Source organism: Aurantimonas sp. DM33-3 (assembly GCF_014334315.1).
In the GTDB taxonomy this organism is placed as follows: Bacteria; Pseudomonadota; Alphaproteobacteria; order Rhizobiales; family Rhizobiaceae; genus Aurantimonas; species Aurantimonas coralicida.
Genome location: NZ_JACSGS010000010.1, coordinates 1 through 164630, shown reverse-complemented (window position 1 = coordinate 164630; position 164630 = coordinate 1). Strand labels below are relative to the sequence as shown.

Here is a 164630-nt window from a genome sequence, read left to right as displayed (position 1 = left end):
GCCGACAGGTCCTCGTTGATTCTTACGGCCATCGCTCTTTCCCTCCCTTCGCCAGACAGGGAATCACGAACGCCCAGGACAGGAAAATCACAGCTGAGTCAGATCAAGCGCAGGCGGGTATCAGAGCCAGGCTGGCCCTGCCCTTCGCGTATGTGTCGGGCAACTTTTTTACGAGAGTGCTTGAGGCTCAGGTTCCGACCACTGGAACAGCAACGTTGTTCCATGTGCCTTTGCCGTTATCCGATGGAATATGCGGCGCAACGTCCGCCACAGTGCGAACATGCAGAACTGGTGCTTTCTTGCGCATGTCCCAAACATGAAAAATGTACGCATTGCCGGTTTGCGCGGCCTTATTCCACTCATTTCGCGTCAAGATGAAGCGAAGCGGGGAAACCGTAGTCGACTTTACTTCAATCAAACGGTTCTGCAGACCCGCCTCACCTTGGTCATACGACAAAACATCATAGCCGGCGAAATTATCGTCAAAACCTGGCCATTCGGGCTCTTTGTCGATCCCAATATTGATCAACCGCGCCCTCTCATGATTGAGTGTAAGTATCTCTGCAAAGCGACCCTGCTCCATCTTTTCATGGTCAGACATCAGTCTCGCATACCCAGAGACCGAGTCCCACCATGCCACGACCTGGTAAGGAGTGGGATCTTCTAACAGTCCTGCCGCCGCGAAGACATCCTGGTCGTTATTGTCTAACGTCCGGACGAAACGTCTGCGCCCGCTGCGCATGGCCCTCGACCAGATCGGCTGGTGCTTAAGCAGCACTGCATTAATGCAGCTCTGATAGAACGCACGTCCGTCCATCGGGCAATCAGCTTCCATCAGCGAGGAAAGATGCACGGACGCTTCCATATCCAGCGTGTGCGCATCAGCTTCGACCTGATTTATCAGATTGAGAAGCTCGCCAATTTCCAAGCCGGGATGGCGGCCCATGTACCGCCGCAGCAATCGCAGACCTTCAAAGCATGGCAGAGAGAACACCCGCTCCGTGGAAATGAGAACGCTCATTCATCCTCCGGCGGGACTTCTGCCGCGTTGCCCTCCAGCTCTCCGATGAGATCGATAATGTCTTGCAGCTCGATATCATAATCGATGGGATCGGCGGCTTCCTCTTCATCGAACGCTATCTCGTGGAGGTCGGGATCGTTGAGCAACATTTGCATGTTGCGGATTTTCTCGACCAACCTGCGACTTACCGACATATCGATGCTGCCGATTACCGGCGGAGCCTTCGATCGGTAAACATGGATATGGGTTTCCTGATCCGGGGGAAGCCCAAGCCGGTGGATGCGGTCAATCGATTGCAGATAATGCGTCGAAACATAGCTTCGGTCTGCATAGATGGCGTTGTGGCATACCGTGTGCAGGCTGATACCCTCGCCAGCTGCAGCAGGGTTAGCAATCAGCACGAAGCAGCTCGGGTCCTCGTGAAAACGCCGTATGCGACCCTCCCGGCTCGTGGGGTCTGTTGCGAGGCCAGATGGCACACCGCCGTGGATGAAGACGGGGTTCAGATCAGCAAGTGACGAAGCAAAGCTGTGAATCGTGTCGGTGAAAATCGTCCAAATTACCGATTTTTGTCCCTGCCTAGCCAGTGCGTAGGCATGATCCATGACGGCGCGCATCTTGGATGAGTGCCCCTCTTCCATCACGAGATCGACTATTCCGGAGTCAATTTTTACGTCGTCGTTGGCCATCGCGGTCAAAGCAAGAACCGGGTTCATGGAGAGTTGCAAAAGCCGCATGACGGATTTGCGCGCTTTTAGAAACTGTGCATCTCCCATGCCGTAAGAGATTTGTTTTGAGTAATTCAGGAGGAATTCGTTGCGAACAATCGAATAGAGCGCTAGCTGCCCGTCATCCATGCTCACGTCGAAGAAGTTCCGCATCGCCTTCGGGAGGCCAAGCTCCTGCTTTGTGGTGCGGACGTACAGGTTGCCAAGAACGTCACGAGGAGATCTGCCGTGGGAAATCTCAAGACCGTAACCGTGCCCTGGCCATAGAAAATCGAGCTGCGATTCGATGTCCGAGGCCGCCTGCGGCATCGGTGTTCCTGTCAGGATGTCACGCCGAACAGGATCATCGGCAACACGCAAAAGAAATGCGCCGCGCTGGGAATTCCAGCCCGCTTTCATGCGGTGAGCTTCATCCAGGACGAGATGACATTCGGTAGTCGCGAAATGTGTGGAGAGCAATCCTTGCTGCCGGATTGCCATGTCATAGGAAATAACAAACCGGGTCGCACCAGAATTGAGCGCTTCGCGCGTTTGATCTTCCGTGCCAGTTAAGAGTGTGAAGGGTTCATCGCCGCCGTCCGGCGCATCCTCGTTCATGCATTCAGCGACGATATCGCTCCATGCCTGGAAGGCGGCTTTTGGTGCAACCACTACGAAATGCTGGCCGGGCTTACGGGTCAGCAAATGCAGCGCAAACGTTACGGTGGTTTTTCCGGCGCCCGGCACCGAAAAGTTTGCACCATTGCTCATAGCCAAAAGTCGCGCCAAATCCCGAAGCTGAAACGGCTTCAGGACGCGCTTTGTAAAGCCGAAACTCTGTAAGCGCTCTTCGATCTCCGGCGCAGACAACTCCGCCGTTAACATGGTGCGCTGCGCTCTGGTCTTTTTGATCTGCGCCGCGAACGCGCGCAGCTTGTCGGCCGCAATCCCTTCCGGCTTGAAACGGAAATGCAAGCTGACTTGATTTGACTTGCTGCCGAGTTCCCTGATCACGCCAAGGGTATCGGGCCATGAAAGCGATATCTCGCCGCCGGAAACGGTGTGATTAAGCTTCTTGGTACGGATCGCGAGCTTCAAGCGCGACCATATCGGCGTTTCCAGACCATCCGGCGAGACAGCGAGGGTGCCGCTGTGGTCCGCATTGTAGCGGACAGCTACGGCGCTGGGCTCATTGCTCACGCAGTTCTAAACCTCATCTGATCCATGTTCGGAATATTGCCCGTCGGCCTGCCGCGCGGCAATCGCCGCTTCGATCTTTTCCAGTGCACCTCGGATCGTCTTGATCTGCTTCAGCATGGCCGGAAGCGTTTTCGTCCCGGCATAGCTCACATCAATGCCCGTGATCTTGGAGTTCACTTGCGAGAGTGTCCGCAGCGCGGCTTGCTCGTTCCTCTGGCCTTTGTCGAGTTCAAGAGCTGTCTCACAGGCATCGATCAAGGTGTCGAGCACGTCCTCCTTCGCATTGTCGTCCCGAAGCGTGTCGATGATCGCGGTGTAGTCTTTCGTGGCATCATCGGTATCGATGTCGATGGCAAAATCGTCGTCATCAACGGCTTCGTTCTGATGATCCGAAAGGTCGAGCTGCTCTTCCAGAATCTCAAGAACGTTCGGAGCGAGCTTGCCAAAAGCGGCATTCAACCGGTACACTCGCCCGCTGATCTTCTCGCGGTTTTCATAGATTGACCATGCAATAGCACGGCTTGCGTTTTGCAGGTTGGTGTCCTTCTTGGCAATGCTCTTGGGTAGATCGCCAAATATCTGCTGGCCGTCCTGCACGCGCTCGTACTCCCCCGGCTTTTCGAGCCATTCGCTCAGGTACAGATCGGCTTCGTCAAGCGCTTGGAGGACATTCTCGATATCCGATTTGCTGCGGCGGAGCCGATCAGCCACTTCCTTAGTTGATCTCCCCTTGTCTACTTGCCTGCGGATCAAGCGGGCATCGCCGATCCAATCGTAATCGAGCTTCGTCTGCGGACGGGCTTGAAGGTCGGCTTCGATATCGTCGATCTCATCGCGCGAAACATCTGGCGGCAAGACCGCGCAGCGGATATTCGTGAAACGCTCGTCAACAGAGCCATCGCTCTTGCGCAGAAGTTCACGCATGGCGCTGAGCCGCCGGTTGCCATTGACGACCACGCCGGAGCTGCTGATCAGGATGGGCTCGCGCTGGCCGTCCTGCTGTAATACGGCGATAATCGACGTGACCGAGTCGGTTCCTTGCTTCGCAAGCTTGGCCAGAATCTCGTGCTGGGTTTGCTGTACAGTGGTGAGTTCCTGACCTTTCGCGAAGTAATCCTTGTCCAGTCCCTCCCGCGCAATCTCGGTCTGCTGCGCGCTGAACGTGCGGCAATTTTCCATGCGATAAAGCGGAGCGGTGATCGGCAGAGAGATTACTTTGGGAGTGAAGGTGCCGCTTCTGAAATCAAAAATCGTTTCACCAAACTCCGTAGAGGCAGCGAGGCGCTTTTCGATCATGGCTTCGCGTTCGGAGCGCGGCGTCAACTTGATTGCGTAGGTCATGATCCCTTTCTTCATTCAAAGGCGATGACGAGTATTGGCACGGTGAGCACCCGGTCAAATAGCTGCAGCTCATTGATCACGCGCTCAGCGTTCGCGATGTTGTCGCCGATCAGTTTGGCCGCCTCCTTCGTGGGCAGTGCAAGGGCTGCCGCTTCGATGCGCTGACTCTGGAACAGATACTGCATCTTGAGAAGATCGTATGGCGCGCGACTCATATTGCCGGTCTGCAGTTGGAACGCCAGATCGTCCTTCTGCGCGAAAACTTTTAGGCGATGGCCTTGATCAAGATCGACGTTTAGAGCCCAGCCTTCATCCAAAAACTCGGCCTCGACATGATCGCGGATAGCGGGCGTGCAGCGCGGCTCTGTCTTGATCGCGGGAGCTTCGAAGACATCAGTCAGCCATTCCTTGATATCCCGTCGCTCCCATTCGGCACCGGCGCTGTGGTGATCGTCGTAGGTATAAGCAAGCTTCATGAATCCTACTTTGCATCGGGGTCGTAGACCGGCTTGTTCATGGGGCGAGTTCGAAGCGTTCCGGCACGAAGCCTGTGAATGCGGTCCCAAGCGATGTCGATGTAGCTCTTATCAAGATCGCAGCCATAGGCATTGCGATTGTGTTTCAAGGCCGCAATAGCGGATGATCCGACGCCAAGGTACGGATCGAGAACGCTTTCACCTTCATTCGTCAGCGCCAAGACCAGACGCTCGACCAAACCTATGGGGAATTGACAGGGATGGTCGGTCTTCTCGACATGGTTGGATTTGACGTTTGGGATATCCCAGACGTCGGAAGGATTCTTGCCCAGCGGATTGCTCGACAACTCGCCTTTGTTCGGCCCTTTGAAATGCTTCTTGTTCGGGTATTTCGAGGGCACGCGGATGGGATCGAGATTGAATGTGTGATTGTCAGTCTTCGTGAACCAGAGAATAGTTTCATGTCGTCCGGAGAACCGTCGCTGGCAATGCAGGCCGTGACCAAACGTCCAGACGATCCGGTTGCGCAGCTGGAGGCCATGATGCTTAAAAAGCGGATAAAGAATAATGTCGAGCGGGAATATCTCGCCATTGTCGACATGGTTGCCCACCTGCCAGCAGATCGAACCGTTGGGCGCGAGAAGCCGAACGGCTTCCGCAATACAAGCGGCCTGATCTTCGACGTATTTTTCCTGCGAGGTTCGCTTCTCGTATGCCTTGCCGATATTGTATGGCGGCGAGGTTACAATCAGGTTCATAGACTCATCGGCCAAGCCGCGCATGAATTTGAGGTTGCCCTCGCAACATATATTCGCCTGTGCGTCCCGCCTTAGGCGGCGAATGTTGTCTTCTCCTCGCGAATCAACGTTATTGTAAGCGAGAGCTTCTTTGAGTGCCATGCGATTGTTTCTCAGTATGGGTAAGCCAATTGGCGGCTACGCGAAGCGGTGCGCGCCCCGATATTGGAGAGAAGGGGTTGACGAGAAAACTTCTTCGGCTCCTTTCGATGGCCTAGAGGCGTAAGTGTATCGACGAAGGCAGGCGCTGGCCAGCGGCGGAACGGCAACGCCCCTCCACGGTCCTGAGCCTTCGGTGGCGCAGCCAGAATGGGCTATGTGACCTTCAGAGGCGCAACCCGATGGTACCCGAATGAGGTTGGCCCTCCGATCGCGAGAGTTGATTGCCAACGCTCCTCCACGCGTCGACCTGATAACGCGCTATAGCCGATAACCGGAACGGTCGTTACGAAGCTGTGCGGCCCGCGGGTGGATTCCAGCGCGTACCCCAACCGCCATTGCTGTAGCAAGACGCTAGCTACATGAAGGGCGCTTGTGTGTCGAACCGTGCTGTGTGTCAGATTTACAGACGTGCTTGCACATGAGAAATTGGCCATGATTGTATTTTGCAATATCTCAATTTACGTGCGCTCTTCTTGCTCGGCTTGCTGCCGCCCGAGAGGCAGAAAAACATAATTAAATTCCTACTTACCAATATCCCCATCCCTCCTAAATACTGTTATAATTACGAACAAAGCAAGTACAGCATATGTGTCAATATTCTATAACTCGTTGAATAATCTATTTCTTCTTCGCTGCGTAAGCGGTTCTGATACAAAGCATTGATGCGGCAATGTCGGATGCTTCGCTGGTTATGTTCGACGTCAGGGCGCCGGGAGCTATAAACTCCCGGCGCCATCTTAGATTTGCAGAAATTCTGCGCCGAAGCTGCCCGACCTCAAAAGCTTAAATGCCCGGCTTTTCGTTTTCCTCATCTGCAGCGCTGAGAAAGCGGACGCGGTAGTTTCTCCACCTAGCACTCCCGAGACCTGGTACGCGATCCCAAACCATTCCACCTGCGCAGGTGTCATCAAGGAAACCTTTGTCTTTCAGCGCGCGAAGGAGTGGCCTTCTCGTCACTGCGCCACCCGCAAAATTCTCGAGTTCATTGGGGCTGATGTGATAGAGAACGGTGGGCGTTCCCCCTCGGTTCTCAGCGCTATACCAAGCCTTCGCTGCCCGATGCCGAGGGGTTCCTCCAACCTCATCTGCAACGTCGAAGACATCAACGCCATGCCTGGAAAGCAGGTTTTCCTGCAGCCGAAGAATGGCCTCGTCGATAGGTTGCAGGCGCCCAACCAAGCTCTCCTTCTGTGTAACCCAAAGCCGCTTGATCAGCGCATCGAGATCGAACTCGGGTGCGATAACGCCTGCTTGCTGCATTACCCGGCCGGACTCAAGTAGAACAGCGGCGGAATAGGCGCTGCGTCGCACCTTCGAGGATGCTCCCGGTCCAGCAAGGATGGTTTGGTTCGCCTCGATCGAAGCCATGATATCCTCCGGGGCTCTGTGCCTGCCGATGAAATCTGCGATGAGTGGGCCAAGATGGCCGTGGTGCTCCTGCACTTGCTCGATGTCGAGCATTGCAGCCCTATCCAGATCGGGAGCATGACTAACGTCGATCTCCATAGTCCGTACCGCCATACCGGTCTGCACGACATCGCCAGTATCGCGGACGATAGCGTCGAGGCTGCGCTCCGATGAAATCACCACGACCGTGCTCCACTCTCCCACGGGCTTACCCGTGGCATCGCTGGTCAAGCGGCGCTTGCCGTTGCCCTGGGACAGTGTGAAGATAAGGTTCTGCGCTTCACTTGGAGGCACGAGACGAAATTCATCCAGCGCCAAGAGGCTGCCGTTTCTGCGCTCAGCATCAACTTCCAAGCGATTACTCGTCGTCCGACACAGAATATGCGAGCCCTTACCGGCCGCCGGATTGCCCCAAGCGGATGCGGCGATCTTCAGCGCGGTGGTCTTGCCGCGCGAGCTTTCGCCCACCAGCGCAACAATTACGTTCGGGCTCTGGGTGCGGGATACGATCGGCCCAACTCCTGCAAGGAGCACCCCCACCGCAAAATGGTCGACGCCCGAACGCAAAGCGGCATCGAAAGCTTTGAGTTGACCCTCCTGCGAGCCTCGGCGAGCATCTTTGAAGGCGTCAAGCAATCTAAACTCTCGGCTGTCTTGGCCTACTGTCTCACCACTAGGAGTAAGAAAGGCATCGCCATGCCAACCCGGACGCCGGGTCACAACGATCTCGCGTGTGGGATTGAAGGCAGTCAGCATGTTGTCGAACTCGGCTGACGCGCGAGCGAAAATCTGCAGACCAGCATCCGCGAGCGTTCTGCGAACTTTCCTTCCATTCTCATGAACGTCCGCCAGGGAGACAATATCTTCGCGCCAGCGACCCCCATGATCAGGAAAACGTAAGACCAGCGAAGCACCGTTGCCATGTTCGTCGACGGATCTGGCGAGTGGCAGCACTTCGCGACAAATCGGGCGGAACATGTCTCCATCCTCGCCTTGGTGGCGCCCGATGAAGCCGCCCTCTCGGCAAAGTCCTAAACGCGTGAGCGTGCGGTCAAGTTCGCGCAGCTGGTCTTGATAGTCCTCACCTCCTTCGAATGTTGCTACACCGGTACCGTCGTCGTTCCGGCTGGTGTTTTCAGTATATCGACCCAAGTCCTTTACATTCAGAGAGTTCTCCTGGCAGATCAAGTCAATAAAGCCGAGTCGGTCGATACCCTGGCAGTGAGCGTGCCGACAAGCCATGTTAAACCCCTTCGATTCGTCACCAGCGAAGACGCAGAAAGCCCTGTCTTCCGGGTTGCCGGCGTCCGTGTGTTCGCCGTCGTTCGGACAGCGCGCTTCCAGTTTGTGAACGCCATCGGAGCGGACCTCGAGATATTCCCGAGCGAACGACAATGCATCAAAGCCGCGACCGTTCTGTGCAAGGAAGCGCTTGAGCCCGATCGTTTTGGGAGTAACACTTTCGATTCCTTTAGCAAGGTCCGTTGTAGCAAGGCGGGTTGGTGCCGTACCTTTCTGCAAGAAGCGCGGGGCAGCGGAATGCTTTGTGCTTGGGGGAGGGGCTGCCTGTTGGACCGTGGGAATGTTATCAATATCCAGCGCCTCTCCCGCTACTACCAAGACTTGAAAGTCCTCCGATCCTGGAGGATGGCGGGGGGTGAAGAAGAGGCGAGAGGGGTCTGTGCAAGATTTATCGTAGGGAAGACCAAGCATGCTGGCGGCCCCAGCGTATAGCGAGGCCCACTCTTCTTGTGCCTGCCGATCGGTGCCACCACGATTGAAGAAAATGAATGGGTCTTTGAGGACCGTGACCACCCGATATTTCTGAATCGGAAGATGCGTAATACTCGCCATCCGGCCATCAGGCGTTGCCTTGATTTCATCCACTGTTGCGGAAGCGCAAATTGCCGACGTAAAGCCCCGGGACGCGAGATAGCGGCCGGCGAGTTCGTCGGTGATTGCTGCCTGATCATCGCCGGCGAATTTCATAAGGTCGTCCCGCTTGACCTGCGTGCGCACCTTTCCGTGGCTGTGCGTGGTGTAGATAATCGTGAAGATGTTCGCCGCACTGACACGCTCGACTACGTCGGACAGCGTAGTGCCGTTGTCCAGGTCAAACGCCATAACATCCATGCTTTCCATAGCGCTCTTTTTGCGAACACTCCCGAGGACAAAGCCTTGCAGAAATGCCGGACCGTCTTTCCCGCCAGGCTTATGTTCGGCTAGTTCAACCATAAGATCCTCGACGGTGCGCACTTCCTTCCACTCCTTTGCCTTGGCCGACTTGGAGTTCGAGCTTTTCGACATCCAAATGGGCTTCTCCATAAGCTCCTCATCGAGCGATCCCAAAACAGGAGCGCCGCCAATGTACTCGTGCACGCGTAGGCCCAAGCGGTCCGCCAACTCCTCGACTGAGGATGGCTCCTGCAATTGGGAAGTGGGCAGGCGCAGGGGGCCGCCATCCGCGATCCGATGAACCCCGCCGCAATCTTTAGTCATTTCCAGATTTTTTGTAGACTTGTGTGCATCCAGCATTTTTTTGATCCTCTATTGTACACAAAAGTGTTGACGTGCATTTTCTATGTTTATTAGTTCGGATGGCGTTATCCGCATCCAGTCACATACAGAGTTATATTCGGTTTTTAATCGCTCCTCGCCATCTCTCGCTGCCGCTGCCAAGTCTCAGCAGCATGTGCGGAGACGTATCGGCGACTCCCAACGTAGTAATAATGAGGTCCAGCGTCATTCATCCACAGCTTGTAGAGCATGGATCGGCTAATTCCGAAATTAATACAGAAGTTCGAGATGTTATAAGCGTTTGGTTTCATCAGAGCCTCCAGGCTTTATTTCCATGAGGCTGTGTAGCTCTGATGATCCGTTCGACAAAATTATTTCGAACAGGGTCAACGCAAATCACTTTGGGATGGCAGCGCCGCTCTGCGGAGTGACAATCGTCGCAGATGGTGTTGTGCCAGGTCGTAGATTGGCTGAGTGTCTGGCATCAGAGGGAAGACGCTCTAGCGGCGCAGGATTCGCCGCTCCTCTTGATCGACGCACTGCCGACCGCAGAGCGACGGTTCGCGCTGAGGTCACTTGTCCGATGTATGTCGGGGGCACAAGATGCAGCGGCGTGCGCTGCTTGGCGATGAGCCGCAAAAATGAGATTGGTTTTAGAAGCCGGCAAGGCACAATCAGGTGCTTGCTCAGTAGCGGCAGTGCACAGCGGCAAGCGCGTCCTGCCGTCCCACAATGTTCACCCCTATCGCGTGCGCTTATTGGGATAAATGTTGGGGCACACCGCCGCGATTAGAGCAAAAGCCCTGTATTTACATAGCTCTATAAGTGATAAATGGCGGAGAGGGGGGGATTCGAACCCCCGATACGCTTGCACGTATGCCGCATTTCGAGTGCGGTGCATTCGACCACTCTGCCACCTCTCCGGCCGTTGCCCCGTCGGTCGGGACCATCCTGTTCGAAGGTGTCGCGCCGGGTGGGGACGACGGGCGTCCGGACGGTGCGGCTTCAAATCAACCGAGGCATTGGTCGGCGCCTTGCGAGCGCGCCGGTCTCTTATCAAAGCCGGGGCCGCGTGCACAAGGGCCCCGCGACACGATTTTCACTGCGGGGCCGTATTCGGGGCGCGTGAAGAGCCTCGCGTTCCTTCGCTGCGGCTACGCGCAAAGGAACGCCGTCGCTCCTCGCGCTGCTCCGCGATGGCCGGTCGCGCTCGCCGGCTCGCGGCGCTATTGCCCTGACCGGTCTCCAAGGCCGTTGCGCATTTCTCGCGTGCAGGGCACATCCTGCGGCTTCCGCTGCCGGACGACACGTCGGCCACTCCGCGGGAACGGAGTGCTGCGGGGTGAGGCGCGCTCGGCTTTCAGCCGTCAGGTGGGGTCGCGGCCACCGGTTGCAGGGCAAACAGGTCGGGCAGCTTTGGCCAGACGACGCCCGGGCGTGGCGCGAGCAGCGTGAGCAGCGCCGCGAGGCGCTCCCACGCGGCCGCGTCATGCTGCAGGTGATGAGTCAGGAGGCCGATCGGCTGCCCCCCCGAGGGCGGCCACCCAACGGGCCCAGGACCGCCGGCAAGCGTACCGATCGGCGCCGCGGCAGGCGTGTCCCAGCGTATTGGGGCAGAGGGACTAGCAGCAGATGTTCCACCCGTCACGGGGTCAGCGCCACCGGCAGGCGTGCGGGCCGGCGCCTCCATTGGCGTGTCCGGGCGCATCCGCGCCGCGGACGGAATAGCGGCCGGCGTTCCCCCCTCGCCCGTCAGCCGTGCGGCGATCTGCGCGGCCAACATCCTGTCGAGCGTCGCGGCGTCCTGCGCCCGGCCCGCACGCCAGTCCATCAGGTCGAGATGGGTGTGGACGCAATGGCGCGATGCCGGCCGGGCGAAAATGGAGAGGCCCGGCAGGCCGGCGTCGCCGAGCCGGGCGGCGATGCCGGGGCCGATCCGGTTCCAGGGTGGCACGAAGACCGGCAGGAAGCGCTCCTCGGCGAGCCCGGCAACCCGTTCGTGGCCCCGCCTGATCTCCTCCAGCATGGCCGCCACCGGGCGATGATCGCCGAACTCGGCACGCTTTTCGCCGGCCGGCGCGTGGTTGGCGTGGCACCAGCCGTGCAGGAACAGCCGGATGTCGTCGTCCGGCGTCATGCCATCCAGGAGATCCGCCCGGGCCCCGTCGGGGATCACCGCCAGCGCCAGCGGCACGTCGGTCTCCCGGCGCTGCGCCAGCAGGCGCGCGAGCTCCGGCGTTGCGCCCCGGGCGTCGTCGTCCCGCCACCAGAAGGCGAGCTCGACACCGGCGGCGGCGGCGTCCAGCTGCCGGCGCGCCAGGGGGAAGTCGGCAGGGCTCACGCCGCGTTCCGGGCGGGCGCCGCTTTCAGGAGCGCGGCCACCCGGTCGATGCCGGGCTTCGGCGAGAAGCGTTCGCGCACCCGGCGCTCGCCGGCCGCCGCCAGCCGCGCGGCCAGCTCCGGATCGTCCATCAGCCGCGCCATGGCCTCGGCCAGCGCCCTGGGGTCGCGCGGCTCGACGAGCAGGCCGGTGCGTTCGTCCTCGACCAGTTCCGGGATCGCCGAAACCTTCGTGGAGACCACCGGCAGGCGATGCGCCTGCGCCTCCATCAGGACGTTCGGCAGGCCGTCGCGGTCGCCGCTGCGGGCGATGCGCGAGGGCAGGACGAACAGGTCAGAGCGCGCCAGCAGCCCGAAGACATGCTCGCGCTCGCGGCTGCCGTGCCAGGTGATCCGGTCGCCGATCCCGGCCTTGTCGGCCTGCTGCTGCAGCCTGGCGGTCATCGCGCCGCCGCCGACATGATCGAAGGTCCAGGCGCGATCCTTCAGCCGGGCGAGCGCGCGGATCAGATCGCCGAACCCCTTCTTCTCCACGGTACGGCCGACCGACACGATGCGGAACGGGCGCTCGCCGCGCACGCCCCGCTCCGGCGGCTCGATGCCGGACAGGTCGAGCCCGTGATAGACCAGCTCGACCCGCCCGGGCTCGGGAGCCAGCGACTGCAGATAGTCGAGATTGACCTGCGTGCAGGTCACCCCGAAGGCGGCCGAGCCCAGCTTTTCGGTCAGCTCCCAGGCCTGCGAGGTCCAGATGTCCTTGGCGTGGGCGGAGAACGACCAGCCGATCCCGCGGATCGTCGCGGCATAGCGCGTCACCGAGGCCGGCGTGTGCAGATAATGGGTGTGCAGCCAGTTAATGTCGTCGGGCAGTTCGTGGGCGAGGACGCAGGCCTGGCCGAAGCGCCGGTGGCGGTTGGCGGTCGGGTCGCGCTTCAGATCGGCCTCGAACATCGCCCGCGCCGCGTCATAGCCCGGCTGGCGCTCGGCAAAGGCGCGGCCGGCCCGCACCCGCACCGGATCGTCCTTCAGATATTCCGGCAGATAAAGGATCTCGGCATTGATCCGCCGATGCACCGGATGCACCCGACTCTCGGCCGGCTGGCGCAGCGACACGATGAGCTGCGCGACGCCGCGATCCTCGAGCCCGGCGATCTCCTGGGCGATGAAGGTCTCCGACAGCCGCGGATAGCCCTTGACGATCGTGGCGATGCGTCCTGCCATGGTGGTCGGTCCTTGCGACAGCGTCCGGCACTGGCCGAGGATGACCGGCAGGTGCCCGTTCCCCGCCGGAAGGCGGGCCGGATGCCGGCCATCTAGTCACATGGCCGGCGGCTCGCAACCCGCGAGAGGCCGGGCCGGGTCGCGGCATCCTTGCGATGCCGTGGGGGCGCAGTGAGATGCCCACGCTTTCCCGCCGCAACTGGTTTGACAAGCCGGCGGGCGCACAGCTTACTGACGCGGCAGACAAGGGCCCGTCCATGCATCGATCCACACGGCAGCAGCGAGCAATACGGCAGGGAGCGCTCGCCGGCATGGCCCTCCTCTGGACGGCGATCCTCTGGGCGCCGGCTTCGGCCGGACAGGCCATCGCGGACCCATCCGGCCCGGCCTTCGGCGAACCCGCCGCGCTGCAGGCGGCGGTGAGCGCCGGGGACCTGCCTCCGGTGTCTCAGCGCCTGCCCGAGCGCCCGCTGGTCATGCCCGTCGATGCGACCTGCCCGGCCGACCGGCTCGGCGGCACGCTGCGGATGATCGGCGGCAGCGCCAAGGACACCCGCACCCTGTCGGTCTTCGGCTATGCCCGCCTCGTCGGCTATGACGAGGACTACGCCTTCGTCCCCGACATCGCCGAGCGTTTCGAGGTCGAGGACGGGCGCATCTTCACCTTCCATCTGCGGCCCGGCATGAAGTGGTCCGACGGCGCGCCGTTCACCGCCGAGGATTTCCGCTATTTCTGGGAGGACATGGCGCAGAACCCGCAGATCGCGCGGTTCGGCATTCCCGGCGAATTGCTGGTGGAGGGCAAGCCACCCCGCGTCACCTTTCCGGGCCCCTACGAAATTCGTTACGAATGGGCCAGGCCGAACCCGAACTTCCTGGCGACCCAGGCCGCCGCCCTGCCCTTCGAGCTCTACCGCCCGGCCCATTATCTCAAGCAGTTCCACGAGGCCTATGCCGACCCGGAGGAACTGGCGGCGCGGGTCGAGGCGGAAGGCCAGCGCAACTGGGCGGCGCTGCATTTCAAGATGGACCGCGGCCACCGCAACGACAATCCGGACCTGCCGACGCTGCAGCCATGGCAGCTGGCCACCGAGCCCCCCTCCGAGCGGCTGATGTTCACCCGCAACCCCTATTTCCACCGCGTCGACGCGCAGGGGCGCCAGCTGCCCTATATCGACACCGTCGCGCTGACGATCGCCAATGCCGACCTGATCCCGGCAAAGGTGGCCAATGGCGAAGCCGACCTGCAGGCCGCCTATCTCAGCTTTCCCAATTATCCGTTCCTGAAGCGGGCCGAGACGCGCGGCGGCTTCGAGGTCCGTCGCTGGGAATCCGGCCGCGGTTCCCACGTCACGCTCTATCCCAATCTGAACGTCAAGGACCCGGCCTGGCGCCGGCTGATCCAGGACGCCAATTTCCGGCGGGCGCTGTCCCTGGCGATCAACCGCGACGACATCAACAAGGCGATCTTCTACGGCCTTGCCGTGCCCGGCGGAAACACCGTCCTGCCCCGCTCGACCCTGTTCGATCCCGAGCTGCCGACGATGTGGGCCGGCTATGATCCGGATGCGGCCAATGCGCTGCTCGACGAGCTCGGGCTGGAACGCGAGAGCCGCAATGGCCTGCGCCTGTTGCCCGACGGGCGCCAGATGCGCATCGTCGTCGAGACCGCGGGCGAAAGCCGCGAGCAGAGCGACGTCCTGCAACTGATCCACGACGACTGGCGCCGGCTCGGCATCGATCTCCTGATCCGCGAATCCCAGCGCGAGGTCTTCCGCAACCGCATCAAGGCAGGCTCGACGCTGATGTCGGTCTGGACCGGTCTCGACAACGGCGTGCCGACCCCGGCCACCGACCCGGCCGAACTCGCTCCGTCGACCGCCGAACAGCTGCAATGGCCGTCCTTCGGCATGCAGACCGAGACCGGCGGCGAAGGCGGCGAGGCGATCGGCGGCAGCGAGGCGCTGGCGCCGCTGCGCGAACTCGCCGAGCTGCGCAAGCGCTGGATGCGGACCGACGACGACGCCGAGCGCGCGGACATCTGGGGCCGGATGCTGCGGATTTCCGCCGATCAGGTCTATACGATCGGCATCGTCGCTGGCGTCGACCAGATCGTCGCCGTGGCGGACACGCTCAACAACGTGCCCGAGCGCGGCGTCTACAATTACGAGCCCGGCGCCTATTTCGGCATCTACCATCCGGACGGGTTCTGGTTCGATTGCGGCGCGTCCGCCCTGGCAGGAAAACACGGATGATCCGCTATCTCGCCGGCCGCCTCGTCACCATGGCCTGGACGCTGCTGGCGATCAGCGTGCTGGTCTTCGTCATCATCCAGCTGCCGCCCGGCGACTACCTGACCAGCTACATCGCCGAGATCCGCGCCCAGGGCGAGAACGTCACCGTCGACAAGATCGCCTTCCTGCGCGAGCAATACGGCTTGGACAAGCCCTTGTGGGAGCAGTATCTCGTCTGGGTCACCGGGCTGATGCAGGGCGATCTGGGCTATTCCTTCGAATACAACCAGCCCGTCGCCGACATCGTCGGCGAGCGCATGCCGCTGACGCTGCTGCTCAACGTGGCGACGGTCATCTTCGTCTATCTGGTCGCCTTTCCGATCGGCATCTATTCCGCCACCCATCAATACAGCTGGGGCGACCATGGCCTGAGCTTCCTCGGCTTTCTCGGCCTCGCCACGCCGAACTTCCTGCTGGCGCTGATCCTGCTCTATCTCGCCAATGTCTGGTTCGGCACCTCGATCGGCGGGCTGATGGACCCCCGTTTCATCGACGCGCCCTGGTCGCTGGAGAAGGCGGGCTCCGTGCTGTCGCATCTGTGGGTGCCGGTGCTGGTCATCGGCACGGCCGGCACTGCGGGCATGATCCGCCGCCTGCGCGCCAATCTCCTGGACGAGTTGAACCGCCAATATGTCGTCACGGCCCGGGCCAAGGGCCTGCCGGAACACCGGGTGCTGCTGAAATACCCGCTGCGGATGGCGCTCAACCCCTTCATCGCCGACCTCGGCAGCCTTCTGCCGCAGATCGTCTCCGGTTCGGTGATCATCTCGGCGGTCATGTCCCTGCCCACCACCGGGCCGATGCTCCTGTCCTCGCTGCGCAGCCAGGACATGTTCCTCGCCGGCTCCTTCCTGATGTTCCTGGCCCTTTTGACGGTGGTCGGCATGTTCGTCTCCGACGTGCTGCTCGCCATTCTCGATCCGCGCATCCGGCTCGGAAAGACCACCATCCGATGAGCGAGACGCCGCATTTCGTCTCGCGCGAGCCCTTCGATTCCGAAGCCACGGTCGCGGCCGGTTCGACCGTGTCGCTGGCCTATATGGAGGCGTCCCAGACGCGGCTGATCTGGTGGCGCTTCCTGCGCCACCGCGTCGCCGTGGTGTCGCTGGCGTTCCTCGTCGTCAGCTATCTCTCGATCCTCGTGGTCGAGTTCCTGGCGCCCTACGACATGCAGAGCCGGCACACCGACTTCATCTTCGCCCCGCCGCAGGCCGTGCATCTGTTCCACGAGGGCAGCTTCGTCGGGCCCTTCGTCTATCCGCTCGACTTCAACCTCGACCTCGACACCCTGCAACGCGAATACACGCCCGATACCAGCCGGCCGCTACCGCTACGCTTCTTCTGCCAGGGCGACCCCTACGAATTCTGGGGGCTGGTCTCCGGCGACCGGCATCTGGTCTGCCCGCCGGAGGGCGGCAGCCTGTTCCTTCTGGGCACCGACCGGCTCGGTCGCGACATGCTCTCGCGCATTCTCAGCGGCGCACGGATCTCGCTCACCGTCGGCCTCGTCGGGGTGACCCTCAGCTTCATCCTCGGCATCACCATCGGCGGCCTCGCCGGCTATTTCGGCGGCTGGATCGATTCCGTCGTGCAGCGGGTGACCGAGATCCTGCGCTCGCTGCCCGAACTGCCGCTATGGCTGGCCCTGTCGGCCGCCCTGCCGGTCACCTGGAGCCCGCTGCTGATCTATTTCGGCATCACGCTGATCCTCGCCCTCCTCGACTGGCCGGGCCTTGCCCGCGCCGTGCGCTCCAAGCTCTTTGCCCTGCGCGAGGAGGATTTCGTCGTCGCGGCCGAGATGCTCGGCGCCCATCCGCGCCGGATCATCTTTCGCCACCTGCTGCCGAACTTCATGAGCCATCTCATCGCCTCGGCCTCGCTGTCGATCCCGACGATGATCCTGGCCGAGACGGCGCTGTCCTTCCTGGGTCTCGGCCTCAGGCCGCCGATCACCAGCTGGGGCGTCCTCTTGTCGGAAGCCCAGAACATCGAGGCGGTGGCGCTCTATCCGTGGCTGCTCCTGCCGATGGTGCCGGTGATCCTGACGGTGCTGGCCTTCAGCTTTATCGGCGACGGGCTGCGCGACGCCGTCGATCCGCACCACCACCACTGACCGGCAGCGCATCGAACACGGCTCCGGCGACGCTCAGGAGACGGCGCGCACCGGCGCGTCGGCGGCTGCGGCAGTGTTCCGGCGCGGCGTGAACAGCTCCATCCGGCGCTCCACGCCGTTCAGCGCGTGCGCCCCGACCGAGACCCAGTCCTCCGGCGACAGGGCCGCGACCTCGGCGCTGGCGAGAACGTTGGTCTCCACCGTCTTGGTCAGCTTCTCGATGCGCTCGACCTCGGTCACGGTCGAGCCGATCACCGTGAAGGCCAGCCGCTCGGGCACGCCGATATTGCCGAAGACGACGCTGCCGACATTCAGGCCGACGCCGAATTCGATCAGGTCGAGACCGCGCTCACGGCGCGCCGCGTTGGTCGCATCGCGCAGCGCGAAGGATTCGGCCACCGCCTGCTGCACCTCGGCCGTGATGCCCGGCCCGTCGATCGGCCCGTCGCCGAGCGGAAAGATCACCAGTGCCGCATCGCCGATGAAGGCCAGCACCTCGCCGCCCGCCTCGATGGCCGGCCGGGTCGCGCATTCGAAATAGTCGTTCAGGAGCTTCAGGAAGGCGTCGCTGTCGAGCGTGCCGGTCAGCCGCGTGGAATCGCGCAGATCCGAATACCAGACCAGCGCCTTCGTCGTGGCGCCGTCGCCGAGCCGGATATTGCCGTCGAGCACGCTGCGGCCGGCCTTTCGCCCCAGATAGGTCTCGACGATGTTGGTCATGATCTGGGACTGGATGATCGTCTTGCAGACCAGCGCGAAGGTGAGCTGGATTTCCTGCAGGATGTCGAGATCCTCGTCGGTGAAGCCGCTGGCCCGGTCGCTTGCCCAGATCACGATGACACCCCGCGCCTGCAGTTCGCTGTAGGCGCCCGGTTGCGAGAATTCGGTCTTCAGGGCGATGTAGTCGGTGTAGCCGGCCGCCGCGAGCTCCTCCAGAATGGCGAAGTCCAGGAGCTTGCCGGGCCCCGAGAGGCGCCGCCGCAGCACCGGAATGTCGGCCTCCACCATGTAGCGCAGCGGACTGCGCTGCCACGCGTCGGTATTGGCGTCCTGGTGGTGGAAATGCTCGATCCCGACATCCTCGTCGCGATGCCACTTGACCATCTCGGCGCGAAACAGCGGATGCAGGGTTGGCCAGTTCAGCCGCGCCCGCGCGATCGGCACGCCGATGCCGGTGAGCCGCAGACAGAGATCGCGAAAGATCGTCTGGATGTCGCTCTTGCCCAGCGACTGCTTCAGCAGCCAGTCGTCAACCTGCTTGGCCAGTCCCATCGTCGTGACTTTCCGTTACCGTTCCGTCCTCGCCGATCGCCAGCGTCAGGCCGGTCGCACCGATGCGCGCGCCGGCGAAACGCGCCTGCGCCTCCTCGGCGAGCTTTGCCAGCGAAGCATCGGTCCGCAGGACGTCGTGGTGGAAGATGACCAGCCTGTCGATGCCGCCGGCCTGACACAGGCGAACCCCCTCCTGCCAGGTGGAGTGGCCGAAGCCGCGGTACTTCGCCATGTCCTCGTCGCTATAGGTGGAATCGTAGATCATCACCTCGGCCCCGGCGACGAAGGCGGCAACCGCCTCGTCACGCGTGCCCGGCTCGTGCTCGGTATCGGTGATGTAGCAGATCGAGCGGCCCTCGAAGTCGACCCGGTAGCCGACCGCCCCGTTCGGATGGTTGAGGCGAACCGTGCGCACGACGATGCCGTCGCCGAGGTCGAGAACGGCGGGCGGGCGGAAGTCGCGATAGTCGATATGGGCGGCGAACTGCTTCGGCGTCACCGGGAAATAGGGCGGCCGCATGAACCGCTCGACCATGTCCCGGCAGGTCGTGTCGTCGAGGAAATGGCCGGCATGGATGCGCACCGCCGCGTGGTCCTTGTAGAGCGGGATCACGAAGGGCAGGCCGATGATGTGGTCGAAATGGCAATGGGTGAGCAGGATGTCGATCTCGCCGACCTGCTCCTCGTAGAGCTTGCGCCCGCAGCCCACGATGCCCGTGCCCGCGTCGAAGACCAGCACCCGGTCGCCGCATCGCACCTCAACGCAGCTGGTGTCGCTGCCGTAGCGGGTATTGGCCGCCGCCGGTGCCGGTATGCTGCCGCGTGCGCCCCAGACGGTGAGCTCGAACCGGCTCAATCTGCGGCGTCCGGAGCAATGGCGGCCCGGTTGCGCGCCGCCACCAGCTCCTGGTTCATGTGGGTCAGGCGCTCGGCCAGTCCGCGCATCACCTCGGCGGCGATCTCTGGGAACTGCCGCAGCAATTGCAGGAAGCACTCCTTGCGCACCCGCAACGCCGAGACGTCGCTCTTCGCCGTGACGGTCGCGGTGCGCGGCGTGTCGCACAGGATGGCGATCTCGCCGACCACGTCGCCGGGTCCGAGCGTCGCCACCACGAAGTCGCCGTCTTCCGTCTCGATCGAGACATCGGCCTCGCCCGCGACGAGGACATAGGCGGAATCGCCGCGCTCGCCCTGCCGGCACATGACCTGCCCCTGGCGATAGGCGATCGAATCCGAGGTGAAGGCGATGAGCTTCAGCCGGCTGGGTTCCATGCCGGCAAAGATCGGGACCGAACGAAGCAGGTCCATTTCAGATTTGAGCAGTGTCACGTCGTCCTCTCGGTCATCCGGCCACTTCGGCGTCGTCGCGCGCCGCATCGGACTCGTGCGGACGCATTTCGGCCCCCGTCGAGTTCGTGATCATGCGCCCGTCCTTGAATTCCAGTCTCCGGTCGAAGAGCTCCGCATGTTCGGCGTGGCTCAGGACCCAGAAGATCGTCTGCCGTTCGATGCCGAGTGCCGCACGCGATGCGAGGACACGCACAATAGTCTCCCGCTGGCTCTCCCCGTCAAGTGACGACAGCGGCCGGTTGAGAACCAGGAGATCGGCGCGCTTGAGCAGTGCCCGCGCAAGCGCCAGCTTCTGCTGCTGGCCCGACGACAGTCGCTTGGCGCCGCTGCCGACGTCGAAATCCAGTCCGATCTCGAACACCGTCTGCGACAGGCCGGTCTCGCGCAGGGTCGCCACCAGCACCTCGTTGATGCGGGCCGAGGCTTCGGCGTAGCGGTCGACGACGCGGCCGAAGAGGATGTTGTCCTGGAAGCTGGCGGCCGGGTTGATCGCCCCCGGCACATGCATCGACACCGCCTGCGCAAGCTCGGGGTCCATGCGCTCCAGAAGCCGCGCACGGGCCGACAGGACCGCGGCCTTGATGTCGTCGTCGAGCAGTCCGAGCCGATGCCGGGGCTCGATATAGCCGAAGGCCAGCTCCTGGAAGGCGCGCCGGTCGCGTCGGCGCTCGCTGGCGCTGCCGTCGGTTGCGGCGCGCCGCAGCGCCGCCTTGTAGCCGTCGACCTCTTCCGGCGTCATCAGGTCGACATTGTCCATCAGCGGACTGTCCGGCGCCAGGTCGCCGAAGATCTCGATCACCGTCTCGGCGATCTGCCGGCCCATCTCGTGCAAGAGGTCGTCGAGCCCCGCCTCCTCCAGGACGGCGACCATCTGCGGCCGGGCGGCCAGCGGCATCTCCTCGGCGGCTTCCGGCAGGGCGATGCCGAAGACGATGTTCTCCAGAACCGTCGCATAGTCGGAATAGCGGGCCGGATCGAAGGATTCGAAATAGACTTCGTCGCCGCCTTCCGCGAGCCGTTCGCGGAAGCGCCCGCGGGCCTTCAGGACATGCGCGCAGGTCTCCTCGGGCAGGTCCGCCGGCACGCGGTTGCGCAGCCCGAGCCGGGCGATGTCGATGCGGAAATCGGCAACGTCCAGCACCTGCGCGAGGCGGCCGTGCAGCTCGTTGGGCCCGGTGATGCCGGCCGCCGCGTAATCGATCCAGTCGCCGTCGACGTCGAGGTCGCTGTTGCCCGACGCCCGGGCTTCGAGCTGGCGCGCCTCGCTGGCGGCGCGGTCCCCGCCCGCCGGCACCAGCGGTGCATGGCGCAGTCCGTAGACCAGCGCGTCGCGGATCGACATCTGCGGGAAATACAGCCCCGAGGTGGCATAGGCGATGCGCCGCCCGACAAAGGCGTCGGGCAGTCCGTCCAGCGCATGGCCGTCGATGCTGATGCGGCCCGACGCGGCGTCGGCCAGCCGCACCAGGGCCTCGGCGAGATACTCCGCCCCGCCGCCGATCGGCCCCGAGGCCGCGATGGCTTCGCCCGGCGCCAGCCGCAGGCTGGTCGGCTCGAGGAGGTCGTTGCCGGAATCGTCGGCGATGCGCAGGCCCGAGATGGCGATCTCCCGCTCGATCCGCGGCGGCGTCTCGTAGGACAGCTTCTGGACGTCGGGCGAGATCAGGTTGCCCATCACGAACTGCTCGCGGATCTGGGCGTATTTCGACTGCACGTCGACTCGGAACTGGTCCCAGGCGATCAGCTCCTTCAGCGGCCCCGGCAGCTCCTTGTAGGCCGCGATCACCGCGACGAGCTGGCCGATATCGAGCCTCCCGGCGATCACCAGATAGCCGCCGGCCAGATAGAAGATGAAGGGGGTGATCTGGGCCAGCAGGTTGTTGATGAAATTGACGAAGAACTTCCAGCGGAAGAAGTCGTAGCGGATCGACAGGATGCGGCCGAGCCGGCTGCCGAGCTCGGCGCGCTCCCAGTTGGAGGTGTCGTTGGTGCGGATCGAGGGAATGCTCTCGACGATCTCGCCGATCCGGCCCGACAGGAGCCGGGCGGTGATCTGCCTTGCCCGGGCGAGCCTGACCAGCCGCCGGCGCATCTGCGGGATCAGGATGAGCTGCAGGAGCACGACGCCGCCGGCCACCGCGCCGAGCCAGACATTCTGCAGGAAGATAAAGAAGAGGCCGGTGCCGGCCTGGCTGAGCAGCAGCGCCGGGTCGGCGAAGGCGCTGCCGCCGAAGCCGCCCACCGGCTCGGTCTCGTCCTTGATCATCGACGAGATCTCGGGACCGCGCACCTGCTTGAAGCGGGCGGTCGGAAACCGCAGCACCAGATCGACGAGCTGGAACCGCAGCCGCCGCAGCAGCTGCTCGCCGAGCCGGCCCTTGTAGTTCGACAGATAGAATTTGAAGAGCCCGTTGACGATCACGAAGAACAGGAAGGTCAGGCTCAGCCACAGGAGCACGCCGAGCCGGTCGAGCTCGACGCCGTCGAACAGCGCCAGTTCGCCGCCGCCCAGAAAGCCCGGCAGCGGCAGCGAAACTGCGAACAGCGTCTCGGTCTGGCCCGGCGCCCAGTCGCCCTGGATCGGCCCGTTGACGATCCGCTTCGGCAGGTCGAGCGTCAGATACAGGAATGGCAGGGAGACCAGGAGAACGGCGAAAAGCCAGATCTGCTGGGGCCGCGAATGGCGCCAGACATAGCGGAAGATGCTCTCGTCGAGTTCGTCCGCTGCCGCCATGTCAGCGCCGCTCCGTCGCCGGCGATGGCGCTGGCCGTTTGGCGAGGAAGTCGAGATTGGCGGCCCGCACGAAATGCCCCGGCCGGGCCTCCAGCAGTGGCCGGGCGACGCCGGGCTCGGCCGTGAACGGCGCCGGCCAGTTGCGCTGGCCGATCTCGCCCACCGGCGGCAGATGGGCAAAATCCAGTGGCCGCTGCGGATCGGCGTGCGGCACAGCCTGCATCAGCATCTGCGTATAGGGATGCAGGGCGTCCTCGAAGAACGCCGCGCGCGGCGCCAGTTCGACGATCTCGCCGTCGCACATCACCGCGATGCGGTCGGCGACATAGTTCACCACCGCCAGATTGTGCGAGATGAACAGATAGGTCAGGCCGCACAGGCGCTGCAGATCCTTCAGAAGATTGAGGATCTGCGCCTGCACCGACACGTCGAGCGCGGCCACCGGCTCGTCGCAGATCAGGAATTCCGGCTCCAGCGCCAGGGCGCGGGCAATGCCGATCCGCTGGCGCTGGCCACCGGAAAAGCTGTGCGGATAACGGCCGGCATGCTGCGGCTCCAGCCCGACTGCCGCCAGCAGCCGCTCGATGCGCACGCGGCGCTCCGCCCGGTCGCAGACCGCGTGGATCTCCAGCGGTTCGGCGAGGATCGCCCCGACCGTCATGCGCGGATCGAGGGACGAGAACGGGTCCTGGAAGACATATTGCAGCCGGTTGCGGACGGCGAAGAGCTGGCTGCGGTCGGCCGTGACGAGGTCGAGAGGCCCGTCCGGCGTGTCGAACAGCATGGCGCCCCTGTCGACCTGCACCGCCTGCATGATCGCGCGGGCAAGCGTCGTCTTGCCGGAGCCGGATTCGCCGACGAGGCCGAGGCACTCGCCGCGCCGGATGGTCAGCGAGACGTCCTTCAGCGCATGGATGCTGGGCGCCGGCGCGCTGGAGAACAGCCGCCGGTCGCCGCGCCGGGAAAAGCTCTTGGCGACCCCCTTCAACTCCAGCAGCGGCGCGCCGACAGCGCCCGACTGTTCACGCCGCATCAGCGCGCCGGCATCCACCTTGATCTCGCGGATCGGCTTCAGCCGAGGCGATTCCGACTGGTCGAGATCGGGCACCGCCTTCATCAGCGAGATCAGATAAGGGTGCTGCGGATCGGCGAAGATCGTTTCGGACGATCCGGACTCCACCACCTTGCCGTGGTGCATCACCACGACGTCCTCGGCCAGGTTGGCGACGACGCCGAGATCGTGGGTGATCAGCAGGACGGCCATGCCGAGTTCGCCCTGCATCTCGCGCAGCAGCTTGATGATCTGCGCCTGCAGCGTCACGTCGAGGGCCGTCGTCGGCTCGTCGGCGATCAGCAGCGCCGGCTTGCAGATCAGCGCCATGGCGATCATCGCCCGCTGGCGCAACCCGCCCGACAGCTCGAAGGGATAGGATTTCAGCGCCCGCTCGGGCTCGGGAAACCGCACCAGCCGCAAGGTCTCGATGGTCCGCTCGCGCGCTTCGGCGCCGGAGGCGCGACCGTGTACCTCCAGCACCTCGCCGATCTGGTCGCCGAGCGTGTGCAGCGGCGAGAAGGAGGTCATCGGCTCCTGGAAGACGATCGAGATCGACTGCCCACGCACCGCCCGGAAGTGGGGGCTGCGCGGCGACATTGCAGCGAGATCGACCGGGCCCTGCAGCGGATCGTCGAAATGGATGCTGCCGCCGGTGATCACCGCGCTCTTCGGCAGAAGGCCGAGAATGGCCTGGGACGTCACGGTCTTGCCGGATCCCGATTCCCCGACCAGCGCCACGGTACGCCCCGCGCCGACGCTGAGCGACAGGCCGCTGACGGCCTTCACCGTCCCGGCCATCGAACGGAACTCGACGGACAGGTTCTCGATCGCAAGCAATGGCCGCGCGGCGACCGATGCGGGCCGGTCCGGCGTGTCTATCGGCCGGTCCAGCACCGAGGCACCGCTTCCCCCTGGCATCCGCTCATTCCACCTCTTCGGCTCCGTGGCGTGGTCCTTCGCGCACGGGCGTTGCGATTGCAGCACGGAACCGCGCGGCAAGTCATGCAGATTTTGCGATCAATTGCCCGCCGCAGATCACTCGCCCGCACCGCCGGCCATGGCGGCGATCGTCGCCGCAGCGTTGGCCGCGCCCTCAAGATCGATCGCGGGGCGCGCCCCCGCTTCGCGCTGCCAGGTCTCGGTCACCGCCGCCGCCATGGTCTCGACCGACAGGCGCGAGGTCGGCACCACCGACAGGAGCCCCATCTTCCCCATGCGCTCGGAGCGGAACCATTGCTCGGTCTCCTCGCCCTCGTCATAGGGCACGACGACGGCCCGCGCTTCGGCGCGCAAAAGGTTCATCACCGTGTTGTAGCCGGCCTGCGAGATCGACAGGGCGCAGCCGTCGAGCCGCTCCTGGAAGTTCGTCTCGAAGCGCTTCACGATGGTCGTCTCGTCGGCCAGCGCCGCCAGCGCCTGGAACTCGTCCTCGGCCATGCGCGGCCCGGTCAGGAAGCGCCAGACCCGGTCGGCGAGCGGCGTATGCGGCCGCGCCGCCATGACCGTGCGCATCAGAGCGCCGGCGGCCGCGCCACCGCCGGCCGACACGATCACCTCGCCATTGCCCGGCGCTGCGCCGCGCTCGGCCGGCTCGGTGACATAGCCGGTATAGCGAATGAGATCGTCGATCTCGCCGGCATGGGGATAGGTCTCGGCGAAAGTGAAGAGCGACGGATCGGAATGGACGAGCACGGCGTCGAGATGCTCGCGTGCCAGTGCGGCGCCCTTGGCGGCCCGCTCGGCATGCTTGGTCTCGACCAGGATGTCGCGCACCGAGGTCACGCATTTGACCCGCGGCTTGTCGCGCGAGGCCCGCTCCAGGAGCGGCACCAGCTCGAAATTGAACCGCCAGCGCCCGAAGGGAAACATTTCCAGCAGCACGACGTCAGGCCGGACCTTCTCATAGAGCGCCAGCAGCGCGTCGCGCCGGGCCGCACGCCATGCGTCGGTGATCGGCTGGCCGTCTGCATCGTAAAGCGTCTTGAAATTGGCGCCGTCGATATGGGTCGGCGGCAATTGCACCACCTCGGCGCTGGCGAAGGGCATTTCCGCGACCGGCATGCCGCCGAGCGCCACCGTCACCTCCATGCCGCGCCGGGCCATGGCATTGGTGAGGAGTTCGCCGCGCCGCAGATGGCCGACGCCCAGCAGATGCTGGACATGAAAGAGAACGCGCATCAGGCCGTCTTCGCCTTTCCTGTTGGTGTGGGCCGCCCGAGCGTGTCGGACAGCGCGGCGTCGAGCGCCGCGGAGGCTGCTTCCAGCGAATGGTGCCGCTCCGCCCGCCTGGATGCCGCTGTGCCCATGCGGGTCCGCAGCCCCGGATCGAGCAGCCGGCGCACCGCGGCGGCGAAGGCCTCCGCATCGCCTTCCGGCGTGAGCAGTCCGGTGATTTCGTCCTCGACGATGCCGGAGACACCGCCGCTGTTGCCCGCCACCGCCGGAAGGCCGGCCGCCTGCGCCTCGAGCAGCGCCATGCTCCAGGATTCCTTGATCGCCGGCCAGACCGTGAGATCGGCCGCGGCGAAGAGGTCGGGCATCTCATGGGGCGCCGCGGCACCATGGAACGCCACCCGGCAGGACAGGCCGGCGAAGGCGGCACGCACCTGCGGCTCGGCCGGACCGGCGCCGACGATGAGGACGTCAAAGGCCGCGCCGTCGAGCCTGCCCAGAGCCTCCGCCAGCAGGCGGTAGGAGGCCAGCTTCTGGTCCTCGCGCATCATCGCCGCGGCGATCAGCCAGGGCCGCTCCGGCGACAGGCCATGCCGTGCGGCCAGCGCCGCGCGGGTGTCGGTGCGCCGCCCGGCCGCCGCCCGCCAGGGCTGCGTATCGACGAAGGGCGGCAGCGCCCGATAGGCCGTTTTATCCCCGAGCCAGGGCATGACGCCCGCCTTGTCCGCCGGGTTGAGCCCGATGACGAGGTCGGCCCGTGACAGGGCTGCGAGGCTGGCCTCGAACCCCTGCGCCCAGCGCCCGCCGCGCTGCTTGCCGGCGACCGAGGCTTCGGCGACGACATAGGGAATGCCGAGCGCCGTTGCGACGCGCGGTCCCAGCCAGTCCGGCGCCTTGTGGTAGAGATGGTAGGTGAACCAGAGGTCGATGCGGGGCTTCGCCACCCTGCCCTGCCGCAGCAGCCGCTCGGCCAGCCGTCCGCCGACCGCCTGCAGCCGCGCCTGCCGCGCCGGGTCGCCGCGGTCGTGGCTGCGAAAGCGCGACGGCACCACGACGCTATGGCCGGCCAGCCGCAGGGCGTTGATCAGGCCACGCGCCACGGTGCGGTCGCCGGACGGCCGCGGATCATCGGGAGATTTCATCGGCGCGTAGAACGCGATGTTCATGCAGTGCCGGTCTTGGGCAGGGTCCGGGCGGGCGCCCATTCGGCGTCGGCGGCGGCGCCGCGGCTGGCGCTGCCCGAATGGCGTCCGGCCGCGATGTAGCCGTCGGCCAGCTCGCAGATCGTCTTCAGGCCGTCGAGAATGCCGTCCACCGCCACCGAGCGCGGTCGCGCCTGGCCCGGCAGCGCGCGGATGGCATCGGCCATGGCGCCGGGATTGTCTATCTCGTCATCCAGCAACATGGCGATCAGGCCGAGCTCCTGGGCCTGCGAGGCGCGGATATACTGCTCTAGCCGGGGCTGGCGGCGCGGCACGACCACGGCCGGCTTGTCGAAGGACAGGATCTCGCAGAACGTATTGTAGCCGCCCATCGCGACCATGCCGGCGGCCCGCTCGATCAACGGCTCGATGCTGGCGGCGAAGGTGATCAGGTCGACGCTGTCGAGCCGGGCCGCACGGCGCTGGAAATCCGTCTGGTAGCCGGTCTCCATGAAGGGGCCGAGAACAATCTTGGCCCGCACGCCGATCGACGGATCGGTCTCGTAGGCCCGCAGCACCCAGTCCACCAGCTGGGCACCGTCGCCGCCGCCGCCGGTGGTGACCAGCACATAGGGTCGCTCGCCGATCCGGATGCGATCCGGCAGCGCGCCCGAGGGCTCGTCCGCGCGCTGCAGATAGCCCGTGAAGGTCGCCTTGCGCCGGACCGCGTCCGAGACGCCGATATCGGCCAGCGGATCGCAGATTTCCGGCAGCCCGTAGATCCAGATGTCGTCGTAATAATTCTCGACCGCGCCGAAGGCCTCCTTGCGGGTCCATTCCTCGATCAGCCGCGACGGCTCGTCCATGATGTCGCGCAGCCCCAGCACCAGCCGGGCACCGGTTGTCCTGAGGTGATGCAGCGTCGCCTCGACCTCGCCGCGCATGCCGAGCGGCTCCTTGTCGACGATGAAGATGTCGGGATCGAAGATTTCGGCGGTCGAGCGGATGATCGCGCTGCGGATCTCGGTCAGATCCTCCAGCGACAGGCCCGGATTGGACGGCGCGTAGGTGTCGGCGCCGAGCTTGACGACGCCCGGCACGCGGATGAAATCGACCTGGGGCGGAAAACTGAACGAGCCGACGACGGGCGAGCCTGCTACGATGAGGATCGAGATGTCGGGCCGGTGCGCCACCAGGGCCTGCGCGATCACCCGGCAGCGGCGCAGATGGCCGAGACCGTAGGTGTCGTGACTGTAGATGAGAACGCGCGGAGGCCGGGCTTTCATCAGATACTCCTGCCGCTCCGACCCTGCTCGACCGGGACACACTGGCCATTTTCCGGCCCTGACGCAAGCGCGCGTGTCCCCGGGGAAACCGCGCCCGTCTACCGCTGCGACGGATCGACCGCAATGACCACAGCCGGGGACGGAGCGTTCATGAGGGCCAGTTACCGGGCGAAACCGACGTGAGCAACCGAAACAAGCTGCTGGCGCCCTTCGCCCGGCGCGAATCCAGCCGCGCCATTCCCGAGCGCGTACGCGAGGTCGTGAATCGCTTCGAAATCCGCAGCGAACGGTTGATCGGCTGGGTTCAGCTCGGCATCGGCCTGTTCATCACCGCGCTCTATCTGGTCTCGCCGCGTCCGGTGGACAGCGAGATGCAGCATCCGGTGCCGATCAGCCTCGCCGTCTATCTCTGCTTCACCGCCCTGCGCCTGTTCCTGTCCTACCGGATCCGCCTGCCGGCCTGGTTTCTCGGCCTGTCGGTCCTGGTCGACATCGCGCTGCTCTACGGTCTCGTCTGGTATTTCCATGTCCAGTACGGCCAGGGCGCCAGCTTCTCCCTGAAGGCGCCGACGGTGATGTATGTCTTCGTCTTCATCGCCATTCGTGCCTTCCGCTTCGATCCGGCCTGGGTGCTGGCCACCGGCGCGGCCGCGGCGCTCGGCTGGGTCGGGCTGACGCTCTATGCCATCGACGCCGAGGGCACCGACGCCATCACCCGCAGCTTCGTCGCCTATATCCACGGCGACGGCATTCTGGTCGGCGCCGAGATCGACAAGATCGTCGCGATCCTCGTCCTCACCACCGTCCTGGCCCTCGCGCTCGTGCGGGCCAAGCGGCTTCTGGCGGCGGCGACGCTGGAGCATATCGAGCGCGAGGAGATCCGCCGCTTCCTGCCGGCCGATGTGGAGCGCGCCATCGTCACGTCGGCGGAATCGGTGGTGGCCGGCGACGCCGAGGAGCGCGAAGCCGCCATCGTCATCCTCGACATTCGCGGCTTCACCGGCTTCATGGCCCAGCACGACGCGCGGCAGGTCGTCGAGGTGCTGGTCGGCCTGCATGCCCGCATCGTGCCGGTGATCGAACGCCATGGCGGCATCGTCGACAAATATCTCGGCGACGGCCTGCTGGCGACCTTCGGGGCGACAAGGCCGTCCCGGACAGCCGCGGCCGAGGCCCTCGCGGCCCTCTGCGAAATCCTGGCTCTGTCCCGGGAATGGGCGCGGGAGATGGAAACGCGTTTCGGTCCGATCGGCCTGCGCGTCAACGGCGCGGCGACCGCCGGGACCGTCGTCTTCACCGCGCTCGGCGACGAGCACCGGCTTGAATACACCGTGATCGGCGATCCGGTGAACCTCGCCGCCAAGCTGGAGAAGCACAACAAGGTCGAGCAGACCCTTGCCCTGACCACCCAGGCCAGCCTCGACATGGCGCAGGCGCAGGGATTTTGCCCGCCCGCCGCCGCCAGCCTGACCCGCCTCGACCGCCGGCAGGTGCAGGGTGTGGACGCCCCGCTCGACCTCGTCGCCTTCGCCTGAACGCTCAGGGCAGCTTCTGGTCGAGGAGGATCACCTCCGAATGCAGATGGTCGACGTCGCGGGGCGCGACATCCGCCGGGCGATACCAGCGCGGCAGCCTGATCGTTTCCACCGTGCCTTGATCGTCGCCCGGCGTCATGAAGCGCGTGTCGATGGCGAGGACGCCGCGCTCGCCGGTCACGATGCCGTCGGCAATATCCTGCGCATGCGCCGACAGGAACGCCGGATCGCCGGCATGCAGGATCTCGTGATAGGCGATCGCCTCGCCCTTCAACTTGCGCTGCCAGACCAGCCAGGTGTCACTGATGATAGCGTGGTGCAGGTCGAAGCCGGCATGGGCATCGAGGACAACCCGCTGCGCGGGATCGAGCCGGTCGCGGATCGCCGCCGCATCCCGCAGCACCGGCAGACGCCGCCCCGGCGTCCCGCTCGGCCGGAACAGGCTGCGGCTGTCGTCGAGCACCGAAAAACCCAGTGCCCGGATCTTGCGGCCGGTGGCCCGGCGGGCCGTCATGGTCTGGTAGGTGACGCCGGGCTGCGCCATGCCCGAGCGCAGCAGATCGTCGCCGGTGCCGTCGCCGCGATAATCGGCGAGAAGATACCAGGAGGAGAGATCGCAGAAGCGCCGCAACTGGCCGCCGATCACGCGGTCGCTGTAGACCGTGCCCATGAAGCCGACGACATGCCCGCCATCCTCCACCAGCCAGCCGCGCTCGACGCCCTCCGGCCGCCAGGGATAGTCGAGGAGCCGGGCCCAGCGCTCGCGCGGGATCCTGGCGTTCATGTGGGTGTGCAGGAGTTCGACCACCGCGGCGATGTCGCCGGCTCGTGCGGGTCGCACGATCGCGCTCATCGGACCAGTTCGTCCGTCGGTGCGCCGGCGAACAGTGCCCCAGCGTTACGCCATCGGACCGCCGGATGAGCGGCGAAAAGGGCCAGCAATTCGTCGAGAAACGCCCAGGTCTCGGCGTCGTGGTCGAGATGGTGGGTGAGGATGCCGAAGGGCTCGGCCGGATCGCTGCGCCCGAGCCGCCGGTCGGCAAGGCGCTCGGCGGCCAGCCGGACCAGCTTGTCATGCCCGGCGAAACGCGCGCCGCCCTTCCAGGTGAGCAGATCAAGATGGGCGTTCACATGGCGGCAGGCCGCCTGCGGCGAGGCGGTCTGGCGCGGCCCGAACACCGAGATGCCGGCATAGCCCATGGCCGGCAATGCCTCGGCCACCGCCGGCTCGATGCGGTTCCAGGGCGGCACCATCACCGGCACGAAACGGTCGCCGAATGCCGCCGCCAGGCGGCTGCGCCCCTCGTCGAACTCCGCCAGCACCTCGGCCAAAGGCCGGTCGCCGCCGCATTCCACGGCGCGTCCGCCGGGCGCGGCATGGTTCCGGTGGGCGTGGCCATGCTGAAGGATGGTGAGGAGCGGATCGCCGCGATGGGCGACTAGACTGTCCGCCAGCCCCGCGGGGATGACCGCCAACGCCAGCGGTGCCGCATGGCGGTGCGCGGCGGCGACCAGCGCCTCGAGCGCCGGCGTCGCGGCAATCGCATCGTCGTCCCGCCACCACATGTCGATCCGCCGGCCGGCATCGTGCCAGGCGTCGAGTTCGCTCAGAAGGTCGTCAGCGTTCCGCATGGCGCGGCTTTAGCGGCGATCGGGCGTCCGGGCAATTGCTGCGCGGCGCGACCGATCGGCCGGAGCAGGAGACGGTCAGTCTCTTTCTTCGTCTTCCTCGGCGTCCTGTTCGTCGTCCGGAATATCGGTGCCGATCAGCCGCTCGTCGGGGTCTTTGCCGGCAAAGGAATTGTCGGTGCGCTGCAGCGCATTGTCGAGGACGCCGCCATCGGCGGGCTTCTGATCGTGTCTGGGGGCCTTCGGATCGGCCATCGTGCGTTCTCCTGATGCAGTCGAACGCCTAACCACCCGAAGGCCCGCCCCGTTCCACCTGGGGGACACGGGAGGCGGCAGCGCGCTGCCGCCTCCGCTTCGCTGAGCCCTACTCGGCCGGCACGTCGCCGGCGGGCATGTAGAGATCGCCGCCCTCGCGATATTTCTGCGCCATCTTCTCCATGCCCTCCTTCTGCGCCTCGGCGCGGATGTCGTGGGAGATCTTCATGGAGCAGAATTTCGGGCCGCACATGGAGCAGAAATGCGCCACCTTGTGCGCCTCCTTGGGCAGCGTCTGGTCGTGGAAGGAGCGCGCCGTCTCCGGGTCGAGGGAAAGGTTGAACTGGTCCTCCCAGCGAAACTCGAAGCGCGCCCGGCTCAGCGCGTCGTCGCGCAGCTGCGCCGCCGGATGGCCCTTGGCGAGATCGGCCGCATGGGCCGCGATCTTGTAGGTGACGACGCCGACCTTGACGTCGTCGCGGTCAGGAAGGCCGAGATGCTCCTTCGGGGTGACGTAGCAGAGCATCGCCGTGCCGAACCAGCCGATCATCGCCGCCCCGATGCCCGAGGTAATGTGGTCGTAGCCCGGCGCGATGTCGGTGACCAAGGGTCCGAGCGTGTAGAACGGCGCCTCGCCGCAGACCCGCATCTGGCGGTCGACATTCTCCTTCACCTTGTGCATCGGCACATGGCCCGGCCCCTCGATCATCACCTGGCAGCCCTTCGCCCAGGCGATCTGTGTGAGCTCGCCCAGCGTGTCGAGCTCGGCGAACTGCGCCGCGTCGTTGGCATCGGCGATCGAGCCGGGACGCAGGCCATCGCCCATGGAGAAGGACACGTCATAGGCCCGGCAGATATCGGCGATCTCCTCGAAATGCTCGTAGAGAAAGCTCTCGCGGTGGTGGTGCAAGCACCACTTCGCCATGATCGAGCCGCCGCGCGACACGATGCCCGTGGTGCGATCCACCGTCAGCGGAATATGGGACAGCCGCACCCCGGCATGGATGGTGAAATAGTCGACGCCCTGCTCGGCCTGCTCGATCAGCGTGTCGCGGAAAACCTCCCAGGTCAGGTCCTCGGCGATGCCGTTCACCTTCTCCAGCGCCTGGTAGATCGGCACCGTGCCGATCGGCACCGGCGCATTGCGGATGATCCAGTCGCGGATGTTGTGGATGTTGCGGCCGGTGGACAGGTCCATCACCGTGTCGGCGCCCCAGCGGATCGCCCAGACCATCTTCTCCACTTCCTCGGCCATCGAGGAGGTGACGGCGGAATTGCCGATATTGGCGTTGATCTTGACCAGGAAGTTGCGGCCGATCGCCATCGGCTCGACTTCCGGATGGTTGATGTTGGCCGGGATGATGGCGCGCCCGGAGGCGACCTCGTCGCGCACCCATTCCGGGGTGATGAAGTCCGGGATCGCCGCCGAATACGGCTCCCCGTCGCGCTCCAGCGCCCGCTTCGCCTCGGCGCGGCCGAGATTCTCGCGGATCGCGACGAACTCCATCTCGGCGGTGACGATGCCGGCGCGGGCATATTCGTACTGGGTCACGGCACGCCCGCCCGTCGCCCGGCGCGGTGCGTTGCGAACCGGAAATTCCGGCGTCAGCTTTTCGGCCGGCAGATTGCCGTTGTCCTCGGGCTGCACCGCGCGGCCCTCGTAGAACTCGGTGTCGCCGCGGGCCGCGATCCAGTTTTCGCGGATGCGCGGCAGGCCCTTGGCGATGTCGGTCTCGACCTGGCTGTCCGTATAGGGGCCGGACGGATCGTAGACGATGACGTCGGGCTCGCCCGCGGTCGGATGGACGGTGATCGCGCGCATCGGCACGCGGATGTCGGGAAAGGCCGTTCCGGCCAGGTAGATCTTGCGGGAGGCCGGCAGCGGGCCGGCGGTGACGGTGGGTGTCACGGCATTCATCTTGGTTCTCCAGTCGCGCTCGCGTCGGAGATCCAGTTCTGCTTTCGGTGATCGAAAACTCTCGTCGGCCTGTCGGATCGCCCCTGTCGTCGGGGGCATGGCCCGCATTGCGGGCCGGAGAGGTCGGCGGCTTTCCCATCCCTACGCCAGTATGAACTGGATCAGGTTCGTAGGGTCGCCGCGCGCTTCGCCGATGATCGGCGGCCGTCGGCCTCTCAGTTCCTTGCCGGAACTCCCCTTGGACGAGCGGACGGTAGCAGCCCCCGTGGGGGTGTCAACAGCGGTTGCAGCGGTCGTCGCTAGAGATCGGCGAGACGACACGAAGCGGCAGAGAGCGGGAAGACGGGAAGCAGGATCGGCAGCGCCGATCGGGACATCGCGGCGGCAACGCAGGCGATGCGCCGCGAGCCAGGACGGCCGGGAGGCGGTCAGGGGCAAAGCCCGAGCCCAGAGGCCCGCGATGGGTGTCGCGGGCGGTCCGCGGCGCGAGCGGCGCCGTCGGACAAGATGTGTCACATGCGGGCGACGAGCGCCCCGTCATGCGGTCGGCAGAGCCGAGACCCTAGAGGATGTCGAGGCTGACCTTGGCGGTGCCCGAATGGATCATGCCGATCTTCGAGGCCGCGGCGCGCGACAGGTCGATGATCCGGCCGCCATGATACGGGCCGCGGTCGTTGATGCGCACGACGACGGACTTGCCGTTGCGACGGTTGGTGACGCGCACCTTGGTGCCGAAGGGCAGCGTCTTGTGAGCCGCCGTCATGGAATTCATGTTGAAGCTTTCGCCGTTCGCCGTGCGGCGACCATGAAAGCGCTTTCCGTAATAAGACGCGGAACCCGAGGCCGCGGACTTCGTTTCGGCTACGACCGGAGTGATTGCGACGGAGTACGAACCGACCATCGTTCCGGCGAAAAGCGCGGCCGCGAGAGCGGCCTTCGGCAGAAACTTCATTCTTGGCATGTCCTTGAGATGCGACGTTTGCGACGCCGCCTCCTTCGTCAATTCCTGTGACGAGAAAAAGGACGGACTCTGGCAGCAATAGGGTCTTTCTACGACAGCGGAACTTTTCGGGCCCTGGCGTATCGTCCTGAGCCCAAACGAGGAATTTCCGTCCGAGCCCTGTTTCGAATGCGACAGCGATGTCGCATTCGCGCCGATGTCGCCTTAACCGGTCAGACCGCCAGCTTCGGGGTGCGGCCGCTGTCTTCGAGTTCCCATTCGGCCTGCCAGTCCATGCCGTCCTGCGACAGGACGAGGTAGTTGCGCTCGCTCGTATAGGTCGCGCGGCGCGACGGCAGCGGCCGCAGGCGGATCTTCCGGCCGCGCAGCGGGCTCTCGCCGACACGGGCGAGAAGGCCGAGCGCAAACGGATAGGCCGGCCCGGGCGCGGGGTGGGAAATGCCGGACGCGACGAGTTGGTGCATCACACTCCCGTTCAGAAGCCGCATCTCGCCGCGCGTCGCCAGATGGATTTCGCCGGAGACGACCACGAGCCCGCCGACGGCCCGCTCGGCGCGATCGGCCAGGCATTGCAGGCAGCGGATCCATTCGCGCCGATGCGCCCGGCTCTGCCACTGGTCGCGCAGATCGTCGGACAGCTTGGCGACCCGCGGCACGATGCCGGCGACGAGCTCGGCCCAGCTCAGCCGCGGCCCGAGCACCGGCACGCTGGACATCAGCACGATCCGGTCCGGCTCCGGTGTCGCCTCCAGCGCCGTTTCGAAGCTCTTCCATCCGACCGGCCCCATCACCCTGTCGGGACGGCGTTCGCTGCGCAGGTCTGGCGCGAGGATCGTCAGGCCCGGATAGCGCACCGCAACGCCAAGGCTGCGCGCCTGCCGGTCCAGCGCGATCGCCGGCAGATCGGCCTCGTCCGCCGCCAGCTGGAAGATCAGGAACATCTCGCGCGCCGCCTCGAACAGGCCGCGTCCTACGGGACTGTCCAGAAGCGCTGCCGGATGGCTGCCCCAGCCGTCGATGATGTCGTGGTCGTCCCACATCGACACGGACGGCACATGGGCCGACATCGCGCCCATGGCGGGCCGGGCGAAGCTGATCAGATAGCGCTCGAAATAGAACCGGCGGATCGCCTCGCGGGACTCCTCGGTCAGCGGCACGGTCCCGCGCTCGTCGGGCTTCAGCGTGGTCCAACGCTGCACATCCGGATGACAGGCGAGGACGTCGTCGGCATAGAGCTGGTCGCCGCCCTGCAGCATCAGGGAGAACGGCGCGCGGTCATGCTCGGCGGTGAGCCGGGTCCACATGGCGTCGCGCTCGCCGATGTCGCGCGTGAGATCCCCGTTCTCCTGGCCGTTGCAGGAGACATAGGCGATGCGCGCCGCGCCGCCGTCGGGGCTGACGACGGCATAGTCGGTCTCGTCGATGCGGTATGAGTTGATGGTGGCGGCCGGCAGCGAGAAATCGTAGCGCCACACCGTGCGGCCGAACCTCGTGGCCAGCGCAATCGGCTGCGTCGCCTCGCCCGCGGCAAACAGCTCGGGCGCCTCGGCCGCCTCGTCCAGGACGAGGATCGCGGCAAGATGGTCGCGCCGGCCATCGCCGCCGCGTGCATAGAGGATCGGGCCGATCCGGTCCGGGAGCGGATCGGCGGCGGAAACGGTCTCGGTCATCGGCTCCTGCCGGCTTGGCTTTGACCGATGCCCGTCCCGGCTTCGGTCTCGCCCCGCCATATAGGAAGCCATGGTCGCCATGCCGACCGCAATGCCGCCATCACGCGGACCGGACGATCGGATGCCGGCGGAATCGACGGGATTGCAGCGGCGGCAGAGCCCCGCGCCGGCCGAACTCAGTCGGTGGTGGCGGTCTGGACGCCGGGCAAGGCCTGCATGCGGGCGTCGAGCGTGGCCGTATCGGCGGCGTCCGGCGTCGGCGCGGCGGCTTCCGCCGCACGAACGCGGCCGCCCTTGCCGCTGTCGGCGCGGGCCGGTTGTTCGGTCAGGCCCTGCCAGAGCGTGAGGAAGGGATTGGCCTCGTCACGGGTGGCCTTGCGCGGTGCCATGGCGGTGGCCGTCGCCAGCCCGGCGGGGGCCGATGTGTCCTGCTCCGGGCTCGGCGCGACGGCAGCCGTGCGAACCTCGTCGATGGCCGCGGCGGCACCCTTCTTGCGGACCTCCGCCTGGGACGCCATGCGGAAGCCGGCGCTGCGCTGGTCGCGCGAGATCTTCTGGTAGAAGGCGTTGCCGCCGGCAATCACCTTGTAGTGCATGTTGCCGTAGCCGAAGCTCAGGCCCGCCGTATGAAAGAACTTGGCATCGCCGACGGCAGCGTGGCGCTTGCCCGACAGCACCTCATGGGCGGTCTGCATCGCCAGTTCCTTGCCGGCCCCCATGTCGCGGGTCATCACGCCGGGCGCGAACTGCTTGGGCTGGGCGACCACGTCGCAGACGGAATCGGGATAGCTCGGCGAGCCGACGCGGTTCATCACCACGGTGCCGACGGCGAGCATGCCCTCGCGGCTGGAGCGGTTCGATTCGAAGAACATCGCCCGGGCGAGGCATTCCTGGCTCGGACCGTAGCTGAGGGGTGACACCACCTCCTCGATCTCCGGTGCGCCGACACAGCCGGAGAGGAGGGCAGCGGACAGAAGGGTGGCAAGGGCCGGCAGACGGCCGCGGATCGACAACGTGCTCATGGCGCTGTCGTGGTCACGAAATGTGTCGGCAAACGGGGCGGCGTGTGCGGGAATCACACCGGCAGGCGATTCCGCCGGCCGGTGTTGCCGAATCGCCGCGCCTGCCGCCTGGTCAGACCCGGCGTTCGATCATCATCTTGCGGATCTCGGCGATCGCCTTGGCCGGGTTCAGTCCCTTCGGGCAGGACTGGGTGCAGTTCATGATGGTGTGGCAGCGATAGAGCTTAAACGGATCTTCCAGGTCGTCGAGCCGCTCGCCTGTCGCCTCGTCACGGGAATCGATCAGCCAGCGATAGGCCTGCAGCAACACGGCCGGGCCGAGATAGCGATCGCCATTCCACCAGTAGGACGGGCACGAGGTCTGGCAGCAGAAGCACAGGATGCACTCGTAGAGGCCATCGAGCTTCTCGCGGTCCTCGTGGCTCTGGCGCCATTCGCGCTCGGGCTCGGGCGTATCGGTCTTCAGCCATGGCTCGATCGAACGCAGCTGGGTGTAGGGCACCGTCAGATCGGGGATCAGATCCTTGATCACCGGCATGTGCGGCAGCGGATAGACCTTCACCGCGCCGCGGATCTCGTCCATGCCCTTGGTGCAGGCCAGCGTGTTGGAGCCGTCGATGTTCATGGCGCAGGAGCCGCAGATGCCCTCGCGGCAGGAGCGGCGCAGCGACAGGGTCGAGTCGACCTTGTTCTTGATCCACAACAGCGCATCGAGAACCATCGGGCCGCAATCGTCGGTGTCGACGTAATAGGTGTCGGTCCGCGGGTTTTCCTCGTCGTCCGGCGACCAGCGATAGATCTTGAACTCGCGCACATTCGTCGCGCCCGCCGGCTTGTCCCACACCTTGCCGGGATTGATGGTGGAGTTCTTCGGGAGGGCAAGTTCGACCATGAGGATGTATCCGGTGCCTTTCTGGAATCGTTCGCAACATAAAGCGTGCGCTGCAAAACACCAGAGACGAAACGGCGCGGAAAGGCTTCAAATCGTTTGAAGTCCGGCCGTTTTCCGGTGTCTGCGACGTTGTCTCGCGGCCGTTGCCGGATGACGCCTGCCTCAGCGATAGATCAGCGTCGGCAGCCACATGGTCAGGGCCGGGATGAAGGTGATCAGGAACAGCACCACGAAGAGCGGCACCAGGAAGGGCGCCGTCGCCGACATGCAGCGCTCGAACGGAATGCCCGACACCCGCGACAGGACGTAGAGCACCATGCCGATCGGCGGGGTCAACAGGCCGATCATCAGGTTGAGCACCATGATCACCCCGAAATGCACCGGATCGACGCCCATCTGCATGGCGATCGGCAGCAGCACCGGCGTCAGGATGGTGATCGCCGCCACGGTCTCCATGAAGCAGCCGACGATCAGCAGGATCAAATTGATCAAAAGCAGGACGACCCACGGATTGTCCGAGATCGTCAGGATCAGCGCCGCGAACTGCTCCGGCGCCCGGTTGGAGGTCAGGATCCAGGCGAAGATCGACGCCGCGGCGACGATGAACAGGACGACGGCGGTGGTCTCGATCGTGTCGAAGGAGACCCGCAGGAACCGCTTCAGCGTCAGCGTGCGATAGACCACGAGGCCGAGGATCAGCGCCCAGGCACAGGCCGCGATCGCCGCTTCCGTCGGCGTGAAGGCGCCGGTCAGGATGCCGCCGACGATGATCACCGGCGTCATCAGCGACAGGAAGGCGCGCTTGAAGGTGAAGCCGAGGATCGACAGCTTGAACGGCTGGTCGACCGGGTAATTGCGGCGGCGGGCATAGATCGCGATCATCGCCATCAGCGAGACCGCCATCAGCAGGCCCGGAATGAAGCCCGCGGCGAAGAGCTGGCCGATCGAGGCGCCGGCAACGACGCCGTAGATCACCATCGGCAGGGATGGCGGAATGATCGGCCCGATGGTCGAGGACGCGGCCGTGATGCCGACCGCGAAGCCCGGCTCGTAATTGGCGTCGCGCATCGCCTTGATCTCGATGGCGCCGAGGCCGCCGGCATCGGCCACCGCCGCGCCCGACATGCCGGCGAAGATCACCGAGGCGCCGACATTCACATGGCCGAGACCGCCGCGCATCCAGCCGAAGATCGCCTTGGCGAAGTCGAAGATCCGCTCGGTGATGCCGGCGGCATTCATCAGGTTGCCGGCGAGAATGAAGAAGGGGATGGCCAGCAGCGGGAAGGAATCGACGCCGTTGATCATGCGATGGATGACCACGACGTCGGGCACCCGGCCCTCGACCAGGATGAAGATCGCCGAGGAGCCCGCCAGCGCGATGGCGACCGGCACGCCGAGGATGATCATCCCCAGAAGCAGCACGAACAGCATCGTCAGCAGCATGGAAACCCCGAACAACAGGTAAGGCCGCGACCGGCCGGGCGCACCGGCCCGGCGTCGCATGCGAAGGAATGGGAGGCAGCGCCGCGCCTGGGCATCAAAGGCCGGTGCCCGTCAGCGCGAAGCGTTCCGGGTCGATCAGCCGGCTGGTGCCGCTGCGCCAATGGCGGATCAGGGCGATGAGCGCATAGACGGTCATCAGCGCGAAGCAGACCGAAACACCCCAGTAGACGGAGGATTTCGGCACGTCGATCGAGACCATCTTCTGATGCGTGCGGCCGGCAAGCTGGACGCAGAACCAGCCCATGGCGCCGTAGAAGACCAGCGTGATGACATCGACGGTGATCTGCGCCACGAAGCGGCCCCGCCGCGGCAGGTAGCGGTAGAAGAGCTCGACCGCGATGTGGCTTTCCTTGCGGGCCGCCATGATCGCGCCGATGAAGGTGACCGCGATCAGCAGGAAGCGCGCGATCTCCTCGGTCCAGCCGAGGGAATTGTTGAGCACGTAGCGCGTGAAGAACTGCAGGAAGACCACGAAGGCCAGGAGCCAGAAGACGCCGAAGACGACGCCGTCGCTCCAGCGCAGATCGGACAGATCGACGGGCTGGTCGGCGAAGGGATTCGGCTCCAGCGGCTGCACGCCTGCTTCCGGGCCGGGATCGATTTCAGGTGACGCCATGACCGCATCCGGAACGAGGAGACAGGCCGGGCGCGCTGAGCGCGCCCGGCAAGACTTCCGAGGAGAAGGAGACTATTCGATCGCCTGGAGGCGGTCGTAGGTCTCCTGGTCCCAGGTGGCGTCGGGGCCGTTATGCAGCTTCATCGTCGCCTCGCGGAACGGCGTGATGTCGACCTCGTGGACGTTGACGCCCTGCTCGCGGAACCACTCGGCGAGCTTGGCCTCGTTCTCGCGCACCTGCGTGGTGGCGCAGTCGGCGGTTTCCTTGAGCACATCGGAGAGCGCCGTCCGGTCGGCCTCGTCCATCTGGTCCCAGGTCGGGCCGCCGACGATGGTCAGGAGCGCATCGTTGATATGGGCGGTCAGCGAGATGTCCGTCTGCACCTCGTAGAACTTCTTGGCCTGGATGGTCGGCAGCGGGTTCTCCTGGCCGTCCACCGTGCCCTGCTGCAGGGCCAGATAGACCTCGGCGAAGGCGATCGGCGTCGGATTGGCGTTCACCGCCTTCGGGAACATCATGTAGAGCGGGGCATTCGGCACCCGGATCTTCATGCCCTCCATGTCGGCCGGCGTGTTGATCGGCTTGTTCGCCGTCACGTGCCGCTGGCCGTAATAGGTGGTGGCGACGACGTGGTTGCCGGTCGCCTCGTTGTAGCCGGCCGCCAGTTCCTTGAAGAGATCGGAGTTGCGGAACGCGTCCCAGTGGTCGTAACCGCGGAACATGAAGGGCGCGCCGCCGATGGCGATCGGGCCGTAGGCACGGCCGGCGAAGAGCTGGCCGGTATAGATCACGTCGACGGTGCCGAGGCCGAGGCCTTCGTTGATGTCGACTTCCTTGCCGAGCGAGGACGCCGGGAACACCTCGAAGGAATAGCGATCCTCCGTCGCCGCCTTCAGCTTGTCCGACGCCTCCACCGCGCAGGTATGGTACGGCTCGCTGGACTCGTAGACATGGGCGAATTTCAGCGCCGTCTGGGCGAAGGCCGGCTGCGCGGTGAGCGCAATGGCAGTCGCGGCCGAAAGAGCCAGTACATGCTGTGTGTATTTCATCTTGTTCCTCCCCAATGTATACACTGTTTTCAGGCGATCATATTGATTGCATCCCACAGCGCAATGGCCCCATCGTCGTTCTTGACGATCGCTGCCGCAAGGGCGGCGATGCAGAATGAGGCGGTCAGCGGCGCGACGAGGTATCCGGCCGGTGCGATCGGTCGAGACAGAGGATAGTTCAGACATGTCGACGAATACGGTGCGCCTCGACCCTTCGGACAACGTGGTCACGGCGCTGAAGGCGCTGGAAACCGGCGCCGCGGTCGAGGAGACGACGACGCTCGGACTGGTCCCGCGCGGCCACAAGATCGCCACCCGGGCCATTCCCGCCGGAACGCCGGTGATCAAATATGCGCACATCATCGGCTACGCCGCCGAGGACATCGCGCCCGGCAGCCACGTCCACACCCAGAATGTCGAGTTCCGCGGCACGGCCCACAATTACGATTTCTCGACCGACCTGCGCCCGGTCGCCATGGTGCCCGAGGACCAGCGCGACACCTTCATGGGCTATCGCCGCAAGGACGGCCGGGTCGGCACCCGCAACACCATCGCGGTGATCACCTCCGTCAACTGCTCGGCGACGGCGGCCCGCAAGATCGCCGAGGCCTTCGGGCCGGAGGAGCTGGCGGCCTATCCCAATGTCGACGGCGTCACCGCCTTCGTCCACGGCACCGGCTGCGGCATGGGCGGCGACGGCGAGGGCTTCGAGGCGCTGCAGCGGATCATGTGGGGCTATGCCCGCCATCCCAACGTCGCCGGCGTGCTGATGGTCGGCCTCGGCTGCGAGGTGAACCAGATCGACTGGCTGCTGGAAGCCTTCGGGATCGAGAAGGGCCCGATGTTCCACGCCATGAACATCCAGGACGTGGCGGGCCTGCGCCGCACGGTCGAGATCGGCGTCGAGCGGGTCCGCGCCATGCTGCCGATCGCCAACGAGGCGCGCCGCGAGCCCTGCCCGGCCTCCGAACTGATGGTGGCGCTCCAGTGCGGCGGCTCCGATGCCTGGTCGGGCATCACCGCCAATCCGGCGCTCGGCTATGCCTGCGACCTGCTGGTCGCCCAGGGGGGCACCGGCGTCCTCGCCGAAACGCCGGAAATCTACGGCGCCGAGCATCTCCTGACCCGCCGCGCCAAGGACGAGAAGACCGGTCGCAAGCTGGTCAAGCTGATCGAGTGGTGGGAGGATTATACCGCGCGCAACAAGGGCTCGATGGACAACAACCCGTCGCCCGGCAACAAGAAGGGCGGCCTGACCACCATCCTGGAAAAGTCGCTGGGCGCCGCGGCCAAGGGTGGCACGACGCCGCTCAACGGCGTCTTCCGTTACGGGGAACCGGTCAATACGCGCGGCTTCGTCTTCATGGATTCGCCCGGCTACGACCCGGCCTCGGTGACCGGCCAGATCGCCTCGGGCTGCAACCTCGTTGCCTTCACCACCGGCCGCGGTTCGGCCGCCGGCTTCAAGCCCTCGCCGTCGATCAAGATCGCCACCAACACCGAGATGTATCGCAAATTGTCCGAGGACATGGACGTCGATTGCGGCCGGATCGTCTCGGAGGGGCTGTCGATCGAGGCCGCCGGCCGCGAGATCTACGAATTGCTGCTGCGCGTCGCGTCGGGCGAGATGTCGAAGTCCGAGGCGCAGGGTCTCGGCGACTACGAATTCGTGCCCTGGCAGATCGGCGCGACCATGTAGGCAGGAGCGTTTGTGGGCGGCCGCTACGGCGCCGCCGCCCGTGCGCGATCCTCGGTGAGCGGCGCAGATCATGTGCGCCGCGCATTCACCGGCTCAGTCCCGGACGAAAATCCCCAGACCCGCCCGGTCGTAATAGTCCAGCGTGACGTCCGCGATCCGGCCATCGTCTCCCGGGCGGAACCGCGCGAGCGACGGCCCGGTGGCGTTCTCGCCGATCGTCTCGAAGGTGAAGACGTCGCCGTCATGAGCGGTGAGGGCGAAACGCGTCGGCGCTTGAGCCGGGCCGAGGATCATCGAAAGAGCGCCCTCCTCCGCCTCGACGCGGAGCGGGCCGTAATAGCTGTTCTGGTAGCGGCCGGCATAGGTCTCGAGGTCGCGCGGTGGGGCGGCATCGGCGGGCGCCGGCGGCACCTCCGCCGCCTCGAGCTCGGCGGCCCGCTGCGCCGCGAAGATGCCGCCGATGAAGCCCAGCCAGTCGACGGTCTGCTCGCCGTTCTGGACGATATCCATGAAGCTCGCGCAGATCGCTTCCGGCACGCCGATCGGCTCGCCATTGGTCAGGACGACGATGCCGAGTTCCTCGCCGGGAAGCAGCGAGATCGCCGTCGCGGTGCCGAGGTTGAAGGCGCCGGAATGGCCGAGCGTCACCCGGCCAAGATCGTCGGTGCCGACGTTCCAGCCCAGCCCGTAGAAGCCGGCGCGGATTGCCGGATCGGCCGGCAGGCGATTGGGCATATGCGGCTGATGGGTCGCCGCCAAGGCGCTTTCGTCGATCAGGGTCGTGCCCTCGAAACGACCCTTGCCGAGTTGCAGGCGCAGGAAGCGGGCCATATCCGAGATCGAGGCGCTGGCACCGCCGGCCGGTGCCTCTGCGTCCGCCACGCGTTCGTAGCGCGCCTCCCAGCGCCGCTCGTCCGGCGCGCCGGCCCGCACATGGATCTTCGCCCGGTTGTCATGCCCGGCATAGTCCGCGTTGCGATAGCTCGTGCGGGTCATGCCGAGCGGCTGGAACAGCCGCTCGGTGGCAAGCGCCTCGAAGGGTTGGCCGGCGGCCTTGGCGGCGGCGACCGCACCGGCGGTATAGCCGAGATTGGAGTAGTGATAGGTCGAGCGGAACGGGTCCAGGGGCTGCTGGTCGATCCGCGACAGGATCGTCTCCCGGTCGAAGCCGAGATCTTCGAGAAGGTCGCCGGCCCCCGTCGCCAGCCCCGAACGGTGCGACATCAGATCGGCGAAGGTCGCATGATCGCTGACATAGGGATCGGACAGGGCGAAGGACGGATCGTAGCCGCGCACCCTCTGGTCCCATTCCAACAGGCCGTCACCGACGAGCCCGGCGACGAGGGTCGAGGCGATCGGCTTCGACAGCGAGGCGAGCAGGAAGACCGTGTCGGTATCCACCGTCTCCGGCTGGCCGACTTCGCGCAGGCCGAAGCCCTTGGCGAAGAGCACCTCGTCCCGGTAGACGACCGCGACCGCGACACCCGGCACGCCGGTCGTGTCCATCACGCCCTCGACGACCGCGTCGAGGCGATCGACGGCCCGGTCCACCTGCTGCCGGTCCAGAAGCGGCGGCACCGGCATGACGGGCGCTGGCAGGAGATTGGCGGGCGAAGGCGACGCGGCTTCCTGCGCCATCGCGGGTGCTGCCGGGGCTCCCAGAAACAGGCTGAGGGCCAATACCGGCAGGGCCGGCGTTCCGACCAGATGGACAAGGCGGATCATCGCAAGGCTCCCTTCACCCGCACCGGACGACCGAGCGGGTGAAGCAACCTTACGATGCGGCAGATGCGACAGGAACCCCGTGATCCCGGCGGGGTTTCGGCCGCGTTAACGGATCAGGGCGCCGTAATGGCGAACGACTTCGCCGGCCAGCTCGTGCCCACGTTCGGCCGCCTGCCGCGGTTCGGCGCCGTCGAGGCGCGCGGCGAGATAGCCGGCATTGAAGCTGTCGCCCGCCCCCGTCGTGTCGATGACGTCGGCGACCTTGCGTGCGGCGACGGTTTCGAAGCCGGCATCCGTCGCGACCAGCGCCGGATCGGAGCCGTCCTTGACCACCACTTCGCCGGTGCCGCAGGCGAGATACCGCCTGGCGGTCGCCTCGGGCGAGGCGTCACCGAAGGCCGCGACCTCGTCGGGGAAGCTCGGCAGGCAGAGGCTGGCGACGGCGGCGCCCGCCTCCATCGCCGCCCGCATCACATCCGGCTCGGGCCACAGCCGCGGCCGGATGTTCGGATCGAAGGCGACCAGCTTGCCGGCGGCGCGGGCCGCGCCCAGCATGTCGAGCAGGCGCTGGCGATCATCCGGCGACAGGATCGCCAGGGTGATGCCGGAGAAATAGAAGGCGTCGCCGCTCGACGCGGCCGCGTCCAGCTGCGCCGGGTCAGCTGCCAGCAGCTTGGCCGCGGCGCTGTCGCGCCAGTAGGAGAAGCTGCGTTCCGCGCCGTCCAGATGGATCATGTAGAGGCCCGGCATCCGCTCGGGGATGCGGCGGACGAGATCGGTCGCAAGCCCCGCCTCGGTGAAGAAGGCCAGCATCTCGTCCGATGTCGTGTCGGTGCCCAGCGCCGTGTGATAGGCGACGTCCCAGCCTTCGCCGAGCCCGCGCCGCAGATACCAGGCGGTGTTGAAGGTGTCGCCGGCAAAGCCCTTGCGATAGAGCCCCTCGCCGGCCGAGGACAGCTCCACCATGCATTCGCCGATGGAGACGATGCGCCTGCGGGTCGCCGCGCTCATGCCGGCACCCGATGGGCGGCCGCATCGCCGTCGAGGGTCGCCACCGCGGCCATGACGCCGCGCAGTTCCGCCAGCCCGCGCATCCGGCCGATGACCGGATAGCCCGGATGGGTGCCGCGACCGATGTCGGACAGAAGCTCGTGGCCGTGATCGGGTCGCATCGGGATTTCTGCGTCGGCCCGGCCCTCGGCCCGGCGACGGCGCTCCTCGGCCATCAGAACACGCACCAGCGCCACCATGTCGGTGTCGCCGGCCAGATGATCGGCCTCCTCGAAGGAGCCGTCGGCGTCCTTGGCGACGTTTCTGAGATGGGCGAAATGGATCTTGTCGGCAAAGCGCGCAGCGATCGCCGGCACGTCGTTGGCCGGATTGGCGCCGAGCGAGCCCGAGCAGAGCGTCAGGCCGTTGGCGGGCGACGGCACGGCATCGAGCACGAAGGCGATGTCCTCGGCGTTGGAGACCACCCGCGGCAGGCCGAAGAGCGGTCGCGGCGGATCGTCGGGATGGACGCAAAGCCGCATGCCGGCCTCTTCGGCCACCGGCACCACCGCTTCGAGGAAGCGGCGGTAATTGGCCCGCACGTCGTCGCGGGTGATGCCGGCATAGCGACCGAGGATCTCGCGCAGGCCGGCGACGTCGTAGCGGGCATAGGCGCCCGGCAGGCCGGCATTGATGGCGGTCAGCAGCCGCTCGCGATCGGCCGGCGTCGAAGCCTCGAACCAGGCTTTCGCGCGCGCCAGCGTCTGCGGCGCAACGTCGTCGGTCGCGCCCTCGCGCTCCAGCATGAAGACGTCGAAGGCGACATATTCGTGCATGTTGAAGCGCAGGCTGGTGCCGCCGCCCGCGACCGGCGCGGCGAGTTCGGTCCGCGTCCAGTCGAGGAGCGGCATGAAATTGTAGCAGACGGTGTGGATGCCGCAGGCGGCGAGATTGCGCAGCGACTGGCGATAGGTCTCGAACAGCGGCTCCAGATCGCCGTCGCCCAGCTTGATGCGCTCATGCACCGGCAGGCTTTCCACGACCCGCCATTCCAGGCCGAGCGCCGGATCTTCGGCGATCAGCGCCTTTCGCGCGGTGATCGCCTCCACCGTCCAGACCTCGCCATAGGGGATCTCGTGCAGGGCATTGACGATGCCCCGGGCGCCGGTCTGGCGGATTTCCGATAGCTGGATGCGATCCTGCGGCCCGAACCAGCGCCACGTTTCCTGCATGTTGCGTCCCCACCCCGGTCGCGTGTCGGGCGCCCTGCAGCGCCCCTGTCCTGGCTGACGGCGCGCCGGCTCAGCCCGCGTCGCTGTCGTCGAAATACTGGTCGAACTCGACCCTCAGGCGGACCAGATGGTCGTTGATCCGGCCGAGATGCGTGCGCATCGCAAGGTCGGCCGCCTCGCCATCCCGGGCCTTGATGGCCTCGAAGATCGCCACGTGGTCCTCGTAGACCGCCGGCTGGCCGAAGGCCAGTGACAGGAAGCGCAACCGGTCCATCTGCGCCTTCTGCTCGTCGATGAGCTGCCAGGCAAAGCCGCATCCGGCGCCCTGCGCGATCAGGCGGTGAAACTCGTCGTCTTCCAGGTGGAAGGTGTGGCGATCGTCCTTCAGCTGCGCGGCCCGCTGCAGTTCCAGATTGGCTTCCAGCCGACCGACCAGTTCACCGACGTCGCGCTGGCAGGCCTCGCGCACCACCGCAACCTCCAGCGCCTCGCGGATGAAGCGGGCATTGCGGACCTCCTGAACCGAGATCTTCACCACTTCGGTCCGGCGCTGCGGCTGTACGCGCAGATAGCCTGTGCGGGCGAGCCGGCCGAAGGCCTCGCGCACCGGCTGGCGCGACACCCCGAGATGCCGGGCGACCTCGGCCTCCGAAATGCCGACGCCGGGGAGAAGGCGAAGCTCCAGGATAGCCGTGCGCAATTGCGTGTAGACGCTGTCGGCCATCGTGCCCCGGGGCTGGGTCGTGGCGTCCGGGGAAAGGGCTTCGAGAGACATGACGGACCTTTGTTGACGACGTTCGGATACTAGGATACCAGTTTATACGCAAGCAATGAAATTCGTGGGTGAGGAACGGATGGCGCTACTGGACGAGGATCGGCTGTTCCCGGCGACGCCGAGGGTGCGCGACATCGCCCGCGCGCTCTACCAGACGGTCGCCGACCTGCCGATCATCAGCCCGCATGGCCATACCGATCCGCGCTGGTACGCCGAGAACCAGCCTTTCCCTGACCCCGCCCAGCTCTTCGTCACGCCCGATCACTACATCTTCCGCATGCTGGTCTCGCAGGGGATCAGCCTGGAGGAGCTCGGCGTGCCCGACGCCAACGGCGCCGCGGTCGAGACCGACGGCCGCGCCATCTGGCACCGCTTCGCCAGCCATTATCACCTGTTCCGCGGCACCCCGACGCGGCTGTGGCTCGACCATTCCTTCCAGACCCTGTTCGATATCGAGCGGCGCCTGTCGGCCGAAACCGCCGACTTCTACTACGACCGCATCTCCGAGCGCCTCGCCCAGGATGCCTACCGGCCGCGGGCGCTGTTCGAGCGCTTCAACATCGAGGCGATCGCCACCACCGAGAGCGCGCTGGACGATCTGGCCCATCACCGCACGATCCGCGACAGCGGCTGGGGCGGACGGGTGATCACCACCTACCGGCCCGATGCGGTCATCGACCCCGACTTTCCGGGATTTGCCGCCAATCTCGCCCGTCTCGGCGAGATCACCGGCTTCGACGTCGCCCGCTATGCCGGCTATCTCGACGCCCACCGCGCCCGCCGCGCCTATTTCCGCGAATTCGGAGCGACCGCGACCGATCACGGCCATCCGACGGCGCGCACCGCCGACCTGCCCCGCGCCGAGGCCGAGGCGCTGTTTGCCCGCGTCACCGACGGATCGGCCTCGGCCGACGACCGCGAGACCTTCCGCGCCCAGATGCTGACCGAGATGGCGAGGCTGTCGGTCGAGGACGGCATGGTCATGCAGATCCATGCCGGCTCCTTCCGCAGCCATTCGGACCGGATCGCCGCCGGCTTCGGCCGCGACAAGGGTTTCGACATCCCGCAGCCGACCAATTACGTCACCGCGCTCAAGCCGCTGCTCGATGCGGTCGGGCTGGAGCCCGGCCTGACGATCATCCTCTTCACCCTCGACGAGACCGTCTATTCGCGCGAGCTGGCGCCGCTGGCCGGTGTCTATCCGTGCCTGAAGCTCGGCCCGCCCTGGTGGTTCTTCGATGCGCCGGAGGGGATGAAGCGGTTCCGCGAACAGGTCACAGAGACCGCCGGCTTCTACAACACCGTCGGCTTCAACGACGACACCCGCGCCTTCTGCTCGATCCCAGCCCGGCACAACGTCGCGCGGCGGGTGGACTGCGCCTATCTGGCCGATCTCGTGGTCACCGGACGCCTCGTGGAGGACGAAGCGTTCGAGGTTGCCCACGATCTTGCCTATCGCCTGGCCAAGGAGGCCTACAGGCTTTGACCGGCGGCTGACGCCGCCATTTCTGGGAGGAAGCAGGCATGAGCATATTCAGGAAAGTCACCGCGACGATCGCGCTGGCGACGATGCTGGCGGGGGCCGCCACGGTCGCCACGGCGCAGGAGACCCTGCTGCGTTCGTCGGACACCCATCCCGACGGCTATCCGACCGTCGAGGCGGTCAAGTACATGGGCGAGCTCATCAAGGAGCGCACCGACGGCCGCATCGGCATCGAGGTCTATCACTCGGCCCAGCTCGGCGAGGAGAAGGACACGATCGAGCAGACCCAGTTCGGCGTCATCGACCTGAACCGCGTCTCCATGGGACCCTTCAACAACATCGTCGAAGAGACCCAGGTCGTCTCGCTGCCCTACATCTTCCGGTCCATCGACCACATGCACAAGGTGATGGACGGCCCGATCGGCGAAGAGATCCTGGCGGCCTTCGAGCCCCATGACCTGATCGGCCTCGCCTATTACGACGGCGGCGCCCGCTCCTTCTACAACAGCGAGAAGCCCATCAAGTCGATGGAGGACCTGAAGGGCCTGAAGTTCCGGGTCATGCAGTCCGACATCTTCGTCGACATGGTCAATGCGCTCGGCGGCAACGCCACCCCGATGCCCTATGGCGAGGTCTATTCCTCGATCCAGACCGGCGTCATCGAGGGCGCCGAGAACAACTGGCCGAGCTTCGAATCCTCCAAGCATTTCGAGGTCGCCAAGCACTACACGCTCGACGAGCACCTGATCGTGCCGGAAGTCCTCGTCATGTCCAAGAAGAGCTGGGAGAAGCTCTCGCCGGAGGACCAGGAGATCGTCCGCGCCGCCGCCAAGGAGAGCGTCACCAAGATGCGCGAGCTGTGGCAGGCCCGCGAGGCGGAATCGGAGAAGATGGTCCGCGAGGCCGGCGTCGAGGTCGTCAAAGACATCGACAAGCAGCCCTTCATCGACGCGATGAAGCCGGTCTACGAGAAATACGTGACCAACGACAAGCTGAAGGACCTCGTCGCCCGCATCCAGGCGACCGAGTAGCAGCCTCCTGGGGACCGGCGGCGCAATGCCGCCGCCGGTCCCGATCCTGTCTTCGCTGCGTCCCGCCGAAACGGCAGCGGGCGAGCGTCCCGCCGGCTCGCCCCGGCCGTTCCCGTCGCAGGTTGACCCCGCTCCATGCGTCACTTTCTCCTGACGATCGAACCGTTCGTGCGCCGGCTGGCGCGGACCGCGCTCTGGGGCGCGGGCATCGGTCTCGTCACCATGACCCTGATCATCTTCTGGCAGGTCTTCGCCCGCTACGTGCTGAACGACAGCCCGAGTTGGACCGAATCCACCTCCGTGCAGCTCATGGGCTGGTTCATCTTCCTCGGCGCCAGCGTCGGCATCCACGAGGGCTACCATCTCGGCTTCGACGTCCTCGTCTATGTCGTGCCGGACAACGGCAAGAAGGCCCTGCGCACCATCTCGGACCTCGCCGTCCTCGGCTTCTCGCTGGCGATGATGGTCTACGGCACCGAGCTGATGGCCGGCACCTGGAACACCACGATCCCGACCCTCGGCCTTCCCGGCGGCACCACCTTCATGCCGCTGATCGTCGGGGCCGTCCTGTCCATCCTCTTCACGGCCAACCGCATCCTGCGCCGCTTCAGCGGGCTCGAGAATGCCAACGCCTTCGCGATTTCGGACTGAGCCCGACCATGGATCTCTTCATCCTCTTCGGAAGCTTTGTCTTCCTCCTCCTGATCGGCACGCCGATCGCCTTCTGCCTCGGCATCGCGTCGCTCGCGACGGTGATCTACATGGGCATCCCGCCGCTGATCGTCTTCCAGCGGCTCAATTCCGGCCTCAGCGTCTACGCGCTGCTCGCCATTCCCTTCTTCATCTATGCCGGCGACCTGATGGTGCGCGGCGGCATCGCCTCGCGGCTGGTGGCCTTCGCCGGCTCGCTGGTCGGCCATGCCCGCGGCGGCCTCGGCCAGGTCAATGTCGCCGCCTCGACCCTGTTCGGCGGCGTCTCCGGCTCGGCCGTCGCCGACGCCTCGGCGATCGGCGGCCTGATGGTTCCGCAGATGGAAAAGCGTGGCTACAGCGCCGACTACGCGGTCAACATCACCGTGGTCTCGTCGATCATCGCGCTTTTGATGCCGCCGTCGCACAACATGATCATCTATTCGATCTCGGCCGGCGGCTCGATCTCCATCGCCGACCTGTTCACCGCCGGCATCGTTCCGGGCGTCCTCCTGGCCGGCGTCCTGATGTTCGTCGCCTGGCGCGTTGCGATCAGGCAGGGCTATCCGACAGAGACCTTCCAGGGCTTTCGCACCGTCGGCGTCCTGTTTCTCACCGCCATTCCGGGCCTCCTGCTCATCGCCATCATCTTCGGCGGCGTGCGCTCGGGCATCTTCACCGCCACCGAGAGCTCCTGCGTCGCCGTGGTCTACGCGGTGCTCGCCACCATCGTGTGCTACCGCACGCTGAGCTTCGCCTCCTTCGTCGAGGCGACGCTGGGCGCCGTGCGCACCACCGCCATGGTGCTGCTGATCATCGGCGCCGCCGCCGCCTTCGGCTGGCTTTTGGCCTATCTGCGCGTGCCGGCCGAACTCGTCGCCTTCATGAAGAGTGTCTCCGACAACCCGATCGTCATCCTGTTGATGGTCAACATCATGCTGCTCGGCCTCGGCACCTTCATGGACATGTCGCCGCTGATCATCATCACGACGCCGATCTTCCTGCCGGTCGTGACCGCCTATGGGGTCGACCCGGTGCAGTTCGGTGTGATCATGGTGCTCAATCTCGGCATCGGCCTGTGCACCCCGCCGGTCGGCGCCGTCCTCTTCGTCGGCTGCGCCATCGGCCGGATCTCGGTCTGGCAGGCGATGCGCACCATCTGGCCCTTCTACGGCGCCGCGCTCCTCGTGCTCGGCCTCGTCACCTACGTCCCGGCGGTGTCGCTCTGGCTGCCGTCGCTGTTCAAGTGAGCATGATGCAAAGACTGTCGCTTTCGACCCTCCCGTCCCTGCCCCAGGCCGTCCGCCGGCCGGCCTACGATCCGCGCCGGACCACCACCGGCATCGTCCATCTCGGCGTCGGCGCGTTCCACCGTGCCCATCAGGCGGTCTATCTCGACGACATCCTCGCCACCGATCCGCAATGGGCCATCGCCGGCGCGTCGCTGCGCCGGGCCGACATGCGCGATGCGCTGGCGCCCCAGGACAATCTCTTCACCGTCGCCTTCCGCTCGGGCGAGGGCGCGCAGTTGCGGGTCATCGGGTCGCTGAATGCCATCCATGTCGCGCCGGAGGACCCGGAAGCCCTTTTGGCGCAGATGTGCGATCCGGCGGTGCGCATCGTGTCGCTGACCATCACCGAGAAGGGCTATTGCCACGATCCGGCGACCGGCGACCTCAATGCCACCCACCCCGACATCGTTGCGGATCTGGAAAACCCGCGCGCGCCGATGACGGCGCCGGGTCTGATTGCCGAAGCGCTGCGACGCCGGCGCGAGGCGAACATCGTGCCCTTCACGGTGATGCCCTGCGACAATCTCCCGTCCAACGGCGAGACCACCCACCGCATTGTTTCGCAATATGCCGCCCTGATCGGCGGTGACCTCGCGCGTTTCGTCGAGAACGACGTCGCCTTCGCCGGCACCATGGTCGACCGCATTGTGCCGGCCACCAGCGACGGCGACATCGCCGAGATCACCGCGGCGCTGGGCGTCGAGGATGCCTGGCCGGTGGTCAGCGAACCCTTCGGCCAGTGGGTCATCGAGGACCGCTTCCCGACCGGCCGGCCCGACTTCGCCGCCGTCGGCGCCGAGATGGTGTCCGACGTCGAGGGCCACGAGCGCATGAAGCTGCGCATGCTCAACGGCTCCCATTCGACGCTGGCCTATCTCGGCTATCTCGGCGGCTACCAGACGGTGGCGCAGGCGATGGCGGACCCGGCCTATGAGGCGCTGGTGCGCGGCCTGATGACCGAGGAGGTGATGCCGACGCTGCAAATGCCCGGCACCGATCTCGGCGGCTACCGCGAGGCGCTGCTGGCGCGCTTTCACAATCCGGCCCTGCAGCACCGCACCTGGCAGATCGCCATGGACGGCTCGCAGAAGCTGCCCCAGCGCCTGCTCGGCACGGTCCGCGACCGCATTGCCGCCGGGGCGCCCTTCGAGCGCCTGGCGCTCGGCGTCGCGGCCTGGATGCGCTACGTCACCGGCACCGACGAGGCCGGCGCGCCGATCGACGTCAGGGACCCGCTGGCCGACCGGCTGCGGACCATCGGCGAGGAGGCCGGCCGCGATCCGGAGCGGCTGGCGGCGGCCTATCTCGGCATCGGCGACGTCTTCGGCGCCGATCTGCGTGACCATCCCGAATTCCGGCGCGCCGTGACCGCGGCCCTCGCCGCATTGCTCACCGACGGCGCCGCGGCCACCGTGGCACGTACCGCCCATTCGCCCCGCTAGGCGCCTGCGCTTGAGGCACCGCAAGGAGACAGACCATGAGCACGATCGTTGAGACACCGGGCGACTGGACCCAGGTCGACGCCAGTACGCGGCGCCGGATCCTGACCCATTCGCCGGAGATGATGGTCGTCGAGGTGGAGTTCCAGCCGGGCGGCTGCGGCCCGGCCCATTCCCATCCGCATCTCCAGGCGACCTATGTCCGGCAGGGCGTCTTCGACTTCACCATCGCCGGCAGGACCCGGCGCGTGACCGCGGGCGACAGCCTCGTGGTCCCGTCCAACGCCGTGCATTCCTGTGAATCGGCGACCGGCGGCACGCTGATCGACATCTTCACCCCGGCTCGCGAAGACTTCCTCTAAGCCGGCTAAGACACCACCCATTTCTGTCCCGTACCGGGCTCGCGTCCGGTGCGACGGCGGAGCCATGTCCAGAACGGAGACATCCCATGACGATCGAGACACGACAGGCGATCGACCCGCGTCACGCCCGCACCTTCGACACCGCGCAGCTGCGCGCCGAATTCCTGATCGAGCAGCCCTTCGTGCCGGGCGAGATCAACCTGGTCTACAGCCATTACGACCGCATGATCGTCGGCGGCGCCGTGCCGTCCGCCGGCGACCTCGTGCTCGACAATGCCAGGGAGACCGGCACGCCGGGCTTTCTCGACCGCCGCGAGGCGGTGATCGTCAATATCGGCGAGACCGGCACGGTGCGCACCAGCAGCGGCAGCCATGAACTCAACCATCGCGACATGCTCTATGTCGGCCTTGGCGACGGCCCGCTGACCTTCTCCGGTGCGGCGGCGCGCTTCTACATTCTCAGCGCCCCGGCCCATCGCCATTTCGACACCAAGCTGGTGACGATCGATGCCGCCAAGCGCGTCGATCTTGGCGCCGCCGCCACCTCCAACGACCGCTCGATCTTCCAGTTCGTCCATCCCGACGTCATGGAGAGCTGCCAGCTCGTCGCCGGCATGACGACGCTGCACGGCGGCTCGGTCTGGAACACCATGCCGGCCCATGTCCACGACCGCCGCTCCGAGGCCTATCTCTATTTCGACCTGCCCGAGGATGCCCGCGTCTTCCACATGATGGGCGAGCCGTCCGAGACCCGGCACCTGGTGGTGAAGAACGAACAGGCCGTCCTGTCGCCGCCCTGGTCAATCCACAGCGGCGCGGGCACGGCGTCCTACACCTTCATCTGGGCGATGGCCGGCGACAATGTCGACTACAAGGACGTGGACATGGTGGAGATGGGAGACCTGCGATGAGTTCGGGCTTCGACCTGACCGGCAAGCGCGCCTTTGTCACCGGCGCCAATACCGGCATCGGCCAGGGCATCGCCGTGGCGCTGGCGGGAGCCGGCGCGACGGTCGCCTGCGCCGGGCGCTCGGCCATGACCGAGACGCTGGAAATGATCACGGCCGCCGGCGGCAGCGGCAGCGAACACCTCGCCGACCTGTCCGACAAGACGGCCGCCGTGGCGCTCTACGAGGCCGCGGCGCGTCAGGACGGCCCCTTCGACATCCTCGTCAACAATGCCGGCATCATCCGGCGGGCCGACGCGGTCGATTTCAGCGAAGCCGACTGGGACGACGTCCTCGATCTCAATCTGAAGACCGCCTTCTTCCTCTCCCAGGCCTTCGGCAAGGCGGCCATGGCCGACGACCGCCACGCGGCGATCGTCAACATCGCCTCCGTCCTGTCCTTCCAGGGCGGCATCCGGGTGGCAAGCTATACCGCTTCCAAGCACGGCATCTGCGGCCTGACCCGGCTGCTCGCCTGCGAATGGGCCGCGCGCAACGTCAACGTCAACGCCATCGCACCCGGCTACATCGTCAGCAACAACACCGAGGCGCTGCGCGAGGACCCGGACCGCTCCGCCGCGATCCTCGGACGGATACCGGCCGGCCGCTGGGGCGAAGCCTCCGACATCGGCGGCGCGGCGGTGTTCCTTGCCTCCGACGCCGCACGCTACGTGCACGGCGCCGTGCTGCCGGTGGATGGCGGCTGGCTGGCGCGCTGACGCGCCGCGCCTGCCTGAACGACAAAGGGCGGCGCCGACATGGCACCGCCCTTCTCCGATCCGTCTGACGACGTAAGTTACTTCGCTGGCTTGGCCGCGTCGTCCCCGGTGCCGGGCGTCGCCTCGGCCGGAGCCGTCGCGGGAGCATTGTTATCCTGGCCCGCCGCACCGGTCTCGGCGGCGCAGCTCTCCGACGTCGCCTGCAGGAATGCGAAGATCTCCTTCTGGTCCGGCTCGCCGACGCGGCCGTCGCCCAGCATGCGCTCGGCCACCGGCGGTGCCACGACGCTGGCGATCAGATAGTCGCGCTGCGGCGCCGACAGATCCTCCATCGCGGCCTCGCCGAGGCAGGTGCAGGCAGCCGGGCTCATCTGCTTCATCTGGACGCCGCAGAGACCGGCGATCATCTCGATCTGGTTGTCGTCCGACACACGCGGCAGCTCGAACTTCTCGCCGACCTCGTTGCTCGGCGCGACGGGAGCGCGCTTCGACTCCTCGTCGGTGACGGCAGAGCCGCCCGGCGCGCCCGACGCGGTCGCGTCGCTGGCCTCGCCGCCGGAGGCGGCCGGTGCTTCGGGCGTTTCGGTCGCCGCCGGCTCGGTCGGCGTCGGCGCGCCGGCCGTCGATTCCACCGCCGGCTTCGCGTCGCTGCCCTCGGTCGTCGTCCCGTCCTGGGACTGGGCAAGGGCCGGCGCCGCCGTCAGTGCAAGGAAGGCGATGCCGGCAAGGGCGACGCGTGTCGTTCTGATCATGTAGTCCTCCGAATTTGGTCGTACCGGCCGTTCTGTCGGGCCGTTCAGCGGTGTCCCGTTAGACAAGCTAGGGCCTTTGCCCCCGCCTGTCAGGATGGCGAATCGCCCCCTCCCCGGAGCGATCCGACTCAGCCGATCCAGAAATAATAGCCGGCGAGAATCAGGCCGATGGCGATGACGAACAGCCGCACCGCGATCTGCGGCACCCGCTTGGCTGCCCAGACGCCCGCGTAACCGCCCAAAGCCACGCCCGGTATCATGGCCAGCGCGCCGGGCCAGTCGACGACACCGCCCGAGACGAAGACGATGATCGCGGTGATGGCAATGACGTTGGCGAGAAGGTTCTTGATGGCGTTCAGCCGGTGATAGTCGCCGCCTTCGGTGAGGCCCAGCGTCGCCAGCATCATGATGCCCATGCCGGCGCCGAAGAAGCCGCCATAGATCGAGGTGAAGAACTGGACGATCGGGCTGGCGAAATTGCGCCCCTCGGCCGCCGCGTCCTGGTGCTTCGGCTTCGGCTTCAGCCAGGGACCGGCCGCAAACAGCGCCGTCGCGCCGAGCAGCAGCCAGGGCACCACCGCCGAGAACTGCTCGTTGTTGAGGTAGAGCAGGAACAGCGCGCCGCCGAGCGACCCGATGGCCGAGACCACCGCCAGGACGAGGACGCCGCGCCACATCTTGGCGAAGTCCTTGCGATAGGCCAGCGTCGAAGTGATGTAGCCCGGCAGTTGGGCGATCGACGACGTCGCGTTGGCCACGATCGACGGCACGCCGATCAGGGTCAGCGCCCCGAAGGAGATGAAGGTGCCGCCACCGGCGACCGCATTGATGGCACCGGACACGAAGCCTGCGAGAAACAGGAGGGCAATAACGAGGACGGACATGCGAGAAGACCTTGGAGCGCCGGCCGCATGCCGGCATGGCGAGCGGTGGCCTGAAGCGGGAACGACGCGCGCGCGGCCGCGCGGCATCGTCACAAGGGCTTCGCACGATCCCCGCGGAGCGACAAGGCAGAGGCGTCTTGTGCGGCTTTGCGCACGGATCGGGACGGATTCCGACCGGTTCTTCGCTCGCAGCTAGTGACAAGCCGGCCAAAGCGTTGTATGGGCACCACCGATTTCCTCAGAATAACTTGACCGTCCCGGCGGCCATGTCGGCTGAGACAAACTCATCCGGCATGAAACGAATTGAGGCTATGCCATGAACATCATCTCTGAACTCGAGGCCGCCGAGGCCGAACGGATCAACGCGATCCGCACCATTCCCGAATTTTCCGCCGGCGACACGCTGCGGGTGAACGTCAAGGTGACCGAAGGCACGCGCACCCGTGTGCAGGCCTATGAGGGCGTCTGCATCGCGCGCTCGGGCGCCGGCATCCAGGAGAACTTCACCGTTCGCAAGATCTCCTATGGCGAGGGCGTCGAGCGCGTCTTCCCGGTGTATTCGCCGATGCTCGATTCGGTCGAGGTCGTGCGCCGCGGCAAGGTGCGTCGCGCCAAGCTCTATTACCTGCGCGATCGTCGCGGCAAGTCGGCCCGTATCGTCGAGGCCACCAACGTCCGTGCGCGCAAGCTGAACGACGAGGCCCGTCAGGTCGCTGTCGCCGAGCGCGACCGCGCCAAGGCCGAGAAGCAGGCTGCCAAGGACGCAGCCGCCGAGTAATCGGCAGCAGACAGTTTCGTCAGAATTTCAAAGCGGCCTCCGGGCCGCTTTTTTTGTGCGCGGATTCCGAGGCAGGAGATGCACCGCGGCGGATCAGGCGCGGCCGCGGCCAAGCCCGTCGTCACCGTCGTCGCCGGCCGGGTCCCAGCCCCATTGGACCCGCGCCCACAGGCGCTCATGCAGGAGATAGACGCAGAAGCCGACGCCGCCGGAGGTGACGGCCAGGATGCCGCCCGATGTCAGCGACCCGGTGAAGAGATAGCCAAGGGCCGACATGGTCACCAGACCAAGCCCCTGCCAGGAGGCGGCTTTGGTCAGGCTGCGCATGCGGGTTTCCATGGCTGAAATCTCTCCTGTGCGGGCGGGGCTGCGCGACGGGCAGCGTCGCCGGTTGTCATTGGCGGGACACGAACGGCTTCGAGCGAGGCTCCACCGTTCGTTCGGACGCCCTCTCCATAGCTCGACCACACGGTCCGGGGTATTCCGCGAATTCTCATGGCTGAAGTCACGGTCGCAGATTTTATCCGCAAGACGTGATAATCGTCACGAATGATGGACAAGCGCCACCGCTCCCGGCTGTTCCGCGAACGCCTCGCCAGCGCGATGACCGCGACCGGCATGACCAAGAGCGCGCTCGCCCGCGCAAGCGGCGCCGACAGGTCCACCGTGTCGCTGCTGCTGTCGTCCGATGACGGCCGCCTGCCCAATGCCCAGTTCGCAGCCGAAGCGGCCTCGGCCCTCGGCGTCTCGTCCGACTGGCTGCTCGGCCTGACCGATCGCCCGGAGCGGGCGGCCGAGATGCTGCAGGCCTCGATGCGGATCGAGGAAGCCGCGCGGGCGCCCTCCGACGAACTGATCTTCCGCTGGCACGAGGAAGCGCGCGGTTACAAGATCCGCCACGTGCCGGCGACCCTGCCCGACATGCTGAAATCGGAAGAGGTGCTGCGGTTCGAATATGGCGACTTCCTCGGCCGCACCTCGGACCAGGCGATCGCCGACATGCGCGACCGGCTGGACTATCTGCGGGCTCCCGACACCGACTACGAGATCGCCATGCCGATCGACGCGCTGGAGGGGTTTGCCGCAGGCGAAGGCTATTGGCGCGGCCTGCCGGCGGCCGAGCGCCGTGCCCAACTCGAGCGTCTGCGGCAGCTGACGGAGGAGCTCTACCCCTCGCTCCGGCTTTATCTCTTCGACCGGAAGAAGGTGTTCTCGGCGCCCGTCACCGTGTTCGGGCCACTGCAGGCGATCATCTATGTCGGGCAGTTCTACCTCGCCTTCCGCGAGCGGCGGCAGGTGCTGGAACTGACCCGCCACATCGACGGCCTGATCCGCGAATCGGAGTTCGAGGCCCGGCACACCCCGGCCTTCATCCGCACGCTGGCCGTCCCGGACTGACGCGGGTCAGCCGTTGGCGGTCAGCTCCGAGGCGTTGGTGCGATCGTTGACCGTGCGCAGCGTGTCCGCCGGCGCCGAACCCTTGCCCAGCACGCTGAACGACCCGTCGGTCTCCAGCACCACCGCCTCCACATTGGCCATGGCGGCATGGCCGCTCGAGCGCATCGCGGCGATCACCTCGTCTTCGGTCACCCGCTCGTGGCGCAGGGCCGGCCCCAGAAACCGGCCGCGAAAGAACAGCAGCGTCGGCTCGGCCTTGATCATGTCGCGAAACCGCGCCGAATAGAGCGACGAGCTGGCCACGCCGTATTGCAGCGCGCACAGGAGCAGGAACGCCACCAGCCCTTCTGTCAGGGTCACGTCCTTGCTCAGGAGCACCGTGGCCAGGGTCGAACCGAGCGCCACCGTTACCACCAGGTCGAAGGCGTTCATCTTCGACAGGGTGCGCTTGCCGGTGATCCGCAACAGGAAGACGAGGCCGGCATAGGCCAGGGCCCCGACGATCACGATGCGGAAAAGGTCGTACCAACTGTCGAAGAACATGATCGCTCGGCTTTGTCCGGGTTCGGTTCTGGCAGCGGGATCGCGGAGCGTCCCGACATGCCGCTTGCAAGAGCCAATCGCCGAAGCGCGCGACGGTTCCCGCCGCCATTGCAGGAAAGCGCAGGCGCCGGCACCGCGCCCCGATTGTCACCTGCCGTCGCAATCGCTATTTTGTGCCCATGCATCGGATCCGGGACATGAAGGCGCGTCGACGCCTGCCGACCAGCGAGGGCTTCGCCAAGCTCTCCGATCACGCGCGGCTGCCGGGACGTTTCTTCTATCGCCTGTTCGCCGCCGACGGCCTCTAGGCGCCAGGATGCGAGGGCCGCGCGCGCCCCGCACATCGTTTCATCCATGCACAGACCGGCCGGAGCGTAACGCCCGCCGGAGAAGGACCGACCCATGAGCCAGGCCAAACCGCGCACCCTCTACGACAAGATCTGGGACGAGCATCTCGTCGCCCAGCAGGAGGACGGCTCCTGCCTCCTCTATATCGACCGCCACCTCGTTCACGAGGTCACCAGCCCGCAGGCCTTCGAGGGCCTGCGCCTGACCGACCGCAAGGTCCGCCAGCCCGAGCGCACCCTCGCCGTCGTCGACCACAACGTGCCGACGACCGCCGACCGGGTGAACGGCATCAAGAACGAGGAAAGCCGTATCCAGGTCGAGGCGCTGGCGAAGAACGCCGCCGATTTCGGCATCGAATATTACGACGCCGCCGATCGCCGCCAGGGCATCGTCCACATCATCGGCCCCGAGCAGGGCTTCACCCTGCCCGGCATGACCATCGTGTGCGGTGACAGCCACACCTCGACCCATGGCGCCTTCGGCGCGCTCGCCCACGGCATCGGCACCTCCGAGGTCGAGCACGTGCTCGCCACCCAGACGCTGATCCAGTCCAAGGCGAAGAACATGCTTGTCCAGGTGGACGGCGCGCTGCCCGAGGGCGTGACGTCGAAGGACATCATCCTCGCCATCATCGGCCAGATCGGCACCGCCGGCGGCACCGGCCACGTCATCGAATATGCCGGCGAGGCGATCCGCGGCCTGTCGATGGAAGGTCGCATGACCATCTGCAACATGTCGGTCGAGGCCGGCGCCCGGGCCGGCCTGATCGCGCCCGACGAGACCACCTATCGCTACATCGAGGGCCGTCCGCGCGCCCCCAAGGGCGAAGCCTTCCAGATGGCCGTCGACTACTGGCGCAGCCTCGCCTCCGACGAGGGCGCCCATTACGACAAGATCGTGCATCTGGACGCGGCGAACCTGCCGCCCATCGTCTCCTGGGGCTCCTCGCCTGAGGACGTCGTCTCGATCGACGGCGTCGTGCCGGATCCGGCCGCCATCGAGAACGAGAACAAGCGCAAGTCCAAGGAGCGCGCGCTCGAATATATGGGGCTGACGCCGGGCACGAAGATGACCGACATCAAGGTCGACAAGATCTTCATCGGCTCCTGCACCAACGGTCGCATCGAGGATCTGCGGGAAGCCGCCAAGGTCGTCGAGGGTCGCCGCATCGCCGAGGGCGTGTCGGGCATGATCGTGCCGGGTTCGGGCCTCGTGAAGGCGCAGGCCGAGGAAGAGGGCCTCGACGTCATCTTCAAGGATGCCGGCTTCGAATGGCGCGAGGCGGGCTGCTCCATGTGCCTCGGCATGAACGAGGACCGCCTCGAGGCCGGCGAGCGCTGCGCCTCGACCTCGAACCGCAATTTCGAGGGGCGGCAGGGCTACAAGGGCCGCACCCACCTGGTCTCGCCGTCCATGGCGGCGGCGGCCGGCATTGCCGGTCACTTCGTCGACATCCGCGACTGGCGCTAGGCACAAGCTGCGTCGCCGCCGAACGGCGGCGCATCGCCTTTGATCAAAGCCTGCAAGGGGCGGCACCGGCGACGGGGCCGCCCTTTTCGCGTGCATCCTGCCCTGCGTCACAGGCTTGACGCCCGCCGCGTTCCGGTCGACACAGACCGGATGGAAATTCCAGCCCCCGATATCGACATTGAGCGCCTGCGGCTGGGCGATGCGCGCGATCTGGCGCCCCTGATCTCGGCCTATAACCAGTCGCTGTTTCGCGGCCCGCCGGGCGCACCCGACACCTATTATGCCGAGCAATTGCTGCAGGACCGCACCGCCGAGGTGCTGGGCGCGCGGCTGAACGGCCGGCTCGTCGCCTTCGTGATCTTCTACGATCTGCCGGATGTGTGGACCGGCATGCGCTCCGGCCTTGCCGATCATATCTATGTCGACCACCAGCATCGCCGGAAGGGCATCGCCAAGGCGATGATCGATCTCCTCGCCGAGGAGGCCGACGGTCGCGGCTGGTCGAAGCTGGTGCTGCACGCCCCGCGCACGCCGGGCACCGGACGCGGCCTCTACGAAAAGGTCGCCGATCCGGCCGACTGGGCAAGCTACGTCATCCGCTTCCGCGACCGCGATCCGTCCGAGCGCTGATTCGCCGCGCGCATCGGCTCCGGCGGCGACCTGCCCGTCGCGCGCCTTCTTGCCGCGCCTAATCGATTAAGCCGAACCGCCCCCAGCGATCCCGCGCCCAAAGGGTTGCTTTCGCAATTGCGATAAGCCTTTTAGAAGCGTTCCGATCGCTGTAGGGGAAGGGCAACCCGGCCCCCGCGCACAGCGCCTGGCCAATGCGAGGACAAGAAGGCACCCATGTCCGACCTCAAGACTGCGCGGCCGCTGTCGCCGCATCTTTCGATCTACCGATTCCGCCCAACCATGGCGATGTCGATCCTGCACCGCATCACCGGTTCGGCGCTCTATGTCGGCACGCTGCTCTTCGTCTGGTGGCTGGTCGCCGCCGCGAGCGGCCCGGAGGCCTTCTCCTACGCCTCGGCCTTCTTCGGCTCGATCATCGGCCGGATCATCCTGTTCGGCTACACCTGGGCGCTGCTCCACCACATGTTCGGCGGCATCCGCCATCTGATCTGGGACACCGGCATCGGGCTCAGCAAGGAGACGTCGACGAAGCTGGCCCAGGCCACCCTCGTCGCCTCGCTTGCGCTGACGCTGATCCTGTGGGTCGGCATCGTGGTCTTCGGCTGAGGGATATTTCCATGACTGAGATGAGAACCTCGCTTCGCCGCGTCCGCGGCCTCGGCTCCGCCCATGAGGGCACCGGCCATTTCTGGCAGCAGCGGCTGTCGGCGATCTCCAATCTGGTGCTGATCACCGGCTTCGTGATCCTGCTGATCGTCCTGCACGACCAGCCCTATGCCGAGGTCCGCGCGGCCCTCGCGCATCCGCTGGTGGGACTGCTGGTCGCACTGACCGTGATCTCCTTCACCTACCATATGCGTCTCGGCATGCAGGTGATCATCGAGGACTACATTCACGGCACGACCAAGCTGCCGCTGCTGATCCTCAACAATTTCTTCGCCATCGCCATCGCCGTCGCGAGCCTGTTCGCGATCGCCCGGATGAGCTTCGGAGTCTGACCATGGCCACGAACGGCACCAACGCAAACGGCCAGCCGCACCGCACGGCGCCGTCCCAAAACGGCAAGGCCTACGAATTCACCGACCACACCTTCGACGTGGTCGTCGTGGGCGCCGGCGGCGCCGGCCTGCGCGCCACCCTCGGCGCGGCCCAGGCCGGCCTGAAGACCGCCTGCATCACCAAGGTCTTCCCGACCCGCTCGCATACGGTCGCGGCCCAGGGCGGCGTCGCCGCCTCCCTCGGCAACATGGGCAAGGACGACTGGCGCTGGCACATGTACGACACCGTCAAGGGGTCGGACTGGCTGGGCGACCAGGACGCCATCGAATATCTGGTCCGCAACGCGCCGGCCGCCGTCTACGAGCTCGAGCATTTCGGCGTGCCCTTCTCGCGCACCGAGGATGGCCGCATCTACCAGCGTCCCTTCGGCGGCATGACCACCGAATTCGGCCAGGGCCCGGCCGCGCAGCGCACCTGCGCCGCCGCCGACCGCACCGGCCACGCCATCCTGCACACGCTCTACGGCCAGTCGCTGCGGCACTCCTCGGAGTTCTTCATCGAGTATTTCGCCATCGATCTGATCATGGACGAAGAGGGTGTGTGCCGCGGCGTCGTGGCGCTCTGCCTCGATGACGGCACCATCCACCGCTTCCGCGCCAAGAAGACGATCCTGGCCACCGGCGGCTACGGCCGCGCCTATTTCTCCGCCACCTCGGCCCATACCTGCACCGGCGACGGCGGCGGCATGGTGCTGCGCGCCGGCTTGCCTTTGCAGGACATGGAATTCGTGCAGTTCCACCCGACCGGCATCTACGGCGCCGGCTGCCTGATCACCGAGGGCTCGCGTGGCGAAGGCGGCTACCTGACCAATTCCGAGGGCGAGCGCTTCATGGAGCGCTATGCCCCCTCGGCCAAGGATCTGGCCTCGCGCGACGTCGTCTCGCGCTCGATGACCATGGAGATCCGCGAGGGTCGCGGCGTCGGCAAGAACAAGGACCACATCCACCTGCACCTCGATCATCTCGATCCGGCGGTGCTGGCCGAGCGGCTTCCGGGCATTTCGGAATCGGCGCGGATCTTTGCCGGCGTTGACGTCACCAAGGAGCCGATCCCGGTGCTGCCGACCGTCCACTACAACATGGGCGGCATCCCGACGAACTTCCACGGCGAAGTCCTGACAAAGAAGGACGGCAATGCGGATACCGTCGTGCCCGGCCTGATGGCCGTCGGCGAGGCCGGCTGCGTGTCGGTGCACGGCGCCAACCGCCTCGGCTCCAACTCGCTGATCGATCTGGTCGTCTTCGGCCGGGCCGCCGGCCTTCGCTGCGCCGAGACCGTCAGCGCGTCGGAAGAGCAGCCCGACCTGCCGGCCGGCGCCGGCGACAACGCGCTCGCCCGCCTCGACCGCTTCCGCTACGCCAATGGCGCGACGCCGACGGCGGAACTGCGCGCCGACATGCAGAACACCATGCAGTCCAACTGCGCCGTGTTCCGCACCGGCGAGATCCTCGACGAAGGCCACACCAAGATCCACGAGGTCTGGAAGGCGTCGGACGATATCCGCGTCACCGACCGCTCGCTGATCTGGAACACCGACCTGATCGAGACGCTGGAATACGACAATCTCATCGCCCAGGCGGTGGTGACGATGGATTCGGCGCGCAACCGCACCGAGTCGCGCGGCGCCCATGCCCGCGAGGATTTCCCCGATCGCGACGACGCCAACTGGATGAAGCACACCCTGTCCTTCTGCGACACGGTCGCCAAGACCGTCACGCTCGAGGATCGGCCGGTGCACACCTACACGCTGTCGAATCAGATCGACTACATCGAGCCGAAGAAGCGGGTCTACTAGGACCCGTCGGCGGGCTTCGGTCCGCCGGCTTTCGCCTCGACTAGCGGGACTTGCCCGGCAAAAGGTCGGGCCGCCGTTCGCGGGTCAGCCGCTCGGCCTCGGCGTGGCGCCAGCGCGCCACTGCCCCATGATCGCCCGAGGTCAGCACCGGCGGGATCGTCCGGCCTTCCCATTCGGCCGGCCGGGTATAGTGCGGATGCTCCAGCAGCCCGCCCTCGAAGCTCTCCGCATCGCCCGACACCGCATTGCCCATGACGCCCGGCAGAAGCCGCACCACCGCGTCGAGCAGCACCAGCGCGCCGACCTCGCCGCCCGACAGGATGTAGTCGCCGATCGATATCTCCTCGAGGCCGCGTCCCGCGATCACCCGCTCGTCGACGCCTTCGAAGCGGCCACAGACGATCACCGCCCCCTCGCCCGCCGCCAGTTCGCGGACCCGTTCCTGGGTCAGCGGCCGGCCGCGCGGGCTCATCAGGATGCGCGGCCGGGTGTCGGCCTCCGGCGCGGCGTGGTCGAGCGCGGCCGCCACCACGTCGCTGCGCATGACCATGCCCGCGCCCCCGCCCGACGGCGTGTCGTCCACCATGCGATGCCGGCCGACGCCGAAGTCGCGGATCTGCACCGTCTCCAGCGAGAAGTCCCCGCGCTCCAGCGCGCGGCCCGCCAGCGATACGCCGAGCGGGCCGGGAAACATCTCCGGATAGAGCGTCAGGATGGAGGCGCGGAAGCTCATGGGCGGATCAGCCGAGCGGCTGGACGGCGCCGGCTTCGATGATCTTCAGGTCGCGGTGCAGCACCTCGACCGAAGCCAGCGCGGCGCGCCAGGCGGCAACATGGTCGGACTTGGCGTGCCGCTCCAGGTCCTCGCGGGTCTCCCATTCCTCGTAGACGCGCAGAAGGCCGGGCTCGACCATGTCCTCGGCGAAGGAATAGACGATGCAGCCCTGCTCCTCGCGGGTCGCGGCGATGACAGCGCGGGCCGCCTCGCGCACGCGGTCGAGATCGGCCGGGTCGAGACGCTGGATGCCGGAAACGATGATCATGTGTGTCCTCCCTCGAAAAAGCGGCAGCCGGCCCCCTCGCCGGCGTGCCTACCGGCAGGTGGTTACGCAATCGGACCGTGCGAGTAAACTGCGCGCCGGGGCGGCCGTCCTAGCCGGCGTCGCGATCGGCGCCGCCTTGGGCCTCTCCGCCGTCCTCCGGCTCGTCGTCGGGCGTCGCCAGTCCGGCCGGGCCCGGCTCGACCACCATCAGCCGCCGCTCCGCGTCGATCACCGGGATCGCCGCCTCGGAGAAGGGGATCATCAGGGTCTGCCCCTTGGTCGGGCGGATTTCGACGATGTCGCCGGCGTTGAAATCGTGGAAGGCGATGACCGTGCCGACGGTCTCGCCCGCGACGGTCTCGACCGTGTAGCCGACGAGGTCCTCCAGATAGAACTCGTCATCGTCCTCCGGCTCGGGCAGCACCGAACGATCGACGAACAGTTCGCGCCCGTTCAGCCGTTCGGCGTGGTTGCGGTCGGCGACCTCCTTGAAGCGGACCACGACGACGTTCTTGGCGACCCGCGCCGACAGGACCGTGTAGCGATTGCCCGAGGCGTCGACGAGCGGCCCGTAGGCGCCGAGATCGGTCGGGTCGGCGGTGAAGGAGCGCACGCGGCACTCGCCCTTGATGCCCTGGGCCCCGCCGACGACGCCGAGGAGGACGGGGTTTTCAAGTTTGCCGGTCTCAGACATGGGCGATCTCGCCATGGGACGGATCGCGCTGTGCGCTCGGGACCGCTTGCTGCATCGGGAACGACTCATTCATTCGGGGGTGGGACGCGGCGGCGACAATAGCCCGCCCCGCCCGCCTTGGCGACAGCGGGCATGCGCCGGAGACGTTCCGCGCCTCAGTTCACGAGCGACTGCCCTTCGCGGCGGCGATCGCGCTTCTCGTCGGCATAGTGCTTGCGCTTGGCCTCGTACATGCGGGCGTCAGCGCGCTTGACCGTCGCTTCCAGCCGCTCGCCGGCCTCGGCCGTCGCCACGCCCAGCGAGAAGGACAGCTCCGCGCCGGTGTAGAACTGGTTGTTGACCTCGACCAGCTCGACGATGTTCTGGGCCATCTGCAGGCCGTCCTCCTCGCTGCTGGCTGGCATCATCACCACGAATTCGTCGCCGCCAATGCGGGCCACGTGGCAGGGCTCGCGCACCGCCTCGTTCAGCACCTCGCCCGCCCGGCGCAGCAGCGCGTCGCCGGCCGCGTGGCCCATCACGTCATTGACCGTCTTCAGGCCGTTGAGGTCGGCGACGATGATCGTCACCGGCGTCGGGCCCTTGCGCTCCAGACGGTTCAGCTCGTCGACGAAGAACGACCGGTTGTAGAGCTTGGTCAGGATGTCGTGCTTGCCGAGATATTCCAGATAGGCCTCGGCCTTCTTGCGGGCGGTGATGTCGGTCAGGGCGACCTGTACCAGCGACCAGTCGCTTTCGCGCCCTGGGAATACCGAGAACTGCATGTGGACATGGAGCTGGTCGCCGCTGAGGCTGTAATTGACCACCTCGCGCTGCTGGAACAGCTTGCCCTCCCACAGATCGACGAGCTGCTCGCGGAAATGCTGCTCCATGGCGTCGCGGAACACCTCGCCCAGCCGGCTGAACAGATCGTCGCGGCTCTCCGCGCCGAACAGCTGCAGCGTGTGCTCGTTCACATCGATGACGCGGATCTCGGACAGGCACCGGCTGACGAAATCGGGATGGACGTCGACGAAGGTCCGGAAATCGGTGATGCCGCGCTCCCGGACATCGTCGATCAGCGCCTTCACCTCGGAGAAATCCTCGACCCACAGCGAGACCGGCGAATATTCGAACAGGCCGCGGGCAAAGCTTTCGCTGACCGCCAGTTCCCGGCGCTGGTCCTCGCGCTCGGTCACGTCCTCGGTGGAAATCAGCAGCCGTTTCCAGTCGCTCTCGTGGCCGGGCAGGAGCCGCGCCTTGAGCTGCACGTCGAGGCGTTTGCCGGTCAGCGTGTAGTTGACCGCATAGCTCTCGAACTCGGTCTGCCCCTCCCAGAGCTGGATCAGCTCTTCCTTGTGGCTGTCGAGCATGTCGCCCGAAAAGACCTTGTCGAGATTGTCGCAGATGCTCTGGAAATTGTCGGCCTCGAACAAGTCGAGGGTGCACTGGTTCACGGCGATCAGCCGGATCCGGTGGGCCGCGGCGGCGACGCGCGACGGATCGGCGTCGAGATGCTCGCGGATCGAGATGATTCCCGCGGCGCGCCATTCCTCGAACAGCGCCTTCACCCCGCTGTAATCCTCGATCCACAGCGGCACGGGGGCCAGGTCGAAGATCGCGGTCTCGGCCCAGCCGTCGGGGCCGTTTCCGAGGCCGTCGGCCGGGTCCAGTCTTGCATCGGGCATGTGAAGCAGTATCCCTCCTGAGGACGACCGCTCCCGGAACATTCCGATGCCGCCCTGCTCAAACGGCGCCCAGAGGCGCCGTTTGCACAAGGATGATGCTACGCCAAGCTTACTTGACGCTTTACTCGGCGGAAGCGGCTTCCTCGGCCGGTGCTTCCTCAGCCGGCGCGTTCTTGGCGGCTTCGGCCTCGGCTGCGGCGGCCGCGGCGTCTTCCTCGCGCTGCTTGCGCTCGGCCTCGCGCTCCTGGGCCTTCTTGCCCGGCAGGCCCTTGGTCGGGTTGGCGCGGGTCGGACGACTCATGATGCCGGCCTGGTCGAGGAAGCGCAGGACGCGGTCGGTCGGCTGTGCGCCCTCGGCGAGCCAATGCTTGATCCGCTCCTCGTTCAGCGTGACGCGCTGGGCGTCCTTGGGCAGCATCGGGTTCCACGAGCCGAGCTGCTCGACGAAGCGGCCGTCGCGCGGCGAGCGGGCGTCGGCAACGACGACGTGGTAGTAGGGCCGCTTCTTGGAGCCGGCACGGGCGAGGCGCATCTTCAGGGGCATGGGTCTTGTCCTTTGGTTCGAGATCGGCGGCGCGCCGATCGGTTCGATAGTGCGTGTTCAGGTCGTTCGGTCGGGCCGGATGGCCGTCACTTCTTCTTTGCCGGCAGTCCCGGCAGCCCCGGGAAACCGCCGCCGGGCATGCCGCCCGGTCCGCCGATGCCGGGGGGAAGTCCCTTGGGAAGGCCGGGCATGCCGCCGCTCTGCGCGGCCTTGGCCATGGCTTCCAGTTCCTTGGGGTCCATCTTCGACAGGTCGGGCATGCCGCCGGGCATGCCGCCCATGCCGCCGAGGCCCATCTTGCCGGCCAGGCCGCCCATCATCTTGCCCATCATGCCGCCCTTGCCCTTGCCCATGGACTTCATCATGTCGGCCATCTGGCGGTGCATCTTGAGCAGCTTGTTGATCTCGGCAGACGAGGTGCCCGAGCCGGCGGCAATGCGCTTCTTGCGGCTGTGCTTGAGGATGTCGGGATTGCCCCGTTCCTTGGCGGTCATCGAGGAGATGATGGCGAGCTGCCGCTTCAGCATCTTGTCGTCGAGGCCGGCGACGGACATCTGGTCCTTCATCTTCCCCATGCCGGGCATCAGGCCCATCATGCCGCCCATGCCGCCCATCTTCTGCATCTGGCCGATCTGATCGGCGAGGTCGTTCAGGTCGAACTTCCCCGACTGCATCTTCTTGGCCATCGCCGCGGCCTTTTCCGCGTCGATGTTCTCGGCGGCCTTCTCGACGAGGCTGACGATGTCGCCCATGCCGAGAATGCGGTCGGCGATGCGGGAGGGATGGAAATCCTCCAGCGCGTCCATCTTCTCGCCGGTACCGATCAGCTTGATCGGCTTGCCGGTGACGGCGCGCATGGACAGCGCCGCACCGCCGCGGCCGTCGCCGTCGACGCGGGTCAGGACGATGCCGGTGATGCCGACGCGCTCGTCGAAGGAGCGGGCCAGGTTCACCGCGTCCTGGCCGGTCAGCGAATCGGCGACCAGCAGGATCTCGTGGGGCTCGGTCGTCCGCTTGATGTCGGCCATTTCGACCATCAGCGGCTCGTCGATATGGGTCCGGCCGGCGGTATCGAGGATGACGAGGTCGTAGCCGCCGAGCTTGGCCGCCTGCTTGGCGCGGGCGGCGATCTCCACCGGTCCCTGGCCGGCGATGATCGGCAGGGTGGCGACGCCGGTCTGCTCGCCGAGGACGCGCAGCTGCTCCTGGGCCGCCGGGCGCCGCGTATCGAGCGAGGCCATCAGCACCTTCTTGCGCTGACGCTCGGTGAGACGCTTGGCGAGCTTGCCGGTGGTCGTCGTCTTGCCCGAGCCCTGCAGGCCGACCATCATCAGGACGACCGGCGCCGGCGCGTTGAGGTCGATGGCGACCTGCTCGCTGCCGAGCGTGGCGATCAGCTCGTCATGGACGATCTTGACGACCATCTGGCCGGGTCTGATCGACTTCAGGATTTCCGCGCCGACGGCCTTGGCGCGCACGCGGTCGGTGAAGTCCCGGACCACTTCCAGCGCGACGTCGGCCTCCAGCAGCGCCCGACGGACCTCGCGCAGCGCGGCCGCCACATCCTTGTCGGACAGGGCGCCGCGGCCGGTGAGGCCGTTCAGGATGGACCCGAGGCGGTCCTGGAGTGAATCGAACATGCGTGCTTCCTTCCCGGCCTTCCGAACAGAGCCGGAAGGTGGTTCGCTTCGATCCGAACTGCAAACCCGCCTGCGCTCAAGCCACTGCCGGATGGGCAATGCTCAAAGCAGGATCGCATCCGCGGGCGAAACTCGCTGGCGGATGTTGACCTCCGTGCGGCTCTTGCGAGAGGGGCACGGTCGGCGGGTCGCGGACAGATGTCGCGGATTTGCGTCTGCAGAAACACCGACCGGCCGCCAATGTCAAGTTTCGCGGCCCCTGCGGAACATCCGGGCGGTGAAAGCCGGGCGTGCGGCGGCCTCTCCGGCGGTGCCGCTCATCCGATCATCGCCGGCCGGGGCGACGACGCCACCTTCGCTTGCCCGCCTGTCGATAGCCGGGCACGGAACGAATGCCCCCCTGCGGCATTCTGTGGCGGAACGACGCATGGCGATCCTCGCCGTTGCCGATCCTCCTGCGAGGCTTCGGCCGGGACCGACGCGTAGCCCGGCAGCCCTTGGCTGCCCTTTGTTGGAAGTGGAGTCCCCCTGTGAGCGACCTTCGTGAACCAGAACGCGAGCGCACCGTCATCGTCAACAACGACCGCGGTGGAAACGGCGGCGGCGGCGGCGGTGGTAGCTGGCTGATCGCCGGCATCCTGATCGTCGTGGTCGTGATCGGCGCCTTCTTCATCTTCGGCGACGGCCTGCTCGGCGGCCGCGCCGGCGGTGGTGCCGACACCAATGTCTCGATCGACACGCCGGACGTGAATGTCGAGGCCCCGGATGTCGGCGGTGGCGGCGACGCACCGGCCCCGGCCAACTGATCCAGTTCCACCGGCGGCCGAGCGATCGGCCGCCGGTTTTCGTTCAAGGCCGGTCCACCGGACCGCCACCGCCCTGTTCCCGCGATCGCCGCGCGCCGAAGACGCAGCGTCCTCGTCGCAGGGCTTGAACATCGCGGCGTACCGGCGCATTCGGAGAGCCTCACGCTTCACGGAAGGCCGCCTGAATGGACACGCAGACCCCGGATTCGGACATCTCGCAGACGCTCAGCCCGCTGTTCACCCCGCTCGACATCGGCGCATTGCAGCTGGAAAACCGCATCATCATCGCGCCGATGTGCCAGTATTCCGCCGATGACGGATCGGCCACCGACTGGCACATGATGCATCTCGGCCAGCTCGCCATGTCCGGCGCCGGCCTGCTGATCCTCGAAGCCACGGCTGTCTCGCCCGAAGCACGCATCACCCACAAGGATCTCGGGCTCTATTCCGATTACAACGAGGCGGCGCTCGCCCGCGTTCTCGATGCGATCGCCGTCCATTCGCAGATGCCCGTCGCCATCCAGCTCGGCCATGCCGGCCGCAAGGCGTCGAGCGCCGAACCCTGGGCCGGCGGCCAGCAGATCGCCCCGACCGATCCGACCGGCTGGCAGTGCGTGGCGCCCTCTGCCCTTCCCCATTCACCCGGCGAAGTGGCGCCGACCGCCCTCGACGCCGCGGGCCTGCAGAAGATCAAGGACGATTTCGTCGCCACCGCCCTGCGCGCCGTGCGCCTCGGCATTGTCGGCATCGAGCTGCATTCGGCGCATGGCTATCTGCTGCACCAGTTCCTGTCGCCGATCTCGAACCGGCGCGACGACGGATATGGCGGCAGCGTCGAGAACCGCATGCGCTTCCCGCTCGAAGTCTTCGACGCGGTCAAGGCGGCCGTGCCGGCCGACATCCCGGTCTGGGTCCGCCTGTCGGCCAGCGACTGGGTCGAGGGCGGCTGGGACATCGAGGGCTCGATCGCCTATTCGAAGGCACTGGAGGCGCGCGGCGCGGCGGCGATCCACGTGTCGTCCGGCGGCGTCTCGCCCGACCAGAAGATCCCGCTCGGACCCGGCTACCAGGTGCATTTCGCCGAGGCCGTGAAGGCCGCGGTGTCGATCCCGGTGATCGGCGTCGGCCTGATCACCGAGGCGCGCCAGGCCGAGACCATCATCGCCGAGAACAAGGCCGATGCCATCGCCATCGCCCGCGCCATTCTCTACGAGCCGCACTGGCCGTGGCATGCCGCGGCCGAGCTCGGCGCCTCGGTGCGTGCGCCCAAGCAGTACTGGCGTTCCCAGCCGCGCGAGTTCAAGGCGCTGTTCAAGGACGCCGCTTTCGGCCAGCGCTGATCGCGCGATCCTTTCAATCGCGCCGCGCATCGGCCATATAACCGGCATGACCGACAGCGCCGCACGAGATACGGATTTGAGCGTGGCCTTCGCCCGGATGAACGGGCTGGGCAACGAGATCGTCGTCGCCGATCTTCGCGGATCGGCGGCGCGGATTTCGGCCGCGGCGGCGCGCGCCCTCGCCGAAGATCCGGCCACCCGCTTCGACCAGATCATGGCGATCCACGACCCGCGCCTCGACGGCACCGACGCCTATGTGCGGATCATCAATCGCGACGGCTCGGAGGCCGAGGCCTGCGGCAACGGCACGCGCTGCGTGGTGCAGGCACTCGCCGCCGAGACCGGCCGCCGCGACTTCACCTTCGAGACCCGCGCCGGCATCCTGACCGCCTTTGAACGCGACGACGGGCTGATTGCCGTCGACATGGGCCGGCCGCGCTTCGGCTGGTCCGAGATTCCCCTGTCGGAAGAGTTCAGCGACACAAGGGCGATCGAACTGCAGATCGGTCCCATCGACGCGCCGATCCTGCATTCGCCCTCGGTCGCCTCCATGGGCAATCCCCACGCCATCTTCTGGGTCGATCGCGACGTGTGGAGCTATGAGCTCGACCGCTTCGGCCCGGTGCTGGAGAACCATCCGCTGTTTCCCGAGCGCGCCAACATCTCGATCGCGCAGGTGACGGGACCGGACGCCCTCACCCTGCGGACCTGGGAACGCGGCGTCGGCCTGACCCGCGCCTGCGGCTCGGCCGCCTGCGCCGCCGCCGTCTCGGCGACCCGCACCCGGCGCACCGGCCGCATCGTCACGGTGACCGTGCCCGGCGGCGACCTCCTGATCGACTGGCGCGGCGACGACCATGTCATCATGACCGGGCCGGCCGAATGGAACTGGTCCGGCCGCCTCGATCCCGCGACCGGCGCCTATCTGCGCGACGAGACGGCGACGCACGAGCCGGCCTGATGGGTGTCGAGATCGTCTCCTTCGGCTGCCGGCTCAACACCTACGAGGCCGAGATCATGAAGCGCGAGGCCGTGGCGGCCGGCCTCGACGCCGATCCGCGCGGCGCCATCGTCTTCAACACCTGCGCCGTGACGTCGGAAGCCGTGCGCCAGGCCCGCAAGCAGATCCGCCGGGCGAGGCGCGAAAACCCGGAGGCGCGGATCGTCGTCACCGGCTGCGCCGCCCAGACCGAGCCCGGCCGCTTCGCCGAGATGGGCGAGGTCGACGCCGTCCTCGGCAATGACGAGAAGCTGACGGCCCGCGCCTATCGCGCCCTGCCCGATTTCGGCGTCGCCGCCGAGGAGAAGGTCCGCGTCAACGACATCATGAGCGTCACCGAGACCGCCGGCCATATGGTCGACGCCATCGAGGGCCGTGCCCGCGCCATCGTCCAGGTGCAGAATGGCTGCGACCATCGCTGCACCTTCTGCATCATCCCCTTCGGGCGCGGCAATTCCCGCTCGGTGCCGATGGGCGCCGCGGTCGACCAGGTGAAGCGCCTCGTCGCGGCCGGCTACAACGAAGTGGTGCTGTCGGGCGTCGACATGACCTCCTGGGGGGCGGACCTGCCCGGCGCGCCGAAGCTCGGCCAGCTTGTCCAGGCGATCCTCAGGCACGTGCCGGACCTTGCCCGCCTGCGGCTGTCCTCGATCGATTCCGTCGAGGCCGACCCGGCGCTGATCGAGGCGATCGGCTCCGAGACCCGGCTGATGCCGCATCTGCACCTGTCGCTGCAGGCCGGCGACGACATGATCCTGAAGCGCATGAAGCGGCGCCATTCGCGCGACGACGCCATCCGCTTCTGCACCGACATCCGCGCCGCGCGGCCCGACATCGTCTATGGCGCCGACATCATCGCCGGCTTTCCGACCGAGACCGACGCGATGTTCGAGAACTCCATGAAGCTCGTGGAGGATTGCGGCCTGACCCATCTTCACGTGTTTCCGTTCTCGCCGCGCGAGGGCACGCCGGCCGCCCGCATGCCGCAATTGCCGCGCGACATCGTCAAGGACCGGGCGACGGCCCTGCGCGCCCGCGGCGAAACCGCCCATCGCGCCCATCTGGCCAGCCTCGTCGGCACGCGGCAATCGGTGCTGGTGGAGCGCAACCAGCGCGGCCGCTGTGCCGATTTTACCCTTTGCGAGATCGAGGAGGGCCTCCCCGGCTCCATCCTCGACGCTATCATTGTGGGCGAACGCGGTGGCAGACTGGTCGCCCGCCCCGATATCCTTCGTTCCGGCCCGGCCGGAACATCCTCCGACCATCTGAGAGAACTGACGTAAGCCATGGCTGAGCAAAAAGGCTTCTTCCGCCGCATCTTCTCCTTCGGGTCGGACAGCGAAACCGATCGCACGCCCGAGCATGGTGATACGCCGCGGCCGTCCGATACCGAATTCGGCGCTCCCGGCTCGCCCGATCCGGACGTCCGCCCGAAGGCGGCGGCCAGTTCGGTCGCCGATTCGGAAGCCGGAGCCGACGTCAACGACGGCGGCGGCATCACCCCGCTGGCCGAAATGGCCGAGCATTCCGACGCGGACCAGGCTCAAAAAAAAACGCTGAACTCGGGCCAGAACTAGAGCCGGACGCCGAGACGGCGGACTTTTCCTGGCTCGAGGAACCGACGCCGACCGAGCCCGCCGACGAAAGCGAGTTCGCCTTTCTGGGCGCCGACCCCGCCGAGCGGCTGGGCGAACATGCCGAGCCGGAGGTTGCGGCGCCCGTCGAGCCGCTTGCGGGCGAAACCCGCGAGACCTCCGAGATCGCCGATGCGGCGGCGCCCGGCATCCCGCCGGCCTCCGATGCCGATCATCTCGACGGGCACAATGACGACGCGCTCTCGTCCGACGACGAGGATGCCGACTTCTCATGGCTGGACGCGGATCTGCCGCCGGAGGACGAGGAAGACGGCGAGACGCCGGTCGCCGAGCGGGTCGAACCGTCCTTCGACACCGCCGGCACGCCCGAGCCCGACATCGCGGCGCCGCCGGCCTCCGCGCCCGAAGCCGACCAGGCGCACCTGCCCGTCCCAGCGAACGCCCCGCGCCCCGCACCCGATGCCGCCGCCGGCTTCCGCCTGCGCGAACAGGCGCCGGCCGCTCCCGAACCGGCGCCCGCCCCCCGCGTGCCCTGGCTGCAGCGCCTGCGCGAAGGGCTGGCGCGTTCCTCCACCCAGCTCACCGGATCGATCGGCGCGATCTTCACCAAGCGGCGGCTGGACGAGGACACGCTGCAGGATTTCGAGGACGTGCTGATCCAGGCCGATCTCGGCGTCGAGACCGCCCTGAAGATCACCGATCGCCTGTCGGAAGGCCGCTTCGGCCGCGAGATCAGCGGTCAGGAAGTGCGCACGATCCTTGCCGAGGAAATCGAGAAGGCGCTGGACCCCGTCGCCCAGCCGCTGGAGCTCGATCTGGCCAAGAAGCCGCATGTCATCCTGGTGGTCGGCGTCAACGGCACCGGCAAGACCACGACCATCGGCAAGCTCGCCGCCAAGCTGACCCGCGGCGGGCTCAAGGTCACGCTCTGCGCAGGCGACACCTTCCGTGCCGCCGCCGTCGAACAGCTGAAGATCTGGGGCGAGCGCACCCAGTCCGAGGTCGTCGCCAAGGCGATCGGCGCCGATGCGGCAGGCCTTGCCTACGAAGCCTACGACCGGGCCGTCGAGAACGATTCCGACGTCCTGATTATCGACACTGCCGGTCGCCTGCAGAACAAGACCGAGCTGATGGCCGAGCTGGAGAAGATCGTCCGCGTGCTGCAGAAGCGCGAGCCGGACGCGCCGCATACGGTGCTTCTCACCCTCGACGCCACCACCGGCCAGAACGCCATGAACCAGGTCGAGATCTTCCGCAACGTGGCCGGGGTCAACGGCCTCGTCATGACCAAGCTCGACGGCTCGGCGCGCGGTGGCATCCTCGTCGCCATCGCCGCCAAGTTCCGCCTGCCGGTCTATTTCGTCGGCGTCGGCGAAGGCATCGACGATCTCGAGCCCTTCAAGGCGAAGGACTTCGCCGCCGCGATCGCCGGCACCACCACGTCGGCCTGACCGGCGAAAATTCGCCGCGATGGGCAGCCACGCCTCGCATTCGTCGCGATCAGTTCCGATATGGACCGGGAACAGGGAGTCCGCATGTCGCACCACATTCTCGAGGAAGAGCCGAACAGCCCGGCGCGCAAGGAGATGAACCCGCTCCTGAAATTTGCGCTGGAGCTGGGCCCGCTGATGGTCTTCTTCTTCGCCAATTCGCGCGGCGAGCAGCTGGCGGCGACGTTCCCCGTCCTGAAGGAGTTCGGCGGGCCGCTGTTCATCGCCACCGGCCTGTTCATGGCCGCGATGGCGATCTCGTTGGCCGTCTCCTGGGCGATCACCAGATCGCTGCCGATCATGCCGCTGGTCACCGGCGCCGTGGTGCTGGTGTTCGGCTCGCTGACCCTGTGGCTGCAGGACGAGACCTTCATCAAGATGAAGCCGACCATCGTCAACGGCCTGTTCGCCGCGGTGCTGCTCGGCGGGCTGCTCTTCGGCAAGTCGCTGCTCGGCTACGTCTTCGACCAGGCTTTCAAGCTGGACGCCGAGGGCTGGCGCAAGATGACCCTGCGCTGGGGCCTGTTCTTCATCTTCCTGGCGGTCATCAACGAAGTCGTCTGGCGCAATTTCTCGACGGATTTCTGGGTCGCCTTCAAGGTCTGGGCGACGATGCCGATCACCATCGTCTTCATGCTGACCCAGATCCCGCTGATCAAGCAGCATTCGACCGAGCGACTGGCCGGCGCGGAAGACAGCGGCCGCTAGGCCGTCCCGTACCGACATCTTCACAACCAAGAGGCCGACCGACATGGACATGCAGAAGCTTCTCGGAGAATTCCTCGGCGCCGGAAACCAGGGCAGCCGCCAACCCAGCGACCAGCGGTCCGGCCAGGGCCAGGGCGGCTCGATCGTCGACCAGCTCGGCGGCATGCTGCAGGGGCGCGGCGGCTCTGGCTCGGGGCTCGGCGGCATGCTCCAGGGCGGCGCCGGCTCGGCCATCGGCGGTGCGCTTCTCGGCGGCCTCGCCTCCAGCCTGTTTCGCGGCAAGGGCGTGCGCAAGCTCGGCGGCACGGCGCTGAAACTCGGTGGCGCGGCCGTCGTCGCCGGCCTCGCCTACAAGGCCTACCAGAACTACCAGGCCAGCCAGGGCACCGCGCTGCCCAACGCCCAGCCGACGCCGCGCCTGCCCGACGCAGCCCGCGCCCCGGCCGAGATCCCTGCCCCCGAAGGCACTGCCTTCCTGCCGGCCGGCGACGAGGAGGCCCATGCCCGCCTGATGCTGTCGGCGATGATCGCCGCGGCCAAGGCCGACGGCTATATCGACGCCGAGGAGCAACAGGCGATCTTCGGGCGGATCGACGAGATCGATCTCGATGCCGAAGAAAAGGGCTTCGTCATGGACGAGATGCGCCAGCCGATGAGCATCGATGCGCTCGCCGCCAGCGCCACCACGCCGGAACTGGCGATGGAGATCTACACCGCCTCGGTGCTGGCGATCGATCCCGACCATCCCGCCGAGCGGGCCTATCTCGACCTTCTCGGTGCACGGCTCAACCTGCCGGCCGAGCTGACCGTCGAAATCCGCCGCACCGCCGGCGAAGTCCAGGGCTGAGGCCCGAAGGCAGCTGTCCTCGGCCGATCTCCAGCCTGATCAGAACTCGCCGACCGGCAGCGCCCGCCCATCGGGCATCGTGTTGCCGGACGCCCCGTCCGGATTGGTGAAGGGCACCGGCGGCGCGCCCTCCTGGGCCGCGCGGTCGTGGTTCAGCGCCCAGTGGACCGACGGAAACGCCAGCTCGTCCCAGGGAATGTCGTCCCAGGCGAAGAGGTCCACCGCCTGGCTTTCGATGCCCGGCGCAATCGTCGGTTCGGCAAGGCTCGCGCGGTAGATCAGCTGCACCTGGCTGATCCGCGGCACTGAATAGACCGCCAGCAGCCGCTCGATGGCGAGCTGCGCCGTCGCCTCTTCCCGCGCCTCGCGCCGCGCCCCGTCCTCGGGCGTCTCGTTCAGCTCCAGATAGCCGGCCGGAATGGTCCAGAAACCCTGTCGCGGTTGGATCGCGCGCCGGCACAGCAGGATCCGGCCGTCATGGCGGACCACCGAACCGACCACGATCTTCGGGTTCTCATAGGCGACGAAGCCGCAAGTGTCGCAGATCTTGCGGGCGACGTCGTCGCCCTCGGGCGTGCGCAGGGAAAAGGATGTCTCGGTCATGCGCCCCATATGGCTCGGTGCATCGATCCGGGAATATGCACGCGGATCGGCACGCCGCGACCGAACGTCCGGGCGGTCCGGTCAGCTCGTCGGCGCGGTGCCCTTCGAAGGACCGGCGAGGACGCGCTCCACCGCCGGCAGGAGGCCGGTCTTCACCGCCTCGGGCGTGAACGGTCCCGTCTGTTTGAAGACGATCTCGCCATCTGGCGCGACGAGGAAGCTCTCCGGCACGCCATAGACGCCCCAGTCGATCGTCGCCGAGCCCTTCTGGTCCACCCCGATGGCAGCATAGGGATTGCCCAGCGACTCCAGGAACTTGCGGGCGTTCTCCGGCTTGTCCTTGTAGTTGATGGCGACCAGCTTGAAGCGCTCGTCCTGGGCCAGATCCATCAGCAGCGGATGCTCGTCCCGGCACGGCCCGCACCAGGACGCGAAGACATTGACCAGCACCGGCCGGCCATCGCCGAAGCCGGTAAGATCCAGCGCCGGCATCGGCCCGCCGTCGGGGCCGGAAACGCCGTCCAGCGCCGGCAGCACGGTCTGCGGCGCCGTCTTGCCGATCAGCACCGAGGGGATCTGCTGCGGATCATGGCCGGAGACGAGCTGGTAGAGGAAGATCGCCGCAAGGCCGCCGAACAGCACCAGCGGCAGCGCCACCAGCCAGTTGCGGCGAGGTTTCGGGGCCTTCGTCACGGTCTCGGCCGCCGGAGCGGTCGGCAGCGTCGTCGGATCGTCCGTCATCGCGTGGCCTCCGCGCCGGTGGCGGGCGAGGCCGAGGCCGAGCGGCGACGAATGCCGCGTGCCTCGAGGTCCTTCAGCGCACGCTTCTGGGCGCGGGCATCGAGAAACACCCAGGCCGCGATCCCGACCAGCGCCAGCACGGAGATGGCGTAGGCCGAGCCGATGAAGCCGGTATAGTCGTTCTGCATATTGGTATCCTCAGGCCTCGGCGCGGCGGGCCGCCAGCCGCGACAGCGCCGCCACGCGCCGGCGCAGCACTTCCGTGCGCATCGCCGTCAGATGCAGGGCGAAGAACAGGAGCGTGAAGCCGGCCGCCGAGACCACCAGCGGGATCAGGAAGACCGGCGGCATGGCCGGCCCGTCGACCCGGATGACGCTGGCGCTCTGGTGCAGCGTGTTCCACCAGTCGACGGAGAACTTGATGATCGGAATGTTGACGAAGCCGACGAGGACGAGGATCGCCGCTGCCTTCGCGCTGCGGCCTGGCTCGTCCAGCGCCCGGGTCAGGGCGATCAGCCCCAGATACATCAGGAACAAGATGAACACCGAGGTCAGCCGGGCATCCCAGACCCACCAGGTGCCCCACATCGGGCGGCCCCAGATCGAGCCGGTGATCAGCGCCAGCGCGGTGAACACCGCGCCGATCGGCGCCGCCGCCTTGACCGCGACGTCGGCCAGCGGATGCCGCCAGACCAGTGTGCCGAGCGCCGACACGCTCATCACCGTCCAGATCATCATCGACAGCCAGGCAAAGGGCACGTGAATGAACATGATCTGCACCGTTGCGCCCTGCTGATAGTCAGGCGGGGCACGAAAGCCGAGGGTCAGGCCGATCGCCAGCGCGATGAGCGCCAGGGCGTAGAGCCATGGCTGCAGCCTGCCCGACAGCTCCAGGAAGCGGGTCGGATTGGCCAGGATCGTGAAGCGCGACGGCTTGGCGGCGGACATGTCGGTCATGGGTCCAGTCTAGAAGGTCTCCAGCCAGCCGGCAAACATACGATTTCGTCAGGATTGCGCCGGCGAAGCGCCTGCCGGAGGCACGGTGTCAATCCGCCCCCGCCCGCAGCGCCGCGCCGGCGGCGATCGGGCCGAGGGCGCCGAAGAGCAGTGTCAGCGCGCTCAGGATCAGGAAGGGCGGCAGGAACGGGTCGGGCTCGTTGACCGCCCCGTAGGTGGCCGAGACGCCGAAGATCAGCACCGGGATCGCCAGGGGCAGGACCAGCACCGAGACCAGGACCCCGCCGCGCGGCAGCGCCACGGCGACCGAGGCGCCGACCGCGCCGATGCAGATGATCGCCGGCGTGCCGACCAGCAGCGTCAGCATGACCGCGCCGATCGCCGGCGGCTCCAGTGCCAGGAACAGGCCGAGCACCGGCGCGGCGAGCACCAGCGGCAGTCCGGAAGCGACCCAGAGGGCGGCGCATTTGGCCAGCACCACCAGCGCCATGGGCGTCGGGCCGGTCAGAAGCAGGTCCAGCGTACCGTCCTCCCGGTCGGCCTGGAACAGCCGGTCGAGGGTGAGCAGTGCCGACAGGAGCGCGCCGATCCACAGGATGGCCGGTCCGATCCGCGACAGGAGATTGAGGTCCGGGCCGACGCCGAAGGGGATCGTCGCGACGACGGCGAGGAAGAAGATCACCGCGGTCATGGCGCCGCCGCCGCCCGACAGGGCCAGCCGCAGGTCGCGGCGGAACAGCGCGATCACAGCCAGCCCTCCGCGGCAGCAAGCTCTGCCGCATCGATGGAAGGCGCCGCGCGGTCGGCGTCGCGCGCGGCATGGGCGGACGGCGTCAGATCCAGCGTCAGCGTGCGGGACAGGCCGAGCGGCTGGTGGGTGGCGGCGATCACCAGTCCGCCTGCCGCCACATGCGCCTCGACGATCTCTGCGAATTTCAGTTGCGAGGCGGCATCCAGCGCCGAGGTCGGCTCGTCGAGGATCCAGACCGGGCGCGGCACGAGGAGCAGCCGGGCGAGGCTCGCCCGCCGCTGCTGGCCGGCCGACAGATAGCCCTGCGGCAGATGCGACAGGTCGGGCAGCCCCAGGGCGTCGAGGCAGTCGGCGATCGACCGGCCGCAATCCCTGCCGCCCCCGAGATAGCGCCGCCAGAAGGCGAGGTTCTCGCCGACGCTGATATTCGGCTTCATCGCATTGCGGTGGCCGACATAGTGGGCGATCTCCGCCAGTGTGCGGGCCGCCTCGCCGTCCGGTGCCGTCGCGCCCGTCACGTCGATACGACCGGCGACCGGCGGCAGCAGGCCGGCCAGCGTGCGCAGGAGCGTCGACTTGCCGGCGCCGTTCGCCCCCGTGACGACCAGCGCCTCGCCTGCCGCAATGCGGAAATCCAGCGGCCCGGCTGCGGCCGCTCCGCCACGCCCGACGACCAGCCCCGCGGCGGTCGCGATCGGCCCGCTCACGCCCGGCCCGCGGCGGAAATTGCGTGACATTGCACCGGCCTGCAAAGGCAGGGCGCGACGCGCGGCGGCTGGTGGGCGCCGGTCCGGCACGGCCAAGTCCTTGTCATGTCCGCCTTTTTCTGCACTGCAATGGATTTTCCGCCCCAAGGCCATCTGGCCCTTTATAGCCGTTACAAACTTGCCTATAACGACCGCAACCACACCAGCGACCGGCGTGGCAACAATTCAGCGCCGATCTCAGGGTCCCCGTCCGGCACCGGCGGGCACCGGGGCGGACAAGCGGAAATGGTCGCACCCGCATCTTCGAGCGCTTTTCCGCAGCGCTCAAGGCCGTTCGCCCTTCGGACTTATACTGGTCGAGAAGGAACGAAGCCAATTGTCCCACGCACCCGACAGTTTCAATAGCCGCAGGACGCTCTCCGTGGGCGGCAAGGACTATGTCTATTACGACCTGAAGGAAGCCGAGAAGAACGGCCTTCAGGGCGTAGCCCGCCTGCCCTTCTCGCTGAAGGTCCTGCTCGAGAACCTGCTGCGCAACGAGGACGACCGCACGGTCAAGGCGGACGACATCCGCGCCCTCGCCCGCTGGATCGAGGACAAGGGTTCGGCCGGCCACGAGATCGCCTACCGCCCGGCCCGCGTGCTGATGCAGGACTTCACCGGCGTTCCCGCCGTGGTCGACCTCGCCGCCATGCGCGACGCGACCCGGAATCTCGGCGCAGACCCCAAGAAGGTGAACCCGCTGGTTCCGGTCGATCTGGTCATCGACCATTCGGTGATGGTCGACTTTTTCGGCCAGAAGGATTCCTTCACCAAGAACGTCGACGCCGAATACGGCCGCAACGGCGAGCGCTACACCTTCCTGCGCTGGGGCTCCGAGGCCTTCGAGAACTTCCGCGTCGTGCCTCCCGGCACCGGCATCTGCCACCAGGTCAATCTCGAATATCTCGCCCAGACCGTCTGGACCCGTGACGAGAACGGCGAGACCGTCGCCTATCCCGACACGCTGGTCGGCACCGATTCCCACACCACCATGGTCAACGGCCTGTCGGTTCTGGGCTGGGGCGTCGGCGGCATCGAGGCGGAAGCGGCCATGCTCGGCCAGCCGATCTCCATGCTGATCCCGGAAGTCATCGGCTTCCGCATGGACGGCAAGCTGCCGGAAGGCACCACCGCCACCGACCTCGTCCTGACCGTCACCGAGATGCTGCGTCGCCGCGGTGTCGTCGGCAAGTTCGTCGAGTTCTTCGGCCCCGGCCTGTCGAACCTGACCCTCGAGGACCAGGCGACCATCGCCAACATGGCCCCCGAATACGGCGCCACCTGCGGCTTCTTCCCGATCGACAAGGACACGATCGCCTATCTGGAGGCGACCGGTCGCGACAAGGACCGCATCGCGCTGGTCGAGGCCTACGCCAAGGCGCAGGGCATGTACCGCGAGGACGGCACGCCGGACCCGGTCTTCACCGACACGCTGGAACTCGACCTGTCGACGGTCGTCCCGTCGCTGGCCGGCCCGAAGCGTCCGCAGGACCGCGTCGCGCTGACCGAGGCGGCGACCAAGTTCGTCGACGCCCTGGCCGAGATCAAGGGCGGTCGCAAGAAGAGCGAGACCCCGCAGTCGAACGCCGATTCGCGCTACATGGACGAAGGCGCGGTGCCGCCGAACACGACCCCCGGCGACGTGCGCCATCCGGTCGAGGGCGCCGAGCACGGCCTGGCCGACGGCGACGTGGTGATCGCCGCGATCACCTCCTGCACCAACACCTCCAACCCGAACGTGCTGGTTGCCGCCGGTCTCGTCGCCCGCAAGGCGCATGAGAAGGGCCTCAAGGTGAAGCCCTGGGTGAAGACCTCGCTGGCCCCCGGCTCGCAGGTGGTCACCGAATATCTCGACAAGGCCGATCTGCAGAAGGATCTGGACGCGCTGGGCTTCAACCTCGTCGGCTATGGCTGCACGACCTGCATCGGCAATTCCGGGCCGCTGCCGGAGCCGATCTCCGAGGCGATCACCCAGAACGACCTCGTCGCCTGCTCGGTGCTGTCGGGCAACCGCAACTTCGAGGGCCGGGTCAATCCGGACGTGCGGGCGAACTATCTCGCCTCGCCGCCGCTGGTCGTCGCCTATGCGCTGGCCGGCTCGATGTTCGTCGACATCACCAAGGAGCCGCTCGGCCAGGATCAGGACGGCAACGACGTCTATCTGAAGGACATCTGGCCGACGACGCAGGAAATCGCCGAGATCGTCCGCAAGACGGTCACCCGCGACATGTTCGAGAACCGCTATGCCGACGTCTTCAAGGGCGACGAGCACTGGCAGAAGATCGAGGTGTCCGGCGGCCTGACCTACGACTGGGACGACCGCTCCACCTACGTGCAGAACCCGCCCTATTTCGAGGGCATGAAGCAGGAGCCGGAAGCGGTTCAGGACGTCAAGGATGCGCGCATCCTCGGCCTGTTCAAGGATTCCATCACGACCGACCACATCTCCCCGGCCGGTTCGATCAAGAAGGACGGCCCGGCCGGCGACTATCTCGTCAGCCATCAGGTCCGCCCGGTGGACTTCAACTCCTACGGCGCGCGCCGCGGCAACCACGAAGTCATGATGCGCGGCACCTTCGCCAACATCCGCATCAAGAACGAGATGGTGCCCGGCGTCGAAGGCGGCGTGACCTGCCACCAGCCGTCCGGCGCGCAGATGCCGATCTACGACGCGGCGATGAAGTACAAGGACGAGGGCGTGCCGCTCGTCATCTTCGCCGGCAAGGAATACGGCACCGGCTCGTCGCGTGACTGGGCGGCCAAGGGCACCGTGCTCCTCGGCGTGCGTGCGGTCATCGCCGAGAGCTTCGAGCGCATCCACCGCTCCAACCTCGTCGGCATGGGCGTCGTGCCCTTCGTCTTCGCGGAGGAAGGCACCTCCTGGCAGTCGCTCGGCATCAAGGGCGACGAGAAGGTGACCATCGACGGCCTGACCGAACTGAAGCCGCGCCAGATCCTGGAAGCCCGGATCGAGGCGTCCGACGGTTCGGTGCAGACGGTGAAGATCCAGGCCCGCATCGATACGCTGGACGAGCTGGAATATTACCGCAACGGCGGCATCCTGCAGTACGTCCTGCGCCGCCTCGCCGCCTGATGGGCGATCCCGGCAGGTCCCTGCGGCCCGCCTGACAATCGAAGCCGCCGGTTCCAGGACCGGCGGCTTTGCCATGTCGGCGACCCGGCACTCTCCGTCACCGCCAAGTGACTAGCGGGTGTTCGTCCCGACCTCTAGGTTCGCATCATGAACACAGCCCCCGACCGATCCCTGCGGCCCTGCGCCGTCACGCCGAGCATGGACCTGCCGCTCGTGCGCAGCGTCTCGCCATGAGGCCGATGCTCGCGGGTCTGTGTGCGCTCCTCGCCGCGTCGCTGCCGGTCGCGCAGGCCGCCGGTGCCGGGCAGATCGAGATCCGCCCCGTCGAACAGGTCGTCGAGCTCTTCACCAGCCAGGGCTGCTCGTCCTGCCCGCCGGCCGACCGGATTCTCAGCCGGCTCGCCGTCGAACCAGGCATCCTCGCCCTCGCCTATCACGTCGATTACTGGGACTATATCGGCTGGCGCGACACCCACGGCTCCAGCGAGAACACCGAGCGCCAGCGCGCCTATGCCGCGGCCTTCGGCACCACCACCATCTACACCCCGCAGGTCGTGGTGAACGGCGTTGCCGACGCCATCGGCTCGCATGAGGGCAAGGTCCGCGCGCTGATGGACAATCATCCGCTGAAGGCGGCCGGCAAGGGCGCGAGCGTTACCATGCGCGTCGACGACGACCGGCTGCATATCACCGCCGACGTCGCCGGCGCCAAGGCCGGCGGCCGTCAGCCGGTGCTGATGCTCGTGACCTATGACGACGAGACCCGGACGGCGATCGACCGCGGCGAGAACCGCGGCACCACCATCGTCAACAGCCATGCGGTGCAGGACTGGCGCATCCTCGGCATGTGGTCCGGCGAACCGCTAGAGGTCGACCTGCCGCTGGAGATGCTGACCCGCCCCGAAGGCGAGAGCCGGGGCTGGGCGGCGCTGCTGCAGTCGGTGACCGACGAGGGCAAGCCCGGCCCGATCCTGGCGGCGGCGCAGGTCGAGTTCCACCAGCGCTGAGCGGCAACGCCCGCATCGACCGGCCGAAACGGTCTCGCGGCGATCGGTTGAATCGCTTTGGCGCGACCCCATTTCCGTGTCACCATATGGTCACGAGCCAGAGCGCGCCCCGCCGAGCGGCGCATGATCGCACGAGGGGCTGACTTGGATTTTTCCGGATCGAACGGCGACAGCGCGTCCAATCTCCTGCCGTTTCCCGGCTCCCGTCCGTCGGACATGCCGATCGTGTCCTTCGACCGGCACGAACTCTCCCAGATCCTGCGTATCTACGGCCGCATGGTCGCCGCCGGCGAATGGCGCGACTACGCCATCGACATGCTGAAGGACCGGGCGGTCTTCTCCGTCTTCCGCCGGACCAGCGAGATGCCGATGTACCGGATCGAGAAGAACCCCAAGCTCGCCCGCAAGCAGGGCGCCTATCAGGTGGTCGCCGCCGGCGGGCTGATCCTCAAGCGCGGCCACGATCTGGCGACCGTGCTGGGCGTCTTCGACAAGAATCTGAAGCGCACCGAGATCGGCTGATCCGCCAAGCTCAGCCCGGGTGGCGCGTCTCGTCGGGCAGGCTGTCGCCGCCGAGGGGCAGTTGCATCAGCACCGTGTCGATCCAGCGGCCGAACTTGAAGCCGGAATTCTCGAACACGCCGATCATCTTGAAGCCCGCCCGCTCGTGCAGGCGGATCGACGGCGTGTGGTCGGAGCCGCCGATGACGGCGATCATCTGGCGGAAGCCGCGCTCCGCCGACAGTTCCACCAGCCGCGTCAGGAGATCTGTGCCGATCCGGCGGCCTTTCGCTTCGGGCGCCAGATAGACCGAATCCTCCACCGCGAAGCGATAGGCCGGCCGCGTGCGGAAGGCGTTGGCATAGGCGTAGCCGAGCACTGTCCCGTCCGCGTCCTCGGCGACGATATAGGGAAAGCCCTGCCCGGTGATCGCGTTGAAGCGCGCTTCCATCTCGGCCTGGTCCGGCGGCACCAGCTCGAAGGACGCCGTGCCGTGGAGGACCGCATCCTCGTAGATCGCGGTCAGGGCGGGCACGTCCGCAAGGACGGCGAGACGGATCGTGTGGGCACTCATGGACGCGGCGGCTCTTCGCTTGTTTGGTCCCGCTTCTGATGCACCGCCCAGCGCAGCGGATCAATGCCGCCCTGCAGGGCCGGCCGCGGAAATTCACCGACTAGCGATCGCCAAACACGGCGTCCGCGGCGGGATGCCGCGCCCACGAAAAAGGGCGGCCCGCGGGCCGCCCTCGTCAACTCACATCCCTGGTCGGGCAGACTATTCGCGGTTGCCGAACAGCTGCAGCAGGAACAGGAACATGTTCAGGAAGTCGAGATAGAGGCGCAGGGCGCCCATCACGGCCTTGCGGCCCATGACGGTCGAGCCGTCACCCTCGTAGTACATTTCCTTGATCTGCTGCGTGTCGTAGGCGGTCAGCCCCGCGAAGACGAGCACGCCGATCACCGAGATGGCGAACTGCAGGGCCGGCGAGGCGAGGAAGATGTTCACGACCATCGCGATCACGATGCCGATCACGCCCATGAACAGGAACGAGCCCCAGCCCGAGATGTCCCGCTTGGTGGTATAGCCCCAGAGCGACAGCGCGCCGAAGGAGGCTGCGGTGATGAAGAACACCTGGGTGATGGATTCGCCGGTATAGACCGCGAAGATCGAGGCCAGCGAGACGCCGACCATCGCCGAATAGATCCAGAAGGTCGTCTGGGCGGCTGCGACGCTCATCTTGTGGACCCGGAACGACAGGAAGAAGACCATGCCGAGCGGGGCCAGCATCACCACCCATTTGAGCGGCGTGTTGAAGAGCGTGTTGCCGAGCTGCGTGAGACCGACGACATCACCGGCGTCGTTCGTCACGAAGGACAGCATGTACAGGGCGTAGGCCGCGACGCCGGTCAGCGCCACACCGCCTGCCATCAGGTTGTAGACCTTGAGCATGTAGGAGCGGAGGCCCTGGTCGATGTCCGCTCTGGTACCGGCGGCTGGCACAGTGCGAGCGCCGGCGTTCCGATATTCCGCCATGGAAGAATTCCTTTCTGCGTGTCCCGTCCGGTGTCCATATCCGGCACGAAATGGCCGGCACATGGAGGCGCCGCTGGCGGGACGCCCAGCGATCCTGACGATAATATGCGGATGGGCCGCGCGGCACACAAGAGTACCCCGCCGCGCGGTGACGAAATCGCGCGGATTCAGGATTAATTCTGCGTTATCCGCGGCCTGAACCAGCTCCGTCAGGGCCGACGGGCGGCTCATATCCGCGAGCGCCCGTCAGAGATTGCGCAGGACAGGCGCCGCCTTCTGCCCGAGAACGCGCCAAGTGCCGGCGAGGCCGATCCCCACCGTCAGCACCAGCGAGACGCCGAGCGTCGTCAGCGCCACTGTCCAGTCGAAGACGAAGGGCAGCTGCATGATCTGGTCGACCACGAACCACGCCGCCGCCGCGCCCGCGCCGATGGCGAAGATGCCGGTGGCCAGCCCCAGAAGCAGATATTCCGTGGTGAAGGCGCGAATCAGCACCATGCGCGTCGCGCCCAGCGTCTTCAGCACCACCGCATCATGGACCCGGCCGCGATTGCCGGCCGCCAGCGCCCCGGCGAGCACCAGCACGGAGGCGACGAGCGCCACCGCCGCGGCGACGCGGATCGCCAAAGCGAGCTGGGCGATCAACCCGTTGATGGCATCGAGCGCATCCTTGACCCGGACGCTGGTCACCGCCGGATAGGCGTTGGTGACGCGGTTGAGGATCGCCTCTTCCGTCACCGCCGCGTCCTGCGGCACCGACAGGGTGGCGAGCCAGGCATGCGGCGCCCCGGCAAAGGTGTTGGGCGAGTAGACCATGATGAAGTTGATCGCCAGCGTCTCCCACTCGACCGCCCGGAAGCTGGCGATGCGCGCGGTGATGTCGCGGCCGAGCACGTTCACCGTCAGCGTGTCGCCGATCGACAGGCCAAGCTCGCGCCCCTCCTCCGCGGCGAAGGAGACCAGCGGCTCGCCATCGTAATCCTCGGGCCACCACTCGCCCTCGGTGAGCGAGGAGTTTTCCGGCACGGTGGGCGAATAGGTCAGGCCCCGGTCGCCGCGCAGCACCCAGCCGCCCTCTTCCGGCGGCTCCATGGTGGCGACGTCCTGGCCGTCGAGGGCGGTGATCCGGCCACGCAGCATCGGCACAGCGTTCAGTTCCGCCCCCGGCGCCAGCTCGCCGACGGTCTGGCGGAAGCCGTCGATCTCGCTGCTCTGGATGTCGACGAAGAAGAAGTTCGGGGCCCGCGAGGCGAGCCCGGTGCCGATCTCGCGGCGCAGATCGTAGTCGATGGTCGCCAGGGTCACGAGCAACGTCAGGCCGAGGCCGAGCGACAGGACGACCGAGCCGGTCAGCGCGCCGGGGCGGTGAATGTTACCGATCGCCAGCCGCAGCGGCGTCGAGCGCACCCGCGGCGCGCGGGACGCCAGCCACTCGATGCCGATGGCGACGGCGCGCAGGATGACGAAGGCCGCCGCCGTGCCGCCGAGGAAGATCAGCGCGACGCGCCGGTCGCCGGCCATGGCGAGCGCCAGGAGGGCGATGACCAGCGCCAGGCCCAGCGCCGAGCCGAGATAGGCCCAGCGCATGCGATAGCCGCCGGTGGCGCCCGCCTCGCGGAACAGCGCGGTCGCCGCGATGTCGCGGGTGCGCCCGAGCGGCAGCAGCGCAAAGGCCAGTGCCGTCAGGGCGCCGAAGACCGCCGCTGTCAGGAGCGCGACCGGATAGATCGACGCGCTGGCCGCGACCGGGATCACGCTTTCCAGGAACCGCGCCGTCACGAAGGGCGCGATCGCCGCCAGGACGAGGCCGAGCGCGATGCCGACCGTCGCAAGGAGCATGATCTGGATCAGATAGACCATGACGACGAAGCTGCCGCCGGCGCCCAGGCTCTTGAAGGTGGCGATCACCGCCCGCTTGGAATCCAGATAGGCGTTGACCGCATTGGCGACGCCGACGCCGCCGACGATCAGCGCGGTCAGCCCGACCAGGGTGAGGAACTGCGAGAACCGCTCGATATTGCGCTGGAGCGACGGCGCCGCCTCGGCGGCCGTGCGGATCTGGAAGCCCGACTGCGGAAACCGTTCGTTGGCTGCCTTCGACAGCGCCTCGGCATCGCGGTTGTTGCCGGTCAGGCGGACCTTGTAGTCGTATTCGACGAGGCTGCCCGGCTGGATCAGTCCTGTCGCGTCGAGCGCCGTGCGAGCGATCATCAGGCGCGGCGCGAAATTGAAGCCGTCCGACAGGACGTCCGGTTCGCGATCGATCACGCCGCGCAGTTCGATGTCGGAATCGCCGAGGCGAATGGTCTGGCCCGGCTCCAGCCCGAGCCGGTCGTACAGCTCGGAGGCCGCCAGCGCGCCGAAGCGGCCGTCCCGCTCGGCCAGGAGGTCGCCGAGCGGCGCCGCCGGCGTGGTCTCCAGCGTGCCGAAGAGCGGATAGGCGCCGTCGATGGCCTTCACCTCGGCCAGCGACTGGTCGGTTCCGTCGGGAAGCCGCACCATGGAGCGCAGCGACGCGGCTTCGGCCACGTCGCCGAGTTCGTTGAAATAGGCCATCTCCTCGGCGTTGGCTTCGCGCTGGACCAGGGCGAAGCGCAGATCGCCGCCGAGGATCGCCCGCCCTTCCTGGGCGATGCCGCTGGTCATCATCGTCGCGACGGAATTGACCGCGCCGATGGCCGCCACGCCGAGCGTGATGCAGGCAAGGAAGATGTAGAAGCCCGACAGGCCGCCGCGCATCTCGCGCAGGGCAAAGCGCAGCGCCAGCCGGAAATGGCTGCGCCCGCCGACGATGTCGGGCCGCGCCGGCGCGGCGACGGCTTCGGTGGTGTCGGCGACGCTCATCCGGCGGCGCTCGCCAGCTCTGCCTCGGTCCGGGCGCCGGGGGCATCGCGATCGTCGTAGATGACGCCGGAGCGCACGGCGATCTCGCGGCCGCAGCGATGGGCGAGCGCCGGATCGTGGGTGACCAGCACCAAAGTCATCTGGCGGCGCTGCTGTTCGGCAAAGAGCAGGTCGGCGATCTGCCGGCCGGTCTCCTGGTCGAGATTGCCGGTCGGCTCGTCGGCGATGAGGATCGCCGGCTCCGGCGCCAGCGCCCGCGCCATGGCGACGCGCTGCTGCTCGCCGCCCGACAATTCGCCCGGATAATGCGACACGCGGTCGGCGAGGCCGACCTGTCCCAGCTCGTGGGTGGCGCGCTCGAAGGCCTTCGGATGCCCGGCCAGTTCCAGCGGCACCGCAACATTCTCGAGCGCCGTCATGTTGGGGATCAAGTGGAAGGACTGGAAGACGATGCCGACATTCTGGCCGCGGAAGGCGGCGAGCCGGTCTTCGCTGAGACCCTCCAGCGAGCGTCCGGCGATCTCCACCTTGCCGCTGTCGGCCCGTTCCAGACCGGCCAGCACCATCAGCAGCGTCGACTTGCCCGAGCCGGACGGCCCGACAATGCCGACGGACTCGCCGCGATCGACGGACAGATCGACGCCCTTGAGGACGTGGACCGCGCTTCGGCCGGACCCGAGCGTCAGATGAACGTTTCGTAACCGGATCGCTGGTTCTGCCAAGCCTGCCAGCTCCTATATGCGGGGGCGACCGCCCCGGCTGGGGCCTGCGCTATATGGGTGTGCGATGCAACGCTTCCAACCGATCCTGATGGTCATGACGATCTTGTCATGGCTGATGCTGCCGGTCGCGGCACTGGCGCAGCAGGCGGCGACGCCCACCGAAGCGGGCGAGACGCTGCAGATCGTCGCATTCGGCGACAGTCTGAGCGCCGGCTACGGTGTCGGCCCGGGCGAATCCTTCCCCGAGCAGTTGCAGGCCGCCCTGCGCGATGCCGGCCACGACGTCAGCGTCGCCAATGCGGGCGTCTCCGGCGACACCACCAGCGGCGGCCTGGCGCGGCTGGAATGGTCGGTGCCGCAGGAGGCCGATCTCGTCATCGTCGAACTGGGCGCCAACGACGCGCTGCGCGGCATCTCGCCGGAGATCACCGAGCGCAATCTCGACCAGATCCTCGCCAAGCTGCAGGCCCGGGACCAGACCGCGCTTCTCGCCGGCATGATGGCGCCGCCCAACATGGGCCCCGACTACGCGGCCGAGTTCGACGGCATCTACCAGCGCCTCGCCGACAAATACGACGTCGCCTTCTATCCGTTCTTCCTCGATGGCGTCGCCGCCGAGCCGGCGCTCAACCAGGACGACGGCATGCACCCCAATCCGGAGGGCGTCGCCGTCATCGTCGAGCGCATCCTGCCGGCGGTGACCAAGGCGCTCGATGCGATCAGTGCGGAGCGGGAAACGGGTTGAAGCTCGCCGCCAGCCGGCGCAGCGGCGCGGCGAAGCTGCGTAGGCGCTTGCGCCGCCATTCGATCATGGCGAAGGCGAAGGCTTCGGTCTCGTCGGTCCATTCCCGCGCCATGCTCCGCACGTCGGCATAGGGCCGCAGGATCTCGGCAGTGACGTCGCCGGCCTCGAAGCTGAGGTCGGCGCCGTGCTTGGCGGCGATCGCCTGCATGCGGCGGTTTTCGCGCAGACAGGTCAGGAACAGCCGCCGCACGCCGCGATTGCGCGCGCTGGCGACGAGCCGGCCGAACAGGCGGTCGCCATGGCCGTGGCCCTGATAGGGCTTCTCGATGGAGAACGCGCCCTCGGCCTCGTCATGCGAGCCGGTCAGGAAGCGCAGTTCCGCGGCGCCGCGCAGTTCGCCGTCGATGAACAGGCCCTTGACCAGGGCCTCCTCGCCGAGCGCCAGCGACACGTAGCGTTCCAGGAAGAAATCGTTGACCGCATTGCCGAAGCGCAGGCGCCGGATCTCGGGGTCGAGGCGCTTGAGATGGGCCAGCAGCAGCGGCTCCTCGCCCGGATGCAGGCGCCGGACATGCACCGGTCCGGAGGCGGCACCCCGCTGGGCGGCGGCCGCAACGGTAACGCTGGGCGCTGACGGGCGTGCAGGAGACGGGACGTTGGACATGCTCTTCAGCCTTGTTTCGTCCTCCCGCGGCGATCTCCCGAGCCGCAAAGCGAATATAATTGTGCATTGCGAAACGAACAACGCGGCGAAGGCCCGTGCAGGGCTGCCCTGTGCTTGCCACATGGCTCGCGAGGTGAGACGCTTTTCGCGATGGCAACACCGCACGGAGGTCTTTCCGATGCCGCGACTGTTCACCGCCCTCGAGATTCCCCACGACATCGCCCTGTCGCTGTCCTTCCTCCGCGGTGGCTTGCCGTCGGCCCGGTGGATCGATGCCGAGAACTACCATCTGACCCTGCGCTTCATCGGCGACGTGGAATCGCGTCTGGCCGACGAGATCGTCGCCCAGCTCGACCGGATCGACTGTTCGGGCTTCACCCTGTCGCTGAAAGGCGTCGCCGCCTTCGGATCGAAGAAGCCGCATTCGCTCTATGCCGGGGTCGAGGCACCCTTGGTACTGGCCGAGCTGCAGGCCGAGATCGACCGGATCTGCCGCCGGGTGGGCCTGCCCGCCGACCCGCGCAAATTCGTGCCGCACGTGACCATCGCCCGGCTCCGCCAGCCCAAGGTCGAGGAGGTCGCCCGCTATCTCGCCGGCCGCGGCAATTTCTCGACCTTGCCCTTCCGGGCCTCCCGCTTCGGCCTGTTCTCGGCGAAGGACTCGGTCGGTGGCGGCCCCTACCTTCTGGAAGAGGCGTTTCCGCTGGCGCCGGATGGGGCGGCGCATCACGATATCGCCGCCGACCAGATGCCGCAGTACCGCGTCGGCTGAGGCTACGGGACGCCCGGCGAACCGCCGGGGCTTGAGACGCCGCCCGATGCGATCCATCTACCGTCCGCGAGACGGAGGATGCGATGGCAATCGAGAACGGCAAGATCGGCGAAATCCTGCGCCCGGGCAGCGAGGCCGAGCAGGCGCGGCAGGAATCGGACGTGCGCCGCTCCTTCTTCGACACGGTCCGCCGGGGCCTGCGCCACATCCCCTTCATGGAGGACGTGGTGGCCTCCTATTATTGCGCCCTCGACCCGCAGACGCCGGCTGCCAGCCGCGGCGTCCTCCTCGCCGCGCTCGCCTATTTCGTGCTGCCCTTCGACATCGTCCCGGACTTCATCCTTGGCCTCGGCTTCACCGACGACATCGCGGTTCTCTGGGCCGCGTTCCGCACGGTGCGCGACAATATCCGGCCCGAACATTATGCGAAGGCGCGCACGGCCCTGGGCGAACTGGACGATTGAAATGGAGCGGCGCCGCGACCGGCCTGCCGGCCGAGATCGCGCCAACCCCATGTCTCGCAACGATTTTCGATGCTTTTTCCGCGAATTGCGGCATGCGCGCCAAACTGTCGCCCGATTCTTTCCGTCATTCACATTCCGTGAAGTCGGCGGATGTGCCGGGGCTGTCCCGCGTGGTGACGACGCCGGGGTCCTTCTTGGCCCACAGGCCGGACATCAACGATCTTCGGCCGCACCTTGGGGTTTCGTTAACCAAGGATAAAGGCCCGGCCGCTAGACTGCGACAGTAATCTTTCGTCCGGCGTCGCGCCGGTCGCCACAGCCATACCACGCACGCACATCGAAATGAGCGGGGAACCATGAACCTCAAGAACGTCCTGACGGCCGCTGCGGCCATTCTGATCTTCTCGAGCGCCGCCGGGGCGGCCCAGACCCCGACGCGCATGAACCAGTTCAACGCCTGGGGCACCTATTCCTACTCGGGCTCCGACGGGAAGATCTGCTACGTCCTGTCGACGCCGACCAAGATGACACCGGCCAATGTTGATCATGGCGACATCTTCTTCCTCGTCTCGCAGAAGCCGGGCCAGGGCGTCTCCTACGAGCCGCAGGTCGTCATGGGCTATGCGCTGAAGGAAGGCTCCAAGGTCATCGTCGACGTGGACGGCAAGGATTACTCCATGTTCGTCAAGGGCGAGTCCGCCTGGATGGAGAACGCCGCCGAGGAACCGCAGCTCGTCGCCAATCTGCGCGCCGGCCGGGTGATGACCGTCGAGGCGACCTCGCAGCGCGGCACCGAGACCAGCTACACCTATTCGCTCTCGGGCGTGACCGCGGCGCTGAACTCGATCAACGACTGCAAGTAGGTCTCACCGGCTTCGGCCGGGGTCTGCCATCGCTGAAAACGCCGGGCCCGGAAGCCCGGCGTTTGGCGTTTCAGGCAGCGGAAAGACGGCCTGACCTTGCGAAACCGACCGGAAACCGTCATGTGACGGGGTGAATTTCCGAATTTCAGTCAGTCTCGCCGGCACGTCGCCTGCGAAAGGACACGCTATGGCCGTCTCGCTCGATCTCGCCCACGCCGCCAATCGCCCGCGTCCCGCGCCGCCGGTTATGCCGATGGCCGGTGACGAGAAGCCGTCGCTGGTCGGCCTCGACCGCGCCGCCCTCGGCGAGGCGCTGTCCGCCGTCGGCGTGCCGGACAAGCAGATCCGCATGCGTGTCGCGCAGCTCTGGCATTGGCTCTATGTGCGCGGCGTTGCCGACTTCTCGCAGATGGCGAATGTCGCCGGCACCCTGCGCCAGGCGCTGGACGAGGCCCATACGATCGCCCGGCCGGAAGTGGTCGACGAGCAGATCTCGGTCGACGGCACCCGCAAATGGCTGTTCCGCTTTCCGCCCCGCGGCGCCGGCCGGCCGGTCGAGATCGAGACCGTCTACATTCCCGAGGAAGGCCGCGGCACGTTGTGCATCTCCAGCCAGGTCGGCTGCACCCTGACCTGCACCTTCTGCCACACCGGCACCCAGCGCCTGGTGCGCAACCTCCTGCCCGACGAGATCGTCGGCCAGATCCTGGCGGCGCGCGAGCGGCTCGGCGACCTGCCCGACGCGGCGACCCCGGCCGGCGCGATCGTGCCGAACGGTGGCCGGCTGGTGACCAATGTCGTGCTGATGGGCATGGGCGAGCCGCTCTACAATTACGACAATGTCCGCCAGGCGATGGCTGTCGCCTCCGACGGCGAGGGCCTGTCCCTGTCGAAGCGGCGCATCACCCTGTCCACCTCCGGTGTCGTGCCGTCGATCGTCAAGGCGGGCGAGGAGATGGGCGTCAGCCTGGCGATTTCGCTCCACGCCGTGCGCGACGAATTGCGCGACGAGCTGGTGCCGATCAACAAGAAGTACCCGCTCAAGGACCTGCTCGACGCCTGCCGCGCCTATCCCGGCCTGTCGAATGCCCGCCGCATCACCTTCGAATATGTGATGCTCAAGGACGTCAACGATTCCATGGCCGACGCCAAGGAACTGGTGCGCATCCTTCGCGGCATCCCGGCCAAGATCAATTTGATCCCGTTCAACCCGTGGCCGGGCTCGGCCTATGAATGTTCCGACTGGGACCAGATCGAGCGCTTCGCCGACTATGTGAACCAGGCCGGCTATGCCTCGCCGATCCGCACCCCGCGCGGCCGCGACATCTTCGCCGCCTGCGGCCAGCTCAAGTCGGAATCCGAGCGCATGAAGAAGAGTGCCCGCGACCGGCTCGAATCCCTGCGCGCCAGCGAACTCGCCGCGGACTGATCGCGGTCGCCGCGGCCTGCGCGCCGTGGCGCAGCTCGCGACCCGCCCCATATTCAGCCTGCGGGGCGCTCGCCTCGGCCGTTCGGGAAGGATAAGAGCCGCCGCATGAGCACCGTCCTGCGTTTTCTCTTCGTGATCCCGATCGGCTTCGTCGCCGCCGTCATGACCGCCGCCTTCGCCATGCTCTGGCCGTTTCTCGACGCGCCGCGGGGCATCACCGGTGCCGATCCCGTCTTCCTGTTCCACACCGGCATCGCCTTTTTCGCCCAGGCGGCGCAGATCGGCTCGGTCGTGCTGGTGCCCTGGGCCCTGTTCATGGTCGCCACCGAGCTCTTCGCCCTCTCGTCGATCGTTCTCCACATCGCCGCCGGCATCATCGGCGGCGTCGCGATCATCGTCACCGCCTATGGCGGCAGTGCCCCGCATATGAGCGTCCAGACGGCGATCGTCGTCGCCTCCCTCTGCTTTGCCCTGGCCTACTGGATCGTCGCTGGACGATCCGCCGGCCGGTGGCGCCGCCGCAGGACCGAACCGAGCGCCGACGGCGCCAGCGAAGGATAGACAGAATGGCCCGCCGCCCCACCGATCCCCGCGCCGCCGCAGAAGCCGTCTTCAAGCCCGCCGCGCCGTCCACCGAACGGCTGAAGGAAACCTCTTCCGGCGTTCCGACCGCCAAGGAGATGGTCTCGCTGCGGATCGACCGCGACGTGCTGGAGCATTTCCAGGAGGAGGGCCCGGGCTGGCAGGACCGGATCAATGCCGCCCTGCGCAAGGCGGCCGGCCTCTGAAGAGGCCTTCCCGCACGTCGTTGCGGGACATGGCGGACCGGCAGACCTTGCCCTGACGCTGCACTGCGGCAGATTGGCGCCATGATCACGATCCATCACCTGAACAATTCGCGCTCCCAGCGCGTCCTGTGGCTCCTCGAGGAACTCGAGGTCACCTACGAGGTGAAGCGCTACGAGCGCGCCAAAGACATGCGCGCGCCGGCCGAATTGAAGGCCGTCCACCCGCTCGGCAAGTCGCCCGTCCTCACCGATGGCGAGCGGACCGTCGCCGAGACCGGCGCCATCGTCGAATACATCCTCGCCGGCCATGGCAACGGCCGGCTGATGCCGCCTGAGGGCAGCGCGGATTACTGGAACGCCCGGCACTTCCTGCACTATGCCGAAGGCTCGGCGATGCCGCCGCTGTTCCTGATGCTGGTGCTGCAGATGATCCCGGCCCGCGCGCCCTTCTTCGCCAAGCCGATCCTGAAGACCTCGATGAAGAAGGTCGACGACATGCTGGTGCGCCCGCAGATGGCGCTGCATCTCGACCATTGGGAAGCCTCGCTTGGCGACACCGGCTGGTTCGCCGGGCCGGAAATGACCGTCGCCGACATCATGATGAGCTTTCCCGTCGAGGCGGCCGCCCAGCGTTTCGGCTACGAGGACCGGCCGAAGCTGCGCGACTTCCTGCTGCGCATCCACGAGCGCCCGGCCTATCGCCGCGGCCTGAAGCGCGGTGGCCCCTACGCCTACGCCTGAGGCGCGACCGGGCTCAGCGCCCCTGGGTCAGAAGGATCTTCACGGCGAAGGCCGAGAACACGCTGGCGAACAGCCAGTCGATGCCGCGCATGATCTTCGGCCGGCGCTTCAGCGCCGCCGCGAACCTGTCGGCGGCCAGGATCATCGCCGCGCTCATCGGCACCGCCAGGACGATGAAGAACACGCCGAGGAAGAACAGTTTCCCGGCGACGTCGCTGTCACGCGCCGAGACGAATTGCGGCAGGAAGGTCACGAAGAACAGGATGATCTTGGGATTGAGGAGATTGATCCCGATCCCGGTCAACCAGTTGGAGAACAGGCTGTGCGGGCGCCGCGCCGCGGTGCCGTCGAGGCGGAAGGTGGAACTGCCGCGCACCGCCTGGATGGCGAGGAAGACGAGATAGCCGGCGCCGACGATCTTCAGCGCCAGGAAGGCTTCCGGCGAGGCGGCGATCAGCGCCGAGATGCCGAAGGCGGCAAGGCTGGTATGGACGAGGATGCCCGTCGCCGCGCCGAGCATGGCGGCAAAACCGGCGGCCCGGCCCTCCGAGAGGGTGCGGCCGAGAAACAGCGTCATGTCCGGCCCGGGCGTGATCGTCAGGACGAACGCCGCGGCGACGAAGGCAAGCAGCGTCGCAAGATCGGGAAGAAAGCTCATCGCGCCCTCATCTGTGTGCCGGGACCCTTCGCTCGCGCCATCTGCGGCAGCGGCAGACCGGCGCCGAACCTAGGCCCGCAACGGGCCGAACGCCACCGGATTTCCGCCCGCACCGGCCCTGCCCGTGCGACGCCCGGTTTCCCTCGCGGCCCGCTTTGCGCTAGAGCCCATGCAAACGGCAAGACGGAAGAACCCATGGCACAGCATCGCGACATCAAGAAGGTCGTCCTCGCCTATTCGGGCGGCCTCGACACCTCGATCATCCTGAAATGGCTGCAGACCGAATACGGCGCGGAGGTCGTCACCTTCACCGCCGATCTCGGCCAGGGCGAGGAGCTGGAACCGGCTCGCAAGAAGGCCGAGATGATGGGGATCAAGGAGATCTACATCGAGGACGTGCGCGAGGAATTCTGCCGCGACTTCGTCTTCCCGATGTTCCGCGCCAATGCGGTCTACGAGGGCACCTACCTGCTCGGCACGTCGATCGCCCGGCCGCTGATCTCCAAGCGGCTGGTCGAGATCGCCCGCGAGACCGGGGCCGACGCCATCGCCCATGGCGCCACCGGCAAGGGCAACGACCAGGTGCGCTTCGAGCTGTCGGCCTATGCGCTGGCCCCCGACATCAAGGTCATCGCGCCGTGGCGCGACTGGGAGTTCAAGTCGCGCACCGATCTCCTCGATTTCGCCGAGAAGAACCAGATCACCGTGACCAAGGACAAGCGCGGCGAGGCGCCCTTCTCGGTCGACGCCAACCTCCTGCACTCTTCCTCCGAGGGCAAGGTGCTGGAAGACCCGGCGGAATCGGCCCCGCCCTACGTCTTCATGCGCACCGTCAGCCCCGAGGACGCGCCGGACAAGGCGACGATCATCACCGTCGGCTTCAAGAACGGCGATCCGGTCTCCATCGACGGCAAGGAGATGAAGCCGCACGAGCTGCTGGCGGCGCTGAACGATCTGGGCCGCGACAACGGTATCGGCCGTCTCGACCTCGTCGAGAACCGCTTCGTCGGCATGAAGTCGCGCGGCATCTACGAGACGCCGGGCGGCACGATCCTGCTCGCCGCCCATCGCGCCATGGAATCCATCACCCTCGACCGCGGTGCCATGCACCTGAAGGACGAGCTGATGCCGCGCTATGCCGAGCTGATCTACAACGGCTTCTGGTTCTCGCCCGAGCGCGAGATGCTGCAGGCCGCCATCGACCACAGCCAGCGCCATGTCGAGGGCACGGTGCGGCTGAAGCTCTACAAGGGCAATGTCATCGTCGAGGGCCGCGAGAGCGCGAAGTCGCTCTATTCCGACGCGCTGGTCACCTTCGAGGACGATCACGGCGCCTACGACCAGAAGGACGCCGCCGGCTTCATCAAGCTGAACGCCCTGCGCCTGCGCACGCTCGCCAAGCGCGACGGCCGCTAGGCTCTCACCGGCGCCTCGCGCCGGCAGCAAACCCGAACGACAAAGGCCCGGCGGATTGCTCCGCCGGGCCTTTTGTTTGCCGGAACCGTGCGTCTATTCGGCGGGCGCCGGCTCCTGCGCGGCGACCGGGCGCCGGCTGCGGTTGAAGGCCATGGCGGTCAGGACGATCGCCAGCCAGACGACCGCCAGGATCAGCCAGATGCCGCCATAGATGAGCCCCATGCCGATCAGGCCGGCCTGCACGACGTAGTAGGCCATGGGGATCAGCGTCATGCGGATCACCTCGCCCTCGCGGTCGGTCAGGCCCACAACCGCCGATGCCGCGACGACATTGTGGACGCAGATCATGTTGCCGGCGGCCCCGCCCACGGCCTGCAGCGTGACGACGATCATCGCCCCGGCCGCGCCGAGACCGATCTGTTCGGCTGCCGAGAACTGGAACAGCGAGAACATCATGTTCGACACGGTGTTCGAGCCGGCAATGAAGGCGCCGAGCGCCCCGATCAGCGGCGCGAAGAGCGGCCAGGCGCTGCCGACGACGCTGGAGACGCCCTCGGCCAGCACCAGCGGCATCGATTCCAGTGGGCCGCGGCCGGTGTTGAGGAACACCTGCACCATCGGCACGGCCAGAAGCAGCGCCGGAGCGGCGGCGACCATGGTGCGGGCCGAGCCGGCCCAGGCCCGCGCATAGGCCTTGCCGCTCATGCCGAAGATGAACACCGCCAGCAGCGAGGCGATGATCAGCACCGCACCCGGCGAATAGAGCAGCTGCGCCGTGGCGTTGATGCCCGAGCCGAACAGGTCGTTGAAGGCCAGCGTCGCGTTTGGCGAGGTCAAGGCCGCCTTCAGCGGCGCGATGACCCGGGTCAACACCAGGAGCACGGCGATGATCAGATAGGGCGACCAGGCCCGCATGAGCGAGATCTGCCGGCCGCTGGCATGGCCCGCCGCCACCTCTTCCGCCTCGGCGGCCTTCAGCGTACCGAACCAGTGGTCGTTCCAGCCCTGCCGCGCCGGGAACTCGAACCGGTCCTTCGGCAAGAGGAAGCCGCGGCGCGCCGCCGGCACGACGATCAGCAGGCCGATCAGGCCGCCGACCAGCGACGGAAACTCCGGCCCCAGCAGCCATGCCACCAGATAATAGGGGACGGTGAAGGCGATGCCGGCGAAGAGCGCGAACTTCCAGGCCCCGAAGCCCTCGATGAAGGAACGGTTGGCGCCGAAGAAGCGGGTCAGCATGCCGACCATGATCAGCGGAATGACGAAGCCGACGAGAGCGTGGACCATCGCGACATTGGCGGCGATGGCATAGACATAGTCGATCAGCGGCAGCGGCGAGATGGTCTGCAAGACGCCGTCATTGCCCGACAGGCCGGTGTTGATGCCCACGAGCATCGGCGTGCCGACGGCGCCGAAGGAGACCGGGGTCGACTGGATGATCAGCGTCACCAGCACGGCCGCCATGGCCGGGAAGCCGATCGCCACCAGAAGCGGCGCAGCGACTGCGGCGGGGGTGCCGAAGCCGGAGGCGCCCTCGATCATCGACCCGAACAGCCAGGCGATGATGATCGCCTGGATGCGGCGGTCGGGCGACAGATCGGTGAAGCCGCGACGGATGGCGCGGATGGCGCCGCTTTCATGCACGGTCTGCAGGACGAGAATGGCGCCGAAGATGATGAAGAGCAACGTCAGCGCGGTGACGAGACCGTTGACCGTGGCGCCGGCGACCGTGCCCAGATTCTGGCCCCAGACGGTGAGCGCGATGATCGCCGTGGCCGCATAGGCCACCAGCATGGCGAGCTTGGCCGACCGCCGCATGACGACGAGCAAGACGAACACGATCGCGACCGGCAGCAATGCCAGGCCGAAGAGAACTCCCTGCCCCATTCCCGTTTCCTCCGAAGGGTGAGTGACTTGGCTGCTATTTTCCTCTGCCGCAGAAGAAAGCAAGAGCGATTGTTCGCCGTCCTGACGATTGACTGTTCAGACCGGCTTTTCCCGGGCTCCTGCGATCCCCAGATAGACGAAAGTCTGATCCCGAAAGGTGCCAAGCGATGATCCCCTATTCCGTCCTCGACCTGTCGCCGATCCCCGAGGGTGGGACCGCCGCCGACGCCCTGCACAATTCCGGTGATCTGGCGCGCCACGCCGAGGCGCTCGGCTACACGCGCTACTGGATGGCCGAGCATCACAACATGACCGGCATCGCCAGCGCGGCGACGGCGGTGGCGCTCGGCTATGTGGCCGGCCAGACGCAGACCATCCGCGTCGGCGCCGGCGGCGTCATGCTGCCCAACCATGCCCCGCTGGTGATCGCCGAACAGTTCGGCACCCTGGCGACACTCTATCCGGACCGGGTCGATCTCGGCCTCGGCCGCGCGCCGGGCACCGACCAGATGACCGCGCGGGCGCTGCGCCGCAGCCTCGACAACTCCGACAACTTCCCCCAGGACGTGATGGAGCTGCTGGTCTATTTCGAGGAGGCCGAGCCGAACCAGCGCATTCGCGCGGTGCCCGGCGAAGGCACCCGCGTGCCGGTGTGGATTCTCGGCTCCAGCCTCTATGGCGCCCAGCTCGCCGCCCATCTCGGCCTGCCCTATGCCTTCGCCTCGCATTTCGCGCCGGGCGCGCTCGCCCAGGCCGTCGAGGTCTATCGCGACAGCTACCGGCCGTCGGAACGCTGGCCCGAGCCGCATTTCATGCTGGCGATCAACGTCTTCGCCGCCGACAGCGACGAGGAAGGCCGGGTGCTGAAATCCTCGATGCAGCAGGCCTTCGTGAACCTGCGCACCGGCATGCCCGGCCCGCTGCCGCGACCGGTCGACGATTTCGAGGCCCGCGTCGACCCGATGGCGAAATCCATGGTCGACCAGGCCCTGTCGGTCTCGGCCACGGGCTCGCCGGCCAGTGTCGCCGCCAGCCTGTCCACGCTGATCGACACCTACCGCCCGGACGAGGTGATCCTGACCGGCCAGATCCACGATCACGCGGCCCGCAAGCGCTCCTTCGAGATCGCCGCCGGTGTGATGCAGGAGATCGGCGCCCGCCGCGACGCCGCCGAATAGGCAGTCACGGGCTTCGGGCAGGCTTCGGAGGCAACGGTCGACGCTTTGCAGCGCCGACGCGCGGCGCTACAGATTGCGCATCACGGATGCGGAGTGCGCCCGATGCCCACCCTCACCACGATCGGCTTCGATGCCGACGACACGCTCTGGCACAATGAGCGGTTCTTCCAGCTGACCGAGGCCCGGTTCCGCGAGATGCTGTCCGATCATGCCGATGCGGACCTCGTCTCCAGCCGGCTCCTGGAAGCCGAGCGTCGCAATCTCGGCCACTACGGCTTCGGCATCAAGGGCTTCGTCCTGTCGATGATCGAGACCGCGCTGGACGTCACCGGCGACACCGCCGCGCCGGCCATCGTCCGGCAGATCCTCGATGCCGGCCGCGAGATGCTGGAGCACCCCGTCGAAGCCCTGCCCGAGGCGCAGGAAACCCTTGCCGCGCTTGCCGGCGCCTATAAGCTGGTGCTGATCACCAAGGGCGACCTGTTCGACCAGGAGCGCAAGCTCGCGGCCTCCGGGCTGGGCGACTATTTCGACGCGGTGGAGATCGTCAGCGACAAGACGGCGGCGACCTATGAGCGGCTGTTCGCCCGCCATGGCGACGGGCCGGCCCGCGCCATGATGGTCGGCAATTCGCTGAAGTCGGATGTGCTGCCGGCGCTGGCGGCGGGCAGCTTCGGCGTCCATATCCCGCACGAGCTGACCTGGGCGCTGGAACATGCCGAGCGGCCAAGGAACGCGCCGCGCTTCCGGCAGGTCGACAGGCTCGGCGAAGTGCGCACTATCCTCGCCGAGATCGGCTGATCGCAGGCCGGCCACGCCTCAGTCGCGGCCGGCCAGGTGCTGGGCCTTGCGCAGGTCGGGGAACATCCACGACCACAGGCCGGCGACGCCGACCGTCGCAAGTCCCCCGAGCACCACCGCCGGCACGGCGCCGATCCAGAAGGCCATCACCCCGGCGCGGAACTCGCCGAGCTCGTTGGAGGCGCCGATGAAGACCATGTTGACGGCGTTGACCCGGCCGCGAACCTCGTCCGGCGTCCAGAGCTGCATGATCGTCTCGCGGATATAGACGCTGATCATGTCCGATGCGCCCATGAAGATCAGCGCGACGATGGCGAGCCACGGCACGGTAGCCATGCCGAACAATGCGGTAAAGGCGCCGAACAGGCCGACGAAGACGAACATCTTGACGCCGGCATGGGTCTTGATCGGGTGCGCCGCGAGCCACACCGCCATCGAGACGGCGCCGATGCCGGGCGCTGCACGAAGGAGCCCGAGCCCCCACGGGCCGACATGCAGAACGTCCCGTGCATAGACCGGCATCAGCGCCACGGCGCCGCCGAGCAGCACGGCGAAGAGGTCGAGCGAGATCGCGCCGAGCACCACCTTCTCCGACCAGATGAAGCGAAAGCCCGCGACGATGGTCTCGAAGCTCGCCGGCTCGCTCGAGCGCTTCTGACTGGGCGCGGTGATCGACATGACCAGCACCGCAGCCGCAACGAACAGCGTCAGGCCGGTGCCGTAGGCGGCGACGGGCGACACGCCGTAGAGCAGCCCGCCGGCAACCGGGCCGACGATCGCCGCGATCTGCCAGGAGGAGGAGTTCCAGGCAATCGCGTTGGCGAGTTCCCGCTTGGTGACGAGATTGACCACCAGCGATTGCGAGGCCGGGCCGAAGAAGGCGCGGGCAATGCCGAAGCCGACGAGAATGGCGAAGACCGGATAGGGCGTGGCAAGGCCGTGCCAGGTCAGGAGCAGGAGCCCGAGGGCGCCGAGCGCCTCGACGAGGATCGCCACCGCCATGATCATCCGCCGCGAATAGCGGTCGGCGGCAGCCCCGGTGACCAGCACCAGAACGAGCGCCGGCAGGAACTGGCAGAGGCCGACAATGCCAAGATCCAGCGGATTGCGGGTCAGGTCGTAGATCTGCCAGCCGACCGAAACGACGACGATCTGGATGGCGAAGGTGGAGAAGAAGCGCGACAGCCAGTAGCGCAGGAACCGCGGATTGCGGAAGGCGGCAAAGCGATCCTCGACCGGAATGGCGCTCGCGTCCGGATCGCCCGGCGCGGCGGAAGCGATCTCACTGTCCTGTGTCACCCACGCACCTGCAACGATCCGGCCCGCACCAACCGGGCAAGGCGGACCATGACTGCGCGATGTCCTGGAAGGAAATGATGGCTGGTGGAGCTGAGCGGGATCGAACCGCTGACCTCGTCATTGCGAACGACGCGCTCTCCCAACTGAGCTACAGCCCCGTCCACCATTTCGACCGGCATTTAGTGCCGCGGCGCCGGCCCTGTCAACGCCCCTTGCATGGCGGCCCCGGCGTGACCGAACCGGGCCGGTCGCGCATGCGGCGAAGCGGGCGCGGCTTGCGTATCGGCAAGGCGATGGCTACATCCGAAACCGTTATCGCAAAGGGCCCGATTTGATGCTTGCAGTCACCTACGTCCTCTATCAGGCACTCAATCTGTACTGGTGGATCGTGATCGCGTCGGCCGTGTTGTCGTGGCTCTATGCCTTCAACATCGTCAATCCCGGCAATCCCTTCGTCGACTCCGTCGGCCGCTTCCTGTGGCAGATGACCGAGCCGGTCTATCGCCGCATCCGCCGCGTCCTGCCGGATCTCGGCGGCATCGACCTGTCGCCGCTGGTCGTCCTGTTCGCCATCATGTTCCTGCAGTATCTGATCGCGGTCTACATCAATCCGGCGATCTACAGCGCCGGCATCTGAGCGATCGCTCCGTCCGGTCCGGTGTCGGACGCGTGCTTCTGGCGGCCTGACGGCGAGGATGCCGTCCTCGTCGATCTCCGACTGACGCCAAAATCCGCCGCCGACCGGATCGAGGGCTTTGTGACGGATGCGGCGGGACGGGCCTTCCTGAAGGCGCGGGTGCGGGCCGTGCCCGAGGACGGCAAGGCCAATGCCGCGCTTCTCAAGCTCTTGGCCAGGACGATCGGCGTTCCGAAATCGGCGGTCACGCTGGTTGCCGGCCACACGTCGCGGGTCAAGACCCTGCGCCTGACCGGCGACGCCGGGCGCCTCGCGACGGCGCTCAACGCCCTGAACTGACCTCCAGACACCAAAACGCCGCCCGAACTCAGTCGAAGGCGGCGTGGCATGCATTCATGTGGGGCAGAGCGGATCGATGCCCGATCGCGGCGACCTGCGCCGCGGCCTCAGGTCTCAGAGACGGCCGAAGCGGACGGCCTGAGTGATCTGCGACCGGCCGACGCCGATGTCGGCGAGCTCGCGGTCGTCCATCATTTCCAGCTGGCGGATCTGGTTGCGATGGTTGCGGTAGGTGTTGAGGCGGGTGGTCAGACGGCGAAACATGGGATCCTGATTCCAGGGTTTGGGGTTTACGATAGCCATCACGTAAGAGATCGCACTGCACAAAAGTAGTGCGTTTTGCTGCACGTCTCGTGTGCATTCTGCGCATGACGCAGTCATCAGTCTGTCAATATCTTCCATGCTACGTCCGTCCCGCCCCGTGTTCGGGCGGCCGAATGCAGAACGGGCGCGGCGGTTGCCCGCCACGCCCGTATCCGGATGCTGTCTGTGGACCGGCCCGGTCAGGCCTTGGCGTTCTCGGCCCGCTCGACCGCCGCGGTGATCAGCGAGCGCGCCTTGGCGCTGTCGCCCCAGTCGCCGATCTTCACCCACTTGCCGGGCTCCAGATCCTTGTAGTGCTCGAAGAAGTGGGCGATCTGCAGCAGCGTGATTTCCGGCAGGTCGCCATATTCGCGCACATTCTCGAAACGGCGCGTGATGTGCGGCGACGGCACGGCGATGATCTTCTCGTCCTCGCCGCTGTTGTCTTCCATGACCAGGACGCCGATCGGGCGGCAGTTGATCACGCAGCCGGGAAACAGCGGCCGGGTGTTGCAGATCAGGACGTCGATCGGATCGCCGTCGTCGGACAGGGTGTGCGGCACGAAGCCGTAATTCCCCGGATAGGTCATCGGCGTGTAGAGGAAGCGGTCGACGACCAGGCAGCCGGCGTCCTTGTCCATCTCGTACTTGATCGGGTGGCCGCCCAGCGGCACCTCGATGATGACGTTGATGTCTTCCGGCGGGTTCTTGCCGCGGGCGATCGCGTCGATGCGCATGATGTGTCCTTCCAGATGTGGCCTGTCGATCCGAACGGGCGACCCGCCTCGCATGTCCTTCAAGGACGCGAGAGCGATCCATGGCAGGATGATCGCGTTGGTGGCCCGGCTTTCCCGAAGACGCTCTAGCCGCTCCGGCGAAACCGCGCAACACGCGGCTGCGCAGGCTATGCGGGCCCCTAGCCGGACGCAGGCGCGTCGGCTGCGAACGTCAGTTCCAAAGGAAGGCGATCTTTGCGACCTTGCGCGTGTCGAAGCATTCGCTGCCTTCGGCGATGTCGCGACCGCCAAGGCGCCCGTAGAACTCGATCGCCCGGTCGTTCTCGGCCAACGCCCAGACCACCAGCCCCTTCAGGCCCCGCTCGCGCAACAGCGCGGCGGCGGCTTCGAACAGGCGCTTGCCGAAGCCGAGCCCCTGATATTCGGGCCGCAGATACAGCTCGTAGATTTCGCCGTCGGCGCGGAGCGCCTCGGTGCGGTTGCGGCCCAGCGTGGCGTAGCCGATCGGCGCGCCGGAGAACTCGGCCACCAGGATCGCCGCCCCGCTGCGGATCGCCGTGGCCCACCAGTCGTCGTTGCGCCGGCCAATCATCTTCTCGAGGCTGCCATGCGGGATCAGCCCGCCATAGGCGCCGCGCCACGAGGTGGCATGCACCGCGGACAGGGCGGCGGCATCGTGCGGTTCGGCCAGACGGATTTCGGCGGCAAGCGTCTTCATGGAAGCTTAACCATAACCCACATCGAACGATCCGTCTCGGTTCGCCGGCACCGTCCGGCGATTCGCGGCGACTGTAGTCGTCCGGGAGTCCGAGCGGGGACGTTGCGAGTGGCTATCCCCCGGTTTTTGCTGGAAGGTCGGATCGAAGGCGCGGCTATCGGGGCGCCAGCACGCCCTGCGCCAGCGCCCGCTGGATGCCGGCGATATCGGCACGCCGCGACAGCGGCCGTGTGATCGGCGACTGGCCGGACACCCAGAGCGTCATTTCCGAATCCGTATCGAAGCTGCCTGCGGTCTCGATGGCGAACATGGTGATCGACCGATAGGGCACCGACTGGATGTGCCGCTTGCGGCCGGTCATGCCCTGCTTGTCGACCATGATCAGCCGCAGATCGGTGAACACCAGGAGATCCCGCACGATCTGGAAGGCGAGTTCGACACCCTCTCCGGGCAACAGGATCGGCGCCAGATCGGCCTCGATCGCCGTCGCGTCCGCATCGCTGGAAAGGCCCATCAGGCCGGAAATCAGTCCCATCGCATCACATCCCCGTTTCGTCTTCGCCGCCATCTCGGGCGCCGCCCGGCACTGTCCACTCGCGACGGCCACCGACGATGGCCGTCAGTTTTTCTAAGGCCCGGATCAGAATTTGAAACTCTGCCTTACCGGCACGGCGGATTAAGGTCTGGCCCAACTGGTCTCGCGGCACCCGTTCGCGCGGCTGCGCGTCTGGGAGGATCGCATGAAGCACGGTATCCGGCATCTCTACATTCCCGGCCCCACCAATGTCCCGGAACGCGTCCGGCGGGCGATGAACGTGCCGATGGAAGACCAGCGGGCGCCGGACTTCCCGGCCCTGTCGCTGCCCCTCTTCCAAGATCTGAAGCGCGTCTTCAAGATGCGCGAGGGACGCGTCTTCATGTATCCCTCCTCCGGCACCGGCGCCTGGGAAGCGGCCATCCAGAACACCCTGGCGCGCGGCGACAGAGTGCTGATGTCGCGCTTCGGCCAGTTCTCGCATCTGTGGGTCGACATGGCCCAGAGGCTCGGGCTCGACGTCGAGGCCATCGACGTGGAATGGGGCGCCGGCGTGCCGCTCGATGCCTATGAACGCGCGATTGCGGCGGACCGGGCCCATGCGATCCGCGCCGTCTTCGTCACCCACAACGAGACCGCGACGGGCGTGACCTCGGATGTCGCCGGCGTCCGGCGGCTGCTTGATGCCCACCAGCACCCGGCGCTGATCTTCGTCGACGGCGTCTCGTCCATCGCCTCGATCGACTTCCGGCAGGACGAATGGGGCGTCGATCTCGCCGTCGCCGGTTCGCAGAAGGGCTTCATGCTGCCGGCCGGTCTGTCCTTCCTGGCCGTCTCCGAAAAGGCGCTGGCGGCGGCCCGCGACAACCGGCCGAAGATGGAGCGCACTTATTTCGCCTTCGCCGACATGATCACCCACAACGACAACGGCTTCTTTCCCTACACCCCGCCGACGCAGTTCTTCCACGGGCTGCGGGTGGCGCTGGACATGCTCTTCGAGGAAGGGCTCGACAACGTCTTCGCCCGCCATCACCGGCTGGCGGAGGGTGTGCGGCGGGGCGTCGCCGCCTGGGGCCTGAAGCTGCAGGCCGTGGCGCCGCAATGGCATTCCGACACCGTGTCGGCGATCTGCGTTCCCGAGGGCGTCGACGCCAATGCGGTGATCCGCACCGCCTATGAGCGTTACGACACCTCGCTCGGCGGCGGGCTGGCGCAGCTCTCCGGCAAGGTCTTCCGCATCGGCCATCTCGGCGATCTCAACGCGGCGATGTGCCTGACGGCGCTGAGCGTGGCGGAAATGGCGCTGGCCGATGCCGGCGCGCGGATCGAGCCGGGCTCGGGCGTTGCGGCCGCGCAAGGCTGGTACCGGGATGCCGCCGCCGAGGGCAGCACCCTCATGCAGCACGCCGCGGAATAGCGACGTCCGCCACCGCCCCGCAAACGAAAAGGGCCGCGCATCCCGGATGGAATGCGCGGCCCTTCATGTGTCCGGCGAATGCCGTGCGGCGGATCAGGCCGCCTTGCGGCTCTTGTCGAAGCGCTTGCGCTCGTTGGAGTCGAGATAGATCTTGCGCAGACGGATCGTCTTCGGCGTCACCTCGACGAGCTCGTCGTCCTGGATCCACGACAGCGCCCGGTCGAGCGTCATGCGGATCGGCGGCGTCAGCTTGATCGCCTCGTCCTTGCCCGACGCGCGCATGTTGGTCAGCTTCTTGCCCTTCAGAACGTTCACTTCCAGATCGTTCTCGCGGGTGTGGATGCCGATGATCATGCCGGCATAGACCTTGACGCCGGCGTCGATGACCATCGGGCCGCGGTCTTCCAGGTTGAACATGGCGAAGGCCACGCTCTCGCCGGTGTCGTTGGAGATTAGGACGCCGGTGTTGCGGCCCGGCAGCTCACCCTTGAACGGGGCGTAGCTGTGGAACAGCCGGTTCATGATCGCCGTGCCGCGCGTGTCGGTCAGGAGCTCCGACTGGTAGCCGATGAGGCCACGGGTCGGGGCATGGAAGACCAGGCGCTGGCGATCGCCGCCCGACGGGCGCAGCTCGATCATCTCGGCCTTGCGCTCGGACATCTTCTGCACGACGACGCCGGAATGCTCCTCGTCGACGTCGATGACGACCTCTTCGATCGGCTCGAGCGTCTGGCCGTTCTCGTCTTCCTTCATGACGACGCGCGGACGCGAGATGCCGATCTCGAAGCCCTCGCGGCGCATGGTCTCGATCAGCACGGCCAGCTGCAGCTCGCCGCGGCCGGAGACGTAGAAGGAATCCTTGTCGGCGGCCTCCTCGATCTTCAGCGCGACGTTGCCCTCGGCTTCCTTCAACAGGCGGTCGCGGATGACGCGGCTGGTCACCTTGTCGCCCTCGGTGCCGGCGAGCGGCGAGTCGTTGACGATGAAGGACATCGTCACCGTCGGCGGATCGATCGGCTGGGCGTGCAGCGGCTCGTTGACCTGCGGGTCGCAGAAGGTGTCGGCCACGGTGCCCTTGGACAGGCCCGCAATGGCGACGATGTCACCGGCTTCGGCGAATTCCAGCGGCACGCGCTCGAGGCCACGGAAGGCGAGGATCTTGGAGATGCGGCCGCTTTCCAGCAGCTTGCCGTCGCCATGCAGCACCTTGACCGCCTGGTTCGGCTTGATCGAGCCGGACTGGATGCGGCCGGTGATCAGGCGCCCGAGGAACGGGTTGGCTTCGAGGATGGTGCCGATCATCTTGAACGGCTCGTCCTTGCCGGCCGTGTCCGGCTCCGGGACATGCTTCAGGATCAGGTCGAACAGCGGGGTCAGGCCCTGGTCCTGCGGGCCTTCCGGCTCCTCGGCCATCCAGCCGCCACGGCCCGAACCGTAGAGGATCGGGAAGTCGAGCTGCTCTTCGGTCGCGTCGAGCGAGACGAACAGGTCGAAGATCTCGTTGAGGACTTCCTGATGGCGCTCGTCGGCGCGGTCGATCTTGTTGATCGCCACGATCGGCTTCAGGCCGACCTTCAGCGCCTTGCCGAGCACGAACTTGGTCTGCGGCATCGGGCCTTCCGACGCGTCGACCAGGATCACGGCGCCGTCCACCATGTTCAGGATACGCTCCACCTCGCCGCCGAAATCGGCATGGCCCGGGGTGTCGACGATGTTGATGCGGGTATCCTTCCACTCGACCGAAGTCGCCTTGGCCAGGATGGTGATGCCCCGCTCCTTCTCCAGATCGTTGGAGTCCATCGCGCGGTCTTCGGTGCGCTGGTTCTCGCGGAACGATCCCGACTGCGCCAGGAGCTTGTCGACGAGTGTGGTTTTGCCATGATCGACATGCGCGATGATCGCGATGTTGCGGAGCTTCATAAGTGTCACCGGAAACGAGTTAAGGCCGCGGCGGGACCATCAATGGTCCACCCGGCGCGAATTCCACGCTCCCATACAGCAATTTGTGCGGGTGCGAAAGGTGGAGGCGTGTTTATGCGGCGCGACCCGCCCGTCCTCTTCACGGAAGACGGGGCGAACGCGACCGAACGAGCAACCCACATAGTCATTCTGCGCCCCGGACACAACAACCCGGCGCGATACATGCCGCAACCGGACTTGACACAACGGAACAAAGGACGAACCATTTGCCCGCTGGAGTTCGATTCGCAGTCCTGCGGAAGGATGACACCATGACGACTGACAGCGGAAAAACCTTTCGGAACGCCGGGTCCGGCCAATACGTGACCAAGAGTTACGCCGAGACACACCCCCACACGACGATCAGCGAGGCCAAGGGCGGCGGCTCCACCCACGGCGCCCATCGGAGCGCGATCACCGGCCGCTTCGTCGGTCCGGCCGCGGCGGGCCGCTGGCCGGACCGGACCATCAAGGACAGCTGATCCGTCACGGCATCGGCCGCCAGCGATCAGAAACCGGGCGACCGACTGACACGCGTAGCTCAGCCGGCCGGCCTGTCTGTCCCGCCGCTGCGTCACCCGCGCCGGACGGGGTCGAGCGTCGTCGTCCAGAGTTCCGTGTCGTCGGCATCCATCAGCCGGACCGTCATCTGTTCGCTGTCGCCGTCGATCTCGACGAGGCCGAAGAACTGCAGGCCCATGGACGGCGGCAGGTTGGCGCCCTGCTCCTCGGTGGGCGCCTTCACGAACCGCACCTCCGGCCCGAAGGTCTTGTCGAGGTCGTTGGGGCCGAAGGTACCGGCATGGATCGGGCCGGACACGAACTCCCAGAACGGCTCGAAATCCTGGTATGCGGCGCGATCCGGGCTGTAGTGATGGGCCGCCGTGTAGTGGACGTCGGCGGTGAGCCAGACCGTGTTGGCAATGCCGGCCGACTTGATGAAGCGCAGGAGGTCGGCGAATTCCATCTCGCGGCCCTTCGGCGCGCCGCCATCATTGTTGGACACCGCCTCGACGAGCTTCCTGTCGCCGACATTGTCCCAGACGACGAGGCCGATCGGCATGTCGGAGGCGATCACCTTCCAGGTGGCGTCGGACGTGGCCAGCTCCCGCTTCAGCCAGGCGATCTGCTCGGCGCCCATCATCTGGGTCGCCTCGGAGGCCTCGCTTTCCAGGCCCTCGGTGTTGCCGCCGCGATAGGAGCGCAGGTCGAGGAAGAACACGTCGAGCAGCGGGCCATAGGCGATCTTGCGATAGACCCGGCCGGGCTCCTCGGCGACGTAGCCGATGGGCGTCATCTCGTGGAAGGCGCGGGCGCTGCGGCCGGCAAGGAGGGCGATGTCCTTGACCGCATAGCGGTCGTCGGCGGTCAGGTCCTTGGCCGAGGACCAGTTGTTGATGACCTCGTGGTCGTCCCACTGGAAGAAGGTCGGGACGCGCGCATTCATCGCCTGGACGTTCTTGTCCATGAGATTGTACTTCCACTGGCCACGATACTCGTCCAGCGTCTCGGCGACCTTTTCCTTCTCGGGGATGAGGAGGTTCTTCCAGACGCTGCCGTCGGCAAGTTCCACGCTCTCCTTCAGCGGGCCGTCGGCGTAGATCGTGTCGCCCGAATGCAGGAAGAAGTCCGGCTCGTGCTTTGCCATGGTGGCATAGGCCTTCATGCCGCCGCGGCTCTCGTCGATGCCCCAGCCCTGCCCGACCGTGTCGCCGGACCAGGCGAAGCGGATCGAGCGGCGCGACGCCGGCGCCGTGCGGAAGCGGCCGACGATCGGCTCGGAGACGCCGTTGACGTCGCCGAGATCGGTGGCGACGGCGCGCCAGAAGATTTCCTGGTCGGACGGCAGGCCGGCGATCAGCCGCTTGGCGGTGAAGTCGGATTCCGGCAGCGTCGTCAGGCTGTGCAGCTTCTTCGCATTGGCGAAGCTCTCGGTCGTCGCCCATTCGAAATCGATGCGCGACGGCCGGTCGGCCCGCGTCCACACCATGCCGGAGGTGGCATCGACGTCGCCGGTCTGGACGCCGTGGGTGAAGGCCGGGCGGCTGGCCGCGCGGCTGATCGCCGGCATGGCAAGGCCGGAACCGGCGACGAGCGCCGCCGCCCCCGACGAGGCGAGGAAGCGGCGGCGGGACAGGGGAAAGCGTTTCGCAGACATCGGGGAACCTCCAGCAGAAAGAGGCCCGCACCATCGCCAGCTTGCGTGGCAGGGCGATTGCAGCCCTGCGAAACTTTCGAGTCGTTCCAAACTGCGGCGGCGCCAGCGAAATTCCGGCCCGCCGCAGCAAGGAACGGCCCTGGCCTCAGCCGGTCACGAAGCCGCGCTTGCGCAACAGCGCCCCGGAGGTCGGCATGCGGCCCCGGAAGGCGGTGTAGAGATCCGCTGCGTCCTGCGAATTGCCGGCCGAATAGACATGCTCCAGAAGCCGCCCGGCCGTCTCGGGATCGAACGGATCGCCGGCCTCCTCGAACGCCTCGAAGGCATCGGCGTCGAGCACCTCCGACCACATGTAGGAATAGTAGCCGGCCGAATAGCCGTCGCCCGAGAAGATATGGGCGAAGTGCGGCGAGCGGTGGCGCATGACGATCTCGCGCGGCATGCCCAGCTCTTCCAGCATGGCCCGCTCGGCCGCCAGCGGCTGCTCGGGCACCTCGCGCAATTCGTGCAGGCCGAGATCGATCAGTGCCGAGGCGGTGTATTCGACGGTGTCGAAGCCCGCGTCGAAGCTCTTAGCGGCCAGCATCTTGTCGAGCAACGGTTTCGGCAGCGGCTCGCCGGTCCGCACATGCCGCGCATGGTCCGCGAGCACGGAAGGGACGGTGAGCCAGTGCTCGTAGAGCTGCGAGGGCAGCTCGACGAAATCGCGGGCCACCGACGTGCCGGACAGCGACGGCCAGGTCACGTCGGACAGGAGCCCGTGCAGGGCATGGCCGAATTCGTGAAACAGCGTGCGCGCCTCATCGAGCGACAGCAGCGCCGGCTGGCCGGCGCTCGGCTTGGCGAAATTGCAGACATTGTAGATGATCGGCAGCTGCCCGCCATCGAGCTTGTGCTGGCTGCGGAGGGCGCTCATCCAGGCGCCGGACCGCTTCGACTGGCGGGCGAAATAATCGCCGAGGAAGAGCCCGCGCGGCCGACCGTCACGGTCGGCGACCGCCCACACCCGCACATCCGGATGCCAGGCCTTCGCCGCGGGCAAGGGCGTGAAGGACAGGCCGAACAGCCGGCCGGCCACGTCGAAGGCTGCCGTGATCATCCGGTCGAGCTCGAAATACGGCTTCAGCTCGCTCTCGTCGATGGCGAACTCTCGCTGCCGCCGCTGCTCGGCGTAATAGCGCCAGTCCCAGGGCTCCAGCGGATGATTGTCGCCGCGCTCGCCGGCCAGCAGGCGGAGCGCCGCCGCATCGTCGGCCGCGCGCGTCTTCGCATGCTCCCAGACCTCTTCGAGCAGCGTGCGCACCGCGACCGGCGTCTTGGCCATGGTGTCGTCCAGCTTATAGGCGGCGAAGCTGTCGAAGCCGAGCAGCCGCGCCTTCTCGGCCCGCAGCCGGAGAATGTCGGCCATGATCTGCCGGTTGTCCGACGCGCCCTCGTTCTCGCCGCGGCTCGTCCAGGCGCGGAAGGCCTTTTCGCGCAGGTCCCGCCGCGTCGAATAGGACAGGAACGGCACGACCACCGAGCGCGACAGGGTGACGGCGTAGTTCTCGAGCCCGCGATCGGCGGCGACACCGCCCATGGTCGAGATCAGATCGTCCGGAAGACCCGCCAGATCGTCCTTTTCGAGGCTCATCACCCAATTGTGTTCGTCGGCCAGAATGTTCTGGGAGAAGCGGGTGCCGAGCGAGGACAGTTCGGCGTCGATCTCGGCCAGCCGCTCGCGATCGGCCCCTTCGAGCCGCGCGCCGCTGCGCACGAAGCCCGCATGGATCCGGTCGAGAAGCCGCCGGTCTTCCGGCGTCAAAGTCGCCGCTGCATCGCGATCGGCATGGACCGCATCGATACGGGCGAAAAGCGCAGCATTGAGAGTGATTTGCGACGAATGACGCGAGAGAAGCGGCGAAACGTCGCGCTCGACCCCCTGCAATGCCGGGTTCGTATGGGCACCGGCGAGGGTGAAGAAGATCCGCGCCACTTCCTCCAGCTTCCGGCCGGCACGCTCCAGGGCGGCGATCGTATTGTCGAAATCGGCAGGGGCAGGGTTCTCGGCGATCGCCGTGATTTCAGACAGATGCTCGCTCATGGCGGCGCGAAACGCGTCCGGAAAATCTTCGGGACGGAATTGATCGAAGTCAGGTACTTCGCTGGCTAATGCGTCAGGATGGTTATCGTCGAGCGGGACTTCGTTGTGCAAATCGTTCATCTGTCTGCCTTTATCCGCCTCTGCCATGCGCGTGTTCCACGTGTAGATGATGCGGACAGGGTTCAGATGAAAGACCATCGTGCTATTCTGGTCGCGCCGACAGGGTGAAATCCTTCACCCCGGCATTGAGCGAGTAATGTCATTCAGAGCCGGGACGGCTCACCGGAAAACGTGAAACAAGGGCCGCAACCAATGTCGCAACTTCTACCGGGCAACGCCCTTGGCTTTGTTATCGTGGACCTCGGGCGGCTGTATCGGCAGGCTTTCGAGAAAGCGGTCATCGACGCGGGAATGGAACTGACCCCGGGCGAGATCAGGGCACTCGCCTATGTCGGCCGCTACAGCGGCTCGCGTCAGGCCGTTCTGGCCGAGCGGATGGGCGTCGAACCGATGACCCTGTCGGCCTATCTCGACCGGCTCGAGGCGCGCGGCCTGATCAGCCGCTCGGTTGATCCCAACGACCGCCGCGCCAAGGTCATCGCGCCGACCAGCTCCGCCGAGCGGGTGTTCGAGGAAGCCCGGCCCGTCGCCCTCGCCGTCTATGAGCGCACCGTCAGCGGCCTGTCCGAGGACGAGCGCAAGACCGTCGACGTCATCATGCGCAAGATGCGGGCGAACCTGACCAACGTGCCGCTGAGCGACGGCGACGACCGCGACGCGCCGGAGCCCCTCGCCGATGTCGCGGAGATGCGGGTACAGGGCGCAGCCTAAGGCTCCCTTACGTCTGGCAAGGGCGGCGCGTCGACCCTAGATGGCGGTGATCGGGACGGAATGGCGTGCATCGCGCGGCGTTGCCGTCCCTTTCCGGACAGCCACTCACCACGGACCGCCGCCTTGACCGCACAAACTGCCCGCGCGCCCATCATGTCGGAGCGCCGGACGAGCCTCATCGGCGGTTGCCTCGTGGCGATCGGCCCGATTTCCATGGCGCTCTACACGCCGGCCATGCCGACGCTGGTCGCCGAGTTCGACACCACCGAATCGATGATCAAGCTGTCGCTGGCGGTCTATTTCGCCGGCTTCGCGCTGACCCAGCTCGTCTGCGGGCCGATGTCCGATGCCTTCGGACGGCGCGTCACCACGCTCGGCTTCATGGTGCTGTACCTGGCCGGCGCGATCCTCGCCATGGCCGCCGCGAATGTCGAGATGCTGATCGCCGCCCGCATCCTGCAGGGTGTCGGCGCGTCGGTGGGCGTCGCCACCGCCCGCGCCATTGTCCGTGACCAGTTCGAGGGCGAGACCTCCTCGCGGATCATGAACACCATCGGCATCATCCTGGCGCTCGGCCCCGCCGTCTCCCCGACCATCGGCGGCCTGACGCTGGAGCTCGCCGGCTGGTACGCGATCTTCGTGGTGATGATGTTCTTCGGCCTGATCGTCATCGGCGTCACCCTCGGCGCCATGCGCGAGACCGTCGTGCCCGATCCCAGCCGCATCCAGCCGAAGGCGATCCTGCATTCCTACCGGCGGCTGATCACCAACCGCCACTTCATGGCGACGAGCCTCACGGTCGCCGGCTCGGTCGGCGCGCTCTACACCCTCGCAACGGTCCTGCCCTTCGTCCTGATCGAGCGCGCCGGGCTGACGCCGACCGAATACGGCATCGGCATGCTCGGCCAGTCCGGCATGTTCTTCTCCGGCTCGCTGGCCATGCGCTACCTGATGACCCGCACCAGCGCCTATCGCCTCGTGCCGGTCGGCCTCGGCTTCATCGGCGCCGGCGCTCTGTCGATCGCCCTGTCGATCGCGGTTCTGCCGGTGACCTATCTGTCGATCATGGTGCCGGTCGGCCTTTACGCCTTCGGAATCGCCTTCGTCATGCCGGCCATGACCACGGCGTCGCTGGCGCCGTTCCCGCACATGGCGGGCGCCGCCTCGGCGATGATGGGCTTCGTCCAGATGGGAGCGGGCCTGGTCGGCGGCGCGATCTGCGCGGCGATCGGCGAGCCGGTGCTGGCCACGCAGATCGTCATCCCGGCTCTCGGGGTGATCGCCATCGGCTCCTATGCGGTCTATCGGACGCGTCCGCATCTGGCCGAGCCGGAGCCAGCGCCCGAAGTGCCGGCGCCGGAACTCAGCTACGACGGCCGCAGCTGAACCAGCGGTTCGCCCGCTCCTCGGGGCATCGGGACCGGCGTCAGAAGATGCCGGGAATGATCCGTGCCGTGCGCGCCCGGTAGGCACGATATTCGTCGCCGAAGGCCTCTTCCATCATCCGTTCCTCCGGCGCGACCCGGGCCGCGAAGAGGATGCCGAAGCCGATGAGCCCCGCCGGCCCGGCGATCCAGTTGGGCACCAGCAGCGCCTGCGCCAGCGCCATGGTCCAGAAGGCCGAATACATCGGGTGCCGCACCCGCCGGTAGATGCCCGAGGTCACGAGCTTGTGCTTCTCGCGGATGTCGAGCGAGACCGACCACATCTTGCCGAGCGCCTTGTGGGTCTTGCGGAAGAGGACGAGCGCGCCGGCCATGGCACAGAGCCCAAGCCCGATCTGCCACCAGGCCGGATCGTAGGTGGCGGATTCCGGCCAGCCGGTGGCGACGAACACGCCCGGCAGGATGCCGAGCCCCGTCAGCGAGATCGCCATGCGCAGCGTTTCTGCCGGGCCGCGGCGGCTGCGCTCGACACGGGCGCGCTTGGCCCGCCGCTCGAACGGGTAGCGGATCACGTACCAGCCCGCGACCATCAGCACCCAAGCGACCGATCCGACGAGCGCCGGCGTCACGGCCGCGCCCCTTCGCCCGCCGCGGGCGGCGAGAGCGGCGGCAGGTCGACGGTTTCGAGGCGGCCGTAATCGACCAGCGGGCGGGGTCCGAGCAGAAGCATGTGGAAGGAATAGGCGCTGCGCCGCTCGACCGCGAGGACGAATTGCCGGTGCAGGCGAAAGAAATCGCGCTTGATGCGCCGGTAGGTGGCCGTCGTCACCAGCCGCTTGAAGCGGATCCGCACCACCGCGGGCGCCTCGCCCTCCCTGATGCCCAGCGAGCGGGCCGGGTCTGATCTGTAGAAATTGATCGGGTCGGACAGGCCCTGCACGTCGATCCAGGGCACCGCATGGGTCACCACGATTGCGCGCACTGCCCGGCGCTGGGCACCGGCCGCCGGGTGCAGGGCGGTCTTCATCAGGCTCGAGCCGACGGTCAGCACCTGCAGCGGACGGTCGCGGCGCAGCCCCGCCGCAAGCGCCCGGCCCAGCGCCAGGACGGCGAGGCTGGCGCCAAGACTGTGTGCGGCGATCACGATCTCGTCCGCCTCCGTCCCGGCCACGGCATGGCGCATGGCCTCGGCATGGGCGTCGATCCGGCGGGTGATGGCCGGATTGCGCTCGCGGCAGAAATCGCGGGCCATCGCCCAGTCGTCCATCGCCGTCAGCACGTGCAGCCGGCGGTTGGCGTAGAGCAAGAGCGCCCAGGCCGTCGCGAGCCCGGCCAGAACGGCGACCAGGACGCTAGCAGGACCCGGCAGCGGGGCAAGCGCTGCCACGAGGCCACCGATGATCCAGCCGCCGAACAGGGTTCCGGCCAGAACGGCGAGCGGAAACAGATAGAAGAACAGATAGCGCCAGCTCACCCGGGCATAGCGGAACACCGTCCCGGTGACGAGGAAGTCGCCGAGACCGGCCAGCCCGCTGAAGAGCCGACGGAGCGACGAGCGCCCGGCATAGGCCAGGATGAGGTCGCTCCAGTCGCAGAAGACGAGATCGGTGTGGGTGCGCCAGCCATGGCCGGTCAGTTCGGCCCGCAGCACGCCGCGATGAGTCGCCGCTTCGGTCCCGGCGCGGCGATCGGTCGGCTCGATGGCGAGCCGCGTGTCCCAGAGCGGAGCCGTCCGGGCCGCAGCGCGCGCGAAGCGGTCCATATGCGCGGTGATCGGCATCGGTTCGAAGCCCGGAAACACGAACACCAGCCGCTTCTCGATCATGCCATCTCCAGCGTCCGCACGCATGGCGGACCGAATGTCCGGCCTGGCGTGCAGCCTTCCACGCGATGCCCGCGCCCTTCAGCCGATCGCTACGCTACGTCGCAGCATTTGCAAAGATGCAAGCAGGACAGCCGTGCGTCCGCGCCGAGCGACCGACCGCCGGTCCCCGTGCGCCGCGACGGGATCAGCCCTTCGGATGCGCCCCGAAGATGCGGGCGAGGAATTCTTCCAGCCAGCGCCGGACCGGCGCGTCGTAGATCGCCCGGCCGTCGAAATGCTGGCGGCGTCCCTGGGCGCCGGGCAGCGTCAGCCGCGCATGGCCGCGGGTCGTCCAGCGATGCATCATCGCCAGGGTCAGCTCGGCATGGAACTGCACCCCATAGGCATTCGGGCCGTAGCTGAACGCCTGGTTCGGATACCAGTCGCCCTCGGCCAGAAGCGTCGCGCCCGACGGCAGGTCGAAGCCTTCGCGGTGCCATTGATAGACCATCTCCGGCCAGTGCGGCAGCAGCGCCCGGCCCTGGGGCGTCGCCTTCAGCGGATAGAAGCCGACTTCCGCCAGCCCGTCGCGATGGCTGCCGACACCGGCGCCGAGATGCTTGGCGAGCATCTGCGCGCCAAGGCAGATGCCGAGAAAGGGGCGCTCTTCGGCGAGCGGCACCTTCATCCATTCGATTTCGCGCACGAGATGGGCGTCGGTATCGTTGGCGCTGGGCGGGCCGCCGAAGACCACCGCCCCGCGATGACCGTCCAGCGTCTCCGGCAGGGCATCGCCCATCACCGGCCGGCAGATGTCCATGCGCACGCCATGGGCGTCGAAGACCTGGCCGACGCGACCCGGCGTCGAGCTTTCCTGGTGCAGGACGACGAGAATCGGACGGGGATCGTCGGTTTCCAGCGTATAGGCATGCCGGGCGATGGCCTGCGCGACCGTATCGGCGCCGTCGCTGATGCTGTTGTCGTAATAGGCCATGAAATCAGTCGGCGACCCCGCTTCTCGTCGCTGCCTCCCGCTTCATCAACATCCGGTCCCGCGTCGAAACGCCGAGCAGGTCGGAGACCCGCCAGATCAGATTGTCTTCCAGCTCGTGAACCGAGCCGTCAGCATAGGTCACTTCCCACAAAAGCTCGACGAAGCGGATGCGCTCGGCCTCCCCCAGCCTGTTCTTCAGGACCGAGGTGAAATTATAGAGATCCACCGCTTCCGTGTCGGCCTCGTCACCCGCCGCGACGATCCTGTCGACCTCGTCGGGCGCCAGCGCGAATTCCTCGCGCAGGACCTCGTGCAGCCGGGTGCGCTCGTCATCGGTCACGACGCCGTCCGCCCGGACGATGTGGAACAGGAGCGCGGCCGTCGCCACGCGCAGATCGTCTTCCGGGTCCTTGCGGCTTTCCGGCTGCCCGGCCCCGATATTGCGCAGAAAATCGCGGAATGCTTCGAACATCGTTCCTCGCCGTGAGCGGCCGTCGGCCTTGAGAGCCGTCAGCCGAACCGCGCTTCCTTGCGCTCTTCGCTGGTCGGCGCGGGTTTGGTTTCCTTCGGCGGATCAACTGCTTCGGGCTTGCGCGGTTCCGCCGGCTTCGTCGCATCCGTGCCTGCCGGCTGGGTCGCCGCTCCGCCAATTCCGCCGCTGTTCGCCGCCGGGGGCGTGGCCGGCTTGGCCGGTTCGGACGCCGCCGGCTTGGCCGGCGCAGGCGTTGCGGCAGGCACGGCCGCCGGTGCCGCCGACGCGGGCGTTTTCGCCTCGGCACCGATCGTCTTTGCAGGACCGTGATCGGCCTCGCCATCATGCGCGTCGATCATCGGACCGTCGCCATCGCCGATCCGCTCGACCGGCACCTTCCATTCGAAGGCGTCGAGACGTCCGGTGACCGGCGAGATCGGCGCCCAGTTGCGCGACACGACGCCTTCGGCCGTCCAGGCCGGATCGCGCGGCGCGCGGATGGCCCGTCCGAGCCACTCGCGCACCCGGCCGACTTCGCCGGTCTGCGCTTCCTCGATATCGGCGAGCAGCAGATAGGTGCTCTCGCGCGGCTCGGCATCCGCCGCAGCCATTGCGGATTTGCGGGCCAGATCGAATTCGCCGGCATCGAGCGCCGCCCGCGCCAGGCACATCTCGGCTTCGGCGCCGCTGTGCAGACCATGCAGCTTGCGGGCCCGCTTCAGCCGATCCTCGGGCGAATCGCCCGGCCGGGCATGCACATAGGCTTCGGCGATGTCGGGATGCGGCTGGCTGATCCAGCTCGTCTCCAGCACCTTCGAGCCCCGGCGCAGATCGCCCAGGCGGAACAGCGCCTCGGCCGCGACGAGGGCCGCAGGCGGCAGGTCGGGCGCGAGCTTCTGCGCTTCCAGCCCGGCGGTCTTCGCCCCCGCCGGATCGCGCTCCGACAGCGTCATGGCCTTGGCGGTCAGAAGCACCGCGCGCATCCGCTTGGATTCGTCGCGATCGACCAGCCGGGTGTTCTTCTGGGCTTCCAGGATGGCGAGTGCCCCGTCCCAGTCGCCGGCAAGGCACTTCGATTCCAGCACGGCACCGCCCGCCCAGGGCACATGCGGCGCAATCCGCACGGCGCGCTCGGCATAATGGCGGGCGGCGGATTCGTCGCCGACGCGCTCGGCTTCGAGGAACAGGCCGCGCAGGGCGAGAAGCCGGGTCTCCGGATCACGCTCCATCTGCTCGAAGGCCGAGCGGGCCCGCGCGTGATCGCCCTCGATCATCGCCGTCTGGGCGTCGAGGAAGCGGATCAGCGGCTCGCGGCGCGTGCCGAGCAGCTTGTCGCTGCGCTTGGTCATGCGGCGGGCGAGCACGGCGTCGCCGGCGCCGGCGGCGATGATGCCGCTCGACAGGGCCTTGTAGCCACGGTCGCGCCGGCTCGTGCTCCACCAATTGCCGATGGCGCCGGGCGTCTTGAAGAAGGCCCGCACCAGCCAGACGACGAGCAGCACGGCGAAGATCAGGACACCGAGGCCGATGAGGAAGACCATCAGGCTGGTGGCGACCTGCTGGCCCTGCCAGACGAAGGTGACGCTTCCCGGATTGTCGGCCAGCCAGGCAAAACCAATGCCGGCGGCCAGAACGACGAGAAGGAAGGCGAGGATTCGCAGCATGTCTGTTCCTTAGCCCTGATTGTCCTGGGCAGCCGGCTGGGCCGGCGCCGTGGCCGACGCGAGCGCGTCGGCGATGACCCGGTCGGCGGTCTGCCGGGCTTCGACCTGGTCGGCGAAATCCTGACTGGCCTCCTTGGCCGCGTCGGGGAGCGTCTGCCACTCGGCGGTCCAGGCGGCCAGATCGCCCGCGCCGATGGCGGCGTCGAGCCGTGCCAGGCTTTCGTTCGGTCCGCCTTCGCCGGGCTCTGCCGAGGCCGACGGCTCGACCGGCCGCACCTGCACCAGCGAGCGCAGGCCGGAGAGGAGCTGGTCGCCCACCGGCGCATCCGGCGCAACCGGTGTCAGCTGGCTGGCGATGCGGTCCTCGACCTCGGGCCAGCGTGTCGCCAGCTCGCGCTCGGTCGGCACGCCGTCCGCCGCAAGGGCCCGCAACTCCTCGGTCGCACCCTCGCCGCCGGCGATTTGTGCGTAGTTCTCGAGCTGCTGCATGAACGGCCCACCCGCATCGATGGCGGCCTTCAGATTGGCCGCGGCGAAGGCCTTGGACGCCTGCAGGTTGCGCGCTTCGACGGTGGCGATCCGGCTGTCGAAGCCGGAAATCGTCTCGTTGATGGCAGCAATGCCCTCCTGCGCGCTGGCAGCCGTCGCCTGCGCGTCGCTCGCCGCCTTGGCGGCGGCATCGGCGCTCGACTGGGCCGCATTCGCCGTTTCCTGCGCGGCGCTGGCGGTCTGGCCGGCCTGATCGGCGGCCTGCTGGGCCGCAGTCGCAGTCTGGGTCGCCCCTTCCGCGGCCGTGCGGGCGGCCTCGGCTGCCTGTGCAGCGCTGTCGTCCGCCGGTGCGGCGGCAGCCTGTTCGAGCGCATCGACGCGGCCCGTCAGGGCCTGCGTGTCCGCACCATCACCGGCCGGCGTCGCCGGCAGCGCCGCGAACTGCTCGCGCAGGGCCGCCACTTCGCCGTCCAGATCCTGCAGCGCGCTCTGGCTGGCGTAGCTTTCGCCGGTGGTCTGCTCGCTGGCGCCGAAATTCGGCAGATAGCCGGCCGACTGCAGCGCGGCGCCGCCCACCAGGGCGATGACCGCGCCGACAAGGCCTGCCGCCGCCGCACCGCCGAAGCCGAGCCCGGAGGACCGGTCGGTGGCCACCGATGTCGTCGTGCGCCCCGTTGATGGACCCGTAGTGCCGGTCGTGCGCGACGCTGCGCTCGTGCTGGAACTGCCGGACGAGGGCGTCGTGGACCCCGTTGCGGCGGACGCTGGCTTGCTGCCGGCAGCCGGGGTGCCCGTCGTGGCTGGCGTTGCCGATGCCGGCCGCGAAGCGCCCGTGGTCGAACCGGTGCCGCCCGAACCCGTCGAGGCGGGCTTGCCGGCGGTTGCAGCCGATGCGGTTGCCGACGCCGGAGTGGATGTCGGCTTGGCAGGCGAGCTGCCGGTGGTCGCGGACCCACCGCTCGCGGAGGATTGCGCCGAACCGGAAGCGGCGGACGTTGATGCGGTCGCACCGCTGGACGCCGCAGGCTTCGATGCGTCCTTGCCCGCGGTCGCCGCCGGAGTCCCGGTCGTCGATGCCGTCGTCGGCGTTGCGGTCCCACTGCCCGTTGCCGGCGTTGCCGGCTTCGCGGCCGTGCCGGTCGCTGCCGGGGACGCGGTCGTGCTGGATGGCTTGGCGGTCGTTGCGGAGGAGGCCGGCGCGGTGGCCGGTTTCGCGTCGCTCGGCTTGGCGCCGGTCGCGGCGCTGGCCGCCCCCGTCGTGGCAGCGGTCGTTGCCCCGGCGGAGCCGGTCTTGTCGGAGGCCTTCGGATCGCCGACGGGCTTGGCGACCGGCGACGACGTCGCTGCCGTTGCCGGCTTCGACGGCTCGGCCTTGGCCGAACCGGTCCCGGCCGTACCCGATGCCGTCGCATCGCCGATCTTGGGCTCGCTCGCACCGCGGCTCGAGGTGTACTTCACCTCGCTCTTCGCCGTGCTGGCGGACGCCGTGGGCGCAGCGCCCGCCTTCGGCGCCGTCTTGCCATCCTTCGATGCGTCGGTCGGGCCGGCGGGCTTGGCAGAGGCCGTCGCGCCAGTGTCGTCGTTGTTCTTGTCGGTCACCGGTTCGTTCTTTTCCGCCTTGAGATCGATCGTCTGGCCGCGCGTCTTGCTCGGCCTTGAGCGCCGGGGACGGTTGGTCATCGAAACTGCTCCATTCTCACCGGGCTTGGCAGGGATATCGGGTCGATTTCCGCACCGCACGCATTCACGCTATTCGTCCTTCATTCGCACGGGCCGCGCAAGCGCCGCATCAGACCTGACCCTTCAACTAGGTTAGTCGAGCCGTTCGAAAAGCGAGGCAAGCCGGGTGTCGTCAGATAGGCGTACCGTTTCGGCGAGATTTGCAGGCAAAGCCGCGGCAATTCGCGCCGAGAGCGCCAGGATCCTGGGCGCCGGCTGGAAGAGATCGGGACAGGTCGCGACCATCTCGCCATAGGCTGTCGCCTGCCCGGCCGACAAAAGCAGCACCGCGTCGGGCGGCCCGTCATGCAGGACAGCCGCGACGGCGCTCCGCTCCGGGCGATGGGCCATTGTTTCGTAGACCTCCCAGACGCGGCAGCCGATTCCCGCCGCCGTCAGCGCCGTTTCCAGCGTCCCCGTGCGCGGCCGCCCCGCGGCATAGAGGACGGTCGCTGTTTCATCGAACCCTGCGTCCCGGGCCAGCCGGGCCATGTCGCCTGCCTCCCCCGCGGCATCCCGCACATCGGTGAAGCCCGCCGCCAGCAGCGCCGAGCCGGTCCGCTCGCCGACCGCGAAGACCGGGCGCCCGTCGCCCGGAAACGCCTTCGCCAGGGCGGGCACCGCGCGCATGCTGGTCGCGGCAAGGGCGCCGAAGTCGCCCGTCGGAGCGGGGCCGTCGATCGTCCGCATCGATTCCACCGGCAGAACGAGCGGCCGATGGCCACGCTTGGCGAGCGCCTCGGCCGTCTGCACGGCCGCGTCCGCCGCGCGCAGGATCAGCACCCGGGCCATGGCCAGCCGCGCCGCGTCAGGCGCCCCAGCCGTCGAAGAAGCCCGGCCCCGCCGCGTCCAGAACGTCGCGGCCGGCCAGCCGGCCCAGCGCTTCGGCATCCGCGGCGATGCCGGTGCGCCGGGTCTCGTGCATCCGGCTGCCGTCCGGCGTCAGGATCATGCCGTGCAGGGTGACCGTGCCGTCCTCGGCCAACACCGCATGGGCGGCGATCGGCGTGCGGCAGGACCCGTCGAGTTCGGCGAGAAAGGCCCGCTCGGCGGTCAGCGCCACCGTCGTCCGCGGGTCGGCGATCGCCGCCACGAGGCCGTGCACCCGCTCGTCGCCGATCCGGTTCTGGATGCAGATCGCCCCCTGTCCCGGCGCCGGCAGGAAACGCTCGACCTCGAGGATCTCGGTCGCCACGTCCTGCATCGCCATGCGGTTGAGCCCGGCCAGCGCCAGCAGCGTGGCGTCCACCTGGCCCTCTTCCAGCTTGCGCAGCCGGCTCTGCACGTTACCCCGGAAGGTAATCACCTTCAGATCCGGGCGCATCCGCTTCAGGAGCGACTGGCGGCGCAGCGAGGCCGAGCCGATGGTCGCCCCGTGCGGCAGTTCGTCGATGGTCGCCGCCGTGCGGCCGATGAAGGCGTCGCGGACATCCTCGCGCGGCAGATAGGCCGAGACCTCCAGCCCCTCCGGCGAGGCGGTGGCCATGTCCTTGGACGAATGCGCCGCGATATCGATGCGCCCGTCGATCAGCGCCGCCTCGATCTCCTTGGTGAACAGCCCCTTGCCGCCGACTTCCGACAGCGGCCGGTCGAGAATGCGGTCGCCCGTGGTCGAAATCACCTCGATCTCGAAGGCCTCCTCCGGCAGATCGTGCGCCGCCATCAGGCGGGCGCGCACCTCGCTCGCCTGCGCCTTGGCAAGCTGGCTGCCGCGCGTGCCGATCCGGATGATGTCGCTGGCCATGGTCTGTCCCGTCAGTTCGCTTTGCATGTCGTGGGCTCGTTCATAGGGCGGCGGACCGCCCACCGGAACCGTCCGGGCCGGAATTTCAACCGCCGCCGACCGGTTTCGAGCGGCGATCGACGGTGGCGGGACGCGCGCCGATCGCCTATGTCGGCACCACGCCATTACCGCCCGGACCGAACGTGACGCCTGCCAATCCGCCCCGCCCCCTGATCCTCGGCATCGAGACGAGCTGCGACGAGACCGCCGCGTCGGTCGTCGGGCGCGACGATGCGGGCGCGCCGGTGATCCTGTCCAACGTGGTGCTGAGCCAGGTCGAGGAACATGCCGCCTTCGGCGGTGTCGTGCCGGAGATCGCCGCGCGGGCCCATGTCGAGGCGCTGGACGGCATCGTGAAGGCGGCGATGGACGAGGCCGGCATCGGTTTCGACGAGTTGTCCGCCGTCGCGGCGACCACCGGCCCCGGCCTTGTCGGCGGGCTGATCGTCGGTGCCATGACCGGCAAGGCGATCGCCGCCGCGCGCCGGCTGCCATTCCTGGCGATCAATCATCTCGAAGGCCACGCCTTGACGCCGCGCCTGACCGACCGCCTCGCCTATCCTTACCTGCTGTTGCTGGTCTCCGGCGGCCATAGCCAGATCGTGCTGGTGCGCGGGCTCGGCGCCTATGAGCGCTGGGGCACGACCATCGACGACGCGCTGGGCGAGGCCTTCGACAAGACCGCCAAGCTGCTCGGCCTGCCCAATCCCGGCGGGCCGCATGTCGAGCGGCGCGCGGCGGCGGGCGACCCGAAGCGCTTCGCCCTGCCGCGCCCGATGAAGGGCAATCCGCGGCTGGACTTCTCCTTCTCCGGCCTGAAGACGGCGCTGCGCATGGCGGCCCAGGCCGCCGCGCCGCTGTCGCCGGCCGATGTCGACGATCTGTGCGCCGGTTTCCAGGCCGCCGCCGCCGACAGCCTGGCCGACCGGGTCGGCCGCGCCCTGACGCAGTTCCGCGAGCGTTTCCCCGATCTCGCCGATCCGGTACTGGCGGTGGCCGGCGGCGTTGCCGCCAACCGGGCGATCCGCACCGCGCTCGAGGCCGAGACCGCACGGACCGGCGTTCGGCTGGTCGCCCCGCCGCTGACGCTGTGCACCGACAATGCGGCGATGATCGCCTATGCCGGGCTGGAGCGTTTCGAGGCCGGCATGGTCGATGGCCTGGATGCGCCGGTACGCTCGCGCTGGCCGCTGGACGGGGATTCGGCGCCGATGATCGGCTTCGGCCGACGGGGAGCCAAGGCATGAGCCATTTCGCCATCGTCGGCGGCGGCGCCTGGGGTACGGCGCTGGGCTGCCTCTATGCCCGGGCCGGCCACGCGCCGCGGATCCTGGCCCGCGACGCAGAAACCGTCGCCGCCATCAACGGGAGCCGGCGCAACCCGCGCTATCTGCCCGACACGCCGTTGCCGGAGGGCCTCATCGCCACCACGGAGCCGGCCGAAGCCCTCGCCGGCGCCCGCACCATCCTCTTCGTCGTGCCGGCCCAGAGCCTGCGCACCGTCGCCGCCGATCTTGCCCCCCACATTGCCGACGATGCGCTGGCGATCCTCTGCTCCAAGGGCATCGAGCGCGAGACCGGCCGCTTTGCCACCGATGTTCTGGCCGAGGTGCTGCCGGGCCGCCCCCTCGCCGTCCTCTCCGGCCCGAGCTTTGCCGCCGACGTGGCGCGCGGCCTGCCGACCGCCGTGACCATTGCGGCCGAAACAGAAGAGGCCGCCGACGCGGCGGCGCGGCGTCTGTCGACAGACACCTTTCGCGGCTATGCCACCGCCGACATGCGCGGCGTCGAGGCGGGCGGCGCGTTGAAGAACGTCCTGGCGCTGGCCGCCGGCGCGGTCGCCGGCCGCGGCCTCGGTGCCTCCGCCCAGGCCGCCATCGTGACCCGCGGCTTCGTCGAGCTGCGCCGTCTGGGCGCGGCACTCGGCGGCCGCCCGGACACGCTGATGGGCCTCTCCGGCCTCGGCGATCTGGTGCTGACCTGCTCCAGCGCCCAGTCGCGCAATTTCGCCTATGGCATGGCCCTCGGCCGCGGCGACGACCGCGCCGGGCTGAAGCTCGCCGAGGGCGTGTTCACCGCCGAGATCGCCGCCCGCCTGGCGCAGGAACACCGCATCGACGCGCCGATCATCGCCACCGTCGCCGCCATTCTCGCCGGCCAGCTCGACATCGACGCGGCGATCGAGGCCCTGCTCGCCCGCCCCCTGAAGCGGGAAACCGTTTGAACCCGCGGCACCGGGCTGTCGCTCGCGTGCCGTTTTCCTGACCCACCAGACAAGGATCACCCGATGCTCTTTGCCATTCTCTGCGACGACAAGCCGGACAGCCTGCAGCTGCGCCTCGACACCCGCGCCGACCATCTGGCGTTCCTGCACGGTCTCGGCGACGGGCTGAAATTCGCCGGCCCGTTCCTCGGCCCCGACGACAAGCCCTGCGGCAGTCTGGTGGTGATCGAGGCGGACTCGCTGGACGCGGCCAGGGCGACCGCGGCGAAGGATCCCTATGCACTGGCCGGGCTCTTCGCCAAGGTCGATGTCCGCCCCTGGAACTGGGCCATCAAGAACCCGGCAGCGACGGCATGAGCGAGGGCATGCGCTACTGGCTGTTCAAGTCCGAGCCGTTCAAATGGTCCTTCGACCATCAGAAGAAGGCCGGCGACAAGGGGCAGGAGTGGGACGGGGTCCGCAACTACCAGGCCCGCAACTTCATGCGCGAGATGAAGGTCGGCGACCGCGGCTTCTTCTACCATTCCAACGAGGGCAAGGCCGTCGTCGGGATCGTCGAGGTGATCGCCGAGGCGCATCCCGATTCCACCGCCAAGGATGGCAAGTGGGAGTGCGTAGACATCAAGGCGGTGATGGACGTGCCCAATCCGGTGACACTCGATGCGGTGAAGGCCGAGCCGGCGCTCAAGGACATGGTGCTGGTCAACAATTCCCGTCTGTCGGTGCAGCCGGTCGAGCCGGACGAGTTCCGCACCGTCTGCGAGATGGGTGGGCTCGATCCCGCCAGGGCCATGGGCAAATAGCCGCAGAGACGGCGCAACGGTGCTGTCGCGGGAACGGAGCCGCGCCATGAACATTTCCGGAACAACACAATCTTCGGAGACATGTCATGGATACTGCCAACGCCAAGGTCGACACCGGCTCGAATACCGAGAAGGACCCCGAAACCTGGACGACGGGCGGCGAGCCCATGACCGGGGCACAGGGGTCCTATCTCAAGACGCTCTGCGAGGAGACGGGACATCCCTTCGACGAGACGCTGAGCAAGGCCGATGCGTCGATCCTCATCGACAAGCTGCGCGCCGAAAGCGACCGCGTGAAGAACGAAGCCTGATCGGTTTCCTTAAAGACGGTGCGGGCCGCTTCGGCGGCTCCGCCCTTTCACCGCCCGTGCAGCCCGGCGCTGCGGCATGAAGGATCGCATCGTCCCCGCCGACGCCGAGCGCTTCATCCGCGCCAACACGGCGATCCTCGCCCCGCCCCATGTCCCCGAGATCCGGCTCCATCTCGCCGACGAGGCGCATGATCTGTGGCTGAAGACCGAGGCGGAACTGGACGCGATCGGCCTGCCGCCGCCCTTCTGGGCCTTTGCCTGGGCCGGCGGACAGGCGCTCGCCCGCCATGTTCTGGACCGTCCCGAGCTCGTGCGGGGCAGGCGCGTCGCCGACTTTGCGACCGGGTCCGGCCTCGTCGCCATCGCCGCGGCGCGTGCCGGCGCGGCCGCCGTCACCGGCTACGACATCGACCCGTTCTGTGCCGCCGCGATCCGCCTCAACACCGCCCTCAACGAAACCCCGGTCGGCTTCAAGGCGCACGACATCATCGGCGAGATCCCGCAGGCCGACATCCTGCTTGCCGGCGATGTCTTCTTCGACGCGGACATGGCCCGGCGGATCGCGCCGTGGTTCGACCGGCTGAGCGCCGAGGGCATCACTATTCTCGTCGGCGATCCGGGCCGGGCCTATCTGCCGGCCGATCGCGTCAGCCGGCTGGCGACCTACGAAGTGCCGGTCACCCGGGCCCTGGAGGACGCCGAAATCAAGCGCACCAATGTCTGGCGGTGGACGGGCGCCTGATCGACAGGCGTCCGTCCTTCGCATGATTCCCGGGCCGTCAGCGGCGGGAGATCGGGACCCGGCTCAGGCCGTGGCCTGCCGGCCCCGCTTGGTCAGCCGCACCGGGATCGACTTGGCGGCCGGCACATGGGCCCGCCTGGAATGGTGCCACAGCGGCAGCAGGGCGTTCAGCTCCGGGTAATAGCCGCCGCAATTGCCCTTCGGCATCGCCCAGGCATGGACCCGATAATCCTCGACCTTGCGAACGATCCCGTCGTCCGTATGGGTCTGGACATCGACGCGGTCGTCGTTCCGAAGACCCAGCCGCTGCATGTCCTCCTCGTTCATCAGGATGACCATGCGGGTGCCGAACACCCCGCGCAGACGGTCGTCATAGCCGTAGATCGTCGTGTTGAACTGATCGTTCGAGCGCAGGGTGATCAGCTTCAGGACATCGGCGCTGGTGGTGTCGATGTCCGGGTCGACGTCGAAGGTGTCCGGGGTGAGGAAATTCGCCTTGCCGGATTCCGTGCGCCATTCGCGATAGGAGGCGCCGATGTCGCGGTGGAACCCGCCGGGCGTGCCCATGCGCTTGTTGAAGTCGCGGAAATCGGTCGGATAGGCCCGCTCGATCGCGTCGCGGACCTTGGCGTAGTCGCCGACCCATTCATCCCACGGCACGGTCGATTTGCCCGGCACCAGCGCCTTGGCGAGTTCGGCGACGATCTTGGGCTCCGACAGGAGCTCGCGCGACGCCGGCTCGCGGTGTCCGAAGGAGGCATGGATGCAGGCGGTGGAATCCTCCATGGAAACCGTCTGCGGCCCGCTCGCCTGCGTATCGCGCTCGATCCGGCCGATGCAGGGCAGGATGTAGTTGATCTCCGCCGTCAGCAGGTGATTGCGGTTCAGCTTGGTGGAGATCTGGACATTGAGGCGCATGCGCCGCCAGGCATTCTCCATCCGGGCCGTGTCGGGAATGGCGCGTGAGAAATTGCCGCCCAGCGCCACGAAGGCCTTCACCGATCCGTCGAGAATGCCCTCGCAGGTTCCGATCGTGTCGAGACCGTCCTCCTTCGGGACGGTGAAGCCGTAGAACTCCTCGAACTTCTCCACCGGGATCAGCTTCAGCTTCTCGGTGATGCCGACGGTGCGCTGGCCCTGCACGTTGGAATGGCCGCGGATCGGCGAGATGCCGGCGCCCGGCTTGCCCATCATGCCGCGCATCAGGAGCAGGTTGACCAGCATCTGCACGTTCTCGATGCCGTGCCGGTGCTGGGTGAGGCCCATGCCGTAATTGCCGATGACCTTCTCGGCCTTCGCGTAGACCCGGCCGACATGCTCAAGCTCGTCCCGCGGCAGGCCGGAGCAGCGTACGATCTCGTCCCAGTCCGCCTGCCGCACGAAGCGCTCGAACTCGTCGAAGCCGTGGCAGTGCGTCTCGATGAAATCGACGTCGAGCACCCGCGGCCGGCCGGTCTCCCGGGCCGCGTCGTCGAGGGCGAAGACCGCCTTGGCGATGCCGGTCATCGCCGCGATGTCGCCGCCGCCGCGCACCTGGTAATAGTCGCTCGACATCTTGGTCCCCTCGTCGGGGGACAGCATCTCGGTCGGCGATTGCGGGTTCTTGAAGCGCATCAGGCCGCGCTCCAGCACCGGATTGAAGGTGATCACCGGCGCCCCGCGCTTGCGCGCCTCCTGCACCCAGTGCAGCAGCCGCGGCGCATTGGTGCCGGTGTTGTGACCGAAGAAAAACATCATGTCGCACTGGTCGAAATCGTCCAGCGTGACCGTGCCCACCGGCGAGCCGATCGATTCCGGCAGGCCAACCGAGGTGGATTCGTGGCACATGTTGGAGGAATCGGGCAGGTTGTTGGACCCGTAGATCCGCGCCATCAGCTGCCACATATGCGAGGTCTCGAGCGCGGCGCGGCCCGAGACGTAGAACACCGCCGATTTCGGATCGATGCCGTTGAGCTCAGCTGCAATCTCGCGGAAGGCGTCCTCCCATTTCACCGGCACATACTGGTCGAGCGTGCGGTCGTAGCGCATCGGGGTCGTCAGCCGGCCCTGCTTTTCCAGATCGTGGTCCGTCCACTCCAGAAGCTCGCTCACCGTATGTTTTGCGAAGAACTCGCGGTCGCAACGCTTCGGCGTCGTTTCCCAGATCGTCGCCTTGGCGCCGTTCTCGCAATATTCGAAGGTATGCGGCTCGGCCGGCTTGGCCCAGGAGCACGAGACGCATTGATAGCCGTCGGCCTTGTTCTGCTTCTGCAGGGTCGCCCACAGGGTGGACGCCAGCATGCCCTCGTCCTTGGCGTGGGACAGGAGCGACTTGACCGAGCCCCAGCCACCGGTCGGCTGATCGTATTGTTCGATGGTCGGATTGTCGGTGTTTTCGCTGCGTTCCATGTCCGTCTCCATGCAACCTGTCAGGAGAGCTCAGGAGCCACTCCCGGCAAACCGTAAGCCTGACGGGTCAACTCCGCAGGCTCGCACGCGGTTGCATGTGACGAATTGTCGGGCCGCTGGAGACCGCAGCGCGTCAGCGCTGCACCACCAGCCTGGCCCCGCGCCTCAGATACGGCGCCAGCCGCAGCATGTCGGCCGGCGCCACCGCAACGCAGCCCTGCGTCGGCGGATAGCCGGGCTTGGCGACATGCAGGAAGATCGCGCTGCCGCGGCCCCGGCCGCGCTGCCGGATGTTCCAGTCGAGCACCACGACGAAATTGTAGAGCCGGTCGGCGCGCGCCATCCGCTCGGCGCTCGCAGGAAACGGCAGCCGGACATGGCGATTGTAGGCCGCGTGGTCGGGCGCGTCGCACCACCCGTCCACATCGGGCCGGATCCGCCGGATCGGCAGCGGCGCGGCCGGGCGCGCCATCCGGCCCGGCCGGTGCCAGGCCGACAGCACGTCCATCGCGGCGACCGGCGTCGCGCCGTCGCCTTCGCGCTTGAAGATCGTCGTGCCCGAGCGGCCGAGCGCGCAAGGCAGGCGCAAGGGTCCGGCACACAGGATGCCGCGACGGGGATTGCCGGGCGCGCGCCGGACCATCAGCACCGGTTTTTTTGGAATCATTCGCAACTGGACCATGACACGGCGGGAAAACCGCCTATGTCTATCACGAATTGTTACAGCCGCGAGCCGCTCCGTCGGCGCGACGGCAGAGAAAACCGGGCGACGATATCGCATGAGCGTACGCAGCATTCTCATCGTCGATGACGACACCGATCTTCGGCAGACCCTGGCCGACCAGCTCTCCCTCCACGAGGAGTTCACGGTCCTGCAGGAGCCCGACGCGACCAAGGGCATCAATGCCGCGCGGGCCGGGCTGATCGACCTCGTGGTGATGGATGTCGGCCTGCCGGACATGGACGGCCGCGAGGCGGTGAAGGTCCTGCGCAAGACCGGCTTCAAGGCGCCGATCATCATCCTGACCGGCCAGGACACCGACGCCGACACCATTCTCGGCCTCGAGGCGGGGGCGAACGACTACGTCACCAAGCCGTTCCGCTTCGCCGTGCTGCTCGCCCGCATCCGCGCCCAGCTGCGCCAGCACGAGAACAGCGAGGACGCCACCTTCCAGGTCGGGCCCTACATCTTCAAGCCCAGCCAGAAGGTGCTTCTCGACGACAAGGGCGGCAAGATCCGCCTGACCGAGAAGGAGACGGCGATCATCCGCTATCTCTACCGCGCCGACCGCCGGGTGATCACCCGCGACGTGCTGCTGGAGGAGGTCTGGGGCTACAATTCCGGAGTCACCACCCACACGCTGGAGACCCATGTCTACCGGCTGCGCCAGAAGATCGAGGCGGACCCGTCCAGTGCGCGGATCCTGATCACCGAATCCGGCGGCTACAAGCTCGTCCCCTGATGCTGGCCGCCCGGAAAGCTGCGGATGAGCGCCGCCTGCCGGCCGGAAGCGGCCGGTCGTGAGTTTCCATCAATTCGCCGCTCCCGTATAACCATTCGCTAACGCTCCCTTGGCGGGCGAACAGGTCCGGCTGCGCCGGGCAACGAAACGACGGGCAGCCAGAGCTGCGACGGTACTGGTCAACGGGCCGCCGCGAACCCGGCAGGAGATCGGTGCGCCGACCAGATGAGTCTCGAAAGCGACATCGCCGTCCTGCGCAACGTGCCCCTGTTCGAGGATCTGCATGCCGACCAGTTGCGGCTGCTGGCCTTCGGCGCCGAGCGTCGGCGGCTGCACCGCGACGAGTTCGTGTTCCGCGAGGATGCCCGCTCCGACGCCGGTCTGGTCATCGTCTCGGGCGAGATCGCGCTCCTGCGGGGCCGGCCCGAGCGTCAGATCGTCGTCGGTACCTACGGGCCTGGCACGCTTCTCGGCGAAATGGCCCTGATCACCGAGACCCGGCGCCCGACCAGCGCCCGCACGCTGACCGACTGCGAACTGATCCGCATCACCCGGCCGCTGTTCCGGCGCATGCTGGAAGAGTATCCCGACTACGCCGCCGGCCTGCACGCCAAGCTGAAGGCCCGGCTTGCAGAAATGACCGGCGACATCCTCGCCATGGAACACCGCTTCACCAGCTGAAACCGGGCCGCGCCCTTGAGGGGGCGCCCCCGGTCTTCAGGCGATGTCGAAGCTCGCCAGCACCGGGACGTGGTCGGAGGGCCGCTCCCAGCTGCGTGCGGCGCTCATCACGTCGATCGTGGTCAGGGCCGGCGCGAGATCCTGCGATCCCCAGATATGGTCGAGGCGCCGGCCGCGATTGGACGCCGCCCAGTCCTTGGAACGGTAGCTCCACCAGGTGAACAGCTGCTCCTCCATCGGCACGTGATGGCGCATCAGGTCCGTCCAGCGCCCGTCGGCCTGCGCCCGCAGCAGCCCCTCGCATTCGATCGGCGTATGCGACACCACCTTCAGAAGCTGCTTGTGCGACCAGACGTCGGTCTCGAAGGGGGCGATGTTGAGATCGCCGACGAGCAGCGAGGAGACGCCCGGCTCGGCCTCGGCGCTGATCAGCCGCATCTCCTCGATGAAGTCGAGCTTGTGCTTGAACTTGACGTTGACCTCCGGATTCGGCTCGTCACCTCCCGCCGGCACATAGAAATTGTGCACCCGCAGCCGCCGCCCGCCGATGCTCAGCCGCGTCGACAGGTGGCGCGCATCGCCGATCTGGCAGAAATCCTGGCGCACGATGTCGTCGAAGGGCTGCTTCGAGACCGTGGCGACGCCGTGATAGCCCTTCTGGCCATGGATCGCGATGTGCTCGTAACCGAGCGCCTTGAAGGCCTTTTCCGGAAACTGGTCGTTCGGGCACTTGGTCTCCTGCAGGCACAGGATATCCGGCTGCCGCTCTTCCAGGAGCCGCTGCACCAGAGGCATGCGCAGGCGCACCGAATTGATGTTCCAGGTCGCGATGGTGAAGGGCATGGGCAGTTCCGGCGAAAACACGATGGGGCTCCCGCTTAGGCGGCCTGCCGGCACCGTTCAAGTCTCGCCCGCTCACGCAACCGGCGCCGCACGAGGCGGCGCCGATCCAATACGGTATGGCTAAGGAGCCGACGGCCGGCACAGTCCTGCCGCCGTGCCGCTGCCCCACTCCGACCGAAGGCCGGTCAGCGGACCTGCTGGACGACCTTGCAGAGCGCCACGAGACCGCGATCGAAGGCGTTCGGATCGGCCATGATGCCGGCGCAGCGGCGGACCATCGCCGTCTGCTCCGACCGCGACATGCCCTCGAAGGCCGCATAATAGCGCGCCTCCTCTCCGTCGAAGCCCTGCGCGGCACCTGGATTGGGGATCTGCGGGCTGGTCGGCGCGGGCACGGCGGTGCCGCCCGGCTGTTGCGGCGTGCCGCCGATGGAGACGCGGCCGTTCGTGCCGATGCCGTTCTGGCCGCCGAGGGAGGCCGAAACGCCCGCATCGGCGCCGCTGCCGCCGCCGACCGACGCTCCGACACCGGCATTCACGCCATTGTTGCCGCCAACCGAGGCCCCCGCACCAGCGTTGACGCCATTGCCTCCGCCAACCGATGCGCCGGCGCCCGCGCCGACACCGCCGCCGTCATGGCCTCCGGCCGAGGCGCCAGCCCCGGCACTGATGCCGCCACCGACCGACGCGCCCACGCCGGCACTGACCCCGCCGACGGAGGCGCCGACGCCCGCGCCGATCTGCGCCAGTGCGGGCGATGCCACCGCAAGCGCCGATCCGATAAGAAGAGTAGAAAGGATGATCCGAGGTGTTGCTGCACTCATGACTGCCTCCTTTTCTCGTGACTGCCGAACAGCAGTCGTCGATCGGTTAAGCAGTCGGAGGCCGGATCGTTTCAGGCCGCCCATCTTGCGTTAAGCTTTTGATTAACGGCGGGTAACCATGAAAAACCTGTTTCGAGCAAGATATTGCGCTGCGATACGCAGCGCGATGCCGGTCCCGGCGCCGCGGGATCGTGCTCGCGGCCGCCGAAGCGGGAACCGGCGAAGCGCCGCAGGCGCCGGCCTTGCCAGCCCCGCGACGCGGGCCGCGTCAGTTGCCGGTCTGGCCCTGGGCGATCGCGGTATAGGGGATCTTGAACGTCGATTCGGCGATGTCGCCGCCATGCTTGACGTTGTAGATCATCACCGTGGTGTCCTTGCCCTGCTGGTCGCGGATCGTCCACTGCTTGAGCTCGTAGCTCTTCGGATCGAACATCAGCGTGATGCGCGAATTGCCGAAGATCGAGCTGTCGCCCATGACGATGGTCGTCAGGTCCGGCTCTTCCTTGACGCTCTGGATATTCGCCTGGGAGAGGTCGATCCGCCGGTCGAGCAGGAGCTTCAGCGGCGTCTTCGACAGCGGATAGGTGTCCCAGGTGTTCAGCTTCTTGTTGTTGATCGCCACGGTGGAACCGTCGGCGATCACCCGCAGCGGCTGCTGGGTGTAGTCGAAGCGCACCTTGCCCGGCTTCTCGATATAGAACTTGCCCTCGGTCTGCCGGCCGTTCGGATCGAACTGCACGAAGTCGCCGTGCATCGAGGGGATGCCCGCGAAATGATCGGCGATCTGCTGGGCGCCGGCCTGCGCCGCGGCAGGACCGGCCGCCATCGGACCGCAGACCGCGGCGACGGCAAGCGTCGCAGCCAGGGCGCGGGTCGTGGCGAAGCGGGAGATGATGTCGAATGTCTTGGCCATGGTGATGGATACTTCCCTTGTTCCGAAGTCCGCCCTTCGTCTCATGCGGGGGATATAGGGCCCCGGAGCCGTTTCGGCGCGGGGGCCCTTCCTTGGACGTCAGTCTGGGGGAGCAATGGGGCACGCGTGCGGCGCACTGTCGACCTTTCGCGCGCCCATCCGGACGATCACATGCGGTCGTCTTCGGTGGGCACCAGGATCTCGCGCTTGCCGGCATGGTTGGCCGCCCCGACGACGCCCTCGCGCTCCATCCGCTCGATGATCGAGGCGGCGCGGTTGTAGCCGATCGACAGCCGCCGCTGGACGTAGGAGGTCGAGGCCTTGCCGTCGCGCAGGACGATCGCCACCGCCTGGTCGTAGAGGTCGGCCCCTTCGTCCGGCTCGCCGCCGCCCGAACCGCCGCCGGAGCCACCGTCGCCGCCATCTTCCTCGTCCTCCTCGAGGATCGAGTCGAGATAGTCCGGCACGCCCTGGCTCTTCAGGTGATTGACGATGTCCTCCACCTCGGCGTCGTCGACGAACGGGCCGTGGACGCGCTGGGTGCGGCCGCCGCCGGCCATGAACAGCATGTCGCCCATGCCCAGAAGCTGCTCGGCGCCCTGCTCCTGCAGGATGGTGCGCGAGTCGATCTTCGAGGTCACCTGGAAGGAGATACGGGTCGGGAAGTTGGCCTTGATCGTGCCGGTGATGACGTCGACCGACGGGCGCTGGGTCGCCATGATGACGTGGATGCCGGCGGCGCGGGCCATCTGTGCCAGGCGCTGCACCGTGCCCTCGATGTCCTTGCCCGCGACCATCATCAGGTCGGCCATCTCGTCGATGATGACGACGATGTAGGGCAGCGGCGACAGGTCGAATTCCTCGGTCTCGAAGATCGGCTCGCCGGTCTCGCGGTCGAAGCCGGTCTGGACCGTGCGCGAGATCGTCTCGCCCTTCTCCATGGCGGCCTTCACCCGGGCATTGAAGCCGTCGATGTTGCGCACACCGACCTTGGACATCTTGCGATAGCGGTCCTCCATCTCGCGGACGGTCCACTTCAGCGCGACAACGGCCTTCTTCGGGTCGGTGACCACCGGGGCCAAGAGATGCGGGATGCCGTCATAGATCGACAGTTCCAGCATCTTCGGGTCGATCATGATCAGCCGGCACTCGGCCGGGGTCATCCGGTAGAGCAGCGACAGGATCATGGTGTTGATCGACACCGACTTGCCCGAACCGGTGGTACCGGCAACCAGGAGATGCGGCATCTTGGCGAGGTCGGCGATCACCGGCTCGCCGCCGATGGTCTTGCCCAGCGCCAGCGGCAGCTTGGCCTTGTTCTGGATGAACGCGTCGGAGCCGATCATCTCGCGGAAATAGACCGTGTCGCGGCGCTGGTTCGGCAGTTCGATGCCGATGGCGTTCTTGCCCGGGATGACGGCGACGCGGGCGGCGATGGCGCTCATCGAGCGGGCGATGTCGTCCGACAGGCCGATGACGCGCGACGACTTGATGCCGGGTGCCGGCTCCAGTTCGTAGAGGGTGACGACCGGGCCCGGACGGACCTCGATGATCTCGCCCTTGACGCCGAAATCCTCCAGCACGCCTTCGAGCAGGCGGGCATTCTCCTGCAGCGCCTCGGGCGACAGCGAGCTGTCGCGGCTGCGCGGCTTGGGCGGCGTCAGGAATTCGATCGACGGCAGCTCGAAGCGCACCGGGTCGGCGACCGTGGTGACCGGCTTCAGGGCCGTGGCGCGGCCGGAGCCGGTGCGCAGGCGCTGCTGTTCGGCGGTGACGGTGGCCTGCGGCACGACGCGCACGCCGGCATCGGGCTGCGGGGCTGCGGCGCGCTGCGGCGGCCGGGCGGGTGCGCCCTGCCCTTCGGCACGGCCGCGTGGCTCGCTGCGCGGCGCTTCGGCGGCCGGCGCCTTGCGGCCCGGGAAGGCGACGATGTTGCCGGCCAGAAGCCCGCGCCAGCCGCCGTTCTCCTCGGGGATCGGTGCGGCGTTGGGCGACACGCGGTCGGCGGGGCCGACCACCATGGCATCGTCGTCGAGGGCCGGCTGCGGCTCGTCGAAGCTGCCGTCATAGGCCGCCTGCTCGTCGCCATAGGGCACGTCATCCTGCCAGTTGCCGGCATCGGTCATGCCGTCATCCTCGGGATAATCCGCCATCGGGTCGTGATAGCCGGCGCCGGTCTCGGCCTGCGCGGCGACGCGAATCTCGCGCCCGCTCTGCATCTGCGGCTGCTGCGCGGCCTGCGGCGTCGCGAAGTCGTCGTCCTGCCAGTCGTCGAAGCGGTCGCCGAATTCCGCCGGCTCGCGCGCCGCGCGCCGAGCTTCGAGGTGACGCTGCACCGAAGAACGGACCGAATAGGCGGTATGGGCCAAAGCGCCGATGGCCAGCGCCACGCGGCTTTCGCCGGCCTCCTCGTCCTCATCCTCGACGGGACGGCGGCGAGTATCGGCCACGGGCCTGGCGCGGTTGCGATCGATCAGCCCGGCGCCGTTGAGGAACAGCCAGCCGGCCGGCGCGGCGATCATCACCGCGAAGACGAAGCCGAGAAAGCCGCTCGGATAGGCGCCGGTGGCCAGCGCCGGGAATTTCAGCACGATGTCGCCGGCCACGCCCCCAAGCCCGATCGGCAGCGGCCAGCCGGCCGGGGCCGGCAGGCAGCCGAGGGCCGCCGAGGCCAGAACGATACCGGCCAGCGCATACCAGGCGCGGCGCCAGATATGGTCGACGGACAGGCCGGACAGGAACAGAAGGCCCCAGATCGCCGGCAGCGCGACGAGCAGCGCCGCGCCCAGGCCAAAGATCTGCATGGCGAGATCGGCGACCACGGCGCCGGCCGGACCGGCCCAGTTCTCGACCATGTTCTGGTTCGACTGGCTCAGCGACGGATCGCTGACCGTCCAGGTGGCGCAGGCGACGCCCAGATAGGCCGCCAGGCCGATCAGACCTGCCGCACCGCAGAGTTCGGCCTGCCGCCGGATGAAGGAAGTTTGGCTGTCGCCACTCGCCGTCGATGCCATCGTGTCCTGCCTGTCTCGTCGTCGCGGACCGGCCCGAAGCGGCGGGTCCACTGCTTGCGCGGAGAGTAGGCGCGGCTGGTTAAGACCCGTTTAAGCTTAAGAGGAAGTTGCGGCGGCCGCATCAAAGCCCGCCGGAACCGCCTCCGGCTTGCCGCGGCGCGCCTCACCTCCCATGTCGCGGCCGACAGAGACAGACGGAGCCAGGACATGGACATTCGCCACGAGAACCACGGCGGCATGGGCCGCTTTTCGACGCCGGGCGGCGAGTCGGAGCTGACCTACACGATGGCCGGCGACACGACGGCGATCTTCGAGCACACCTATGTGCCGGCCAGCGAACGCGGCCAGGGCATCGCCGCCAAACTTCTGGCCGCGGCGGTCGACTGGGCCTGCGGCGCCGGCCTGACCGTGGTGCCGCAATGCTCCTACGTTCAGGCGCAGTTCCGCCGCCATCCCGAATACCGCGCGCTTCTGTAAGGCCGGCGCCGGCTGCCGCCTCCCCTTGCAAACGCCAACGGGGGCGGGCTTGCGCCCGTCCCCGTCGAGTCAGCCTTGGGAGGATGGCTTACGAGTGGTAGGCGACCTCGCCGTGATAGGCGAGATCGAGGCCCTGGCGCTCGGCCTCGGCGGTCGGCCGCAGCCCCACGGCCATGTCAACGAGCTTGAACAGGATCGCCGAGATGACGCCGCACCACACGATGGTGACGAGGACGGCCCAGATCTGGATCATGGTCTGTGCGGCGATGGAGAAGTCCGCGTCGCCCGTGCCGCCCAGCCAGGGCGCGGTGAAGATGCCGGTGCCGATCGCCCCGACGATGCCGCCGACACCGTGGATGCCGAAGACGTCGAGGCTGTCGTCATAGCCGAACTTGTTCTTCACGACATCGACGAAGAAGTAGCAGATGCCGCTGGAGATCGCGCCGAGCACAATGGCGCCGACCGGCCCAACGGTGCCGCAGGCCGGGGTCACCGCGACGAGACCGGCGACGATGCCGGAGGCCGCGCCCAGCATCGAGGCCTTGCCGCGCATCATCGTCTCGATCACGCACCAGGCGACCAGCGCGCCGGCGGTGGCGGTGAAGGTGTTCAGCATGGCCAGCACCGCGCCGCCGGTCGCCTCGAGATTCGAGCCGGCGTTGAAGCCGAACCAGCCGACCCACAGGATCGAGGCGCCGACCATGGTCAACGTCATCGAGTGCGGAGCCATCATGTCGCGGCCGAAGCCGGCGCGCTTGCCGACGAACAGGCAGCCCACCAGCGCCGCGATGCCGGCATTGATGTGGACGACGGTGCCGCCGGCGAAATCGAGCGCGCCCCAGTTGAAGATCAGGCCCGAGCCGTCCCACACCATGTGGGCGATCGGGAAATAGACCAGCGTCACCCAGAGCACGGTGAACAGCATCACCGCCGAGAACTTGATGCGCTCGGCGAAGGCGCCAACGATCAGGGCCGGCGTGATCACCGCGAAGGTCATCTGGAAGGCGATGAACAGATATTCCGGCAGCGCGACCCCGTCGGTGAAGGTGGCAGCGGTGGAATCCACGGTCACCCCGGCAAGGAACAGCTTGCCGAAGCCGCCCCAGTAAGGGCTGGTGCCGCCGCCGAATGCCATGGAGTAGCCGTAGACCACCCAGATGATCATCACGACGCCGGCGATGACGGTGCACTGCATCAGCACCGACAGCATGTTCTTGGCCCGCACCAGCCCGCCATAGAACAGCGCCAGGCCCGGCAGCGTCATGAAGAGGACGAGCAGCGTCGCGGTCATCATCCAGGCAACGTCGCCCTTCTCGACGACGGGCGCCGCCGCCGCAGCCGCTTCGGCCACCGCGGCCTCCTGGGCCAGTGCCGGACAGGCAAGCGCCGCGGCAAGGCCGAGGCCTGCGGCCAAAGCCGGCAGATGGCGTTTCAGACGGGAAGTGGTGACCATGTCGCTCTTCTTTCCAGTGCGCCCCTGAAGGGGCCGGAGAGGAAGCGTCGCGGCGCTCCCGCGGGCAGACAATCAAAAGCCGTGCCATATCCCCGAAGCAGCGCGCAGCGCCTTAAAACTGGCCGATCTGACGCCATTTTCGCCGCAGCGGCCGCGCAATCTGCCTGTTTCGCGCCCAGAATGACGCTTTGTTAGGCATACCGGTCACGCGTTCGGCATCGGCGCCCCGAACGTGAAAAGGGGGCCCCAAGGGCCCCCTTCTCGCATCGTTCGGCAGGTTTGGATCAGGCGCGGCCGACCGAGAACTCCGGATAGGCTTCCACGCCCACCTCGGTTCGATCGAGGCCAAGCGCCTCTTCCTCCTCGCTGACCCGGATGCCCATCACCGCCTTCAGGATCGCCCAGACCACCAGGCTGACGACGAAGGTGAAGACACCGTAGGCGAGGACGCCGATCAGCTGCACGCTGAAGCTCGTCTCCGCATTGGTCAGCGGCACGGCCATCGTGCCCCAGATACCGGCGAGGAGATGGACCGGGATCGCACCGACCACGTCGTCGATCTTCAGCTTGTCCAGCAGCGGCACCGCGAAGACCACGATCACGCCACCGACGGCACCGATCAGGATCGCCGACAGGGGCGAGGGCTGCAGCGGCTCCGCCGTGATCGAGACCAGACCCGCCAGGGCGCCGTTCAGCACCATAGTCACGTCGACCCGCTTGTAGATGACCTGCAGCAGGATCAGCGTGGCGACCACGCCGCCGGCCGCGGCCAGGTTGGTGTTGGCGAAGATGCGCGACACGTCCGACACGTCGTTGATCGTGCCCATGGCGAGCTGCGATGCACCGTTGAAGCCGAACCAGCCGAGCCACAGGATGAACGTGCCCAGCGTGGCGAGCGGGATCGACGAACCCGGCATGGCGACGCCGCGACCGTCAGCGGTGAAGCGACCCTTGCGTGCGCCCAGAAGCAGCGCGCCCGCCAGTGCAGCCCAGCCACCGACCGAATGGACGAGGGTGGAACCGGCGAAGTCGGAGAAGCCCATCACCGACAGCCAGCCGGCGCCCCACTGCCAGGAACCGGCGATCGGGTAGATGAAGCCGGTCAGGATGACCGTGAAGGCGAGGAACGGCCACAGCTTGATGCGCTCGGCCAGCGTGCCCGAGACGATCGAGGCGGCGGTGGCCACGAAGACCATCTGGAAGAACCAGTCGGAGGCCGTCGAATAGCCGGTGGCGAGGTTGTTGCCGCCCACAGCGTCGAAGCTGTAGGTGCCGAAGGAGCCGAAATAGCCGCCGTCGACGCCGGTGTACATGAGGTTGTAGCCGACGATCCAGTACATGATGCCGGCGATGGAATAGAGCGCGATGTTCTTCAGGCACTGCATCGAGACGTTCTTGGAACGCACGAGGCCGGCCTCGAGCATGGCGAAGCCCGCCGCCATCCACATCACCAGGAAGCCGCCCACGAGGAACAGCAGGGTGTTGAAGATGTAGGCGACGTTCGGCTCGGTCGCATAGGCGACGGCCGCAGCGGCGGCGTCGGAGCCCTGGCCCGCGGCTTCGGCTGCCGCTGGCGCGGCGTCCTGGGCGAAGGCGGCGGTGGCCGCCAGGCCGGTCAGCGTGCCGGCGGCGAATAGGAGTTTCGTGAACTTCATGGTCCGGTCGCTTCCTCTCACAGTGCGTTGACGTCGACTTCGCCGGTCCGGATGCGGACCGCCTGGTCGATGCCGAAGACGAAGATCTTGCCGTCGCCGATCTGGCCGGTCTTGGCGGCGGTCTGGATCGCCTCCACCGTCCGGTCGACCAGATCGACCGCGACCGCGACCTCGATTTTCAGCTTGGGCAGGAAGCTCACCGCGTATTCCGTGCCGCGGTAGATCTCGGTGTGGCCCTTCTGGCGCCCGTAGCCCTTGACCTCGGTGACCGTCAGCCCCTGGACGCCTATGCCGGTCAGTGCTTCGCGCACCTCGTCCAGCTTGAATGGCTTGATGATCGCCATCACGATTTTCATGTTCACCTCGAACCTTGGGCGGCTGGGAGCACCGCCGAGTTGAGCCAGCGAATGCCGGGAGCGTCATGCGCCCGACGGTTGACTGACTCAGAGGAAAACAAGGTCCGTGCCAAACGGGCCGAACAACCGCCAATCAGGCGATTATTCTGGCCGGGGCCCTCGGGCGCCGCTTTTTGAGGCACCTGGCTTCAGCCCAATCTGCACAGTTTATATGCAGAACGGGCGGTCGTGATGGTTTTCTAGGCGCCCCGGCGCGGCCGGATCAGCCCTTCCTGCGCGACCGAGGCGGTCAGGACGCCGTCGGCGGAATAGAGCGAGCCGCGGGTCAGGCCGCGGGCGCCCGACGAGGACGGGCTGTCCTGGGCGTAGAGCAGCCAGTCGGAGACCCGCACCGGCCGGTGGAACCACATGGCATGGTCGAGGCTGGCGGCCTGGATGCGCTTGTCGAACACCGACAGGCCGTGGGCGAAGAGCGAGGTGTCGAGCAGCGTCATGTCCGACAGATAGGCCAGCACCGCCGCGTTCAGCGCCCGGTCGTCGCCGATTTCGCCCGGGCAGCGCACCCAGACCCGCTGCACCGGCTCCAGCTTGTCGGTCGTCAGATAGTGGTCGAAGGAGATCGGCCGGAACTCGATCGGCCGCGGCCGCTCCCAGTAGCGCCGCACCGCTTCGGGCGCCCGCTTCAGGATCGTCTGGTTCAGGTCCTCGCCATGCGGCACCTCGTCCGGGCCCGGCACGTCCGGCATCGTCGCCTGGTGGTCGAGCCCCTCCTCGTCCTTCTGGAACGAGGCCGACAGCGAGAAGATCGCGTGGCCGTGCTGGATGGCGACGACCCGGCGGGTGGTGAAGGAGCCGCCATCGCGGATCCGGTCGACATCGTAGATGATCGGAGTGGCGGGGTCGCCGGGCCGCATGAAGTAGGAATGCAGCGAATGGCAGAAGCGGTCGGCCGGCACGGTGCGCTGTGCCGCGACCAGCGCCTGGGCGATCACCTGGCCGCCGAAGACCCGCTGCCAGCTCTGGTCCGGACTGGTGCCACGGAAGAGATTCTCCTCGATCCGCTCCAGGTCGAGGGTCTCGAGGAGCTTTTCAACGGCCTCTGTCATCCTAGATTCACTCCGGTACGCGGACAGATCGCCGCCGTTCGCCTGACCCGGCGTTGCACCACAAACCGGCAGATGGTCAACCGGTTTCGGACCGAATCTGCCCCGCCGCCCTCGCGCGTGCGCGATATCAGGAGCCTTGCATGTCCGACGACACCCTTGCCGATACCACGCCCGAGCACGCCGACATCGTGGTCGCCGGCGCCGGCTATGTCGGCCTGACGACGGCGGTGGCGATCGCGGATGCCGCGCCGTCGCTGAAGATCGTCCTCGTCGACGCCGCGCCCGAGGGCGTCTGGCAGCGGGACGGCCGTGCCTCGGCCGTGGCCGCCGCCGCCATCCGCATGCTGGAGCAGCTCGGCATCTGGCAGGAGGTCGCCGACGAGGCCCAGCCGATCACTGAGATGATCGTCACCGATTCCCGCACCTCCGATCCGGTGCGGCCGGTCTTCCTGACCTTCGGCGGCGAGGCGCGGCCGGGCGAGCCCTTCGCCCACATGCTGCCCAATGTCGCCCTGAACGGCGCCCTGCGCAAACGCGCCGACGCCCTCGGCATCCAGATCCGCGCCGCCACCGCGGTGTCCGGCATCGACCAGAAGCCGGCCTCGATCCGCGTGAAACTGGCCTCCGGCGGCGCCATCGAGGCGCGACTTCTCGTCGCCTGCGACGGCGTGCGCTCGGCGATCCGCGACATGGCCGGGATCGGCACGGTCCACTGGGATTACGGCCAGTCCGGCATCGTCGCGACCGTTGCCCACGAGCGGCCGCATCACGGCCGCGCCGAGGAGCACTTCCTCCCCTCCGGCCCCTTCGCCATCCTGCCGCTGAAGGGCAACCGTTCGTCGCTGGTCTGGACCGAACCGACCCGCGAGGCCGACCGCCTCGTCGCCTCCGACGACATGATGTTCGAGCTGGAGCTGGAGCAGCGCTTCGGCCACAAGCTGGGCGCCTTGACCGTCGAAGGGGGTCGCCGCGCCTTTCCGCTCGGCCTGACGCTCGCCCGCGACTTCGTGCGGCCGCGCATCGCGCTGGCCGGTGATGCGGCCCACGGCATCCACCCGATCGCCGGGCAAGGCCTCAATCTCGGCTTCAAGGACGCCGCGGCACTGGCCGAGACCGTCGTCGAGGCCGCCCGCCTCGGGCTCGACATCGGCGCGCTCGACACCTTGCAGACCTACCAGCGCTGGCGGCGCTTCGACACGGTGCAGATGGGCATCACCACCGACGTCCTGAACCGGCTGTTTTCCAACGACAACGGCCTGTTGCGCGCGGCCCGCAGCTTCGGCCTGTCGCTGGTCGACCGCACCCCGCGGCTGAAGGATTTCTTCATCGGCCAGGCCGCCGGCCTGCATTCCGGGGCCTCGCCGCGGCTCCTCCAGGGCGAGGCCATCTGAGGGCTCCGCCGCGGCAAAACGGCAGCATTTCGGGGCGTCTGGAACGATTCTATCGCCCCGCACGCCCCCGGCAGCAAATTCTTTCCCGCCTTGCCGCTGCTCGGCAATGCCCGCCGCCGATCCGAGGATCGAATACGCCTATGTAGGGTCAACGCGACGTGGCCTTTTGCGGCCGATGGCAGGGAGCAACCGACATGGCGAAGGATCACCGCGCCGGATCGAAGGTCAGGGGCGACAAGCTGCCGGCGATCGTGATGGCCAATCACCTTCTGGAAGGCGACGTCGTCTTCCTCGCCGACAGCGGCTGGACGCTCGACCCGTCCAAGGCCCGCGTCGCCTATGACGCCGAGACGGCCGACGCCATGGAGGCCGAGGGCAAGGCGGCGCTCGCCGCCAACATGGTGGTCGATCCCTATCTCGTTCCCGTCGATATCGAGGGGTCCGGCCTGCCGGTCGCCCGGCATTTTCGCGACGCCATGCGCCAGAAGGGTCCGTCGATCCATCCGGACATGGGCAAGCAGGCCGAATACGAGACGCCCGCCTGAGCCGCGCATCGGCGCGACAGGGGATGGCAGCCGGCCGGACCGGCGCCGAGACGAGCTTGAAGAGGACACGAGCATGTATCGCTATGACGAGTTCGACGAGGAGTTCGTGCGCGAACGCGTGGCCCAGTTCCGTGGTCAGGTGGCCCGGCGGCTGGACGGCTCGCTCTCGGAAGACGAGTTCAAGCCGCTGCGGCTGAAGAACGGCCTCTACCTCCAGCTCCACGCCTACATGCTGCGCATCGCCGTGCCCTACGGCACGCTGAGCTCGAAGCAGCTGCGCCAGCTCGCCGACATCGCCGAGACCTACGACAAGGGCTACGGCCACTTCACCACGCGCCAGAACCTGCAGTTCAACTGGCCGAAGCTGAAGGACGTGCCGGCGATCCTCGACATGCTCGCTGATGTCGAAATGCACTGCATCCAGACGTCCGGAAACTGCATCCGCAACGTCACCGCCGACCAGTTCGCCGGTGTCGCCGCCGACGAGGTGGAGGATCCGCGCCCGACCGCCGAGCTGATCCGCCAGTGGTCGAGCCTGCATCCCGAATTCACCTGGCTGCCGCGCAAGTTCAAGATCGCCGTCACCGGCGCCGAGCACGACCGCGCCGCGATCATGGTCCACGATGTCGGGCTGAAGATGAAGCGCGGCCCGGACGGCGAGCCCGGCTACGAGGTCGTCGTGGGCGGCGGTCTCGGCCGCACGCCGATGATCGGCAAGATCGTTCGCGACTTCATTCCGCGCGACGAGCTGCTCGCCTATCTCGAGGCGATCATGCGGGTCTACAATTCCGAGGGCCGGCGCGACAACAAGTTCAAGGCGCGGGTGAAGATCCTCGTCCACGAGACCGGCGAGGAGGAATTCCGCCGCCGGGTCGAGGCCGAATACGCCCAGCTCGACGGGCCGACGATCAACGCGCCCGAGGACGAGGTGGCGCGCATCGCCGCCTATTTCGCGCCGCCGGCCTACGAGACCCTGCCCGACACCTCCGAGACGCTGGAAGCCGCGCGCCGCGCCGATCCGGGCCTCGATCATTTCGTCACGCAGAACGGCTTTGCCCACAAGCAGCCGGGCTACATCGCCCTGACCATCTCGCTGAAGGCCATCGGCGAGGTGCCGGGCGACATGTCGGCCGAGCAGATGCGCGTCTTCGCCGACATCGCCGAGCGCCATTCCCTGTCCGAGCTGCGCGTCACCCATTCGCAGAACCTCGTCCTTCCCTATGTGAAGAAGGACGACGTGCCGGCGGTCTATGCGGCGCTGAAGGCGGCGGGCCTGGCGACCGCCAATGCCGGCCTCGTCACCGACATCATCGCCTGCCCCGGCCTCGACTATTGCGCGCTGGCCACGGCGAAATCGATCCCGATCGCCCAGGAGATCGCTCGGACCTTCCAGGACGAGGACCGCCAGCGCGACATCGGCCCGCTGCCGATCAAGATCTCCGGCTGCATCAATGCCTGCGGCCACCACCATGTCGGTGCCATCGGCATTCTCGGCCTCGAAAAGGCCGGCAAGGAGAATTACCAGATCACCGTCGGCGGCGACGCCACGGAGAACGCCGCCCTTGGCGAGCGCCTCGGCCCCGGCATCGACGCCGAGGACGTGCCGGGCGCGATCGAGAGCATCGTCGAGGTCTATCTCGGCGAACGCCGGGAGGGCGAGGAGTTCATCCAGACCGTGCGCCGCGCCGGGCTGGAGCCGTTCAAGGCCGGCTTCACCGCCTATATCGCTTCGCGCCAGGCCGCGACGGAGGCAGCCGAATGACCCTGATCCGCGAGACCGGCGAGACGCCGGACACTTATCGCCGCGTCGACAGCATCGAGGCCCTCGGCACGGACGGCGCCCTGATCGTTCCGCTTGCTCTGGCCGAGGCGGCCAAGAACCAGCTCGCCGGCCGCCGCTTCGGCCTGTCGGTGCCCAACAACGCCGCGGTGGAAGACATCGCGCCGTTGCTGGCGGATGTCGATCTGGTCGTGGTCGAGTTCCCGGCCTTTTCCGATGGCCGCGGCTTTTCGCTGGCCAAGCGCCTGCGCCGGGCCGGCTTCGAAGGCACGCTGCGCGCTTCGGGCCCGCTTATCGCCGACCAGTTCGCCGATGCGCTGGCCTGCGGCTTCGACGAGGTGGAGCTACCCGAGACCATGGCCAACCGCCAGCCTGTCCAGCAGTGGATGGAGGCCAAGGACACCATGAGCCGCCACTACCAGAACGGCTACGGCGACGACCGCAGCATCCTGAGAAAACGGCTGGCCGCCCGCGAGGCTTGAAACGATGACCACAACCCTGCCCGATCTGGCCGCGACACTGAACGGTGAATTCGCGGGCCTGACGCCGCTCGAACGCCTGCAGGCGATGGTCGCGCGCGTCAACGGCCCCGTCGTCTTCACCACCAGTCTCGGCATCGAGGACCAGATGATCACCCATCTGATCTTCTCAAACGATCTGCCGATCCAAGTGAAGACGCTGGACACCGGCCGGCTGTTTCCCGAGACCTACGCGCTGTGGCGCGAGACCGAGGAGAAATACGGCCGTCGCATCCGGGCGATGTATCCGCAGGCCGAGGCGCTCGAGGAACTGGTCAACGATCAGGGCATCGACGGCTTCTACTACGCACCGGAATTCCGCAAGAATTGCTGCGGCGTGCGCAAGGTGGAGCCGCTCGGCCGGGTGCTGGCCGGGGCGGCGGGCTGGATCACCGGCCTGCGCCGCGACCAGTCGGCCAACCGCTCCGACATGGATTACGTCGCCTTCGACGGCGCCCGCGGGCTGATCAAGGCGAACCCGATCTTCGACTGGACGCGTGAACGCATCGCCTCCTTCACCGCCGCCGAGGGCGTGCCGGTGAACGCGCTGCACGCGCAGAACTTCCTGTCGATCGGCTGCGCGCCCTGCACCCGCGCCATCCGGCCGGGCGAGCCCGAGCGGGCCGGCCGCTGGTGGTGGGAAGAAGAGACCAAGCGCGAATGCGGCCTGCATGTCGATGACGACGGCCGGCCCATGCGCGCCGACAACAACCGTCCCGCCGAAGGGGACGCGGCCTTCGAAAGGCTCCCGCAATGAAGCACATGACCCATCTGCAGCGGCTCGAGGCCGAGTCGATCTTCATCATCCGCGAGGTTGCGGCGACCGCCGACAATCCGGTGATGATGTATTCGATCGGCAAGGATTCGGCCGTCATGCTGCATCTCGCCATGAAGGCCTTCGCCCCCGGCAAGCCGCCCTTCCCGCTGCTGCATGTCGACACGACCTGGAAGTTTCGCGAGATGATCGAGTTCCGCGACCGCCGGGCGCGCGAGCTGGGCCTCGACCTCATCGTCCACACCAATCAGGACGGCGTGCGCGACGGCATCAGCCCGTTCGCCTCGGGCAGCCGTGTGCACACCGAGGTGATGAAGACCCAGGCGCTGAAGCAGGCCCTCGACAAGTACCAGTTCGATGCGGCCTTCGGCGGCGCGCGCCGCGACGAGGAGAAGTCCCGCGCCAAGGAACGCATCTTCTCGCTGCGTTCGGCCGAGCATCGCTGGGACGCCAAGAACCAGCGGCCCGAGCCCTGGCGGCTGTTCAACACCCGCAAGAAGAAGGGCGAGAGCTTCCGCGTCTTCCCGCTGTCCAACTGGACCGAGCAGGATGTGTGGGACTACATCGCCCTGGAGAAAATCCCGGTGGTGCCGCTCTATTTCGCCAAGACCCGGCCGATCGTGCGCCGCGACGGCGCGCTGATCATGCGCGACGACGAGCGCATGGAACTGCGCCCGGGCGAGACCGTCGAGAACATGATGGTCCGCTTCCGCACCCTTGGCTGCTACCCGCTGACCGGCGCGGTGGAATCCGAGGCGGCCGATCTCAAGGACATCATCTCCGAAATGCGGGGCTCCCGCACCTCCGAGCGCCAGGGCCGGGTCATCGACCAGGATTCCGGCGCCTCGATGGAAGAGAAGAAGCAGGAAGGCTATTTCTGACATGACCATCGCCGTGCAGAAACGCCCCCGCGAGGATGCGGTCGACACCGCCCTCACCGGCCATGCCAATCCCGCCGTGATCGCCGAGGACGAACGCTTCGCGGGCCCCGCGCCCGACGATGGCGATGTGGCCGTGGTCGATCCGCAGGCCGCCATGCAGCCCGTGCTGGCGCCGGCCGAATCCCTCCTGCGCTTCATCACCTGCGGCTCGGTGGACGACGGCAAGTCGACCCTGATCGGCCGTCTGCTCTTCGAGACCAATGCGGTCTTCGACGACCAGATGGATACGCTGAAGCGCGATTCCCGCAAATTCGGCACGACCGGCGAGGATCTCGACTTCGCGCTGCTGGTCGACGGCCTGTCGGCCGAGCGCGAGCAGGGCATCACCATCGATGTCGCCTATCGCTATTTCTCGACCGGCAACCGCGCCTTCATCATCGCCGACACGCCGGGCCACGAGCAGTACACCCGCAACATGGCGACCGGCGCCTCGCAGGCCGAGCTCGCCGTCATCCTCGTCGATGCGCGCAAGGGCATCCTGCCGCAGACGCGGCGGCACTCATTCATCACCTCGCTCGTCGGCATCAAGAGCGTCGTGATCGCTATCAACAAGATGGACCTCGTCGATTTCAGCCAGGAACGCTACGAGGCGATCCGGCGCGACTACGAGGCGATCCTGCCGCAGCTCGGCTTCACCGACGTCTCCTATGTGCCGCTGTCGGCCAAGAATGGCGACAACATCGCCGCCCCGTCGCCGAACATGCCCTGGTATGACGGCCAGACGCTGCTGCAGCGCCTGGAAACGGCAACGCCGGAGACCTTCGACGCCGGCTCGGCGCCGTTCCGCCTGCCGGTGCAGTGGGTCAACCGTCCCAATCTCGACTTCCGCGGCTTTGCCGGCACCATCGTCGGTGGGCGCGTCGCCCCCGGCGACGCGATCGCCGTCATGCCCGGCCGCCGCACCACCACCGTCAAGGCGGTCTGGGGTCCCGACGGCGAAGTCGCTAGCGCCGAAGCCGGCGAGGCGGTCACCCTGACCCTTGCCGACGAGGTCGATGTCTCGCGCGGCGATGTCCTCGTCGGGCCGTCCGACACGATCGCTGCCCAGAAGACCGTGACCGCCGACATCCTCTGGATGGCCGACCGTCCGCTGATTTCGGGCGGCCGCTACGTCGCGCGCCTCGCCACCTCGACGACGCCCGCTTCGGTGCGCAGCCTCGACAACGCCATCGACATCCACACCTTCGAATCCGGCGCGGCCAACGTTCTTCTGATGAACGAGATCGGCCAGATCACCCTCGGCTTCGACCGGCCGGTGATGGCGACGACCTATGAGGAAAACCGCGAGCTCGGCTCCTTCATCCTGATCGATTCGCTGACCAACGAGACCATGGCGCTTGGCATCGTGCGCACGGTCTCCGCCTCCGATGAGATCGCCCAGACCGCGCCGGCCGAGGCGCCGCTGTCCCCTCTCGCCCGGGCGCAGGCCCTGTGGTTCGGCGCCGCCGAGGGCGAGCATCGCAAGGGCCACGGCAAGCTGATCCGCTACCGGGCGGCCGGTGCGGTGATGATCGGCATCCTCGCGCTGCTGTTCGGGCTGGGGATCGGCTTCGCTGCGCTTCTGGCGGCGATCGACTTCGTGCTGCGGCCGTTCCTGGCGCTCATGACCGGCGGCGGCGATCTGCCCGGAAAGAACGGCGCCGACCCGACCACGGTGGGCGACGGAGCCGGCATTTGATGGCGGCAGGCACGATCGGGCCCTGCACCGAGGATCGCGGCAACCCGAGCGACGACATTCGCCGCTCGCGGCGGGTGCGGCGTCGGCTGCCGCTGATCGAGCTGATGCTGCTGGTCGCCTCGATCGCGGTCTGCGCCGCCTTCGTGCTGGACTGGCTGGGCTGACCGCATGATCGCGATCCTCCCCGCCGAGGCCGTTAACCGGCACGGCGGGGAGATGGCCGCAGCATGGCCCTGCCCGAAAATCGTCCCTGAATGAGCACCTCGCAGTCACGTCCCCGCCATCCACCGCGCCGAGGTTCTGGCCATGGACGGATCGGAGCCTTCGATCCGCATCGACGGAGTGACCTCATGAAGACCACCCTTCTCGCCGCCGCGGTTCTCGCCTTCGGCGCCGGCGGCGCCTTCGCCCAGGAAGCCCAGACCGCACCGCAGAAGACCCCGACCTGCGCCGAGGCCCTGCCCCAGATCGAATCGCTGATCGGCCAGGCCGACCAGGCCGGTCTGAAGACCGAGACCGCCGAGGATCACGTCGAGACGGCGCGCGCCGCCCAGACCTCGCAGGACGAGGAAGGCTGCATCCGCGCCCTCGTCATGGCGCAGAACGATGTGCTGACGCAGGCGCAAGAGGCCACGCCGGCGCCCGAGACCAAGCAGCAGTAAGCACGCATATCCAGACAATGCACGAAGGGCCGGCGCATCAGCGACCGGCCCTTTTCATGTCGGCGACAATCGGCGCGGCTCAGTCGAGGGTGCGCGCCTCGGACGGCAGCATGATCGGGATGCCGTCGCGGATCGGATAGGCGAGCCGCGCCGCCTCCGACACCAGCTCGTTGCGCTCCCGGTCGTAGCTCAGCGTCGTCTTGGTCAGCGGGCACACCAGCAGCTCCAGCAGCTTGGGGTCCGGCTGGCCGGCCTGGTGCCGGGGGCTCGTCTCGGTCATGGCATGTCCTTCAGCGCGGCGTTGCGGCGGCCGTTGCGCGTCTTATCGCCCGCCGGCCAACCGGCTGCAATCGCCGTCGGCCGGGCATGGGCCGCCTATTGCAGCGTGTGCGGCGGCGAACCATCGCCGCCATCGCCATCGCGGGCCAGCGAGATCTCCGTGATCGCGATCAGCGTCTCGGCCCGCGTCTTCAAGTCCGGCGCTTCGAGCAGCGCCTGCTTTTCGGCCGCGCCATAGGGCGACATCATGCAGAGCGCATTGACCAGCGTCTCGTTCGACGCCCGGGTGACGCTTTCCCAGTCGGCCTCGAGCTGGTTGGCGTCGAGATATTGCCGGAACGCCTTTAGCAGCGCGTCGCGGTTCACCTCTTCCGCGCCCTTGCCGAAATCGAGATCGCCGAGGAACGGCTTGACCCGGAAGGAACGATAGGGCGCGCGGGTGCTCAGCTCTTCCAGGGTCCGGAAGCGCACCACGCCATGCAGGTTGAGGATGTAGCGGCCGTCGCCCGATTCGGTCAGCGAGGTGATCCGGCCGAAGCAGCCGACCTGGCAAAGTTCGGGTTCGCCGTCGGGACGCGCGCCCCCGTCGAGGCTGGGCTGGATCATGCCGATGATCCGCGCGCCCGCCATGGCGTCGTCGATCATCTCCAGATAGCGCGGCTCGAAGATGTTGAGCGGCAGTTGACCGCCCGGCAGGAGCAGGGCTCCCGAGAGCGGGAACACCGGGACCGTGTCCGGCAGGTCCGAAGCGGTCCGGTAGTTGATATTGCCAGCGTGAACCAAACGATGTCTCCGTGTCAGACACCGAAGTTGGATCGGTCGCCGGCGATCTCAAGGGATGCGGCAGAAGGCGGCAGGCACGGCGCGCCCTGCCGCCGCCCGGAAAAGCCGAACCGGACCGCGCACTGTCGCGCGGTCCGGGGCAGGAATTCAGGAGAACAGGAGGCCCGACAGGCGCCGCCGCGCGTCCTTGGTCGCCGGATCGGTCGGTCCCCAGGCCTGGAAGAACTCCAGGAGCTTGGTGCGGGCCGCATCGTCGTCGAAGCTGCGGTCACGGCGGATGATCTCCAGGAGGTGCCCCGCCGCGGTCTGGCGGTCGCCCCTGGCCTGGGCGATCAGCGCCAGGTCGTAGCGCGCCCGGTGGTCGTCCGGATCGCTCTCGATGCGCTGCTGCAGCAGCACCGGATCGCCGAGCTGGGCGATCTCCTCGGCGAGCTTCAGCTTGGTGCGCACCGCTTCCACGGCCGGATCCTCGGTCTTCCCCTCGCCGACGGCGTCGTACTGGTCGATCAGCGCCTTGGCGCGGGCCGCGTCGCCGGTCGCCAGGTAGCATTCGGCCAGACCGCCCGTTGCGCCGGCATGGCCCGGCTCGTGCTGCAGGACGGCGCCGAAGATCTGCGCCGCACCGCCTGCATCGCCATCGGCCAGAAGCTGGTTCGCCTGCTCCATCGCCTGCGCCACCGGATCGTTGCCGCCGCCGCCCTGGCCCTTGGTGACGCGATCGATGAAGGCCTTGATCTCGCTCTCGGGCAGGGCGCCCATGAAGCCGTCCACCGGCTGCCCGCCGACAAAGGCGAACACCGCCGGGATAGACTGCACGCCGAGCTGGCCGGCGATCGACGGATGGTCGTCGATATTCATCTTGACCAGCTTCACCTTGCCGCCGGCGGCCGCGACGGCGCGCTCCAGGATCGGCGTCAGCTGCTTGCAGGGACCGCACCACGGCGCCCAGAAATCGACGAGCACCGGCTGGTTGCGCGATTCCTGGATGACGTCGGCCGGGAACTGCGCCGTCGTCGTGTCCTTGACGAGGTCGGCCGCGGCCGGGGCGGAGGCGTCGCCGAACCCCTGCAGCGTGGTCGTCGGTGCGGCGGGCGCTGCCGGGGCCGCCGGCTGGCGCGGCGTGGCGGCGGACGGCGCCGCCGGCGTGGTCGACTGCTGGCCGTAGCCGCCATAGGAAGTGCCGCCGTAGGGGGCGTAGGGATTGTCGCTCATTCTGCCTGTCCGTCGCCGGCCGGCGCCTCGAGCCCGATGACAAGCGGCTCGTGCCCCGTTGATTGGAAGAACGCCATCAGGTCCGCCGTCGCGATCGTCGTCGTCGCTTCGTTGGTCATGGGATGGCAGTTCACCATATCGTGCATCAGAAGGCCTTCATCAAGCACGAGGCGGACCGTGCCGTCGCGATCGTTGACGACGCCGAAGGCGGTCACCGATCCCGGCTCGACGCCGAGCAGCGAGCGCATCTGGTCGGCGCTGGCGAAGGACAGCCGCCCCGACGCGCCGATGCGCTTGTGCAGGCCCTTCAGGTCTACCGTCCGGCTCTCCTCGGCGACGACGAGGAAGATCGTCCCCTTCTTGTCCTTCAGGAACAGGTTCTTGGTGTGCCCTCCGGCGATCGTGCCGCGCAGCGACTGGCTTTCCTCCACCGTGTGCAGCGGCGGATGCGCCACGGTCGTGGTGGCGATGCCGAGCCCGTCGAGATAGGCCATCAGAGCGTCGCGGTCCTTCATCAGGCGTCTCCCCTTGCGATTGGCGAACAGCGCCGCGTTACCGCACCTGCGCCCGCTTGCGAAGTCCCGTCCTGAACCGCTACGCCGCCCAGCATGACAACAGCACCGGATGCACGACACCGCATGGGAGCGACTCACCTCGGGCCCAGTCTGAGGGATCCTGGAAGAGGATCGCCGTCTCCCTTGCCGCCACCAACCTCGTTCAGGCCGCGGCCACTGCCTCTCCCGCCCTCCACCGGGGCGCCCATCGCGCCTTTGGCGCCCTCCCCGATCCCTGTGCCCTCCTGAGCCGTGGCTCCCGCACCCCATCGGATCCCTCGCCAAACATCCCGGAATCCCGTGCATTCCGGCCCGCGCGGCACGCCACGAAAATCCTGTTCGATTCCCGTCATTTCGCTGTTGCAATCCACCGACGATTGGGGCATACACCGCTCGTCCGCGGCGCTCAGGCGCCGCACGGAGCGGGCGGGCGTAGCTCAGGGGTAGAGCACAACCTTGCCAAGGTTGGGGTCGTGGGTTCGAATCCCATCGCCCGCTCCAATTTTCCCCCATCTCGACATTTCTGACGGCATTGATCGCGATACGGTTCTGGCCGGTTTCGTTCGTGCGAGCACGCGTCTGTTTCAGCGTGCTGTGTGAACCTGCCCGACGCGAGGCGCATTTCCTCGGCGCACCAGCATCGGCCGCATTCTCCGCAACACCCCGTGACCTCCTGCACCGGCCGCCTAGATGGCAGGGCAAAGGAGTTCCCATCATGAACAAGCTCATCCCCATCGCCCTGACGGCGCTTCTGGCCCTGTCGGCCTGCAGCGACGAAACCGAGACCGACGCGGCCGATCCGGCCGTGTCCACCACCAGCGAGCCGGCTCCCGCGCCGTCGAGGACCGAACGCGAGACCGGCGAAGCCATGGAGGCGATCGGCGAGGCCGGACGCCAGACCGGCGAAGCGGCCCGTTCGGCGCTGGAAGACCTGTCCGAGGCCGCCGGTCCGGCCATCGACCAGGCGCGCGAGGCCGGAAGCAAGGCCCTCGACGATGCGAAAGAGGGGCTGAACAACGCCACCCGCAGCGCCGCCTGCCGGACGGCCCGTGCCGCCGAGGACGCCGACGGCATCGCTGCCAATTGCTAGACCGACGTTGCCGCCCGGCGATGCGTGGCGGGGCGACCCTCCGCCCGCCCCGCCGGGGGCCTTTTGGACCAAGCCGACACTCCGACCACGATCGCGCCGGGCGGGCCGGAAGGGCGATCTCGGCAACTCTTTCCACGGCGAACCATGGCGACGACCGCAAGCCGACGATCGGGCTCAGACCGCGCCCGCCTTTTCTTTCGGTAAGATGTCGGTCGCCCGGTGATCGTCGCCGACGCCCTCGATCAGGAACACCTCGCCCTCCGCGCCCTGCATCCGCAGGGGCCTGATGGCCTGATAATCCGGCGAATCGTACCACGCCCGCGCCACGCTCATGTCCGGGAAGGCGAGAACGACGATGTCGTCGGTCGCCTCTCCCTCGCAAAGCTCCTTCGCGCCGCCATGGATGAGGAACCGGCCGCCAAACGGCACCAGCGTGGCGTCGATCCGCTTGAGATAGTCGACAATGCCTTCGTTCAGCGTGACATTGCGCAGATGGGCGATGGCATAGGCGGGCATGTCGGCCTCCCTGTTCGTTTTCAGGCCAGCGCCCGGCCGGACCGCTGCGCCGCCTCGAACTCGAGAACGGCCAGAAGAGCCACGACGCCGGCCTGGGCGAGGAGACAGATCCAGCCAGGGAGATTGGGCGCCAGAACGCCGCTTGCCGGCAGGGCCACGCTGGCGATGACCCACAGCGCATTGCCGAGAACGACCATGAGAGCCGCCCAGCCCGGTATCGGTCGAAGCCGGGCGACGGCGATCATGAAGGCGGCGATCGGGAGGAGAAGCATGCCGGCGCCCGAAAGAAAGCCGGCCGGAATCTGCGTTATGCCGGCGAGCGGGCCGGAGGCGGCCAGAAGCAGACCGCCCATCAGGGTGCAGGTGACCGCATCGAGGGTCAGCAGGGTGCGGGAGCTGGGAAAGCGCGGGTTACGTTCCATCGGTTCGGCCTTTCCTGTGCGATGGGGCCCGATCCGCCGGGCCGCTGGCGGCAATCCTCATCGCGCACGGGACCTCTGTCGATTACGTCCGAGGTCATTGCCGAGGACAGGCGGGGTGATGGAGACACGGCCATGACACGCGCACGACGATCCGCGGGAGACCTCTTGCGCCAGTGGCGCCAGCGGCGGCGCTTCAGCCAGCTCGGTCTCGCCCTCGATGCCGGCATTTCCCAACGCCATCTCAGTTTCCTGGAATCGGGTCGGTCGGCGCCGAGCCGGGCGATGCTCTTGCGCCTTGCGGATCATCTCGACATGCCGCTGGAGGCGCGCAACACCCTTCTCCTCGCCGCCGGCTTTGCCCCGCTCTTCCCGCAGCATGACCTCGCGGACGCCGAACTGACGGCCGCCAGAGAGATCATCGACCGGATCCTTTCCGGCCACGCGCCCCACCCGGCCCTGGCCGTGGACCGCCACTGGACGCTGCTTTCCGCCAACGCTGCGGTTGCGGCCCTGACGGCCGGCGTCGCGGGGCACCTCCTCACCGGCGCGGTCAACGTCCTGCGCCTTGGCCTGCATCCGGAGGGACTGGCCCCGCGGATCATGAATTTCGCCGAATGGCGCGCGCATCTTCTGCGGCGCCTCGCCCGCGACGTCGCCCTGTCGGCCGACCCCGTGCCGGCCGCCCTCCTGGAGGAGCTCGAATCCTATCCGGCGCCCACCCAAGCCGACATGTCACCGAACCCGGAACCGCCCGAACCGGCCGTGGCCGTGCCGCTGATCATCACGAGCCCGCACGGGCCGCTGACCTTCCTCAGCACCACCACGATGTTCGGCACGGCCACCGACGTCACCCTGGCCGGAATCGCCATCGAAAGTTTCTTTCCGGCGAACCGGCAGACCGCCGACGCCATGGCGACACTCGCCGGCAGCGTGAAGGACGCCTCGTCCGGGCCGCGGGACCAGATCAGTCTGTAGGGAGGTCTCGGCGAGGCCCGCAAGGCGGACCGGGGGAGGCAGGCAGGGGCCCGGATCATGGCGCACCCAACGATCGCTTGCGGATCAAAGCGCCAGGAACGACGCAACAGAGGCGCGACAGAGGCCCCAAACGACAAACACTCCCGGAGCCGGGGCTCGCGGGAGTGTCTGAAACTTGGTTGCGGGGACAGGATTTGAACCTGTGACCTTCAGGTTATGAGCCTGACGAGCTACCGGGCTGCTCCACCCCGCGCCATTGCCGTGCAGCGCGTTCCGCGTCGCCGGTGACCTCCATATATGCGACAGGCGGATGAATGTGAAGAGGAAATCTCGTGGAATTTCGAGAAAACGAAATCCTCTCCGGCTCACGCGACGCTCGCGGGCCGATCCCTCCTGTCAGGCCCGGAAGGCTAGCAGAGGTGGCGTCGCTTGAGAAGCGTCGCCACCTGCCCTCCGGGCCGAAGCCACGGCGACCGCTGCCGCCGATGACCCAGTTGCCAGCGATTCAGTTGCGCAGTTCTCGCCGCAGCACCTTGCCGACGCCGCTCTTGGGCAGCTCGTCGCGGAACTCCACCTCGCGCGGCCGCTTGTAGCCGGTCAGATTGTCCCGGCAGAACGCCTTGACCTTGTCGGCCGTCAGCTCCGGATCGCTCGCCACGACGAACAGCTTCACCGCCTCGCCGGAATTCTCGTCCGGGATCGCGATCGCCGCGGCTTCCACGACGCCGGGCATCCGCGTGACGATCTCCTCGATCTCGTTGGGATAGACGTTGAAGCCGGAGACGTTGATCATGTCCTTCTTGCGGTCGACGATCCTGAAGCGGCCGGTCTCGTCCATCACGCCGATATCACCCGTGCGGAAGAAGCCGTCGGCGGTCATCACCCGGGCGGTCTCGTCGGGACGGTTCCAGTAGCCGACCATGACCTGTGGGCCGCGAATGGCGATCTCGCCGCGCTCGCCCATCGGCACCTCGCCGCCCTCCTCATCCAGGATCTTCAGCTCGGTCGAGGGGATCGGCACGCCGATCGTGCCGCTGTATTCGGTGGAGTCTGTCGGATTGCAGCAGGCCGACGGCGCGGTTTCCGACAGGCCGTAGCCCTCGCAGATCGAACAGCCGGTCTGCTTGCGCCACAGCTCCGCCGTCGCCGCCTGGACGGCCATGCCGCCGCCCACCGACAGGCGCAGATGCGACCAGTCGACATTCTTGGCGTCGGGATGCCGGGCCAGGGCGCCGAACAGCGTGTTGACCGCCGGGAAGGAGTGGAAGCGATACTTCTTCAGCTCCTTCAGCGTCGCGGGAATGTCGCGCGGATTGGGAATCAGGATGTTGCAGCCGCCGGTGCGCATCGACAGCATCATGTTCACGGTGAAACCGAAGATATGGTAGAGCGGCAGCGCGCAGACCGTCGTGATCTGCTCGTTCGCCGGCATGTTCTTCAGCGCCGGCGCGTGCCAGGCTTCCGACTGCAGGACATTGGCGATGATGTTGCCATGGGTCAGGGTCGCGCCCTTGGAAACGCCCGTCGTGCCGCCGGTATATTGCAGCACCGCCGGCTCGTCGCGCTCCGAGGCGACCGCCGTGAAGCTCGCCGCCCGCCCCCGCGCCATGGCGTCGCGAAAGGCGATGGCGCCGTCCAGCTCGTAGGCCGGCACCATCTTGCGCACCTTGCGCACGACGAAATTGACCAGGTGCCGCTTCAATGTCGGCAGCATGTCGCCCATCGACGTCACGATGACATGCTCGACCGGCGTCTCGGCCCGGCAGGCCTCGAGCGTCGAGGCCATGTTCTCGAGAATGACGATCGCCTTGGCGCCGGAATCACGCAGCTGATGCGACAGCTCCCGGGGCGTGTAGAGCGGGTTGGTGTTGACCACGATCAGCCCGGCCCGCAGCACGCCGGCGACCGCCACCGGATACTGGAACAGGTTCGGCATCATCAGCGCGACGCGGTCACCCTTCTGCAGTCCCAGCGACTGCAGGAAGGCGGCGAAATGGCGTGATTCCTCGTCCAGCTCCTTGAACCGCATGGTGGCGCCCATGAAGTGGAACGCCGGCTGGTCCTTGTGCTGGATGAACGCTTCGCTCAGCAGCTCGCCGAGGGAATGATAGGGGAAATCCGGCAGCTCGGCCGGAACGCCGTCCGGATAGATCTGCAACCAGGGTTTCTGCATTCTCGACACCTCCCGTTGTCCGCCCATACCGATAGCGCAGACTGGGGAGAAACGGAACGCTCTACCGTTTACGTCAACGGAAATTCTGCGGCTTTCTCGCGAAGGCAGGAATGCGCGGTGAACGGCCGCCATCGGTGCGAGACCGCGGCGCGCCGATGGCGACCCGGCCGGCAGGGCGAGCCGGGTCGCTTTCGACGGTCGGGAGTGACCCGACTAGAGGTTCCGGCCGATGGCGCCGCCGGCAACCGCGCCGCCGACGCCGCCGATGACCGCACCGCCGGTACCGCCGACCGCATTGCCGATGACGGCGCCACCGACACCGCCGACGGCCGCGCCGCCGATGGTCTTCTGGGTCCGGCTGCAGCCGGCGGCCGCAAGCATCACGGCCATGACGACGGAGACGGTGTAGAGCTTGGTGTTCATGCCGCAATTCTCCCTGCGAAGGCCCGCCATTCGTCGCGAATGCGGTGTCCCGAAAGAACTAAGCCGACGGAATGATGCGGCAAGAACGCGGCACAGGGTTTTGCGGCTGCCGCCGGTTCACGGTCCCGTCAGGAGGCACAGATTACCCCCCGAACGCAAAAAGCCCCTCGGCTGTGGAGCGCGAGGGGCTTTTTGTGGTGCGTTGTGAAGAAGGTGGTCTCAATGGACAACTTGCGATTTGCAGACCTGGCGGCGACCGACTTTCCCGCGTCTTGAGACGAAGTATCATGGGCGCTGGGGCGTTTCACGGCCGAGTTCGGAATGGGATCGGGTGCGGCCGCCCCGCTAGA

Annotated in this window: 158 protein-coding genes, 4 tRNA genes, 1 rRNA gene and 1 riboswitch; of the genes, 70 read left to right on the top strand and 93 right to left on the bottom strand. The window is 67.2% G+C overall.

Translation table 11 applies throughout. The features are described 5' to 3' along the window. Window positions 1–187: 187 nt before the first annotated feature. The 9 genes from H9Q09_RS14915 to H9Q09_RS14875 form a co-directional block, all read right to left on the bottom strand. Entirely contained in the window at window positions 188–1021 is an 834-nt protein-coding gene (locus tag H9Q09_RS14915) for a DUF3883 domain-containing protein (RefSeq protein WP_187391680.1), read from the bottom strand. After that, entirely contained in the window at window positions 1018–2928 is a 1911-nt protein-coding gene (locus H9Q09_RS14910; protein WP_187391679.1) for a DEAD/DEAH box helicase, read from the bottom strand. Before H9Q09_RS14910 ends, H9Q09_RS14915 begins: the two co-directional genes overlap by 4 nt. A 6-nt stretch (window positions 2929–2934) precedes the next feature. After that, window positions 2935–4269, bottom strand: a complete 1335-nt coding sequence (locus H9Q09_RS14905; protein ID WP_187391678.1) for a hypothetical protein — start codon at window positions 4267–4269, stop codon at window positions 2935–2937. Window positions 4270–4280: 11 nt separating this feature from the next. After that, window positions 4281–4745, bottom strand: coding sequence for a restriction endonuclease (locus H9Q09_RS14900; protein ID WP_187391677.1), 465 nt, complete (start codon window positions 4743–4745; stop codon window positions 4281–4283). Between the two features lie 5 nt (window positions 4746–4750). Beyond that, window positions 4751–5644, bottom strand: coding sequence for a site-specific DNA-methyltransferase (locus H9Q09_RS14895; RefSeq protein ID WP_187391676.1), 894 nt, complete (start codon window positions 5642–5644; stop codon window positions 4751–4753). A gap of 843 nt (window positions 5645–6487) precedes the next feature. Further along, on the bottom strand, window positions 6488–9646 hold the full coding sequence (locus H9Q09_RS14890; protein ID WP_187391675.1) for a DUF927 domain-containing protein: 3159 nt from the start codon (window positions 9644–9646) through the stop codon (window positions 6488–6490). An 815-nt stretch (window positions 9647–10461) separates the two neighbouring features. Then, a tRNA-Ser gene (locus H9Q09_RS14885) sits at window positions 10462–10551 on the bottom strand. A gap of 437 nt (window positions 10552–10988) precedes the next feature. Next, window positions 10989–11969: a hypothetical protein gene (locus tag H9Q09_RS14880; RefSeq protein ID WP_187391674.1), complete on the bottom strand. Its 981-nt coding sequence runs from the start codon at window positions 11967–11969 to the stop codon at window positions 10989–10991. After that, window positions 11966–13189: a glycosyltransferase family 4 protein gene (locus H9Q09_RS14875; protein ID WP_187391673.1), complete on the bottom strand. Its 1224-nt coding sequence runs from the start codon at window positions 13187–13189 to the stop codon at window positions 11966–11968. Before H9Q09_RS14875 ends, H9Q09_RS14880 begins: the two co-directional genes overlap by 4 nt. Before the next feature lie 311 nt (window positions 13190–13500). Between H9Q09_RS14875 and H9Q09_RS14870 the strand changes: the two genes are divergently transcribed. The 3 genes from H9Q09_RS14870 to H9Q09_RS14860 are packed head-to-tail and all read left to right on the top strand — an operon-like array spanning window position 13501 to window position 17596. Further along, complete coding sequence (locus H9Q09_RS14870; RefSeq protein WP_246716158.1) at window positions 13501–15444, top strand: ABC transporter substrate-binding protein; 1944 nt, start codon at window positions 13501–13503, stop codon at window positions 15442–15444. Further along, window positions 15441–16439 carry an ABC transporter permease gene (locus tag H9Q09_RS14865; protein WP_024351820.1) on the top strand — a complete coding sequence of 333 codons (999 nt, stop codon included), beginning with the start codon at window positions 15441–15443 and terminating at the stop codon, window positions 16437–16439. Before H9Q09_RS14870 ends, H9Q09_RS14865 begins: the two co-directional genes overlap by 4 nt. After that, window positions 16436–17596 (top strand): ABC transporter permease, encoded by a 1161-nt coding sequence (locus H9Q09_RS14860; RefSeq protein ID WP_187391671.1) that lies wholly within the window; start codon window positions 16436–16438, stop codon window positions 17594–17596. The genes H9Q09_RS14865 and H9Q09_RS14860 overlap by 4 nt, the downstream gene beginning before the upstream one ends. Before the next feature lie 33 nt (window positions 17597–17629). Here H9Q09_RS14860 and H9Q09_RS14855 read toward each other — a convergent pair whose 3' ends face one another. The 8 genes from H9Q09_RS14855 to H9Q09_RS14820 all read right to left on the bottom strand — a co-directional run bounded on the left by H9Q09_RS14855 (window position 17630) and on the right by H9Q09_RS14820 (window position 28606). Next, window positions 17630–18868 (bottom strand): adenylate/guanylate cyclase domain-containing protein, encoded by a 1239-nt coding sequence (locus H9Q09_RS14855; protein ID WP_187391670.1) that lies wholly within the window; start codon window positions 18866–18868, stop codon window positions 17630–17632. Then, window positions 18846–19724 (bottom strand): MBL fold metallo-hydrolase, encoded by an 879-nt coding sequence (locus H9Q09_RS14850; protein WP_187391669.1) that lies wholly within the window; start codon window positions 19722–19724, stop codon window positions 18846–18848. Before H9Q09_RS14850 ends, H9Q09_RS14855 begins: the two co-directional genes overlap by 23 nt. After that, window positions 19721–20245 (bottom strand): cyclic nucleotide-binding domain-containing protein, encoded by a 525-nt coding sequence (locus H9Q09_RS14845; RefSeq protein ID WP_051141650.1) that lies wholly within the window; start codon window positions 20243–20245, stop codon window positions 19721–19723. The genes H9Q09_RS14850 and H9Q09_RS14845 overlap by 4 nt, the downstream gene beginning before the upstream one ends. Next, entirely contained in the window at window positions 20211–22952 is a 2742-nt protein-coding gene (locus tag H9Q09_RS14840; RefSeq protein WP_187391668.1) for an ABC transporter transmembrane domain-containing protein, read from the bottom strand. The genes H9Q09_RS14845 and H9Q09_RS14840 overlap by 35 nt, the downstream gene beginning before the upstream one ends. A 1-nt stretch (window position 22953) precedes the next feature. Then, the gene (locus H9Q09_RS14835; RefSeq protein ID WP_246716157.1) at window positions 22954–24924 is read right to left on the bottom strand and encodes an ABC transporter ATP-binding protein; all 1971 of its coding nucleotides are present in this window, start codon (window positions 24922–24924) and stop codon (window positions 22954–22956) included. Between the two features lie 117 nt (window positions 24925–25041). Continuing rightward, window positions 25042–26184, bottom strand: coding sequence for a glycosyltransferase (locus tag H9Q09_RS14830; protein ID WP_187391666.1), 1143 nt, complete (start codon window positions 26182–26184; stop codon window positions 25042–25044). After that, the gene (locus tag H9Q09_RS14825) at window positions 26184–27344 is read right to left on the bottom strand and encodes a glycosyltransferase family 4 protein (protein WP_187391665.1); all 1161 of its coding nucleotides are present in this window, start codon (window positions 27342–27344) and stop codon (window positions 26184–26186) included. The genes H9Q09_RS14830 and H9Q09_RS14825 overlap by 1 nt, the downstream gene beginning before the upstream one ends. Next, window positions 27341–28606 (bottom strand): glycosyltransferase, encoded by a 1266-nt coding sequence (locus tag H9Q09_RS14820; RefSeq protein ID WP_210315371.1) that lies wholly within the window; start codon window positions 28604–28606, stop codon window positions 27341–27343. The genes H9Q09_RS14825 and H9Q09_RS14820 overlap by 4 nt, the downstream gene beginning before the upstream one ends. A gap of 179 nt (window positions 28607–28785) precedes the next feature. On the opposite strand from H9Q09_RS14820, the gene H9Q09_RS22690 reads away from it, so the two are divergent. Further along, the gene (locus H9Q09_RS22690) at window positions 28786–30141 is read left to right on the top strand and encodes an adenylate/guanylate cyclase domain-containing protein (protein ID WP_187391663.1); all 1356 of its coding nucleotides are present in this window, start codon (window positions 28786–28788) and stop codon (window positions 30139–30141) included. Between the two features lie 4 nt (window positions 30142–30145). On the opposite strand, the gene H9Q09_RS14810 is transcribed toward H9Q09_RS22690, so the two are convergent. From H9Q09_RS14810 to H9Q09_RS14760, 11 genes are all read right to left on the bottom strand, one after another. Then, the gene (locus H9Q09_RS14810; RefSeq protein WP_187391662.1) at window positions 30146–30994 is read right to left on the bottom strand and encodes a hypothetical protein; all 849 of its coding nucleotides are present in this window, start codon (window positions 30992–30994) and stop codon (window positions 30146–30148) included. Continuing rightward, window positions 30991–31773: a polysaccharide deacetylase family protein gene (locus H9Q09_RS14805; protein ID WP_187391661.1), complete on the bottom strand. Its 783-nt coding sequence runs from the start codon at window positions 31771–31773 to the stop codon at window positions 30991–30993. The genes H9Q09_RS14810 and H9Q09_RS14805 overlap by 4 nt, the downstream gene beginning before the upstream one ends. A gap of 75 nt (window positions 31774–31848) precedes the next feature. Further along, window positions 31849–32025, bottom strand: a complete 177-nt coding sequence (locus H9Q09_RS14800; protein ID WP_187391660.1) for a hypothetical protein — start codon at window positions 32023–32025, stop codon at window positions 31849–31851. Between the two features lie 109 nt (window positions 32026–32134). Then, window positions 32135–33943: a phosphomethylpyrimidine synthase ThiC gene (gene thiC, locus H9Q09_RS14795; RefSeq protein ID WP_187391659.1), complete on the bottom strand. Its 1809-nt coding sequence runs from the start codon at window positions 33941–33943 to the stop codon at window positions 32135–32137. Between the two features lie 121 nt (window positions 33944–34064). Then, a riboswitch (TPP riboswitch) is annotated at window positions 34065–34192 on the bottom strand. Between the two features lie 313 nt (window positions 34193–34505). After that, on the bottom strand, window positions 34506–34844 hold the full coding sequence (locus H9Q09_RS14790) for a septal ring lytic transglycosylase RlpA family protein (RefSeq protein WP_228240791.1): 339 nt from the start codon (window positions 34842–34844) through the stop codon (window positions 34506–34508). A gap of 272 nt (window positions 34845–35116) precedes the next feature. Beyond that, a complete protein-coding gene (locus H9Q09_RS14785) occupies window positions 35117–36574 on the bottom strand; it encodes an alkaline phosphatase D family protein (protein WP_246716156.1) in 1458 nt (485 codons plus the stop codon). Window positions 36575–36750: 176 nt separating this feature from the next. After that, entirely contained in the window at window positions 36751–37596 is an 846-nt protein-coding gene (locus H9Q09_RS14780) for a cell wall hydrolase (protein ID WP_187391657.1), read from the bottom strand. A gap of 112 nt (window positions 37597–37708) precedes the next feature. Then, entirely contained in the window at window positions 37709–38488 is a 780-nt protein-coding gene (locus H9Q09_RS14775; RefSeq protein WP_009207956.1) for a succinate dehydrogenase iron-sulfur subunit, read from the bottom strand. 162 nt (window positions 38489–38650) lie between these two features. Continuing rightward, complete coding sequence (locus H9Q09_RS14770) at window positions 38651–39931, bottom strand: TRAP transporter large permease (protein ID WP_024351837.1); 1281 nt, start codon at window positions 39929–39931, stop codon at window positions 38651–38653. A gap of 94 nt (window positions 39932–40025) precedes the next feature. Next, window positions 40026–40607: a TRAP transporter small permease gene (locus H9Q09_RS14765; RefSeq protein ID WP_187391656.1), complete on the bottom strand. Its 582-nt coding sequence runs from the start codon at window positions 40605–40607 to the stop codon at window positions 40026–40028. Between the two features lie 72 nt (window positions 40608–40679). Continuing rightward, a complete protein-coding gene (locus H9Q09_RS14760; protein ID WP_187391655.1) occupies window positions 40680–41657 on the bottom strand; it encodes a sialic acid TRAP transporter substrate-binding protein SiaP in 978 nt (325 codons plus the stop codon). Window positions 41658–41841: 184 nt separating this feature from the next. Here H9Q09_RS14760 and H9Q09_RS14755 point away from each other — a divergent pair, with 184 nt between their 5' ends. Continuing rightward, window positions 41842–43356, top strand: a complete 1515-nt coding sequence (locus H9Q09_RS14755; protein WP_187391654.1) for an altronate dehydratase family protein — start codon at window positions 41842–41844, stop codon at window positions 43354–43356. Between the two features lie 93 nt (window positions 43357–43449). Here H9Q09_RS14755 and H9Q09_RS14750 read toward each other — a convergent pair whose 3' ends face one another. The 4 genes from H9Q09_RS14750 to H9Q09_RS14735 form a co-directional block, all read right to left on the bottom strand. Beyond that, window positions 43450–45081, bottom strand: coding sequence for a serine hydrolase (locus H9Q09_RS14750; protein WP_187391653.1), 1632 nt, complete (start codon window positions 45079–45081; stop codon window positions 43450–43452). A gap of 105 nt (window positions 45082–45186) precedes the next feature. Beyond that, window positions 45187–46092: a sugar kinase gene (locus tag H9Q09_RS14745; RefSeq protein WP_187391652.1), complete on the bottom strand. Its 906-nt coding sequence runs from the start codon at window positions 46090–46092 to the stop codon at window positions 45187–45189. Further along, a complete protein-coding gene (uxuA, locus tag H9Q09_RS14740) occupies window positions 46089–47303 on the bottom strand; it encodes a mannonate dehydratase (protein WP_187391651.1) in 1215 nt (404 codons plus the stop codon). The genes H9Q09_RS14745 and uxuA overlap by 4 nt, the downstream gene beginning before the upstream one ends. Before the next feature lie 70 nt (window positions 47304–47373). Next, window positions 47374–48078, bottom strand: coding sequence for a GntR family transcriptional regulator (locus H9Q09_RS14735; RefSeq protein ID WP_029703623.1), 705 nt, complete (start codon window positions 48076–48078; stop codon window positions 47374–47376). 79 nt (window positions 48079–48157) lie between these two features. Between H9Q09_RS14735 and uxaC the strand changes: the two genes are divergently transcribed. From uxaC to kduD, 8 genes are all read left to right on the top strand, one after another. Further along, window positions 48158–49564 (top strand): glucuronate isomerase, encoded by a 1407-nt coding sequence (uxaC, locus tag H9Q09_RS14730; RefSeq protein WP_187391650.1) that lies wholly within the window; start codon window positions 48158–48160, stop codon window positions 49562–49564. Window positions 49565–49602: 38 nt separating this feature from the next. Further along, window positions 49603–50592, top strand: a complete 990-nt coding sequence (locus H9Q09_RS14725) for a TRAP transporter substrate-binding protein (RefSeq protein ID WP_187391649.1) — start codon at window positions 49603–49605, stop codon at window positions 50590–50592. Window positions 50593–50727: 135 nt separating this feature from the next. Then, the gene (locus H9Q09_RS14720; RefSeq protein ID WP_024351846.1) at window positions 50728–51243 is read left to right on the top strand and encodes a TRAP transporter small permease; all 516 of its coding nucleotides are present in this window, start codon (window positions 50728–50730) and stop codon (window positions 51241–51243) included. 8 nt (window positions 51244–51251) lie between these two features. Beyond that, window positions 51252–52532: a TRAP transporter large permease gene (locus tag H9Q09_RS14715; protein WP_187391648.1), complete on the top strand. Its 1281-nt coding sequence runs from the start codon at window positions 51252–51254 to the stop codon at window positions 52530–52532. A gap of 2 nt (window positions 52533–52534) precedes the next feature. Further along, the gene (locus tag H9Q09_RS14710) at window positions 52535–54016 is read left to right on the top strand and encodes a mannitol dehydrogenase family protein (RefSeq protein ID WP_187391647.1); all 1482 of its coding nucleotides are present in this window, start codon (window positions 52535–52537) and stop codon (window positions 54014–54016) included. Between the two features lie 35 nt (window positions 54017–54051). Further along, window positions 54052–54375: a cupin domain-containing protein gene (locus tag H9Q09_RS14705; protein WP_187391646.1), complete on the top strand. Its 324-nt coding sequence runs from the start codon at window positions 54052–54054 to the stop codon at window positions 54373–54375. An 86-nt stretch (window positions 54376–54461) separates the two neighbouring features. Then, a complete protein-coding gene (kduI, locus tag H9Q09_RS14700; protein ID WP_187391645.1) occupies window positions 54462–55286 on the top strand; it encodes a 5-dehydro-4-deoxy-D-glucuronate isomerase in 825 nt (274 codons plus the stop codon). Further along, complete coding sequence (kduD, locus tag H9Q09_RS14695; protein ID WP_187391644.1) at window positions 55283–56041, top strand: 2-dehydro-3-deoxy-D-gluconate 5-dehydrogenase KduD; 759 nt, start codon at window positions 55283–55285, stop codon at window positions 56039–56041. The genes kduI and kduD overlap by 4 nt, the downstream gene beginning before the upstream one ends. Before the next feature lie 77 nt (window positions 56042–56118). On the opposite strand, the gene H9Q09_RS14690 is transcribed toward kduD, so the two are convergent. After that, window positions 56119–56793 (bottom strand): hypothetical protein, encoded by a 675-nt coding sequence (locus H9Q09_RS14690; protein WP_187391643.1) that lies wholly within the window; start codon window positions 56791–56793, stop codon window positions 56119–56121. Window positions 56794–56921: 128 nt separating this feature from the next. Beyond that, a complete protein-coding gene (locus H9Q09_RS14685) occupies window positions 56922–57677 on the bottom strand; it encodes a sulfite exporter TauE/SafE family protein (RefSeq protein WP_187391642.1) in 756 nt (251 codons plus the stop codon). Window positions 57678–57993: 316 nt separating this feature from the next. On the opposite strand from H9Q09_RS14685, the gene rplS reads away from it, so the two are divergent. Then, entirely contained in the window at window positions 57994–58455 is a 462-nt protein-coding gene (gene rplS, locus H9Q09_RS14680) for a 50S ribosomal protein L19 (protein WP_024351854.1), read from the top strand. A gap of 93 nt (window positions 58456–58548) precedes the next feature. On the opposite strand, the gene H9Q09_RS14675 is transcribed toward rplS, so the two are convergent. Next, window positions 58549–58794 carry a DUF2061 domain-containing protein gene (locus H9Q09_RS14675; RefSeq protein ID WP_187391641.1) on the bottom strand — a complete coding sequence of 82 codons (246 nt, stop codon included), beginning with the start codon at window positions 58792–58794 and terminating at the stop codon, window positions 58549–58551. Between the two features lie 210 nt (window positions 58795–59004). Between H9Q09_RS14675 and H9Q09_RS14670 the strand changes: the two genes are divergently transcribed. Continuing rightward, the gene (locus H9Q09_RS14670) at window positions 59005–59853 is read left to right on the top strand and encodes a transcriptional regulator (RefSeq protein WP_187391640.1); all 849 of its coding nucleotides are present in this window, start codon (window positions 59005–59007) and stop codon (window positions 59851–59853) included. A 6-nt stretch (window positions 59854–59859) separates the two neighbouring features. Here H9Q09_RS14670 and H9Q09_RS14665 read toward each other — a convergent pair whose 3' ends face one another. Continuing rightward, window positions 59860–60396 (bottom strand): YetF domain-containing protein, encoded by a 537-nt coding sequence (locus tag H9Q09_RS14665; protein WP_187391639.1) that lies wholly within the window; start codon window positions 60394–60396, stop codon window positions 59860–59862. 402 nt (window positions 60397–60798) lie between these two features. On the opposite strand from H9Q09_RS14665, the gene leuC reads away from it, so the two are divergent. From leuC to sdhA, 5 genes are all read left to right on the top strand, one after another. Beyond that, a complete protein-coding gene (leuC, locus tag H9Q09_RS14655; RefSeq protein WP_187391638.1) occupies window positions 60799–62214 on the top strand; it encodes a 3-isopropylmalate dehydratase large subunit in 1416 nt (471 codons plus the stop codon). A 150-nt stretch (window positions 62215–62364) separates the two neighbouring features. Further along, window positions 62365–62844, top strand: a complete 480-nt coding sequence (locus tag H9Q09_RS14650; protein WP_024351858.1) for a GNAT family N-acetyltransferase — start codon at window positions 62365–62367, stop codon at window positions 62842–62844. Between the two features lie 216 nt (window positions 62845–63060). Continuing rightward, window positions 63061–63453 (top strand): succinate dehydrogenase, cytochrome b556 subunit, encoded by a 393-nt coding sequence (gene sdhC, locus H9Q09_RS14645; protein ID WP_024351859.1) that lies wholly within the window; start codon window positions 63061–63063, stop codon window positions 63451–63453. An 11-nt stretch (window positions 63454–63464) separates the two neighbouring features. Continuing rightward, window positions 63465–63845, top strand: a complete 381-nt coding sequence (sdhD, locus tag H9Q09_RS14640) for a succinate dehydrogenase, hydrophobic membrane anchor protein (protein ID WP_024351860.1) — start codon at window positions 63465–63467, stop codon at window positions 63843–63845. 2 nt (window positions 63846–63847) lie between these two features. Beyond that, on the top strand, window positions 63848–65701 hold the full coding sequence (gene sdhA / locus H9Q09_RS14635) for a succinate dehydrogenase flavoprotein subunit (RefSeq protein WP_187391637.1): 1854 nt from the start codon (window positions 63848–63850) through the stop codon (window positions 65699–65701). 40 nt (window positions 65702–65741) lie between these two features. Here the strand turns inward: sdhA and trmD are convergent, their stop codons facing one another. From trmD to ffh, 6 genes are all read right to left on the bottom strand, one after another. Further along, window positions 65742–66434 carry a tRNA (guanosine(37)-N1)-methyltransferase TrmD gene (trmD, locus tag H9Q09_RS14630; RefSeq protein ID WP_187391636.1) on the bottom strand — a complete coding sequence of 231 codons (693 nt, stop codon included), beginning with the start codon at window positions 66432–66434 and terminating at the stop codon, window positions 65742–65744. A gap of 7 nt (window positions 66435–66441) precedes the next feature. After that, complete coding sequence (locus H9Q09_RS14625) at window positions 66442–66744, bottom strand: putative quinol monooxygenase (RefSeq protein WP_024351863.1); 303 nt, start codon at window positions 66742–66744, stop codon at window positions 66442–66444. A 109-nt stretch (window positions 66745–66853) separates the two neighbouring features. Further along, on the bottom strand, window positions 66854–67438 hold the full coding sequence (gene rimM / locus H9Q09_RS14620) for a ribosome maturation factor RimM (protein ID WP_187391635.1): 585 nt from the start codon (window positions 67436–67438) through the stop codon (window positions 66854–66856). A 155-nt stretch (window positions 67439–67593) separates the two neighbouring features. After that, entirely contained in the window at window positions 67594–69105 is a 1512-nt protein-coding gene (locus H9Q09_RS14615; RefSeq protein ID WP_187391634.1) for a sensor domain-containing diguanylate cyclase, read from the bottom strand. Between the two features lie 121 nt (window positions 69106–69226). After that, window positions 69227–69649: a 30S ribosomal protein S16 gene (rpsP, locus tag H9Q09_RS14610; protein WP_187391633.1), complete on the bottom strand. Its 423-nt coding sequence runs from the start codon at window positions 69647–69649 to the stop codon at window positions 69227–69229. An 86-nt stretch (window positions 69650–69735) separates the two neighbouring features. Next, window positions 69736–71289, bottom strand: a complete 1554-nt coding sequence (ffh, locus tag H9Q09_RS14605; RefSeq protein ID WP_187391632.1) for a signal recognition particle protein — start codon at window positions 71287–71289, stop codon at window positions 69736–69738. A 530-nt stretch (window positions 71290–71819) separates the two neighbouring features. Between ffh and H9Q09_RS14600 the strand changes: the two genes are divergently transcribed. The 8 genes from H9Q09_RS14600 (at window position 71820) to H9Q09_RS14560 (ending at window position 79075) form a co-directional block, all read left to right on the top strand. Further along, window positions 71820–72095 carry a hypothetical protein gene (locus H9Q09_RS14600; RefSeq protein WP_246716155.1) on the top strand — a complete coding sequence of 92 codons (276 nt, stop codon included), beginning with the start codon at window positions 71820–71822 and terminating at the stop codon, window positions 72093–72095. Between the two features lie 185 nt (window positions 72096–72280). Further along, complete coding sequence (locus tag H9Q09_RS14595) at window positions 72281–73435, top strand: NADH:flavin oxidoreductase/NADH oxidase (protein ID WP_187391631.1); 1155 nt, start codon at window positions 72281–72283, stop codon at window positions 73433–73435. A gap of 46 nt (window positions 73436–73481) precedes the next feature. Beyond that, on the top strand, window positions 73482–74396 hold the full coding sequence (gene dapF, locus H9Q09_RS14590; protein WP_187391630.1) for a diaminopimelate epimerase: 915 nt from the start codon (window positions 73482–73484) through the stop codon (window positions 74394–74396). Beyond that, complete coding sequence (gene mtaB / locus H9Q09_RS14585; RefSeq protein ID WP_187391629.1) at window positions 74396–75718, top strand: tRNA (N(6)-L-threonylcarbamoyladenosine(37)-C(2))-methylthiotransferase MtaB; 1323 nt, start codon at window positions 74396–74398, stop codon at window positions 75716–75718. Before dapF ends, mtaB begins: the two co-directional genes overlap by 1 nt. 3 nt (window positions 75719–75721) lie before the next feature. After that, window positions 75722–76012: a hypothetical protein gene (locus tag H9Q09_RS14580; protein ID WP_187391628.1), complete on the top strand. Its 291-nt coding sequence runs from the start codon at window positions 75722–75724 to the stop codon at window positions 76010–76012. Window positions 76013–76095: 83 nt separating this feature from the next. Continuing rightward, entirely contained in the window at window positions 76096–77481 is a 1386-nt protein-coding gene (gene ftsY, locus H9Q09_RS14570) for a signal recognition particle-docking protein FtsY (RefSeq protein WP_246716160.1), read from the top strand. 84 nt (window positions 77482–77565) lie between these two features. Next, a complete protein-coding gene (locus H9Q09_RS14565) occupies window positions 77566–78228 on the top strand; it encodes a septation protein A (protein ID WP_187391626.1) in 663 nt (220 codons plus the stop codon). A 43-nt stretch (window positions 78229–78271) separates the two neighbouring features. Next, entirely contained in the window at window positions 78272–79075 is an 804-nt protein-coding gene (locus tag H9Q09_RS14560) for a tellurite resistance TerB family protein (protein WP_187391625.1), read from the top strand. A 39-nt stretch (window positions 79076–79114) separates the two neighbouring features. Here H9Q09_RS14560 and H9Q09_RS14555 read toward each other — a convergent pair whose 3' ends face one another. From H9Q09_RS14555 to ccmA, 6 genes are all read right to left on the bottom strand, one after another. Then, window positions 79115–79678 carry an NUDIX hydrolase gene (locus H9Q09_RS14555; RefSeq protein ID WP_187391624.1) on the bottom strand — a complete coding sequence of 188 codons (564 nt, stop codon included), beginning with the start codon at window positions 79676–79678 and terminating at the stop codon, window positions 79115–79117. Window positions 79679–79759: 81 nt separating this feature from the next. Next, a complete protein-coding gene (locus H9Q09_RS14550) occupies window positions 79760–80419 on the bottom strand; it encodes a DsbE family thiol:disulfide interchange protein (protein WP_187391623.1) in 660 nt (219 codons plus the stop codon). Beyond that, on the bottom strand, window positions 80416–80607 hold the full coding sequence (gene ccmD, locus H9Q09_RS14545) for a heme exporter protein CcmD (protein ID WP_187391622.1): 192 nt from the start codon (window positions 80605–80607) through the stop codon (window positions 80416–80418). Before ccmD ends, H9Q09_RS14550 begins: the two co-directional genes overlap by 4 nt. 10 nt (window positions 80608–80617) lie before the next feature. Continuing rightward, a complete protein-coding gene (locus H9Q09_RS14540; protein ID WP_187391621.1) occupies window positions 80618–81376 on the bottom strand; it encodes a heme ABC transporter permease in 759 nt (252 codons plus the stop codon). Between the two features lie 88 nt (window positions 81377–81464). Then, on the bottom strand, window positions 81465–82124 hold the full coding sequence (ccmB, locus tag H9Q09_RS14535; protein ID WP_187391620.1) for a heme exporter protein CcmB: 660 nt from the start codon (window positions 82122–82124) through the stop codon (window positions 81465–81467). After that, entirely contained in the window at window positions 82121–82864 is a 744-nt protein-coding gene (gene ccmA, locus H9Q09_RS14530) for a heme ABC exporter ATP-binding protein CcmA (RefSeq protein ID WP_210315370.1), read from the bottom strand. The genes ccmB and ccmA overlap by 4 nt, the downstream gene beginning before the upstream one ends. Before the next feature lie 346 nt (window positions 82865–83210). Between ccmA and acnA the strand changes: the two genes are divergently transcribed. The 3 genes from acnA (at window position 83211) to H9Q09_RS14515 (ending at window position 87499) form a co-directional block, all read left to right on the top strand. After that, entirely contained in the window at window positions 83211–85970 is a 2760-nt protein-coding gene (acnA, locus tag H9Q09_RS14525; protein ID WP_187391619.1) for an aconitate hydratase AcnA, read from the top strand. A gap of 239 nt (window positions 85971–86209) precedes the next feature. Beyond that, window positions 86210–86977, top strand: coding sequence for a DUF1223 domain-containing protein (locus H9Q09_RS14520; RefSeq protein ID WP_187391618.1), 768 nt, complete (start codon window positions 86210–86212; stop codon window positions 86975–86977). 216 nt (window positions 86978–87193) lie between these two features. Further along, window positions 87194–87499: a DUF2794 domain-containing protein gene (locus H9Q09_RS14515; protein ID WP_348646309.1), complete on the top strand. Its 306-nt coding sequence runs from the start codon at window positions 87194–87196 to the stop codon at window positions 87497–87499. 10 nt (window positions 87500–87509) lie between these two features. Here the strand turns inward: H9Q09_RS14515 and H9Q09_RS14510 are convergent, their stop codons facing one another. The 4 genes from H9Q09_RS14510 to H9Q09_RS14495 all read right to left on the bottom strand — a co-directional run bounded on the left by H9Q09_RS14510 (window position 87510) and on the right by H9Q09_RS14495 (window position 92578). Next, entirely contained in the window at window positions 87510–88052 is a 543-nt protein-coding gene (locus H9Q09_RS14510; RefSeq protein WP_187391616.1) for a GNAT family N-acetyltransferase, read from the bottom strand. Between the two features lie 201 nt (window positions 88053–88253). Continuing rightward, the gene (locus tag H9Q09_RS14505) at window positions 88254–89012 is read right to left on the bottom strand and encodes a Bax inhibitor-1/YccA family protein (RefSeq protein ID WP_024351884.1); all 759 of its coding nucleotides are present in this window, start codon (window positions 89010–89012) and stop codon (window positions 88254–88256) included. Between the two features lie 246 nt (window positions 89013–89258). After that, a complete protein-coding gene (locus H9Q09_RS14500; protein WP_187391687.1) occupies window positions 89259–91751 on the bottom strand; it encodes an ABC transporter permease in 2493 nt (830 codons plus the stop codon). 101 nt (window positions 91752–91852) lie between these two features. Next, window positions 91853–92578, bottom strand: coding sequence for an ABC transporter ATP-binding protein (locus H9Q09_RS14495; RefSeq protein ID WP_187391615.1), 726 nt, complete (start codon window positions 92576–92578; stop codon window positions 91853–91855). 64 nt (window positions 92579–92642) lie between these two features. Between H9Q09_RS14495 and H9Q09_RS14490 the strand changes: the two genes are divergently transcribed. Further along, window positions 92643–93323, top strand: coding sequence for an arylesterase (locus H9Q09_RS14490; RefSeq protein WP_187391614.1), 681 nt, complete (start codon window positions 92643–92645; stop codon window positions 93321–93323). Here H9Q09_RS14490 and H9Q09_RS14485 read toward each other — a convergent pair. Beyond that, window positions 93298–93987 (bottom strand): GNAT family N-acetyltransferase, encoded by a 690-nt coding sequence (locus H9Q09_RS14485; protein WP_187391613.1) that lies wholly within the window; start codon window positions 93985–93987, stop codon window positions 93298–93300. The genes H9Q09_RS14490 and H9Q09_RS14485 overlap by 26 nt on opposite strands. 178 nt (window positions 93988–94165) lie before the next feature. On the opposite strand from H9Q09_RS14485, the gene thpR reads away from it, so the two are divergent. The 7 genes from thpR to H9Q09_RS14450 all read left to right on the top strand — a co-directional run bounded on the left by thpR (window position 94166) and on the right by H9Q09_RS14450 (window position 99044). Then, window positions 94166–94759 carry an RNA 2',3'-cyclic phosphodiesterase gene (gene thpR / locus H9Q09_RS14480; protein ID WP_187391612.1) on the top strand — a complete coding sequence of 198 codons (594 nt, stop codon included), beginning with the start codon at window positions 94166–94168 and terminating at the stop codon, window positions 94757–94759. An 83-nt stretch (window positions 94760–94842) separates the two neighbouring features. Next, on the top strand, window positions 94843–95223 hold the full coding sequence (locus H9Q09_RS14475) for a YkvA family protein (protein ID WP_029703649.1): 381 nt from the start codon (window positions 94843–94845) through the stop codon (window positions 95221–95223). Window positions 95224–95579: 356 nt separating this feature from the next. Next, the gene (locus H9Q09_RS14470; RefSeq protein ID WP_024351891.1) at window positions 95580–96086 is read left to right on the top strand and encodes an invasion associated locus B family protein; all 507 of its coding nucleotides are present in this window, start codon (window positions 95580–95582) and stop codon (window positions 96084–96086) included. Window positions 96087–96273: 187 nt separating this feature from the next. Continuing rightward, on the top strand, window positions 96274–97515 hold the full coding sequence (gene rlmN, locus H9Q09_RS14465; protein ID WP_187391611.1) for a 23S rRNA (adenine(2503)-C(2))-methyltransferase RlmN: 1242 nt from the start codon (window positions 96274–96276) through the stop codon (window positions 97513–97515). A 105-nt stretch (window positions 97516–97620) separates the two neighbouring features. Continuing rightward, window positions 97621–98076, top strand: coding sequence for a hypothetical protein (locus H9Q09_RS14460; protein ID WP_187391610.1), 456 nt, complete (start codon window positions 97621–97623; stop codon window positions 98074–98076). A gap of 5 nt (window positions 98077–98081) precedes the next feature. Then, entirely contained in the window at window positions 98082–98303 is a 222-nt protein-coding gene (locus tag H9Q09_RS14455) for a BrnA antitoxin family protein (RefSeq protein ID WP_187391609.1), read from the top strand. Between the two features lie 81 nt (window positions 98304–98384). Beyond that, the gene (locus tag H9Q09_RS14450) at window positions 98385–99044 is read left to right on the top strand and encodes a glutathione S-transferase (RefSeq protein WP_024351895.1); all 660 of its coding nucleotides are present in this window, start codon (window positions 98385–98387) and stop codon (window positions 99042–99044) included. 13 nt (window positions 99045–99057) lie between these two features. Here H9Q09_RS14450 and H9Q09_RS14445 read toward each other — a convergent pair whose 3' ends face one another. Further along, on the bottom strand, window positions 99058–99702 hold the full coding sequence (locus H9Q09_RS14445) for a LysE family translocator (RefSeq protein WP_187391608.1): 645 nt from the start codon (window positions 99700–99702) through the stop codon (window positions 99058–99060). A gap of 195 nt (window positions 99703–99897) precedes the next feature. Between H9Q09_RS14445 and H9Q09_RS14440 the strand changes: the two genes are divergently transcribed. Next, the gene (locus H9Q09_RS14440) at window positions 99898–101118 is read left to right on the top strand and encodes an argininosuccinate synthase (protein WP_187391607.1); all 1221 of its coding nucleotides are present in this window, start codon (window positions 99898–99900) and stop codon (window positions 101116–101118) included. Between the two features lie 93 nt (window positions 101119–101211). Here the strand turns inward: H9Q09_RS14440 and H9Q09_RS14435 are convergent, their stop codons facing one another. Continuing rightward, on the bottom strand, window positions 101212–103005 hold the full coding sequence (locus H9Q09_RS14435; RefSeq protein WP_187391606.1) for an L-lactate permease: 1794 nt from the start codon (window positions 103003–103005) through the stop codon (window positions 101212–101214). Between the two features lie 167 nt (window positions 103006–103172). Here H9Q09_RS14435 and H9Q09_RS14430 point away from each other — a divergent pair, with 167 nt between their 5' ends. Then, on the top strand, window positions 103173–104183 hold the full coding sequence (locus H9Q09_RS14430) for an LLM class flavin-dependent oxidoreductase (RefSeq protein ID WP_187391605.1): 1011 nt from the start codon (window positions 103173–103175) through the stop codon (window positions 104181–104183). 102 nt (window positions 104184–104285) lie between these two features. Next, window positions 104286–104984: an HAD family hydrolase gene (locus tag H9Q09_RS14425; protein ID WP_187391604.1), complete on the top strand. Its 699-nt coding sequence runs from the start codon at window positions 104286–104288 to the stop codon at window positions 104982–104984. 18 nt (window positions 104985–105002) lie between these two features. Here H9Q09_RS14425 and H9Q09_RS14420 read toward each other — a convergent pair whose 3' ends face one another. Together H9Q09_RS14420 and H9Q09_RS14415 are read right to left on the bottom strand one after the other, a co-directional pair. Beyond that, window positions 105003–106265: an MFS transporter gene (locus tag H9Q09_RS14420; RefSeq protein WP_348646308.1), complete on the bottom strand. Its 1263-nt coding sequence runs from the start codon at window positions 106263–106265 to the stop codon at window positions 105003–105005. Window positions 106266–106365: 100 nt separating this feature from the next. Continuing rightward, window positions 106366–106441, bottom strand: a tRNA-Ala gene (locus H9Q09_RS14415). A 176-nt stretch (window positions 106442–106617) separates the two neighbouring features. Between H9Q09_RS14415 and H9Q09_RS14410 the strand changes: the two genes are divergently transcribed. Beyond that, window positions 106618–106920 carry a YggT family protein gene (locus tag H9Q09_RS14410; protein WP_009207892.1) on the top strand — a complete coding sequence of 101 codons (303 nt, stop codon included), beginning with the start codon at window positions 106618–106620 and terminating at the stop codon, window positions 106918–106920. 21 nt (window positions 106921–106941) lie between these two features. Beyond that, the gene (locus tag H9Q09_RS14405; protein ID WP_187391603.1) at window positions 106942–107259 is read left to right on the top strand and encodes a DUF167 family protein; all 318 of its coding nucleotides are present in this window, start codon (window positions 106942–106944) and stop codon (window positions 107257–107259) included. A gap of 114 nt (window positions 107260–107373) precedes the next feature. Here the strand turns inward: H9Q09_RS14405 and H9Q09_RS14400 are convergent, their stop codons facing one another. The 5 genes from H9Q09_RS14400 to H9Q09_RS14380 all read right to left on the bottom strand — a co-directional run bounded on the left by H9Q09_RS14400 (window position 107374) and on the right by H9Q09_RS14380 (window position 109778). After that, window positions 107374–107523: a DUF1127 domain-containing protein gene (locus H9Q09_RS14400; RefSeq protein ID WP_155898549.1), complete on the bottom strand. Its 150-nt coding sequence runs from the start codon at window positions 107521–107523 to the stop codon at window positions 107374–107376. 239 nt (window positions 107524–107762) lie between these two features. Next, window positions 107763–108299, bottom strand: coding sequence for an inorganic diphosphatase (gene ppa / locus H9Q09_RS14395; RefSeq protein WP_187391602.1), 537 nt, complete (start codon window positions 108297–108299; stop codon window positions 107763–107765). A gap of 211 nt (window positions 108300–108510) precedes the next feature. Then, window positions 108511–109017, bottom strand: a complete 507-nt coding sequence (locus tag H9Q09_RS14390; protein WP_187391601.1) for a GNAT family N-acetyltransferase — start codon at window positions 109015–109017, stop codon at window positions 108511–108513. Between the two features lie 154 nt (window positions 109018–109171). Beyond that, complete coding sequence (locus H9Q09_RS14385; RefSeq protein ID WP_024351905.1) at window positions 109172–109552, bottom strand: PH domain-containing protein; 381 nt, start codon at window positions 109550–109552, stop codon at window positions 109172–109174. Between the two features lie 4 nt (window positions 109553–109556). Next, complete coding sequence (locus H9Q09_RS14380; RefSeq protein ID WP_187391600.1) at window positions 109557–109778, bottom strand: hypothetical protein; 222 nt, start codon at window positions 109776–109778, stop codon at window positions 109557–109559. Here H9Q09_RS14380 and H9Q09_RS14375 point away from each other — a divergent pair. After that, window positions 109758–110969 (top strand): aminotransferase class V-fold PLP-dependent enzyme, encoded by a 1212-nt coding sequence (locus tag H9Q09_RS14375; RefSeq protein WP_187391599.1) that lies wholly within the window; start codon window positions 109758–109760, stop codon window positions 110967–110969. The two genes, H9Q09_RS14380 and H9Q09_RS14375, sit on opposite strands and share 21 nt — an antisense overlap. Before the next feature lie 93 nt (window positions 110970–111062). Here the strand turns inward: H9Q09_RS14375 and typA are convergent, their stop codons facing one another. Beyond that, window positions 111063–112889, bottom strand: coding sequence for a translational GTPase TypA (typA, locus tag H9Q09_RS14370; RefSeq protein WP_024351907.1), 1827 nt, complete (start codon window positions 112887–112889; stop codon window positions 111063–111065). Window positions 112890–113200: 311 nt separating this feature from the next. Here typA and H9Q09_RS14365 point away from each other — a divergent pair, with 311 nt between their 5' ends. Continuing rightward, entirely contained in the window at window positions 113201–113410 is a 210-nt protein-coding gene (locus H9Q09_RS14365; RefSeq protein ID WP_187391598.1) for a hypothetical protein, read from the top strand. Between the two features lie 92 nt (window positions 113411–113502). Here H9Q09_RS14365 and H9Q09_RS14360 read toward each other — a convergent pair whose 3' ends face one another. Together H9Q09_RS14360 and H9Q09_RS14355 are read right to left on the bottom strand one after the other, a co-directional pair. Further along, entirely contained in the window at window positions 113503–115086 is a 1584-nt protein-coding gene (locus tag H9Q09_RS14360) for an alkaline phosphatase D family protein (RefSeq protein WP_187391597.1), read from the bottom strand. 145 nt (window positions 115087–115231) lie between these two features. Continuing rightward, window positions 115232–117289 (bottom strand): M3 family metallopeptidase, encoded by a 2058-nt coding sequence (locus H9Q09_RS14355; protein ID WP_246716153.1) that lies wholly within the window; start codon window positions 117287–117289, stop codon window positions 115232–115234. Between the two features lie 192 nt (window positions 117290–117481). On the opposite strand from H9Q09_RS14355, the gene H9Q09_RS14350 reads away from it, so the two are divergent. Together H9Q09_RS14350 and H9Q09_RS14345 are read left to right on the top strand one after the other, a co-directional pair. Next, the gene (locus tag H9Q09_RS14350; RefSeq protein WP_024351911.1) at window positions 117482–118000 is read left to right on the top strand and encodes a MarR family transcriptional regulator; all 519 of its coding nucleotides are present in this window, start codon (window positions 117482–117484) and stop codon (window positions 117998–118000) included. A 123-nt stretch (window positions 118001–118123) separates the two neighbouring features. Beyond that, a complete protein-coding gene (locus H9Q09_RS14345) occupies window positions 118124–119386 on the top strand; it encodes a multidrug effflux MFS transporter (RefSeq protein ID WP_348646307.1) in 1263 nt (420 codons plus the stop codon). A gap of 40 nt (window positions 119387–119426) precedes the next feature. Here the strand turns inward: H9Q09_RS14345 and H9Q09_RS14340 are convergent, their stop codons facing one another. The 6 genes from H9Q09_RS14340 to H9Q09_RS14315 all read right to left on the bottom strand — a co-directional run bounded on the left by H9Q09_RS14340 (window position 119427) and on the right by H9Q09_RS14315 (window position 125462). Further along, entirely contained in the window at window positions 119427–120014 is a 588-nt protein-coding gene (locus H9Q09_RS14340) for a protein-S-isoprenylcysteine O-methyltransferase (RefSeq protein WP_187391596.1), read from the bottom strand. Further along, the gene (locus H9Q09_RS22780; RefSeq protein ID WP_187391595.1) at window positions 120011–121210 is read right to left on the bottom strand and encodes a hypothetical protein; all 1200 of its coding nucleotides are present in this window, start codon (window positions 121208–121210) and stop codon (window positions 120011–120013) included. The genes H9Q09_RS14340 and H9Q09_RS22780 overlap by 4 nt, the downstream gene beginning before the upstream one ends. Window positions 121211–121394: 184 nt before the next feature. Beyond that, complete coding sequence (locus H9Q09_RS14330; protein WP_187391594.1) at window positions 121395–122183, bottom strand: glutamine amidotransferase; 789 nt, start codon at window positions 122181–122183, stop codon at window positions 121395–121397. 4 nt (window positions 122184–122187) lie between these two features. After that, complete coding sequence (locus tag H9Q09_RS14325; RefSeq protein WP_187391593.1) at window positions 122188–122655, bottom strand: TerB family tellurite resistance protein; 468 nt, start codon at window positions 122653–122655, stop codon at window positions 122188–122190. 38 nt (window positions 122656–122693) lie between these two features. Next, window positions 122694–124319 carry a heme biosynthesis protein HemY gene (locus tag H9Q09_RS14320; RefSeq protein ID WP_187391592.1) on the bottom strand — a complete coding sequence of 542 codons (1626 nt, stop codon included), beginning with the start codon at window positions 124317–124319 and terminating at the stop codon, window positions 122694–122696. 9 nt (window positions 124320–124328) lie between these two features. Beyond that, complete coding sequence (locus H9Q09_RS14315) at window positions 124329–125462, bottom strand: hypothetical protein (protein WP_187391591.1); 1134 nt, start codon at window positions 125460–125462, stop codon at window positions 124329–124331. Here H9Q09_RS14315 and H9Q09_RS14310 point away from each other — a divergent pair. Beyond that, entirely contained in the window at window positions 125455–126624 is a 1170-nt protein-coding gene (locus H9Q09_RS14310) for a hypothetical protein (RefSeq protein ID WP_187391590.1), read from the top strand. The two genes, H9Q09_RS14315 and H9Q09_RS14310, sit on opposite strands and share 8 nt — an antisense overlap. On the opposite strand, the gene H9Q09_RS14305 is transcribed toward H9Q09_RS14310, so the two are convergent. Together H9Q09_RS14305 and hemC are read right to left on the bottom strand one after the other, a co-directional pair. Further along, entirely contained in the window at window positions 126621–127319 is a 699-nt protein-coding gene (locus tag H9Q09_RS14305) for a uroporphyrinogen-III synthase (protein WP_187391589.1), read from the bottom strand. The two genes, H9Q09_RS14310 and H9Q09_RS14305, sit on opposite strands and share 4 nt — an antisense overlap. A gap of 16 nt (window positions 127320–127335) precedes the next feature. Next, window positions 127336–128271, bottom strand: a complete 936-nt coding sequence (gene hemC, locus H9Q09_RS14300) for a hydroxymethylbilane synthase (RefSeq protein WP_187391683.1) — start codon at window positions 128269–128271, stop codon at window positions 127336–127338. Window positions 128272–128480: 209 nt separating this feature from the next. Here hemC and tsaD point away from each other — a divergent pair, with 209 nt between their 5' ends. From tsaD to H9Q09_RS14270, 6 genes are all read left to right on the top strand, one after another. Continuing rightward, the gene (tsaD, locus tag H9Q09_RS14295; protein WP_187391682.1) at window positions 128481–129557 is read left to right on the top strand and encodes a tRNA (adenosine(37)-N6)-threonylcarbamoyltransferase complex transferase subunit TsaD; all 1077 of its coding nucleotides are present in this window, start codon (window positions 128481–128483) and stop codon (window positions 129555–129557) included. Next, window positions 129554–130534, top strand: a complete 981-nt coding sequence (locus H9Q09_RS14290; protein ID WP_187391588.1) for an NAD(P)H-dependent glycerol-3-phosphate dehydrogenase — start codon at window positions 129554–129556, stop codon at window positions 130532–130534. The genes tsaD and H9Q09_RS14290 overlap by 4 nt, the downstream gene beginning before the upstream one ends. Before the next feature lie 63 nt (window positions 130535–130597). Further along, window positions 130598–130891: a YciI-like protein gene (locus H9Q09_RS14285; protein WP_187391587.1), complete on the top strand. Its 294-nt coding sequence runs from the start codon at window positions 130598–130600 to the stop codon at window positions 130889–130891. An 8-nt stretch (window positions 130892–130899) separates the two neighbouring features. Then, on the top strand, window positions 130900–131337 hold the full coding sequence (locus H9Q09_RS14280) for an EVE domain-containing protein (RefSeq protein WP_187391681.1): 438 nt from the start codon (window positions 130900–130902) through the stop codon (window positions 131335–131337). A gap of 86 nt (window positions 131338–131423) precedes the next feature. Then, entirely contained in the window at window positions 131424–131648 is a 225-nt protein-coding gene (locus H9Q09_RS14275; RefSeq protein WP_024351926.1) for a DUF3072 domain-containing protein, read from the top strand. Window positions 131649–131724: 76 nt separating this feature from the next. Further along, window positions 131725–132390: a methyltransferase gene (locus H9Q09_RS14270; RefSeq protein WP_187391586.1), complete on the top strand. Its 666-nt coding sequence runs from the start codon at window positions 131725–131727 to the stop codon at window positions 132388–132390. Between the two features lie 63 nt (window positions 132391–132453). On the opposite strand, the gene H9Q09_RS14265 is transcribed toward H9Q09_RS14270, so the two are convergent. Further along, entirely contained in the window at window positions 132454–134778 is a 2325-nt protein-coding gene (locus H9Q09_RS14265) for an FdhF/YdeP family oxidoreductase (protein ID WP_187391585.1), read from the bottom strand. A 133-nt stretch (window positions 134779–134911) separates the two neighbouring features. Next, window positions 134912–135445: a L,D-transpeptidase family protein gene (locus tag H9Q09_RS14260; protein WP_187391584.1), complete on the bottom strand. Its 534-nt coding sequence runs from the start codon at window positions 135443–135445 to the stop codon at window positions 134912–134914. Window positions 135446–135557: 112 nt separating this feature from the next. Here H9Q09_RS14260 and H9Q09_RS14255 point away from each other — a divergent pair, with 112 nt between their 5' ends. Both H9Q09_RS14255 and H9Q09_RS14250 read left to right on the top strand, forming a co-directional pair. Further along, the gene (locus tag H9Q09_RS14255) at window positions 135558–136241 is read left to right on the top strand and encodes a response regulator transcription factor (RefSeq protein ID WP_009211447.1); all 684 of its coding nucleotides are present in this window, start codon (window positions 135558–135560) and stop codon (window positions 136239–136241) included. 225 nt (window positions 136242–136466) lie between these two features. After that, window positions 136467–136922, top strand: coding sequence for a cyclic nucleotide-binding domain-containing protein (locus tag H9Q09_RS14250; protein ID WP_024351930.1), 456 nt, complete (start codon window positions 136467–136469; stop codon window positions 136920–136922). A 36-nt stretch (window positions 136923–136958) separates the two neighbouring features. Here the strand turns inward: H9Q09_RS14250 and H9Q09_RS14245 are convergent, their stop codons facing one another. The 4 genes from H9Q09_RS14245 to H9Q09_RS14230 all read right to left on the bottom strand — a co-directional run bounded on the left by H9Q09_RS14245 (window position 136959) and on the right by H9Q09_RS14230 (window position 142516). Further along, window positions 136959–137765, bottom strand: a complete 807-nt coding sequence (locus tag H9Q09_RS14245) for an exodeoxyribonuclease III (RefSeq protein WP_187391583.1) — start codon at window positions 137763–137765, stop codon at window positions 136959–136961. A gap of 185 nt (window positions 137766–137950) precedes the next feature. After that, window positions 137951–138589 (bottom strand): hypothetical protein, encoded by a 639-nt coding sequence (locus H9Q09_RS14240; protein ID WP_187391582.1) that lies wholly within the window; start codon window positions 138587–138589, stop codon window positions 137951–137953. A gap of 268 nt (window positions 138590–138857) precedes the next feature. Continuing rightward, window positions 138858–139502: an outer-membrane lipoprotein carrier protein LolA gene (locus H9Q09_RS14235; RefSeq protein ID WP_024351933.1), complete on the bottom strand. Its 645-nt coding sequence runs from the start codon at window positions 139500–139502 to the stop codon at window positions 138858–138860. Between the two features lie 167 nt (window positions 139503–139669). After that, on the bottom strand, window positions 139670–142516 hold the full coding sequence (locus tag H9Q09_RS14230; protein WP_187391581.1) for a DNA translocase FtsK: 2847 nt from the start codon (window positions 142514–142516) through the stop codon (window positions 139670–139672). Between the two features lie 207 nt (window positions 142517–142723). Between H9Q09_RS14230 and H9Q09_RS14225 the strand changes: the two genes are divergently transcribed. After that, window positions 142724–142993 carry a GNAT family N-acetyltransferase gene (locus H9Q09_RS14225; RefSeq protein WP_187391580.1) on the top strand — a complete coding sequence of 90 codons (270 nt, stop codon included), beginning with the start codon at window positions 142724–142726 and terminating at the stop codon, window positions 142991–142993. Between the two features lie 88 nt (window positions 142994–143081). Here the strand turns inward: H9Q09_RS14225 and H9Q09_RS14220 are convergent, their stop codons facing one another. The 4 genes from H9Q09_RS14220 to tesB form a co-directional block, all read right to left on the bottom strand. After that, the gene (locus H9Q09_RS14220) at window positions 143082–144446 is read right to left on the bottom strand and encodes an ammonium transporter (protein WP_187391579.1); all 1365 of its coding nucleotides are present in this window, start codon (window positions 144444–144446) and stop codon (window positions 143082–143084) included. Between the two features lie 284 nt (window positions 144447–144730). Then, on the bottom strand, window positions 144731–146101 hold the full coding sequence (locus tag H9Q09_RS14215) for an ammonium transporter (RefSeq protein WP_024351937.1): 1371 nt from the start codon (window positions 146099–146101) through the stop codon (window positions 144731–144733). Between the two features lie 17 nt (window positions 146102–146118). Further along, window positions 146119–146457: a P-II family nitrogen regulator gene (locus H9Q09_RS14210; RefSeq protein WP_029703667.1), complete on the bottom strand. Its 339-nt coding sequence runs from the start codon at window positions 146455–146457 to the stop codon at window positions 146119–146121. Between the two features lie 239 nt (window positions 146458–146696). Then, window positions 146697–147563, bottom strand: a complete 867-nt coding sequence (tesB, locus tag H9Q09_RS14205) for an acyl-CoA thioesterase II (protein ID WP_024351938.1) — start codon at window positions 147561–147563, stop codon at window positions 146697–146699. 140 nt (window positions 147564–147703) lie between these two features. On the opposite strand from tesB, the gene H9Q09_RS14200 reads away from it, so the two are divergent. The 9 genes from H9Q09_RS14200 (at window position 147704) to H9Q09_RS14160 (ending at window position 155853) form a co-directional block, all read left to right on the top strand. Beyond that, window positions 147704–148954, top strand: a complete 1251-nt coding sequence (locus tag H9Q09_RS14200) for a ubiquinone biosynthesis hydroxylase (RefSeq protein WP_187391578.1) — start codon at window positions 147704–147706, stop codon at window positions 148952–148954. Window positions 148955–149148: 194 nt separating this feature from the next. Further along, window positions 149149–149499, top strand: a complete 351-nt coding sequence (locus tag H9Q09_RS14195) for a DUF2849 domain-containing protein (RefSeq protein ID WP_024351940.1) — start codon at window positions 149149–149151, stop codon at window positions 149497–149499. Window positions 149500–149572: 73 nt separating this feature from the next. Further along, window positions 149573–151261, top strand: a complete 1689-nt coding sequence (locus H9Q09_RS14190) for a nitrite/sulfite reductase (RefSeq protein WP_187391577.1) — start codon at window positions 149573–149575, stop codon at window positions 151259–151261. After that, entirely contained in the window at window positions 151258–151761 is a 504-nt protein-coding gene (locus H9Q09_RS14185) for a DUF934 domain-containing protein (protein WP_187391576.1), read from the top strand. Before H9Q09_RS14190 ends, H9Q09_RS14185 begins: the two co-directional genes overlap by 4 nt. Before the next feature lie 4 nt (window positions 151762–151765). Further along, a complete protein-coding gene (locus tag H9Q09_RS14180; RefSeq protein ID WP_187391575.1) occupies window positions 151766–152554 on the top strand; it encodes a phosphoadenylyl-sulfate reductase in 789 nt (262 codons plus the stop codon). Beyond that, window positions 152551–153453 carry a sulfate adenylyltransferase subunit CysD gene (cysD, locus tag H9Q09_RS14175; protein WP_187391574.1) on the top strand — a complete coding sequence of 301 codons (903 nt, stop codon included), beginning with the start codon at window positions 152551–152553 and terminating at the stop codon, window positions 153451–153453. The genes H9Q09_RS14180 and cysD overlap by 4 nt, the downstream gene beginning before the upstream one ends. Window position 153454: 1 nt before the next feature. Then, the gene (gene cysN, locus H9Q09_RS14170) at window positions 153455–155191 is read left to right on the top strand and encodes a sulfate adenylyltransferase subunit CysN (RefSeq protein WP_187391573.1); all 1737 of its coding nucleotides are present in this window, start codon (window positions 153455–153457) and stop codon (window positions 155189–155191) included. Next, complete coding sequence (locus tag H9Q09_RS14165; protein WP_155898553.1) at window positions 155191–155355, top strand: hypothetical protein; 165 nt, start codon at window positions 155191–155193, stop codon at window positions 155353–155355. Before cysN ends, H9Q09_RS14165 begins: the two co-directional genes overlap by 1 nt. A gap of 186 nt (window positions 155356–155541) precedes the next feature. Next, window positions 155542–155853, top strand: a complete 312-nt coding sequence (locus H9Q09_RS14160; protein WP_187391572.1) for a hypothetical protein — start codon at window positions 155542–155544, stop codon at window positions 155851–155853. 79 nt (window positions 155854–155932) lie between these two features. Here H9Q09_RS14160 and H9Q09_RS14155 read toward each other — a convergent pair whose 3' ends face one another. The 4 genes from H9Q09_RS14155 to H9Q09_RS14140 form a co-directional block, all read right to left on the bottom strand. Further along, window positions 155933–156133: a Trm112 family protein gene (locus tag H9Q09_RS14155; protein ID WP_024351947.1), complete on the bottom strand. Its 201-nt coding sequence runs from the start codon at window positions 156131–156133 to the stop codon at window positions 155933–155935. Window positions 156134–156228: 95 nt separating this feature from the next. Further along, window positions 156229–156915 carry an LON peptidase substrate-binding domain-containing protein gene (locus H9Q09_RS14150; RefSeq protein WP_187391571.1) on the bottom strand — a complete coding sequence of 229 codons (687 nt, stop codon included), beginning with the start codon at window positions 156913–156915 and terminating at the stop codon, window positions 156229–156231. Window positions 156916–157062: 147 nt separating this feature from the next. After that, the gene (gene trxA / locus H9Q09_RS14145) at window positions 157063–158127 is read right to left on the bottom strand and encodes a thioredoxin (protein WP_187391570.1); all 1065 of its coding nucleotides are present in this window, start codon (window positions 158125–158127) and stop codon (window positions 157063–157065) included. Then, complete coding sequence (locus tag H9Q09_RS14140; RefSeq protein WP_187391569.1) at window positions 158124–158642, bottom strand: prolyl-tRNA synthetase associated domain-containing protein; 519 nt, start codon at window positions 158640–158642, stop codon at window positions 158124–158126. The genes trxA and H9Q09_RS14140 overlap by 4 nt, the downstream gene beginning before the upstream one ends. Before the next feature lie 465 nt (window positions 158643–159107). Between H9Q09_RS14140 and H9Q09_RS14135 the strand changes: the two genes are divergently transcribed. Both H9Q09_RS14135 and H9Q09_RS14130 read left to right on the top strand, forming a co-directional pair. Beyond that, window positions 159108–159182, top strand: a tRNA-Gly gene (locus tag H9Q09_RS14135). A gap of 214 nt (window positions 159183–159396) precedes the next feature. Next, on the top strand, window positions 159397–159771 hold the full coding sequence (locus tag H9Q09_RS14130; RefSeq protein WP_187391568.1) for a hypothetical protein: 375 nt from the start codon (window positions 159397–159399) through the stop codon (window positions 159769–159771). A gap of 174 nt (window positions 159772–159945) precedes the next feature. Here the strand turns inward: H9Q09_RS14130 and H9Q09_RS14125 are convergent, their stop codons facing one another. After that, complete coding sequence (locus tag H9Q09_RS14125) at window positions 159946–160287, bottom strand: DUF1330 domain-containing protein (RefSeq protein ID WP_187391567.1); 342 nt, start codon at window positions 160285–160287, stop codon at window positions 159946–159948. A gap of 20 nt (window positions 160288–160307) precedes the next feature. Then, the gene (locus H9Q09_RS14120; RefSeq protein ID WP_187391566.1) at window positions 160308–160709 is read right to left on the bottom strand and encodes a hypothetical protein; all 402 of its coding nucleotides are present in this window, start codon (window positions 160707–160709) and stop codon (window positions 160308–160310) included. Between the two features lie 132 nt (window positions 160710–160841). Between H9Q09_RS14120 and H9Q09_RS14115 the strand changes: the two genes are divergently transcribed. Beyond that, window positions 160842–161684 (top strand): helix-turn-helix domain-containing protein, encoded by an 843-nt coding sequence (locus H9Q09_RS14115; protein WP_210315369.1) that lies wholly within the window; start codon window positions 160842–160844, stop codon window positions 161682–161684. A gap of 176 nt (window positions 161685–161860) precedes the next feature. Here H9Q09_RS14115 and H9Q09_RS14110 read toward each other — a convergent pair. From H9Q09_RS14110 to rrf, 4 genes are all read right to left on the bottom strand, one after another. Beyond that, window positions 161861–161937, bottom strand: a tRNA-Met gene (locus H9Q09_RS14110). Between the two features lie 252 nt (window positions 161938–162189). Then, entirely contained in the window at window positions 162190–163857 is a 1668-nt protein-coding gene (locus H9Q09_RS14105) for a long-chain-fatty-acid--CoA ligase (protein WP_187391564.1), read from the bottom strand. Window positions 163858–164070: 213 nt separating this feature from the next. Next, complete coding sequence (locus H9Q09_RS14100; RefSeq protein ID WP_187391563.1) at window positions 164071–164280, bottom strand: osmotically inducible lipoprotein OsmB; 210 nt, start codon at window positions 164278–164280, stop codon at window positions 164071–164073. A gap of 244 nt (window positions 164281–164524) precedes the next feature. Then, a 5S ribosomal RNA gene (gene rrf / locus H9Q09_RS14095) occupies window positions 164525–164630 on the bottom strand; the annotation flags it as partial.

Bases quoted from the DNA above. Each gene is read 5' to 3' on its own strand.
- H9Q09_RS14775 (WP_009207956.1), bottom strand. From the start codon at position 38,488: ATGGTCGAACTTGCCCTCCCGAAGAACTCCACCATCAATCCCGGCAAG.
- H9Q09_RS14650 (WP_024351858.1), top strand. From the start codon at position 62,365: ATGGAAATTCCAGCCCCCGATATCGACATTGAGCGCCTGCGGCTGGGC.
- H9Q09_RS14860 (WP_187391671.1), top strand. From the start codon at position 16,436: ATGAGCGAGACGCCGCATTTCGTCTCGCGCGAGCCCTTCGATTCCGAA.
- sdhD (WP_024351860.1), top strand. From the start codon at position 63,465: ATGACTGAGATGAGAACCTCGCTTCGCCGCGTCCGCGGCCTCGGCTCC.
- H9Q09_RS14735 (WP_029703623.1), bottom strand. From the start codon at position 48,078: ATGTCTCTCGAAGCCCTTTCCCCGGACGCCACGACCCAGCCCCGGGGC.
- H9Q09_RS14245 (WP_187391583.1), bottom strand. From the start codon at position 137,765: ATGCCCTTCACCATCGCGACCTGGAACATCAATTCGGTGCGCCTGCGC.
- H9Q09_RS14375 (WP_187391599.1), top strand. From the start codon at position 109,758: ATGAAGCACGGTATCCGGCATCTCTACATTCCCGGCCCCACCAATGTC.
- H9Q09_RS14710 (WP_187391647.1), top strand. From the start codon at position 52,535: ATGATGCAAAGACTGTCGCTTTCGACCCTCCCGTCCCTGCCCCAGGCC.
- H9Q09_RS14290 (WP_187391588.1), top strand. From the start codon at position 129,554: ATGAGCCATTTCGCCATCGTCGGCGGCGGCGCCTGGGGTACGGCGCTG.
- rimM (WP_187391635.1), bottom strand. From the start codon at position 67,438: ATGTCTGAGACCGGCAAACTTGAAAACCCCGTCCTCCTCGGCGTCGTC.
- H9Q09_RS14120 (WP_187391566.1), bottom strand. From the start codon at position 160,709: ATGGAACGTAACCCGCGCTTTCCCAGCTCCCGCACCCTGCTGACCCTC.
- H9Q09_RS14460 (WP_187391610.1), top strand. From the start codon at position 97,621: ATGAGCACCGTCCTGCGTTTTCTCTTCGTGATCCCGATCGGCTTCGTC.
- H9Q09_RS14770 (WP_024351837.1), bottom strand. From the start codon at position 39,931: ATGCTGCTGACGATGCTGTTCGTGCTGCTTCTGGGGATGATCATCCTC.
- H9Q09_RS14215 (WP_024351937.1), bottom strand. From the start codon at position 146,101: ATGAAGTTCACGAAACTCCTATTCGCCGCCGGCACGCTGACCGGCCTG.
- H9Q09_RS14500 (WP_187391687.1), bottom strand. From the start codon at position 91,751: ATGCGCGGCGGCCTGTCGGGCTTCTACATCTTCCTTGCCTGCATCACG.
- H9Q09_RS14425 (WP_187391604.1), top strand. From the start codon at position 104,286: ATGCCCACCCTCACCACGATCGGCTTCGATGCCGACGACACGCTCTGG.
- H9Q09_RS14235 (WP_024351933.1), bottom strand. From the start codon at position 139,502: ATGGCCAAGACATTCGACATCATCTCCCGCTTCGCCACGACCCGCGCC.
- tesB (WP_024351938.1), bottom strand. From the start codon at position 147,563: ATGACAGAGGCCGTTGAAAAGCTCCTCGAGACCCTCGACCTGGAGCGG.
- H9Q09_RS14380 (WP_187391600.1), bottom strand. From the start codon at position 109,778: ATGCCGGATACCGTGCTTCATGCGATCCTCCCAGACGCGCAGCCGCGC.
- H9Q09_RS14365 (WP_187391598.1), top strand. From the start codon at position 113,201: ATGACGACTGACAGCGGAAAAACCTTTCGGAACGCCGGGTCCGGCCAA.
- H9Q09_RS14450 (WP_024351895.1), top strand. From the start codon at position 98,385: ATGATCACGATCCATCACCTGAACAATTCGCGCTCCCAGCGCGTCCTG.
- H9Q09_RS14900 (WP_187391677.1), bottom strand. From the start codon at position 4,745: ATGAAGCTTGCTTATACCTACGACGATCACCACAGCGCCGGTGCCGAA.
- H9Q09_RS14515 (WP_348646309.1), top strand. From the start codon at position 87,194: ATGCCGATCGTGTCCTTCGACCGGCACGAACTCTCCCAGATCCTGCGT.
- H9Q09_RS14840 (WP_187391668.1), bottom strand. From the start codon at position 22,952: ATGGCGGCAGCGGACGAACTCGACGAGAGCATCTTCCGCTATGTCTGG.
- H9Q09_RS14105 (WP_187391564.1), bottom strand. From the start codon at position 163,857: ATGCAGAAACCCTGGTTGCAGATCTATCCGGACGGCGTTCCGGCCGAG.
- H9Q09_RS14550 (WP_187391623.1), bottom strand. From the start codon at position 80,419: ATGACGGACGATCCGACGACGCTGCCGACCGCTCCGGCGGCCGAGACC.
- H9Q09_RS14430 (WP_187391605.1), top strand. From the start codon at position 103,173: ATGATCCCCTATTCCGTCCTCGACCTGTCGCCGATCCCCGAGGGTGGG.
- H9Q09_RS14580 (WP_187391628.1), top strand. From the start codon at position 75,722: ATGGCTGAGCAAAAAGGCTTCTTCCGCCGCATCTTCTCCTTCGGGTCG.
- H9Q09_RS14560 (WP_187391625.1), top strand. From the start codon at position 78,272: ATGGACATGCAGAAGCTTCTCGGAGAATTCCTCGGCGCCGGAAACCAG.
- H9Q09_RS14905 (WP_187391678.1), bottom strand. From the start codon at position 4,269: ATGACCTACGCAATCAAGTTGACGCCGCGCTCCGAACGCGAAGCCATG.
- typA (WP_024351907.1), bottom strand. From the start codon at position 112,889: ATGAAGCTCCGCAACATCGCGATCATCGCGCATGTCGATCATGGCAAA.
- uxuA (WP_187391651.1), bottom strand. From the start codon at position 47,303: ATGCAGGAAACGTGGCGCTGGTTCGGGCCGCAGGATCGCATCCAGCTA.
- ccmD (WP_187391622.1), bottom strand. From the start codon at position 80,607: ATGCAGAACGACTATACCGGCTTCATCGGCTCGGCCTACGCCATCTCC.
- H9Q09_RS14865 (WP_024351820.1), top strand. From the start codon at position 15,441: ATGATCCGCTATCTCGCCGGCCGCCTCGTCACCATGGCCTGGACGCTG.
- H9Q09_RS14755 (WP_187391654.1), top strand. From the start codon at position 41,842: ATGTCGACGAATACGGTGCGCCTCGACCCTTCGGACAACGTGGTCACG.
- H9Q09_RS14665 (WP_187391639.1), bottom strand. From the start codon at position 60,396: ATGTTCTTCGACAGTTGGTACGACCTTTTCCGCATCGTGATCGTCGGG.
- H9Q09_RS14510 (WP_187391616.1), bottom strand. From the start codon at position 88,052: ATGAGTGCCCACACGATCCGTCTCGCCGTCCTTGCGGACGTGCCCGCC.
- H9Q09_RS14280 (WP_187391681.1), top strand. From the start codon at position 130,900: ATGCGCTACTGGCTGTTCAAGTCCGAGCCGTTCAAATGGTCCTTCGAC.
- H9Q09_RS14565 (WP_187391626.1), top strand. From the start codon at position 77,566: ATGTCGCACCACATTCTCGAGGAAGAGCCGAACAGCCCGGCGCGCAAG.
- H9Q09_RS14100 (WP_187391563.1), bottom strand. From the start codon at position 164,280: ATGAACACCAAGCTCTACACCGTCTCCGTCGTCATGGCCGTGATGCTT.
- H9Q09_RS14435 (WP_187391606.1), bottom strand. From the start codon at position 103,005: ATGGGGCAGGGAGTTCTCTTCGGCCTGGCATTGCTGCCGGTCGCGATC.
- H9Q09_RS14455 (WP_187391609.1), top strand. From the start codon at position 98,082: ATGGCCCGCCGCCCCACCGATCCCCGCGCCGCCGCAGAAGCCGTCTTC.
- rpsP (WP_187391633.1), bottom strand. From the start codon at position 69,649: ATGCCCCTGAAGATGCGCCTCGCCCGTGCCGGCTCCAAGAAGCGGCCC.
- H9Q09_RS14745 (WP_187391652.1), bottom strand. From the start codon at position 46,092: ATGAGCGCGGCGACCCGCAGGCGCATCGTCTCCATCGGCGAATGCATG.
- H9Q09_RS14195 (WP_024351940.1), top strand. From the start codon at position 149,149: ATGGCGAAGGATCACCGCGCCGGATCGAAGGTCAGGGGCGACAAGCTG.
- H9Q09_RS14185 (WP_187391576.1), top strand. From the start codon at position 151,258: ATGACCCTGATCCGCGAGACCGGCGAGACGCCGGACACTTATCGCCGC.
- H9Q09_RS14810 (WP_187391662.1), bottom strand. From the start codon at position 30,994: ATGAGCGCGATCGTGCGACCCGCACGAGCCGGCGACATCGCCGCGGTG.
- H9Q09_RS14330 (WP_187391594.1), bottom strand. From the start codon at position 122,183: ATGGCCTATTACGACAACAGCATCAGCGACGGCGCCGATACGGTCGCG.
- H9Q09_RS14160 (WP_187391572.1), top strand. From the start codon at position 155,542: ATGAAGACCACCCTTCTCGCCGCCGCGGTTCTCGCCTTCGGCGCCGGC.
- trxA (WP_187391570.1), bottom strand. From the start codon at position 158,127: ATGAGCGACAATCCCTACGCCCCCTACGGCGGCACTTCCTATGGCGGC.
- H9Q09_RS14255 (WP_009211447.1), top strand. From the start codon at position 135,558: ATGAGCGTACGCAGCATTCTCATCGTCGATGACGACACCGATCTTCGG.
- trmD (WP_187391636.1), bottom strand. From the start codon at position 66,434: ATGAGCTTCCGCGCCTCCATCCTGACGCTCTATCCGGAGATGTTTCCC.
- mtaB (WP_187391629.1), top strand. From the start codon at position 74,396: ATGGGTGTCGAGATCGTCTCCTTCGGCTGCCGGCTCAACACCTACGAG.
- thiC (WP_187391659.1), bottom strand. From the start codon at position 33,943: ATGAATGCCGTGACACCCACCGTCACCGCCGGCCCGCTGCCGGCCTCC.
- H9Q09_RS14555 (WP_187391624.1), bottom strand. From the start codon at position 79,678: ATGACCGAGACATCCTTTTCCCTGCGCACGCCCGAGGGCGACGACGTC.
- H9Q09_RS14915 (WP_187391680.1), bottom strand. From the start codon at position 1,021: ATGAGCGTTCTCATTTCCACGGAGCGGGTGTTCTCTCTGCCATGCTTT.
- H9Q09_RS14165 (WP_155898553.1), top strand. From the start codon at position 155,191: ATGGCGGCAGGCACGATCGGGCCCTGCACCGAGGATCGCGGCAACCCG.
- H9Q09_RS14765 (WP_187391656.1), bottom strand. From the start codon at position 40,607: ATGGCGTCACCTGAAATCGATCCCGGCCCGGAAGCAGGCGTGCAGCCG.
- H9Q09_RS14780 (WP_187391657.1), bottom strand. From the start codon at position 37,596: ATGAGCACGTTGTCGATCCGCGGCCGTCTGCCGGCCCTTGCCACCCTT.
- H9Q09_RS14835 (WP_246716157.1), bottom strand. From the start codon at position 24,924: ATGCCAGGGGGAAGCGGTGCCTCGGTGCTGGACCGGCCGATAGACACG.
- dapF (WP_187391630.1), top strand. From the start codon at position 73,482: ATGACCGACAGCGCCGCACGAGATACGGATTTGAGCGTGGCCTTCGCC.
- H9Q09_RS14440 (WP_187391607.1), top strand. From the start codon at position 99,898: ATGGCACAGCATCGCGACATCAAGAAGGTCGTCCTCGCCTATTCGGGC.
- H9Q09_RS14180 (WP_187391575.1), top strand. From the start codon at position 151,766: ATGACCACAACCCTGCCCGATCTGGCCGCGACACTGAACGGTGAATTC.
- cysD (WP_187391574.1), top strand. From the start codon at position 152,551: ATGAAGCACATGACCCATCTGCAGCGGCTCGAGGCCGAGTCGATCTTC.
- H9Q09_RS14825 (WP_187391665.1), bottom strand. From the start codon at position 27,344: ATGAACATCGCGTTCTACGCGCCGATGAAATCTCCCGATGATCCGCGG.
- H9Q09_RS14355 (WP_246716153.1), bottom strand. From the start codon at position 117,289: ATGAACGATTTGCACAACGAAGTCCCGCTCGACGATAACCATCCTGAC.
- H9Q09_RS14445 (WP_187391608.1), bottom strand. From the start codon at position 99,702: ATGAGCTTTCTTCCCGATCTTGCGACGCTGCTTGCCTTCGTCGCCGCG.
- H9Q09_RS14595 (WP_187391631.1), top strand. From the start codon at position 72,281: ATGGACACGCAGACCCCGGATTCGGACATCTCGCAGACGCTCAGCCCG.
- H9Q09_RS14830 (WP_187391666.1), bottom strand. From the start codon at position 26,184: ATGCGCGTTCTCTTTCATGTCCAGCATCTGCTGGGCGTCGGCCATCTG.
- H9Q09_RS14720 (WP_024351846.1), top strand. From the start codon at position 50,728: ATGCGTCACTTTCTCCTGACGATCGAACCGTTCGTGCGCCGGCTGGCG.
- H9Q09_RS14130 (WP_187391568.1), top strand. From the start codon at position 159,397: ATGAACAAGCTCATCCCCATCGCCCTGACGGCGCTTCTGGCCCTGTCG.
- H9Q09_RS14805 (WP_187391661.1), bottom strand. From the start codon at position 31,773: ATGCGGAACGCTGACGACCTTCTGAGCGAACTCGACGCCTGGCACGAT.
- H9Q09_RS14390 (WP_187391601.1), bottom strand. From the start codon at position 109,017: ATGAAGACGCTTGCCGCCGAAATCCGTCTGGCCGAACCGCACGATGCC.
- H9Q09_RS14400 (WP_155898549.1), bottom strand. From the start codon at position 107,523: ATGTTTCGCCGTCTGACCACCCGCCTCAACACCTACCGCAACCATCGC.
- hemC (WP_187391683.1), bottom strand. From the start codon at position 128,271: ATGGCCAGCGACATCATCCGGATCGGCACGCGCGGCAGCCAGCTTGCC.
- sdhC (WP_024351859.1), top strand. From the start codon at position 63,061: ATGTCCGACCTCAAGACTGCGCGGCCGCTGTCGCCGCATCTTTCGATC.
- H9Q09_RS22780 (WP_187391595.1), bottom strand. From the start codon at position 121,210: ATGATCGAGAAGCGGCTGGTGTTCGTGTTTCCGGGCTTCGAACCGATG.
- H9Q09_RS14275 (WP_024351926.1), top strand. From the start codon at position 131,424: ATGGATACTGCCAACGCCAAGGTCGACACCGGCTCGAATACCGAGAAG.
- H9Q09_RS14230 (WP_187391581.1), bottom strand. From the start codon at position 142,516: ATGGCATCGACGGCGAGTGGCGACAGCCAAACTTCCTTCATCCGGCGG.
- H9Q09_RS14305 (WP_187391589.1), bottom strand. From the start codon at position 127,319: ATGGCCCGGGTGCTGATCCTGCGCGCGGCGGACGCGGCCGTGCAGACG.
- H9Q09_RS14155 (WP_024351947.1), bottom strand. From the start codon at position 156,133: ATGACCGAGACGAGCCCCCGGCACCAGGCCGGCCAGCCGGACCCCAAG.
- H9Q09_RS14140 (WP_187391569.1), bottom strand. From the start codon at position 158,642: ATGAAGGACCGCGACGCTCTGATGGCCTATCTCGACGGGCTCGGCATC.
- H9Q09_RS14190 (WP_187391577.1), top strand. From the start codon at position 149,573: ATGTATCGCTATGACGAGTTCGACGAGGAGTTCGTGCGCGAACGCGTG.
- H9Q09_RS14265 (WP_187391585.1), bottom strand. From the start codon at position 134,778: ATGGAACGCAGCGAAAACACCGACAATCCGACCATCGAACAATACGAT.
- H9Q09_RS14890 (WP_187391675.1), bottom strand. From the start codon at position 9,646: ATGCTGGATGCACACAAGTCTACAAAAAATCTGGAAATGACTAAAGAT.
- H9Q09_RS14790 (WP_228240791.1), bottom strand. From the start codon at position 34,844: ATGGTCGGTTCGTACTCCGTCGCAATCACTCCGGTCGTAGCCGAAACG.
- ccmA (WP_210315370.1), bottom strand. From the start codon at position 82,864: ATGTCACGCAATTTCCGCCGCGGGCCGGGCGTGAGCGGGCCGATCGCG.
- H9Q09_RS14320 (WP_187391592.1), bottom strand. From the start codon at position 124,319: ATGCTGCGAATCCTCGCCTTCCTTCTCGTCGTTCTGGCCGCCGGCATT.
- H9Q09_RS14820 (WP_210315371.1), bottom strand. From the start codon at position 28,606: ATGAAAGCCCGGCCTCCGCGCGTTCTCATCTACAGTCACGACACCTAC.
- H9Q09_RS14125 (WP_187391567.1), bottom strand. From the start codon at position 160,287: ATGCCCGCCTATGCCATCGCCCATCTGCGCAATGTCACGCTGAACGAA.
- H9Q09_RS14540 (WP_187391621.1), bottom strand. From the start codon at position 81,376: ATGACCGACATGTCCGCCGCCAAGCCGTCGCGCTTCACGATCCTGGCC.
- H9Q09_RS14490 (WP_187391614.1), top strand. From the start codon at position 92,643: ATGCAACGCTTCCAACCGATCCTGATGGTCATGACGATCTTGTCATGG.
- H9Q09_RS14250 (WP_024351930.1), top strand. From the start codon at position 136,467: ATGAGTCTCGAAAGCGACATCGCCGTCCTGCGCAACGTGCCCCTGTTC.
- H9Q09_RS14705 (WP_187391646.1), top strand. From the start codon at position 54,052: ATGAGCACGATCGTTGAGACACCGGGCGACTGGACCCAGGTCGACGCC.
- H9Q09_RS14785 (WP_246716156.1), bottom strand. From the start codon at position 36,574: ATGACCGAGACCGTTTCCGCCGCCGATCCGCTCCCGGACCGGATCGGC.
- H9Q09_RS14625 (WP_024351863.1), bottom strand. From the start codon at position 66,744: ATGATCATCGTTTCCGGCATCCAGCGTCTCGACCCGGCCGATCTCGAC.
- H9Q09_RS14385 (WP_024351905.1), bottom strand. From the start codon at position 109,552: ATGGGACTGATTTCCGGCCTGATGGGCCTTTCCAGCGATGCGGACGCG.
- uxaC (WP_187391650.1), top strand. From the start codon at position 48,158: ATGGCGCTACTGGACGAGGATCGGCTGTTCCCGGCGACGCCGAGGGTG.
- H9Q09_RS14350 (WP_024351911.1), top strand. From the start codon at position 117,482: ATGTCGCAACTTCTACCGGGCAACGCCCTTGGCTTTGTTATCGTGGAC.
- H9Q09_RS14760 (WP_187391655.1), bottom strand. From the start codon at position 41,657: ATGAAATACACACAGCATGTACTGGCTCTTTCGGCCGCGACTGCCATT.
- H9Q09_RS14670 (WP_187391640.1), top strand. From the start codon at position 59,005: ATGATGGACAAGCGCCACCGCTCCCGGCTGTTCCGCGAACGCCTCGCC.
- H9Q09_RS14520 (WP_187391618.1), top strand. From the start codon at position 86,210: ATGCTCGCGGGTCTGTGTGCGCTCCTCGCCGCGTCGCTGCCGGTCGCG.
- H9Q09_RS14895 (WP_187391676.1), bottom strand. From the start codon at position 5,644: ATGGCACTCAAAGAAGCTCTCGCTTACAATAACGTTGATTCGCGAGGA.
- H9Q09_RS14675 (WP_187391641.1), bottom strand. From the start codon at position 58,794: ATGGAAACCCGCATGCGCAGCCTGACCAAAGCCGCCTCCTGGCAGGGG.
- H9Q09_RS14200 (WP_187391578.1), top strand. From the start codon at position 147,704: ATGTCCGACGACACCCTTGCCGATACCACGCCCGAGCACGCCGACATC.
- H9Q09_RS14875 (WP_187391673.1), bottom strand. From the start codon at position 13,189: ATGGCAGGACGCATCGCCACGATCGTCAAGGGCTATCCGCGGCTGTCG.
- H9Q09_RS14470 (WP_024351891.1), top strand. From the start codon at position 95,580: ATGAACCTCAAGAACGTCCTGACGGCCGCTGCGGCCATTCTGATCTTC.
- H9Q09_RS14725 (WP_187391649.1), top strand. From the start codon at position 49,603: ATGAGCATATTCAGGAAAGTCACCGCGACGATCGCGCTGGCGACGATG.
- rlmN (WP_187391611.1), top strand. From the start codon at position 96,274: ATGGCCGTCTCGCTCGATCTCGCCCACGCCGCCAATCGCCCGCGTCCC.
- ffh (WP_187391632.1), bottom strand. From the start codon at position 71,289: ATGTTCGATTCACTCCAGGACCGCCTCGGGTCCATCCTGAACGGCCTC.
- H9Q09_RS14870 (WP_246716158.1), top strand. From the start codon at position 13,501: ATGGCCCTCCTCTGGACGGCGATCCTCTGGGCGCCGGCTTCGGCCGGA.
- H9Q09_RS14750 (WP_187391653.1), bottom strand. From the start codon at position 45,081: ATGATCCGCCTTGTCCATCTGGTCGGAACGCCGGCCCTGCCGGTATTG.
- H9Q09_RS14240 (WP_187391582.1), bottom strand. From the start codon at position 138,589: ATGAGTGCAGCAACACCTCGGATCATCCTTTCTACTCTTCTTATCGGA.
- sdhA (WP_187391637.1), top strand. From the start codon at position 63,848: ATGGCCACGAACGGCACCAACGCAAACGGCCAGCCGCACCGCACGGCG.
- H9Q09_RS14220 (WP_187391579.1), bottom strand. From the start codon at position 144,446: ATGGTCACCACTTCCCGTCTGAAACGCCATCTGCCGGCTTTGGCCGCA.
- H9Q09_RS14855 (WP_187391670.1), bottom strand. From the start codon at position 18,868: ATGGGACTGGCCAAGCAGGTTGACGACTGGCTGCTGAAGCAGTCGCTG.
- H9Q09_RS14845 (WP_051141650.1), bottom strand. From the start codon at position 20,245: ATGCGGCGCGCGACGACGCCGAAGTGGCCGGATGACCGAGAGGACGAC.
- H9Q09_RS14325 (WP_187391593.1), bottom strand. From the start codon at position 122,655: ATGTTCGAAGCATTCCGCGATTTTCTGCGCAATATCGGGGCCGGGCAG.
- H9Q09_RS14615 (WP_187391634.1), bottom strand. From the start codon at position 69,105: ATGCCCGATGCAAGACTGGACCCGGCCGACGGCCTCGGAAACGGCCCC.
- H9Q09_RS14800 (WP_187391660.1), bottom strand. From the start codon at position 32,025: ATGGCCGATCCGAAGGCCCCCAGACACGATCAGAAGCCCGCCGATGGC.
- H9Q09_RS14270 (WP_187391586.1), top strand. From the start codon at position 131,725: ATGAAGGATCGCATCGTCCCCGCCGACGCCGAGCGCTTCATCCGCGCC.
- ppa (WP_187391602.1), bottom strand. From the start codon at position 108,299: ATGCGCATCGACGCGATCGCCCGCGGCAAGAACCCGCCGGAAGACATC.
- leuC (WP_187391638.1), top strand. From the start codon at position 60,799: ATGAGCCAGGCCAAACCGCGCACCCTCTACGACAAGATCTGGGACGAG.
- H9Q09_RS14690 (WP_187391643.1), bottom strand. From the start codon at position 56,793: ATGATCAGAACGACACGCGTCGCCCTTGCCGGCATCGCCTTCCTTGCA.
- H9Q09_RS14715 (WP_187391648.1), top strand. From the start codon at position 51,252: ATGGATCTCTTCATCCTCTTCGGAAGCTTTGTCTTCCTCCTCCTGATC.
- rplS (WP_024351854.1), top strand. From the start codon at position 57,994: ATGAACATCATCTCTGAACTCGAGGCCGCCGAGGCCGAACGGATCAAC.
- kduI (WP_187391645.1), top strand. From the start codon at position 54,462: ATGACGATCGAGACACGACAGGCGATCGACCCGCGTCACGCCCGCACC.
- H9Q09_RS14685 (WP_187391642.1), bottom strand. From the start codon at position 57,677: ATGTCCGTCCTCGTTATTGCCCTCCTGTTTCTCGCAGGCTTCGTGTCC.
- H9Q09_RS14485 (WP_187391613.1), bottom strand. From the start codon at position 93,987: ATGTCCAACGTCCCGTCTCCTGCACGCCCGTCAGCGCCCAGCGTTACC.
- H9Q09_RS14210 (WP_029703667.1), bottom strand. From the start codon at position 146,457: ATGAAAATCGTGATGGCGATCATCAAGCCATTCAAGCTGGACGAGGTG.
- thpR (WP_187391612.1), top strand. From the start codon at position 94,166: ATGCCGCGACTGTTCACCGCCCTCGAGATTCCCCACGACATCGCCCTG.
- cysN (WP_187391573.1), top strand. From the start codon at position 153,455: ATGACCATCGCCGTGCAGAAACGCCCCCGCGAGGATGCGGTCGACACC.
- kduD (WP_187391644.1), top strand. From the start codon at position 55,283: ATGAGTTCGGGCTTCGACCTGACCGGCAAGCGCGCCTTTGTCACCGGC.
- H9Q09_RS14225 (WP_187391580.1), top strand. From the start codon at position 142,724: ATGGACATTCGCCACGAGAACCACGGCGGCATGGGCCGCTTTTCGACG.
- H9Q09_RS14115 (WP_210315369.1), top strand. From the start codon at position 160,842: ATGACACGCGCACGACGATCCGCGGGAGACCTCTTGCGCCAGTGGCGC.
- H9Q09_RS14360 (WP_187391597.1), bottom strand. From the start codon at position 115,086: ATGTCTGCGAAACGCTTTCCCCTGTCCCGCCGCCGCTTCCTCGCCTCG.
- H9Q09_RS14410 (WP_009207892.1), top strand. From the start codon at position 106,618: ATGCTTGCAGTCACCTACGTCCTCTATCAGGCACTCAATCTGTACTGG.
- H9Q09_RS14260 (WP_187391584.1), bottom strand. From the start codon at position 135,445: ATGATTCCAAAAAAACCGGTGCTGATGGTCCGGCGCGCGCCCGGCAAT.
- H9Q09_RS14285 (WP_187391587.1), top strand. From the start codon at position 130,598: ATGCTCTTTGCCATTCTCTGCGACGACAAGCCGGACAGCCTGCAGCTG.
- H9Q09_RS14505 (WP_024351884.1), bottom strand. From the start codon at position 89,012: ATGGCGGAATATCGGAACGCCGGCGCTCGCACTGTGCCAGCCGCCGGT.
- H9Q09_RS14475 (WP_029703649.1), top strand. From the start codon at position 94,843: ATGGCAATCGAGAACGGCAAGATCGGCGAAATCCTGCGCCCGGGCAGC.